The sequence below is a fragment of the Sulfitobacter sp. genome, assembly GCF_036961165.1.
GTDB lineage: Bacteria > Pseudomonadota > Alphaproteobacteria > Rhodobacterales > Rhodobacteraceae > Sulfitobacter.
This window is the reverse complement of record NZ_JBALVJ010000001.1, coordinates 1-230,686: the sequence shown is the minus strand read 5'-3', so window position 1 is coordinate 230,686 and position 230,686 is coordinate 1. Positions and strand designations below refer to the sequence as shown.

227 protein-coding genes, 2 tRNA genes and 1 pseudogene (1 of these 230 cut by a window edge) are annotated in these 230,686 nt (G+C 57.9%); 101 read left to right on the top strand and 129 right to left on the bottom strand.

The window, feature by feature from the left end:
• The 6 genes from V7730_RS01145 to trpE all read left to right on the top strand — a co-directional run.
• On the top strand, nt 1-95 hold the 3' portion of the coding sequence (locus V7730_RS01145) for a hypothetical protein (RefSeq protein WP_335745731.1). The gene continues 40 nt to the left of window position 1, outside the view; only the last 95 of its 135 coding nucleotides appear in the window; its start codon lies off the left edge, out of view; the stop codon is at nt 93-95.
• A gap of 5 nt (nt 96-100) precedes the next feature.
• Nucleotides 101-559 carry a LysE family translocator gene (locus tag V7730_RS01140; RefSeq protein ID WP_335745730.1) on the top strand — a complete coding sequence of 153 codons (459 nt, stop codon included), beginning with the start codon at nt 101-103 and terminating at the stop codon, nt 557-559.
• 4 nt (nt 560-563) lie between these two features.
• Nucleotides 564-1,085 carry a xanthine phosphoribosyltransferase gene (gene gpt / locus V7730_RS01135; RefSeq protein ID WP_260000655.1) on the top strand — a complete coding sequence of 174 codons (522 nt, stop codon included), beginning with the start codon at nt 564-566 and terminating at the stop codon, nt 1,083-1,085.
• A 55-nt stretch (nt 1,086-1,140) separates the two neighbouring features.
• Nucleotides 1,141-2,325, top strand: coding sequence for an aminotransferase (locus V7730_RS01130; RefSeq protein WP_335745729.1), 1,185 nt, complete (start codon nt 1,141-1,143; stop codon nt 2,323-2,325).
• 65 nt (nt 2,326-2,390) lie between these two features.
• Nucleotides 2,391-4,235, top strand: coding sequence for a peptidyl-prolyl cis-trans isomerase (locus V7730_RS01125; RefSeq protein WP_335745728.1), 1,845 nt, complete (start codon nt 2,391-2,393; stop codon nt 4,233-4,235).
• A gap of 1 nt (nt 4,236) precedes the next feature.
• The gene (gene trpE, locus V7730_RS01120; protein ID WP_335745727.1) at nt 4,237-5,748 is read left to right on the top strand and encodes an anthranilate synthase component I; all 1,512 of its coding nucleotides are present in this window, start codon (nt 4,237-4,239) and stop codon (nt 5,746-5,748) included.
• A gap of 73 nt (nt 5,749-5,821) precedes the next feature.
• On the opposite strand, the gene V7730_RS01115 is transcribed toward trpE, so the two are convergent.
• Together V7730_RS01115 and V7730_RS01110 are read right to left on the bottom strand one after the other, a co-directional pair.
• Nucleotides 5,822-6,727, bottom strand: a complete 906-nt coding sequence (locus V7730_RS01115; RefSeq protein ID WP_335745726.1) for a bestrophin family protein — start codon at nt 6,725-6,727, stop codon at nt 5,822-5,824.
• Between the two features lie 267 nt (nt 6,728-6,994).
• A complete protein-coding gene (locus V7730_RS01110) occupies nt 6,995-8,578 on the bottom strand; it encodes a divergent polysaccharide deacetylase family protein (protein WP_335745725.1) in 1,584 nt (527 codons plus the stop codon).
• A gap of 181 nt (nt 8,579-8,759) precedes the next feature.
• Here V7730_RS01110 and V7730_RS01105 point away from each other — a divergent pair, with 181 nt between their 5' ends.
• The 7 genes from V7730_RS01105 (at nt 8,760) to lexA (ending at nt 14,229) form a co-directional block, all read left to right on the top strand.
• Nucleotides 8,760-9,341: an anthranilate synthase component II gene (locus V7730_RS01105; RefSeq protein WP_335745724.1), complete on the top strand. Its 582-nt coding sequence runs from the start codon at nt 8,760-8,762 to the stop codon at nt 9,339-9,341.
• Nucleotides 9,338-10,357: an anthranilate phosphoribosyltransferase gene (trpD, locus tag V7730_RS01100; RefSeq protein WP_335745723.1), complete on the top strand. Its 1,020-nt coding sequence runs from the start codon at nt 9,338-9,340 to the stop codon at nt 10,355-10,357. Before V7730_RS01105 ends, trpD begins: the two co-directional genes overlap by 4 nt.
• Nucleotides 10,357-11,019 carry a uracil-DNA glycosylase gene (locus tag V7730_RS01095; RefSeq protein ID WP_335745722.1) on the top strand — a complete coding sequence of 221 codons (663 nt, stop codon included), beginning with the start codon at nt 10,357-10,359 and terminating at the stop codon, nt 11,017-11,019. The genes trpD and V7730_RS01095 overlap by 1 nt, the downstream gene beginning before the upstream one ends.
• Nucleotides 11,016-11,828, top strand: coding sequence for an indole-3-glycerol phosphate synthase TrpC (gene trpC / locus V7730_RS01090; protein WP_335745721.1), 813 nt, complete (start codon nt 11,016-11,018; stop codon nt 11,826-11,828). The genes V7730_RS01095 and trpC overlap by 4 nt, the downstream gene beginning before the upstream one ends.
• Nucleotides 11,828-12,301 (top strand): cyclic pyranopterin monophosphate synthase MoaC, encoded by a 474-nt coding sequence (moaC, locus tag V7730_RS01085; protein WP_335745720.1) that lies wholly within the window; start codon nt 11,828-11,830, stop codon nt 12,299-12,301. The genes trpC and moaC overlap by 1 nt, the downstream gene beginning before the upstream one ends.
• Complete coding sequence (locus tag V7730_RS01080; RefSeq protein ID WP_335745719.1) at nt 12,298-13,470, top strand: molybdopterin molybdotransferase MoeA; 1,173 nt, start codon at nt 12,298-12,300, stop codon at nt 13,468-13,470. Before moaC ends, V7730_RS01080 begins: the two co-directional genes overlap by 4 nt.
• Nucleotides 13,471-13,536: 66 nt before the next feature.
• On the top strand, nt 13,537-14,229 hold the full coding sequence (gene lexA / locus V7730_RS01075; protein ID WP_335745718.1) for a transcriptional repressor LexA: 693 nt from the start codon (nt 13,537-13,539) through the stop codon (nt 14,227-14,229).
• Between the two features lie 18 nt (nt 14,230-14,247).
• Here the strand turns inward: lexA and V7730_RS01070 are convergent, their stop codons facing one another.
• Together V7730_RS01070 and V7730_RS01065 are read right to left on the bottom strand one after the other, a co-directional pair.
• Nucleotides 14,248-15,519: a ComEC/Rec2 family competence protein gene (locus V7730_RS01070; protein WP_443070170.1), complete on the bottom strand. Its 1,272-nt coding sequence runs from the start codon at nt 15,517-15,519 to the stop codon at nt 14,248-14,250.
• Nucleotides 15,477-16,277, bottom strand: coding sequence for a DUF4131 domain-containing protein (locus V7730_RS01065; RefSeq protein ID WP_335745717.1), 801 nt, complete (start codon nt 16,275-16,277; stop codon nt 15,477-15,479). Before V7730_RS01065 ends, V7730_RS01070 begins: the two co-directional genes overlap by 43 nt.
• A 129-nt stretch (nt 16,278-16,406) precedes the next feature.
• On the opposite strand from V7730_RS01065, the gene gltX reads away from it, so the two are divergent.
• The 4 genes from gltX to V7730_RS01045 all read left to right on the top strand — a co-directional run bounded on the left by gltX (nt 16,407) and on the right by V7730_RS01045 (nt 20,961).
• Entirely contained in the window at nt 16,407-17,807 is a 1,401-nt protein-coding gene (gene gltX / locus V7730_RS01060; RefSeq protein ID WP_335745716.1) for a glutamate--tRNA ligase, read from the top strand.
• Between the two features lie 120 nt (nt 17,808-17,927).
• A complete protein-coding gene (gltA, locus tag V7730_RS01055; RefSeq protein WP_335745715.1) occupies nt 17,928-19,223 on the top strand; it encodes a citrate synthase in 1,296 nt (431 codons plus the stop codon).
• A 428-nt stretch (nt 19,224-19,651) separates the two neighbouring features.
• Nucleotides 19,652-20,572 carry a calcium-binding protein gene (locus tag V7730_RS01050; RefSeq protein WP_335745714.1) on the top strand — a complete coding sequence of 307 codons (921 nt, stop codon included), beginning with the start codon at nt 19,652-19,654 and terminating at the stop codon, nt 20,570-20,572.
• Between the two features lie 77 nt (nt 20,573-20,649).
• Nucleotides 20,650-20,961, top strand: a complete 312-nt coding sequence (locus V7730_RS01045) for a hypothetical protein (RefSeq protein ID WP_335745713.1) — start codon at nt 20,650-20,652, stop codon at nt 20,959-20,961.
• A gap of 87 nt (nt 20,962-21,048) precedes the next feature.
• Here the strand turns inward: V7730_RS01045 and V7730_RS01040 are convergent, their stop codons facing one another.
• The 10 genes from V7730_RS01040 to V7730_RS00995 all read right to left on the bottom strand — a co-directional run bounded on the left by V7730_RS01040 (nt 21,049) and on the right by V7730_RS00995 (nt 32,313).
• Nucleotides 21,049-21,825 carry an enoyl-CoA hydratase-related protein gene (locus V7730_RS01040; RefSeq protein ID WP_335745712.1) on the bottom strand — a complete coding sequence of 259 codons (777 nt, stop codon included), beginning with the start codon at nt 21,823-21,825 and terminating at the stop codon, nt 21,049-21,051.
• 72 nt (nt 21,826-21,897) lie between these two features.
• On the bottom strand, nt 21,898-22,350 hold the full coding sequence (locus V7730_RS01035) for a cytochrome c-type biogenesis protein (protein ID WP_335745711.1): 453 nt from the start codon (nt 22,348-22,350) through the stop codon (nt 21,898-21,900).
• Nucleotides 22,347-24,314 carry a heme lyase CcmF/NrfE family subunit gene (locus V7730_RS01030; RefSeq protein WP_335745710.1) on the bottom strand — a complete coding sequence of 656 codons (1,968 nt, stop codon included), beginning with the start codon at nt 24,312-24,314 and terminating at the stop codon, nt 22,347-22,349. The genes V7730_RS01035 and V7730_RS01030 overlap by 4 nt, the downstream gene beginning before the upstream one ends.
• A gap of 67 nt (nt 24,315-24,381) precedes the next feature.
• A complete protein-coding gene (locus V7730_RS01025) occupies nt 24,382-24,954 on the bottom strand; it encodes a holin family protein (protein WP_335745709.1) in 573 nt (190 codons plus the stop codon).
• The gene (locus tag V7730_RS01020; protein WP_335745708.1) at nt 24,945-25,556 is read right to left on the bottom strand and encodes a holin-associated N-acetylmuramidase; all 612 of its coding nucleotides are present in this window, start codon (nt 25,554-25,556) and stop codon (nt 24,945-24,947) included. The genes V7730_RS01025 and V7730_RS01020 overlap by 10 nt, the downstream gene beginning before the upstream one ends.
• 72 nt (nt 25,557-25,628) lie before the next feature.
• Nucleotides 25,629-26,072, bottom strand: a complete 444-nt coding sequence (gene ccmE, locus V7730_RS01015) for a cytochrome c maturation protein CcmE (RefSeq protein WP_335745707.1) — start codon at nt 26,070-26,072, stop codon at nt 25,629-25,631.
• 15 nt (nt 26,073-26,087) lie between these two features.
• On the bottom strand, nt 26,088-27,116 hold the full coding sequence (gene argC, locus V7730_RS01010) for an N-acetyl-gamma-glutamyl-phosphate reductase (RefSeq protein WP_335745706.1): 1,029 nt from the start codon (nt 27,114-27,116) through the stop codon (nt 26,088-26,090).
• A 43-nt stretch (nt 27,117-27,159) separates the two neighbouring features.
• Nucleotides 27,160-27,969 (bottom strand): glutamate racemase, encoded by an 810-nt coding sequence (locus V7730_RS01005; protein WP_335745705.1) that lies wholly within the window; start codon nt 27,967-27,969, stop codon nt 27,160-27,162.
• Nucleotides 27,970-27,974: 5 nt separating this feature from the next.
• Complete coding sequence (locus V7730_RS01000) at nt 27,975-28,862, bottom strand: lysophospholipid acyltransferase family protein (protein WP_335745704.1); 888 nt, start codon at nt 28,860-28,862, stop codon at nt 27,975-27,977.
• Nucleotides 28,863-28,914: 52 nt separating this feature from the next.
• Nucleotides 28,915-32,313, bottom strand: a complete 3,399-nt coding sequence (locus V7730_RS00995) for an indolepyruvate ferredoxin oxidoreductase family protein (protein ID WP_335745703.1) — start codon at nt 32,311-32,313, stop codon at nt 28,915-28,917.
• A 184-nt stretch (nt 32,314-32,497) separates the two neighbouring features.
• On the opposite strand from V7730_RS00995, the gene V7730_RS00990 reads away from it, so the two are divergent.
• Nucleotides 32,498-33,394, top strand: coding sequence for a LysR family transcriptional regulator (locus V7730_RS00990; protein ID WP_335745702.1), 897 nt, complete (start codon nt 32,498-32,500; stop codon nt 33,392-33,394).
• Nucleotides 33,395-33,718: 324 nt separating this feature from the next.
• Nucleotides 33,719-35,878: a phosphoribosylformylglycinamidine synthase subunit PurL gene (purL, locus tag V7730_RS00985; RefSeq protein ID WP_335745701.1), complete on the top strand. Its 2,160-nt coding sequence runs from the start codon at nt 33,719-33,721 to the stop codon at nt 35,876-35,878.
• Nucleotides 35,879-35,914: 36 nt separating this feature from the next.
• Here the strand turns inward: purL and V7730_RS00980 are convergent, their stop codons facing one another.
• The gene (locus V7730_RS00980; protein WP_335745700.1) at nt 35,915-37,180 is read right to left on the bottom strand and encodes a vWA domain-containing protein; all 1,266 of its coding nucleotides are present in this window, start codon (nt 37,178-37,180) and stop codon (nt 35,915-35,917) included.
• A 30-nt stretch (nt 37,181-37,210) separates the two neighbouring features.
• A complete protein-coding gene (locus V7730_RS00975; RefSeq protein WP_335745751.1) occupies nt 37,211-38,080 on the bottom strand; it encodes an AAA family ATPase in 870 nt (289 codons plus the stop codon).
• A 291-nt stretch (nt 38,081-38,371) separates the two neighbouring features.
• Between V7730_RS00975 and V7730_RS00970 the strand changes: the two genes are divergently transcribed.
• The 9 genes from V7730_RS00970 (at nt 38,372) to V7730_RS00930 (ending at nt 48,739) form a co-directional block, all read left to right on the top strand.
• Nucleotides 38,372-39,412: a glycosyltransferase family 2 protein gene (locus V7730_RS00970; protein ID WP_335745750.1), complete on the top strand. Its 1,041-nt coding sequence runs from the start codon at nt 38,372-38,374 to the stop codon at nt 39,410-39,412.
• A complete protein-coding gene (locus V7730_RS00965) occupies nt 39,409-40,038 on the top strand; it encodes a sulfotransferase (RefSeq protein ID WP_335745699.1) in 630 nt (209 codons plus the stop codon). Before V7730_RS00970 ends, V7730_RS00965 begins: the two co-directional genes overlap by 4 nt.
• Complete coding sequence (locus V7730_RS00960; RefSeq protein WP_335745698.1) at nt 40,038-42,437, top strand: glycosyltransferase family 2 protein; 2,400 nt, start codon at nt 40,038-40,040, stop codon at nt 42,435-42,437. Before V7730_RS00965 ends, V7730_RS00960 begins: the two co-directional genes overlap by 1 nt.
• A gap of 3 nt (nt 42,438-42,440) precedes the next feature.
• On the top strand, nt 42,441-43,136 hold the full coding sequence (locus tag V7730_RS00955) for an FkbM family methyltransferase (RefSeq protein WP_335745697.1): 696 nt from the start codon (nt 42,441-42,443) through the stop codon (nt 43,134-43,136).
• Nucleotide 43,137: 1 nt separating this feature from the next.
• Nucleotides 43,138-44,175, top strand: a complete 1,038-nt coding sequence (locus V7730_RS00950; protein WP_335745696.1) for a glycosyltransferase family 2 protein — start codon at nt 43,138-43,140, stop codon at nt 44,173-44,175.
• A gap of 119 nt (nt 44,176-44,294) precedes the next feature.
• A complete protein-coding gene (locus V7730_RS00945) occupies nt 44,295-45,263 on the top strand; it encodes a phosphoadenosine phosphosulfate reductase (protein ID WP_335745695.1) in 969 nt (322 codons plus the stop codon).
• A 73-nt stretch (nt 45,264-45,336) separates the two neighbouring features.
• Nucleotides 45,337-46,368, top strand: coding sequence for a dihydroorotase (gene pyrC / locus V7730_RS00940; protein ID WP_335745694.1), 1,032 nt, complete (start codon nt 45,337-45,339; stop codon nt 46,366-46,368).
• A gap of 54 nt (nt 46,369-46,422) precedes the next feature.
• Nucleotides 46,423-47,100 (top strand): orotate phosphoribosyltransferase, encoded by a 678-nt coding sequence (locus tag V7730_RS00935; protein ID WP_335745693.1) that lies wholly within the window; start codon nt 46,423-46,425, stop codon nt 47,098-47,100.
• A gap of 142 nt (nt 47,101-47,242) precedes the next feature.
• The gene (locus V7730_RS00930) at nt 47,243-48,739 is read left to right on the top strand and encodes a replicative DNA helicase (protein WP_335745692.1); all 1,497 of its coding nucleotides are present in this window, start codon (nt 47,243-47,245) and stop codon (nt 48,737-48,739) included.
• 255 nt (nt 48,740-48,994) lie between these two features.
• On the opposite strand, the gene V7730_RS00925 is transcribed toward V7730_RS00930, so the two are convergent.
• Nucleotides 48,995-50,293, bottom strand: coding sequence for an alpha/beta hydrolase family protein (locus V7730_RS00925; protein ID WP_443070169.1), 1,299 nt, complete (start codon nt 50,291-50,293; stop codon nt 48,995-48,997).
• A gap of 169 nt (nt 50,294-50,462) precedes the next feature.
• Between V7730_RS00925 and V7730_RS00920 the strand changes: the two genes are divergently transcribed.
• The 13 genes from V7730_RS00920 (at nt 50,463) to V7730_RS00860 (ending at nt 61,910) form a co-directional block, all read left to right on the top strand.
• Nucleotides 50,463-51,263 (top strand): DUF1194 domain-containing protein, encoded by an 801-nt coding sequence (locus V7730_RS00920; protein ID WP_335745690.1) that lies wholly within the window; start codon nt 50,463-50,465, stop codon nt 51,261-51,263.
• A gap of 54 nt (nt 51,264-51,317) precedes the next feature.
• Nucleotides 51,318-52,352 (top strand): alanine racemase, encoded by a 1,035-nt coding sequence (gene alr / locus V7730_RS00915; RefSeq protein WP_335745689.1) that lies wholly within the window; start codon nt 51,318-51,320, stop codon nt 52,350-52,352.
• Entirely contained in the window at nt 52,349-52,798 is a 450-nt protein-coding gene (locus V7730_RS00910; protein ID WP_335745688.1) for a paraquat-inducible protein A, read from the top strand. Before alr ends, V7730_RS00910 begins: the two co-directional genes overlap by 4 nt.
• 139 nt (nt 52,799-52,937) lie before the next feature.
• On the top strand, nt 52,938-53,744 hold the full coding sequence (locus V7730_RS00905) for a DNA repair protein (RefSeq protein WP_335745687.1): 807 nt from the start codon (nt 52,938-52,940) through the stop codon (nt 53,742-53,744).
• Nucleotides 53,745-53,860: 116 nt separating this feature from the next.
• A complete protein-coding gene (radA, locus tag V7730_RS00900; RefSeq protein ID WP_335745686.1) occupies nt 53,861-55,228 on the top strand; it encodes a DNA repair protein RadA in 1,368 nt (455 codons plus the stop codon).
• Between the two features lie 27 nt (nt 55,229-55,255).
• The gene (locus tag V7730_RS00895) at nt 55,256-55,813 is read left to right on the top strand and encodes a CvpA family protein (RefSeq protein WP_335745685.1); all 558 of its coding nucleotides are present in this window, start codon (nt 55,256-55,258) and stop codon (nt 55,811-55,813) included.
• Between the two features lie 209 nt (nt 55,814-56,022).
• Complete coding sequence (purF, locus tag V7730_RS00890; protein ID WP_335745749.1) at nt 56,023-57,507, top strand: amidophosphoribosyltransferase; 1,485 nt, start codon at nt 56,023-56,025, stop codon at nt 57,505-57,507.
• 103 nt (nt 57,508-57,610) lie between these two features.
• Nucleotides 57,611-58,003: a hypothetical protein gene (locus V7730_RS00885; protein WP_335745684.1), complete on the top strand. Its 393-nt coding sequence runs from the start codon at nt 57,611-57,613 to the stop codon at nt 58,001-58,003.
• A 111-nt stretch (nt 58,004-58,114) separates the two neighbouring features.
• Nucleotides 58,115-58,381 (top strand): type II secretion system protein N, encoded by a 267-nt coding sequence (locus V7730_RS00880; protein WP_335745683.1) that lies wholly within the window; start codon nt 58,115-58,117, stop codon nt 58,379-58,381.
• 56 nt (nt 58,382-58,437) lie between these two features.
• Entirely contained in the window at nt 58,438-59,082 is a 645-nt protein-coding gene (locus tag V7730_RS00875) for an SDR family NAD(P)-dependent oxidoreductase (RefSeq protein ID WP_335745682.1), read from the top strand.
• 60 nt (nt 59,083-59,142) lie between these two features.
• Nucleotides 59,143-59,928 (top strand): 5'/3'-nucleotidase SurE, encoded by a 786-nt coding sequence (gene surE / locus V7730_RS00870; RefSeq protein WP_335745681.1) that lies wholly within the window; start codon nt 59,143-59,145, stop codon nt 59,926-59,928.
• Nucleotides 59,925-60,590, top strand: a complete 666-nt coding sequence (locus V7730_RS00865; RefSeq protein WP_335745680.1) for a protein-L-isoaspartate(D-aspartate) O-methyltransferase — start codon at nt 59,925-59,927, stop codon at nt 60,588-60,590. Before surE ends, V7730_RS00865 begins: the two co-directional genes overlap by 4 nt.
• A 60-nt stretch (nt 60,591-60,650) precedes the next feature.
• Nucleotides 60,651-61,910, top strand: a complete 1,260-nt coding sequence (locus tag V7730_RS00860; RefSeq protein ID WP_335745679.1) for a peptidoglycan DD-metalloendopeptidase family protein — start codon at nt 60,651-60,653, stop codon at nt 61,908-61,910.
• Nucleotides 61,911-61,980: 70 nt separating this feature from the next.
• Here V7730_RS00860 and V7730_RS00855 read toward each other — a convergent pair whose 3' ends face one another.
• The 5 genes from V7730_RS00855 to tatA form a co-directional block, all read right to left on the bottom strand.
• On the bottom strand, nt 61,981-62,397 hold the full coding sequence (locus tag V7730_RS00855) for a VOC family protein (RefSeq protein ID WP_335745678.1): 417 nt from the start codon (nt 62,395-62,397) through the stop codon (nt 61,981-61,983).
• 69 nt (nt 62,398-62,466) lie between these two features.
• A complete protein-coding gene (locus V7730_RS00850) occupies nt 62,467-63,309 on the bottom strand; it encodes an ATP-binding protein (RefSeq protein WP_335745677.1) in 843 nt (280 codons plus the stop codon).
• Nucleotides 63,306-64,238, bottom strand: coding sequence for a twin-arginine translocase subunit TatC (gene tatC / locus V7730_RS00845; RefSeq protein WP_335745676.1), 933 nt, complete (start codon nt 64,236-64,238; stop codon nt 63,306-63,308). The genes V7730_RS00850 and tatC overlap by 4 nt, the downstream gene beginning before the upstream one ends.
• On the bottom strand, nt 64,235-64,702 hold the full coding sequence (tatB, locus tag V7730_RS00840) for a Sec-independent protein translocase protein TatB (RefSeq protein ID WP_335745675.1): 468 nt from the start codon (nt 64,700-64,702) through the stop codon (nt 64,235-64,237). The genes tatC and tatB overlap by 4 nt, the downstream gene beginning before the upstream one ends.
• A gap of 6 nt (nt 64,703-64,708) precedes the next feature.
• Entirely contained in the window at nt 64,709-64,930 is a 222-nt protein-coding gene (gene tatA / locus V7730_RS00835) for a twin-arginine translocase TatA/TatE family subunit (protein WP_335745674.1), read from the bottom strand.
• A 175-nt stretch (nt 64,931-65,105) separates the two neighbouring features.
• Here tatA and V7730_RS00830 point away from each other — a divergent pair, with 175 nt between their 5' ends.
• Nucleotides 65,106-65,771 (top strand): helix-turn-helix transcriptional regulator, encoded by a 666-nt coding sequence (locus V7730_RS00830; RefSeq protein WP_335745673.1) that lies wholly within the window; start codon nt 65,106-65,108, stop codon nt 65,769-65,771.
• Here the strand turns inward: V7730_RS00830 and V7730_RS00825 are convergent.
• The 6 genes from V7730_RS00825 to V7730_RS00800 all read right to left on the bottom strand — a co-directional run bounded on the left by V7730_RS00825 (nt 65,768) and on the right by V7730_RS00800 (nt 70,961).
• The gene (locus V7730_RS00825) at nt 65,768-66,124 is read right to left on the bottom strand and encodes a Lin0512 family protein (protein ID WP_335745672.1); all 357 of its coding nucleotides are present in this window, start codon (nt 66,122-66,124) and stop codon (nt 65,768-65,770) included. The two genes, V7730_RS00830 and V7730_RS00825, sit on opposite strands and share 4 nt — an antisense overlap.
• Nucleotides 66,121-66,468, bottom strand: a complete 348-nt coding sequence (locus V7730_RS00820) for a Lin0512 family protein (protein ID WP_335745671.1) — start codon at nt 66,466-66,468, stop codon at nt 66,121-66,123. Before V7730_RS00820 ends, V7730_RS00825 begins: the two co-directional genes overlap by 4 nt.
• A 13-nt stretch (nt 66,469-66,481) precedes the next feature.
• On the bottom strand, nt 66,482-67,567 hold the full coding sequence (locus tag V7730_RS00815; protein WP_335745670.1) for an ABC transporter ATP-binding protein: 1,086 nt from the start codon (nt 67,565-67,567) through the stop codon (nt 66,482-66,484).
• Nucleotides 67,568-67,605: 38 nt separating this feature from the next.
• On the bottom strand, nt 67,606-68,961 hold the full coding sequence (locus V7730_RS00810) for a sodium:proline symporter (RefSeq protein WP_335745669.1): 1,356 nt from the start codon (nt 68,959-68,961) through the stop codon (nt 67,606-67,608).
• A gap of 99 nt (nt 68,962-69,060) precedes the next feature.
• Entirely contained in the window at nt 69,061-70,182 is a 1,122-nt protein-coding gene (locus tag V7730_RS00805) for a hypothetical protein (protein WP_335745668.1), read from the bottom strand.
• A complete protein-coding gene (locus V7730_RS00800) occupies nt 70,182-70,961 on the bottom strand; it encodes an SDR family oxidoreductase (protein WP_335745667.1) in 780 nt (259 codons plus the stop codon). The genes V7730_RS00805 and V7730_RS00800 overlap by 1 nt, the downstream gene beginning before the upstream one ends.
• Nucleotides 70,962-71,099: 138 nt before the next feature.
• On the opposite strand from V7730_RS00800, the gene V7730_RS00795 reads away from it, so the two are divergent.
• The 4 genes from V7730_RS00795 (at nt 71,100) to V7730_RS00780 (ending at nt 76,458) form a co-directional block, all read left to right on the top strand.
• A complete protein-coding gene (locus V7730_RS00795; RefSeq protein ID WP_335745666.1) occupies nt 71,100-72,110 on the top strand; it encodes a Hint domain-containing protein in 1,011 nt (336 codons plus the stop codon).
• A gap of 101 nt (nt 72,111-72,211) precedes the next feature.
• Nucleotides 72,212-73,831 (top strand): peptide chain release factor 3, encoded by a 1,620-nt coding sequence (locus V7730_RS00790; RefSeq protein ID WP_335745665.1) that lies wholly within the window; start codon nt 72,212-72,214, stop codon nt 73,829-73,831.
• Between the two features lies 1 nt (nt 73,832).
• Entirely contained in the window at nt 73,833-74,783 is a 951-nt protein-coding gene (locus V7730_RS00785; RefSeq protein ID WP_335745664.1) for a glycosyltransferase family 2 protein, read from the top strand.
• Nucleotides 74,784-74,907: 124 nt separating this feature from the next.
• Nucleotides 74,908-76,458 carry a DEAD/DEAH box helicase gene (locus V7730_RS00780; protein WP_335745663.1) on the top strand — a complete coding sequence of 517 codons (1,551 nt, stop codon included), beginning with the start codon at nt 74,908-74,910 and terminating at the stop codon, nt 76,456-76,458.
• Nucleotides 76,459-76,531: 73 nt separating this feature from the next.
• Here the strand turns inward: V7730_RS00780 and V7730_RS00775 are convergent, their stop codons facing one another.
• From V7730_RS00775 to V7730_RS00620, 33 genes are all read right to left on the bottom strand, one after another.
• Nucleotides 76,532-78,199 carry a ribonuclease J gene (locus V7730_RS00775; protein ID WP_335745662.1) on the bottom strand — a complete coding sequence of 556 codons (1,668 nt, stop codon included), beginning with the start codon at nt 78,197-78,199 and terminating at the stop codon, nt 76,532-76,534.
• A complete protein-coding gene (locus V7730_RS00770) occupies nt 78,196-78,975 on the bottom strand; it encodes a type III pantothenate kinase (RefSeq protein WP_335745661.1) in 780 nt (259 codons plus the stop codon). The genes V7730_RS00775 and V7730_RS00770 overlap by 4 nt, the downstream gene beginning before the upstream one ends.
• Nucleotides 78,976-78,993: 18 nt before the next feature.
• Nucleotides 78,994-79,728: a biotin--[acetyl-CoA-carboxylase] ligase gene (locus V7730_RS00765; protein ID WP_335745660.1), complete on the bottom strand. Its 735-nt coding sequence runs from the start codon at nt 79,726-79,728 to the stop codon at nt 78,994-78,996.
• A 15-nt stretch (nt 79,729-79,743) separates the two neighbouring features.
• The gene (gene nuoN, locus V7730_RS00760) at nt 79,744-81,183 is read right to left on the bottom strand and encodes an NADH-quinone oxidoreductase subunit NuoN (protein WP_335745659.1); all 1,440 of its coding nucleotides are present in this window, start codon (nt 81,181-81,183) and stop codon (nt 79,744-79,746) included.
• Between the two features lie 10 nt (nt 81,184-81,193).
• Nucleotides 81,194-82,756 (bottom strand): NADH-quinone oxidoreductase subunit M, encoded by a 1,563-nt coding sequence (locus tag V7730_RS00755; RefSeq protein ID WP_335745658.1) that lies wholly within the window; start codon nt 82,754-82,756, stop codon nt 81,194-81,196.
• The gene (gene nuoL / locus V7730_RS00750) at nt 82,756-84,870 is read right to left on the bottom strand and encodes an NADH-quinone oxidoreductase subunit L (protein ID WP_335745657.1); all 2,115 of its coding nucleotides are present in this window, start codon (nt 84,868-84,870) and stop codon (nt 82,756-82,758) included. The genes V7730_RS00755 and nuoL overlap by 1 nt, the downstream gene beginning before the upstream one ends.
• Before the next feature lie 4 nt (nt 84,871-84,874).
• Nucleotides 84,875-85,180 (bottom strand): NADH-quinone oxidoreductase subunit NuoK, encoded by a 306-nt coding sequence (gene nuoK / locus V7730_RS00745; RefSeq protein WP_335745656.1) that lies wholly within the window; start codon nt 85,178-85,180, stop codon nt 84,875-84,877.
• Nucleotides 85,181-85,391: 211 nt separating this feature from the next.
• Entirely contained in the window at nt 85,392-85,994 is a 603-nt protein-coding gene (locus tag V7730_RS00740) for an NADH-quinone oxidoreductase subunit J (RefSeq protein ID WP_335745655.1), read from the bottom strand.
• On the bottom strand, nt 85,991-86,413 hold the full coding sequence (locus V7730_RS00735) for a carboxymuconolactone decarboxylase family protein (RefSeq protein WP_335745654.1): 423 nt from the start codon (nt 86,411-86,413) through the stop codon (nt 85,991-85,993). Before V7730_RS00735 ends, V7730_RS00740 begins: the two co-directional genes overlap by 4 nt.
• On the bottom strand, nt 86,410-86,898 hold the full coding sequence (gene nuoI / locus V7730_RS00730; RefSeq protein ID WP_335745653.1) for an NADH-quinone oxidoreductase subunit NuoI: 489 nt from the start codon (nt 86,896-86,898) through the stop codon (nt 86,410-86,412). Before nuoI ends, V7730_RS00735 begins: the two co-directional genes overlap by 4 nt.
• Nucleotide 86,899: 1 nt before the next feature.
• Nucleotides 86,900-87,940 carry an NADH-quinone oxidoreductase subunit NuoH gene (gene nuoH, locus V7730_RS00725; protein WP_335745652.1) on the bottom strand — a complete coding sequence of 347 codons (1,041 nt, stop codon included), beginning with the start codon at nt 87,938-87,940 and terminating at the stop codon, nt 86,900-86,902.
• Between the two features lie 6 nt (nt 87,941-87,946).
• Complete coding sequence (locus tag V7730_RS00720) at nt 87,947-88,330, bottom strand: hypothetical protein (RefSeq protein WP_443070167.1); 384 nt, start codon at nt 88,328-88,330, stop codon at nt 87,947-87,949.
• Nucleotides 88,327-90,342: an NADH-quinone oxidoreductase subunit NuoG gene (gene nuoG / locus V7730_RS00715; RefSeq protein ID WP_335745651.1), complete on the bottom strand. Its 2,016-nt coding sequence runs from the start codon at nt 90,340-90,342 to the stop codon at nt 88,327-88,329. Before nuoG ends, V7730_RS00720 begins: the two co-directional genes overlap by 4 nt.
• Before the next feature lie 4 nt (nt 90,343-90,346).
• Complete coding sequence (locus tag V7730_RS00710; RefSeq protein WP_335745650.1) at nt 90,347-90,748, bottom strand: DUF5333 domain-containing protein; 402 nt, start codon at nt 90,746-90,748, stop codon at nt 90,347-90,349.
• Nucleotides 90,749-90,861: 113 nt separating this feature from the next.
• Nucleotides 90,862-91,194 (bottom strand): hypothetical protein, encoded by a 333-nt coding sequence (locus tag V7730_RS00705; protein WP_335745649.1) that lies wholly within the window; start codon nt 91,192-91,194, stop codon nt 90,862-90,864.
• Between the two features lie 91 nt (nt 91,195-91,285).
• Nucleotides 91,286-91,525 (bottom strand): hypothetical protein, encoded by a 240-nt coding sequence (locus V7730_RS00700; protein WP_335745648.1) that lies wholly within the window; start codon nt 91,523-91,525, stop codon nt 91,286-91,288.
• Nucleotides 91,526-91,628: 103 nt separating this feature from the next.
• Nucleotides 91,629-91,838, bottom strand: coding sequence for a DUF3291 domain-containing protein (locus V7730_RS22585; RefSeq protein ID WP_443070166.1), 210 nt, complete (start codon nt 91,836-91,838; stop codon nt 91,629-91,631).
• Between the two features lie 125 nt (nt 91,839-91,963).
• Nucleotides 91,964-92,371: an MAPEG family protein gene (locus tag V7730_RS00695; RefSeq protein ID WP_335745647.1), complete on the bottom strand. Its 408-nt coding sequence runs from the start codon at nt 92,369-92,371 to the stop codon at nt 91,964-91,966.
• Nucleotides 92,372-92,375: 4 nt separating this feature from the next.
• Nucleotides 92,376-93,668 carry an NADH-quinone oxidoreductase subunit NuoF gene (nuoF, locus tag V7730_RS00690; protein ID WP_335745646.1) on the bottom strand — a complete coding sequence of 431 codons (1,293 nt, stop codon included), beginning with the start codon at nt 93,666-93,668 and terminating at the stop codon, nt 92,376-92,378.
• Between the two features lie 5 nt (nt 93,669-93,673).
• Nucleotides 93,674-93,898, bottom strand: a complete 225-nt coding sequence (locus V7730_RS00685; RefSeq protein ID WP_335745645.1) for a DUF5337 family protein — start codon at nt 93,896-93,898, stop codon at nt 93,674-93,676.
• 15 nt (nt 93,899-93,913) lie between these two features.
• The gene (locus V7730_RS00680; protein WP_335745644.1) at nt 93,914-94,957 is read right to left on the bottom strand and encodes a hypothetical protein; all 1,044 of its coding nucleotides are present in this window, start codon (nt 94,955-94,957) and stop codon (nt 93,914-93,916) included.
• A 36-nt stretch (nt 94,958-94,993) separates the two neighbouring features.
• Nucleotides 94,994-96,253 (bottom strand): NADH-quinone oxidoreductase subunit E, encoded by a 1,260-nt coding sequence (locus V7730_RS00675; protein ID WP_335745643.1) that lies wholly within the window; start codon nt 96,251-96,253, stop codon nt 94,994-94,996.
• Nucleotides 96,254-96,475: 222 nt separating this feature from the next.
• Complete coding sequence (locus V7730_RS00670; RefSeq protein ID WP_335745642.1) at nt 96,476-97,702, bottom strand: NADH-quinone oxidoreductase subunit D; 1,227 nt, start codon at nt 97,700-97,702, stop codon at nt 96,476-96,478.
• Entirely contained in the window at nt 97,699-98,304 is a 606-nt protein-coding gene (locus V7730_RS00665; RefSeq protein WP_335745641.1) for an NADH-quinone oxidoreductase subunit C, read from the bottom strand. The genes V7730_RS00670 and V7730_RS00665 overlap by 4 nt, the downstream gene beginning before the upstream one ends.
• Nucleotides 98,301-98,840 (bottom strand): NuoB/complex I 20 kDa subunit family protein, encoded by a 540-nt coding sequence (locus V7730_RS00660; protein WP_443070165.1) that lies wholly within the window; start codon nt 98,838-98,840, stop codon nt 98,301-98,303. Before V7730_RS00660 ends, V7730_RS00665 begins: the two co-directional genes overlap by 4 nt.
• Entirely contained in the window at nt 98,831-99,196 is a 366-nt protein-coding gene (locus V7730_RS00655; RefSeq protein WP_335745640.1) for an NADH-quinone oxidoreductase subunit A, read from the bottom strand. Before V7730_RS00655 ends, V7730_RS00660 begins: the two co-directional genes overlap by 10 nt.
• A gap of 156 nt (nt 99,197-99,352) precedes the next feature.
• Nucleotides 99,353-100,426, bottom strand: a complete 1,074-nt coding sequence (locus V7730_RS00650) for a glycosyltransferase family 2 protein (protein WP_335745639.1) — start codon at nt 100,424-100,426, stop codon at nt 99,353-99,355.
• Nucleotides 100,427-100,588: 162 nt separating this feature from the next.
• Nucleotides 100,589-101,371, bottom strand: a complete 783-nt coding sequence (locus V7730_RS00645; protein ID WP_335745638.1) for a crotonase/enoyl-CoA hydratase family protein — start codon at nt 101,369-101,371, stop codon at nt 100,589-100,591.
• Nucleotides 101,372-101,405: 34 nt separating this feature from the next.
• Entirely contained in the window at nt 101,406-102,260 is an 855-nt protein-coding gene (locus V7730_RS00640; protein ID WP_335745637.1) for a hydroxymethylglutaryl-CoA lyase, read from the bottom strand.
• 24 nt (nt 102,261-102,284) lie between these two features.
• Nucleotides 102,285-102,947 carry a glutathione S-transferase family protein gene (locus V7730_RS00635; RefSeq protein ID WP_335745636.1) on the bottom strand — a complete coding sequence of 221 codons (663 nt, stop codon included), beginning with the start codon at nt 102,945-102,947 and terminating at the stop codon, nt 102,285-102,287.
• Complete coding sequence (locus V7730_RS00630; RefSeq protein WP_335745635.1) at nt 102,944-104,887, bottom strand: acetyl/propionyl/methylcrotonyl-CoA carboxylase subunit alpha; 1,944 nt, start codon at nt 104,885-104,887, stop codon at nt 102,944-102,946. Before V7730_RS00630 ends, V7730_RS00635 begins: the two co-directional genes overlap by 4 nt.
• Nucleotides 104,887-105,303, bottom strand: a complete 417-nt coding sequence (locus tag V7730_RS00625; protein WP_335745634.1) for an ASCH domain-containing protein — start codon at nt 105,301-105,303, stop codon at nt 104,887-104,889. The genes V7730_RS00630 and V7730_RS00625 overlap by 1 nt, the downstream gene beginning before the upstream one ends.
• Before the next feature lie 10 nt (nt 105,304-105,313).
• Nucleotides 105,314-106,918, bottom strand: coding sequence for a carboxyl transferase domain-containing protein (locus V7730_RS00620; protein WP_335745633.1), 1,605 nt, complete (start codon nt 106,916-106,918; stop codon nt 105,314-105,316).
• Nucleotides 106,919-107,063: 145 nt separating this feature from the next.
• Between V7730_RS00620 and V7730_RS00615 the strand changes: the two genes are divergently transcribed.
• Nucleotides 107,064-107,660: an OmpW/AlkL family protein gene (locus V7730_RS00615; RefSeq protein ID WP_335745632.1), complete on the top strand. Its 597-nt coding sequence runs from the start codon at nt 107,064-107,066 to the stop codon at nt 107,658-107,660.
• A 29-nt stretch (nt 107,661-107,689) separates the two neighbouring features.
• Here V7730_RS00615 and V7730_RS00610 read toward each other — a convergent pair whose 3' ends face one another.
• Both V7730_RS00610 and V7730_RS00605 read right to left on the bottom strand, forming a co-directional pair.
• Nucleotides 107,690-109,210, bottom strand: coding sequence for an AMP-binding protein (locus V7730_RS00610; protein WP_335745631.1), 1,521 nt, complete (start codon nt 109,208-109,210; stop codon nt 107,690-107,692).
• Nucleotides 109,207-110,370, bottom strand: a complete 1,164-nt coding sequence (locus tag V7730_RS00605) for an acyl-CoA dehydrogenase family protein (protein WP_335745630.1) — start codon at nt 110,368-110,370, stop codon at nt 109,207-109,209. The genes V7730_RS00610 and V7730_RS00605 overlap by 4 nt, the downstream gene beginning before the upstream one ends.
• Before the next feature lie 143 nt (nt 110,371-110,513).
• On the opposite strand from V7730_RS00605, the gene V7730_RS00600 reads away from it, so the two are divergent.
• Nucleotides 110,514-110,981 (top strand): pyridoxamine 5'-phosphate oxidase family protein, encoded by a 468-nt coding sequence (locus tag V7730_RS00600; protein WP_335745629.1) that lies wholly within the window; start codon nt 110,514-110,516, stop codon nt 110,979-110,981.
• An 80-nt stretch (nt 110,982-111,061) separates the two neighbouring features.
• On the opposite strand, the gene V7730_RS00595 is transcribed toward V7730_RS00600, so the two are convergent.
• Both V7730_RS00595 and V7730_RS00590 read right to left on the bottom strand, forming a co-directional pair.
• Complete coding sequence (locus V7730_RS00595; protein WP_335745628.1) at nt 111,062-112,258, bottom strand: DegT/DnrJ/EryC1/StrS family aminotransferase; 1,197 nt, start codon at nt 112,256-112,258, stop codon at nt 111,062-111,064.
• A 3-nt stretch (nt 112,259-112,261) separates the two neighbouring features.
• A complete protein-coding gene (locus tag V7730_RS00590; protein ID WP_335745627.1) occupies nt 112,262-112,933 on the bottom strand; it encodes an HAD-IA family hydrolase in 672 nt (223 codons plus the stop codon).
• A gap of 144 nt (nt 112,934-113,077) precedes the next feature.
• Between V7730_RS00590 and glmU the strand changes: the two genes are divergently transcribed.
• Genes glmU through V7730_RS00570 form a run of 4 tightly spaced genes read left to right on the top strand, consistent with a single transcriptional unit; the run spans nt 113,078 to nt 117,479 of the window.
• Nucleotides 113,078-114,430 carry a bifunctional UDP-N-acetylglucosamine diphosphorylase/glucosamine-1-phosphate N-acetyltransferase GlmU gene (gene glmU / locus V7730_RS00585; protein ID WP_335745626.1) on the top strand — a complete coding sequence of 451 codons (1,353 nt, stop codon included), beginning with the start codon at nt 113,078-113,080 and terminating at the stop codon, nt 114,428-114,430.
• Nucleotide 114,431: 1 nt separating this feature from the next.
• Entirely contained in the window at nt 114,432-116,252 is a 1,821-nt protein-coding gene (glmS, locus tag V7730_RS00580) for a glutamine--fructose-6-phosphate transaminase (isomerizing) (protein ID WP_335745625.1), read from the top strand.
• The gene (locus tag V7730_RS00575) at nt 116,252-116,809 is read left to right on the top strand and encodes a pyridoxamine 5'-phosphate oxidase family protein (RefSeq protein ID WP_335745624.1); all 558 of its coding nucleotides are present in this window, start codon (nt 116,252-116,254) and stop codon (nt 116,807-116,809) included. The genes glmS and V7730_RS00575 overlap by 1 nt, the downstream gene beginning before the upstream one ends.
• The gene (locus V7730_RS00570; protein ID WP_335745623.1) at nt 116,802-117,479 is read left to right on the top strand and encodes a DNA alkylation repair protein; all 678 of its coding nucleotides are present in this window, start codon (nt 116,802-116,804) and stop codon (nt 117,477-117,479) included. Before V7730_RS00575 ends, V7730_RS00570 begins: the two co-directional genes overlap by 8 nt.
• An 80-nt stretch (nt 117,480-117,559) precedes the next feature.
• On the opposite strand, the gene V7730_RS00565 is transcribed toward V7730_RS00570, so the two are convergent.
• Nucleotides 117,560-118,123, bottom strand: coding sequence for a hypothetical protein (locus tag V7730_RS00565; protein WP_335745622.1), 564 nt, complete (start codon nt 118,121-118,123; stop codon nt 117,560-117,562).
• An 87-nt stretch (nt 118,124-118,210) separates the two neighbouring features.
• On the opposite strand from V7730_RS00565, the gene moaA reads away from it, so the two are divergent.
• The 3 genes from moaA to V7730_RS00550 are packed head-to-tail and all read left to right on the top strand — an operon-like array spanning nt 118,211 to nt 121,538.
• The gene (gene moaA / locus V7730_RS00560) at nt 118,211-119,218 is read left to right on the top strand and encodes a GTP 3',8-cyclase MoaA (protein WP_335745746.1); all 1,008 of its coding nucleotides are present in this window, start codon (nt 118,211-118,213) and stop codon (nt 119,216-119,218) included.
• 5 nt (nt 119,219-119,223) lie between these two features.
• Entirely contained in the window at nt 119,224-120,501 is a 1,278-nt protein-coding gene (locus tag V7730_RS00555) for a 3-deoxy-D-manno-octulosonic acid transferase (protein ID WP_335745621.1), read from the top strand.
• Nucleotides 120,498-121,538, top strand: coding sequence for a glycosyltransferase family 4 protein (locus tag V7730_RS00550; RefSeq protein WP_335745620.1), 1,041 nt, complete (start codon nt 120,498-120,500; stop codon nt 121,536-121,538). The genes V7730_RS00555 and V7730_RS00550 overlap by 4 nt, the downstream gene beginning before the upstream one ends.
• A gap of 60 nt (nt 121,539-121,598) precedes the next feature.
• Here the strand turns inward: V7730_RS00550 and V7730_RS00545 are convergent, their stop codons facing one another.
• The 6 genes from V7730_RS00545 to V7730_RS00520 form a co-directional block, all read right to left on the bottom strand.
• Nucleotides 121,599-122,762, bottom strand: a complete 1,164-nt coding sequence (locus tag V7730_RS00545; protein WP_335745619.1) for a M20 aminoacylase family protein — start codon at nt 122,760-122,762, stop codon at nt 121,599-121,601.
• A gap of 77 nt (nt 122,763-122,839) precedes the next feature.
• Nucleotides 122,840-124,006, bottom strand: a complete 1,167-nt coding sequence (locus tag V7730_RS00540; protein ID WP_335745618.1) for a M20 aminoacylase family protein — start codon at nt 124,004-124,006, stop codon at nt 122,840-122,842.
• Nucleotides 124,007-124,033: 27 nt separating this feature from the next.
• Nucleotides 124,034-125,386, bottom strand: a complete 1,353-nt coding sequence (locus tag V7730_RS00535; protein WP_335745617.1) for an NAD(P)/FAD-dependent oxidoreductase — start codon at nt 125,384-125,386, stop codon at nt 124,034-124,036.
• Nucleotides 125,377-126,540 (bottom strand): acetylornithine deacetylase, encoded by a 1,164-nt coding sequence (gene argE / locus V7730_RS00530; RefSeq protein ID WP_335745616.1) that lies wholly within the window; start codon nt 126,538-126,540, stop codon nt 125,377-125,379. Before argE ends, V7730_RS00535 begins: the two co-directional genes overlap by 10 nt.
• Nucleotides 126,537-127,247, bottom strand: coding sequence for an SDR family NAD(P)-dependent oxidoreductase (locus V7730_RS00525; protein WP_335745615.1), 711 nt, complete (start codon nt 127,245-127,247; stop codon nt 126,537-126,539). The genes argE and V7730_RS00525 overlap by 4 nt, the downstream gene beginning before the upstream one ends.
• A 2-nt stretch (nt 127,248-127,249) precedes the next feature.
• On the bottom strand, nt 127,250-129,082 hold the full coding sequence (locus V7730_RS00520; RefSeq protein ID WP_335745614.1) for an ABC transporter ATP-binding protein: 1,833 nt from the start codon (nt 129,080-129,082) through the stop codon (nt 127,250-127,252).
• A gap of 52 nt (nt 129,083-129,134) precedes the next feature.
• On the opposite strand from V7730_RS00520, the gene V7730_RS00515 reads away from it, so the two are divergent.
• The 4 genes from V7730_RS00515 (at nt 129,135) to V7730_RS00500 (ending at nt 133,318) form a co-directional block, all read left to right on the top strand.
• On the top strand, nt 129,135-129,350 hold the full coding sequence (locus tag V7730_RS00515) for a hypothetical protein (protein ID WP_335745613.1): 216 nt from the start codon (nt 129,135-129,137) through the stop codon (nt 129,348-129,350).
• An 82-nt stretch (nt 129,351-129,432) separates the two neighbouring features.
• Nucleotides 129,433-131,151, top strand: a complete 1,719-nt coding sequence (locus V7730_RS00510) for a peptide ABC transporter substrate-binding protein (protein ID WP_335745612.1) — start codon at nt 129,433-129,435, stop codon at nt 131,149-131,151.
• A gap of 105 nt (nt 131,152-131,256) precedes the next feature.
• Nucleotides 131,257-132,324 carry an ABC transporter permease gene (locus V7730_RS00505; protein ID WP_335745611.1) on the top strand — a complete coding sequence of 356 codons (1,068 nt, stop codon included), beginning with the start codon at nt 131,257-131,259 and terminating at the stop codon, nt 132,322-132,324.
• Nucleotides 132,317-133,318, top strand: a complete 1,002-nt coding sequence (locus V7730_RS00500) for an ABC transporter permease (protein WP_335745610.1) — start codon at nt 132,317-132,319, stop codon at nt 133,316-133,318. Before V7730_RS00505 ends, V7730_RS00500 begins: the two co-directional genes overlap by 8 nt.
• Before the next feature lie 84 nt (nt 133,319-133,402).
• Here V7730_RS00500 and V7730_RS00495 read toward each other — a convergent pair whose 3' ends face one another.
• The 3 genes from V7730_RS00495 to V7730_RS00485 form a co-directional block, all read right to left on the bottom strand.
• Nucleotides 133,403-134,692: a DUF3422 family protein gene (locus V7730_RS00495; RefSeq protein ID WP_335745609.1), complete on the bottom strand. Its 1,290-nt coding sequence runs from the start codon at nt 134,690-134,692 to the stop codon at nt 133,403-133,405.
• 245 nt (nt 134,693-134,937) lie between these two features.
• Nucleotides 134,938-136,377, bottom strand: a complete 1,440-nt coding sequence (locus tag V7730_RS00490; RefSeq protein WP_335745608.1) for an NAD(P)(+) transhydrogenase (Re/Si-specific) subunit beta — start codon at nt 136,375-136,377, stop codon at nt 134,938-134,940.
• Between the two features lie 13 nt (nt 136,378-136,390).
• Nucleotides 136,391-137,965 (bottom strand): Re/Si-specific NAD(P)(+) transhydrogenase subunit alpha, encoded by a 1,575-nt coding sequence (locus V7730_RS00485; protein ID WP_335745607.1) that lies wholly within the window; start codon nt 137,963-137,965, stop codon nt 136,391-136,393.
• Nucleotides 137,966-138,287: 322 nt separating this feature from the next.
• Between V7730_RS00485 and V7730_RS00480 the strand changes: the two genes are divergently transcribed.
• Entirely contained in the window at nt 138,288-139,040 is a 753-nt protein-coding gene (locus V7730_RS00480) for an SDR family NAD(P)-dependent oxidoreductase (protein ID WP_335745606.1), read from the top strand.
• A gap of 75 nt (nt 139,041-139,115) precedes the next feature.
• On the opposite strand, the gene V7730_RS00475 is transcribed toward V7730_RS00480, so the two are convergent.
• The 5 genes from V7730_RS00475 to V7730_RS00455 form a co-directional block, all read right to left on the bottom strand.
• Entirely contained in the window at nt 139,116-139,895 is a 780-nt protein-coding gene (locus V7730_RS00475) for a gamma-glutamyl-gamma-aminobutyrate hydrolase family protein (protein ID WP_335745605.1), read from the bottom strand.
• Nucleotides 139,896-140,018: 123 nt separating this feature from the next.
• Nucleotides 140,019-140,444: a GlcG/HbpS family heme-binding protein gene (locus tag V7730_RS00470; RefSeq protein WP_335745604.1), complete on the bottom strand. Its 426-nt coding sequence runs from the start codon at nt 140,442-140,444 to the stop codon at nt 140,019-140,021.
• Nucleotides 140,445-140,522: 78 nt separating this feature from the next.
• The gene (locus V7730_RS00465; protein ID WP_335745603.1) at nt 140,523-142,652 is read right to left on the bottom strand and encodes a malate synthase G; all 2,130 of its coding nucleotides are present in this window, start codon (nt 142,650-142,652) and stop codon (nt 140,523-140,525) included.
• Between the two features lie 120 nt (nt 142,653-142,772).
• On the bottom strand, nt 142,773-142,928 hold the full coding sequence (locus V7730_RS00460; RefSeq protein WP_335745602.1) for a DUF2256 domain-containing protein: 156 nt from the start codon (nt 142,926-142,928) through the stop codon (nt 142,773-142,775).
• Between the two features lie 82 nt (nt 142,929-143,010).
• Complete coding sequence (locus V7730_RS00455; RefSeq protein ID WP_335745601.1) at nt 143,011-143,250, bottom strand: hypothetical protein; 240 nt, start codon at nt 143,248-143,250, stop codon at nt 143,011-143,013.
• 122 nt (nt 143,251-143,372) lie between these two features.
• Here V7730_RS00455 and pepN point away from each other — a divergent pair, with 122 nt between their 5' ends.
• From pepN to V7730_RS00435, 4 genes are read left to right on the top strand one after another with little or no spacing between them, the layout of a single operon-like run.
• Nucleotides 143,373-145,925, top strand: coding sequence for an aminopeptidase N (gene pepN / locus V7730_RS00450; protein WP_335745600.1), 2,553 nt, complete (start codon nt 143,373-143,375; stop codon nt 145,923-145,925).
• On the top strand, nt 145,922-146,659 hold the full coding sequence (locus tag V7730_RS00445) for an SDR family oxidoreductase (protein ID WP_335745599.1): 738 nt from the start codon (nt 145,922-145,924) through the stop codon (nt 146,657-146,659). The genes pepN and V7730_RS00445 overlap by 4 nt, the downstream gene beginning before the upstream one ends.
• Nucleotides 146,660-146,676: 17 nt before the next feature.
• Nucleotides 146,677-147,207 (top strand): hypothetical protein, encoded by a 531-nt coding sequence (locus V7730_RS00440; protein WP_335745598.1) that lies wholly within the window; start codon nt 146,677-146,679, stop codon nt 147,205-147,207.
• A 53-nt stretch (nt 147,208-147,260) separates the two neighbouring features.
• Nucleotides 147,261-147,638, top strand: coding sequence for a hypothetical protein (locus V7730_RS00435; RefSeq protein ID WP_335745597.1), 378 nt, complete (start codon nt 147,261-147,263; stop codon nt 147,636-147,638).
• Between the two features lie 5 nt (nt 147,639-147,643).
• On the opposite strand, the gene V7730_RS00430 is transcribed toward V7730_RS00435, so the two are convergent.
• Nucleotides 147,644-148,387: a transglycosylase SLT domain-containing protein gene (locus tag V7730_RS00430; protein WP_335745596.1), complete on the bottom strand. Its 744-nt coding sequence runs from the start codon at nt 148,385-148,387 to the stop codon at nt 147,644-147,646.
• Nucleotides 148,388-148,670: 283 nt separating this feature from the next.
• Between V7730_RS00430 and V7730_RS00425 the strand changes: the two genes are divergently transcribed.
• Both V7730_RS00425 and V7730_RS00420 read left to right on the top strand, forming a co-directional pair.
• Complete coding sequence (locus tag V7730_RS00425; protein ID WP_335745595.1) at nt 148,671-150,080, top strand: hypothetical protein; 1,410 nt, start codon at nt 148,671-148,673, stop codon at nt 150,078-150,080.
• A gap of 66 nt (nt 150,081-150,146) precedes the next feature.
• A complete protein-coding gene (locus V7730_RS00420) occupies nt 150,147-151,697 on the top strand; it encodes an AMP-binding protein (protein WP_335745594.1) in 1,551 nt (516 codons plus the stop codon).
• Between the two features lie 107 nt (nt 151,698-151,804).
• Here V7730_RS00420 and V7730_RS00415 read toward each other — a convergent pair whose 3' ends face one another.
• A complete protein-coding gene (locus V7730_RS00415) occupies nt 151,805-152,407 on the bottom strand; it encodes a class I SAM-dependent methyltransferase (RefSeq protein ID WP_335745593.1) in 603 nt (200 codons plus the stop codon).
• A 215-nt stretch (nt 152,408-152,622) separates the two neighbouring features.
• Between V7730_RS00415 and gatB the strand changes: the two genes are divergently transcribed.
• The 4 genes from gatB to V7730_RS00395 all read left to right on the top strand — a co-directional run bounded on the left by gatB (nt 152,623) and on the right by V7730_RS00395 (nt 156,130).
• The gene (gene gatB / locus V7730_RS00410) at nt 152,623-154,134 is read left to right on the top strand and encodes an Asp-tRNA(Asn)/Glu-tRNA(Gln) amidotransferase subunit GatB (RefSeq protein ID WP_335745592.1); all 1,512 of its coding nucleotides are present in this window, start codon (nt 152,623-152,625) and stop codon (nt 154,132-154,134) included.
• Nucleotides 154,135-154,183: 49 nt separating this feature from the next.
• Entirely contained in the window at nt 154,184-154,987 is an 804-nt protein-coding gene (locus V7730_RS00405) for a hypothetical protein (RefSeq protein WP_335745591.1), read from the top strand.
• A gap of 53 nt (nt 154,988-155,040) precedes the next feature.
• Nucleotides 155,041-155,520, top strand: coding sequence for a thioesterase family protein (locus tag V7730_RS00400; RefSeq protein ID WP_335745590.1), 480 nt, complete (start codon nt 155,041-155,043; stop codon nt 155,518-155,520).
• Between the two features lie 118 nt (nt 155,521-155,638).
• Complete coding sequence (locus V7730_RS00395) at nt 155,639-156,130, top strand: hypothetical protein (protein ID WP_335745589.1); 492 nt, start codon at nt 155,639-155,641, stop codon at nt 156,128-156,130.
• Here the strand turns inward: V7730_RS00395 and V7730_RS00390 are convergent.
• Entirely contained in the window at nt 156,127-156,384 is a 258-nt protein-coding gene (locus V7730_RS00390) for a BolA family protein (protein WP_335745588.1), read from the bottom strand. The genes V7730_RS00395 and V7730_RS00390 overlap by 4 nt on opposite strands.
• Before the next feature lie 95 nt (nt 156,385-156,479).
• Here V7730_RS00390 and V7730_RS00385 point away from each other — a divergent pair, with 95 nt between their 5' ends.
• Both V7730_RS00385 and cobS read left to right on the top strand, forming a co-directional pair.
• Nucleotides 156,480-157,106, top strand: a complete 627-nt coding sequence (locus V7730_RS00385; RefSeq protein ID WP_335745587.1) for a J domain-containing protein — start codon at nt 156,480-156,482, stop codon at nt 157,104-157,106.
• A 307-nt stretch (nt 157,107-157,413) separates the two neighbouring features.
• Nucleotides 157,414-158,400, top strand: coding sequence for a cobaltochelatase subunit CobS (gene cobS / locus V7730_RS00380; protein WP_335745586.1), 987 nt, complete (start codon nt 157,414-157,416; stop codon nt 158,398-158,400).
• 75 nt (nt 158,401-158,475) lie between these two features.
• On the opposite strand, the gene V7730_RS00375 is transcribed toward cobS, so the two are convergent.
• On the bottom strand, nt 158,476-158,742 hold the full coding sequence (locus tag V7730_RS00375; RefSeq protein ID WP_335745585.1) for a hypothetical protein: 267 nt from the start codon (nt 158,740-158,742) through the stop codon (nt 158,476-158,478).
• Between the two features lie 308 nt (nt 158,743-159,050).
• Here V7730_RS00375 and cobT point away from each other — a divergent pair, with 308 nt between their 5' ends.
• From cobT to V7730_RS00360, 3 genes are read left to right on the top strand one after another with little or no spacing between them, the layout of a single operon-like run.
• The gene (cobT, locus tag V7730_RS00370; protein ID WP_335745584.1) at nt 159,051-160,925 is read left to right on the top strand and encodes a cobaltochelatase subunit CobT; all 1,875 of its coding nucleotides are present in this window, start codon (nt 159,051-159,053) and stop codon (nt 160,923-160,925) included.
• A gap of 43 nt (nt 160,926-160,968) precedes the next feature.
• Entirely contained in the window at nt 160,969-162,759 is a 1,791-nt protein-coding gene (locus V7730_RS00365) for an aminopeptidase P family protein (RefSeq protein ID WP_335745583.1), read from the top strand.
• A 31-nt stretch (nt 162,760-162,790) separates the two neighbouring features.
• Nucleotides 162,791-163,135, top strand: a complete 345-nt coding sequence (locus V7730_RS00360; protein WP_335745582.1) for a DUF427 domain-containing protein — start codon at nt 162,791-162,793, stop codon at nt 163,133-163,135.
• On the opposite strand, the gene V7730_RS00355 is transcribed toward V7730_RS00360, so the two are convergent.
• The 16 genes from V7730_RS00355 to V7730_RS00280 all read right to left on the bottom strand — a co-directional run bounded on the left by V7730_RS00355 (nt 163,132) and on the right by V7730_RS00280 (nt 180,229).
• The gene (locus tag V7730_RS00355) at nt 163,132-164,820 is read right to left on the bottom strand and encodes a chloride channel protein (RefSeq protein WP_335745581.1); all 1,689 of its coding nucleotides are present in this window, start codon (nt 164,818-164,820) and stop codon (nt 163,132-163,134) included. The genes V7730_RS00360 and V7730_RS00355 overlap by 4 nt on opposite strands.
• 75 nt (nt 164,821-164,895) lie before the next feature.
• Entirely contained in the window at nt 164,896-166,545 is a 1,650-nt protein-coding gene (gene recN / locus V7730_RS00350; protein WP_335745580.1) for a DNA repair protein RecN, read from the bottom strand.
• Between the two features lie 36 nt (nt 166,546-166,581).
• A complete protein-coding gene (locus V7730_RS00345; RefSeq protein ID WP_335745579.1) occupies nt 166,582-167,454 on the bottom strand; it encodes an outer membrane protein assembly factor BamD in 873 nt (290 codons plus the stop codon).
• 170 nt (nt 167,455-167,624) lie between these two features.
• A complete protein-coding gene (lpxC, locus tag V7730_RS00340; protein ID WP_335745578.1) occupies nt 167,625-168,548 on the bottom strand; it encodes a UDP-3-O-acyl-N-acetylglucosamine deacetylase in 924 nt (307 codons plus the stop codon).
• 205 nt (nt 168,549-168,753) lie between these two features.
• Nucleotides 168,754-170,430, bottom strand: coding sequence for a cell division protein FtsZ (ftsZ, locus tag V7730_RS00335; protein WP_335745577.1), 1,677 nt, complete (start codon nt 170,428-170,430; stop codon nt 168,754-168,756).
• A 545-nt stretch (nt 170,431-170,975) separates the two neighbouring features.
• Nucleotides 170,976-172,310, bottom strand: coding sequence for a cell division protein FtsA (gene ftsA, locus V7730_RS00330; RefSeq protein ID WP_335745576.1), 1,335 nt, complete (start codon nt 172,308-172,310; stop codon nt 170,976-170,978).
• Entirely contained in the window at nt 172,307-173,197 is an 891-nt protein-coding gene (locus V7730_RS00325) for a cell division protein FtsQ/DivIB (RefSeq protein ID WP_335745575.1), read from the bottom strand. Before V7730_RS00325 ends, ftsA begins: the two co-directional genes overlap by 4 nt.
• Entirely contained in the window at nt 173,185-174,066 is an 882-nt protein-coding gene (locus V7730_RS00320) for a D-alanine--D-alanine ligase (protein WP_335745745.1), read from the bottom strand. The genes V7730_RS00325 and V7730_RS00320 overlap by 13 nt, the downstream gene beginning before the upstream one ends.
• A gap of 124 nt (nt 174,067-174,190) precedes the next feature.
• Nucleotides 174,191-175,099: a UDP-N-acetylmuramate dehydrogenase gene (murB, locus tag V7730_RS00315; protein WP_335745574.1), complete on the bottom strand. Its 909-nt coding sequence runs from the start codon at nt 175,097-175,099 to the stop codon at nt 174,191-174,193.
• Nucleotides 175,100-175,104: 5 nt separating this feature from the next.
• The gene (locus V7730_RS00310) at nt 175,105-175,383 is read right to left on the bottom strand and encodes a hypothetical protein (protein ID WP_335745573.1); all 279 of its coding nucleotides are present in this window, start codon (nt 175,381-175,383) and stop codon (nt 175,105-175,107) included.
• A gap of 7 nt (nt 175,384-175,390) precedes the next feature.
• Nucleotides 175,391-175,651 (bottom strand): DUF2484 family protein, encoded by a 261-nt coding sequence (locus V7730_RS00305; RefSeq protein ID WP_335745744.1) that lies wholly within the window; start codon nt 175,649-175,651, stop codon nt 175,391-175,393.
• Entirely contained in the window at nt 175,651-175,899 is a 249-nt protein-coding gene (locus V7730_RS00300) for a DUF2484 family protein (protein ID WP_335745743.1), read from the bottom strand. The genes V7730_RS00305 and V7730_RS00300 overlap by 1 nt, the downstream gene beginning before the upstream one ends.
• Nucleotides 175,899-177,314: a UDP-N-acetylmuramate--L-alanine ligase gene (gene murC, locus V7730_RS00295; protein WP_335745572.1), complete on the bottom strand. Its 1,416-nt coding sequence runs from the start codon at nt 177,312-177,314 to the stop codon at nt 175,899-175,901. The genes V7730_RS00300 and murC overlap by 1 nt, the downstream gene beginning before the upstream one ends.
• Complete coding sequence (locus V7730_RS00290; RefSeq protein ID WP_443070168.1) at nt 177,311-178,366, bottom strand: UDP-N-acetylglucosamine--N-acetylmuramyl-(pentapeptide) pyrophosphoryl-undecaprenol N-acetylglucosamine transferase; 1,056 nt, start codon at nt 178,364-178,366, stop codon at nt 177,311-177,313. Before V7730_RS00290 ends, murC begins: the two co-directional genes overlap by 4 nt.
• Before the next feature lie 47 nt (nt 178,367-178,413).
• On the bottom strand, nt 178,414-179,580 hold the full coding sequence (ftsW, locus tag V7730_RS00285) for a putative lipid II flippase FtsW (RefSeq protein ID WP_335745570.1): 1,167 nt from the start codon (nt 179,578-179,580) through the stop codon (nt 178,414-178,416).
• Between the two features lie 124 nt (nt 179,581-179,704).
• Nucleotides 179,705-180,229 (bottom strand): peroxiredoxin-like family protein, encoded by a 525-nt coding sequence (locus tag V7730_RS00280; protein ID WP_335745569.1) that lies wholly within the window; start codon nt 180,227-180,229, stop codon nt 179,705-179,707.
• Nucleotides 180,230-180,338: 109 nt separating this feature from the next.
• Between V7730_RS00280 and V7730_RS00275 the strand changes: the two genes are divergently transcribed.
• Nucleotides 180,339-181,517, top strand: coding sequence for an NAD(P)/FAD-dependent oxidoreductase (locus V7730_RS00275; RefSeq protein WP_335745568.1), 1,179 nt, complete (start codon nt 180,339-180,341; stop codon nt 181,515-181,517).
• Nucleotides 181,518-181,520: 3 nt separating this feature from the next.
• Here the strand turns inward: V7730_RS00275 and murD are convergent, their stop codons facing one another.
• On the bottom strand, nt 181,521-182,918 hold the full coding sequence (murD, locus tag V7730_RS00270) for a UDP-N-acetylmuramoyl-L-alanine--D-glutamate ligase (protein ID WP_335745567.1): 1,398 nt from the start codon (nt 182,916-182,918) through the stop codon (nt 181,521-181,523).
• 56 nt (nt 182,919-182,974) lie between these two features.
• On the opposite strand from murD, the gene V7730_RS00265 reads away from it, so the two are divergent.
• Nucleotides 182,975-183,889 (top strand): glutaminase, encoded by a 915-nt coding sequence (locus V7730_RS00265; protein ID WP_335745566.1) that lies wholly within the window; start codon nt 182,975-182,977, stop codon nt 183,887-183,889.
• A 64-nt stretch (nt 183,890-183,953) separates the two neighbouring features.
• On the opposite strand, the gene mraY is transcribed toward V7730_RS00265, so the two are convergent.
• From mraY to mraZ, 7 genes are all read right to left on the bottom strand, one after another.
• Entirely contained in the window at nt 183,954-185,036 is a 1,083-nt protein-coding gene (mraY, locus tag V7730_RS00260) for a phospho-N-acetylmuramoyl-pentapeptide-transferase (RefSeq protein WP_335745565.1), read from the bottom strand.
• Nucleotides 185,037-185,112: 76 nt separating this feature from the next.
• Complete coding sequence (locus V7730_RS00255; protein WP_335745564.1) at nt 185,113-186,540, bottom strand: UDP-N-acetylmuramoyl-tripeptide--D-alanyl-D-alanine ligase; 1,428 nt, start codon at nt 186,538-186,540, stop codon at nt 185,113-185,115.
• Nucleotides 186,537-188,009, bottom strand: coding sequence for a UDP-N-acetylmuramoyl-L-alanyl-D-glutamate--2,6-diaminopimelate ligase (locus V7730_RS00250; protein ID WP_335745563.1), 1,473 nt, complete (start codon nt 188,007-188,009; stop codon nt 186,537-186,539). The genes V7730_RS00255 and V7730_RS00250 overlap by 4 nt, the downstream gene beginning before the upstream one ends.
• 28 nt (nt 188,010-188,037) lie before the next feature.
• Nucleotides 188,038-189,831, bottom strand: a complete 1,794-nt coding sequence (locus tag V7730_RS00245) for a peptidoglycan D,D-transpeptidase FtsI family protein (protein ID WP_335745562.1) — start codon at nt 189,829-189,831, stop codon at nt 188,038-188,040.
• A complete protein-coding gene (ftsL, locus tag V7730_RS00240; RefSeq protein WP_335745561.1) occupies nt 189,828-190,178 on the bottom strand; it encodes a cell division protein FtsL in 351 nt (116 codons plus the stop codon). Before ftsL ends, V7730_RS00245 begins: the two co-directional genes overlap by 4 nt.
• A complete protein-coding gene (gene rsmH, locus V7730_RS00235; RefSeq protein WP_335745560.1) occupies nt 190,175-191,158 on the bottom strand; it encodes a 16S rRNA (cytosine(1402)-N(4))-methyltransferase RsmH in 984 nt (327 codons plus the stop codon). The genes ftsL and rsmH overlap by 4 nt, the downstream gene beginning before the upstream one ends.
• Before the next feature lie 6 nt (nt 191,159-191,164).
• Complete coding sequence (mraZ, locus tag V7730_RS00230) at nt 191,165-191,668, bottom strand: division/cell wall cluster transcriptional repressor MraZ (protein WP_335745559.1); 504 nt, start codon at nt 191,666-191,668, stop codon at nt 191,165-191,167.
• 871 nt (nt 191,669-192,539) lie between these two features.
• On the opposite strand from mraZ, the gene V7730_RS00225 reads away from it, so the two are divergent.
• Nucleotides 192,540-193,289: a hypothetical protein gene (locus V7730_RS00225; protein ID WP_335745558.1), complete on the top strand. Its 750-nt coding sequence runs from the start codon at nt 192,540-192,542 to the stop codon at nt 193,287-193,289.
• 5 nt (nt 193,290-193,294) lie between these two features.
• On the opposite strand, the gene V7730_RS00220 is transcribed toward V7730_RS00225, so the two are convergent.
• The gene (locus V7730_RS00220; RefSeq protein ID WP_335745557.1) at nt 193,295-194,368 is read right to left on the bottom strand and encodes an Mrp/NBP35 family ATP-binding protein; all 1,074 of its coding nucleotides are present in this window, start codon (nt 194,366-194,368) and stop codon (nt 193,295-193,297) included.
• A 508-nt stretch (nt 194,369-194,876) separates the two neighbouring features.
• On the opposite strand from V7730_RS00220, the gene V7730_RS00215 reads away from it, so the two are divergent.
• Entirely contained in the window at nt 194,877-195,095 is a 219-nt protein-coding gene (locus V7730_RS00215) for a DUF1127 domain-containing protein (RefSeq protein ID WP_335745556.1), read from the top strand.
• A 132-nt stretch (nt 195,096-195,227) separates the two neighbouring features.
• Here V7730_RS00215 and V7730_RS00210 read toward each other — a convergent pair whose 3' ends face one another.
• Nucleotides 195,228-195,476 carry a helix-turn-helix domain-containing protein gene (locus V7730_RS00210; RefSeq protein WP_335745555.1) on the bottom strand — a complete coding sequence of 83 codons (249 nt, stop codon included), beginning with the start codon at nt 195,474-195,476 and terminating at the stop codon, nt 195,228-195,230.
• Nucleotides 195,476-195,865, bottom strand: a complete 390-nt coding sequence (locus tag V7730_RS00205; protein WP_335745554.1) for a hypothetical protein — start codon at nt 195,863-195,865, stop codon at nt 195,476-195,478. The genes V7730_RS00210 and V7730_RS00205 overlap by 1 nt, the downstream gene beginning before the upstream one ends.
• A 245-nt stretch (nt 195,866-196,110) precedes the next feature.
• Between V7730_RS00205 and V7730_RS00200 the strand changes: the two genes are divergently transcribed.
• Nucleotides 196,111-196,254: a hypothetical protein gene (locus V7730_RS00200; RefSeq protein WP_335745553.1), complete on the top strand. Its 144-nt coding sequence runs from the start codon at nt 196,111-196,113 to the stop codon at nt 196,252-196,254.
• 210 nt (nt 196,255-196,464) lie between these two features.
• Nucleotides 196,465-196,734, top strand: coding sequence for a hypothetical protein (locus V7730_RS00195; protein WP_335745552.1), 270 nt, complete (start codon nt 196,465-196,467; stop codon nt 196,732-196,734).
• A 4-nt stretch (nt 196,735-196,738) separates the two neighbouring features.
• Here V7730_RS00195 and V7730_RS00190 read toward each other — a convergent pair whose 3' ends face one another.
• Entirely contained in the window at nt 196,739-199,150 is a 2,412-nt protein-coding gene (locus tag V7730_RS00190) for an ATP-dependent helicase (protein ID WP_335745551.1), read from the bottom strand.
• Nucleotides 199,151-199,351: 201 nt separating this feature from the next.
• On the opposite strand from V7730_RS00190, the gene V7730_RS00185 reads away from it, so the two are divergent.
• The 5 genes from V7730_RS00185 (at nt 199,352) to V7730_RS00165 (ending at nt 205,516) form a co-directional block, all read left to right on the top strand.
• Nucleotides 199,352-200,137 (top strand): hypothetical protein, encoded by a 786-nt coding sequence (locus V7730_RS00185; protein WP_335745550.1) that lies wholly within the window; start codon nt 199,352-199,354, stop codon nt 200,135-200,137.
• 59 nt (nt 200,138-200,196) lie between these two features.
• Nucleotides 200,197-201,342 carry an alpha-hydroxy acid oxidase gene (locus tag V7730_RS00180; RefSeq protein WP_335745549.1) on the top strand — a complete coding sequence of 382 codons (1,146 nt, stop codon included), beginning with the start codon at nt 200,197-200,199 and terminating at the stop codon, nt 201,340-201,342.
• Between the two features lie 187 nt (nt 201,343-201,529).
• A complete protein-coding gene (pyc, locus tag V7730_RS00175) occupies nt 201,530-204,970 on the top strand; it encodes a pyruvate carboxylase (protein ID WP_335745548.1) in 3,441 nt (1,146 codons plus the stop codon).
• Between the two features lie 6 nt (nt 204,971-204,976).
• A complete protein-coding gene (locus tag V7730_RS00170; protein WP_335745547.1) occupies nt 204,977-205,363 on the top strand; it encodes an MAPEG family protein in 387 nt (128 codons plus the stop codon).
• A gap of 78 nt (nt 205,364-205,441) precedes the next feature.
• Nucleotides 205,442-205,516: transfer RNA gene (locus V7730_RS00165), tRNA-Gly, on the top strand.
• Nucleotides 205,517-205,741: 225 nt separating this feature from the next.
• Here V7730_RS00165 and comE read toward each other — a convergent pair.
• The 10 genes from comE to V7730_RS00115 all read right to left on the bottom strand — a co-directional run bounded on the left by comE (nt 205,742) and on the right by V7730_RS00115 (nt 213,622).
• Nucleotides 205,742-206,296 (bottom strand): sulfopyruvate decarboxylase subunit beta, encoded by a 555-nt coding sequence (gene comE / locus V7730_RS00160; protein ID WP_335745546.1) that lies wholly within the window; start codon nt 206,294-206,296, stop codon nt 205,742-205,744.
• Nucleotides 206,293-206,799 carry a sulfopyruvate decarboxylase subunit alpha gene (comD, locus tag V7730_RS00155; protein ID WP_335745545.1) on the bottom strand — a complete coding sequence of 169 codons (507 nt, stop codon included), beginning with the start codon at nt 206,797-206,799 and terminating at the stop codon, nt 206,293-206,295. Before comD ends, comE begins: the two co-directional genes overlap by 4 nt.
• A gap of 31 nt (nt 206,800-206,830) precedes the next feature.
• A complete protein-coding gene (locus V7730_RS00150; RefSeq protein ID WP_335745544.1) occupies nt 206,831-207,244 on the bottom strand; it encodes a universal stress protein in 414 nt (137 codons plus the stop codon).
• Nucleotides 207,245-207,262: 18 nt separating this feature from the next.
• On the bottom strand, nt 207,263-208,240 hold the full coding sequence (locus V7730_RS00145; protein WP_335745543.1) for an alcohol dehydrogenase catalytic domain-containing protein: 978 nt from the start codon (nt 208,238-208,240) through the stop codon (nt 207,263-207,265).
• Nucleotides 208,237-208,992, bottom strand: a complete 756-nt coding sequence (locus tag V7730_RS00140) for an SDR family NAD(P)-dependent oxidoreductase (RefSeq protein WP_335745542.1) — start codon at nt 208,990-208,992, stop codon at nt 208,237-208,239. Before V7730_RS00140 ends, V7730_RS00145 begins: the two co-directional genes overlap by 4 nt.
• Nucleotides 208,985-210,292, bottom strand: a complete 1,308-nt coding sequence (gene hisD, locus V7730_RS00135; protein ID WP_335745541.1) for a histidinol dehydrogenase — start codon at nt 210,290-210,292, stop codon at nt 208,985-208,987. Before hisD ends, V7730_RS00140 begins: the two co-directional genes overlap by 8 nt.
• Nucleotides 210,293-210,302: 10 nt before the next feature.
• Nucleotides 210,303-211,631 (bottom strand): TRAP transporter large permease, encoded by a 1,329-nt coding sequence (locus tag V7730_RS00130; protein ID WP_335745540.1) that lies wholly within the window; start codon nt 211,629-211,631, stop codon nt 210,303-210,305.
• 10 nt (nt 211,632-211,641) lie between these two features.
• Nucleotides 211,642-212,154 carry a TRAP transporter small permease gene (locus V7730_RS00125; protein WP_335745539.1) on the bottom strand — a complete coding sequence of 171 codons (513 nt, stop codon included), beginning with the start codon at nt 212,152-212,154 and terminating at the stop codon, nt 211,642-211,644.
• 111 nt (nt 212,155-212,265) lie between these two features.
• Nucleotides 212,266-213,414: a TRAP transporter substrate-binding protein gene (locus V7730_RS00120; protein ID WP_335745538.1), complete on the bottom strand. Its 1,149-nt coding sequence runs from the start codon at nt 213,412-213,414 to the stop codon at nt 212,266-212,268.
• A gap of 22 nt (nt 213,415-213,436) precedes the next feature.
• On the bottom strand, nt 213,437-213,622 hold the full coding sequence (locus tag V7730_RS00115) for a hypothetical protein (RefSeq protein WP_335745537.1): 186 nt from the start codon (nt 213,620-213,622) through the stop codon (nt 213,437-213,439).
• A gap of 151 nt (nt 213,623-213,773) precedes the next feature.
• On the opposite strand from V7730_RS00115, the gene V7730_RS00110 reads away from it, so the two are divergent.
• The 8 genes from V7730_RS00110 to V7730_RS00075 all read left to right on the top strand — a co-directional run bounded on the left by V7730_RS00110 (nt 213,774) and on the right by V7730_RS00075 (nt 221,879).
• Nucleotides 213,774-214,799 carry a LacI family DNA-binding transcriptional regulator gene (locus V7730_RS00110; protein ID WP_335745536.1) on the top strand — a complete coding sequence of 342 codons (1,026 nt, stop codon included), beginning with the start codon at nt 213,774-213,776 and terminating at the stop codon, nt 214,797-214,799.
• A 124-nt stretch (nt 214,800-214,923) separates the two neighbouring features.
• Nucleotides 214,924-215,883, top strand: a complete 960-nt coding sequence (locus V7730_RS00105; protein ID WP_335745535.1) for a DNA cytosine methyltransferase — start codon at nt 214,924-214,926, stop codon at nt 215,881-215,883.
• A gap of 9 nt (nt 215,884-215,892) precedes the next feature.
• Nucleotides 215,893-216,795, top strand: coding sequence for a NaeI family type II restriction endonuclease (locus tag V7730_RS00100; RefSeq protein ID WP_335745534.1), 903 nt, complete (start codon nt 215,893-215,895; stop codon nt 216,793-216,795).
• 74 nt (nt 216,796-216,869) lie between these two features.
• A complete protein-coding gene (locus V7730_RS00095) occupies nt 216,870-218,111 on the top strand; it encodes an NAD(P)/FAD-dependent oxidoreductase (protein ID WP_335745533.1) in 1,242 nt (413 codons plus the stop codon).
• A gap of 25 nt (nt 218,112-218,136) precedes the next feature.
• Entirely contained in the window at nt 218,137-219,126 is a 990-nt protein-coding gene (locus tag V7730_RS00090; protein WP_335745532.1) for a TRAP transporter substrate-binding protein, read from the top strand.
• Nucleotides 219,127-219,190: 64 nt separating this feature from the next.
• On the top strand, nt 219,191-219,904 hold the full coding sequence (locus tag V7730_RS00085) for a TRAP transporter small permease (RefSeq protein WP_335745531.1): 714 nt from the start codon (nt 219,191-219,193) through the stop codon (nt 219,902-219,904).
• Nucleotides 219,901-221,214, top strand: coding sequence for a TRAP transporter large permease (locus V7730_RS00080; protein ID WP_335745530.1), 1,314 nt, complete (start codon nt 219,901-219,903; stop codon nt 221,212-221,214). Before V7730_RS00085 ends, V7730_RS00080 begins: the two co-directional genes overlap by 4 nt.
• The gene (locus tag V7730_RS00075; RefSeq protein ID WP_335745529.1) at nt 221,211-221,879 is read left to right on the top strand and encodes a hypothetical protein; all 669 of its coding nucleotides are present in this window, start codon (nt 221,211-221,213) and stop codon (nt 221,877-221,879) included. Before V7730_RS00080 ends, V7730_RS00075 begins: the two co-directional genes overlap by 4 nt.
• On the opposite strand, the gene V7730_RS00070 is transcribed toward V7730_RS00075, so the two are convergent.
• On the bottom strand, nt 221,872-222,204 hold the full coding sequence (locus V7730_RS00070; protein WP_335745528.1) for a hypothetical protein: 333 nt from the start codon (nt 222,202-222,204) through the stop codon (nt 221,872-221,874). The two genes, V7730_RS00075 and V7730_RS00070, sit on opposite strands and share 8 nt — an antisense overlap.
• Nucleotides 222,204-222,443: an Lrp/AsnC ligand binding domain-containing protein gene (locus tag V7730_RS00065; protein ID WP_335745527.1), complete on the bottom strand. Its 240-nt coding sequence runs from the start codon at nt 222,441-222,443 to the stop codon at nt 222,204-222,206. The genes V7730_RS00070 and V7730_RS00065 overlap by 1 nt, the downstream gene beginning before the upstream one ends.
• Nucleotides 222,444-222,571: 128 nt before the next feature.
• Here V7730_RS00065 and hisB point away from each other — a divergent pair, with 128 nt between their 5' ends.
• Together hisB and hisH are read left to right on the top strand one after the other, a co-directional pair.
• Nucleotides 222,572-223,159: an imidazoleglycerol-phosphate dehydratase HisB gene (gene hisB, locus V7730_RS00060; protein ID WP_335745526.1), complete on the top strand. Its 588-nt coding sequence runs from the start codon at nt 222,572-222,574 to the stop codon at nt 223,157-223,159.
• Nucleotides 223,160-223,798 carry an imidazole glycerol phosphate synthase subunit HisH gene (hisH, locus tag V7730_RS00055; protein ID WP_335745525.1) on the top strand — a complete coding sequence of 213 codons (639 nt, stop codon included), beginning with the start codon at nt 223,160-223,162 and terminating at the stop codon, nt 223,796-223,798.
• Here hisH and V7730_RS00050 read toward each other — a convergent pair.
• Both V7730_RS00050 and V7730_RS00045 read right to left on the bottom strand, forming a co-directional pair.
• On the bottom strand, nt 223,795-224,184 hold the full coding sequence (locus tag V7730_RS00050) for a hypothetical protein (RefSeq protein ID WP_335745524.1): 390 nt from the start codon (nt 224,182-224,184) through the stop codon (nt 223,795-223,797). The two genes, hisH and V7730_RS00050, sit on opposite strands and share 4 nt — an antisense overlap.
• Nucleotides 224,185-224,322: 138 nt before the next feature.
• Nucleotides 224,323-224,706: pseudogene (locus tag V7730_RS00045) on the bottom strand (DUF2147 domain-containing protein).
• A 134-nt stretch (nt 224,707-224,840) separates the two neighbouring features.
• Here V7730_RS00045 and hisA point away from each other — a divergent pair.
• Genes hisA through V7730_RS00030 form a run of 3 tightly spaced genes read left to right on the top strand, consistent with a single transcriptional unit; the run spans nt 224,841 to nt 226,643 of the window.
• The gene (gene hisA, locus V7730_RS00040) at nt 224,841-225,560 is read left to right on the top strand and encodes a 1-(5-phosphoribosyl)-5-[(5-phosphoribosylamino)methylideneamino]imidazole-4-carboxamide isomerase (RefSeq protein WP_335745523.1); all 720 of its coding nucleotides are present in this window, start codon (nt 224,841-224,843) and stop codon (nt 225,558-225,560) included.
• 19 nt (nt 225,561-225,579) lie between these two features.
• Complete coding sequence (hisF, locus tag V7730_RS00035) at nt 225,580-226,341, top strand: imidazole glycerol phosphate synthase subunit HisF (protein ID WP_335745522.1); 762 nt, start codon at nt 225,580-225,582, stop codon at nt 226,339-226,341.
• Nucleotides 226,338-226,643 (top strand): phosphoribosyl-ATP diphosphatase, encoded by a 306-nt coding sequence (locus V7730_RS00030; protein WP_335745521.1) that lies wholly within the window; start codon nt 226,338-226,340, stop codon nt 226,641-226,643. The genes hisF and V7730_RS00030 overlap by 4 nt, the downstream gene beginning before the upstream one ends.
• 28 nt (nt 226,644-226,671) lie before the next feature.
• Here V7730_RS00030 and V7730_RS00025 read toward each other — a convergent pair whose 3' ends face one another.
• The 3 genes from V7730_RS00025 to rlmB form a co-directional block, all read right to left on the bottom strand.
• A complete protein-coding gene (locus V7730_RS00025) occupies nt 226,672-227,139 on the bottom strand; it encodes a CoA-binding protein (RefSeq protein ID WP_335745520.1) in 468 nt (155 codons plus the stop codon).
• A 209-nt stretch (nt 227,140-227,348) separates the two neighbouring features.
• Nucleotides 227,349-227,504, bottom strand: coding sequence for a hypothetical protein (locus V7730_RS00020; RefSeq protein ID WP_335745519.1), 156 nt, complete (start codon nt 227,502-227,504; stop codon nt 227,349-227,351).
• 143 nt (nt 227,505-227,647) lie between these two features.
• On the bottom strand, nt 227,648-228,424 hold the full coding sequence (rlmB, locus tag V7730_RS00015) for a 23S rRNA (guanosine(2251)-2'-O)-methyltransferase RlmB (RefSeq protein WP_335745518.1): 777 nt from the start codon (nt 228,422-228,424) through the stop codon (nt 227,648-227,650).
• A 187-nt stretch (nt 228,425-228,611) separates the two neighbouring features.
• Between rlmB and V7730_RS00010 the strand changes: the two genes are divergently transcribed.
• Both V7730_RS00010 and V7730_RS00005 read left to right on the top strand, forming a co-directional pair.
• Nucleotides 228,612-228,695, top strand: a tRNA-Tyr gene (locus tag V7730_RS00010).
• 271 nt (nt 228,696-228,966) lie between these two features.
• A complete protein-coding gene (locus V7730_RS00005; RefSeq protein ID WP_335745517.1) occupies nt 228,967-230,382 on the top strand; it encodes a site-specific integrase in 1,416 nt (471 codons plus the stop codon).
• The last annotated feature ends 304 nt before the right edge of the window (nt 230,383-230,686 follow it).

Genomic DNA, 230,686 nt, shown 5'->3' with positions numbered 1-230,686 from the left:
TTATATCGATCCTCAGCCCCGGCGCGGCGTTTCTGATGGCCGTGCGCAGTTCTGTCGCCAACGGGCGGCGGGCATTGCGACGGGTCTGGGGCTAGGCGTGATGGCCAGTCTCTGGACCCTAGCCGCCCTGCTGGGCATGGATGTGGTGTTTTCGCTGTTTCCATGGGCCTTTGCAGTGCTCAAGATTGGCGGCGCAATCTATCTAATCTATCTGGCGATCAAGACATGGCGCAGCGCGAACGTACCGCTTGGTGCTGCGCCCAAGGCACAAGGCTGCGCTTTCATTGATGGCTTTCTGGTAAATCTGGGCAACCCGAAGTCAGTCCTTTTTGCCGCTGCTGTGCTGGTTGTTATCTTTCCACCGAACCTTTCGAGTGGCGAGATTGCATTCATCACGCTCAATCACCTGACTTTGGGAATCCTGTTCTACACGGCCTGCGCTTTTATTCTTACAGCGCCTGTCGCCCGCGCCCGCTTTTTGCGCGCCAAATCCGTAATTGACCGCACTGCCGCCCTGCTTTTGGGTGGCTTGGGCCTGAAACTTCTGCTGCAAAGGTAACCCCATGTCAGATACCCGCCTCCCCCATGAAAAAGGCTTTCACATCAGCTGGGACCAGATCCACCGCGATAGCCGCGCGTTGGCTTGGCGGCTTGACGGCAAGGGCCCTGACGATGGGGCATGGCGTGCTGTGGTGGCCATCACCCGCGGCGGCATGGCGCCTGCGATGATCGTCGCACGCGAGCTCGACATTCGCACGGTTGATACGATCTCGGTGGTTTCATACCATTCCGGCGGCGGCAAAGCAGATGAGCGCCGCGAGGCCCGTGTCCTGAAATCCCCCGATACAGAGATGATGGGCGACGGCACCGGCATTCTGATCGTCGACGATCTGGTTGATAGCGGCAAGACGCTTGAACTAGTGCGCAGCCTTTACCCCAACGCCCATTTTGCCACGGTCTATGCCAAACCCGCAGGAGAACCGATGGTCGACACCTTCATCACAGGCGTTTCCCAAGACACGTGGATTTTCTTCCCGTGGGACATGGCGCTGCAATACGTAGAACCCTACCGCGGCAAAGACTGACAGCCTCTATACACCTTAAGCCCGATCTATCTTCCTCCAGCATTTGGACATCCCGATGACGCTCCCTCGCACAGCCACCACCTTTTCGCCCCCCGTGATGGAGGCCCGCCGCTGGCTGGAGGGCGTGAATTTTACGGACGCGCGTCCGCTGATCAACGTGAGCCAAGCCGCTCCGGTAGAGCCGCCGCACCCTGACATGCGCCGCGCGATGGCTGATGCAGTGCTGAATGACGATTCCGTGCATCTCTACGGACCGGTTCTGGGCCTGCCCGAACTGCGGGAGGAACTGGCAGCGCGCACAAGCCGGATTTACGATGGCAAGGTTGATGCGTCTCAGGTTGCCCTCACTTCCGGCTGTAACGAGGCCTTTGCTGCAGCGATCTCGGCACTGTGTGCCGAAGGCGACGAGGTGATCGTGCCCGTACCGTGGTACTTCAACCACAAGATGTGGCTGGATATGGCCGGTGCAAAGGCTGTGCCGCTGATCTGTGAAGACGACATGATGCCCGACCCGTGGGATGCAGCGAAACTCATCACACCGCGCACCCGTGCGATTGTGTTGGTGACGCCCAACAATCCGACAGGCGCTGAATACCCTGATGATCTGATCTCTGCCTTCTATGACATCGCCAAATCGCGCGGCATCGCACTGATTGTGGATGAGACCTACCGCGATTTCCACGCTGGTTCCGGCCTGCCCCACAGCCTGTTCAAACGCCCCGATTGGGAGCAGACGCTGATTCACCTGTACTCCTTTTCAAAGGCCTACCGTCTAACCGGACACCGCCTTGGTGCCATTATTGCGTCAGCCGAGCGGCTCGCCGAGGTGGAGAAGTTCCTTGATACCGTCACCATCTGCCCCAGTCAGGTCGGCCAGCATGCGGCACTGTGGGGGATGCAGAACCTTGACGCATGGCTCTCGGGCGAGCGGGATGAAATTCTGGCCCGCCGTGCTGCCATAACCAAGCATATGCCAACTCTCACGGCAAAAGGCTGGAAGCTGTTGGGGCTGGGCGGCTATTTTGCCTATGTGCAACATCCCTTTGCGGCCGGCAGCGGCGAGCTTGCGCCGATTTTGGTCCACGAAGCTGGCGTTTTGTGCCTGCCAGGGACGATGTTTTACCCCGAAGACACCCGTGCCGGCGACAAAGAGCTGCGCATCGCTTTTGCCAATCTAAACGCCGCAGGAATCGCGACACTGTTCGAACGGCTCGAGGCACTTGATCTACCGCTAAGATAGCAGCCTCTTGCCCCTCTGGGGCCAAGCCCTTAGACAGTCCCAAACAGCTTTTGGGGGCACCTGTCATGGCCAAGAAATCAAGCTTCGGCAAAACCGCAATGTGGATCCTTATGGCTCTGCTCTTTTTGGGTTTGGGCGGCTTCGGCGCGGTGAACCTCAGCGGCAACATTCGCACCATCGGATCCGTGGGCGACAAGCCCATCGCGGTAGACACCTACGCGCGCCAGATGCAGAAAGAGCTTAACGCGATCAGCCGCCAGACCGGCAGCAACATGAGCTTTGCACAAGCCCATCAGTTGGGTCTGGACCGCGCCGTTCTGCAACGCCTGCTGCGTGACCGCGCCTTGGACCACGAAGCCACACAGATAGGACTGTCGATCGGGGATGAGGTGTTGCGTGAGCGTATCCTCAATATTCCTTCATTTCAGGGTATCGACGGCAAGTTTGACCGCGACGGGTATGCGCAATCGCTGCGTTCTGCCGGCCTGAACGAAGCTGACTTCGAGACAAGCCTGCGCGAAGAAACTGCACGTCAACTTCTGCAAGGCGCGATCCTGAGCGGCATCGAAATGCCCGCCGCCTATGCCGAAACGCTTGTGGGATATATCAGCGAAACACGTGATTTCACGTGGGTCCTGCTCGACGAGACATCGCTTGAGAAACCGCTGGAAGAAGCAGATGAGGCGACGCTTAAGGCCTATTTCGAAGCCAATTCAGAAAACTTCGTCCTGCCAGCAACCAAAAAGATCACCTACGCATGGCTCAACCCGACAGACATTATCGACGAGGTGGAAATGCCGGAAGAAGATCTGCGCGCAGAATACGAATCCCGCGCCGATCAGTACATCCAGCCAGAGCGGCGTCTGGTCGAACGGTTGGTCTTTGCAGATCAGGAAGCGGCCGATCATGCCGCAGCAGCGCTTGAAGTTGGCGGCACCACCTTCGAGGCGCTAGTCGCGGAACGCGATCTGCAACTAACAGATGTGGACATGGGCGATGTGGATCAAGCTGAACTCGGCGCTGCCGGAGAAGCCGTGTTTGCCGCCGAGATTGGCAGCGTCGCTGGCCCCGCCCCCACAGGCCTTGGCCCTGCCCTGTTTCGGGTTAATGCCATCCTGCCCGCACAAAATGTGAGCTTTGAAGAGGCCGAGCCAGAATTGCGCGATGCGCTTGCCGCTGACCGTGCCGTCCGCATTGTCGAAGCTCAGGCCGAAGATTTCGACGACCGCCTTGCCGGCGGTGCGACACTCGAAGAACTGGCACAGCAGACAGACATGGTTCTGGGTCAGATCGAATGGACAGTAGACAGCAGCGACGACATCGCCGCCTACGAAGGCTTCCGCGAAGCCGCAGCCACCGTAGCCGAGGGTAACTTCCCCAAGGTTGAACAGCTAGGCGATGGCGGCATCTTTGCACTGCGTCTGGACGAAGCCCTGCCCGAGCGCCCTGCAACCTATGCAGACGTGACAGAAGAAGTGGCAGAGCGCTGGCGTGCAGACGCGATTGTGCAACAGCTACGCACCCTCGCCGATACGGCCAAGACAGAAGCCGAGGCAGGCGTCACATGGCCAGTGCAGGGTCTGACCCAGCGTGAGGAGATGACGCAGACGCGCAATGCCTTCCTGCCAGCCACACCCGTCGGCTTCACGGCCGAAGTGTTTGATATGGAAGTCGGAGATATCCGTATTCTGGAAGGCAACGACACCGTTGTGCTGGTCAAGCTGGATGCGATCACCCCAGCGGACAAAGACAACAGCGAGGCGCAAGCACTTATTGCCGGCCTGCGCGAGCAGCAAAACGAGGCGCTGGCGCGTGGTTTGTTCGATTTCTTCTCCGAAGATACCCTGCTGCGTGCGGGTCAGAACATTGATTCACGTGCTGTGAACGCCGTGAATGTGAGCTTCCAGTAAAATGAACCTGACACCCGATTTTGACAGCTTCGCGGCCCGCTATGCGGCGGGTTACCATCAGGTCGTTTACACCCGACTGGCCGCCGATCTGGATACCCCTGTTTCGCTTATGCTCAAGCTTGGAGGCGCTGCAGAAAACGCCTTTATGCTGGAATCTGTCACTGGTGGTGAGGTGCGCGGCCGCTATTCAATTATCGGGATGAAGCCAGACCTGATCTGGCGCTGTCGCGGGACCACTTCCGAGGTGAACCGCGCGGCACGCTATGATCCCGATGCCTATACACCGATTGATGGCAACCCGCTGGACGCCCTGCGCGGTCTCATCGCGGAAAGCAAAATAGACATCCCCGACGATCTTCCGCAAGCGGCAGCCGGCCTTTTTGGCTATCTGGGTTATGACATGATCCGTCTGGTTGAGCGTCTGCCCAACATCAATCCCGATACGCTTGGCTTGCCCGATGCGGTCATGCTGCGCCCTTCGGTGGTTGCCGTGCTGGACGGCGTGAAGGGTGAGGTAACCGTTGTCTCCCCCGCTTGGGTGACAGAAGGTCAAAGCGCCCGCGCAGCCTACGCACAAGCAGCCGAGCGCGTCATGGACGCCTTGCGCGACCTTGAACGCAGCCCCGCAGGCACCTCCCGCGATCTGGGCGATGCTACCCCTACCGCAGAGCCGGTGAGCAATTTCACCAAGGACGCCTACAAAGAGGCCGTGCTCAAGGCTCAGGAATATATCAAGGCCGGTGACATCTTTCAGGTTGTCCCTTCCCAACGCTGGGCACAGGAATTCCGCCAACCACCCTTTGCGCTCTACCGCTCGCTGCGTCGCACTAATCCGTCGCCGTTTATGTTCTATTTCAACTTCGGCGGCTTCCATGTGGTGGGTGCCAGCCCCGAAATCCTTGTCCGCGTGTTCGGTCAGGAAATCACCATCCGCCCCATCGCAGGCACCCGTCCGCGTGGCGCTACCCCAGAGGAAGACCGCGCTTTGGAAGCCGATCTGATGGCCGACAAAAAAGAGCTGGCTGAGCATCTGATGCTGTTCGATCTGGGCCGCAACGATGTGGGCCGCGTGGCGAAGATTGGCACAGTGCGCCCCACCGAAGAATTCATCGTCGAGCGGTACTCACACGTCATGCACATCGTCTCGAACGTGGTGGGTGAGCTGCGCGATGATTGTGATGCGCTCGATGCCTTCTTTGCCGGCATGCCTGCCGGCACAGTGTCAGGCGCGCCCAAAGTCCGCGCGATGGAAATAATCGACGAGCTGGAGCCTGAAAAACGCGGTGTCTATGGGGGCGGTGTCGGCTATTTCAGCGCGGGCGGCGACATGGACATGTGCATAGCCTTGCGCACAGCGGTCGTGAAAGATCAGATGCTGTACATTCAGGCTGGTGGCGGCGTTGTCTATGACAGCGATCCAGAGGCGGAATATATGGAAACCGTGCATAAATCCGGCGCGATCCGCCGCGCGGCCGAAGACGCCTCGCGGTTTAATGGCAGCGGCAACGGTTAATTCCTTTGGGCCCGAGAGGTAGCGAAACCTCGTTTCGGGCCTACTCTGCCAATCCTATGCAAAGCTGCGAGCCTCAGGTTAGGATATAGTTCACTGCTTCAAGAGGCTTTGGCGCAGGACGATCAAGTGCTTCGGATACGGAGATTTCGATCACCCGACACATTGAAACAAGCGGCAACCCGTTTTGGACATTGCGAAACGGCAGCTCAAGCTCATTGGTCACAGCCTGCAGTCCAAAAAACACGTAAGCGACCGCTGCCGCAAATATTGGAGCGAACCCGCCCGTGGATTCGATAAGCGCAAAAGGCAACAGCACACAATACAGATAGGTCGTCCGACGGATGAGCAATGAGTGTACGAAGGGTAGCGGCGTTGTAAGAATACGTTCACACCCAGCTTGTGCGAGAGCCAACGAAGACAATGTCTTTGATATAGCGATCTGACCAAAGCCACTGATCACCTCTTGCTCAGTCAATTGGCCAATTTGTTCCGCCATAGACCTGAGCGCTGCATCTGCAGGGTTTTGATGTGAGAGCATTGCAGCAGCATTCTCCGCTCCAATCCAATCAACAATATCATCCTCCACATCAACGTCTCGCAGAAATCCGGGGTGAAGATGGGCAAATGCAACGGCGCAAGACAGGATCTCGGCACGATCAGTTCCCTTGGCTACAAAGATCCACATATGTCGGCCCAAATTGCGCACATCTGCAATCATTGAACCCCAGAGCTTCCGCGCCTCCCACCAACGATCATAGGCCGCGTTATTTCGAAATCCGAGAAACAGAGAAAGCGCTACGCCAAATATCCCCATCGCAGCGATCGAAATATGGGGGAGCGCGATGAAGTAAGCATCAAGCAAAAGCACAATTGCAGTCAAAAGTGCTATTCCAAGAATTTTACCTATGATTTTTGGTACAATGGATCCCTGCGTGAGAACGAAAAGATGCAGTGGTGATGGGTGTTCCCGGACAATCATTTGCGTGTGCTTTCTAGGTGATTTGTCATTGGCACAAACTCAATTGCGACTTCCAAAAAAATGTTGGGAGGTTCCCGACGCTAAGCCCTGTATATGCTTCAAACACAAGTCGGCAACAGCAGGCTTCTTGGTCATTGAGAGACACTGTTCGTAAGCGTACATTCGTAGAACGCGAGATTGCGGCTGGCTGCACTCCTGTTCTCAACATCAGTCATCGGCGCGCCTCGGGCCAAACACCTGCTTTGCTATCTTAACAGTTCATCGCCATCACTGCGCGAGCAAGACCGCCGACACAGGTGCCAGCGCAACCGAACTTGCGCGCTCGGCCAAACCCCATACCAGCAGCGCCTCGATCGTTTCCGGACGTAGACGACCGAGCATGATGACACCGCCCTCCTGCCCCGCCTTGAACGCGGCCTGATCCAGAAAGCGGCGGATGACGCGGGGCTGCTGGCCCTCTGCGTCAAAATCACGGAAGACCGGCGCGGCTGGCACACCCTCTTTGACGGCCAGTTTCGGCATCGAGTTAAGGCCACGGTTCTGCGTAACCAGACCGTGCCCGCTGGCCAGCAAGATACGGGTGACCTGATCGGCCACTTCGCGGCTGCTTTGCAGCCCCTCGCCTGTGCCTTCCAGCACACCAACGATCTCAGGCATCCCGTTGAGCGCTACGCTTATGGAGACTTCAGCATCTGATGGCCGCGCACCTTGTGGCAGGTTAACCATCGCCAAGACGTCAAAACCTTCTGCACGGTAGCGCTCAACCCGTTTGGCGGCGTCCACAAGGGTCACGTCCACGGCAAAGCTGACCGGATATGGAAAACTCGACAAGGCGGGCAGTCCGATTTCGGCAGCGTCCAAATCAGCGCCAGTGTCCATCAAGACGATACCCATCAGCGGCTTGCCCTCGGGATTCTCGAAGGGCTGTGCGTAGCGACGGATCGGCGCCGCATCGACTGGATCATTCGAAGCCGTCTGGGTCAAGGTTTCAACACTGCCTCCCTGCTCATCGCGGGTAATAAGGCTATTCGCCGGCGTCCCGATGCGAGGCAGCACCGGCGTTCCAAGCGTCACTGCCTGATCACCCCGCGCGGGCAAGACACGTGGCTTTGGCGCGGTCGGTGTTTCGGCTTCGGAGGCCTGCTCGGCGGTTTGGGTTTCTGACGGCTCTTGCGTTTGCGGCGGAACAACAACCACAACCACCTCCTCGGCGGGATCGGCCTGAGGCTCTACAGCCTCATTGGCTTCGGCCTGTGTTGTGACATCCGCATCCACACTGTCATCGGGGATCATCGGCGCAAGGGCTTGCGGATTGGGTAGAACGGGGGATTCGGCATCGGGCTGCACGCTCACAATTGTCGGCAGCGGTCGTGGCTTTGTCAGGCTGGCAGCACCACCGGTTTGTGGCTGTGGAAGCGCTGCGGGAACTTGTGGAGTGGCGTCCGTCTGGCCGTTCTCAAGCGTTGGCAAGGGCCGCGGCTGAAGCGCTAGCGCTGCTGTCTCGGTCGTAGGGGCGGTCACTGGCGCGCCGTCAAGCGGTGCTTCGGTGATACCCTCCCCCAGATCGGTTGCCATCTGCGGTGGCAAGGCAGCGGCGACTGGTTCGTTCGGCAATTCTTCGCTGGCGGGCGCGCGAAGGCTCGCCTGTGGCTGTACCGGAGCGCTGCCGGTCTCGTACGTGATTGTTACACGCGGCTGTTCAACAGGTGCTTCCGGCACGGCAACTGTCTCTGCAGTCCCAAGCTCTGGTGCTGGACGTGGTTCAATAGGGACCAAAACAGACACCACGCCTGCCACACCCAAACTGAACACTGCGCCCAATCCAATACCGCTCAAAATGCCCTGTGCCATAGCTGTTGCACCCTTGTCCTGTTATTCCGCATCTCTGGCATTCCGGATATTATGCTCCGGTTATTGCAAAATGCGGCGGCCCTGCCCCTTGACGATTGCGCCCAAGACTGACCATCTACCAACGACACCTATACCCCGTCTCTATGCGCCTTCTCTAGTCCTAATACGAAGTTTCCCCAAGATGCTCCTGTTGATCGATAACTATGACAGCTTCACCTACAATCTCGTGCACTATCTGGGTGCGCTGGGTGCGCAGATGGAAATCAGGCGTAATGACACGCTGAGCGTTGAGGAAGCGATGGAGATGCGCCCTTCTGGCATCGTCCTCAGTCCCGGTCCATGCGACCCTGCGCAGGCTGGTATCTGCCTTGGCTTGACCAAGGCCGCCGCAAAGGCTGGGGTTCCACTGTTGGGGGTCTGCCTCGGCCATCAGACCATCGGCGAAGCTTTTGGCGGGCGTGTTGTGCGCGCAAACGAGATTGTGCACGGCAAGCTTGGCGTGATGCATCACACCAACAAAGGTCTGTTTGCGGGCCTGCCCAACCCTTTTTCCGCGACCCGTTATCACTCCTTGATCGTTGAGCGGGCAACCCTGCCCGACTGTCTGGAAATTACGGCAGAGCTGGAAGATGGCACCATCATGGGCCTGCAACACCGCGAACTGCCGATCCACAGCGTACAGTTCCATCCTGAATCTATCCACTCCGAACACGGCCACGCGCTGCTGGAGAACTTCCTCAAGGAGGTCAAAGAACCCGCATGAGCGAACGCCTCAAACCCCTCATTGATGCGGCTGCCAACGGCCCGTTGACCCGCAAACAGGCCGAAGAGGCCTTTGAAATCCTCTTTACCGGCGAAGCAACGCCCAGCCAGATCGGCGGTTTTCTCATGGCGCTGCGCACCCGCGGCGAGACTGTGGACGAATACACTGCCGCCGCCGCTGTAATGCGCGCCAAGTGCAACCCCGTGCATGCGCCCGAAGGCGCAATGGATATTGTAGGCACAGGCGGTGACGGCAAAGGCACGCTCAACATCTCCACCGCCACGGCCTTTGTCGTGGCAGGTGTCGGCGTGGTTGTGGCAAAACACGGCAACCGCAATCTCAGCTCCAAATCGGGCGCGGCGGATGCGCTGGGGCAGATGGGTCTGAAAACCATGGTTGGCCCGAAGATCGTAGAGCAAGCGCTGAATGAAGCCGGTATCGGTTTTATGATGGCGCCGATGCATCATCCGGCGATTGCACATGTTATGCCCACCCGTGCCGAGCTTGGCACGCGGACGATATTCAACATCCTTGGCCCCCTGACCAACCCTGCCGGCGTCAAACGACAACTGACCGGCACCTACACGCGTGAGCTGACGCGCCCGATGGCCGAAACGCTCAAACTGCTTGGGTCAGAGGCCGCATGGCTTGTCCACGGCTCGGACGGCACAGACGAGCTGACCATCACCGGCATCAGTTGGGTCAGCGCGCTGCGCAAAGATGGCGCCATCGACGAGATAGAGATTCATCCCGAAGACGCAGGCCTGCCAGTCCACCCGTTTGAGAGCATCGTCGGCGGCACACCAGAAGAGAACGCCGTGGCCTTCAACGCGTTGCTGGATGGGACCCCATCGGCCTACCGTGATGCGGTTTTGCTTAATTCGGCCGCTGCGCTGGTCATCGCGGATGCCGCGCCGGACCTGCGCGCAGGCGTCGAGATGGCCCGCACTAGCATCGATTCCGGTGCCGCGCGCGACAAGATCACCGCCGTGGCACGCATCACACAAGCGGGCTGATGTTTAGTCTGGCCCACCTCGGCGCTTGGGGTGAGTTGCCGTTCTTTACACAAGAATTGCCTGCAATTGAGGCCGCGCTGCGCGCAGAGACACGCCAGTTCTTGCCCCCCGCCCCCCTTGTTTTCGACGCACTTGAGCGGGTGCAGCCTGATGACGTGCGGGTCGTCATCCTTGGTCAGGACCCCTACCACACACCAGGCAAAGCCCACGGCCTTGCCTTTTCAATCACTGCCGACTTTGGCGGGCGGCTGGATAGCCTTGGTAATATCTTCAAGGAATTGCACAGCGATCTCGGCATCACCCGCACGCGAACCGAACTGGATGACTGGGCCGATCAGGGGGTATTGCTACTGAATACCATCCTGACGGTGCCGCAAGGGGTGGCAAAGGGCCACGCAAAGCTAGGCTGGCAAACCCTGACAGAGCAGGTATTCGCAAAGCTGGCTAGGCAACCCTGTGCCTATCTGTTGTGGGGTGCTCCTGCAAATAAGGCCGCGGCCCGCGTCGATCAAACTACGAATTTCAAGCTTGAAACCGCCCACCCTTCCCCGCTGTCAGCACATCGCGGGTTCTTGGGTTCTCAGCCTTTCAGCCGCTGTAATGCATGGTTGCGTAGCCAAGGGCGTGGGTCCATAAACTGGGGCGATCCGGAGGCCGTATGACACAAACAATCCTAGACAAAATCAAAGCCTACAAGCTTGAAGAAATCGCCGCTGACAAGGCCGCTCTGCCATTGAAAGAATTGGAGGCGAAAGCCGCCAACGCGCCGCCGGTACGCCCATTTGCCAAAGCGCTTTTTGACGCTTCGATCGAAAATTACGGCCTGATTGCTGAAATCAAGAAAGCCAGCCCGTCCAAGGGCCTTATCCGCGCCGATTTCGAGCCTGCCGCGCTGGCGAAGGCTTATGAGGACGGTGGCGCGACTTGCCTGTCGGTCCTGACCGACACTCCCAGTTTTCAGGGCGCGAAAGAATTTCTGGTAGAAGCCCGAGAAGCCTGCGATCTGCCCATCCTGCGCAAGGATTTCATGTATGACACCTATCAGGTCGCCGAAGCGCGCAGCCTTGGCGCCGACTGTATCTTGATCATCATGGCGTCGGTCTCGGATGCGCAAGCCGCCGAGTTGGAAGATGCTGCCACCCACTACGGTATGGACGCGCTGATCGAGACTCATAACGCCGAAGAGTTGGGGCGCGCGCTTACATTGAAATCCCGCATGATCGGGATCAACAACCGCAATCTCAACACGTTCGAGACCTCGCTGGACACGACGCGCACCCTCTCAAAGCTGATCCCCGGTGAGCGGTTGATTGTTTGTGAAAGCGGGCTGAACACGCCTGCGGATCTGGCTGATATGGCCCGCTACGGCGCGCGCACTTTCCTTATTGGCGAAAGCCTAATGCGGCAGGAAGACGTGGCCGCAGCCACGCGCCACCTGCTTGCCGATCCGCTGCGCGCGGGGGGTATGTAATGGCGCTCACCCATTTTGATGGAGACGGCCATGCGCATATGGTTGATGTGTCCGACAAAGCCGCAACCGCGCGCATAGCCACCGCAGAAAATCACATCAAGATGAAGCGTGAAACCTTTGATATAATTACCGAAGGGCGCGCTAAGAAGGGTGACGTTTTGGGCGTTGCGCGGCTTGCAGGCATTATGGCGGCCAAGAAGACTTCCGATCTCATTCCGCTGTGTCACCCGCTGCCGATCACTTCGGTTTCGGTTGATCTGGTGCCTGACGCGGACCTGCCCGGCATCCGGATAACTGCCACCGTCAAGACGACTGGCCAGACCGGTGTGGAGATGGAGGCGCTGACAGCGGCTTCGGTCGCGGCGCTGACCGTTTATGACATGAGCAAAGCCGTGGACAAGGGCATGGAAATCAGCGGCCTGCGCGTCACTTTGAAAGACGGCGGCAAATCGGGCCGTCACGAAGCGCTATGATCAGCGTCCCTGAGGCGCTGGATAACCTCTTTGCGCTGACTTCCGTGATGCCGGTCGAGCATGTCGCCCTGCGTCATGCGAACGGCCGCGTTCTGTCCCGTGAAGTCACAGCGCAACGCACCCAGCCCCCGTTTGCCGCCTCCTCAATGGACGGCTACGCCCTGCGCCGCGCAGAAGTTGAGCTGGATGCGATGTTCAAAGTCGTTGGCGAAGCAGCTGCCGGCCACCGGTATGAAGGGTCGCTGCGCGCCGGACAGGCCGTGCGTATCTTCACAGGTGCGCCGGTACCAGATGGCGCGGATTTCGTAGTTATCCAAGAGGACGTCACTCGCCGTGGTGATCTGATTACCTTGGGCTACAAAATCGGTAGCAAAGACAATATCCGCCCCGCTGGCGGTGACTTTGTCGAAGGGACACCGCTTAGCGCGCCGCGCCGCCTGCGCCCTGCGGACATCGCGTTGCTGGCCGCAATGAACATCGCCAGCGTTCCGGTCTATGTGAAACCGGTCGTTGCCATCATCGCAACCGGAGACGAGCTGGTCCAACCGGGTGAGTCTCCGGGACCGGACCAGATCATCGCCTCCAACACCTATGGCCTGGCAGCCACGCTGGAAGAGCTTGGTGCCACTGCGCGGCTGATGCCCATTGCCCGCGACAACGCAGCCTCGCTCAAGCGCAGCTTCGAGCTGGCGCAGGGGGCAGATCTGATCATCACGATTGGCGGCGCCTCTGTCGGAGATCACGATCTGGTTGCCCCTGTCGCAGCAGAACTTGGCATGCAACAGTCTTTCTACAAGGTTGCCATGCGACCCGGCAAACCGCTGATGGCGGGACGGCTTGAGAATACAGCAATGGTAGGCCTGCCCGGAAATCCGGTCTCTGCCATGGTATGTGGCTGCATTTTCGTGGCCCCCATGATCCGCGCGATGCTGGGGTTGGGCCAACAGCCAGCCCCCGAACGCCTGATGCCTCTGGCGGCAGACATTCCCGCCAATGGCCCCCGAGAGCATTATATGCGCGCTAATCTGGTCAACGGCATGGTCACAGCAGCCTCCCGTCAGGACAGTTCGTTGCTGAGCGTTTTGGCTACGGCATCGGCGCTGATGGTGCGCCCGCCCAATGATCCGGCACAGCCGACCGGTGCGATGGTTCGCATTATCGACCTTTGAAAGAGTTGACACAAAACAAGAACGTCCCTAGAACAAAATGAGATAAAAAGGGGCAAGGACCGCGTTATGCTGACCAAAAAACAACTCGATCTGCTGGCATTCATCCACAAACGGGTACAGCGTGATGGCGTTCCACCCAGTTTTGACGAAATGAAAGAGGCGCTTGATCTGCGGTCCAAATCGGGCATCCACCGCCTGATCACAGCGCTGGAGGAACGCGGGTTTATCCGCCGCCTCGCGCACCGCGCTCGCGCCCTCGAGATTGTGAAACTCCCCGACAGCATGACCGGTGCCGGCTTTACGCCACGCATAATTGACGGCGATCTCCCCGATGGGCCACCGCCCGCTAAGGCCTTGCCCGTGACAACCATTGAGGCGACAGAGCTTCCTGTGATGGGAAAAATCGCCGCTGGTGTCCCTATTGAAGCGATCAACCAACGCTCGCATGGGGTGACCGTACCTAATGCCATGCTTGCCGGTGCCGGTACACATTACGCGCTTGAAGTTAAAGGCGATTCGATGATCGAGGCGGGGATCAATGATGGCGATGTCGTCGTGATCCGCGAAACTTCTGTGGCCGATGACGGTGACATTGTTGTGGCTTTGGTTGATGACCATGAGGCCACGCTCAAGCGGTTCAAACGTAAGGGCAGCGCCATCGCTCTCGAAGCGGCGAACCCTATGTATGAGACACGCGTATTCCATGCCGATCAGGTAAAGGTTCAGGGTCGTCTGGTCGGGTTGATCCGCTCTTACTAGCGCTGGCTAGTTGGCTTTTCACCGCGCGTGGTATTCCCCGCGCGGTTTCTCCTCTGGCCACTGCGTCCAAAGCCGCTCACCTGCTGCGGCGCGCGCTGTTCTGATGGTCATCGCGCCCTGCTCCCCAAAAACATAGGCGACTGCCCCCGTATGGCGGAGGCTTTCTGGGTCATGCAGAGTACACGGCAGATCGCTTTGCTCCAAAGACACTGAACTGACGACAATCTGCCCTTTCCTGCATCCGCTAAAAGCCGCAGCCGCGCGCTTGCCAGAGATATGGATAAAGGTGTCGCCTTGCTGCCAACGGCGCGCGGCGGTGTACTGGTCCTCTCCATCACCATCATTTTCCAACCAGTTGCGCGCGACAAACCCTGCTCCTCGCTCTTTGCTCAGGGCGCGCCCCTGCGGTGTCATCACGCCCACCAGCGTGCAGCTATCCGACACCAGAACGTCCGGCCGCGGCGCACCGGACCAGATCACAAAAGAAGCCGCCATGGCGACGGCACCACCCCATCGCAATCGCCCGCGCCACAGCAGCAGTGTCAGGAATCCCATCGCCAGCAACGGCAGCACCCAGCTCCCCGGCCCGACCACATAGGTCCGCGCTTGCGGTAGATCGGCAATGAAGTGGGCTACATAGAGGATCCATCGAACCCCGATGCTCATCCCCCACAGCCCCACCGCGTCAAGCCCCAGCGGGGCAAGCACAACCGCCACCACGGCTGCCGGAATGACCAATACCCCCATCAGCGGTACCGAGACGAGGTTCGCCAGCAAGCCATACTGTGCAATTGCGTTGAAATGCGCCGCCGCAATGGGCGCCGTGGAAAAACCTGCCACTGCCGAAGACACTACGACCGCCAGAACAGGTTGCAGCCAACGCGGCCCTAGGGGGATCTGCCCATCCCGCATCCAGCCAAAAACCGCAACCAACGCGATGGTGGCTGCAAATGACATCTGAAAACCCGGCCCCATAAGCGCCTCCGGCCTGAGGATCAGCACAATCGTGGCAGCAATTGCCACCCCGCGCAGGCTGATCGCGCGCCGTCCGATCATCAGCGCAAAAAGCGCCACGGCCACCATGATAAAGGCCCGCTGGGTGGCTACATTGCCGCCCGACAACGCCAGATATCCAGCGGCCGCGATCAAGGCACCACCCGCTGCAATGCTGCGTGCCGACACCCGAAGCGCCACCGGTGGCACCAAGGCAAAAGTCAGTCGCAAGGCGGCAAACACCACCCCTGACATCAGGCCCATGTGCAACCCCGAGATCGCCAACAGATGCGCCAGATTGCTCGCGCGCAGAGCGTCGAGAGCAGCCTGACTGATGGCAGACCGATCTCCCGTTGTGATAGCCGCGGCGAACCCGCCAACGTCTCTGCCCAGCACCTACTGAATACGGGCAGAAGCCGCCATGCGCAGCTTGAATACACCAAGCCCCCCCCCTGCGGCTCAGCCACGCCCATGAGCGGCGTGTGAGCATAGCCGACGGCCCCGAGCCGCACAAACCATGCATGGCGCTGAAAATCAAAGCCTCCCGGCTCTACCGGTCCTGAAGGCGGCGACAGATGCCCTGTCAGCATAACCCGCAAACCGGGTTCGGCTGCGATATCGACCGAACGGTCACCATGCAAAGACAGGCGCACCCGTTGTGGCGTGCGCCCGGGTGGCACCCAGTCTAACACCACATCGTCCAGCGTCAGGCGCAGTGCATCGGACTGGCTGCGGTCGATCGCGATGATCCGCCCCTCAACCGCGCCGTAGTAGCGGAAATCCAGCACAGGCCCGGCAACCGAATGCGCCCTGCCCGCCGCAAGCAATACGCCGACACTGACAAGCATACCTGCCACCGCGAAAGGACGCACAGGCTCAGGCAGGAGCCGCGCCAGCAAGTGAAAAAAGCCCGACAGCAGCCAGATGGACCGCCGAAGGTTCGAATCCCAAGGAAAATAACCACCTATCCCGAAAGCCAGACATACAGGCACCCAGCCGAATAACGTCCCCCGCTCGGCGCGCATTTTTTCCGCGAAGGCAGATGCCGCGCCCATTACTTGCCCCCGTTCGCTGCACTGGATAGATAGACGGAAACTTTATGCGGCGGTTGGTTACCAAACGGTAAACATGACCAAAGTATGAACAGCATGACTGCCAGAAAATACCCCCCGAAAGGACCGCCCATGTGCTCTGAAATCGTCACCCGTTTCGCCCCTTCCCCTACGGGTTTTCTGCACATCGGCGGCGCACGCACAGCCCTGTTCAACTGGCTTTATGCCCGTGGTCGGGGCGGTAAGTTCCTGTTGCGGATCGAGGACACGGACCGCGCACGCTATACGCCCGAAGCGACCGAGGCGATCTTGCAAGGGCTCGCATGGCTGGGCCTGGATCATGACGGTGACGTCGTAAGCCAGCACGAGATGGCCGCGCGTCACGTCGAAGTGGCCCATGCCCTCCTTGAAAAAGGCGCCGCATTCAAATGCTTTGCCACACAAGAAGAAATAGAGGCCTTCCGTGAGGCCGCCCGCGCCGAAGGCCGCAGCACGCTGTATCGCTCACCTTGGCGCGATGCCGACCCGGCAACCTATCCAGATGCGCCTTTTGTAGTCCGCATCAAGGCGCCCGATGGCGGCCAGACCGTGATCCGCGATCAGGTGCAGGGCAACGTAACGATTGATAACGCCCAGCTTGATGACATGATCCTGCTGCGCTCTGACGGGTCGCCCGTTTATATGCTGGCCGTGGTGGTGGATGATCATGACATGGGCGTTACTCACGTGATCCGCGGCGATGACCACCTCAATAACGCAGCGCGCCAGATGATGATTTATCACGGCATGGGCTGGGATGTTCCCGTTTGGGCGCACATCCCACTAATCCACGGCAGCGACGGCAAAAAGCTCAGCAAACGCCATGGCGCGTTGGGCGCGCAGGAATATCAGGTAATGGGCTACCCCGCTGCGGGCATGCGCAACTATCTCGCGCGCCTTGGTTGGAGCCATGGCGACGACGAGTTTTTCAGCGATGCGCAGGCCAAAGAATGGTTCGACATTGACGGCATCCGCAAAAGCCCCGCACAGTTCGATCTGAAGAAGCTTGAAAACATCTGCGGCCAACATATTGCCATTGCAGATGATGCCGCACTGCGGCGCGAGATCGAAGATTATTTGAAAGCCGCCGGTCAAAGTCCCCTAACGTCAGAACAGGCCGACGGTTTGGAAAAAGCCATGTACTGCCTCAAAGAACGCGCCAAGACATTGCCGGAACTTCTTGAAAAAGGTCAATTTATTCTGGCCAGCCGTCCGATCCAGCAAGATGAGAAAGCGGCCAAGGCGCTGGATTCGGTATCCCGTGGTATACTGGGAGAATTGACGCCGCATCTGCAAGATGTTAGCTGGGAGCGACAAACGCTCGAAGACGTATTGAACGGTTTCGCGGCTGCCAAGGGTACGAAATTCGGCGCTCTCGCGGGGCCGCTACGTGCAGCCCTTGCTGGCCGCGCTGTGACTCCTTCGGTGTTTGATATGATGCTGGTGCTGGGCCACGACGAGACCTTGGCCCGCCTGACGGACGCTGCATCCTGAGACAGTATAAATCTGTCTTTAAGGGTGTCAGAGGTAAGAACAAAAAAGGATGCGTCGGCACGGGCTGGCGCATCTCCGGGTGCGCGCGTGTATCCGTAGCCAACCTAGAAGGGGAAACGCATGGCCGAAAGTACCAAATCCGCAACCTTGACCATTGGAGATAAGACCATCGAACTGCCGATGTTCTCTCCCACCTCCGGCCCTGATGTGATCGACATCCGCAAGCTTTACAGCCAAGCGGGCGTGTTCACTTATGATCCCGGCTTTACTTCTACAGCGTCTTGCGACAGCACGATCACCTTTATCGACGGCGACGAAGGTATCTTGACGCACCGCGGCTATCCCATCGGGGAACTGGCCGAAAAATCCCATTATCTCGAAGTCTGCTACCTTTTGCTTTACGGTGAGCTGCCCTCCCCCAAAGAGCTTGAAGATTTCGAGGACCGTGTGACCAATCACACGATGATCCACGAACAGATGATCAACTTCTTCCGTGGCTTCCGCCGCGATGCACACCCGATGGCCGTGATGGTTGGTGTTGTGGGCGCGATGTCCGCATTCTACCACGACTCAACAGACATCAACGACGAATGGCAGCGCGAAGTTGCGTCCATCCGTCTGATCGCAAAGATGCCGACAATCGCAGCGATGGCGTTCAAATATACAATCGGCCAACCGTTCGTATATCCGCGCAACGATCTGGACTATGCGTCCAACTTCCTGCGCATGTGCTTTGCCGTTCCCGCAGAAGACTACGTGGTTGATCCTATCCTGAGCCGCGCGATGGACCGTATCTTTACGCTGCACGCAGATCACGAACAGAACGCGTCGACCTCTACAGTGCGTCTTGCCTCGTCTTCGGGCGCGAACCCCTTTGCGTGTATCGCAGCCGGTATTGCCTGCCTTTGGGGCCCTGCCCACGGTGGTGCGAACCAAGCCTGCCTTGAGATGCTCAAAGAGATCGGCACACCGGACCGCATCCCAGAGTTCATCGCACGCGCAAAGGACAAGAATGACCCGTTCCGCCTGATGGGCTTTGGTCACCGCGTCTACAAAAACTTCGATCCCCGCGCGACTGTGATGAAGCAGTCTGCGGATGAAGTGCTTGAACTGATGGGTGTCGAAAACAACCCGATCCTTCAAGTCGCCAAGGAACTGGAAAAGCAGGCTCTAGAAGATCCGTATTTCGCAGACAAGAAGTTGTTCCCGAACGTCGACTTCTACTCTGGCATCATCCTTGAAGCGATGGGCTTCCCCACGTCGATGTTCACGCCGATCTTTGCGCTTGCGCGTACCGTTGGCTGGATTTCGCAGTGGAAGGAACAGCTCAACGATCCACAGCTGAAAATTGGCCGTCCACGCCAACTTTATCAAGGTGAAGATGTCCGCGCCTACGTGGATATCGAAAAGCGCTAAACCGCACCTGTAAGACAATCGCCCCCGGAAGCAGATAGCCTCCGGGGGCTTTTTTATGTGTGGCGTAATTTTGGCCGAAATATGGCACGCTGTCTTGAGGCAATATCTGGCCTCGACCACCGCCTTCTCTTTATTTCCTCCTGCCACTTCCTCGCTCGACCTACCCAAAACCCCAGTATTTTTGCTTAATCTCTGCTCCGAATCGGAGCCGGTTCGGGCTGCCCTTTGGTTTCCAAGCCATCAAAACTTCGATTAGCTTCGGCAGATTACAGCCGACCAAGACACCGGAACCGGAGCAAAAAATCGGAAAAGGCGGCGAAATTAAGGCATTGTTTCGGGGCTGTATACAATAGTTAACAGAACCTTGACCGGTGGCTGGAACACTGCGTAGTCATAGTCAAACAACCTCGCACAAGGGATTTATTGCTATGTTGATGTTACTAGGACTTGCGCTGCCGATGGCTATCTTGGGTTTTGCAGTTAATGACTCGGATAATGATGATGAGGATACTGTTGAGCTGACTGGCACCGAAGAAGCCGACCGTTTTGAAGGGGAAGAAGGAAACGATTTCCTTGACGGCATGGCCGGCGATGACGTGATGAACGGGCGTGCTGGTAACGACACTATCTTTGGCCGCGACGGTGACGACGTGCTTCAAGGCGAAGACGGCGACGACATGCTTTGCTCCGGCGATGGTGAGGACATTATCACTGGCAACCGCGGCCAGGACCTGATCGAGGGTCAAGGCGGTGATGACTGGGTATCAGGCGACTATGGCTGGGATACAGTGCGCGGTGACGAAGGCAACGACACAGTGCTTGGTGGTCGCGGTACAGATGACGTGCGTGGCGGCGAAGGTGACGACATAGTCTTCGGTGGTATCATTGACGGCATTCCGCTTGATCTCGAAGAGATGGTTGACCTGCGCGGTGGCGACTCGCTCAGCGATTTGAACGGTGGCATCGACCTGCGCGATGACAGCATGGGCAATGTGCTGGGCGGCGGCGAAGGTGACGACCAACTTATCGTAGGCTCTTTGGACATTGCCAACGGCAACGAAGGAAACGACACTTTCCACATCATGTCCGAGCAGTCTGACCCAGATGCGGGTGCGACCATCCGGGGCTTCAACAGCGCCGAAGATGCGATCACCATAATCGTTGATGACACATCAGCAGACTACGATGTGACGGTCACAGACGAAGGCGATGACGTCATCATCCGTATGGGCGACAATGTGCTTGCCACTATTCCGAACCGCGCCGGTGAAGTATCGATCGAAGACATCACCTTGATTGCGGAAAATACTGTGGAAGCGTTGTTCGATCCAAATGCTGCGGCAGCCTAATCCTTTAAGCTGCAGGGAGGCCGGATGCACCCGGCCTCCTGACTAAATAAAGCGCCAGCTTCATAGGAGCACCCCCCATGGCACATTCCCAACTGGATACAACCACCCACTACGAATGGGCCAAGGCTAAGAGCCTGCTGCCCAGCAAAGCACACTGCGAGAGAGGCCTCAAAGGCGCGCTGATACCCGACGCCCGAGGCGAGACAGATCACATCGCTGTGGTCTATGACGAGGGCGAAGCACCTCCTGAGATTACGATCAACAAAGTCTCTGTGTCGGTTCATACGGTCTTGGCAAACGGCGTGGCAGTGGCCGTCATCGCCAGCGCCAATGGCAAAGCGCCTAACGTCTCTGATGTCTTGCTCGTAGAGCGCTGGGTCCTTAGCTGACACCCCTTATTGCTAGCAAAAACAAAAGGCCGCTGCTCATTCCGAGCAGCGGCCTTTTGCGTTATGAACGCCTAACGTGCGAGGCGATCAGCGCCCTTCAAACGCTGCGGCGCGCTTTTCGGTGAAGGCAAGTACGCCTTCTTTGAAGTCCCGCGTCTTACCGCATTTACCCTGCTCTTTCGCTTCGAGCGTCAGCTGCTCTTCCAGCGTGTTGTTCCAGCTGTCGCGGATCACCTCTTTGACCGCTGCATAAGCTGCTGTCGGACCTGCCGCCAGCTGGGCGGCCTTGGCGCGCCAATGGGCCTGAAACAAGTGATCCTCCACCGCTTCCCAGATCATGCCCCATTCATCCGCCTGACGCGCCGAGATCTTGTCAGCAAAGAGTGCCGCGCCCATAGCCTTGGCCATCCCCATTTGACGGGGCAAAGTATAAGTGCCGCCAGCATCGGGTATCAGGCCAATGCGGGTGAAAGCCTGCAAAAAATAGGCGCTCTCGGTGGCAAAAACCACATCGGTCGCCAACGCCAGATTGGCCCCGGCCCCTGCAGCCGCACCGTTGACAGCTGCAATGGTTGGCACAGGGCAGTTAATGATCGCGCGCAGCATGGGTGCATATTCGTCGCGCAGCGTCCGCTCCAGATCGATCGACGCACCAGTGGCGCGATCGCCCAGATCCTGACCCGAGCAGAACGCCTTGCCAGCGCCGGTGATCACAATCACACGGGCATCCCTGCCGCCACGGGTAAATGCATGCTCGATCTCGGCGCGCATCTGCGTGGTCAGCGCATTGTACTTGTCCGCACGGTTCATCGTTATGACGGCCATGCCATCGTTCAGCTCATAAGTGATTGTCTGGTAGTCCATGGCACCCTCATATCTATCTATGTCACGCGTAGTGATAGCATAGGCTTCTAAGACTGCCATACCGACGGGACGTTACTTATTCAGGATATCACGGAGTCTTTGCGCCTCAACATCGCTGAGCTCTTCGTCTTGTGGCGCTTTTGCACGGCTGCGGCCGCGCACATAGAGCATGCCAACCCCACCTGCGAGCAGCAGCATCATCGGCCCTGCGCCCCACAAAATCCAGTTAGCACCACCCCGTGTCGGGTTCAGCAGAACATATTCACCGTAGCGCGCGACAATAAATTCCACGGCCTCTGTGTCACTGTCCCCCTGGACCAACCGCTCGCGCAGCAGCAAGCGCAGGTCTTTGGCAAGCGATGCGTTGCTTTCATCGATACTCTCGTTGCGGCAGACCAGACAGCGCAGACCCTTGGACAGCTCACGCGCGCGTTGCTCGAGCACCGGATCAGAGAGGACCTCATCAGGCTCAACCGCGGCCAACGGGCTGGCGAGCAACATCAGCATCAGGACAAGACGCTTCATTCCGCTGGTACCTGCGAATCCGCCCGATTACGCGCGCCAACGGCCACACGGAAGCGCCGGTCAAGCAAGCTAAAGATGCCACCAAGCGCCATCAGTCCGCAGCCGATCCAGATCCATGTGGTCATCGCTTTCACATAGGTACGCACCGCCCAGCCGCCGCCCACCTGCTCATCCCCGATAACAAGGTAGAGATCACGTTTGGCGTTCTGGTGGATCGCCGCTTCGGTCGTCGGCATCTGGGCCACTGGATAGAACCGCTTTTCCGGCGCCAGTGTCGCGATGAACTTGCCGTCCTGCACAACGTCAATCACCGCCGTTGTGGAGACATAGTTTGGCCCGTTGTCTTTGGTCACGCTGCGCAGGGTCATCTCATAGCCATAAACTTCGAACGGCACATCAATCTGCGCCACACGGATGTCCTCGACTGTCCAGGCATAGATGCCCGCAATCCCCATAATCGTGATGCCAAGCCCCGCATGCGCCGTCGCTTTGCCCCAATCTGCACCGGGCAGACGGAACAAGCGGCGCAGACGGTTCGGCCCGCGCCCTGTGCGCTGCAACAGATCAACTGCAACGCCCATCAGCACCCAAGCGCCAAGGAACATGCCCACAGGCCCAATCAAGCTCCGACCCGTTTGCATGGCCCAAGCCAGCCCACCAATCGCCAAAGCCACTACGAACACATAGCGCAAAGGATAAAGCGCACGTTTCAGGCTCGCGCGTTTCCATGCCATAGAAGAACCAACAGGCAACGCCAGCCCCAGCAACACCATAAACGGTGTGAACGCCGCATCGAAAAATGGCGGGCCAACGCTTAGCTTGCGGTCAAAGAACATCTCGGCCAGCAGCGGCCACATGGTGCCGACAAAAACGACAAAGCATGCGACAGCCAAAAGCAAGTTGTTCACTACTAATGCACTCTCCCGCGAAACAAGGCCAAAGACGCCTTTCGCTTCCATCGCACCTGCGCGCAGGGAATACAGAATCAATGCCCCGCCCATGAAGAATGCCATGATACCCAGAATAAATATCCCGCGATCCGGGTCGTTGGCGAACGCATGAACTGATGTCAGCAAGCCTGAGCGGACGATAAACGTCCCGATCAGCGAAAAGCCGAAGGCAAGTATCGCCAGAAGTATCGTCCAGCTTTTCAAAGCTTCACGCTTCTCCACCACAATGGCCGAGTGCAGCAGTGCTGCCGCCAACAACCACGGCATGAAGCTTGCGTTTTCCACCGGATCCCAGAACCAGAAACCGCCCCAACCAAGCTCATAATAGGCCCACCAAGAGCCCAGAGCGATGCCGATTGTCAGGAATATCCAAGCGGCAAGCGTCCACGGCCGGACCCAACGCCCCCATGCCGCATCTACACGCCCCTCAATCAGCGCGGCCACAGCAAAGCTGAACGCCATGCTCAGCCCCACATAGCCGAGGTAAAGAAACGGCGGGTGGAACGCCAAACCCGGATCCTGCAGCAGGGGATTGAGATCTTGGCCGTCAAACGGCGGCACTGCCAAGCGGTCAAACGGGTTTGATGTCAGCAGAATGAACGCTATGAACGCCACCCCGATTGAGGCCTGAACACTCAACACGCGGGCGCGCAAACTGGCCGGAAGCTGCCCGCCGAACCACGCAGCCATTGCACCGAACAGCGCCACAATCAGTACCCACAGCAGCATAGAGCCTTCGTGGTTGCCCCATGTCCCACTGAATTTATAAAGCATCGGCTTCATCGAATGGCTGTTGGCCACAACCACAGCAAGGCTGAAGTCAGACGTGATAAAGGCCCACATCAGCGCTCCGAATGACGCCGCGATCAAAAGGAACTGTATCCCAGCCGCGGGTTCAGCCACGGCCATCCAGCCGGGCCAGCCTTTGGCTGCCCCGATCATGGGCACTATCATTTGAACGAGTGCGACGCCAAAGGCGAGTAGCAGGGCGAAATGTCCGAGTTCTGTAATCATACGGGCAATATACGCCCTCCGCGCAGTCGTTCCAATCACAATCGGAGGGTCATAGAGCCGCAGGCGCTTACCGCGCAGACCACCATGCCTGCAACGCCGGATTCTCATCGCTGCGCAGCGCTTGCGCAGCAAGGCGCGCGTCGGATTCGACGCCTGCTACCCCGACAGCATCAGCGCGCAGTTTTCCGATCATCTCGATATTCTCGACCACCTGAGGGACATGCTTGATCGTATTGACGATGCTGGTCTGGAATTCCTGCGTTTTGACCTGATTACGTGCACCGAAATAGAAAGAGACGATGACCCCCAACAGCCACCATAGCGGCTCCGGCACCAGCGCGATGCCCTGCATACGCTGCGCAAACCAGAGGGGCGCCACCATGGCGGACACGAACAACCCCAAAGTCCCTAAAGCCAGCGCAGGACGTGGAAGCCGGTTTACCCCATCCATAAAGCGGTCAAACCCACCTTTCGCAGGCGCACGAAATTCCTGCCTGTATTGATCCATCGCTTGCCCCTGAACAACAGCAACGCGCGCCGCTGCGGTCTCAGCGTTTTCACGAAACACCTCGACAGTATCACGCAAAACATTGCGATTATTCCCGAAGACGACGCCGAAGAGACGCTCGATCATACCCATGGTGCTGTCCTCGCTTTGAATTGTGCCGTCGTCATGTGATAGCTTGGTGCAATGAACTCCTCTGCCCGCTTGATCCAGCCCCCTTTGCCGCCTGCCCGCGTGCGGGCATACTTACGGCTGGCTGTGCGTCTGTCTGCGATGCGGAAGTAATAGTTACGTGGCGCAATGCCGTAAGCATTCACCATCTCCTCGGGTCCGGCCTCAAATGCTGCACGCACCGCAGATAGGCTTTGCGGCCCCAATGCCCCGTCCACTGCGATTTCAAAGCTCATATCGACCAGAAGCTGCTGCAGAATTTTCACCGCATTGCTGCCCGCGTTCACATACATATCAAACACCGTGGCCTGTAGCGGTTGCGGCAACTCCGCGATCAGGGGGCGGTTGAAGTAATGCTCAAGGAATATCTGCACTGCTTGTGCGCGGGTAAGCGCGCGCACATCGGCGGAGGTGATGCTACCATCCCGATCCAGATCCAGCCCCAGACGTCGCATGGTGTGGATCGTCACACCAAAATTGGTTGCCCCTCCCGGATCATCGAGATCGTTCACATACCCGCCTTCGCGGTCGACAATTTCTTGGGCAATCTGCCTGACAGTGCTCATGTCTTTCCCCTCACAATCTAAGGGAAATCAAGCCTGAAACAGGTTAACGCCGGCTAACCTGTGCGTGCGGTCTTAGCTGTCAGGCTCTTTGTAAACGCCTTGCGCCTTGAGCGCATCCACGACCTCTCTTGGCATGTAGGTCTCATCATGTCGTGCAAGTATTTCAGTGGCTTGGAAGACCCCGTTGATGTAGCGCCCCGTTCCAACCATACCCTCGTTTTCACCAAACAGATCGGGCAACACCCCAGCGTAGACCACTGGAACGCTCGCTCCGCCATCGGTTACTGAAAATCTGATCTGCTCCCCCTCACCGCGTTTGAGCGTGCCTTCCTCAACCAGCCCGCCAATGCGGAAGACTTCAGTCGGTGAAGGCGGCTCTGCCATCACCTGACTGGGCGCGCGGAAGAAGTTGATCCCGTCCCGCATGCCGTAGCCGATCAAGGCGGTCGAGCCAATCAGCGCGACAACTGCCACGGCAATCAGCTGGATACGGCGCTGTTTTTTCAGACTTTTCATGCGGGCCTCACAAGATCAGGGGAACAGAGGCGCCATCATAAGCCCCTCGGTCTCATTAATATCTAACATCAGATTGGCGTTTTGCAACGCTTGGCCTGACGACCCTTTGGTCAAGTTATCAAGGGCCGCGACCACAATCGCGCGGCCCTCGATGCGGTCACCGGTCACCCCGATATGGCAAAAGTTAGAGCCACGGATGTGCCGTGTCGACGGCGCCTCACCGAAGGGCAGAACATCAATGAACGGCTCGTCCACATAGGCAGCTTTCAACGCGCTGTGAATGGCGTGCGGATCACCTTTGACGTAAATTGTCGCAAGAATTCCACGGTTTGCAGGCATCAGGTGCGGTGTAAATTGCACTTTGACGGGACGCCCTGCAAGCGCGGAAAACTCCTGATCGAACTCTCCCAGATGGCGGTGCGTGCCGCCCAAAGCGTAGGCGTGATAGCCCTCGGACAGCTCTGCATGCAGCAAATTTTCCTTAAGCGCGCGGCCAGCACCGGACACAGCGCACTTGAGATCAAGGATGATGTCATCCAGGTCAATCAGGCCGGCTGTGATCAATGGCCGCAGGGCAAACTGCCCCGTGGCGGCGTTGCAGCCTGTGCCAGCGACCAAACGCGCCGCTTTAATCTCTTCTCGGTAGAACTCGGTCAGGCCATAGACAGCCTCCTCCTGCTGCTCCAACGCAGCATGCGGATTGCCATACCAACGCTGGTATTCTTCGGGATCGCGCAGCCGGAAATCGGCTGAAAGGTCAACGATCTTGAGGTCCTTCGGCAGCTGCGCAATCACCTCTTGCGAGGTTTTATGCGGCAGCGCACAAAAGCACAGATCAATCTGGGAGAAGTCGATTTCTTCCATCGTCACCAGATCGGGCAGATCAAGGTGGCGCAGGTGCGGGAACACCGATGCCATGCTTTTCCCCGCTTTGGAATTCCCTCCCAAAGCCTTTATTTTCATGAAAGAGTGACCAGCGATCAGCCGGATCAACTCAGCTCCAGTATAGCCAGAAGCCCCAAGAATCGCGATGTTATATGTCATGTCTGTCGTCCGTAAATGAGAGGATATCGTGCAATTGGCAGCTTCAGGCTGCAGTAAACGAAATCGGTCGTCGGAGGAACTGGGTAGCACGGTCGCTGACTCGTTTAGGATCGCCGGTGGTCAGGAACCCCGCCTGCCCGCTACCAAGCTTATCAGGATGCCGACCAAGGTAGTGGGCGAGGCTCTCGGCGACCAGATCAGCCTGACTGAACACCGACACATCCGCGCCCAGCGCATCCTGAAACGTGTCCTTCATCAGCGGATAATGGGTACAGCCGAGGATGGCCGCGTCAGGCTTTGGCATCTTGCGTTTGAGCGCGTCAACATGGCTGCGCACCAATGCTTCGGCAAGGATCATATCCCCGTCCTCGATAGCATCGACAACACCGCCACAGGCCTGTGCCTCGACATCAACCCCGATGGCACGAAACGCCAGCTCACGTTGGAAGGCACGGGTGGCAACGGTGGCAGGTGTCGCAAAAAGCGCCACATGATGAACCGCAACTTCGCGCGGCGGAGAGTTGTCGCCCCATTCCCGCTCAGTCAGCGCCTCAATGAGCGGCACAAACACGCCCAACACCCGCTTGTCCGACGGCACCCAGCCCTCTTGCATACGCCGCAAGGCAGCAGCCGAGGCCGTGTTGCAGGCGAGCACAACAAGATCGCAGCCCGCATCAAACAGGCGTTGGGTCGCGGCCACGGTCAAATCATAGATATCGTCGGCATTGCGCACGCCATAGGGCGCATGGGCGCTATCAGCGAGATAGATAAACTCTTGATCCGGCAGGCGCGCCTGCACGGCTTCCCAGATCGTTAACCCACCCAAACCGCTGTCAAAAATACCTACCGCCATGCGCCTTACCGGCTGCGATGCCGGTCCTCAAAATCATATCCCGCCGCGAAACATTCGGGCGGTTCTGGAGCAAGTTCATACGTGGCTTTACGCAGGAAATCCATCATCGCTTTTGCATCACCGGCCATGGGCTCCAAAATATCGCGGCCCAGTGGTTTTCCGATAACAACCCGCACAGGTGTGTCCACGCGTTTGTTGAATTCCTTGATAAGCAGCCCCATGCGCAGAGTAACATGCAGATGGCTGGCAATCTGGAACATCCGGCTGGTTTGGCCGTCGAAGTAGATCGGCAATATCGTGGCATCGGATTTCGCGATCATACGCGCCGTGAAGCTACGCCAGTTGGGGTCCATCGGCCGCGAGAACGGCTTTGCCGCCGTACTGACCGTGCCCCCGGGGAAGATACCAATCGCCCCGCCCTGCCCCAAATAATCGAGCGCTGTGCGCCGTGTCTTCAGGTTCAGCGCAAGCGCCTCTTTAGTTTGCTCAAAGCTGATCGGCAGCAGGTTACGCTGCAAATCCGGCGCGCGGGCAAAAACCGAATTGGCCATGATCTTGAAATCAGGACGCGTGCTCGACAGCAAGTGCCCCATCATCAGCCCGTCCAAAATGCCGTAGGGATGGTTGGCGATCATGATTAGCGGACGATCTTGCGGTATATTGGCAAGTGCTCCGCCCACAACATCAAGCGTCAGACCGTAACGCGCCACCATCACGTCAAAGAAGTTGCCCCCCCGCGCCAGATCATCCTCATAGCCACGCGCACGCTTGATGAGAGAAATCCGGCCGGTGGAGTTTTCCATTAGCCGGATCATGGCCTTGCCACCACGGGTCTCGGCGGACCAGGCATAGCTAAGATCACGGATCGTAAGCGGGGACTGGATCACTCCCATATCAGGCTCCTTCTCCCCCGCTTTATCCGTGCCATGTTACAGCGTTATGACGCTATTCTGCCGCCTTTGCCAGCGGCGCTCCACCCGCGCGGATCACGCTCAACAGCTCTTCGCGACGCTTGGCTGCTTTCGCCTCATTGGCCTGTTTTACCGGACCAAACCCACGGATCTGAAGCGGCAAAACGGCCAGCGCCACGATGGCTTCACGCGTGTCGGCGTCCAGCTTGGGCAGGACAGCGCGCATATCACCTTCATATTGCTTGATCAAAGAGCGTTCCATCTTACGCTCGGCGGTGTAGCCGAAGATATCCAGCGGCGTACCGCGCAGACGTTTCATCTTTGCCATCATGCGCAAGGGCCGCTCAAGCCATGGACCAAACTCCCGCTTCAACGGGCGCCCGTTCGGACCCACCTTGGAGAGAAGCGGCGGAGCAAGGTTGAAGGACATCTTGAAATCGCCCTCAAACTCGGCCTGCGCCTTTTCACGGCTGCTTAGCAGCAGGCGCGCGACCTCGTATTCGTCCTTATAGGACAGCAGTTTGTGATACCCTTCAGCCACCGCCTCACGCACAGCGATGTCAGTTACACCGTCAAGCATTTTAGCATAGCGTTTGGCTAGCCCCGCCCCCTGATAAGCCGCCAAGTGATCACGGCGGAACTCAATCTTTTCATCCAGCGTCTTGGGCAACGAGATCACATTAGGCGCCAGCACCGCAGCCGCTTCGGCCGGAAACAGAACTGCCCAGCGCCCGATCTCGAACGCCCTCAGGTTTCGCTCCACTGCAGCGCCGTTAAGACGGATCGCATCAAGAACAGCATCCAATGACAGCGGGATCAATCCGCGCTGCCAAGCACCACCAAAGATCATCATGTTAGAATAGATGCTGTCGCCTAGTGTCGTCTTAGCAAGGTCCGACGCATCAAACATCGACAGCTTGTCTTTGATCCGCGCCTCAAGCGCCAGTTCCAGCCGGTCATAAGGCATCTGGAATTCGGTATCGCGGGTGAACTCGCCCGTGATGATCTGATGGCTGTTCACCACGGCACCCGTGCGCCCTGTTGAGGTCAGGCCCAGCGTCTTATTGCCCGCAGAGACAACCAGATCGCCACCAATTAACGCGTCACACTCGCCTGTGGCTACACGGATTGCGCTGATGTCTTCTGGCCGCTCGGCAAGGCGGCAGTGGATGCTCACTGCACCACCCTTTTGCGCAAGCCCCGCCATCTCCATCATGCCGGCACCTTTGCCGTCAATCTGCGCGGCCTGTGCAAGCACGGCACCAATGGTTACAACGCCAGTACCGCCAACGCCGGTGATCACCACGTTATAGGTGCCGTCGATTTCTGGCAGTTTTGGCACAGGCAGATCAGGGATTTTCACCTCAGTGGTTGCTTCCTTGCGCACTTTGGCGCCTTCCAGCGTGACGAAAGACGGGCAGAACCCGTTCACGCAGGAGAAATCCTTGTTGCAGGAGGATTGGTCGATCGCGCGTTTGCGCCCCAGTTCGGTTTCGGCGGGCACGATCGAGACGCAGTTGGATTGCACACCACAATCGCCGCAGCCTTCGCAAACGTCCGTATTGATGAACATCCGCTTGTCCGGATCAGGGAACAGCCCCCGCTTGCGGCGGCGGCGTTTTTCGGCAGCACAGGTCTGGATGTAGACGATGGCGCTGACGCCCTCGACCTTCGCCAGCCGCTCTTGCACCGATTGCAACTCGGCACGTTCATGGGTGGGCGTGCCCTTGAACGCCGCAAAATCCACATCCTCTTTCTCGTCATAGACGACTTCGAGGGTCTTGATCCCCATGGCCTTCAGCTCAGCCACAATACGCGGCGCATTCAGATCGCCCTCGTTATGTTGCCCGCCTGTCATGGCTACCGCATCGTTAAAGAGAATTTTGTAGGTGATATTCGTACTCGCCGCGATGGCAGCACGGATCGCCTGAACACCGGAGTGGTTATAGGTGCCATCGCCTAGGTTCTGGAACACATGCGGCGTGTTTGAGAACGGCGCCTCACCGATCCAATTGGCACCTTCTGCCCCCATGTGGGTAAAGCCGTATGTCTCACGGTCCATCCATTGCACCATGAAGTGGCAGCCAATGCCCGCATAAGCACGGCTGCCTTCAGGCACTTTGGTGGAGGAGTTGTGCGGACAGCCTGAGCAGAAATAGGGCAACCGGCCGGCAAGCTCTTCGGTGTTGTCTGCGCGTCTTGCCTCGGCCAGATCAGACAGGCCAGCGCGAATGCCATCCGTGCCGCGCCCCTCATCACACAGGACATTCCCCAGCTTTTCAGCAATATCCACAGGATCAAGCGCCCAAGCAGCCGAGAAGAACTCCTTCCCCGCCTTGGTCCCACCAAAGACGCGCACATGATCGCGGGTATCAAACAGCGCTTCTTTGATCTGTACTTCGATAAGCTTGCGCTTTTCCTCAATCACGATGATCAGGTCCAGCCCGTCGGCCCATTCCTTAAAACCGCGCATGTTGAGCGGCCAAGTCTGGCCGACCTTATATGTCGTGATGCCCAGCCGCTCGGCCTCTGCGGCGTCAATGTTGAGCAGTGACATGGCATGCACCAGATCAAGATAATTCTTGCCCGCGGCAACGAAACCAATCTTGGCGCCCAGCTTACCCCAGACGCGCTTGTCGATGCCGTTTGCATAGGCAAAAGCCTCTGCTGCATAGCGTTTGTGATCAATTAGACGCCTTTCTTGATCGATCCGGTCATCCACCAGACGAATGTTCAAACCGCCCTCGGGCATCGGGAAGTCTGGCGTGACGAACTTCAGGCGGTGAGGGTCTCCGTCTACGACCGAAGTCACCTCGACCGTGTCCTTCATCGTCTTGAGGCCAACCCAGACCCCTGCGAACCGCGACAACGCCCAGCCGTACAGGCTGTAATCCAGTATCTCCTGCACACCAGCCGGTGACAGCACCGGCATATATGCGTCCACCATCGCAAAGTCGGATTGGTGCAACACGGTGGAGGATTCGCCCGTGTGATCATCGCCCATGGCCATCACAACGCCGCCATGCTTGGAGCTGCCCGCCATATTGGCGTGACGCATCACATCGCCAGATCTGTCCACGCCCGGCCCCTTGCCGTACCAAAGGCCAAAGACACCGTCGTACTTGCCCTCACCACGGACTTCGGCCTGCTGCGCACCCCAAAGGGCGGTCGCTGCCAAATCCTCGTTCAAGCCCGGTTGGAAGGTGACGTTATACTCAGTCAGCTGCTTTTCAGCGCGCGCCATCTGCATGTCCACCGCCCCCAGCGGCGAACCACGGTAGCCCGTCACCAGACCAGCGGCATTCAATCCAGCCGCGCGATCCCTCGCCGCCTGCATCATCATCGCCCGCACCAGTGCCTGTGTGCCATTCAGCAAGACAGGGCTTTTGCTCAGGTCCAAGCGATCATTGAGTGAAATTTTTTGCGTTGTCATGGTAACCCTCCCAAGAAACCGGCAGACCGACAGCCTGCACTAACATGCATAATCACCACACACGATAGGTCATATTTACTGACCTGTATAGCATGTAATGCAATTTCTATTTTTTCCCCTAAGGTTTGGACTGTGTCCGGCGGCTATCTTCCGGTATGAGAGCCAACAACCGAGAGGAATGAAGATGGATTGGGACAAGCTGAGAATTTTTCACGCGGTGGCTGACGCGGGCTCGCTGACCCATGCTGGTGACAAATTAAACCTGTCGCAATCAGCCGTCAGCCGCCAAGTTCGCGGTCTAGAAGAACAGCTTAACACAAATCTGTTCCACCGGCATGCCCGCGGCCTGATTCTCACCGAACAGGGAGAGCTGCTGTTCGACGCTACGCGCGCCATGTCAAAGCGCCTTGATGCTGCATCAGCTCGTATCCGCGACAGCGAAGAAGAGGTGTTCGGCGAACTTCGCGTAACCACCACGACTGGCTTTGGCACTCTGTGGCTCGCACCGCGTCTATCCAAACTCTATGACAAATATCCCGACCTCAAAGTTGACCTCATGCTAGAAGAGCGTGTGCTGGATCTACCCATGCGCGAGGCAGATGTTGCCATCCGCCTCAAGGAACCCTCACAGGCGGATCTTGTACGCAAAAGACTGATGACCGTGCGCATGTGCCTGTACGCCAGCCCCGCCTACCTTAAGGCCAACGGCACACCCGAGCGGATCGAAGACATCGCCGATTATCGGTTGATCTGCCAAAGTATAGCTAGCGATCAGGTGGGGGCCGGCCTCAACCTCATTCAGCAACTCATGATGTATGATGTGAAGTCTTTGCTGACGGTAAATAACTATTTTGGCGTGCTTCAGGGGGTGCTGAACAATCTGGGTATTGGGGTTCTGCCTGACTACCTTACACAGGACTTCCCCGATCTGGTGCGCGTCCTTCCCGAGGTGGAGTCAGCCGAAGTTCCCGTCTTCCTCGCCTACCCCGAAGAGCTACGCCAATCAAAACGCGTCGCCGCCTTTAAGGATTTTGTTCAGGATGAGATTATCTCTTATCGCAGACAGCTAAGAGAGAGCTAATCACTAGCGGACCCAAGCTATGCATTCAGCGCATAACGGGCATGTCTTAACTGTTTAGAATTTGCCTTGAATGTGGGCAACCTGCATCTTAATTGACCCGTACAAGGATGGAGCCGCAACGCGCGACTCGCCTTATACCTCCCTGTTGGACTTGGCCGGGCCTCTGTGCCCGGTCTTTTTTTTGCCCGCTGCGTTGTCCAACTTGGACCCTACGGAAAGATTCCCCTACTTGTGAATGCCAACAGCGGCTGAATCGCCCTTCCCCCCTGCACGCTCCTGCCATAAGAGAGAGGCCAAGTTTTATCGCCTTCGGGGAGCGCCACCATGTCAGAGCCAGCCATCACCCAGGATATCATCTCGGCCCACGGGCTAAGCGAGAGCGAGTATCAGACAATTCTGGATCTGATCGGACGCACGCCCAGCTTTACAGAGCTTGGGATTTTCTCGGCCATGTGGAACGAGCATTGTTCTTATAAATCCTCCAAGAAATGGCTCCGCACCCTGCCGACGACCGGCCCGCAGGTTATCTGCGGCCCTGGCGAAAACGCAGGCGTGGTAGATATCGGTGACGGTCAGGCTGTCGTCTTCAAGATGGAAAGCCACAACCACCCTTCCTACATTGAGCCCTACCAAGGTGCCGCCACAGGCGTAGGTGGCATTCTGCGCGATGTCTTTACAATGGGCGCCCGCCCCATCGCCGCTATGAACAGCCTTAGCTTTGGTGAACCTGCCCATCACAAAACCACGCAACTGGTGCACGGCGTCGTCGCTGGTGTTGGCGGCTATGGCAACTGCTTTGGCGTGCCCTGCGTGGGCGGCGAAGTCCGCTTTGACAAAGCCTATAACGGCAACTGCCTTGTGAACGCATTTGCTGCAGGCCTAGCGGACACAGACAAGATTTTCTATTCAGCCGCCTCCGGTGTCGGCATGCCGGTTGTGTATCTGGGTGCCAAGACAGGCCGTGACGGCGTCGGCGGCGCGACAATGGCCTCTGCCGAATTCGACGACACAATTGAGGAAAAGCGCCCCACCGTGCAGGTTGGCGACCCTTTCACCGAAAAACGCCTGATGGAAGCCACGCTTGAGCTGATGGCAACCGGTGCCGTGATCTCAATTCAGGACATGGGCGCGGCAGGTCTGACCTGTTCCGCCGTGGAAATGGGCGACAAGGGCAACCTTGGCGTAATCCTTGATCTTGAAAAAGTGCCGACGCGCGAAGTGAACATGACAGCCTATGAGATGATGTTGTCAGAATCCCAAGAACGCATGCTGATGGTGCTGCGCCCCGAGCTGGAAGCCCAAGCCAAAGCTGTGTTCGACAAATGGGACCTTGATTTCGCCATCGTGGGTGAGACAATCGCCGAAGACCGGTTCCTAATCCGCCTTAACGGTGAGATCAAAGCCGATCTGCCGCTCAAGGCCCTTTCCGGCACCGCGCCCGAATATGACCGCCCATGGGTTGAGACGCCAAAGGCAGATGCGCTGACCAATGCTCCAACGGTTGATCCGATCGAAGGCCTGAAGGCCCTGATCGGCTCCCCCAACTATGCAAGCAAAGCATGGGTATATGAGCAATATGACACCATGGTCATGGCAGACAGCGCCCGCACGCCCGGTTGGGGTGCTGGCATCGTGCGCGTACATGGCACTGATAAATCGCTGGCTTTCACCTCTGACGTGACGCCGCGCTATGTTAAAGCCAACCCAGTTGAGGGCGGCAAACAGGCCGTGGCCGAAGCCTACCGGAACCTTACCGCTGTGGGCGCCACGCCACTTGCCACCACTGACAACCTCAACTTCGGCAACCCTGAAAAGCCGCAGATCATGGGCCAATTCGTGGGCGCCATCAAAGGCATCGGCGAAGCGGTCTCTGCCCTTGGCATGCCCATCGTTTCCGGCAATGTCTCTCTATACAACGAGACAGACGGCTCTGCGATCCTGCCAACGCCGACAATCGGGGCCGTTGGTCTGATCAAAGCATCCGCTGACACCATCGGTTTTGACGTCCAAACCGGCCACGTGGCGCTGCTACTGGGTGAGACGAAGGGTCATCTCGGCCAATCCGCCCTGCTCGCGGAAGCCTTTAATCGCAACGAAGGTGACGCACCGCCTGTCGATCTGGCGACCGAAGCCGCGCACGGCGATTTCATCCGCGCAAACCATGCCTCTATTGCGGCATGTACTGATCTGTCCGACGGGGGCCTTGCCCTTGCCGCGTTCGAGATGGCCAGCCACGCAGGCCTTGGCCTGACGATGGAGATCGCTGAAACAGGCGCGCTGTTTGGTGAGGATCAGGCGCGCTACCTTATCGCTGCCACGCCGGAAGCGGCCGACGCACTGATCGCCGCGGCTGAGAAGGCGGGCCTTCCACTGGCGCGCATCGGCGCATTTGGCGGCGACGCCCTCACATTCGGCGAAGCATCGGCCCCTCTGGCGGAACTAACCGAGATTTATGTAGGCGGCTTTGCAAAAGTCGTAGCCTAAGCAGCCCTAAAAGTATCAAGGGGGGCTGCGGCCCCCTTATTCGTTCCCGATCATCTGCATCAACCGCGTTTTCTCTCCCACGTCATCGGGCTTCGAGATTGCGGCAGCCAGTGCCTCAAGTGACGCAATTGAATGGCCAGCGCGAAAACTGTCCACATGCGGCAGCATCGCACGAATGCCCGCCGCCTTTGGCGCAAACCCGTCCCAACGCAATAACGGATTAAGCCAGATCACCCGACGCGCCGAAAGATGTAAACGCTGCATTTGCCGCGCCAGCGCAGCGGGGTCGTCACGGTCCAGCCCGTCGGTGATCAGCAGTACCACCGCGCCCTGCCCCAACACCCTCCGCGACCAATCGCGGTTGAACGCCTCAATGCTTTTACCGATCCGCGTCCCGCCTTCCCAATCCTGCGCCTGAGCGCCGGCCGCCTTCAGCGCCGCATCCACATCGCGGGTGCGCAGATGGCGGGTTATATTAGTCAGCTTCGTGCCAAAGGTAAAGGCGTGGACCTGCGCCCAGCCCGCGCCGCGTTCATTCGCCACCGCATGCAGAAAGTGCAGGATAATGCGGCTGTACTGACTCATTGAGCCTGAGATATCGCAGAGCACCACCAGATTAGGCCAGCGGACTTTGGGCTTTTTCAACGCAAGTCTGTCCATTTCTCCGCCGCGCCGCAATGCCGTGCGCAAAGAGCGCGCTGCGTCCACCCGCCCCTGACCAAAACTGGCAGCGCTTCTGCGCGAGGGCAGCGGCTTGATCGGCAGGCTCAGCCGCGCGAGCATCCGTTTCGCTTCGGCCACTTCTGCAAGGCTCATCAATTCGAAATCCAGCGTCTTGAGCCGTTCGGTGCCGGACATGGTCAGCGAGGCGTCCACTTCAATCAGCGCGTCCTCCTCGGGCGGCTTCTCTTGCTCGTCACGCGGTGGCGCCTCAGCCCCGTCCAGCAACGCTTCGGCAGCGCGCTTTTCCGCCGCTTGCGCGGGGCGCTCTTCCTGCACACCGCGAATGGCTGGCAACATGGCTGCCATCATATGCTCCAGATACCGCGGATCGCGCCAATAGAGACGAAAGAGCTGCGCATAGATACGCGCATGTTCAGGGCGGTTCACGAAACAGGCCTGAAGCGTATAGAAAAAGTCGCGCTTGTCTGTGAAGCCAGCCGCCTGCACAGCCTTAATGGCGTCAATAATGCGACCCGACCCGATGGGTAGCCCCGCCCGCCTTAACGCACGGGCGAAATGGGTGATGTTGCCCGCAAGCCTTGGATTGTCCGGCAGCTCAAGGGGGATGTGTTCAACCATCAGCGCGCCCTGTCATGATGAAGGACCGCATCATGCGTCAAGGCTGGCCTTTGCTTCATCCAGCAGCCGTTTCGCTTCAGAGCCTTGCAGCTTTGCGATGTCGTCTTGATACTTCAGCACTGCGCCCAGCGTATCCGCAATCACCTCAGGGCTGAGCGTCAGCACATCAAGGGCCAGCAGGCATTTCGCCCAATCAATGGTTTCCGCCACACCGGGCTTCTTGAACAGGTCTTCTGTTCGCAGGCGTTGAACGAAAGCCACCACTTCACGGCTTAGGGCGGTGGCCGCTTCAGGGGCACGGGCCTGCAATATCTCCATTTCCCGATCAAAATCGGGGTAGTCCACCCAGTGGTAAAGGCAGCGGCGCTTAAGCGCATCATGCACTTCGCGGGTCCGGTTCGAAGTCAGGATCACGATTGGCGGCTCGGGCGCTTTGATGGTGCCCATCTCGGGGATGGTGACCTGAAAATCGCTCAACGCTTCCAGTAGGAAGGCCTCAAACGGGGCGTCCGTGCGGTCAAGTTCGTCGATCAGCAATACCGGCGCGCCATTCTCATCCGGGCGCAGCGCCTGAAGCAAGGGCCGCTCGATTAGAAATTCTTCACTAAAAAGCTCGGCGTTGAGCGCTTTGCGGTCAGCGGTTCCAGAAGCTTCGGCGGTACGAATAGCCACCATTTGCGCGGCGAAGTTCCATTCATAAACCGCCGAAGACGCATCCAGCCCCTCATAGCATTGCAAACGGATCAAGCGCTTACCCATTGCCGCCGCAAGCGCCTTGGCGATCTCTGTCTTCCCAACGCCGGCTTCCCCCTCAAGGAACAAGGGACGGCCGAGTTTCAGACTGAGGAACACAACAGTCCCAAGCGCGCGGCTACAGACATAGCCTTGATCAGCCAGCATCGTTTGAACTGCATCTATGGATGAAATATCGGCCACCTGTCGCTCCCCGGCTGTGATCGCCTTACAAGGCCATTGCATTGCTCAAGGGTCAAGACACCTTTGGTAGATATGTCACGCCACACCCCTTGCCCCATAGCAAAGATTGACGTGATTCGCCCAAGATGGCATCCTGCGAGCGAGCAAAAATGAGGTTGCGGGCCATGTAGGCACCGCGATCCGGTAACGAGGCGTACATGTTGAACCCGAAATTAGGCGCGGCAGCACCGAAAGGAGCTGGCCATGGCGAATGACCTGAGCATCACAGCAGTGACCTGCGTCAAGAATGAAGGGCCTTTCCTGCTGGAATGGATTGCCTTTCATGAATGCATTGGCGTCACGGATTTCCTATTTTACTCCAATGATTGCGATGACGGCACAGATACCCTTCTGGATGCGCTGGCAGAGCTGGGACATGTCCAGCACCTGCCGAACCCCGCCGAGGGGCGCAATTACCAGATGGAAGCCCTTAAAGACGCCAAGAAGCAGGAGGTCGTGCAGGATGCCGATTGGGTCTGGGTCGCAGATGTAGACGAATTCCCCAACATCCATGTGGGTGATCACAGCTTTGCCGCGTTGATCGAAGCCTGCGGCGACCCGCAGAGCATCAGCCTCAACTTTCAATTCTTCGCTAACGACGATGTGGATGCTTTTGAGGACCGTCCGGTGATCGAACAATTCACCCGCAGCCACAATCCCGACATCTGGTGCGGCGAGGCCGCGATCGAGGTGAAGTCACTGGTCCGGCAGGATTTCCCGCTCCAGTACTTTGGCGCGCACCGCCCCTTCTTCCAGCCCAAGGTGAAGAAGAAAAAACGCCCCAGCTGGACGGACGGATCGGGCCGCACCGTGCCGCACCGTTTTTTGGTGGCAGCGAACCCGCGCCGCATCCGCCGCTTTCCAGCCGCAGGGGCGCGGACATTTGCCACGCTGAACCACTACGCCCTGCGCAGCCTCGACAGCTATCTGGTCAAGAACGACCGTGGCGATGTAAACCGCGAAAACCGTGCTTTCGATGACACCTACTGGCGGGAACGGAATGATCCAGCGTGGGAGGATACTTCGATCCACCGCTACCTGCCCGCCCTGCGCAAGCAGATCGACAAGCTTAAGGCGCAGGGCGATATCGCCCCGCTGCACGCGGCTTGCGTGACTGCCCACAAAGCGCGTCGCGATGCACTGCTGGAGCAGAAAGAATACCAAGACATGCAAAAACACCTACGTGCTGCGTCCAAACTGCCGCCGCAGGAAGAAGCCATGTTGCGTGACCTTGGCCTGCTAGAGGACACCCAGTGAGCAGTTTGAAAGTCGTCAATCTGGGCCTGCCAAAGACCGGCACAACCTCGTTGGCCCGGGCGCTGAAAATCGCAGGTTTCCGCGTGGCCGATCACCGCATCCGCCCCCGCCAGACCGAAACACCCGCGCTCAAGGACGCCTTCGTGGCCGATCTGCTGTACAAGGGATATTTCCAAAGCGGCAATCCGGCGGAGTTGTTCGAGGACTTCACGGCCCTAACCGAGCTGAGCTGCTTGCGAAAAGGTAAATCGCTTTGGCCGCAGATGGACTTTGCCCTGATTGATGCGATCCGCACGCATCATCCCGAAGTGCGCTTTCTTGCGTCGCGGCGTGACAGTTGGGACGTATCACAGTCTATGCTGGCGTGGTCAGATCTGGGCACAGACCGCCTACCCGCCTCCGACATTCCGGGCCTGCCCGAAGGTTACGGTGAAACAACCCGCGAGCGCATTCAGTGGATTGATGGTCACTACGCTCATTTATCCGCCATCTTCGCGGGTGATCCCGCCTATCTCGAATATAATGTGACTGATACAGGCGCGCATGAAGCCGTCGCCGACCACCTTAGCGTTGATCTGCCGTGGTGGGGACAAGCGAACGCCAATTCCGAACATAAGGCGAGCTGATGCGCATTTACCTCCATATCGGTCTCGAAGAAGCCAGTGCCGCGCGGGTCCAGTCCGTTCTGTCCGACAAGCGCGAGCATTTGCTGCGCAAGGGCGTTCTTTACGCCCGCAGCCCCGGCAATAAAAATCACGTCCGCCTATTCATGGCCGCCACCGATCCGGGCCATGTGGACCCGCTGCGGTTCAATCGTGGCTATATCACGCCCCAGAAACAGGCCACCCTACGCGAAGCGGTTGTGGATGATCTGGCCCGCGAGGTGGAACAGCACAAACCCGACGTTCTGATTGTCTCTTGCTCACAGCTTGGCAGAGGTCTGCGCTCGATCTCCGAGCTGGAACGCTTGCGGGCCATGTTGGCACCGCTCTCTGAGGATATTGAAGTGGTTGCGCACGTGGATTTGCCAACCCGTATGCTGGCGCGCACTTACGCGGCGCAGATCCTTGAAGGCCGCGGGCTAAGCTTGCAGGCGGAACTTGATCTGGCCGGTAGTGAAAACTGGTGGCAGGCGGCGCTAGACAGCGCCCCACAAATCGATCCAGCAGCCGGTGTCTTTGCTGAAACCCAAGCCCCCAACCATTGGCTTGACCTGCCTACGTTGGTCACCTTCTGGGAAGGTGCCTTCGGGACAGGCAAGGTGCATTTACACAGCTATGATGAGGACCGGTTCGCATCAGAGGATGTGATTGACGACATAACGCGCGCCTTCGGCATTGAAGGTAACATTGGCAAGACCGAATCTATTGCCTTGCCCGCGCCGACGCCTGAGGCAGCACTCAGCCGGGGTCACCAGCTCAATGCGCTTATCCTAAAAGTACTGGCAAGCCGCCAGCGGATTCTGCCGCGCCAGCTTTGGCGCAGTTTTGTTCAGGATGTTGCGGTGGATGGAGCGCCCCTTGATCTCGCCGCCCTACACCCGATCACCAGACACTTTGCGCCCGGCCTCAAGTCATTGCTCAAAGACCACGCTGGCCTGAGTGCCGACACCTTCAAGGCCCCGCGCGCCAAGGGCAGCTGGACCGAAGCTGATCCGCAATTCGGCTACCGCCCGTCACAATATCTGCTGGGTTTCATGTGGCGCATCGACAAGGCCACCCGCGAAGAACAGCAAAAGCGTGCCGCTGATCTGGCGCGATTGGCCAGCACTGTCGCGGGCACACCAGAGGCACCGCTTACCGATGCCGCCCCACGCAGCGAAGAAGACGCCCCCGACGCCCTAAGCGCAACAGCGCGCAAACTGATGCCCCCGCTGGCCGTCCAAAACTTTGAAGAGCTGCGCACGTCGCCATTCGCCCCGCATAACCGGATGGGATCAGTCAACGAGGAAGAGCTGGCCGCAGCCTACTCCCCCATCACGCCGCGCGTTCTACCCTATGGCAACTCCGGCAACGTCATCGTTGGTTGCATGAAGAACGAAGCCCCTTACATCGTGGAATGGGTCGCCTATCACCGCGCCATGGGCGTCGATAATTTCCTAATTTATACAAACGGTTGCGAGGACGGCACCTCTGAAATTCTTGACCGGCTGCAAGAGATGGGCGTACTCCAGCATCGCAACAACGATGGCTGGGAGGGCAACTCACCCCAACAATACGCGCTGAACTGCTCGCTCGAAGAACCTGTGATCAAGAATGCCGAATGGATCGTCCACATCGACGTGGACGAATTCATGAACGTGCGCTGCGGCAATGGCACCTTGCAGGACTTCATCGCCGCTGTGCCAGACGCTACCAATGTTGCCATGACCTGGCGCATGTTCGGTCACAACGGCATTACCAAGCTCAACGATGACTTTGTCATTGACCAATTCGACACCTGCGCACCAAAATACTGCCCCAAGCCGCACACTGTCTGGGGTTTCAAAACGATGTTCAAAAACATCGGCGCCTACGAGAAAATCTCGTGCCATCGTCCAAACAAACTGGATGAAGCCTTTGAGAACAAGGTGAAATGGGTCAACGGCTCGGGCAAGGATATGACGCGCGAAGTGGTCAAGAACGGCTGGCGATCCTCCAAAAAATCTATCGGGTATGACCTGCTGCAGCTTAACCACTACGCCCTGCGCTCAGCCGAAAGCTTCTTGATCAAGCGGCAGCGCGGTCGGGCCTTGCACGTGGACCGTTCTATCGGGATCAACTACTGGATCCGCATGGATTGGTCGGACTACCGCGACATCACGATCAAGCGTAACACCCCCCGCCTCAAGCAAGAGTATGACCGGCTGATGCAAGACGATATCCTGCGCGGTTGGCACGAAAAGGGTCTAGACTGGCACCGCGCCAAGGCCGTAGAGCTGCACCAGAACCCCGAATTTGCTGATCTCTACAAAGAAGCGCTTGCCGTAAAGTTAACCGAGACAGAGCGCGTGGCCTTCGCGCTTGCATTGGATATGGAGAGCTAGACGATGGAAGATCAAGCCACCCGTGATCCCTATGTCATGTCCAGAGGCATGAAATTCCCTAACGACGGGCATTTCATCGCGGAAAAGTTGGCCGCAGCTCTGCGTGAAAACCGCTATGAAGCACGAGAGGCGCAATGCGCTCTGCGCCTTGTGCGCGACGAAGACACGGTGGTTGAGTTAGGCGCAGGTATCGGCTTTATGTCCACGCTGGTGGCGACCCGATGCAACATCAAAAACGTCTTCGCCTTTGAGGCCAATCCGTCCCTGATCCCCTATATTGAATCCGTCCATGCTGCCAACGGGCTGCCCAACGCCCATGTCACCCACGGACAGCTAGGCAAGCGCAACAGCAGCACAAAATTCTATGTGCGGGATTATTTTCCTGCATCCTCAATGACCTCGCTAGAGAGCGACACTGAGGCGAACACGCAAACGGTGAAGGTCGACGTGCTTAATGCGTCCCACGTATTCAAGGAAATCCAACCCAACATCCTGATCGCCGATATTGAGGGCGCAGAAGCCACCCTGTTGCCGCATCTGGATCTCACTGGCCTGCGCGGCGCCATGATCAAGCTGCATCCCCAACACATCGGCCCCGAAGGCGTGAATGCCGTGTTCCGCACGATGTTGGACACCGGCCTTGCCTATTACCCGCGCGGCTCGACCCATAAGGTCGTCTGCTTCCGGCGTGCTTGGTAGGATGACGCATCTTGCCATCCTCTGCGTGCGAAACGAGGCCGCGTTTTTGCTCGAATGGCTCGCCCATCAGCGTGCCGTCGGGTTCGAACATTTTCTGGTGTTTTCAAACGACTGTCAGGACGGCACCGACGCCATGCTGGATCGCCTCGAAGAGCTGGGCCACCTCATTCACCTCCGAAATACCGGCCCCTACGACAAGGGGGGCATTCAATTCACCGCGCTGAAAAAGGCGGCCAAACACCCTGTGGTTCAGCAGGCAGACTGGATTTTGCCACTGGATGTAGATGAATTCGTCAACATCCACTGCGGCAATCACACGCTGGCCGCCTTGCATGACGCTATCCCCGATGCGACGGCGATCACTCTGACATGGCGCCTGTTCGGCGCGAATGCTCAAGTCCGCTATGCTGATGAACCGGTGCTGGATACCTTTACCCAAGCTGCCCCCGCTGTGATGTACTGGCCATGGCGCGCGGCCATGTTTAAAACCCTCTACCGCAATGACGGTACTTACAAAAAACCTGGCGTGCACCGCCCCCGCAATCCCGACGACACCAAGTTGGCGCAAGCGCGCTGGTTTGATGGTAACGGCGCCCCCCTACCAGATTCTTTTGTAAACAAACGTATTTTTTCCAACTTCGGACAAGACAATTATGGTCTGGTCCAGCTCAACCATTATCCACTTGGTGCCATGGAAAGCTTTGTTCTCAAGGCGGATCGTGGTCGCGCAGTTCACAGCGACAACCTGTTGGGGCTCGATTACTGGGTGGAGCGAAATTTCAACACGGATGAGGACACCACGATCCAGAGCCTTGCCGACCCACGCGCGGCCGAACTGGCAGCCCTCAAAGCAGATCCTGTGCTGTCCAAACTTCATACCGCTGCTGTCGAGTGGCGCAGTGCCCGTTTTGAAGCCTTGTTGCAGCAAGAGCCATTTCGCGCGCTATTTGGTCGCCTGATGATGGCCGCGCCCTCCCAGCCAGTACCGTTGAAGGCCGCGAAATTCATGGTCCACTACGCCAATCTTGCACGCAAGTAGGTCTTAAACCCGCCCCAATGTGACGCGCATTTTCCGCAATTTGGCCCTATTGCCTAGATATACTGCATCCTGAACCTGTGTGCACCACACGCCACACGGGACAGATTGAGGACGCGCACATGGCCGATGAGAGCCTGAACTTCCAGACGTCGCTTGCTGGAATGAAGAAATCCGACTGGCTGGCAGCAATTGAAGAGCTGTGTGACGAAGATGGCTATTTTGAGCAATTGGGCAAGCGCCACTATGCCGCCTTTATCGAAAGATCGCCAATCTTGCTGGTCACCTTCGAAACCCTTCAGGGCATTCCGGCGTTGTCATCACTGGCCCAACCGCTTGGCTGGGAAATGATGCAGCAAAATGGCTGGTCCAGCCTGTGCATCGCGTCGAATGGTGACACGTGGTTTCGTGACCGCACTGTTTACGGCTTCTTTGACCGGCTGATTGACGACGGTTTCTTTGATGAGTTCGAACAGGTGATTTTTTATGGCGCAGGCCCGTGCGGTTATGCGGCTGCTGCGTTTTCTGTTGCGGCCCCCGGCGCGCGCGTGCTGGCTGTCCAGCCACAGGCCACACTTGATCCGCGCATGACCGAATGGGATGACCGGTTCAAGCCGATGCGGCGCGAAGACTTCACTTCCCGCTACGGCTATGCGCCCGATATGCTTGACGGGGCGACGGCGGCTTATGTCGCCTATGATCCGCGCCAACAGCTCGACGCGATGCATGCCGCTTTGTTCACCCGCCCCAATACCCACAAGCTGCGATTGCCTCACATGGGTGATGCGATCCAGACCGACCTGCTGGAAATGGAACAATTGGGGCCCCTCTTGTTAGCCATCTCCGAGGAAACTCTGGACGATCTAGGCTTTGCCCGCATGATGCGCGCCCGCAGGACCCATCCGCCCTATCTGCGCAACCTGCTGGCCGCTCTGGACGCGGACGGACGCGAAACGTTCGCGCTGGCGCTCGCGCGGAATGTCACCTCGCGTATGAATGCCCCCCGCTTTGCCCGCCGTTTGACGGCTGCACAAACAGACGCGACGCAATCCGATTCCCACAGTGACGATGAACCTTCTTCTGACACCTGATTGCCCCGACCTCAGGCCAGTTTTTGCCGAAAGCCTATAGCGTGGGCTTCCGCCCCGTGCTAGCACGCGGGCCATGATACAAAAGCTCACGATCCGTCGTCCCGATGATTGGCACCTGCACCTGCGCGATGGCGATATGCTACGCGCCGTGCTGCCACATACGTCCCGCAACTTCGCCCGCGCGATCATCATGCCTAATCTGGTGCCACCGGTGGTGACTGCCGCCGATGCCCGCGCCTACCGCGATCGCATCGTCGCCGCGATACCTAAGGGCGACGATTTCACGCCCCTGATGACGCTGTATCTTACCGAAGACACCGATCCTGCCGACGTCGCTGCCGCTTACGCCGAAGGGCTGATCACTGCGGTCAAACTATATCCTGCCGGTGCCACAACGAATTCGGCCTCAGGTGTGAGCGACTTTGCCAAGGTCGCTTCAGTGCTAGAAAAAATGGCCGGGATTGGCCTGCCCCTTTGCACCCACGGCGAGGTTACTGACGCCTCTGTTGATATCTTTGACCGCGAAGCCGTGTTCATCGATCGTGTCCTCGACCCGATCCGCCGCGCCCATCCAGAACTGCGCGTGATCATGGAGCATATCACCACATCAAACGCAGTCGATTACGTGCGTGCCAACGACAAGAACCTCGGCGCGACAATTACCACGCACCATCTGGTGATCAACCGCAACCACATCCTCGCTGGCGGCATCAAACCCCATTACTACTGCCTGCCTGTGGCCAAACGCGAAGAGCACCGCCTAGCTCTGCGTGCAGCCGCAACATCCGGCGATGCAAGGTTTTTCATCGGGACTGATTCCGCACCCCACACCGATGAAAACAAACTGCTGCCTTGCGGCTGTGCGGGCTGCTTTACCGCCCCCAACACCATGTCGATCCTTGCCGAAGTGTTCGAGCAGGAAGGCGCGCTGGACAAGCTTGAAGCCTTCACTTCCCTGAACGGCCCAGCCTTCTATGGCCTGCCTGCGAACGAAGATACCGTGACGCTGGTGCGCGAAGAGGCACAATTTCCGCCGAACATCGACACGCCCGAAGGTCCCGTGACCGTCTTTGACCCGCAGATGACCCTTCACTGGACTGCCTGACCTTAAAGAACCGAATAATCCCACTCCGACGCCTGCTCCGAAGGACCCATATTCATGATCCCCACCACATATCCCGATCCTTCCGAGATCGCCCGCCTCACCGCACGTATGCTGCTAGAGATCGGGGCGGTGAACTTTAACACCGAAACGCCCTACACATTGGCGTCCGGCTTGCCCTCACCCAGCTACATCGATTGCCGCAAGCTGATCTCATATCCGCGCATCCGCACTACCTTGATGGATTTCCTGACCATCACCGTGATGCGCAACGTGGGCTTTGAAGCATTTGACAACATCGCCGGTGGCGAAACTGCAGGCATCCCCTTCGCTGCACTCGTGGCCGAACGGATGGCCCTGCCCATGACCTACGTGCGTAAAAAGCCTAAAGGTTATGGCCGCAACGCGCGCATCGAAGGCGACATGAGTGAAGGTCAACGCGTGCTGCTCATCGAAGATTTGACCACCGACGGCGGATCCAAGCTCAGCTTCGTGGATGCGATTCGTGAAACCGGCGCCACCTGCGGCCATACAGCCGTTATCTTCTATTACGACATCTTCCCGGAGACCAAAAAGACACTGGGAGATCACGGTGTTGAACTGCATCACCTGTGCACATGGTGGGACGTTCTGACCGAAGCCAAGGCACAGCAGGCCTTCCCTGACGCCACGCTCGCAGAGGTGGAAAAATTTCTAAAGTCTCCCCGTGAATGGCAGGAAGCCCGCAAAGGCTAAAACCACAGGTTGACGAGTGCGCACCATTCATCGCAAGATGTGGTGCGCGCATTTCCTCCACAAGTTATCCACAGAAAACATACAGTTTGCGCGCCCGCATCCCCTTCGTTATGGAAAGAAACGGGGTAAATCGGGGTAGAACATGAACGAGATTTCGTCACTGAACACGACCGGCGTCGCCGTGCAGGCGGCCGAGACCATGCCGCACTCCATCGAAGCCGAACAACAGCTTCTGGGTGCGATCCTGACAAACAATGACGTTTATGACCGCGTGGCGTCCGTTATCGGGCCGCGGCATTTCTATGACCCCGTGCACGCGCGCATCTTCGAGATTGCCGCCGCGCGTATCGCCAAAAACAACCTCGCCAGCCCTGTGACGCTCAAGGCGTTCATGGAAGACGACGAGGGTCTCAAGGAACTCGGCGGTCCGGCTTATCTGGCCCGTCTGGCCGGTGCAGCGATCTCCGCCTTTGCGGTGCGTGACTATGCGCAGATGATCTATGATCTGGCCGTGCGCCGCGATCTGATTGCCCTTGGCCGCGACATCGCCGCCAAAGCCGCAACCGTCAATGTCGCGAACGAACCGCGCGAGCAAATTGTCGAGGCTGAACAGCAGCTCTACAAACTGGCCGAACAAGGTCAGGTCGAAAGCGGATTTCAAAGTTTTCTCAAGGCGGTAACAGACGCGGTTAACGTGGCGAACGCCGCCTACCAACGCGACGGGGGGTTGTCCGGCGTCTCAACTGGCCTGATCGACATGGACAAGAAACTGGGCGGTTTGCATCGCTCTGACCTTCTGATCCTTGCTGGTCGTCCCTCGATGGGCAAAACCTCTCTGGCCACCAACATCGCGTTCAACGTCGCTAAAGCCTATAAGCGCGGCACGCTGCCCGATGGCAGCGAAGGTGCAATTGATGGCGGCGTTGTTGGCTTCTACAGCTTGGAGATGAGCGCCGAGCAGCTTGCCGCGCGTATCCTTTCCGAAGCCTCCGAGATCCCTTCCCAACAGATCCGCTCGGGCGACATGACAGAACCTGAATTCCGCCGTTTCGTGGATGCAGCCAAGTCGCTTGAGGCTTGCCCGCTTTATATCGACGACACGCCTGCCCTGCCTATCTCTCAGTTGGCAGCCCGTGCACGCCGCCTGAAACGGACGCATGGCCTTGACGTGCTCATCATCGACTACCTCCAGCTGGTGCGCGGCACCGGCAAGAGCGAGAACCGCGTAAACGAAATTTCCGAGATCACCATGGGCCTGAAGGCCATCGCCAAAGAACTCGATATTCCGGTGATCGCCCTGTCACAGCTTTCCCGTCAGGTGGAAAACCGCGAAGACAAACGCCCACAGCTCTCTGACCTTCGTGAATCCGGCTCGATCGAACAGGATGCGGACGTGGTTATGTTCGTGTTCCGCGAAGAATACTACAAAGAGCGTGAGAAGCCCGGCGATCACGAGCTGGACAAAATGGCGATCTGGCAAGAAGAGATGGAGCGCCTGCACGCACGTGCCGAAGTGGTTATCGGTAAGCAGCGTCACGGTCCCATCGGAACGGTCGAGCTAAGCTTTGAAGGTCGCTTCACGCGCTTTGGCAACCTCGTCAAACCGTGGCAACAAGAAGAAAAAGAGCCAGAATATTAAGGTCGGTGGACAACTCTGTGAACAAAATTTCCTGACTAGGTAATTCTGGTTGCAGTTCAAAATCTTGCGAAACAGCCCTCACGTGTACACAACTTTGCCGTGAAAGGGCTTTCAATGATTGTTATGCGCGTTGACATCGCCCGCACAAGTCACTTTCCACGCAGACAAGAGAGCCGCGACAATACGATCTGAGCAAGAAAAAAGGGGCCGCGCAATCTGCACGGCCCCCCTTCCATTCTAGTGCTCTTTTCAATCTTATTGAGGCGCTTTTGTCTCGTAGACCAAGCCTTTGGCAGTGCCTTTGGCGAAGCCGTTCCAATAATTGTGGTCAGCTTTTGGGGTGCCGTCCTCGTTCATGGACCAGACCCCATCGTTCGAGTTCTCGACCAACTCAAGGTAGTCACCAGCCGCCTCGTCGCCTTTCAGACGCTCGTCTAGCCACGCGGTCACGAAATGCTGCGCGATGTTGTTCATGCGCGCGGTGTTCCAGACCGGATCGGTATAGTGCTCGGAGATGTCAAAGCCCTTGTCTTCGTTGAAATAGAAGCTCTCGGTCGGCGCAGGCATCGGCGCGCCCGAGTTGTGGCCACCGTTGGTGTAGGTCAGCAGCGCGGTTTCCACACTGCTTACGTTCTCCCAAATCGCCCGCACACCTTTTTCGTAAAGCGATACATCATCCTGGGAGCCTGCTATGAACAGCATCGGGATATTCACACCTGCAAGGCCCGCTGCATCCCAAAAACCCGTATTCATGCCCCATGGGCCAAAGGCCACGGCGGTTTTGATGCGCGGATCGGGCAGCGCGTTGTGCGTGTCAGAACCGGCCTGATGAATGCCCAGCGTTCCGTGTGGACCGCCCCAGCTATAGCCGACCGACGCTTCGGTCACACCACCCCCAGCCGTGATGATCGCGCCATAACCGCCCATGGAATAACCGATTAGGCCAGTATTATCAGCGTCATAAAGACCGGCAAACTCGCCGCCTTCAGCGGCCTTGCCTACCATTTCTTCAAGTACAAATAGCTGGTCAAGCGACCGGTTCACCAGCGTTGAGCCAAACGCAGCCTGCGTCCGGTACGTGCTGTCCGTGTGGTCGATCGATGCCACAACATAGCCTTTCGAGGCCAAATTCTCGGCCAGATGAGACAGCAAGAAGCGGTTACCGGGATAGCCGTGGCTGATCAGGACCAGCGGATAGGGCGTATCGGCCGCTGCAGGAGCAGCATCGCGCATGGCACGCCCCGTGAGCTTCACCTCGGTTGTGCCGTCACGCAGATAGGCCTTCAACTCGGTGGAGCCAGTGGCCCCTTCTGCCGCCGGATACCACATCTCAACCGTCAATGGGCGGTCATAGCGCGGCATTTCTGCAGGCATATCAGCGGCGGGGTCAACAGCCAGAATGTCGATCTGGTTCGGGTTGACCATATCCAACTGGCGCACCCCGACAGGCAGCTCTCCATAGGCTGACAGCGCAGGCGCACTTGGCAGCTGTGTGTCAATCGGGTTCGCAATCGCGCCCCCCGCAGCAGCCATCAAAGCCGCCGGTAAGAGCATTTTCACTACAGCATTCATTTTAGTCTCCTCCTCGTTGCAATCACCTTAAAGAGGATGAATTACCTCGGAAGTTTTAGTTCATCTTACGTAACGTCCTTTTGCAGAGTGAAACACCTCACAGCCTACTTCGTGATTGGACAGACGCGCAGCCACTCATCAAACTAAGGCAATGCGAAGCCTGCTGATATTCTTGATCGTTGCCCTTCTACCGCCTCAGCTTTGGGCGCGCGAAGTGGATGTAGAACTGGTACTTGCTGTTGATGTCTCGCGCTCCATGTCACCCGCCGAGCTTGAGCTGCAAAGGCGCGGCTATGCCGAAGCGCTTGATTCTGCCGAAGTGATGGAAGCCATCAAGAACGGACTGCTGGGCCGGATCGCGCTTACTTATGTTGAGTGGGCAGGTGTCGACAGCCATCGTGTGATTGTCCCTTGGACAGAAATATCAACGCCCGAAGAGGCGCAACAGGTCGTCGCCCTGATTGATGCCTATTATGATGACAGCCTGCGGCACACCTCCATTTCCTCGGCGCTCTACTATGCCGCTGACAGCTTTGAGACGAACGGATTTGAGGGGTTGCGGCGCGTCATCGACATTTCTGGCGACGGCCCCAATAACATGGGTCCGCCTGTACAAGCGGCCCGCGATGAGGCCCTCTCACGGCGCATCACGATCAATGGCCTGCCGATCATGACCCGCGATACGATGAGCGCGCTTTGGGGCATCCCCGATCTGGATGTCTATTATTCCCGCTGTGTTATCGGCGGGGCCGGCTCTTTTGTGCTGCCCGTGTTTGGTTGGGATGACTTTCCCGCCGCCGTCAAACGCAAGATGGTTCTGGAAATCGCAGCCCTTCCCCCGACCGCCCCTCCAGCAGAAGAAGTGATTAAGGTGCAATACCAAGCACCCTATGACTGCCTCGTCGGTGAGAAGAAATGGGAAAGAAATCGCGGCTATTGGCAGATTCCGTAACGCAGCGCTGCGCATGGCCTTGACGCGGACGGCAAGACTGTCAAAACCTGCCGCATGAGCACTGCAACACTGACCATTAATCTTGATGCGATTGCATCTAACTGGCGCGCCCTCAGACAGATCGCGCAGACCGAAACCGGCGCCGTCGTCAAAGCAGACGCTTACGGGCTGGGCGCGGAACGCGTGGCGCGGCATTTGGCGGCGCAAGGCGAACGCCAGTTTTTTGTCGCCGTAGCCGAAGAAGGTGTCGCCTTGCGCCGCGCCCTTGGGTCCGGCCCTTCCATCTCTGTTTTTTCGGGGCATATGGAGGGCGACGCCGACGTGATTAGGGGCGCCAACCTCACCCCAATGATCAATTCACTGGACCAAATGCTGCGCCACGTCGAAGCGCTGCCCGGCCATCCGTTCGGGTTACAACTTGATAGCGGGATGAACCGGCTGGGCATGGAGCCGGCGGAGTGGTCTGCCCTGCGGGACATCGCACTGGCGCAAAATCCTACCCTAATCATGTCCCACCTTGCTTGCGCGGATGAACCTGACCACGCGATGAACGAAGCACAGCGCGCGGTGTTCGAAGACATGACCAACGGGATTGACGTGCCGCGCTCGCTTTCAGCGACGGGCGGCATCCTGTTGGGGCCGGATTACCACTACGATCTGGTGCGACCCGGTGTGGGTCTTTACGGCGGCTTGCCGTTTATTGACGCGGCTCCCGTAGTGACGTTGGATATTCCGGTTGTGCAAGTGCGCCATGTTGCGGTTGGAGAGACTGTCGGCTACGCAAACGGTTGGACGGCCAAGCGCCCATCACAGGTTGCCACGATCTCGGCCGGTTACGCGGACGGACTGATCCGCGCAATGGGAGCGCAGGCAAAAATGCATGCTGGCGATATTGCAGTGCCTGTCATCGGCCGTGTTTCGATGGACTTGATCACTGTCGATGTCACTGATCTGCCTAACGCCCCCAAAAGCCTTCAGTTGCTTGGATTGCACCAGTCAGTGGATACCGTGGCGGATTTTGCAGGCACCATCGGCTATGAAATCCTCACCAGCCTTGGTGGGCGGTACAATCGCGTCTGGCGCACATGAAGCTGCTGCGCATTGCCAATCTCGCGCTGCTGGTACTTTACCCAATCGCGTGGTTCGCCCCTCTGATGCGCGCAGGTCTGTTGCCGCTTTTTGGGCTCAGCGAGATTTCGGTGATGACCGGCATTCAATCGCTTTGGGCATCGGACATTTTTCTGGCCCTTATCGTGACCATCTTCGCGCTCTTTGCCCCCTACCTCAAAACAATCGGCCTTGCGCTGATCCACTTTGACTTGCTCAGCCCGCGCGTCGAAAAAGTGCTCGAAATTATGGGCAAGCTGGCGATGACAGATATTTTTTTGATTGCACTGTATATCACCTTGTCAAAAGGAATCGGTATCGGCCGGATCGAAGTGGCATGGGGCCTGTATCTTTTTACCTTCTGCATCATAGCTTCCCTGCTCATAAGCTTGAAAACACAACAATTATCATCTCCAAAGCCGGATTAAGTGTCTTTACGGGGACAATAGCGCGGGTTCTAACGCGTTCATGGTTAAATTTCCCTTTGCAAGGCTGCGTGGGGGGATTACCCATTATAGGCGCGCGTTTAAGCGATTTCTTGCTTATTCTCCGCCTTAAGGACCGGTCATGCAAAACCTGAAAGCCATCGGCTTTTTCATTCAGTACTTGATGCAGCGTTTGGCGCTGTTGTTTTTCGCTGCCTGCGCGGCAGCGTTGACCACTGCGACCATCATGGCGGCCTTGGGGTTCTGGGCATGGATCGACGTGCCATTGAGCTACGCCGGAGCGACAGTTGAAAACGCAGGCATGTATTTTCAGATCGCAGCAACGGTTCTGGCGGCTTGCATTTGCTTTTTCTTGCCAGCCAATGCGCGCATCATGCAACTTGAGAATTCGCACCGCAACTTCAGCGTGTCCATGGATGATGTTGCGCGCGCTTATGGCGCAGTGCACGCCGCTGACCGTGGCCGCACGTTCAAGCTCAGTTCAGAATTCGATGCGGTACGCGAGCGTCTGGCCTATCTGCGCGATCACCCTGATCTGAGCACGCTTGAGCCTGCCCTGCTGGAAGCCGCCGCTCAAATGAGCCACATCAGCCGCGAGCTGGCTGAGGTCTACTCGGACGAAAAGATCGGCCGCGCACGTGAGTTCCTCAAGCAGCGTCAGGAAGAGATCAGCCTGTTCAACAGCCGTCTGGATCAAGCGAAATCGATTTCGACTGAGATGAAGCACTGGCTGCATGAGGTCGAAATGGAGGAAAGCGTTGCCGCCGCACAGCTGGCACGTCTGTCCGAAGAAATGAACGAAATCCTGCCGCAACTGGGTCGTGAAACAACCCTGCAGATTGCGGCTGTGGAACCGGATGACGAGGCGCCGCTTGATAGCACCGCTTTGGACAATAGCGTTTACGAACTGCCTAAAGCGGCGGAATAAGCGCTGGCCTGACCTTTGTCACGACACGCAGACAGGCCGTGACAGACCCGTCGTATTCGCACTGCGCACACCCTTTTCCCATTGATCCCGACTGCCGCCCAAGGCACTAACACGCCATGGCAAAAGCAATCACGACCTTCTCCTGCACAAAGTGCGCCGCGACCTATCCTAAGTGGTCCGGCCGCTGCGATAACTGCGGCGAATGGAACTCTATCCAAGAAGACAAAGGTATCAGCGCAGGCCCCCCGTCCAAATCACTAGGCGCGCGGCGTGGCAGCTCGATGCAACTGATGGATCTGGCGACCGAAGAAGCCCCCCCTCCTCGGACGCTCAGCGGTCTGGGCGAACTGGACCGCGTGCTGGGCGGCGGGCTGGTGGCAGCTTCGGCCATTCTGGTTGGCGGTGATCCCGGTATCGGGAAATCCACTCTATTATTGCAAGCCGCTGCCGCCTTTGCCAATCAAGGGCTCAAGGTTGTCTATATCTCGGGGGAGGAAGCCTCGGCACAGGTGCGCATGCGCGCGCTGCGTCTAGGCCTGTCCGACGCCAGCGTGCGGCTTGGCGCTGAAACCAATCTACGCAACATCCTCACCACGCTGGACAAAGAGCGCCCAGAACTGGCGATCATCGATTCCATCCAGACAATGTGGGCCGATAACGTGGAAAGCGCGCCGGGGTCGGTCTCCCAAGTACGTGCTGCCAGCCACGAGTTGACGTCCTTTGCCAAACGCACCGGCACTTCAGTCGTGCTGGTCGGCCACGTGACCAAGGAAGGCCAGATCGCTGGCCCTCGCGTGGTTGAACACATGGTAGACACCGTCCTTTATTTCGAAGGTGAGCGCGGCCACCCCTTCCGCATCCTACGCTCGGTCAAGAACCGCTTTGGCCCCGCCGACGAAATCGGCGTGTTTGAGATGACAGGCCGCGGGTTGGCCGAGGTGACAAACCCCTCTGCCCTGTTCCTGTCCGAACGCGGAGCACCATCAGCCGGCTCGGTTGTTTTCGCCGGCATCGAGGGCACGCGCCCCGTGCTGGTCGAGATTCAGGCCCTTGTGGCTCCTTCCCCCCATTCGCAGGCACGCCGCACGGTTGTCGGCTGGGACGGTGGACGTCTGGCAATGATTTTGGCGGTGCTTGAAGCACGCTGCGGGATTCCTTTTGCAGGGCTTGATGTCTACCTAAACGTGGCTGGCGGGATGAAAATCACTGAACCAGCCGCCGATCTAGCTGTAGCTTGCGCGCTTTTGAGCGCACGCGAGGATGCGGCACTGCCTGCAGAAACTGTGGTTTTTGGGGAGCTTAGCCTCTCGGGCGCGCTGCGTCCTGCGACGCAGACCGAAAACAGGTTGAAAGAAGCGCAAAAACTTGGTTTTACCTCCGCAATCGCACCCAAAGGCGGCAAGGCTGTAGGCGTAGACGGTATTACGCTTCGGCCCATGGCGGATCTGACGGCGTTTGTGGGTGAAATATTCGGCGCTGGTTAAAGCGCCCTGAGGAAAGGCAAGACGAGCATGGAAGGTTTTACCATCATTGACGGCGTTGTGGCGCTGGTCATTGTGATGTCGGCGCTGCTCGCTTACGGCCGCGGCTTTGTGCGTGAGCTGATGGCGATTGTAGGCTGGATCGTAGCAGCAGTGCTTGCTTATCTGTTTGCACCGCAGGTCGAGCCATTGGTACGTGAAATTCCAGTGATCGGTGAGTTCCTTGCCGACAGCTGTGAGCTGTCGATCATCGGTGCGTTCACGCTGGTACTGGCCATCACCCTTGTGGTTGTGTCGCTCTTTACGCCGCTGTTTTCATCGCTTGTGCAGCGCTCAATCTTGGGCGGGTTTGACCAAGCCCTCGGGTTTATCTTTGGCGTGGCGCGCGGTGTTCTGCTGGTTGCGATCGGCTTCTTTGTCTATTCTACTGTTATCACGGGCCAGCAGTTCACAATTGTTGACGAGAGCCGCTCTTCGGTCGTGTTCGGACGCTTCACCGATGACATCCAGAATTCCGATCCGGATCAGGCACTGGGCTGGATCACGGGCAAATATGAACAACTGGTATCAAGCTGCTCGGCCGAGTGATCGGCGCTTGGGATATTCAAGGGAATTGCTCTCGCCAAGGCCTAAAAATAGGCCTTGGCGAGAGCCCCTGCGGAATCCAGCCGGATGGTTGGACGTGACGAAACAAACCTCTTAATCGCGGCGTGACTCTGCGCGCAGAGTTTCGTACTACCCCTCTATCCCTTGACGGCCTCAGGAGCGCTCCCTTGTCCCATACCCCGACCAAGAAAATGCCCCCCGCCCATCCCTTCGATACATCTTACCTGACCGACGCAGGTGATGATGATAAACTAAAGGAAGAATGCGGAATCTTCGGTGTTGTCGGCGTGACGGACGCAGCCAACTTTGTTGCCCTCGGCTTGCATGCTTTGCAACACCGCGGTCAGGAAGCAGGCGGCATCGTCACCCACGACGCAGAGGTCGGATTTCAATCGGCCCGCCGCTTTGGTTACGTCCGCGACAACTTTACCAGCCAAAAGGTCATGGAAACCCTGCCCGGCCCGATTGGTATCGGGCATGTGCGCTATTCCACTTCCGGCACCAAAGGCCAGACAGCCATCCGCGACGTGCAGCCATTCTTTGGCGAATTCGCCATGGGTGGCGCAGCGATTGCGCATAACGGCAACATCACCAACGCCAATGCGCTCCGCCGTGAGCTGATCGAGCGCGGCTCGATCTTCCAGTCGTCTAGCGACAGCGAATGTATCATTCACCTGATGGCCCGCTCCTTGCAGCGCAACATCCCCGAGCGGATGGAAGATGCGCTGCGCCGCGTTGAAGGTGCGTTCTCAATCGTGGCCATGACCCGCAGCAAATTGATCGGTGTGCGTGATCCGCTGGGCGTGCGTCCGCTCGTGCTTGGCAAACTCGGCGACGGCTACGCGCTCAGTTCCGAAACCTGCGCGCTAGACATCGTTGGTGCCGATTTTGTCCGCGAAATCGAACCAGGTGAGATGGTTGTCATCACCGAGGACGGCGTGCAAAGCCACTTCCCCTTCCGCCGCCAACCGTCCAAGTTTTGCATTTTCGAGCATGTCTATTTCTCGCGCCCAGACAGCATCCTTGGCGGTCGCTCTGTCTATGAGACCCGCGAGGCGATTGGCCGCGAATTAGCGAAAGAAGCCCCTGTGGATGCTGACATGGTTTGCCCTGTCCCCGACAGCGGTACTCCTGCTGCCATCGGCTACAGCCTGGAAAGCGGTATCCCCTACGCGATGGGCATCATCCGCAACCAATATATGGGCCGGACGTTCATTGAGCCGACAGAGAGCATCCGCAACATGGGTGTGCGCCTAAAGCTGAACGTGAATCGCGCGTTGGTTAAGGGAAAGCGGATCATTCTGGTCGACGATTCCGTAGTGCGCGGCACGACCAGTCGTAAGATCAAGGAAATGATTCTTGACGCCGGCGCTGCCGAGGTCCACTTCCGCATTGCATCCCCTCCGACCGCATGGCCGTGCTTTTACGGTGTGGATACGCCGGACCGCGACAAACTTCTGGCGGCCACGATGTCAGAAGAAGAAATGCGCGTGCATCTGGGCGTAGATAGCCTGAAATTCATCTCGCTGGACGGTCTTTACCGTGCGGTAGGCGAAGCGGAGGGGCGCAATAAGTCCTGCCCGCAGTACTGTGATGCCTGCTTCTCGGGTGAGTATCCCGTGATACCTTCCGACAAAGTAGAAAGCGGGTTTGTAATGAAGTCCGCTGCTGAATAATCTCCAGACGTTCCCACAAGGGGCTGACCGAATTTCTGATTGCATCAGATCTCGCCAAGCTTGCTGACATTAATTGTCAGCAAGCTTGTGCTAAACTCAAACCATGACCAATCCTTTTGACATCACCCTATCGCTTTGGCCTGCGCCTGCCCGCGTGGCGTTTGACGAAATCCGCGCAGTGATTCTCAATGCTGCCCACGGAGCGGATGCACGGCCACTGACCGAGAGCCTCAAGTGGGGACAACCCGCATGGCGGCCAGTTCGCCCGCGTAAGGGCAGCACACTTCGGCTCATGTGGCAGGACAATGCGCCGCAGACCCTTGCGCTTTTTGTGGACTGTAAAACGTCTCTCAGTGCGACCATGCAGGAAATATATCCCGCTGAATTTCAATACGAAAACAACCGCGCGCTCCGGCTTTCTCTTGAACGCCCCCTCCCCCTGCAAGCTATCGACCACCTTGCGCGCCTGACCTTTTCCTACCATCGCAAACGTTAACGGCCTCTATCCGCCGACGCTGTGGCAAAGCTCTGCCTAGAGCCTAGAACGCCCCTTCATTCCGGCAGCAAGACTGGATAGCTCCCCGCAAATCAGCAGCAAGGAGCAATCATGTCCACACAAGACGCCGGCACACCGACACCGCAAAAGGTTGAACAGCTCGCCACGCAAGCGGTGCAGCTGGACCGTATCGCACTGATCGGCATTTTCGGCACTCAAGGTGCGCCCCGCGCGCTGATCCGCATGCCCCAAGGCAACACACAAACGGTGACCGTTGGCGATACCATTCGGGGTGGGATCATTAAGGCTATTGGCGCAGATCAATTGGTTCTATCGCGTAACGGCGCCCAGCAAGTCATGCGGATGCCGCGCGGATAAAACCACTCAGCCTAGCCCCCTTGACGCCGCCCACTCTCCCGCGCATATCCCTTTCCATGACACAGAAAACTGCATTGATCACAGGCGCCTCGCGCGGACTTGGCGCCGCCATGGCCGAGGCGCTGGCCCCTACCCACCACATCATCGCTGTAGGCCGCACCGTTGGCGCGCTTGAAGAGCTTGATGACCGGATCAAAGCCAAAGGCGGCAGCGCCACGCTGGCTCCGATGGACATTACCACGCCTGAAGCCATGCAAACGCTCTGCCGTGGCATCCATGACCGTTGGGGCGCACTGGATCTATGGTTGCATACGGCAGTCCATGCCGCTCCGCTAACGCCCAGCGACCACATCGATGGAAAAGACCTCGAAAAGTCCATCACCGCGAACATCACCGCGACAGCCACACTGATCAACTATGTCGCCCCTCTTTTGGGTGAGGCAGGCCGCGCCGTATTCTTTGAAGACCCTGTTGTTGGCCAGAAGTTCTACGGCAGCTACGGCGCAACCAAAGGCGCGCAGATTGCGATTGCGCGCAGCTGGCAGGCCGAAACAGCACGCATCGGGCCACGCGTAGATATCCTCACGCCGGAACCGATGGCCACAGCCACGCGTGCGCGGTTCTTCCCGGGTGAAGATCGTGCGACATTGACTGACATCCATGCAGAAGCAGCACGTCTGCTCGCAATACTCCAGAAATAAGCATCCCCTCGCTTGCCCGCCTGACGCGCCTCGCCTATCAAGGCGCAAAGGGGCAATTTCATGCGCATTCTGGTTACCAACGACGACGGCATCAATGCACCGGGCCTTGCGGTTCTGGAAGGCATCGCCACCACGCTGGCGGGCCCGCAGGGCGAAGTCTGGATCGTGGCCCCCGCCTTTGAACAATCAGGTGTGGCGCATTGCATCAATTACACCAAACCAACCCTGATCACCCGCCTCGAAGATCGCCGCTATATGATCGAAGGCAGCCCCGCTGACTGCGTCCTTTGCGCGCTCTATGATCCGATGAAAGATGCCCGCCCCGATCTGATCCTTTCTGGCGTTAATCGCGGCAACAACGCTGCTGAAAACACGCTCTATTCCGGCACCATTGGCGCCGCCATCGAGGGTGCTTTGCAGGGCGTGCCCTCCATCGCGCTGTCGCAGTATTACGGCCCCGCGAACCGCGAACTTGATGATCCATTCGAGGCTGCCGTTGAACACGGTGCAGATGTCTGCCGCCGCATTCTGGCGCAGAACAAAGGCGATCATAATGGCTACAGTCTGTTTTGGAATGTGAACTTCCCGCCTGTTGCAGCTGCGGACGTCAAAGGCATTCGTCTGGCAGCGCAAGGGCGCAGACCGGGTGTGAATTTCTCTACCGTGCCTCATGATGCCCCCAACGGGCGGCGCTTTTTGTGGATCACCGGTGGCAACCAGCAGGTGCCGCCCGCAGACGGCACCGATGCAGACGTGAACCTTGACGGTTATATTTCCGTCACCCCCATGCGTGCAGACCTGACAGCCCATGACGTCATCGAAGGCTTCGCGGACATGAACACATGAGTGACGACCACGAAGACGACGACTCCATCGCACAGCGGAAAATGCAATTCCTCTACGCCCTGCGCTCAAAAGGCGTGACCGATAAGCTGGTGTTGGAGGCGATGGAGGCCGTGGACCGTGGCCCATTTATACGCGGCATCTTTGCCGAGCGCGCGTATGAGGATATGCCCCTGCCCATCGCCTGTGGCCAAACCATCAGCCAGCCTTCGGTAGTCGGCCTGATGACCCAAGCGCTCGAAGTATCGCCGCGCGACAAGGTGCTAGAGATCGGCACAGGCTCCGGCTACCAAGCCGCAATATTATCCAAGCTGGCGCGGCGCGTCTATACTATTGATCGCCACCGCCGCCTTGTCCATGAAGCACGAGGCATCTTTGACGCGCTCGACCTCAACAACATTACCGCCATCACTGCTGATGGCAGCTTTGGGCTGCCCGAACAGGCCCCGTTCGACCGCATCATTGTGACAGCGGCAGCCGAAGACCCCCCCGGCCCCCTTCTTGCCCAACTCAAAGTAGGTGGCATCATGGTGCTGCCTGTGGGCCAATCTGACACCGTTCAGCACCTGATCCGTGTGCGAAAAACCGCCGATGGACTGGAATATGACGAAATGCGCGCAGTTCGCTTCGTTCCGTTGCTCGAAGGGTTGGGCAAAGACACATAATCTGGTATAGACGCCGGAAATCTCGGGCACACGGGATAGGCAGTGACAAGGACCTCATTGATGACATTTCTGAAGATACGCGTATCCACGCGGCGTTCGCTTCTTGCGGGTGCTGCTTGCCTCACCCTTGCAGGATGTCAGGATCCGCTTGATTTCGATCTGCGTGGTCTGGGCGGTGGGTTCACCACGGCCAATGCGGCGCAAGCTCCGCTGGCCCCACGCCCAACTCCGGATGATCGCGGCGTCATCTCCTATCCCAACTATCAGGTCGCGGTGGCCCGCCGCGGCGATACGCTGGCTGATGTGGCAAAGCGCATCGGTCTGGACACCGCCACACTGGCCAGCTTCAATGGCATTGATCCAAAAGTCCCCCTGCGCAAGGATGAGATCATCGCCCTGCCAAGCCGAGTTGCGGAACCGTCCCCCGCCACCGGTGCTACAGCTACTGGCCCGATCAAACCTGTCGATATCTCCTCGGTGGCTGGCGGTGCGATCAACCGCGCGCCCGCAACACCCGGTGTACAGACGACCACGCTCGCCCCGATTAACGCGCCCCAAGCCCAGACCGGTAAAGAACCCGCACGTCACAAGGTTGAGCGCGGAGAGACCGCATTTACCGTGGCGCGTCTCTATTCCGTACCGGTCAAGGATCTGGCTGCATGGAACGGTCTCGGTGCTGATTTCGCAATCCGAGAAGGTCAGTTCCTGCTGATCCCCGTGCCATCTCAGAACCCGCCCAAAACAGCACCAGCGCAGTCGGCATCTGCCTCTACGACGTTGCCTGGTCAGGGTTCCACAACACCAACACCACCTTCAGCGACCAAGCCGCTGCCAGCAGAAAAAGTTGAACCTGCCGTGGCGCCAGCGGCCGCCGCAAAGACCGCGACAACAGCAGTTGCCGCAGCACCAAAGCCTGCTGCACCGGCAAAACCAGTGGCCGCTGTTGGCAAAACCACCAAGCCCGCCGCGACGGGTAAGCTGGTGCGTCCGGTCGACGGAACCATTATCCGCGAGTACTCTAAGGGCAAAAACGAAGGCATCAACATCAAGGCCGCACCGGGAACATCCGTGAAAGCAGCCGACGCTGGCACCGTAGCCGCCATCACCAAAAGCGCTGATGGTGTTCCGATTATCGTCGTACGACACCCCGATAATCTGCTTACCGTCTATGCAAATGTAACGGATGTGAGTGTGACCAAAGGCGATAATGTCTCACGCGGTCAAAGCATCGCAAAGCTGCGTGGCGGCAACGATTCATTCGTTCACTTTGAAGTGCGCAAAGGCTTCGACAGTGTCGATCCGAACCCGTTCTTGAATTAAGCCATAGGGCGTTCGCAGACCATTTAGTCCGCTTTGCGGGATATGACTGTGAGCGCCCTTACATTCTGCGTTATCCGTCTTTGCCTGGCTTGTTCGGATCGTTGGAAAACAGTGCGATCTTGTTGCCTTGAGGATCGCGAAGGTAGCACACATAGAAATTTGGGCCATATGAGGCGCGAAAGCCGGGTTGCCCCTCATCAAAGCCGCCTGCGGCGAGTGCTGCGGAATGCAGGTCACGAACCTGCTTTTGATTACGCGCCTCAAACGCGACCATGGCGCCGTTTCCGGCCGATGCGGGCTGTCCATTGAAGGTTGGTTTGACATAAAAATCCGGCTGAACGGGAGACTGCCCCGCTTGAACGGGCAACGCATAACTTAGCCCCTCTGGCCCCTCCTTAAGCCCGTAATCAAGAGCGGGCAGGAAAGCAGAGTAAAATCGTTTCGCGCGCGCGATGTCATCAGCACCGACGGTAACATAGGCAATCATGCTGCGCGTTTCCTTCTAGAAGTTCGGATATTGCAACTGATTAACATCGTTACGCTAAATCAACGCCCTTTAAGTAAACCTAACGCCCCTGCGTCCGGCCAAATCAGTAAAGAATTGCCATGCAACCCGCCCTGACCTGCTGCCACGTGTGGCCTGCCATTCAATCGCTTCCGCGCGTAGCTCTGTATCCCCGATTTGCACACCATGAGCATCGCAATAGCCACGGATCATTGCCAGATACTGGTCCTGATCACAGGCATGGAATCCCAGCCACAGACCAAACCGGTCCGACAGGGATACCTTCTCTTCCACAGCTTCAGCGGGATTGATCGCCGACCCACGCTCGTTTTCGATCATGCCGCGGGGCATGAGGTGACGGCGGTTCGAGGTCGCGTAAAGCACCACATTCTCAGGCCGTCCTTCGATGCCGCCATCCAAGACCGCTTTGAGCGATTTGTAATGGGCATCATCGTGGCCAAAACTCAGATCATCGCAGAACAGGATAAACCGCTCGGATGAGCCGCGCAGCAGGTTCAACAAGCGCCCCACCGACGGCAGGTCCTCGCGTTGCAATTCGACCATCTTAAGGGAAGGAAAATCTGCTCGAAGCGCGCCATGTATAGCTTTGACAAGGCTGGACTTTCCCATTCCCCGCGCGCCCCACAATAAGGCGTTGTTGGCAGGCAGTCCGGCAGCAAACTGGGACGTGTTCTGGATCAAGGTAGCGCGCGCGCGCTCCACCCCCAGCAGCAAGGCGATATCAACACGTGATACCTTCGCCACCGGTTCCAGCCTGTCCGGCCCTGTGTGCCAGACAAAGGCAGGCGCCTCAGAGAAATCAGGGGCAGCAAGCGGCGCCGGAGCCATTCGCTCCAGCGCCGCTGCGATCCGGTCCATAGGGTCGTCAATCATAGATCGCGGTCCTTAGGTTCTTCAACAATAGGGTCTTCGCGATCCATCTCGTCGGCCATAGCGTCAAAATCAGCCTCGGCTTCGTCATCGTCGTCATAGAAACCATCTTCGCGCAGCTGCTTTTCACGCTTGGCATCAACACGGCTCACCAGAAAGATCGAAATCTCGTAAAGCCCGTAGACCACCACAAACAGGATCAGCTGCGTCACAACGTCAGGTGGCGTCACCAATGCGGCCAGCAACAGAATGCCCACCACAGCGTATTTACGCACGTTACCCAAACCTTCGGCTGTCACCAGCCCTGCCTTACCCATCAGCGTCAGCAGTACTGGCAGCTGAAAGCACAACCCGAAGGCCACGATCATTTTCAGCGTAATATCAAGGCTTTCGTTCACCTTACCGTTGAACACGATATCAATGCCAGAGGTCTTGGCATCCCCCGTGGCAATCATCGCCGAGAGGTAGGAGGCAGCGTCCGAGAAGCCCAAAAAGAACTGCATCGCTAGCGGCACAACGACATAATGCGCAAAAGCCGCGCCCATCAGGAACAGCACAGGCGATGCGACCAAAAACGGCAAGAATGCGTTCTTTTCGTTTTTGTACAGGCCCGGCGCCACAAAGCGCCACAGCTGGTTGGCAATCACTGGAAAGCTGATAGCAAGGCCGCCCACCATTGAAATGCGAATGAGCGTAAAGAAATACTCCTGCGGCGCAGTATACTGCATCACAGGGTTCGGGTTGCCCAGATTGCGCATGGTTTTTTCAATCGGGACCAGCAGGAAATCAAGGATTATGCTGCCGAAGGAAAAGCAGATGATCATCCCGACCACAAACGCCAGAACCGAGCGGATGAGCCGCGTGCGCAGCTCTGCCAGATGCTCGATCAGCGGCGCTGCGCTGTCTTCGATGTCGTTGTCAGTGGCACTCATGTGTCCGCTTTCTTTTGCGCAAGCTTCTCTTGCAGCGATGCTTCAAGCTCGTCCGCCTTCTCCAAAGCTTCCTTGGCCTCGCGCGCTTTACGCTCTGCCGCCATGCGTACGCTGTTGGCTTGGATACGCGCGGCATTATCGGCCCGCTCGGCAGAAAGCTTGCCCGTCTCGCTTTTTGGATCAAAGTTGGTGAGCGAGCTTGCCGCGTCCTTCACCCCGTCCATCGCGGAGCCAATCGGATTGGTCGCCGCCTTGAGCGATTTATTCAGCCCACTGGTCACTTCGCGCACACCGGATTGATCAGCGGCATCGTTCATGGCGCTGGTAAACTCGCGCGCCATCCCTTTGGCCTTGCCGACAAACTGGCCCACGCGGCGAAACATCACCGGCAGATCCTTAGGGCCCACGACGATCAACGCCACAACCCCCACCACCAGCATTTCGGTCATGCCAATATCGAACATGGGCGTTTACACCTTTTCCTTGGGCTCGACTTCGGGCTGTGGAATTTCGGACACGTCATCTGCATGGGCGTCCAGCTGTTCTTTTTCGCCCTCATTGATGCCCTTTTTGAAGCTTGTGATGCCTTTGCCCACTTCGCCCATCAAGGACGAGATTTTGCCTCGACCAAAAAGCACCAATACGACAACTGCGATAAGCAGCAGGCCCGGCAAACCAATATTGTTCAGCATGTCTTTTCTCCTATGGATGAATCATGTCCTCCCGCAGACGGGAAACTGTCCCTGCTGGAATAGCAAACTTGCCGCAGCGCAAAAACGGGAAACAGGTCGGGAATGAACCCATCGGACCTGAACTAGTGCATTTTTGCGTCTTGTTCGCCCCTACTGACAGGTTTATGTCAGTTTCATGTCCCGTTCCGACCGCCTTTTCGAGATCCTCACATTGTTGCGTGATGGAGAACTGCATACCGCGCAGGCATTAGCCACGCGTTTGGGCGTGTCTCAACGAACCCTTTACCGCGATATGGAAAAGCTGGTGGCGTCCGGCGTGCCGCTTACTGGCACACGTGGCACAGGCTACCACCTGAGCCCCGCGATCACCCTGCCTCCGCTGACCCTGACACCGTCAGAGATGGAGGCACTGGATCTTGGCCTCGCGATTGCGGCGGAAGTAGCTGATCCGGAGATGCGCGTCGCCGCCAACAGCCTTGCGGATAAACTGGACGCAATACTGCCGCAAACCGCTGTGGCACAAGCAGATGCTTGGAAATTCGCCGCATCCCCCTTTGCCGATGCCGCCCGCGGGTTTGCCCAGATTCCGACCCTGCGCGCCGCAATCAAGGCGCGGCAAAAGTTGCGGATCACCTATACGTCGAAGGATGGCGATGTGACCTCGCGCACCATCCGCCCGCTGCATCTGGAATATTGGAACCGTATCTGGACGTTGACTGCATGGTGCGAGTGGCGCGGCGCGCACCGTGTCTTCAGGCTCGACCTCATCAACACCGCAGAGGCACTGCCGGAATTATTCACCGACGAATCCGGCACGATGCTGGCGGATTACAGGCCCTAGTCTTTAAGCACCCAATCGCTTTGCACAGGCAAGAAGGCTTCGACACTGGCCTGTGCAACGACGATCGTCTCACCGTTTGACGGCACATTCAGCCCCCCGTGTACCGCGCGCACCTCAGCACGCCCACGCGGCAGGGTTGCCCGCAGCGCCTCAAGATCAAGCGCATCTGGCTCCTGCACCGCCACCGTCACCTGCACCCGCATCGCGTCATGGGGCAGCTCAAGCACGCCGAAGATCGGCAAGGAGGAATGGCGGAACGCATCTTCGATCGCACGTTTTGCGGCTTTGGTGTAATCCATGCCGTGCAGGTCATTGCCCATGCCCATTTCAATGATCAGCCGTTGTTCGGTCATGAGCGTTTCTCCATGTCAAAGCCAACGGACAAGGCCACATTGGCCATGATGGTGGGGTTTCCAGTACCTTCGGGGCGCGGTACATCAAGGCCGCCTTTAGTCACGTTGACCGTAACATGTCCGTAAGGGAAAACCGCGCTCAGCGCCTCGGCGTCCACCTCTTCGGGCTTTTGCACGCCCACATCCAGCGTGATGCGCATGTCTTCTTTATCAAAGCCAAAAAGCTCTGCCAGATTGATCGAGTTATGCCACAAAGCGTCCTGCACTGCGCGCTTGGCTGCTTGCGTATAGTCACCCCGCCGCAGCGAGGTGCCCATACCGAATTCTACCAGAAGCTTTTGCATCACGCTGTTTCCTTTAATTCTCGGCCGGAAAGACAAAACACTTATCCCGCCGGATTGTCAGCCACATCACCGTGCCCGCACTGGGCATAAACACATTGGGCACGGTTGCTTTCAGAACCGTATCATCGTGGTCCATCCGAAATTCTACGAGGCTCTCGTTGCCCATAAAACGCGCCCGCTCCACCACGGCACGGGCGGGTGTGCCATCGGCGGCGGTAGGTAGCGGGCCTTTTCCGGCACGGTCAAAATCAATGCGCACATGCTGGGGCCGGAACACGATATCTACTTCGGTGCCATCGGGGAATCCGGGTGCCAGAAAGCGGCCAAACGCCGTATGGGCCAGCGCGCCCGTTACTTTGGCCTGCAACACATTCGCATCAGAGAAGAACGACACCGCCGCGCGGTCAACAGGGCGAGTGTAGACGTTATAGGGTGCGCCCTGCTGCACAATTTTGCCGTCACGCATTAACGCGATCTCATCTGCCATGCGCATCGCCTCATCCGGCTCATGCGTGACCAGCAATACGGCAGTGTCTTCTTCTATGAGGATGCTCAGCGTTTCATCGCGGATACCGTCGCGCAGACGGTTATCAAGACCAGAGAACGGCTCATCCATCAGCATGATGCGCGGACGCGGGGCCAGCGCACGCGCCAGCGCCACACGCTGTTGCTCGCCACCGGACAGCTGGTGCGGGTAACCGTCGATGAACCGTTTCAGGTCCACCCGCTCCATCAGCTCTTCGACCCGCGCGCGTTTCTCTGCCTTTGAGCCGCGCAAACCATAGGCCACGTTGCCAGCCACACTCAAATGCGGAAACAGGGCAAAATCCTGAAACATCAGGCCAATCTCGCGTCGCTCGGGCGGGACGCGAAAGACCGTGTCGCAGATCAGCTTGCCGTCCACGTGGATGGTGCCGCTGTCCTGCATCTCGACGCCTGCGATCATCCGCAAGGTTGTGGACTTGCCGCAGCCCGACGGCCCCAGCAGACAGGTCACCTGCCCCGGCATGATTTGCAGGCTCACGTCATCCACCACTGCGCGGCCGTCAAAGCTGCGGCGCAGATTGCGGATTTCCAAACGCGGGGTTTTGGGCTGCATGACTGGCTTATCCGATCATTTCTATCGGGTAGCTGCTATCAGCGCCGGAGCGCCCCTGCAAGCACCGCTGCAAAACCAGTAACAAGGACGACAATGCAGATTACCAACAGCTGCTCATACTTGTGTCCCTCATAAAGCCACGGCGTGACGATATTCCAATCGCGCGCGAAATAAATAAACGCCCCAGCCATCGCCGCACCAAAAGCCACCAGATAGGCCCAAAGCGCTACAGGCCGCCCCAACACCAGCCCCACAACCAACACCGGCGTCAAGAACATAGAGGCCGTGCCGCTAACCGCCACAGCGTCAAACAGGGTCGCATTGCCCCACAACGTCAGCAACGTGCCGACCAGCATAAACACCACCATTACCAGCCGCCCCGCCAGCAGCGTACGTGGCAATCCGCCTTCCTCTACCACCAGTCGCGCAGCAGAACTGAGCGCGGAATCAAGCGTGCTAAGCGCGGAAACCAGAAGCGAGATCATCAGCAGCATGAATACCCACGATGGAAACATCGTGTCCCAAGTGCCGATCAGCTCTCCCTCATATGTGGCACCTGCCAGTGCAGCTTGAATGCCGAAAAAGCCAAAGCCGATGATGCAGAGCGTGCTGATCCAGAAAGCATGCAAGAAAGACGCGCGCGTGGTGGCGCGATCCGCGATGAAACCGCGGTCCATCATCACAGGATCATGGGCCGGATAGCTGAATACCTGAAGCGCTGCCACGGCCAACAAAATCCACCCGTTATAGCTGCCAGCCGTGCCTTGGGCCGTAATCACCGCCACCAGATCAAAGGACGGCGCAGTTACCAACGCCACAAAGGCCACTCCAAAGACCATCAGAAAAACCAACATCTGCACCACATCCGTGCGCAGCGCCGCACTTAACCCGCCCCACGCGGAGTAGGCCAAGCCCAGCAGCGCCACGATCCAGATCGCGGTGGTCCCACTACCTTCTAGTACAGCGTTGAAGATCAGCCCGACGACGACCAAATTGGCAAAGACCTCTGACAGCAGCCGCAGTGCAATCACGAAGTTATAGCAGCCGTTGCCAACGCCGCCAAAGCGCGCGCCAAGCCAGTCTTGCACCGATACGGCCCCACTTTCGCGCAGGCGGTCCACAATAAAGCCTCCCGTCAGAAACGAGGCGTAATAGCACGCATAGGCCAGCGTTCCCGCGATGCCGTAGTAGTAGCCCAAGATCGCAGCATTCATCAGGCTGCGTGCGAAAATCCACGTTGTCACCTGACTAAGAACCAGCACCCAAAGCCCGGGCGCACGGCCCTGCGCTCCCTGCCCGCCAAAGAACCCTTCAACGCTCGCACGGCGCGGGGCGGCCAAAAGCGAAGCGGCGATGATGAAACCAAATACGACGATCAGGATAACAGGATGCATGGCACTACTCTCTGAATCACAACATGACGCATGGCTACGACACGCCCCGCAAACGGGCTATCCCAAAACGATCCAGTTGTCAGATATGTGAAGGGCGTTTCAATCCGTCAGATGGAATTCTGCAAAGGCAACATCGCGGCCATTGACCTGCACGGTGATGCTATGGGCGCCTGTATTCAGGGTGAATGTGGTGGCAGCCGCTTTGAACGGATGCCTTTTGACCAACCTAAGAGGCGTGCCCACGTCCACCTTGGCGGTTCTAAGCTTAAAGACCTTTTCTGTCGTTTTGCCAGAGGCGTGGGCAAAGCTGATCCTGTAGTCCACCAGCACGGGGATATCCGCCTCGCTCACCAGCTCGATCTCGAATTCAAGCGCGCTGCCGATGGGAACGCTGTCTTGGCTCAGCATGACCCGCGCGGTCACTGGCGCATCGGGATAATAGCCAAGGGCCGCCATCGCACCGTTATGGCCTTGCTTTATCAAGGTGCGCAAAGCGTGCCGCGTCATCCAGTCCAGCTCTTTCGCGGTTTGCCTACCCTCAGTACGCCAAGCCGCAAGGCGCTCGATTACCTGCTCCGGCACGATCTTGCTTAGGTCATTGAGGTGATTGGCGACCGAACGCGTCACAAAGCGCGCAGGGTCAGCATAGAGCATATCAAGCAGCGGCAAGGTTTGTTCCGGCACCAGGCAGATGCCCTGCGCCCATGGCAGACGTGGGCGTGTCCCCTCGCTGACCAATCGGCGCACGTGGTAATTGTCATCACGCGCCCAAAGCGCCAATTCCGCCAGCGTCTCTTCAGGCCAACGGTTCAGGAAGGCGCGGATGTAGAACTCCATGGAAAACCGCTGTGTCGCTTCATACAGCAGCGCCATTGCGCGCCCGCGGTGATCCTCCAGCCCGTGGCGTACAGCCAAGATACCGGGCAACGCATGGATGAAGTGCCCGAAGTCATCGTCAGTCTTTGAAGGGTCAAGCCGAGGCGGAAGTGCCTCATGCAATTGCGCCGCCATAGCGGGAAAATCAGCGGCGAGCTGATCTTCGAGGCAATCCGCCATCCACCCCATTCGCGCCATCAACTCGCGCTCGGGAAAGCCGTCCATCGCATCCGCGGCAAAGCTGTCCGCGTCGAAATCCGGCAGTGCGGCGGCAAACTCTGCGGCCAGCTGCCCAACGCTTGCGGCGTTGAACAGCTGGTCTTTCAACAGAAACTTCTCTGCCATTACATCGTCAGGTTGGTTGCACCACCGTCAAGCAGGATCGACTGCCCCACGATAAAACCTGCATGCTTCGAGCACAGGAAGGCACACGCCGCGCCAAACTCGTCCCGCGTGCCATAGCGGCCGGCGGGAATACCTGCGGAACGCTCGGCGCGTGCCACATCCAACGAAATGTTACGCGCAGCAACAACGGCACCGTCCAGGGCATCAGCGCGGTCGGTTGCATGGATGCCGGGCAGCAGGTTGTTAATAGTCACGCCCTTGCCAGCAACCTGACGGCTGGTGCCCGCCACATAGCCTGTCAGTCCCGTGCGCGCCGAGTTGCTGAGCCCCAGCACTCCGATCGGCGCACGCACCGATTGCGACGTGATGTTGACTACGCGGCCCCAGCCCTTTTCCATCATGGCAGGCACCAGCGCTTTGATCAGCGCAATGGGCGCCAGCATGTTGGCATCCAACGCCTTGATGAAATCTTCGCGGTCCCAGTCTGTCCACATGCCGGGAGGTGGGCCACCAGCGTTGTTGATCAGAACATCAATGCCTTGCGCGGCCTCAATCACTGCCGCTTGGCCTTCTTGCGTTGCCACATCGGCGACAACGGTCGTGATATTCACGCCATATGTGCTGCGCAGACGCTCTGCCGATGCTTCCAATGCATCAGCGCCACGGGCGTTCATAATCAGGTCAACACCAGCTGCCGCCAAATGCTCGGCACAGCCAAGGCCCAAGCCTTTGGATGACGCACAAACCAGTGCTTTTTTGCCTTTGATCCCAAGATCCATAATTTCTCTCCCTGAATGTTTCGCCCAGTGCTATCGCAGCCCGCACGGCTGTGCCAGCAAAACACCGCCAGATTGACCGCACACTGCCATAATTCTAATGTAGTAGAAAATAAAACCAGAGGTCAAAAAGGCTCTCACATGTCCACAGGCTCCCTTTCGTCCCAAAGCGCACCAGTATTTGTCGCGAATCAATTCCGCGCGACTGATGGCGCCAATATGGGTGATCCGCTTTCCTTCGCGAGCGAGCTCATTCTGGACGACGTCTATGAGCTGGAATTCGGGGCCGAGCCTGCCCGCCTGTCGCTGATTGCCCGCGACGATGCCAGTTTTGCCATTGGTATGGATACGAAGATTGGCACCCCCGGTGCTATTGTCCACCTTGATAGCGCGCTCATGTTTATGTCGCCGGATGGCAGCATCAACGATACCATTTTGCTGGTCGAGGTGGATGAGCAAGGCGACGTAGCCCAAATCTACCTGCTGCCTTTCACCGCTCTTGGACCCAGTGTCGAATACCGCCTTGTCGGGATCGACCGCGAGACGGCTCACACGAAATTCGCGCAGGTGGCTTGCGTCAGCTTTACCCGTGGCACCCACATTACGCTGGCTTCCGGCGAACAGTGCCCTGTCGAAAACCTGAAGATCGGCGACCGTATTCTGACCCGCGATCAGGGCGTCCAAACTCTGCGCTGGATCGGAACGTCGACAACCCGCGCGGTTGGAGATTTTGCTCCGATCCGCATTGCAGAAGGTACGCTCAACAACAGCGCCGATCTATTGGTTAGCCCCGACCACAGGCTGTTCATCTACCAGCGTACCGATGAACTGGGTGCCGGTCGCGCAGAGCTGTTGGTCAAGGCGCGGCATCTGGTCAATGGCAGCACTGTCAAAGTGGCTGAAGGCGGTTTTGTCGATTACTTCCAGCTTTTGTTCGACAGCCACCAGATCATCTATGCAGAAGGCATTGCTGCAGAATCCATGCTGATCGACAGCCGCACACGCCCAGTTTTGCCGCATGATCTTTCCCAAAGCCTTGGACTTCACGTGCCCGGTCACTCTGATCTGCCGCACGCAGGACTGGATGTCAGCGAAGGGTTGTTGAAACGCCCCGATGCGGCGGACCTGCTGAAAAAGGCTTCCGGGCGCTGAGGCTTGCCTTGACGCGTATGTAGGGTATGTGTAGCGCCCAAACGCCGAGAGTGGCTTTGTCATCAAGCCATCCCTAAAAAACATTAGGAACACGCCTTAACATGCTGGATAACCAAAATAATCGCCCTGCACTTCCTGCAGAAATTGCGCGGCGGCGTACATTTGCGATCATCAGCCACCCTGACGCCGGCAAGACAACGCTGACGGAAAAGTTCCTGTTGTTCGGTGGTGCGATCCAGATGGCGGGCCAGGTGCGCGCCAAAGGCGAAGCGCGGCGCACCCGCTCTGACTTTATGGCAATGGAGAAAGACCGGGGCATTTCCGTCTCGGCGTCCGCCATGTCGTTTGATTTTCAGGGTCGAGACAAAAACTACCGTTTCAATCTGGTCGACACCCCCGGTCACTCCGACTTCTCGGAAGATACCTACCGCACCCTGACAGCTGTGGATGCGGCCGTGATGGTGATCGACGGCGCGAAGGGCGTGGAAAGCCAGACACAAAAGCTGTTCGAGGTCTGCCGCATGCGCGACCTGCCGATCCTGACCTTCTGTAACAAGATGGACCGTGAAAGCCGCGATGTGTTCGAGATCATCGACGAAATCCAGCAAAACCTTGCGATTGATGTAACGCCTGCCAGCTGGCCTATCGGTGTAGGCCGCGATTTTGTCGGCTGCTATGACATCCTGCGCGACCGGCTGGAACTGATGGACCGCGCGGACCGCAACAAGGTTGCCGAAAGCATCAAGATCGAAGGTCTGGATGATCCAAAGCTGGCTGAGCATGTGCCCGCCAACCTTCTGGAAAAGCTCAAAGAAGACCTTGAGATGGTGCGCGAACTCATGCCGCCGCTGGATGCGGAGCTGATGGCCGAAGGCTCGCTCACCCCGATCTGGTTCGGCTCAGCGATCAATAGTTTTGGTGTCAAGGAATTGATGGACGGCATCGCCATGTTCGGTCCCGAACCGCAAATACAAAAGGCCGAGCCACGCCAGATCCTGCCCGAGGAAAAAAACGTGACCGGCTTTGTATTCAAGGTACAGGCCAATATGGACCCCAAGCACCGCGACCGCGTGGCGTTCGTCCGGCTTGCGTCAGGACATTTTGAACGGGGTATGAAACTGACCCACGTTCGTAGCAAGAAGGTGATGACCATCGCCAGCCCCGTGATGTTTCTGGCCGCCGACCGTGAACTGGCAGAGGAAGCATGGGCCGGTGACATCATCGGCATTCCAAACCACGGACAACTACGCATCGGCGATACGTTGACCGAAGGCGAATCGCTGCGCGTAACGGGCATCCCCTCATTCGCGCCTGAGCTACTGCAAGGTGTGCGCGCGGGCGATCCGCTGAAATCCAAACATTTGGAAAAAGCGCTGATGCAGTTTGCCGAAGAAGGTGCTGCCAAAGTGTTCAAACCGTCCATCGGTTCCGGCTTTGTTGTGGGCGTTGTGGGCCAGTTGCAGTTCGAAGTGCTCGCCAGCCGGATCGAGCTGGAATACGGCCTGCCCGTGCGCTTTGAGCAGTCCCAGTTCACCTCGGCGCGCTGGGTTAATGGTCCTAAGGCTGCGGTGGATAAATTCATGGAAGCCAACAAGCAGCACATCGCCCATGACCATGACGGCGATGTTGTCTATCTGACGCGGCTGCAGTGGGACATCGACCGCGTTGACCGCGACTATCCAGACGTCAAACTGACCGCCACCAAAGAGATGATGGTATAGCATGACCACTTGGGGCATTGTCGCAACGATCAAGGCCGATACGGCCCCGATCCTGCGCTTTGTTGCCTACCACCTCGAATTGGGTGCACAACGTATCTACATTTACCTAGATGCCCCCAATCCGGAGGCGCAAGAAGTCTTGCGCAACCACCCAAAATGCCGCGTGATCCGTTGCGATGACGGGTATTGGAAGCGTCACAACGGCTCCCGCCCCGACATGCACCAGCCGCGCCAGACCTTTAACGCCACCCGCGCCTACACCAAGGCGCATGAGGTTGATTGGTTGATGCATATGGATGTGGACGAATTTCTAGTGAGTGAGGGACAGGTGGCTTCCCATCTTGGCGCCCTGCCCGAAACAATTAAATGCGCGCGCGCGCGGCCGATGGAGCTGTTGGCAGGCGGTGATCCCCAGAAGGACGCCGCCTTCAAGACTTTCATTCCCGCGGGCCGCAGCCGCGAACAAATCGTCTCAGCCCTTTACCCGACCTTCGGTGAGCACCTCAAAGGCGGGTTCCTCAGCCACATCGCCGGCAAGGTTTTCGTCCGCACAGGCATTGAGGGGATCAAATTCCGGATCCACAACGCCTTCCTCAAGGGAGAGACGAATCCGGACCACCTAGAGATGCCCAAGGTTAAGCTCGCCCATTTTCACGCGACAGACTGGGACACGTGGCACAGTCACTTCGCCTACCGATTCCGCGAAGGATCATACCGGGCCGATCTGGGCCCTGCGCGCAGTCGTGAACGCGGTGGCATCACCACACACGAGCTGTTCACCCTGATCCAGCAGGAAGAAGATGAAGCCGGTCTGCGCCAGTTCTTTGAAGAAGTGTGCGCTGATACCCCGTCCCTGCGCGACCGGCTGGAAACCCGCGGCCTTCTGCACCAGATGACTTTCCAATTTGACACAGATCTCGCTAAACATTTCCCAAACTTCGCAAATATTTGACGCTCCGCTCACAAGTTGGTATGCGCACCTCAGATATGTCGCGGCTAATGCCGCCATTAGAGCCATGCTGGCTGACGTAGACGCTGCAGCGGGCCAAATGAGTGTCCGCAACTAACGGATACACATGACAAAATTTACTGATCTGAACCTGAACACCAAGGTGCTCAAAGCCATTGAAGAAGCGGGCTACGACAGCCCTACCCCGATTCAGGCAGGCGCCATACCGCCCGCTCTTTTGGGACGTGACGTTCTGGGCATTGCCCAAACGGGTACAGGCAAAACCGCCAGCTTCGTGCTGCCGATGATTACCTTGCTGGCCCGTGGCCGCGCCCGTGCGCGCATGCCACGCAGCCTCGTGCTTTGCCCGACGCGCGAACTGGCCGCACAGGTAGCCGAAAACTTTGACACCTATGCCAAGCACCTCAAGCTGACAAAGGCACTGCTGATTGGCGGCGTTTCCTTCAAGGAGCAGGACAAGCTGATCGACAAAGGCGTCGATGTTCTCATCGCCACTCCCGGTCGCCTGCTTGACCACCATGAGCGCGGCAAACTGATCCTGACAGACGTCAAAGTCATGGTCGTGGACGAGGCTGACCGGATGCTCGATATGGGCTTTATCCCCGATATCGAGCGCATCTTCGGCCTGACACCCTTCACCCGTCAGACGCTGTTCTTCTCCGCCACCATGGCACCAGAGATCGAGCGAATCACCAACACCTTCCTCAGCAACCCTGAGCGCGTGGAAGTCGCCCGTCAGGCGACAACGTCCGAGAACATCACGCAAGGCGTGGTGATGTTCAAAGCGTCCCGCAAAGAGCGCGAATCGACTGAAAAGCGGGCCCTGCTGCGCGCGCTGATCGACGCCGAGGGCGATAAATGCACAAATGCGATCATCTTCTGCAACCGGAAGATGGACGTGGATGCCGTTGCCAAGTCTTTGAAGAAACACAACTATGACGCGGCACCGATCCACGGCGATCTGGACCAGAGCCAGCGCACGCGCACGCTTGACGGGTTCCGCGCAGGCGATCTTCGCTTCCTCGTGGCCTCTGATGTGGCCGCACGCGGACTGGATGTGCCTGCGGTAAGCCACGTGTTTAACTTCGACGTGCCCAGCCATGCGGAAGACTATGTGCACCGTATCGGGCGCACGGGCCGTGCTGGCCGCGATGGCAAAGCCATCATGATCTGCGTTCCGCGCGACGAAAAGAACTTCGAGAACGTCGAACGCCTCGTTCAGAAAGAAATTCCGCGTTTGGACAACCCGCTTGGCGGCAACTCATCAAAAGAGGAGACGGGGAAGCCGAGCGAGGACACCGTTGAGACCGCCCCCGCAGAAAAGCCGAAGCGTAGCCGCTCACGCAGCCGCAAGACGAGCGACACGCCCAAGCCGGTAGAGGCAACGACGACGCCGGAAAAGGCGACGGAAAAAGTACCAAAGGCTGCCGTTGTCAAAACGGCAGAGACACAGGCCCCTGAAAAGAAGGCCGAAGCGCCAGCAGAAGAACAGAAGTCCGACAGCTCTGATCGCCACAATTCGCGGTCGCGGGGCGGCAGCCCACGCAACAACGATCGCCGCGACGACAACCGCAACAGCGGCAACAGAGTGGTTGGTCTGGGCGATCACACCCCCACCTTCATTGAGCTGAGCTTTGCGGATCGTCCCAAAGATTAAGCCGAAGCTGACGTGGAATAAAAAAAGCCCCGCAGATACTGCGGGGCTTTTTCGTATTCTGCTGTGTGCAGGGTCAGCTCAGACGGCTGACCACCACAGTTACTTCGGGCTTCTTGCCGATCTCGTTCTGTGCAGACTGGCGCGCAGCCTTGCGCAGGCCGTCATCCAGCGCTTTGTCATCGCGCAGGGTCTTGGCCCCTGCCCGTCCGAGCCACTGGCTCAGGTCCTGCTCGACCACATCAATTAATGGCGCGTTGCTGACACCTGTATCAGGCAGGCCCATCGTATCGACCCACGGATCACCCAAAGGCTCGTCCTGCTCATCCATGAGCACGGTAACGGTCATGTGCCCGTTGAGCGCCATGCGGATACGGTCCCGCACCACGCCATCCAGCGCGCCAATTTGGACAGAGCCATCGATATAGGTCCGGCCAGTCTCAACATACTCGGCCACTTTTGGCGTGTTGCCGGACAGATCGATCATCATGCCGTTCACGGCCAGCACACCCTTGATACCCTTGGCGTCAGCAATTTTGACATGCTCACGCAGGTGGCGGTGTTCTCCGTGCATCGGGATCACAACCTGCGGCTTCAGCACGTCATGCAGCGTCTCGATGTCGGGACGGTTGGCGTGACCGGACACGTGGTATTTGCCCGAGCTGTCGTCAACAACATCCACACCCATTTCAGAGAACTGGTTGATGATGCGGATCACGCCGCGTTCGTTTCCAGGGATGGTCTTGGACGAAAAGAGGAACATATCCCCTTCCTGCATCTGCAACCCCATGTATTTGCCGCGCGCCAACTGCGCTGATGCAGCACGGCGTTCGCCTTGGCTACCGGTTACCAGCAACAACAGGTTTTCGCGCGGCACGTCACGCGCCTGCTCTGGGCTGATGGTTGGCGGGAAGTCAGTCAAAACGCCAGTTTCAACCGATGCCTCGATCATCCGCTTCATCGCCCGGCCCAAAAGCACAACCGAACGGCCAGCTTTCTGCCCCGCCACAGCAAGCGTTTTCACACGCGCCACGTTGGAGGCAAATGTTGTTGCAACCACCATACCGGATGCGCCTTGCACCAGTTCGGTAATCACATCTGGCAAAGTCGCTTCGGAGCGGCCGGGGTTTGGGCTAAACACGTTTGTGCTATCACAGACCAACGCCTTGATGCCGCCTTTAGCAATCTCTTTGAAAGCTGCGGGATCAAACGGCTCGCCGACACCCGGTGTCAGGTCAACTTTGAAATCGCCAGAGTGCACAATACGGCCCGCAGGCGTATCAATCACCAAAGCAGAGCTTTCGGGGATCGAGTGGGAAATCGGCTGAAAGCCAACCTTGAACGGGCCCGCTTCGACCTGATGGGGGAAGGTCCCCACGATGCGCACGGCGTCATCAGGATGGTTGTATTCGGCCATCTTGCGTTTTGCGATATTGGCCGTGAATTTGCGCGCATAGATCGGCGCTTCCAAACGGTCATAGGTATGCGCAATGCCGCCGACGTGGTCTTCGTGCGCGTGGGTGACAAAAACTGCTTCGATGCGGTCTTTGCGCTGCACAAGCCAGTCGATGTCGGCAATAATCAGGTCTACACCCGGGCTTGAGTCCATGTCCGGAAAGGCCACGCCGATATCCACGACAATCAGTCGTTCTTTATCGGGCTTGCCGTAGCCGTAAACATAGGCATTCATGCCAATTTCACCCGCCCCGCCAAGGGGAAGGTAGATCAATCTTTCGCTGCTCATTGAGTCGCTAATTCCTTATTATATTTATGTATCACGGTCAGGCCGTGCATTGTCAGATCATCTTGATATTCGTCAAAGAGGGCTTCGGCCTGCTGAAACAGCGGCGCGAGCCCGCCGGTGGAGATGACGCGCATGTCGCGTCCGCGCTCCGCCTTTATTCGCGCACATATCTCACGTACGAGGCCGATATAACCCCAAAAAACCCCAGACTGCATACAAGCCACAGTATTGGTGCCTACCACACAGGTCGGCTGGCTGATGTCGATGTGTGGCAAAGCGGCTGCCGCATTGTGCAGCGCCTCAAGGCTCAGGTTCACACCGGGTGCGATCACCCCGCCTACATAAGCCCCGTCCGCAGCGACCACGTCAAAGGTCGTCGCCGTACCAAAATCCACAACGATCAAGTCTCCACCATATAGATCGTACCCCGCAACCGTATTTACAAGGCGGTCAGGCCCAACAGCTGTGCCTGCGTCTACCCGAACATCCACTGGCAGGATACATTCCGGCTTGCCCACCACCAGTGGACGGGTGCTGAAATAGCGATCCGCAAGCACCCGCAGGTTCCACACAACACGCGGCACTGTGGAGGAGATAATCATATCGGTTATTTGCGCATCTATATCCTGCAACTTCATCAGCGTGCTGAGCCAGACATAGTACTGGTCCGCCGTCCGCTTCCAATCAGTTGCGGTTCGCCACGTCGCAATGAACTCGGACCCGTCCCAAATGGAAAACACGGTGTTGGTATTGCCGCAATCAATCGCCAAGAGCATAGGATGCCCTCCTGAGAGTTAAAAATAGACATCCGCCGCTGTGATCGCCACGGCCCCTTTCGGGGTGCGCAAAATGAGGTTACCCGATGCATCCACATCTTCAAAGACACCAACGGTTTCGTCCCGCATGGTACGTGCCCTTACCACTTCGCCAATCCGCGCTGCACGAGAGAGCCACGCCGTGCGTATCGGTGAAAATCCATAGGTGGTGAATTGTGCTTCAATCCGCGCGTAAGCCGCCGCAAGAGCATCAAGGAAGACCTCCGGGGCAACGCTCACCCCTGTCTCTCCGAGCACGCTCACCGGCGTCACAGCGCCTTGTTCGACCTGTTCGGGTGTCGGTGCATGCGCGAGGTTAACACCAATCCCTATGACCAGATTGGATCCAAGCGATTCTAGCAGGATACCGGCAACCTTGCCGCCATTGAGAAGGACATCGTTGGGCCATTTTAGCGCGAAAGCATCCGCTTGCCCCGTGACTTCTATAAATGCCTCATAAAGGGCAAGGCTGGCTACAAAGCTGCGCAGGGCAGCATCTGCGGGGCTGCCCCTCATCCGCATAATCAGCGTGCCTGCGAAATTGCCCCGAGGGGTCGACCACGCCCGCCCGCGCCTACCGCGCGCTGCAGTCTGCTCTTGGGCAAGGATCCAAGCGGGCCCTTGAAGGCCGGGCGCCATGCGCGCGGCCTCCGACAAGGTGGAATCCAGCGTGTCGAAGACATGCCGTGTATATCCGTGAGGCCACTCGGCCATCAGCCAGCGTACCGGTTACTGAACAAGAGTCGCCGCCGCCAATGCTGCGGCACCTTCGACGCCGAACATGTTGATGATACCCACCACCATGATCACCGCAGAAGCGATCAGGAAACCGCCCAGCAGACCGCCACGGTTCTGGTCAAGCGCGTCTAATTTATTCTCACCAAAGTACATGAAGAACACGATCCGCAGGTAATAGAAGGCACCGATCACGGACGCGATCACACCGGCAATCGCCAGCCATGCCAGGCCGCCTTCGTAGGCCGCCCGCAGAACGTAGAGCTTACCGAAAAAGCCAAGGAACGGTGGAGCACCTGCAAGGCTGAACAACAGTACCAGCAGCGCAAAGGCGCGGCCCGGATGGCTTTTTGAATACATGTTCAGCGATGAAATATCGACAACAGGTGCGCCGTCTTTTTCCATCAGCAGGATGAATGCGAAGACACCGATGTTCATTGTGACATAGATCGCCATGTAAACCAGCATGGCCTGTACGCCAAAGGCGGTACCGGCGGCAACACCCATCAGGGCGTAGCCCATGTGCGCGATGGAAGAGTAGGCCATCAGACGCTTGATGTTGGTCTGCCCGATTGCCGCTACAGCGCCAAGGAACATCGACAGCACAGACAGCAGCGCAACAATCTGGCTCCAGTCGCTGACGGCGTTGCCAAATGCGTCATGCAGCACGCGGGCAAACAGAGCCATCGCAGCCACTTTGGGCGCAGTCGCAAAGAACGCTGTGACCGGTGTGGGCGAGCCTTCGTATACATCCGGTGTCCACATGTGGAACGGAACCGCAGAAACTTTGAAAGCCATGCCAGAGATCAGGAACACGATACCAAACAGCAGACCAACTGTGGTCTCCCCCGCCTGTGCTGTGGTGATGATGCCAGAGAACAGCGTGGTACCTGCGTAACCATATACCAGCGACGCGCCATAGAGCAGCAGACCGGACGACAAAGCACCCAGCACGAAATACTTAAGACCGGCTTCGGTCGATTTGATGCTGTCGCGACGCAGGGATGCAACAACATAAAGCGCCAGAGACTGAAGCTCCAACCCCATGTAAAGTACCATCAGATCACCGGCGGAGACCATCACCATCATGCCGACCGCACTCAGCGCGACCAGAATAGGATATTCAAACCGCAGCAGGCCGCGCGCTTTCATATAGCCTTCCGACATCACAAGCACACAGGCAGCCGAGATCAGGATCACGACCTTCGCGAAACGCGCAAAGCCGTCATTGATGAACATGCCATTGAACGATTCCACCGTGGTGGAAGAACTGGCCGAAACCATCAGGGCAAGAACCACCATCACTGCGGCGATGACCCAGAGCAACGGACGCGCAATGGCATCCTTGCCGCCATAGGCGCCTGCCAAGAGGCCCGCTATCGCTGTGCCGGCAAGGATGGTTTCGGGCAGGATCTGGAGGATATCATTCATCATGTCTATCGCCTCAATTGTGGGCTTGGGCTGCTTCAGTCACGGTTTCCACCGCGGCCACAGCCGTATCGTAATGTTCAACCAAAGCCGTAACCGATGGCCCGATCGTATCGAGGATCAGCGCAGGGTAGACGCCAAGCAACAATGTCATGACAACCAGCGGCGCGAAAATCCATTTCTCGCGGGCTGTCATGTCTGAGATGCCCTTGAGGCTTTCCTTGATCAGGTCACCCATCACCACGCGGCGGTACAGCCACAGGGCATAGGCTGCCGAGAAGATGACACCGGTCGTTGCAACAGCTGCAACCCAAGTGTTGACCTGGAAGACCGCAATCAGCGTCAGGAATTCGCCAACGAAACCGGATGTGCCCGGCAGGCCGACGTTTGCCATGGTGAACAGCATGAACAACAGCGCGTAAACAGGCATCCGGTTCACAAGGCCGCCGTAGGCGTCGATGTCACGGGTGTGCATACGGTCATAAATCACGCCAACAGCCAAGAACAACGCGCCGGAGATAAAGCCGTGGCTGATCATCTGGAAGATCGCGCCGTCCAAACCTTGCTGGTTCGTTGAGAAGATGCCCATTGTGACAAAACCCATATGGGCCACCGATGAATACGCGATCAGCTTTTTCATATCTTCTTGCACCAGCGCCACCAGCGAGGTGTAGACAATCGCAATTGCCGACATCCACAGGATCAGTGGGCCGACCACTTCGGAACCGATCGGAAACATCGGCAGTGAGAAGCGCAAAAAGCCGTAGCCGCCCATTTTCAACAGAATTGCCGCCAGAACCACAGAACCCGCAGTCGGCGCCTGAACGTGCGCGTCAGGCAACCATGTGTGGAAAGGCCACATCGGCATTTTCACCGCGAAGCTTGCGAAGAAAGCAAGGAACATCAGCGTCTGCATGCCGCCAACAATCTGGACGCCCATAATGCTGAACGTTTGGGATCCGAATTCATGGGTCAACAGGCTTACCGTACAACCGCCGATACATGTCGTGCCGGCATCCGCAAACATTGCCACCATCGCTACCAGCATCAGAACGGAGCCGAAGAAGGTATAAAGGAAGAACTTGAAGCTCGCGTATATACGGTTTGCTCCGCCCCAGATGCCAATGATCAGGAACATCGGGATCAGGCTCGCCTCAAAGAAGAGGTAGAACAATATCAGATCGAGCGAGACAAACACGCCGATCATCAATGTCTCAAGCACGAGGAACGCGATCATGTATTCCTTGACCCGCGTAGACACATCCCAAGATGCGGCAATCACCAGCGGCATCATGAAGGTGGTCAGCATCACAAACAGGATAGAGATGCCGTCAACGCCAAGGCGGTAGTTCAGGCCAAGCAGCCATTCCGCCTCATCAATCATCTGGAAGCCGGTGTTGGAGGGGTCGAATTCCAGATACACAAAGATCGATACAATAAAGGTCACGGTTGTTGTGATCAGGGCAAGCCATTTGGCGTTGCGCTGTGCCGCAGGGTCCTCACCGCGCAGGAATACCGCGAGGATCAAGGCCGCAAAGGCTGGCATAAACGTGACGATGGACAAAAGATTACTTTCCATCAGTTCGCTCCTCCGGTCATCGTCATCCAGGTGATAAGGACCGCGATCCCGATCACCATGGCGAAGGCATAGGTAAAGATATAGCCGGACTGCGCCTTACCGGCGAGGCGGGTGAAGAAGGGGATGATCCCCATGGCCAGCCCGTTCAGGCCGCCATCGATCACGTTTCCATCGCCACGCTTCCATAGGAAGCGGCCAATCGCTTTGGCAGGTTGGACAAAGATGAAATCGTAGAGTTCGTCGAAATACCATTTGTTCTTAAGAAACAGGTAGAGGTACTTTTGGTTCGCCGCCAGTCGACCCGGCAGTGATGGGCTCTTGATATAGAACAGGTAGGCAAAGGCGAACCCGATCAGCATCGCCACGAAGGGGGATGTCTTTACCCAGTAAGGCACCTTGTGCGCATCATCGAGCAGCGTGTTGTCAGGCGCGATATAAAGCGCACCCTCCCCCGGTTGACCTGCGAAAGCATAGTGATGCTCGGCCGTGGATTTTCCGCCGTCGGCCTCATCATGAGATATCTCGGCACCGTCAACCTTGGCTTCGCCGTGCGCGCCTTCTTCGGCGTAAGGGATGCCGTAGAATTTCGCGACCTGATCGGTGTGACCGAAGAAGGAGCTGTACCAGACCATACCGGCCAGCATCGCACCCAGAGCAAGAACACCCAGCGGCACCAACATTACCATCGGGCTTTCATGCGCATGCTCATGCGTGTGCTTGTCGCCACGGGGTTTGCCGTAGAACGTCAGGAACATCAGGCGCCAGCTGTAGAAACTGGTGAACAGGGCTGCAATCACGAGCATCCAGAAGCCGTACATGGAACCGGCAGCGTAGGCACTTTCCACAATCGCATCTTTGGACTGGAAGCCAGCAAAGCCGATCGGAATTTCACCCAAAGTGCCAATCCAGACAGGAATGCCCAAACCGGTAATCGCCAATGTGCCAATCATCATTGCCCAGAAGGTATAAGGGATTTTCTTACGCAGGCCGCCGTAATTCATCATGTCCTGTTCATGGTGCATCGCATGGATGACCGAACCCGCCCCGAGGAACAACATCGCTTTGAAGAAGGCGTGCGTGAACAGGTGGAACATCGCGGCTGAATACATGCCAACGCCTGCCGCAACGAACATATAGCCCAGCTGCGACATGGTCGAATAAGCGATCACGCGCTTGATGTCGGTTTGCACTAGACCAATGGTCGCTGCGACAAATGCGGTCGTGGCACCAATAAAGGTCACAAACATCATTGTCTCTGGCGCGAATTCCATCAGTGGAGACATGCGGCACACAAGGAAAACGCCAGCTGTAACCATTGTAGCTGCGTGGATCAGCGCGGACACGGGCGTAGGCCCTTCCATCGCGTCTGGCAACCACGTGTGCAGGAACAACTGCGCCGATTTCCCCATCGCACCGACGAATAGCAAGAATGCCAGCAGGTTCGCGGCGTTCCAGTCAGCCCAAAGGAAGTGAATTGACGTCTCAGCCAACTGTGGAGCGGCGGCAAAGATATCGTCTAACTTGATGCTGTCTGTCAGAAGGAACAATCCCATGATCCCTAGCGTAAATCCGAAGTCACCGACACGGTTCACCACAAACGCTTTGATCGCTGCCGCGTTAGCAGACGGCTTTTTGTAGTAGAAACCGATCAGAAGGTATGAGGCAACGCCCACACCTTCCCAGCCAAAGAACATCTGCACAAGGTTGTCAGAAGTCACCAGCATCAACATCGCGAATGTAAAGAACGACAGGTAGGCAAAGAAGCGCGGCTTATAGCTGACGCCTTCGCCAAAGTTCTCGTCGTGGGCCATATAGCCAAACGAATAAAGGTGCACGAGGCTGGAAACCGTGGTGATCACGATCAGCATGATCGCGGTCAAACGGTCCAGGCGAATGGCCCAATCGGTGCTCAGCGATCCACTTTCGATAAAGCGCAGGATCTGGATGGTCTCTGTCGTGCCATCAAATGTCAGGAAAACGATCCAGCTGAGCAGCGCGGACAGGAACAAGCCGCCCGTCGCAATCCAGCACGCGGCGTTCTCGCCAATGATTTTCCAGCCGAAACCGCAAAGCAAGGAGCCGATCAGCGGGGCAAAAAGGAGTGTAATTTCCATGTCCTCAGCCCTTCATCACATTGACGTCTTCCACGGCGATTGTGCCGCGGTTCCGGAAGAAACAAACGAGGATCGCAAGACCAATCGCGGCCTCTGCCGCAGCAACCGTTAGGACGAAGAGAGTGAACACCTGCCCCACCATATCCCCAAGAAAGCTGGAGAAAGATACCAGATTGATGTTCACCGCCAGCAGCATCAATTCGATGCTCATCAGCAAAATGATAATGTTTTTGCGGTTCAGAAAGATGCCAAAGATGCCAATGACAAACAGCGTCGCTGCCACTGTCAGGTAATGTTCCAGTCCGATCATGTCGTCCCTCAGTTTCTCCCCGTTTGGGGATAGTCAATCAGCGCCAGTAGCTTGCTGGCGCCGCATATTTCACAAGAAGCTATAGCCGCCAAGCACAATGATCAGGACCGCGATTACGACGACCAAAGTGTTGCGTGACACCAGCGCTCTTCCTTCTTTTCTTTTTACCCGTGCGGGTTCCTCTGAAAGAAACCGCGCGGAACTTAAGTACTTACAGGCCCTGCCCTGGCTTAACGTCGCGCAACTCCATCGCCTTGGCGGGGTCACGCATCATCTGCGCCACCACATCCTGACGTTTCACATCGCCACGGTGGCGCAGTGTCAGAACAATCGCACCAATCATCGCGACCAGCAGGATCAGCCCGGACAGCTGGAACAGCAGGAAGTATTCATCATACAGGATAAGGCCCAAAGCGGCGGTGTTCATCACGTTGACATCGGTGACCTGCATGCGCAGCCCATCTGCCGCAACGTTGGCATCCCATGCGCCGAAGACCATCACGAACTGCATCAGAATCACGAGGCCAATAAGCAGTGCAAGCGGCATGTATCTCGCCATTTCGGCCTTCAGTTCGGCAAAGTCGACGTCGAGCATCATGACAACAAACAAGAACAGGACCGCGACCGCGCCGACATATACGATGATCAGCAGCATCGCGACGAATTCAGCGCCCAGCAGGACGAACAGACCAGCCGCCGACAGGAACGACAGGATCAGCCAAAGCACAGAGTGAACGGGGTTGCGGCTGATGACCGTAAAAAGCCCGCCCGCAATCACACTGACCGCAAATAAATAGAATGCAAAAACGCTCATGCGTCACCTTCCTTGCTCTTGTCCGCCTGCCCTGCCATCTCGTCCAGCACAGGTTGGGCCAGATCCATGGCGCGCTGCATCGCGGGCAATCCCGCAAAGAGGGCCATCTGACCAATCGTCTCAATAATCTGTTGGCGGTGCGCGCCCGCCTCTGCCGCATGGCGCACGGTCTGGCGAATGGCCAAATCGTTTTGCGCGCCCTGCATGGTCAGCCCTGCCAATGTCAGCAAAAGCCGCGTCTTGGCATCCAACCCATCGGGGTTAAGCTTGTTGCCAAAAAACGTCTCCATCAGGTCCTTGGGCATCAGCCCCATCATGGCCTCGAAACCTTTGGGCGTGAATGCGTCCATTGCAGGAAAGGTCTTAGCCATATCCTGCATCTGCCGCATCATGTCTTCCCAAGGTTTCTTATCGGTCATCGGTAAGGTGCATCCATTTCAAGGTTGCGGGCGATCTCCGCTTCCCAGCGGTCACCGTTCTCCAGCAGCTTGGTCTTGTCGTAATACAGCTCTTCGCGTGTCTCGGTCGAGAACTCGAAGTTTGGACCTTCAACAATCGCATCCACAGGACAGGCTTCCTCACAGAAACCGCAGTAGATGCACTTTGTCATGTCGATGTCATAGCGCGTTGTGCGGCGGCTGCCGTCTTCGCGGGGCTCGGCGTCGATGGTAATCGCCTGTGCGGGGCAAACGGCCTCACACAGTTTGCAGGCGATGCAACGTTCTTCACCGTTGGCATAGCGACGCAGCGCGTGTTCACCACGAAAGCGCGGGGACAGAGGCCCCTTCTCGTGCGGATAGTTGATCGTCGCCTTCGGCTTAAACATATATTTGATGCCCAGCTTCATGCCCTGATAAAAATCCTGCAACAGGAAGTATTTGGCGTGACGTGTGTAGTCGGTCATATCAGCCCCCTACGGTCCAGCGGGCGTAAATGCCCCAGAACCATCCAAATTTCGCGGCGAATGCCACAAACACCACCCAGAACAGCGAGAACGGAAGGAATACTTTCCAGCCCAGACGCATCAACTGGTCATAGCGATAGCGCGGTGTGATCGCCTTGATCAACGAGAAGAAGAAGAACACGATGCCCATTTTGGCGATCATCCAGAAGATGCCGTCCGGCAGACCTGGAATTGGTGACAGCCAACCGCCAAAGAACATCAAAGAGATCAGCGCGCACATCAGAACCACAGCCACCAGTTCACCAATCATGAACAGCAGGAATGGGGTGGACGAGTATTCAACCTGATATCCCGCAACCAGTTCTGATTCCGCTTCAGGAAGGTCAAACGGTGGGCGGTTTGTCTCGGCCAATGCGGAGATGAAGAACAAAATCAACATCGGGAAGTGCGGCAACCAGTACCAGCTGAGCAAACCATAGTCGCTCTCTTGAGCTGCCACGATGCCGCTAAAATTCATCGAACCGGTGGAGATAATCACACCGATGATGATCAAACCGATCGAGACCTCATATGAGATCATCTGCGCCGCAGAGCGAAGCGAGCCTAGGAACGCGTATTTCGAGTTCGACGCCCAACCGCCCATGATCACACCGTAAACTTCCAAAGAAGAGACCGCGAACACAAACAGGATTGCGACGTTAATATCAGACAGGACCCAGCCGTCGTTGAACGGGATCACCGCCCACGCGACCAGCGCCATCACCAAGCTCACCATCGGAGCAAGGAAGAACACAGGCCTGTCCGCGCCCGCAGGGACGACGATTTCTTTGACGATGTATTTGCCAAAGTCTGCAAACGATTGCAGCAGGCCAAAGATCCCCACAACGTTCGGACCGCGACGCAGCTGGACAGAAGCCCAAATCTTGCGATCAAGATACATCAGGAAGGCCAGAGCCAGCAGCAATGGAATTACAACGAGGAAAATCTGGCCAACAATCAGCAGAATCATTCCAAGGGTGGTGTTAAAAAAGAAGTCAGCCATAGGTCCTCACACCGTCGGGATGCCTTTTTCACGGCAGTTTTGCGTCACCACCTCAGCATCAATAGTCCTCAAGCCTTTTGGCAGGCTCGGCGAGATTGTGTAAACAGCATCGGCACGCCAAATGCCACCCTCAATTGCCACATTTGTCCGTACATGACGTGCAAAACCATACCCGCGAATTAACGTATACTGCGCTGCAGCGCATTCTGCGTAAGCCGCGACATTTTGTGACGCCAAAGCCTTCGTCATAGCAACATTAAATTGCACCAGATCGCCATCCAACAACAACGTCTCTACCCCTTTGTATTCAGGGATAAAGTCTTCGGCTGTGGGAATCGCTGGCGTGCAGGCAGCAAGCGCCAGCAAAGCGATCAGGCCCACGTTTTTCACTCTGCTGCCATAGCCTTTGTGCGACGTGCTTTTGCGTTGGCAGAAAGCTCGGCCATCAGGCTGGATGCACGTGCAATTGGGTTAGAGAGATAGAAATCGGCAATCGCGTAGGAAAACGGTGCGGAATCAATCTTGCCCTTAGGCTCAATCGACCAGTCGTTTTCAGCCAGATGATCGACCTGCCCCAAATGTGGATGCGCTTTGACCAGCGCCTGACGCAGCGCGGCAATCGAATCAAACGGCAGAACCGCGTCCATATCGGCGCTGAGTGCGCGCAGGATGGCCCAGTTTTCTTTCGCCTGACCGGGTGCAAAGCTGGCGCGTTGGGCCAGTTGTGGACGACCTTCGGTGTTCACGAACAGAGCTGATTCTTCAGTATAAGCAGCGGAGGGCAGAATGATGTCGGCGCGATGTGCGCCTCGATCACCATGGCTGCCCTGATAGATCACAAATGGACCGGCAGGAATGTCGCCCTCGTCGGCACCAAGGTTATAGATCACCTCGGCAGCAAGCACATCGCTGATGCCGTTCGGCGCAACAGCGCCCACATCCATCGCACCCACTCGGGACGCCGCAGTGTGCAGCACCATGAATTTGGACTTTGTGCTTTCGGCAAGCGCCATCGCTGCAGCCAGAACGGCTGCGCCATCCTCACGCGCCAGCGCGCCCATGCCGACAATGATCATCGAGGACTTCTCTGCCACCTCGGAGTGATCAGCTTTCAGCAGATCGTCCATCACCTGCGGCGCATCGCCGATGTTGTTGTACTCATAGGTCAGGTCCACTTTCGGACCAACCAGACCAACATTGCAGCCTTTCGTCCAAGCCTTGCGGATGCGCGCGTTCAGGACAGGCGCTTCACCCGCAGGGTTGGTACCGATCAGCATGATCGCTTCGCAGGTGTCGATATCTTCAATGGCAGCAGTACCTACATAGCCAGAGCGGTTCCCAGCGGGCAGCTTTGCCCCGTCGGTGCGGGATTCGACGACGCCGCCCTGCCCTTCGATCAATTGCTTGAGCGCGAATGCAGCTTCAACCGGGGCCAGATCGCCCACAAGACCGCCAAGCTTTTTGCCCTTCATCGCAGCAGCAGCAGCGGCCAGCGCTTCGGGCCAGTCTGCTTTGCGCAGCTTGCCGTTTTCACGGATGTAGGGTGTGTCCAGACGCTGCTTGCGCAAGCCGTCCCAGACAAAACGTGTTTTGTCAGAAATCCATTCCTCGTTCACGCCGTCATTGTTACGTGGCAGGAACCGCATCACTTCACGGCCTTTGGTATCAACGCGGATGTTGGAGCCGAGGGCGTCCATCACGTCGATTGATTCTGTTTTGCTCAGCTCCCAAGGGCGCGCCGTGAACGCGTAAGGCTTGGACACAAGTGCACCAACGGGACACAAATCGATGATGTTACCCTGCAGGTTGCTGTCCAGCGTTTCACCCAAATAAGCGGTAATCTCTGCATCCTCGCCACGGCCGGTCTGGCCCATCTGCGTGATGCCTGCGACTTCGGTGGTGAAACGTACGCAGCGGGTGCAAGAAATGCAGCGCGTCATGTGCGTCTCAACGAGCGGGCCCAGATCCAGATCTTCGGTTGCGCGCTTGGGCTCGCGGTAGCGGGAGAAATCCACGCCATAAGCCATCGCCTGATCCTGAAGATCACACTCACCGCCCTGATCACAGATCGGGCAATCCAGCGGGTGGTTGATCAACAGGAATTCCATCACGCCCTCGCGGGCTTTTTTAACCATGGGAGAGTTGGTTTTCACAACCGGTGCCTGACCCTCCGGACCGGGGCGCAGATCGCGCACCTGCATCGCGCAGGATGCCGCAGGCTTTGGCGGGCCACCGACCACTTCGACAAGACACATCCGGCAGTTACCGGCAATCGACAGACGCTCGTGGTAGCAAAAGCGCGGAACTTCCACGCCCGCCTGCTCACACGCCTGAATGAGCGTCATAGCGCCCTCGGCTTCAATTTCCTTACCGTCGATGATGATCTTGCGAATATCGCTCATGATGTCACTTTTCTCTCAGCAACGAGCCAATGCGGCTCGATTTTTGAATCTCTTTGCGCCCTAGCGCGCAATAGCTTTGCGGGTCAGATGCTACAACCCCGTTGGCGCGCAAATATGCTTCGCCTTTGGCACGCATCCGCTCCTTTTCCGTGTCCGAGTCGCCATATTCTTTGATCTGCGCGTCAGAAAACCCCAAGGATCGGGCCTCTGCGCGCACCTGACGGTACAGCATCAACGCCTTCACCACACGTGCAGAAATCTCTGGACACTCTTTCCGGATCTTATCCGCAATTGCGACGTCAAATACCGCATTATCTATCGACTTTACGTCGCGCAGGTTTTGCTGGGCCACAGCCATTCCCGTCGACACTGCAAAAAGACTAATTGTTAAGATCAGATGACGCATTACTCGTTCCTCATATGCTTTCTTGGGCATTTGCCCTTGTTGGCATGTGTGGGTTAGTCCCTTTGTTATTCAATATCAGCACCGCTTTGGCGAGAAGCGACACTGGTGTCTGCCTATCTTGCGTCCGGGCACCGGCCCTGCAACGTCACAACGTTTTTTACGATGCTCAACTGCTCCTCGGGCGTCTCTGGCCCGACTGTCCAGATGATATCGGAAGTTCCGTAATAGTTTACACAGTGGATGATCGCCTCATATTCGCCGGCGGCCAAGGCCCCTTTCAGCGATTTTGATACAGGCTTTACCGTAACGGTGAAAACATCAAGCTGCCGCTCCACTTTACGCAACTTGGCATTAAAGTACTGTCCGTCAAACAGGATGCGGTCTTCGGGTGTTGTGCAGCCTGCTGTCAGTCCAGCACATACCACAAGCGCAGTCCAAATCTTCATCACTGTCTCCTCCACACACTTTGGTGCGGTTATTCTAAAATCTTGCGCCCGTTATCGCGCAAATTGCCGGACAGGGCCAGTGCTTCTTCGCCTATCCTCTTTTGCGCTCGCGCAACGGAGATATCCCGTCCAACGCCTTGCGCAAAAACGCGATAGCAAGGTTGAGCCCAACATAGAGCATCCCCACCAAAGGCAGATATATCCAAGGGGTCACCAACCCACCAGAAACGGCAAGATATGTGGCCCATGCTGGCCCTGCGAACAGGCCCAATGTCAGCAAAAATGCCCCAAAGCTAAGCAGACCGTCCCAGATATTACGGACGAACCCCATGTACGATCTCCTACTCGTTATTGCTGTGCGACTTAGCGTAGTCCCAGCCGAAAGCTACCTCACTGTCACCGCTCTGCTCAAGGTACCTGAAACGTACCATCGCCTAATGCATATCAGGGCGGTGCCCTGTAGGTACCCACCACATGGCAAACTGCAAGGTTTCGACGGCATCGAGCCATTCAGCGCGGCTGTCATAGAAACGTTTGTGGACCGTATTCCATACAAAATTCTCTAGGCTGGCGATATTTTCGCAAACCGATAGGGTTCTTGCCGTGCGCAGATTGCCCCCAACAAGAGCAAATCTTACATCCAAACGCCCCTCTTCCCCACTGCTGTCAAGGCCAAGATCGCATCACAGCACCTAAGCCGCGTGGCTGTGGCCAGGTAGTAGGCCACAGCAAACTGTATGAAGAAAATTAGGCCAAGCGCGCACGCTGCTTAAAACACCGCGCCCAGAACAATCACTGCAAGTGCAATGATGCAAACCAAGCCTACCACGAAACAGATCGAACGGGCTGGCTGGTTTTCGGTCTTGATGTGGACCACGGCCATCGCCAGTCGTGCCACAACATAAAGCGATGCAAAGAGGTTTACCCAGAACACCGAACCGCCAGCAAGCATGGCCGCCACTGTGACTGCGACGAATGGACCGCCGCCCTCAACCGCGTTCATGAACGCGCGTTCACGGCGGTAGACGGGATCGCTATAGTCCCGCTTGGGCTTTCCGCAATCGCAGCGGTTCTCGGCTGCGCGCCCTACCGTGGACAGCATCGAAAGCACGCAGACCAGCAGCGCCCAGAGAGCGAGCGCCGCGATTGCGTAGGCATATGGGGCAAAAATGTCCATCCTGCTATTCCGCCGCTACTGGAGAAACGGTGCCGCGCTTGTGCGCGATCCGGTCTTCAATTTCACCACGAAAGTGACGGATCAGGCCCTGAATAGGCCAAGCCGCCGCATCGCCAAGCGCACAAATGGTGTGGCCTTCGACCTGCTTAGTTACGTCAAGCAGCATATCGATCTCTTCGGGTTCGGCGTCGCCCTTCACCAGACGATCCATCACGCGCATCATCCAGCCTGTGCCCTCGCGGCACGGCGTACACTGGCCGCAGCTTTCGTGTTTGTAGAATTTCGCCAAACGCCAGATCGCTTTGATCACGTCGGTGGATTGGTCCATCACGATGACCGCCGCTGTCCCAAGGCCCGACCGCTGCTCACGCAAGTAGTCGAAATCCATGATCGCGTTGCGCATTTCCTTGCCAGGGATCATCGGTACAGACGATCCACCGGGGATCACAGCCTTAAGGTTGTCCCAACCACCGCGAATACCGCCGCAATGCTTTTCGATCAGTTCTTCGAACGAGATGCTCATCGCTTCTTCAACCACACATGGATTGTTCACATGGCCCGAGATAGCGAACAGTTTGGTGCCCGCATTGTTTGGACGGCCGAAACCAGCAAACCATCCGCCGCCACGGCGCAGGATGGTCGGAACCACCGCGATGCTTTCGACGTTGTTCACAGTTGTCGGGCAGCCGTACAGACCCGCGCCCGCAGGGAACGGCGGCTTCATGCGCGGCATGCCCTTTTTGCCTTCAAGGCTTTCAAGCAGCGCAGTCTCTTCACCGCAGATATAAGCACCTGCCCCGTGGTGCAGATAGATGTCAAAATCCCAACCCGATTTGGCAGCGTTCTGGCCCACCAAACCGGCTTCATAGGCCTCGTCGATAGCGTTCTGCAGGGCCTCTTTTTCGCGGATATATTCGCCACGTATGTAGATGTAGCAGGCGTTTGCGTTCATCGCGAAGCTTGCAATCAGGCAGCCCTCGATCAGCGTGTGCGGATCATGGCGCATGATCTCACGGTCTTTACATGTGCCGGGTTCGGATTCGTCGGCGTTGACCACCAGATAGCTGGGACGGCCGTCGCTTTCTTTCGGCATAAAGGACCATTTCAGCCCCGTTGGAAAACCCGCACCACCTCGACCGCGCAGACCGGATGCTTTCATCTCGTCGATGATCCAGTCGCGGCCCTTTTTGATGATCGCCGCCGTACCATCCCAGTGGCCACGCGCCTGCGCCCCCTTCAGAGTACGGTCATGCATGCCGTAGATGTTCGTGAAAATCCGGTCTTTGTCATGCAACATGGTGCTCATCCGTCTTTCTCAGATTGGCGCTGCCGCCACATTCTGAATGCTTGTATAAAGACCCACAAGAACATGGCGGAAATACCAAGTTCCAGAAAGCCCATTGTCTGATTGGACCACCCATAGGTGGCCCCAGCGAACTCAATCCCCATAAAGGCGAATGCGCCCACAACACTTACCAGCGCAAGGCGCCGCCCGTTACGTGACAGAATGTCGTCATTGTCAGCCACGGACGGCTCCTAAACTCAGGTTTTCTTCTTACGCTTCGAGAATGCAGTCTCGCCGCCTTTGGCCAGTATCTTGGCCTGTGACATCCAATCGTCGCGCGCGATCCGGCCCTTAAAGCGCAGATTGTCGTCGACCCAAGTGATGTCTTTCTTCTTCCACTTGGCGACCTGATCGAAATGGTAGACGCCCAAATCATTCAATGTCTGCTCCAGCTTTGGCCCAACACCGCTGATCAGCTTGAGATCGTCTTTGCCCTCAGGGCGCGGCGCGCTCAGCATCTCGGGTTTCTTTGCCGCAGGTGCCGCAGCTTTTGCTTTGAGGGCCATAGTTGCAGCGCTGGCTTTAGGCGCCGCTGTTGCTGCTTTAGCCTTCGGTGCTGTTGCTGCTTTGACTTTAGGCGTTGCAGCAGCTTTGGCCTTTGGCGCAGCGGATGCCGCTTTGGGCTTGGCCGTTGCAGATTTCGCTTTTGCCGCTGTCTTTGCCTTTGACGCGGCTTTTGCTTTGCTGCTTGAGGCTGGCGCAGAAGCTTTGGCAGCAGTTGTTGTGACCTCTGCCTTCGGCTCAGCAGCGTCAGATGTGTTTGCCACCGGCATGCTCAGCGCAGCAGAAGGCGTGGTATTCACCTGCGCCATCGCGCCCGCTGGCGCTGACGTGTCTGTCTCTGCTGAAGCCGTAACGTCGGAAACTTCGCCGCCTGCAGTGCTTTCATTTGAGGTAGAAGTACTGGCGGCAACACTTTCAGCCGCGCTAGCGGGCTTTGAGGTTGTATTCGAAGCCTGTGTGGCACCGCTTGCAACCGTCTTGCTGTCAGTTGATGTTGCGCCAGTGCCTGTTGCCGACTTGGCCGATGAGGACATGTCGCCTGCCGAAACTTGCGACTTGCACATGGTCAGCATCAGAATAACGCCCAGAATGAAGCCTAGAAGTGCGCCGGTGAAGATCGCCTTGAACGCGCCGAAATCGGCAACAGCATACAGCAACACCATTGCCAGCAAACCGGCCAGTGCGGCGATCAACCAACAGGTTTTCTGGCACTCCGTGTAGTTTTCTTTATAAGCCATGTCTTAATCTATCCCCCAGATGGACTGTGTTAGACGCTATTTGTAGCGCCCGTCTTTTCCAGCCTTCGCAGAGAATTCAGTTTGTTCCCCCCGCGCAAGCCGACCCGCCTGATCAACCCAATTGTCGCGCGACGCGCGGCCTTTAAACCCTTCGAGGTTCTGGTCTACCCATGCGAGCTCATCTTGCCCCCATTTTGCGATTTGGTCAAAATGGAAAAAACCCATAGTATTCAAAATGGTTTCAAGCTTTGGACCAACGCCCTTGATCATCTTGAGGTCATCCGCGCCAGATTTACGCGGCACGCTCATCGTGCGGGGCTTCTTGCCGGCGCCTGTTGTAGCTGTGCCTGACTGCGCCTTCAGGTCTGATTTTGGAGCTGGTGCAACAGTGCCGCGCGCTGGCTTGGCCTTGGCCATGGCTTCGGGCGCCTCGCCCGCTGCTTCGGCAACCTTGTCAGATGCAGCACCTACAGAGCGCTTGGCAGATTTTTCCGTTTTGGTACGACCACCTTGTGCGCCATCCAGACCGGACGGCGGCATCATGTCATCACGCTTTGCCTTAGCGGGCGACTTGCCGCTATTGGCGGCTTTGCCCTGCCACGGCGTCAGCAGTGGTACTTCGGTGCCGTCGATCCGCTTAACCGTATCGCCAATGTCAGTCGCCAGTTGCACAGAAGCGTTATACTGCGTCTTGCCGCTGTCATGATCAGTCAACGATGTCAGCCCACCCAGAGGCTCGGATGCATAGCGGCCGCTTTGCGGGCCGGGTTTCGGCACCTTGCCAGCAGCAAGCTCATCCAGCATCTGCGTAAAACGCTCACCAGTCAGGTCTTCGTAATAGTCTTTGCCGATCTGCGCCATTGGTGCGTTCGAACATGCGCCCAGACATTCGACTTCTTCCCACGAAAACTTGCCATCCGCAGACAACTGATGCGCCTTCGGTGCGATTTTTTCCTTACAGATACCGATCAGATCCTCTGCCCCGCAGATCATGCAGGACGTGGTGCCGCAAACTTGAATATGCGCAACAGAACCAACCGGTTGCAGCTGAAACATGAAATAGAACGTCGCCACTTCCAGCCCGCGAATGTAGGCGAGGCCCAGCATTTCCGAGATATGCTCGATCGCGGGACGGCTCAGCCAGCCCTCCTGCTCTTGGGCACGCCACAAAAGCGGAATGATCGCGCTGGCCTGTCGGCCTTCGGGATACTTGGTGATCTGCGCTTCTGCCCATGCCTGATTGGCTGGAGTGAAGGCGAAAGAAGCGGGTTGGTCGGGGTGCAGTCTACGCAGCATATCTTGTTCCTTGTCGCTTCAGATTTTGCACGCGGGGGGCAGCAGCAGCAGCGTTTCTTCATCCTTGGCGAAGGTCGCAATGCCCTCTGCCATCATTTCGCGCGACAACTTTATCGCTGTCAGTCAGTCAATTCCCAATTCAGGTATCTGTACGTCTGCTTGTGTCGTCGACATATGCCGCCGACACACCGAGAACCAGAACAACAGGTGCCAGAGTTGCCTTCAACGGTCCACCTCACCAAATACGATATCCATCGTCCCGATGATCGCTGCCACGTCAGCCAACTGGTGCCCCTTGGCGATGTAGTCCATCGCTTGCAGGTGCAGATAGCCGGGCGCGCGCAGCTTGGCGCGGTATGGTTTGTTGGAGCCATCGGCGACCAGATACACGCCGAATTCACCCTTGGGCGCCTCAACGGCCGCATAGACTTCACCAGCAGGTACGTGAAAGCCTTCAGTGTAGAGCTTGAAGTGGTGGATCAGGCTCTCCATCGAGGTTTTCATATCCGTACGCTTGGGCGGTGTGATCTTACCACGGGCAAGGATATCGCCCTTCCCTTCGGGTCCCCGCAGCTTTTCAATCGCCTGCAACATGATGCTGGCAGATTGACGCATTTCTTCCATCCGCACCAGATAGCGGTCATAGCAATCGCCATTCACGCCGACAGGGATCTGGAAATCAAACTCATCGTAGCATTCATAGGGCTGCGCACGGCGCAAATCCCACGCAAGGCCAGAACCGCGCACCATCACACCGGAGAAACCCCAGTCCGAGATGTCCTGCTCTGTGACAACACCGATATCGACGTTACGCTGTTTGAAGATGCGGTTTTCGGTCAGCAGCGTGTCGATGTCGACCATGAAGCCGCTCAGGAACTTATGCGTCCATGTCTCGATATCATCGAGCAGCGCCTCTGGCAGGTCTTGGTGTACACCACCGGGGCGAAAGTACGCCGCGTGCAGACGCGCGCCGCTGGCACGTTCATAAAAGATCATCAGATCTTCGCGCTCTTCAAAGCCCCACAGTGGTGGGGTGAGCGCGCCAACGTCCATCGCCTGTGTCGTGACGTTCAACAGGTGGGACAGGATGCGGCCGATTTCTGAGTAGAGCACACGGATCAGGCTCGCACGGCGCGGCACCTCGACGCCCGTCAGACGCTCGATGGCCAGACACCATGCGTGTTCCTGATTCATCGGCGCCACATAATCCAACCGGTCGAAATACGGCAGGTTTTGCAGATACGTGCGGCTTTCCATCAGCTTTTCGGTGCCACGGTGCAGCAGGCCGATGTGCGGATCGCAACGCTCAACAATCTCACCGTCGAGTTCAAGCACCAGACGCAAAACACCGTGGGCCGCAGGGTGCTGCGGGCCAAAGTTGATGTTGAAATTGCGGATTTTCTGTTCGCCTGTCAGGGCGTCGTCGAAACCTTTGGTGCCGTCCATCATTTGGAGGCCTCCTTCTCATCACCGGGCAGGATGTATTCGGCACCCTCCCATGGGGACATAAAATCAAACTGGCGGTATTCCTGAACCAACGAAACAGGTTCATACACAACCCGCTTTTCGGCCTCATCATAGCGTACTTCGGTATAGCCCGTGGTCGGGAAATCCTTGCGCAGCGGGTGACCACGGAAACCGTAGTCTGTCAGCAAACGGCGCAAATCAGGGTGACCCGAGAACAGGATGCCAAACATGTCGAACACTTCACGCTCGAACCAGTTGGCGGAGGGGTGAATATCAACAATCGAGGCAACCATGTCTTCTTCGCGTGTCGCCACGCGCAGACGGATGCGGTGGTTCTGGTACATCGACAGGAAGTGGTAGACGACATCAAACCGCTTGGCGCGGCCAGTGTAGTCAACGGCCGTTATGTCCACCAACGAGGTGAAGCGGCAGGTTGCGTCGCTTTTCAGGAACTCTACCAGACCGGTGATGTTGGCCAGCGTCACGTCAAGGTTCAACTCACCTTGGGATACATCCCAACCAAGCACGCAATCAGGGCGTTTGGCTTCGATATAGCCGCCAAGTTCGTTCAGTGCATCGCTCATCGTACAATTGTCCCCGTCCGGCGCATTTTGCGTTGCAGCTGCATGATACCATACAACAGCGCCTCCGCCGTGGGAGGGCAGCCAGGCACGTAGATGTCGACCGGAACGATCCGGTCACAGCCGCGCACAACGCTATAGCTATAGTGGTAATAGCCGCCGCCGTTCGCACAGGACCCCATGGAGATCACATAGCGTGGCTCTGGCATCTGGTCATAAACCTTGCGCAGAGCGGGAGCCATCTTGTTGGTCAGCGTCCCAGCCACGATCATCAGGTCGGACTGGCGCGGGCTAGCGCGCGGCGCTGTGCCGAAACGCTCAAGATCATAGCGCGGCATGGAGGTGTGCATCATCTCAACCGCACAGCATGCCAGACCAAAGGTCATCCAGTGCAGGGAGCCGGTGCGCGCCCAGTTGATCAGATCCTCTGTCGAGGTCAGCAAGAAGCCTTTGTCCTGCAGCGACGCGTTCAACTGCTGCGTCGCAACATCGCGGTCAATGCCTGCAGTCGCGGTCATGTTTGTCTGGATTACTGCCATTCGAGCGCCCCTTTCTTCCATTCATAAGCAAAGCCTGCGGTCAGAACCGCAAGGAAGACCATCATAGACCAGAAAGCCGCCATCGAAATGTCGCCAAACGCCACAGCCCAAGGGAAGAGGAAGGCAATCTCGAGGTCAAAAATGATGAACAGGATCGACACGAGGTAGAATCGCACATCAAACTTCATGCGCGCATCGTCGAAGGCGTTGAACCCGCACTCATAGGCCGACACCTTTTCAGGGTCCGGGTTGCGCACAGCAATCACTGCCGCAGCAAGTATAAGTGCAAGTCCCAAGCCAATGGCGACAAAAAGAAAAATCAGGATCGGCAGGTATTCCTTAAGCATATCGTCCAAGGGTGGCTCCTTTCTCGGATGGCAGCGGCAAACCTACCGCGCAACGCTTTACAGGGGGTTTAGCCCTGCATGCTCATGGGGTCAACGGCATGCGACGGGGAAAGGTGCTGTCCTTGGAAGGCAAAATGGAGGGGAATAAACCAACTGCTTGCAAGATCACCCCCCTGTGCCACCCATTGTCGCAACCAATCGCGCCCGCTCCTGCCTCACAAATTCGGTAAACACCGGCGACTGGACCAGAAACTTCTGTGGATAAAGTGCCTCTACCCCGCCCCATTGCAAGGCGTCTTCCGAATAAAACGAGATATCAGGCGTATTGGCGATCACATCCAGACGCAGCTTGTTTTCCCCATGAGTAAGGGTGCCATCGCGCAGCGTTTGGAGGTCACGGGCAAATGGATCATCCGTGAATTTGTAGTGCTTGATCACCGCACTAAAGTCCGCCACCCGAACATGTGCTGCCACATGCGGATGCGGATTGGGCCATGTCATGTCATCAACAAAGACAAGCGGATGCTTGGTCAGGCAACACATCTCATCAAATATCTTTTTGCGCACCCCGCCGAACATGAACTTCAGGTCGTTATTTGAGGTGGTATTAGTGCCCATGAAGTACGAGAATTCGATGGCGTCATCCGTGTAATCATAGCGCACGATCTGACTCAGATCATAATACTGGTAATCCGCAATCGCCTGCTCGAACGTTGCCTGCGCGTAAGACTGGATACTGGCGACCGGAAACACATCCAGCATCTGAGCCATCAGCGCCGTGTACCCCTGCCCCGTCAGATAACGCACCAAACCGCGCAGACCCAAGGCTTCGCTGCCTTCAAAATCAAACAGCTCGTCAACGTCCGCATAGAGAACCCAGTGATTATGCGCAAAACTCTGCGCGCCGTGGCGGCGAAATTCGTTCTCATAGGTTTTCATCGGCAGCGTCGAGCGCAAAATGACTGTACCGTCCTGCGCTTTGATCTGCGCATCGGTGCCGTCACTTGACCCGTTATCAATGAAAACAAAGTGCTTGGCGCCCAAGGTTCTGTAATTCTCAAAAAACGCATCAAGGTAGAACGCGCCGTTTTTGACCATGACAACCACGACCACATCGTCCGGTGCCAGATCAAATTGCTGCGGGCCATGTATCTGCTTGATCGATGCCTTCAGCCGTACAGATTTGACCAGCTTTTCGACCTTTTTGGTAAGCCGCGAAAATAGGGTTTGGTCGGCCATACGACTTTAATTCCTTGATCCTGCAGACATCGTGCCGCGCGCATTGGTACTTTTGACAGCAAGGCACTGTCTTCACCACTCTAAGGCACAGTGACCCATTTAGGAATATACAGACTACCTGTCACCCGCGCGTTTAGCGAAGCATTGCCTGTCAATGCGTTGTCAAACGACCCAAGCCGCTTTGCGCTTTTCGAAAAACGCGCCGATGCCTTCGGCGGCTTCTTCGGTTTCCCAGCGTGCAGCCAGCGCAGCAATCGACATGGCCACGGCTTCCTCGGTGGCGGCGCCGCCCAAATCCTGCGCCAGCTTCTTGGCCGCAGCAACGGCACCGGGTGCACAGGCGAGATAGGGCACCACTTCGCGGTCCACGGCTGCGTCCAGCTCTGCCTCTGGCACCGCGCGCGCAAGCAGACCCAACTCAACCGCCTCTGGCGCGCCAAATACACGGCCTGACATGAACACGCGTCGCGCGCGCCCCTCGCCCATGCGCGCAATCACATACGGCCCGATGGTCGCTGGAATGATGCCCAGCTTGGTCTCTGTCAGCGCCATTTTGAGCGTATCAACACCCACAGCCACATCACAGACTGCAGCCATACCGACGCCACCGCCAAAAGCGTTACCGTGCAACCGCCCGATCAGCGGTTTGGGCAAACGGTTGAGCGCACCTAGCATAGTCGCCAGCTTGCCCGCCTCGGCTGCACGCGTGGCCGCGTCCATCCCTATCTGATCTTGCATCCATGCAAGATCACCGCCCGCGCAAAACGTCTTGCCAGCGGCGGCAAGGACGACGACTCGCACCGCCTTGTCCGCCGCCAGATCTGCTGCTGCCTGGGTCAACTCCGCCAGCATCAGCGCGCTCAGCGCGTTATGCTTGTCCGCACGAGCAAGTGTCAGGGTAGCGACCCCGCGGTCATCAGTTTCAATCGTTATCGTCTCAAACATCAGCGTCTCTTCTCGAAGTTTTCTTGGATGCTGCTTAGCCGCGCATTGCACGGGCCATGTCAGCGGCTTGATTGATCACGTCCAGATCAAGTCCTGTTTCATAGCCGAGTGCCGCCAGATGAGCGGCCACCGCCTCGGTCGCGACATTGCCAGAGGCACCCGGTGCATAAGGACAACCGCCCAAGCCGCCCACAGCCGCATCAAACACCCGCAGGCCAAGAGACAGGCTCGCGTCGATGTTGTCCATCGCCCGACCACCTGTGTCATGGTAGTGCCCCGCAAGCCGCCCTGCCGGCACCACATCGCGGACAGCCAGCAGCATCCGCGCGATGCTGTCAGGGGTCCCTGCGCCAATCGTGTCACCCAGTGAAATCTCATAACAGCCCATCGCAAACAGTTTGTCCGCGATATCGGCCACTGCAGACGGTGCCACCGGCCCGTCATAGGGACAGGCCACAACGCAAGAGACATACCCGCGCACCGGCAGATCAATATGCCGCGCCTCTTCCAAAATCGGGGCAAAGCGTTCGATGCTTTCCGCAATCGAAGCGTTAATGTTTTTCTGCGAAAACCCTTCAGAAGCACTGGCGAAAATGGCGATCTCATCCGCGCCTGCCGCAATCGCATCGTTATAGCCATGCATGTTAGGGGTCAGCGCGGCGTAGCGCACACCGTCCTTGCGCGTGATCCCCGCGAGAACTTCACCCGAGCCAGCCATCTGTGGAACCCATTTGGGAGACACAAAACTAGCGCATTCAATACGCGCAAATCCGGCATCGCTCAGCTTGTTCACCAGCGCGATCTTCTCGGCCACGGGTATCTCGCGGGCCTCGTTTTGCAGCCCGTCACGCGGGCCGACTTCGAATATCTCACACCGTCCTAAAGTCATCGCATCCTCCCTATTTTTTCCAGCCTAGCACGCAGATAGCTCCCAGGGCGGAAAAAATGTCTCTGAAAAGAGCTTCTCGTTCTCCGCAGGCAAAGCGGCCTTGAAGCCTGCGCGTTCAGTGATCCGCGCGTACCACTTCGCAACAGCGTCAAACCCTTCGAGATGCGCAAAGAAGCGCGCCAGATAGACCGCCTGCCCGACCGAGACATCGGCGGCGGAAAAGCCACCGTCCAGCAAATACTCCCGCCCCGCCAAACGCGTCTCAAGTGCGGCATAGCATTTGGCCAGACGCGCCGCTTCCAGCTTCATCACGATGGGGCTGCGCATGTGGTCTTCGCGTAGCGCCACGTGCTGCTGTGTAAGGGCTGCAGCATGCTGGCTGATGGTTTCGGCAAAATGCACCCAGATCAGCCATTGCGCGCGCTCGGGGTGACCCGCAGGGCGACCAAGCACCTCTGGCGAGAACCGCTCGCAGAGCACCTCGGTGATCGCTCCCGTCTCGAATATCGCGTCCCCGTCGATCTCAAGCGCGGGCACACGCCCAGCCGGACTTTTGGCAAGGTAGGAAGGTGCACGCAGGCTTTTGTCGAAAGGATAGGTTTTCACCTCGAAATCCACGCCCAGCTCATGCAGCAGCCACAGGCTGCGCATGGAGCGGCTTTGCGGAACATGGTGCAGCGTGATCATGCGGCGTCTTTTTCTGGCTCAAGCCGGACCAGTGCCGCCCCAGCCTCAACCTGATCGCCTGCTTGTGCTAGCACCTCTGCCACCACACCGTCGCGTGCGGCTAGCAGGCTGTGCTCCATCTTCATCGCCTCAAGAATGGCCAGGCGGTCGCCTTGGTTGACCCGCTGCCCTACCTTGGCAAAGACATCGCGCACCAGACCGGGCATCGGCGCTTCGATCAGGTTGCCGTCCCCTTGCGCGCCTGCAGCCTGCAGCAGCGGATCGATCCGCTTAAACACCAGACCATAGCCGTCAAAAACGGTGATGGTATCACCCGAAACGGCGACCCGCGCGGCAGGCAGTCCTGCGATCTGCCAACGCCCGCCAATCCGCCGCGCCTCGACTATATCGTCGCCGATGTGCCAGCGCTGGCTATCGGCGCACAATATTTCGGCCTTGATCGTGTGCAACGTATCGGACCATTCCAGAACAATCTGCTGCATTAAGGGTTCCCACAGGCTAAAGCCCTGCTGTGGCGTGGCTTCGATAACGCCCATCGCCGCCATGCCGGCCAATGCCACATGACGCGGCGCGATTTCCGGTGGTGTGGTGAGCGCATCAATGTCGCGCGCAATCAGGCCGGTATCGACCTCACCCTGTCGGAAGCCTTGATGGCCCGCCAGAGCACCCAGGAACGCAAGGTTTGTGACGGTGCCTGCAACCTCGCACTGCGCCAGCGCCTGCCGCAACCGTGCCAGAGCCACATCACGGGTCGGACCGTGAACGATCACCTTGGCGATCATCGGATCGTAGAACGGGCTGATGGTGTCGCCCGCGCGCACGCCGCTATCGGCGCGGCAGGCAGGATCAAACGCCAGATGTGTCAGCGTACCCGTTGCAGGCAGGAAGCCCTTTGGCACGTCTTCGGCATATAGGCGCGCCTCGAAGGCGTGACCGATGATCTCAAGCTCTTCCTGAAACTTTGGCAGATCTTCGCCCGCGGCGACCCGCAGCTGCCATTCGACCAGATCGACGCCGGTGATCGCCTCGGTCACAGGATGCTCCACCTGCAAGCGCGTGTTCATCTCCATAAAGAAAAAGCCATCCGCCTTCAGCCCGTCAGAGCCATCCACGATGAATTCAACCGTGCCCGCACCCTTATAGCCGATCGCTTCGGCCGCGCGCACTGCTGCCTGCCCCATTGCTTCGCGCATCTGCGCCGTCATGCCGGGCGCTGGCGCTTCTTCGATCACCTTCTGGTGTCGGCGCTGGAGCGAGCAATCCCGCTCGAACAGGTGCACTGCTTGATTACCGTCGCCAAAAACCTGCACCTCGATATGACGCGGCTGGCTGACAAATTTTTCGACCAACACGTCCGCGTTGCCAAAGGCTGTCTTGGCCTCCGAACGCGCACTGGCCAGCGCCTCGGCAAAGCCGGAGGCTTGCTCAACCAAACGCATACCCTTGCCCCCGCCCCCAGCGACCGCCTTGATCAGCACCGGATAGCCGATCTTGTCGGCCTCGCGTGCTAGCAGATCATCGGATTGATCTTTGCCGTGATACCCCGGCACGACAGGCACGCCGGCCTCTACCATCAGCGCTTTTGCTGCATCCTTGAGGCCCATGGCGCGGATCGCATCAGCGGAGGGACCGATAAACACCAGACCTGCGGCTTCAACCGCATCCACAAACGTGGGGTTCTCGCTGAGAAATCCATAGCCCGGATGGATCGCCTGCGCACCGGTATAAAGGGCCGCCTGAATGATCACATCGCCGCGCAAATAGCTGTCTGCCGGAGCAGAGCCGCCAATGTGAACAGCCATATCCGCCATCGCCACATGTTTGGCCGCCGCATCAGCATCGGAATAGACGGCCACGCAGCGCACGCCTATGGCTTGCGCCGTTTCCATCACGCGGCAAGCAATCTCACCACGGTTCGCAATCAGGATCGTATCGAACATTACGCGTAATCCTCTATCAGGGTGAACCGTTCACACATCAGCTCCATATCCGGAGCAAACCCACCGTTGCGCCGAAAATAGGCCTCGTAGGCAGCGCGCCAGTGGTCCAGATCACGAAACTCGCCCTGTGCGGCGACAAATTCATCATCCATGTCTTCAAACCGCCGGGTTGTAACCTCGACCGTCTCAATCATTACGGCAGGAGTTCCGTCCCAGTTGAGCGCGATATCGCGGCGGCCGACTTCGGGCCATGCGTCGCCACCCGCCCCGTAGGCAGATGCCGCTTCGCATGTTGCGGTTTTGGTGCCACTACGCACCAGCGCGATAATCTCTGCGCACAGCTCGGGCGTGTCACCGAAGCGAAAGGTTTCGGCTTCGGGGTTGGCATCGATAATCTCTTGTAAGGTCTTGGTCATTTTATCCTCCTCACATCCGGAACACGCCGAACTTCGTCTGCTCGATGGGTGCATTTAGGCTGGCGGACAGGCTCAAAAATAACGTGTCGCGGGTTTTACGTGGGTCAATAATCCCGTCATCCCAAAGCCGTGCAGAGGCATAGAGCGGGTGAGACTGTTCTTCAAACATGTCCACGGTGGGTTGTTTGAAGGCCGCTTCTTCCTCGGCGGACCAGCTTCCGCCCTGCCGCTCGATGGCGTCGCGCTTGACCGTGGCCAAAACGCCTGCCGCCTGTGCGCCGCCCATGACAGAGATGCGTGAATTCGGCCAAGTCCACAGGAAACGCGGGCTATAGGCACGGCCCGCCATACCATAATTGCCAGCCCCGAAAGAGCCGCCCACCAGCATAGTGATCTTTGGCACATTGGTACAGGCCACGGCTGTCACCATCTTGGCGCCATGACGCGCGATGCCCTCGTTTTCATATTTGCGGCCGACCATGAAACCGGTGATGTTTTGCAAGAAGACCAGCGGGATACCGCGCTGCGAGCACAGCTCGACGAAATGCGCACCCTTTTGTGCGGCCTCGGAAAACAGGACGCCATTGTTGGCAACGATCCCGATGGGACAGCCTTTCAGATGGGCAAATCCTGTCACCAGTGTTTCGCCAAAGCGCGACTTGAATTCGTCAAAGCGGCTGCCGTCTACCGTGCGGGCAATCACCTCGCGGATGTCGTAGGGCGTACGCAGATCGCCGGGTACCACGCCAAGGATTTCGGCCGGGTCATAGGCCGGCTCTTCTACGCTTTCCCACTGTACAGTGCTTGGTTTGGCGCGGTTCAGATAGCCAACTGCACGCCGCGCAAGGCTCAGCGCATGGGCGTCATCCTCAGCCAGATAATCAGCCACACCGGACAGGCGCGTATGAACATCGCCGCCGCCCAGATCCTCAGAACTAACAACCTCCCCCGTTGCGGCCTTTACCAAGGGCGGACCGGCAAGGAAGATCGTGCCCTGCTCTTTCACGATGATCGTCACATCCGACATCGCGGGCACGTAGGCTCCGCCCGCCGTGCACGATCCCATGACCACAGCGATCTGCGGGATGCCCTTCGCGCTCATCCGCGCTTGGTTATAGAAAATCCGGCCAAAGTGGTCGCGGTCGGGGAAAACCTCATCCTGATTGGGCAGGTTCGCGCCACCGCTGTCCACTAGATAGACACAGGGCAGGTTGTTCTCTTCGGCAATTTCCTGTGCACGCAGGTGTTTCTTTACCGTCATCGGGTAGTAGGTGCCGCCCTTCACGGTGGCATCATTGCAAATCACCATCACCTCATGGCCATTCACCGTGCCAATCCCCGCGATCACGCCCGCGCAAGGCGCCGCGCCACCATACAGACCATGGGCCGCAACCGCTCCCACTTCCAGAAACGGGCTGCCGGGATCAAGCAGGTTCGCCACACGTTCGCGCGGCAGCATCTTGCCACGGCTCAGGTGCCGATCACGCGATTTCTCTCCGCCACCAAGGGCAGCCGCCTGCGCTGCTTCGCGCACCTGTGCCAGCGCCTCAAGATGGGCGGAAGTGTTGGATTTGAATGCGTCCGATGAGGGCAATGCCTGGGATATCAGTTTCATGGCCGTCCTTTCATGCTGCAATTGCAGAATAGTAAGTAAGTGTCTGTATTTTCACGCAAAAGCGCATGAAACTTTGATCTGAATCATAGTGGAGTTCTGCAACGCGGCGCAAAACAGGCGTATTAATAAGATTGGGAATAGAATCATGAAAAACACACTCATCGCACTCGTGATCGCCGCTGCCGCCGCGACCTCCGCCTCCGCACAATCGCGAGGGGATTTCAACCTTGGTCTGGGTATTGCCTCTGTCATGCCAAAGTCCGGCAACGGCATGCTGGCTGGCGGTGAAGCCAACATCGGCAACGACATTCGTCCGACCATCACAGCGGAATATTTCCTGCGCGACAATTTGGGTCTTGAGCTGCTTGCTGCCACCCCGTTCGAGCATGACATCCACATCAAGGGCATCGGGTTCGCCGGAACGACCAAGCACCTGCCGCCCACTGTCTCGCTCAACTATCACTTCCCGACCAACAGTGCGTTCAAGCCCTACGTCGGTGCCGGTTTCCAATACACCGCGTTCTTCCAAGAGGCATCTCCGCTTGGCACGCTTGAACTGGAGGACGGCTTCGGTCTGGCTGTTCAAGTGGGCATGGACTACCAGCTGGCGAATGGTTCGGCCCTGCGTGCCAACCTGCGCTGGATGGATATCGACGCCAAAGCCACCCTTGATGGCGCTGACATCGGCACCGCCGAGATTGATCCCTACACTCTGAACCTGGCCTACGTCATCAAGTTCTGAGGAGTGTTTTAACGCTGCAGGAGGTCGCATCACGGTGCGCCCTCCATCATTGCACGATGCTTGAGCTCGCGACGGATAACCTTGCCAGTCACCGTCATTGGCAGAGCGTCTAGAAATTCGATTTCTCTGGGATAAGAATAGCTTGCCAGCCGCTCCTTAACCCATGACTGAAGCTCAGCGGCGCTTGTTTCAGCGCCTTGCTTCACGACCACGTAAGCTTTCACCACTTCGGTGCGCAGCGCATCCGGCTTGCCGACCACACCGACAGTTGCGACCGCAGGGTGGGTCAGCAGACAATCCTCGATCTCTGAGGGACCAATGCGGTAACCGCTGGAGGTGATCACATCATCCTCCCGTCCGACAAACCGCAGAAAACCGATTTCCCAGATGCCACGATCCCCTGTGAGCATCCAATCACCGCGAAACTTCGCAGCCGTCTCTTCCGGTCTTTGCCAATAGCCAAGCATCATAGACGCAGCACCCTTGCGCACCGCGATGTCGCCCTCGCCGTCCGTCGGCGCATCACCGTCAAGCACAACGATTTCAAATCCTGTCACCGGCTGGCCAATGCAGCCGCCCCGCGCAGCAAACGCCGCGCCACAGCTGCTGGCGACCATGTTGCATTCGGTCTGGCCGTAAAACTCGTTGATCTGCACGCCCAGCGCTTCGCGACCCCACGCTAGCATCTGCGCGCCCAGCGGCTCTCCCCCGCTTGCCACCGAGCGTAATCCGTCAATCGTTGCGCCTTGCGCCTTGAGCATCCGCAACGCGGTGGGCGGGAAGAATACGTTGCGCACAGCCCCTTTGGCAATGATGCGCTGGCATTCTTCCACATCGAACTTTGCCATCCGCGCGGCGACCACAGGAACGCCCAGCGCCAGCGCAGGCATTGCCACATCGAACAATCCGCCAATCCACGCCCAATCTGCTGGCGTCCAAAGGCAGTCCCCCTCTTGGCCCAGAAAATCATGGCTCATCGCCACACCGGGCAGATGGCCGGTCAACACGCGGTGAGCATGCAATGCACCCTTGGGTGTCCCTGTAGTGCCCGATGTATAGATCAGCACTGCCGGATCTTCTGGACCCGTATTTGCGAAAGGCATTGGAGCGCCTGCCACGCCGATCTCTTCGGCTAGCCAAGGCTCTGCCAATTGCCCCAACAAATCGGCCCCTTCAGCATCCGTCAGCACAATCTCAGCGCCGCTGTCACCCACCCGTGAGGCCAGAGCATCATGCTTGAAGAGCTTGAACAAAGGCACTGAAATCGCACCTATTTTCCAGATCGCAAGGTGAGCCGCCACGCACCACGGGCTTTGGCTGAGCAAAACGCCAACGCTGTCGCCGGGCTGCACGCGCGCCAAAAGCGCACGGGCAATGCCGTCAACCATTTTGCTCAACGCTGCGACGCTTACATCGCGGCGCATGGGTCCCGTCAGATCAATCACCGCCAGCGCATCAGGATCGCCAGTCAGACATTGCCGCGCCATGTTGAGGCGCGCCGGAATGTCCCAGCGCCCCTCTCCATCCAGACCCGGCAGCGCCTGCATCATGACATTGCTGCCATCATCTCGCGACCCACCAGCATGCGCCGGATTTCCGACGTGCCAGCGCCAATCTCCATCAGCTTGGCATCGCGGAAGATGCGCGCCACTGGATTGTCGGAAAGATAGCCCGCCCCGCCCATCGCTTGAACCGCCTGATGCGCCTGCACCATCGCCTGCTCGGACGCATAGAGACAGCAAGCCGCGGCATCTGCGCGTGTCACTTCGCCACGATCGCAAGACTTGGCAACCTCATAGACATAAGCGCGGGCCGAGTTCATGGCAGTATACATATCCGCCATCTTGCCCTGCATCAGCTGGAAGCTACCGACCGGCTGGCCGAATTGCTTACGCTCGGCCATGTAGGGCATGATTTCATCCAAACAGGCGGCCATCAGGCCCAAACCAATACCCGCAAGAACCACACGTTCGTAATCAAGGCCGGACATCAGGACGCGGACGCCTCTGCCTTCCTCGCCTAGAACATTCTCGAACGGGACTTCGCAATCGTCAAAGATCAACTCGGCAGTGTTTGAGCCGCGCATGCCCAGCTTGTCGAAATGCTGGCTGGTGGTGAAACCTTTCATGCTCTTCTCAATCAAGAATGCCGTGATCCCTTTGGAGCCTGCGTCCTTGTCTGTTTTGGCATAGACCACCAGCGTTTCGGCGTCACAGCCGTTGGTGATCCAGTATTTGCTGCCACTCAGGCGGTAGTGATCGTTGCGCTTTTCCGCGCTCAGCTTCATCGAAACTACATCCGACCCAGCGCCTGTCTCTGACATCGCCAGCGCACCGACATGCTCGCCCGAGCACAACTTGGGCAGATATTTTGCCCGTTGTTCGTCCGTGCCGTTGAGGCTGATCTGGTTCACACAAAGGTTTGAGTGCGCGCCGTATGACAAAGAGACAGAGGCACTCGCGCGCGCTACTTCCTCTACCGCGACAGTATGCGCAAGGTAGCCCATACCGGTGCCGCCCCACTTCTCGTCTACAGTCATGCCCAAAAGGCCAAGACTACCCATCTCCTGCCACAGGTCGGCAGGGAACATATTGTCGGCGTCGATGCTTTTCGCCATCGGCCGTACCCGCTCCTGCGCCCAACGGTGCACCGTCTCGCGCAAGGCGTTGACGTCTTCGCCTAAATCAAACTGCATGGTGGCGTTGAACATGGAACTTCTCCCTCGATCCGGATTTATTGAACGCTTGTTCATTACTGACAGAACACAAACCATGCGTCAAGCTTTGGAACTTGCCTGCCTTCAGGCGGGTTGAGGCATCAATACGATCAAGTAGTTATGAAAAGGAGCCTCCCATGGCAGACCTAAACGAAACCTTCTGGAATCGCCTCAGCGATTCCCGCACCGGCATGCTGGGCACTGACACCGCGCCCGCCGCACCCATGACCCACTATGTTGACGCAGAACACCGCGCGCTGTGGTTCATCACCGCCAAAGGCACCAATCTGGGCATAGCCGCTGCAGGTGGCGCATCAGCGCAGTACATCGTCTGCGACTATGACGCCCAACTCTATACCCGCATCGACGGAACTCTGCGCAGTGTTATCGATCGAGCAAAACTTGACGACCTTTGGTCAGTCTTTGCCGCAGCATGGTTCGAGGATGGCAAGCAAGACTACGATGTCGAGCTTATCCGCTTGGACCTGACCGAAGCCGAAGTATGGAGCACAGGAGGTAAATTGTCGTTTTTCCACGAGATTGCAAAGGCAAACCTCGGCGGAAGCAAACCGGACGTGGGCGAACATGGCACCCTGCGGTTCTAAGATCGCTCAGTATGATTGCTGACCGCTACAGCCCTGCGCGCGCGACAAAACAAGATTGTGCGCGCAAGCGCTCCGGCAGGTCAAGCTGCGGATTGATAGATCCGCCCGACTTCTTCGCGAATTATGCGAGCAATCAGTGCGCAATCCTCAAGGCTAAAGGTCAGCGGCACGCGCATGTCGATAATGCCCGCCAGCACTTCATCACTTTCCGGCATTTCCGGGGCCTCTACATAGCGCCAGCTATCATACCGACTGGTAAAGCCCACCGGCTCCGCATTTCCGAACCACTTCAACTCCACACCCCGTGCCGCAGAGCGCGCTAAAAGGTCCTGAACGTCGGCAGCGTCCCAGCCCTCCAACAAAAACTGGATCGACGAGCCAACAAACGTCTCTTCCTCGGGGCGGTCAATTGTCGTCAGGCCAGCGGTACCAGTCAAACCTGTTTCGAGCGCCCGGTATCGTTTGTTCCAACGCGCACATTGAGTGGCCAGATCGGCCAACTGCGGACGCAAAATAGCTGCGCGTAAGTTGTCCATTCTGCCAGAGATATTGGGCGTTTCATAGCGGATCGTTTCGAACGTCTCTTTCGGCGGCCCCGCCAGATGGCGTTCATACAGCATATAGCTGCCAGAATACATAATCGCGCGGGCAGCCACTTCTGGATCGTCCGTAACGAACAATCCGCCCTCACCCGCATTCATATGCTTATAGGTCTGGCAGGAATAGCATCCGACCTTGCCCCATGTGCCCGAAGGCTTCCCGTTCCATGCCGCGCCCATAGTATGCGCGCAGTCTTCGATCACCGTAATGCCTGCGCTATCGCAGATTTCCATCAGGCGCTCCATTTCGCACAGATGGCCGCGCATATGGCTCAGCAGCAGCACGCTGCTCTGATCGGCTTTGGCCCCTAAATCCTCAAGGTCCAGCACCAGTGAGCGGGTCACGCCGACAAAAACCGGTACTGCCCCCACGGCAGCAATAGCCCCCGGCACGGGCGCAAGAGTGAACGCATTCGTCAGCACACGGTCCGTGGGTTTGACACCAACCGCACGCAAAGCTGTGGCCATGGCATACCCACCCGACGCCACCGCAAGGCAATATTTCGCGCCCACATAGACGGCGAACTCCTGCTCCAACAGCACGGTTTCGGCAATCTCTTCACCGGCAGTATTATAGCGATGCAAACGTCCGTGCCGCATCACGGTGACAGCTGCTTCAATGCCCGCTTCGGGAATTGGCTCTTGCTGGGTAAAGCTGCCTTTGAAAACCTCGTCCATCGCTCAGACCTTTCCCAACATCTGCTCCACAATGTATGGCAGATCGCTATAGCTGTGCAAAAGAGCCTCTGGCAACAGGGCCTCCATATCATCCCCTGAAGGCCCAAAGGTCACAAGGATTGATGGCACGCCTGCGTTTCGGGATGTGTTGCGGTCAGTGTCACTATCGCCCACCAGAACGCAGCGCGCGGGATCACCGCCTGCACGGCGCGCGGTCTCGAACAGATGCTCTGGGTCTGGCTTGCGCACAGGAAGGCTATCTGCACCCAGCAGCGCGGCAAAACTGTTCAGCACACCCAGCCGCGTCAGCAGTTCACGTGCAAGGCCTTCTGGCTTGTTGGTGCAGATCGCCACGATATAGCCGCGGGACTTAAGTTCTTCCACCGCGTCCATCGCTCCATCGTAAAGACGTGTATGCGTGTCGATGTCGCGTGCGTAATGCGTCAATAGCTCACCGTAGTATTGATCAATCAGCGGGTCATCTTTCGGACGCCCCATGCGGTCCATGCCCAGCTTGAGCATCGCGCGCCCGCCGCGCAGCGCAGTGCCTGCATCCTTTGAGGGATCCAGAAGGTCCCCTGCGCCCATATCCCGAAAACACGCGTTGGCCGCCGCGATAAGATCACCGCTGGTATCAGCCAGCGTTCCATCCAGATCAAATACCACTGTCTTCATTGCTACCCCCTGAACCCTGCAATAATCCGCCTACTTCGCACCCGATCTTGTTGCAAGCCGCAACGCGAAGTGATCCAGACCGACCTTGCGCGGAGCACCACGTAGGGTAAACAGGAAAAAACTAAAGAGCAGAACGGAAACCAGATGAATACCAGCCTGATCATACTTGCTGCCGGTAAGGGCACGCGGATGAATTCGGAATTGCCCAAAGTGCTACATCCTGTCGCCGGCGATCCGATGCTGGTGCATGCAATGGCTGCCGGTGCCACTTTAGAACCCCAGCACACAGTTGTGGTTGCAGGTCACGGTGCCGAAGCCGTCACGGCAGCGGCACACGCCTATGACGAGACAGCGATCGTGGTCGTCCAGTCAGAACAGCTTGGCACGGCGCATGCGGTTGATCAGGCAAAGAATGCTCTGACAGGCTTCGAAGGTATTGCGATTGTGCTTTATGGCGATACGCCTTTTGTCTCCCCCGAAACGCTGGAACGGATGGTTGAGGCGGCGCAAAATGTTGACGTAGTTGTTCTGGGCTTTGAGGCCGCTGATCCGGGCCGTTATGGCCGCCTGATCCTTGAGGGTAATTCCCTGGAGCGTATCATCGAATACAAAGACGCCAATGAGGCCGAGCGCGCCATCACGCTGTGCAACAGTGGTGTCATCGCCTGCAACAGCGCGCTTTTGTTTGATTTGATCGCTGCGGTCGATAACAACAATGCCTCGGGTGAATACTACCTCACCGACATCGTCGGTCTGGCCCGCGCACGAGGGCTGCGCGCCACCGCCGTCACCTGCGATGAAGCTGAAACACTTGGCGTCAACTCCCGCGCGCAACTGGCCGAGGCCGAAGCCGCGTTTCAGGCCCGCGCCCGCGCAACACTGTTGGAGGATGGCGTCACCCTGCAAGCGCCCGAGACTGTGTACCTTGCCCGTGACACCGTCATTGGCCGCGACACACTGGTTGAGCCGAATGTTGTCTTTGGTCCCGGCGTTACAATTGAAAGCGGTGTGGTCATTCGCGCATTCAGCCATCTGGAAGGCTGCCATGTCTCACAAGGCGCAGTGGTCGGCCCCTATGCGCGCCTACGCCCCGGTGCAGAGCTGGAAGAGAACACCCGCGTCGGCAACTTCGTCGAGATCAAAAACACCGTCGTCGCCGAAGGCGCCAAGATCAACCACCTCAGCTATATCGGCGATGCCTATGTTGGTGCGCGCGCCAACATAGGTGCAGGCACCATCACCTGCAACTATGACGGCGTGATGAAGCATCACACCCATATTGGCGCAAACGCCTTTATCGGATCCAACACCATGCTGGTGGCCCCTGTGCACATCGGCAATGGCGCAATGACGGGCTCTGGCTCTGTCATCACCTCAGATGTGGAAGCGGACGCGCTCGCGTTGTCGCGCGCACCGCAGGTAGAGAAACCGGGCATGGCGCGCAAACTCATGGACATCTTGAAGGCCAAAAAGGCCAGACAGCAGCGGAGCAGCTGATATGTGTGGAATTGTAGGGGTATTGGGCAAGCATGAAGCAGCCCCAATTCTGGTCGAAGCGCTCAAGCGTCTTGAATACCGCGGCTATGATAGCGCGGGTATTGCCACCGTAAATAATGGTATTCTCGACCGCCGCCGCGCTGTGGGCAAGCTGGTTAATCTGGGCGATCTGCTGGTGCATGAGCCGCTGGCAGGCAAATCAGGGATCGGCCACACCCGCTGGGCCACGCATGGGGAGCCTAATGTCGGCAACGCTCACCCCCACCGTGTAGGCCCTGTCGCTGTCGTTCATAACGGCATCATTGAGAACTTCCGCGAACTGCGCGTAGAGCTTGCAGCCTACGGCTGCACCCCTGTCACCGATACCGATACCGAAACCGTGGCCATGCTGGCACAGCATTTCATGTCCGAAGGGCTCAGCGCGCGCGAAGCTGCAGTCAAGACACTGGGCAAATTGAATGGCGCTTTTGCACTGGCGTTCCTTTTTGATGGTGAGGATGATCTGATCGTTGCCGCGCGCAAAGGCTCACCGCTGGCGATTGGCTATGGCGACGGTGAGATGTTTGTCGGCTCGGACGCGATTGCCTTGTCACCAATGACCGACCGCATCAGCTACCTTGATGAAGGCGATTACGCGTTTATCACCCGTGCGGGCTCGCAAGTCTTCACCGCCGCGGGCGCGCCAGTAAACCGCGAAGTACGCACGATCCAGATCAACGCCACCCGGATCGACAAAGCCGGCCACAAACATTTTATGGCCAAAGAAATTGCAGAACAGCCCACCGTTATTGCCGGGGCCCTTACCCACTACCTGAGCAAGTCAGGCGAGATCCGCATGCCCGACCCGCAGATTGATTTTGCAAACGTTGACCGCATTACAATGGTTGCCTGCGGCACGGCCTTTCTGGCCTGTCTGACTGCCAAATACTGGTTCGAACAGATTGCCCGCCTGCCGGTCGAGGTCGATGTGGCCTCTGAATTCCGCTACCGCGAGCCGCCGATCCCTGCCCGCTCTGTTGCGTTGTTTGTCAGCCAGTCAGGCGAGACCGCGGACACGCTGGCCGCCCTGCGCTATTGCGAAGGCAAGGCCGACAAAATCATGTCGGTGGTCAACGTATCGGAAAGCTCGATCGCACGCGAAAGCGATCTGGCGCTGCCAATCCACGCAGGTGTCGAAATCGGGGTTGCTTCGACCAAAGCGTTCACGTGCCAGCTTCTCGTTCTGTTCCTGCTCGCGATCAAAGCCGCCAAAGACCGCGGCGTGATCACCGAGGAAGAGCGTCAGGATCATCTGGCACAGCTTCGCCGTCTGCCTGCCCTGATGGCCGAAGCACTGGACCAAAGCGATGCCATCCGCGAAACAGCGCGCAAGCTGGCAAACGCCCGTGACGTGCTGTTCCTTGGCCGTGGACCGCTCTACCCGCTCGCCCATGAGGGTGCCCTGAAACTGAAAGAAATCAGCTATATACATGCCGAAGCTTATGCTTCAGGTGAGCTGAAACATGGGCCCATCGCTTTGATTGATGAACATGTCCCAGTAGTGGTTCTTGCCCCGCGTGACACGCTCTTCGACAAGACGGTCAGCAACATGCAGGAAGTTATGGCGCGCAAAGGTAAGGTGATCCTGATCTCTGACCGCGAAGGGTTGAACGAGGCCAGTGCAGGGGTCTGGGATACAATCGAGATGCCTGATGTCTCTGATGCGGTCGCTCCGATCCTTTATGCCATCCCCGCCCAGTTGCTTGCCTATCATACGGCTGTTGCCAAGGGCACGGATGTCGATCAGCCCCGCAACTTGGCTAAGTCGGTCACGGTCGAGTAATGGCCAAACAATTCGAGCGGATAGAGGGTGATCATCTTCAATTCATCGAAGCACAGCGCATGTTCTTTTGCGGCACTGCCGCCGCTGAAGGCCGTGTAAATATCTCGCCCAAGGGGATGGACAGCCTACGGGTGCTGGAACCGAACAGGATCATCTGGCGTAACTTAACCGGCTCCGGCAATGAGACGGCGGGGCATCTGGCACAGGTCAACCGCATGACACTCATGTGGTGCGGGTTTGAAAAACGGCCCATGATCATGCGCGTCTATGGCTCTGCGCGCACTCTGCACCCGCGCGATGCGGATTTTGCAACGCTAGACGCGCATTTTGAAGCCTCCCACGGCGCGCGGCAAATCTATGACATGACCGTCGAAATACTCCAAACCAGCTGCGGCTATGCGGTCCCCTTCTTTGACTATGCAGGAGAGCGCGACGTGCTGGCGAAATGGACAGAGGACAAGAGCGTGGATGAGATCGCGACCTACTGGGACACACGAAATCGCACGACAATCGACGGACTACCCACCCACATAATTTCCGAGGCTGACAATGCATGAACCCTATCTGGCCGAGTTGCGCGCGCTGACCGATCCGGAGCGCGCAATTGGCATGCATGCCTATCACAAAACCGACCGTGTCTATCTGGGCCTGACCAACCCGCAGCTGAATGATTTGACCAAAGAATGGCGCGGCGCACTGGACGTGCCAACCCGCGTGGCGCTGGCTGATGCGCTGTGGCGTACCGATATCTTTGAAGCCCGTCTAGCTGCGGCGAAGCTGCTGACACAGGCCCGCCTGCGGCCCGACGACGAGGCCGCTTGGCAACTCATCGTGTCATGGTGTCCCGATTTTGACAGCTGGGCCATTGCAGATCATGCCTGCATGGCAGGGCAAAAGCGTCTGCTGGCAGATCCGTCACGCCTCGACGAGGTTGAGAGTTGGACCCGCTCTGATCACATGTGGACGCGTCGGGCGGCACTGGTAATCACTCTGCCGTGGACCAAACAGAACACGCCAAAACCCGCTGAACTTGAGGCACGCGACCGCATCCTTGGCTGGGCGGCGCGCTATGTGACGGATCACCAGTGGTTTGTCCAAAAGGCCATTGCATGGTGGCTGCGCGACCTGAGCAAACATGATCCCGAGCGCACGCGTGCTTTCGTGGACCAACACGCCGCACAGATTAAACCCTTCGCCCGCAAAGAAGCGCTTCGGCTGCTGAAATGAACGCTGTCGGCCATCCGGTTCATCAAAAGACAAAAGAAGGGCGCGGATTGTTAATCCTGCGCCCTTCTTTTCATCTGTGTTCAACCACCAAGCGTGACTTCAAGCTCTGTCAACTCGGTCAACGAGGCGTCAATCAGGCGCATCGCGGGCAGTGACAAGCGGCTGCCGCCCGTGGCGGGGCCGTCGATGGGGATCAGAGTTACTGCAGAAGATTTGCCATTCGCTTTGTTCGTCACGCGTCCCTTGGTCTCAGTTTTGACCAGCGGCGTTTTGATCCAGAAGCCCGGTTCTGTCGGGCTGCCCAAGCTTGCCACTGTTGTGCCCAGAAATTTGGCGCCTGCATCAGGTGCCGCGGGGGCCGCTGCCTGCTTACGCTGTGCGGTGGTGGTTGTATCCAGCGTCGCTTGCGTATTGGCGGCGCGCGGCGGCGGCGGGGCCGAGGTCAGCACTGGATCCGCAGGCACGCCAGCGATTTCAGCAGACATACCCTCGGACATATCCGAAGCGACGACATCACCTGCGGGCGAAGGCGCGGTTGTGACAGGGGGAGCCGTATCTTCCGGCTGGCCCATCCCAAATTGGGTACAGGCTCCGAGAGCGAAAAGAGCGGCAAAGGCGACGGGGGGCATAGGAAATAATTTCATGGCCATACGTTAATCCAGCTTTGCAGTCGCTCCAAGCCCCTGAAATCAAGCTTGCCCCATCCTCTTTCGGCCTATACCACTTATCCTATGACAGCCCCACTTATAGATCCATTCGCCCGCGCCATCACGTATCTGCGCGTATCGGTCACTGATCGCTGCGATTTCCGCTGCGTTTATTGCATGTCTGAGAACATGACGTTCCTGCCCAAACGTGAATTGCTCACGCTGGAAGAACTGGACCGGATGTGTTCGGCCTTTATCGGTCTGGGCGTTGAAAAGCTGCGCATCACCGGCGGAGAGCCGCTGGTTCGCCGTGGCATCATGACCTTCTTTGACGGCATGAAACGGCATCTGGATGCGGGTACCCTGAAAGAACTGACGCTGACCACCAATGGCAGCCAGTTGGAAAAATACGCAAAAGACCTTTACGCCGCTGGCGTGCGCCGCGTGAACGTTTCGCTGGATACATTGGACGAAGGCAAGTTTGCCGAGGTGACCCGTTGGGGCCGCCTGCCCCAAGTGTTGCGCGGAATTGATGCTGCACAGGCTGCGGGCCTACGCGTAAAGATAAATGCGGTCGCTCTGAAAGGTTTCAACGAGCCCGAGCTGGCGCAGATCACCAAATGGTGCGCAGAGCGCGACATGGACCTTACATGGATCGAAGTCATGCCGATGGGCGACATCGGCAACGAAGACCGGCTTGACCAGTACTGGTCGCTCAAAGATGTGCGGGCGGCCTATACCGAACACTACACCGTGACTGATTTGGCCGAAAATTCTGGCGGGCCTGCACGCTATGTGCGCCTTGAAGAGACAGGTCAGAAGATCGGGTTCATCACGCCGTTGAGCCACAATTTCTGCGAGAGCTGCAACCGTGTGCGCCTGACATGCACCGGTGAGATTTACTTGTGTCTGGGTCAAGAAGACAGCGCCGACCTGCGCGCGCCCCTGCGGGCACACCTGAGTGATAATGGCCCGCTCGAAGATGCCATTCGCGCGGCGATCAATCTCAAACCCAAGGGCCATGATTTCGACTATTCCCGCCAGACCGCAGGCGGACAGATGCCCCGTCATATGAGCCACACAGGCGGCTGAGGCCCATGCGCACGCCACTGCTCTACAGGGTCTATGTCGTGCTGAGCATGGCTCTGGTGCCTTTTGCCGCGCATCTGGCAATCAAAAAACTGCGCAATGCCGATGTGACCGTTCACCGCGCACATGAGCGTTTGGGCCAAGCGACAGAGAACCGCGCAGATGGTACGCTGATCTGGTTTCACGCAGCCTCTGTCGGGGAAAGCCTTTCGGTGCTGGCCTTGATAACCCGCATGGGCGTCGCCTTGCCTCAGGCTCATTTCCTGATCACTTCCGGCACGCCAACTTCTGCCGCGCTGATTGCCCAACGCATGCCGCCACGCTGTGTGCACCAATTTGCACCGCTCGACGCGCCCGGCCCGCTCAAACGGTTCTTGCGTCATTGGCGCCCTGATGCCGCGATCTTTGTAGAAAGCGAGCTGTGGCCACAGATGCTGCGCCGCACCTACGCGAGCGGGACTGCAATGGCGCTGGTCAACGCGCGCCTGTCTGAAAAGTCACTGCGCGCTTGGGCCAAACGTCCGCGTCTCGCCACCTATCTGCTAGAGGTGTTTGACCTCATCCTCACCCAGAACGATGCGATGGCAGAGGCAATGGTGCGCATCCATGCCCCCGCCCCAAAGGTAGCTCGCGGCCAAAACCTCAAGTCCTTTGCAGGGCCGTTACCGCGCGATGAGGATCTGATTTTTGACGCACGCGCGGCTTTGGGTCACCGGCCCGTGTGGATTGCAGCCTCCACCCATACGGGCGAAGAGCAGATTGCCCTCACCGCTCATAAAAAGCTGCTTGAGACGCATCCCGATCTACTGCTCATCCTTGTCCCGCGACACCCAGAACGCGGAACAGAGGTGGCGCAGCTCATCGCTGATGCGGGGATCGAGTACACTTGCCGCAGTCGAGGCGATATGCCAGCAGGCGAGGTCTATCTGGCAGATACATTGGGAGAGCTGGGAAACTGGTTCGCGCTGAGCGAGATCGTCTTTCTGGGCGGCTCCCTTCTACCTATTGGCGGTCACAATCCGTTCGAGGTCGCGCAATCGGGGGCCACTGTGCTGTCGGGCAACCATGTCTTTAACTTTGCCGAAACCTATTCAGCGATGGAGGCCGTCGGTGCTGCGCGGCTGGTGGCTGATGCCGACGATCTAGCAGTAAAAGTCGACAACCTTCTGCGCGACAGCCATAGCCGCGACAAGGCCGTGACCGCCGCCAAGGAATTCGCGCAAGAAGAGACTGGCAAGCTTGATACAATCGCCGCCCGCCTGATCAAAGCACTGAGGCTTGTATGACCAAACGCACCCCGATTGACGTGATTGCTCCCAATTTCAAACGCCGCCTTTCAGGGGTGACGGCCACGGTGGTGCGTCTGGTACCTGTGCAGGCACGCTACATCGCCATTGTGGCCGTCGGCCCTGTGCTGCCCGCCCATGTGCCGCAAATCCCGCTGTCGTCGCTGCTTACCCTGCCCCGCAAGCACCTGCGTGTCTGGCACGCGCGCCGCAACGTGGAGATGATTGGCGGGCTTGCGTTGAAGTACCTGTTGGGCAAACGGTTCAAGTTGATGTTCACTTCTGCATCCCAGCGCAAACAATCAGGGCTAACGCGGTGGCTGATCCGGTGCATGGATGCCGTGGTCGCAACTTCTGACAAAACTGCCGCCTATCTTGAGGTGCCCGCCACAGTCATCATGCACGGCATCGACACAAAGACTTTCGCCCCCTCGCAAGACCGCATAGCGCTGCGCGCGCGCATGGGGTTACCCACCACAGGGCCGCTGATCGGGTGCTATGGCCGTATCCGCGCACAAAAAGGCACCGATGCTTTTGTGCATGCGATGATTGACGTGTTGGGAAAACATCCTGATGCAACCGCCATCGTCATGGGCCGCGCCGTGGGTGAAGACGAAGCCTACCTGAAAAACCTTAAACAGGACGTCAAAAATGCGGGCCTCGCAGAGCGCTTCCTGTTCAAGCCAGAGGTCCCCACCGATGCGATGGCCGACTGGTACGCTGCGCTGGACCTTTATGTCGCGCCGCAGCGCTGGGAAGGGTTTGGACTTACCCCGATTGAAGCGATGGCCACAGGCTGTCCCGTCGTTGCCACCCGCGTCGGCGCGTTTGAACAATTGGTGCAGGAAGGTGTCACAGGCACATTGGTAGACGCAGATGACATCCCGGCCCTCGCAAATGCTACGGGCGCCGCCCTATCGGACAAAGCGCGTTTGAGCGCATGGCGCGCAGCCTCGCGCGCGCATGTGCTAGAGAGCTTTTCAATCGAGTCTGAAGCACAGAGCCTGATCGCGATCTACAGACGCCTTCTGGCGTAACGCTCCAACCCAGACCGGAGAGTATCAGGGGAGCTTCACGGCCCCCCCTGCTATCCCTCTTCAGTTCACAGGCATCCGCTGCTCAACGATCCCTGCCCACCAGCTACAGCCAGCCGGAATCACGTCATCGTTAAAGTTATATAGCGGATGGTGGACCATTGCGGTGTCGCCATTGCCCACAAGAATATACGCACCAGGCCGCTCTTCGAGCATGAATGCGAAGTCTTCGCCGCCCATCACCAAGGGTGCTTCGTCGCACTCGCCTGCCACGCTGCGCGCGACGTCTGCGGCAAAAAGTGTCTGTTCTTCGTGGTTGACCATCACCGGATAGTTACGCTCATACGTCACCCGTGCCACGCCGCCCATGGCGGTCGCAATGCCGGAACAAATCTCGTTCACGCGCTTGTCGGCCAGATCACGCAGTTCCAGTGACATGGTGCGTACGGTACCTTTCAGGGTCACCTTCTGCGGGATCACGTTGTAGGCGTTCGATGACGTCTCGAACGAAGTGATCGAAACAACAATGTTACCTACCGGATCAGCATTGCGGCTAACGATGCTTTGCAAGGCGGTCACGATCTGAGAGGCGATGACGATGGGGTCAATAGTCTCGTTCGGTTTGGCTGCGTGGCCGCCCAAGCCCTCGATCTCGACGTCCAGCAAATCGGTTGCGGCAAAGAAGGGACCGGGGCGGATGGCAAAGCTGCCGGGCGCCATGCCGGGCCAGTTGTGCATACCGTAGACTTCCTGAATCCCCCAGCGATCCATCATTCCGTCTTTACACATCTCACGGCCCCCGCCGCCACCTTCTTCGGCGGGCTGAAAAATAACCACTGCCGTGCCGTCGAAGTTACGAGTCTCGGCCAGATATTGCGCTGCCCCAAGCAGCATCGCCGTGTGCCCGTCGTGGCCACAGGCGTGCATTGCGCCATCTGTTTTTGAGCTATACTCAAGCCCTGTTTCCTCATGGATCGGCAGCGCGTCCATATCCGCGCGCAAGCCAACTACTTTGCCCGAAGCAGTCTCCCGCCCTTTGATCACGCCGACAACACCAGTGCGCCCGATGCCCTCGACGACCTCGTCACAGCCAAACGCGCGCAGCTTTTCAGCGACGGTTGAAGCAGTCCGATGCGTCTCGAACAGGATTTCGGGGTGTTCGTGCAGATCACGTCGCCACGCGGTGATGTCTGTGTGCAATTCGGCGAAACGATTCTTGACGGGCATGTGGGGATTCCTTTGTGTGATGAGGGGTTTGGGCGGAGCCTAGCCAAGTGTAGGCCCCGCCGCCAGAGGGTGCGGCATCACGTCAGCGGCATGCGCCGTTCTACCACCTCGGCAAACCACGAACAGCCTGCAGGGATCGCCTCGTCGTTGAAGTTGTATTCGGGGTGGTGCACCGTGGCCCCCCCGCCGTTGCCAAGCATGATATACGCGCCGGGGCGTTCTTCGAGCATGTACGAGAAATCCTCGCCCGCCATGATAGGGGGCGTGTCACAGTCCACGCCGGGGGTCACGACTTCGGCGGCATCGGCAGCGAAATCGGTATGATCGGTGTGGTTGACCGTGGCGGGATAGCCCCGCTCGTAATTGATCTCAGCCACACATCCGTGTGCCCGCGCGGTGAGGCCCACAATTTCTTCTAGCCGTTTTTGCGCCAGATCGCGCACGCCGCCATCAAGTGATCGAACTGTGCCGCCCAAGCGCACGCGGTGCGGGATGATGTTGAACGCTTCACTGTCAGAGCGCATCATACAAACCGAAACCACAACCTGTTTGAGAGGGTCCACATTCCGGCTAGCGATGGATTGCAGCGCCAGCACGATATGGGCCGTCGCTACATTGGGATCAATCGCCTCATGCGGGGCCGCTGCGTGGCCGCCCTGCCCTGTGATGGTGATTTCAAAGTCGTCTGTGGCTGCCAGCAGCGCGCCTGACCGAATATGAAAGCTGCCCACATCTGCGCCTGGCATATTGTGCAGCCCATAGACCTCGTCAATGCCCCAACGCTCCATCAGACCGTCTTTGCACATCTCGCGGCCGCCGCCGCCGCCCTCTTCGGCAGGCTGGAAGATCAGCACAACCTTACCGTCAAAATTGCGAGTCTCGGCCAGATATTGCGCAGCACCCAGCAGGATCGCGGTGTGGCCATCATGTCCGCAAGCGTGCATTTTGCCCGGGATCTTTGACGCGTATTCCAGCCCTGTGGCTTCTTCGATCGGCAGCGCGTCCATGTCCGCGCGCAAGCCAATGGCGCGTCCGGATCCGGTGTTGCGCCCTTCGATCACAGCGACAACACCGGTCCGACCGATGCCAGTTGTGATGTCGGTGATGCCAAAACTGCGCAGCTTTTCCTCAACAAATTTGGCGGTCTCGTGTACGTCGAATTGCAATTCAGGGTATTGGTGCAGATGCCTGCGCCATCCTGTGATCTCTGCATGCATGTCAGCGAAGCGATTCTTGATCGGCATGGTTATAGTTCCTTGTTGAAAAACATCTTAAACGTCAGGCCCCGGCACCATTGGGGTACCATCGCTGAAGCGGGCGAAACGAAAGCGGGTCATGTTGTGGCCTGCTGGGCGATCCATCGCCAGATCGGCAAGGATACGGCCCATTGCAGGCCCGATACCAAAGCCATGACCACTCATCCCTGTGCCAACGATCAGGCCGTCGATGGGCGTGTAATCCACCACCGGCACAATGTCCGGCATGGTGTCGATCATCCCTGCCCACGCCGTCTTTATCCTGACGGTGCCCAGCAGCGGGAACATATCCCCAAAATCGCGCGCAAGCTTGGCGATGATGCGTGGTACAGGTTTGGGGTCAAGGATGCGCATCCGCTCGAACGGGGTCTCGTCCTCGCCGCTCCAACGTCGCTTTGTGTTCCATGCATCGGGAAATCCGTGCGGGGCTGCGGGTTTGAGCCGACAGCCAAACGGGTCGCTGCGCAGTTGTGCTAAGAATTTAGGCAGCGCGCGGAAGGCGTCTGGCCCGACAAACAGCTCTGACGTCATGTTGGGCGCCAGCGAATAGCCCCCGTCGGCGCGACGGCGGAACGCCAGCCGCTGGGACGAGCAGGCAGACTGCCCCACATCCGGCAATGGCTCTGTTGAGGCGACTTGCGAGCGGACAGAAAGTTGAGGCAAAGCAACCCCGTGGTTGCGCAAGAACAAGGACGACCACGCGCCCCCCGCCAATACCACCCGCGGCGCCGCCACGCGGCCCTTTTCCGTCACGACCCCTGCAACTTTGCCACCCGTGATGTCCAGACAGCGCACGGCACAGTGTTCGATAATCTGCACACCCTCGCGCACAGCAATGTCGGCCACGACAGACACGGCGACCCACGGCTCTGCACGGTAGTCGGATGCTGTATGCAGAGCGCCCAAGGGTTGGTCCGTCAAACCGGGGTAAAGCTGCGCAACCTCCGCCTTGCTCAGTATGCGGCTGTTGACCCCGTTGGCGGTTGCATGAGGCAGCCATTTTTCATAGCGCGCCATCGCAGCAGCATTATAACCCAGATAGGTCACACCGGCCTGTGTCAGCCCGATCTGCTGGTTGGTCTCACTAGAGAGGTCTTCCCACAATCTTTGCGCTTCAGCCATGATGGGCATCTCTGCCGGATCGCGGCCCTGCTGGCGAATCCACCCCCAATTGCGGCTCGATTGCTCTGCCGCGACCAGACCTTTTTCCAGTACGACAACCTTGGCACTTGCACGCGCCGCATAAAGCGCCGTACAGATACCAATGATACCGCCACCAATAACCACCAGATCAACGGCCTCAGGCAAAGCGCCGATATGGCGTGGTGCCTGCGACAATGTGATTGGAAAGCCGTGCTTTACTGACAAAGCCGTTCGACCAGTTTGCGCATGAAATCATGGCCCGCGTCGAATTGGGCGATCTCGATAAACTCGTTCGGCTGGTGTGCTTGGGCGATGTCACCTGGCCCGCAGATCACCGCGCTATAGCCTGCTTCCTGAAACTGGCCCGCCTCCGTGCCATAGCTGACCTTGTGGCTGGCGTTATCACCGGTGATCTGGCGCACCAGAGTCTCGGCCTCGCCGTCCTCTTCGGGTTCCAGGCCTGGCACATCAAAGCGCGGCGTGATCTCGATCCGCGTCTCTGGTACGACAGCCTGCATCGCTTCCTCGACCTCGCGCACTTTCTTGAGATAGTCGATCTCCCACTTTTCCTTGTCCTCACCGGGAACAACGCGGAAATCCATGGCGAAATGACAGTCTTTGGCAGTAATGTTATGCGCTGTCCCGCCCGAGATCATGCCAACGTGCACGGTGGTGAACGGCGGGTCGAACATCGCGGCCAGCTCGGACGGCTTGGCCTCCATGTTGGCTGTGTTCTGCTCATTCGCCCATTCAATCAATTTGGCCCCTGCCATGATCGCATTCACGCCAGTGTGCAGCAAAGACGAATGTACCTCGAAGCCCACCACATGGGTGTTGAAGCCAGAGCCACCTTTGTGTCCGGTGACGGCCTGCATGCTGGAAGGTTCACCCACGATGACGGCGCTGCCCTTGGGCACCACGCCTTGCATCGCCTGAATCATCGGCGGCGCGCCGGTGCAGCCGATCTCTTCGTCAAAGCTGAGTGCGATTTGCAACGGGCGTTTGACTCCTGCGTAATGCGCCTCGACCAGCGCCCAAATGGCCAACCCGTCAAAGCCCTTCATGTCACAGGTGCCGCGACCGTAATATTTGCCGTCTTTTTCTACGACACTAAACGGGTCGGTATCCCACGGTTGACCGTCAATCGGCACCACATCGGTGTGACCCGATAGCACGATTGCGCCCTCGACCTCGGGGCCGACATGGGCAAATAGTGCATGTTTAGGCTGGTCGGGATCGATGTAGCGGTGCGACGTGATGCCATGCCCCGACAGGTATTCTTCTACCCAATCAATCAGGGGAATATTCGTGTCACGCGACACGGTTGGAAAACTGATGAGCTTCGTCATCAGCTCAAGCGGGGTCATTCGGTTGGTCACAATCGGTATCCTCCTGAAACGGTTAGCACTTCACCCGTGATAGCGCGTGCTCTGTCACTTGCCAGAAAACAAACGGCGTCTGCAATGTCTGATGGCTCTGCCAAACGCCCAAGGGCCGTCATCTCGACGAATGCTTGGGTCAGCGCCGCATCACGAGGCGCTTGCGGGATGTTCACGGCCCCCGGAGCCACGGCGTTGACACGGATGCCGCGCGGCCCCAGTTCCTTTGCCATTGCGCGCGTCCACAGATCAAGCGCCGCTTTGCTGGCACCATATAGGGCAGCCCCTTTAGGCGGCAGCACCGCATTGACCGACGAAATCCCGATCACCGATGCCCCACGCTCCAGATGCGGCAAGGCCGCAGCGAGCAGTCCAGCCGGAGCCAACACATTCTCGTCAAAAATATCGCGCAAAGCGTCCTGATCAAAACTGTCTACAGGGGAACCTGCGATGTTCCCCGCGTTGTTTACAATCACATCAAGGCGGCCAAACTCTGCGAGGACGGCATCAACCACGCGGCTGTAACTCTGCGGATCGGTCAAATCGGCCTCTACCACCAAAGCACCATCGGGCAAACTGTTGGGCGCTGTCGTCAAATGCGTGATTGCTACCGCATGATCCTCACTCAGCGATGTCGCAATCGCCTGCCCGATCCCACGCGCCGCGCCCGTCACAAGAGCGACCTTCGGGGCGACGCGTGCTGTCATTTTCAATAGCCGCTGTCAGTTATCAGGACCTTATGTCCCTTACCCACATCGCGGTAAATGCTCGGCTCTGCCGTGTAGCTAGCGGGGTGGATCGGGGATGGAATCGGTTTGAAGTTCAGGTCTTTTTCGGCTTTGCGCTTGCGCGGATCGGCAATCGGCACCGCCTTCATCAACGCTTGAGTATAAGGGTGCTGCGGGTTCTCGAAAACCTCGCGGCGCGGACCCAGCTCAACGATGCGGCCCAGATACATGACGCCTACATAATGGCTTACCCGTTCAACCACAGCCATGTCGTGGGAGATAAAGAGATAGGAAAGCTCCATCTCTTCCTGCAATTCCATCATCAGGTTCAGCACCTGCGCCTGTACAGATACGTCCAGCGCCGACACCGCCTCATCCGAGATGATGAGCTTGGGTTTCAGTGCTAGGGCGCGCGCGATCGCGACACGCTGGCGCTGTCCGCCCGAAAGCTCATGCGGAAAGCGGCGCATGAAACTGCGCGGCAGTTCTACGCGGTCGAACAGGGTCTCGACCCACTTCGTGACATCAGCACCCTTCATCAAGCCATAGTTATGGATCGGCTCTGCCACCTGATCCGCCAACCCCATTTGGGGATTGAGCGAGGCAAACGGGTCCTGAAAAATCATCTGCATATCAAGACGTGCAGTCCGCAAATCCTTGGAATTGAGCGCCATGATATCCTTGCCGCCCAGATTGACCTCACCCGACATCGGCTCAACCAGCCGCAGGATCGAGCGACCTGCCGTGGACTTACCGCAGCCGCTTTCACCGACAAGGCTAAGCGTCTGGCCTTTATTGATCGTGAACGACAGGTCCTCGACCGCGTGCACATTCGCCACGGTGCGGCGCAGCAGGCCGCCCGTCACCGGAAAGCGCGTGGTCAGGTTCTTGACCGTTAGCAGGACCTCATCGGTGCCTTTGATCGGGACAATCGGCTTGTCCTCATTGCCCAACAGCTTCATCGGCTCAGGATAATCCTTGCCGGTCATCTCACCCAGCTTCGGCACAGCCGCGAGCAGAGCCTTGGTGTAAGGGTGCTGGGGATTTTCGAATATTTCCTCGACGGTGCCCTCTTCAACCTTGTTGCCACGGAACATGACGACCACGCGGTCAGCCATCTGCGCCACCACAGCCATGTCGTGCGTGATGAACATAACGGCCGTGCCGGTCTCACGCTTAAGCCGGTCCATCAGCGCCAGAATTTCCGCCTGAATGGTCACGTCGAGAGCAGTTGTCGGCTCATCCGCGATCAGCAGGCGCGGCTCGCACGCCAGCGCCATCGCGATCACAACGCGCTGGCGCATACCGCCCGACAACTCATGAGGATATTGGTCGAGACGTTTTTCAGCTTCGGGGATACGCACCTGCTTCATCAGCTCCAGTGCGCGCGCCTCAGCCTCAGCCTTGGTCATGCCCTTGTGCAGACGCAGCCCCTCGGTCAGCTGCTTTCCGACAGTAAAGACGGGATTCAACGCGGTCATCGGCTCCTGAAATATCATTCCTATCTCATTGCCGCGTATCCTGCGCATGTTCTCTTGTTTGGTAGTGACCAGATCGATCTCGCCCGCATCACCGCGGTCAAACATCAGCTTACCGGCCGCGATTTCTCCTCCGCCGAATTCCACCAAGCGCATCAGCGACAAAGAGGAAACCGATTTACCAGACCCTGATTCCCCAACAACGCAGACAGTCTCACCCGGATGGATGTCAAAAGAGACGTCTTCCACGCCTACAACCGGACCATCCTTGGTCTGGAACTCCACACGAAGGCCTTCAATCCGCGCAATTGGCGCCTTGTGAGAATGGTCTAGCATGTCGTTCCTTTCAATTCTCCCCCGCGCAGCACCGGGCGTTAGCGCACACGCTATGCGTAAGCTCAAGGCAGGTCAAACGCTCTGGGTGCATTCTGAAGTGGCAGTTGGGAAAAAAATTAAAGCCTCCTACATTTTCATCAACGGACCGCAGGCAGAACGCTTGCAATTTCTTCACTTTCTGTTTCAATCCGGCTACGCGCTCTGGGGGTTGCTGCAAACGAAAGGTGAAATTGTGTTGTCCTTACACAAGCTTACCATGCGTAATTAAGCCCCTCCGAGAACAATAAGGTACGTCCCCGATAGCGGGGCGATATAGGCACAGTTTATCTGTGTGCAACATGGAGTACGATATGAATATGAAAACCCTTTTGATGGGTGCGATTGCGACGAGCGCATTTGCCCCCGTCGCATTCGCGGATGGCCATCAAGGTGAACGCGGTCGCGACGGTGATGTGAAAATCATTTATTGGCAGGCGCCCTCAATCCTGAACCCATACCTCTCAGGCGGCACCAAAGATCTCGAATCTTCCTCGCTGGTGATTGAACCGCTTGGCCGTTACGACGAAAACGGCGCGCTGGTACCTTACCTTGCAGCTGAAATTCCGACTGTCGAAAATGGCGGCGTAAGCGCAGACCTCAAATCCATCACTTGGAAGCTGAAAGAGGGCCTTCTGTGGTCCGACGGCTCACCATTGACCACAGCCGACGTCAAATTCACAGCCGAGTATTGCATGCACCCTGAAGGCGGTTGCGCGCAGGCGTCGAAGTTTGACGGCGTGGACTCTATGGAAGTGATCGACGATCTGACGATCACGGTGAACTTCACCGAGCCAAAGCCAAACCCATACGGTCCGTTCATGGGCGCACAGTCGCCTATCATTCAGGCCGCACAATTCGCAGAGTGCCTTGGTGCCAAAGCGCCCGAGTGCACCGAAGCGAACTTCAACCCGATCGGCACTGGCCCGTTTGTTGTCACGGATTTCCGTCCAAATGACGTAATCCAGATGGTCGCAAACGAGAACTACCGTGAAGAAGGCAAGCCTGCCTTCGCAACGCTGACCTTCAAAGGCGGCGGCGACGCGGCTGCTGCCGGTCGTGCGGTTATGGAAACAGGCGAGTACGACTACGCTTGGAACATGCAGCTGGCTCCCGACGTACTGGCCAAAATGGCCGAGGGCGGCAAAGGTCTGCCAATCTCTGCTTTTGGTACACTTGTTGAGCGTCTTGAGCTGAACTTGACAAACCCGTCACCAGATCTGCCACCAGAGACACGCGCAACCGTCGCAGAACCACACCCGTTCCTGTCTGACATCAAAGTGCGTACAGCCCTGTCTATGGCAATCGACCGCACACTGCTGACCGAAGTAGGCTACGGCCAGGCTGGTCGTCCGACCTGTAACATCGTTCCTGCACCTGCGCTCTATGCGTCCGAAAACACAGAGTGTCTGACACAGGACATCGAAGGCGCAAAAGCACTACTGGACGAAGCAGGCTGGACCGACAGCGACGGCGACGGCATCCGCGACAAAGATGGCGTGAAACTGGCTATCCTCTACCAGACATCCACCAACGCCGTACGTCAGGATTTCCAAGCCCTGATCAAAGACTGGTGGGAGCAAATCGGTGTTGAAACCGAACTGCGTAACCTCGACGGTTCCGTATTCTTCGGTGGTGACCCAGGTTCGCCTGACACGTTCCAGAAGTTCTATGCGGACGTGGAAATGTATGCCAACAACTTCGATGGCACAGATCCTGAAGCCTACCTTGCCCAGCGTCGCTGTGGCGGTGAGCCAAAGCCATCCTCACAGTGGCAGGGTGAAAACATCAACCGCTTCTGCGATCCAGCCTATGACGCCCTTCTCGACGAGATGGCGCAGACAGGTGAGCTTGAGAAGCGCGGTGAAATCGCCAAAAAGCTGAACGACATGCTGACAAAAGAAAGCATGTCCATGCTCCCACTGGTTGACCGTGGCCGCGTATCTGCCGCTTCGACCACTCTTGGTGGCGTTGTGCTTAATGTTTGGGACTCCGAACTGTGGAATGTCGCAGATTGGTATCGCAAAAAGTAATAACAGTTGTGGCGGGGTCTTCCCCGCCCTACCGTTAAGCTTTACGGGGCGGGGGAGACCTCGCCCTACTTCCACCAACAGACTGATAAATAAAGGCGCCGCTTGATGCTGAATTTCACCATCCGACGACTGCTTCTCTCTATTCCGACGCTTTTATTCATCAGCCTCGTGATATTCATGCTTCTCCAGCTGGCCCCCGGAGACCCTATGGCGCAGGTCCCGCTTACCGTGCCGCCGGAAGTGAAGCAGAAAATGCGCGAAGCACTGGGCCTTGGTGCGCCAGTGCATGTGCAATACATCAAATGGCTCTACCAGTTCTTTGTGGTCGAACCATCTGTCTTCATCGATTTCCTTACCCGCGATAGTTTCTTGTTCGGCTGGCTGCCCGATTCGCAGCTGAGCATGACAATGGACGCCGCCACCGGTACCATGGTCGAGACACAGCGCGTCATCAGCTGGCAGACCCGCAGCCCGGTCATGGACATCGTGATCCAGCGCATGCCGCAGACCCTGTGGGTTGTTGGCCTGAGCTATGTCGTCGGCATCCTGATTGCGATCCCGATCGGCATCTACTCCGCCTACCGCCACTATTCACTTTTCGATCAGGCCGGTACATTCATCACCATGGTCGGTTTTTCGATCCCGCCCTTCTTTACCGGCCCCCTGCTGATTGTGATTTTCTCTGTCACACTGGGCTGGCTGCCGTCTATCTATGACACCACATTGGTGGTCGACAGCTGGGCAACCTTCAAAATGCAGTTCTTGCAGATGATAATGCCAGTGATGGTGCTTGCCCTGCAAACCACCGCACAGATCAGCCGCTACATGCGCTCTGCCATGCTCGACAATCTCAATCAGGACTATGTGCGCACTGCCCGCGCCAAAGGGCTGAGCGAGAGCGTGGTGGTCATGGTGCACGTGCTGCGCAACTCGATGATCCCCGTTGTGACCATCATCGCCTTGGGCATGCCCGCGATCTTTGGCGGTGCGATCATCACTGAAAACGTCTTCAAGGTGAACGGCATCGGTCAGCTTTTGCTCACTGCACTTTTTGCAAACGACCTGCCTATGGTGATGACACTCACGTTCATCTTCGCCATCCTCATCGTTCTGTTCAACCTCATCGCCGACATCCTCTACGGCGTGCTTGACCCAAGGATCCGCTATGACTGAGCAAGCAATCCCCGCCAGCCCCGTCGAAGCCGATCTGGAAATCTACGGTGCGCTCGTCGACAAAGAGCCGTCACAGCCGCCGCGCAGCCAATGGCGCGATGTGTGGGACCAGTTCCGAAAGCACAAAGGCGCGCTCTTCGGTGGTGGCTTTTTGCTGTTCATCACACTTGGCGTGTTGCTTGGCCCCTACCTGTGGGACCTCGCCCCGACCAAGCTTGATATCCGCAACAAGGACTGGCGTCCGATCTACACGCTGTTCTGGGATGGTGACGCAAAAGCAGGCTGGGCACATCCTTTCGGCACCGACCAGCTGGGCCGCGATATCCTTGCGCAGATGATTTACGGCGGACGTGTATCTATGGCTGTGGGTTGGTCGGCGATGATCCTGTCGCTCCTGATCGGCACGGCTGTGGGCGTAGCTTCAGGTTATTTCAAACGTCTCGACTTTTTGCTGATGCGCTTTACCGATCTGGTTCTGTCGCTCCCGATCCTACCGCTGGTACTGCTGGCCGTGACACTGTTCCGTCAGCCCCTTACCAGCTTATTTGGCAGCCCCGAGGCCGGCATGTTCGTGCTAATCGTGTCAGTGATCGCGCTAACCTCTTGGATGCAGACCGCGCGTATCGTGCGCGGTGACATTCTGGCACTGAAGGAACGTGAGTTCATCCTCGCCGCCCGCTCTATAGGCTCGACCAGCAGTAAGATCATTCTGCGTCACCTGCTGCCCAACGTGATCTCACCCATCATGGTGTCGGCGACACTCGGCCTCGCGACTGCCATCATCACCGAGTCAGCGCTTAGCTTCCTTGGCGTGGGCTTCCCGTCAGACTTCCCGACTTGGGGTAAGCTTCTGTCGGATGCGGTTAACCGCATGCAAGAATACCCAGAGCGCGTGATGCTTCCGGGCATCCTGATTTCCCTGACCGTGCTTAGCGTGAACTATCTTGGTGATGGCCTGCGCGACGCGCTTGATCCACGCATCCGCGGCCGCTAATCTTCAGGGCGCGCATGGCATTTCCTGCGCGCCCGTTACCGTCCTCCCTCCCCTCACCCGACACCGACCGCAGGAAGAGACGCCTTAGCCTATACGTTTGCGTAGCCGCCGCACTGCCATCCAAACCAGCGCCACAACTGGTAAGGTCACTACCGCAGTCAGAAGCCCCTTGGACAGCTCCGTCACTTCCGTCAGCGGATACAGCAGATAGCTCACCAGAGAGACCGCGTAATAGCTGATCGCGACCACCGACAGACCCTCTACCGTGTGCTGCAATCGAAGCTGTAAATCCGCCCGCTTGTCCATGCTCTCCATGATCGCCTGATTTTGTGCAGAGCGTTCTACGTCCACCCGTGTCCGCAACAGGTCAGAGGCCCGCAGCGCCCGCGCCGACATTCGCTCCAAACGCCGCTCCATCGAGATGACGGTCCGCATCGCAGGCTCGTACCGGCGCATCATGAACTCGCCAAACCCCTGCCGTCCAGCGAAACGGCTCTCGCGCAATGCCGTGATCCGCTCATCAACAATCGCCTTATACGCCGCCGTACCCGCAAACCGGAATGCGCTTTGCGCGACCACGTTCTCCAACTCAACCGATACATCCAACAGGGCATCCAGCGTTGCCTCTGGCTTTAGCTCTTGTGCGCTCATCTGGGCCATGAGGTCGCTAAGCTGCCTATCCAACTGCCCCACCTTGCCGCCAATCTCGCGCGTGAGCGCAAAGCCAAGCATCGACATGGTCTTATAGGTCTCGACCTCTAGCAGGCGCTGGATGATTCGCCCTACACGCCGTGTGCCTGTCTGTTCAGGCACGAAAACGGCAAACCGCGTGTGCCCTGCCGGATCAATGCGAAAGTCGCTGGCGACCACTGCTGCCCCCTCCAACACCTGCGCGGCGGCAAGGCTTTCTGGCACAAACCATTCGCGCAACTGGTCCAGCATATATTCTTGCTCGGCGGGCTCCGGCATCAACCGTAAAAGACATGACGTCAGCCGTTGGCCGGGCGCTGCATCGAGCCAATGAGCCGGAAAGACGTCAAACTCTGCCGGATCGAAGGGACGCGCGCTAAGTTCATCCCCTAAGACAGTATAGGTCACGAACTCGGTGTGCTGCTCCCACTTTAGATGGAACTTACCCATCGCCCCGTAATAGTGCGTGGCATCAGGGTCCGGCAGCGGCGCACCGTAGTGCTTCAACAAGGCGACCAGATGCTCCATATCCGCGCCACGGTCCCGACTACGGGCCGCTGCATCGCCTGCCTGCTTGATCGCCAGAAACGCCACAACCTGAGGCGCACCGACGTTGGGAAAAGGCCGCGCGTGCAGCTCTCTGGTCAAGGCATAGCGCAGCGGATGGTCTGAAATGGGGGGCATGGTGCAAGTTCTCCAGCAGGTTTCCACCTTCATGGCCCAAAGCCAGTCAACGGCTCAACGATGAAGAGGCTGATTTAAAGATAGTTTGGGCGCACCGTTGCATACTTTTCCACCTATCGGAAATTGCACCGTCCTGATCCTATGTGTAGACCCTGCATTCTATGAGCGCAAAAGCAAAACGCCCCGCTGTTTGCAGCAGGGCGTTTCAGATTATGTGTTCACCGATTTACGATAAATCGTCGGCCTTAGTCGATCATCGGCAGAAGTTTGTCCAAAGAGGCCTTTGCATCGCCATAGAACATGCGCGTGTTCTCTTTGTAGAACAGCGGGTTCTCGATGCCGGAGTATCCGGTGCCCTGACCGCGCTTGGAGACAAACACCTGCTTGGCCTTCCAACATTCCAGAACCGGCATACCGGCGATGGGGCTGTTGGGATCATCCTGTGCAGCGGGGTTCACGATGTCGTTGGAGCCAATAACAATCGCCACGTCGGTGGTGGGGAAATCTTCGTTGATCTCGTCCATCTCCATCACGATGTCATAAGGCACTTTGGCCTCCGCCAGCAGCACGTTCATGTGGCCCGGCAGACGCCCCGCAACGGGGTGAATGGCGAAACGCACTTTCTTACCCTTTGCACGCAGCTTGCGCACCAGTTCGGCAACACCGCTTTGTGCCTGAGCAACCGCCATACCGTAACCGGGGATGATGATGACGCTGTCAGCTTCGTTAAGGGCCGCTGCAACACCTTCTGCCTCAATCGCGATCTGCTCACCTTCAACGGCCATCTGGTCGCCCGCAGGACCGCCAAAGCCACCAAGGATAACGGAAACGAATGAACGGTTCATCGCCTTACACATGATGTAGGATAGGATCGCACCAGATGAACCTACCAACGCGCCCACAACGATCAGCAGATCGTTGCCAAGTGAGAAGCCAATCGCCGCCGCAGCCCAACCCGAATACGAGTTCAGCATCGAGACAACCACCGGCATATCCGCGCCGCCGATCCCCATGATCAGGTGGTAGCCGATGAACAGCGCCGCCAGTGTCATGATGAACAGCGGGAAGAAACCACCCGTGTTAAAGTACCAAACCAGCGAGATCAGAGAGATACCAGCAGCCGTCGCATTCAGCAGGTGACCGCCCGGCAGCTTTTCCGCCGTAGAAGTTACACGGCCCGCCAGCTTGCCATAGGCAATCACAGAACCCGTGAAGGTCACCGCACCGATGAAGACACCAAGGAACAGCTCTACCCGCAGGATGTTAAGCTCTACCGCCGATTTCTTGGCAATAAGTGCTGCGAACGTGCCCAGCTCTTTGATGTCGCTGCCGCTTGCGACGAAATCCGCCACGCGGCCCATCTCGAAGTGTGCGATCAGACCAACGAAAACCGCTGCCAGACCGACAAGGCTGTGCATCGCTGCAACCAGCTCTGGCATCTGAGTCATCTGAACCCGTGTCGCCAGTTGGTACCCGATTGCACCGCCGCCCGCGATCAGGATGATCGACAGCAGCCAGAAGCCCGAACCGGGGCCAATCAGCGTTGCCGCCACGGCCAAAGCCATACCGACAATGCCGTACCAAACCGCGCGCTTGGCGCTTTCTTGCCCGCTCAGTCCACCCAACGAGAGGATGAAGAGGATAGCTGAGACCACATAGGCCGCTGTTGTGAAACCAAAATCCATGATCCGCGCTCCCTTAAGATTTCTGGAACATGGCGAGCATGCGCCGTGTCACGAGGAAGCCACCGAAAATGTTGATCCCGCACATAAACAGGGACAAGGCAGCAAGTAAGATCACAAGGAAGGAGGCAGAACCGATCTGCATCAGCGCGCCCAGAATGATGATCGAGGAGATCGCATTGGTCACAGCCATCAGCGGTGTGTGCAGGCTGTGCGCCACGCCCCAAATAACCTGGAAACCGATAAACACAGACAGAACAAACACGATAAAGTGCTGCATAAAGCTTGCCGGGGCGACGAGACCCACGGCCAGCAACAACGCACCACCGACACCCAGCAGGATCGCCTGATTTTTGGTCTGCGCCTTGAACGCTGCCGTCTCGACTGCGCGTTTTTCTTCCGCTGTCAGCTCTTTCACTGCCGGCTTTTTGGGCGCTGCTGCAATCGCGGCCACTTTTGGAGGTGGCGGCGGGAACGTGACGGCGTTTGCATGGGCAATGGTTGCCCCGCGGATCACGTCATCTTCCATGTTGTGATTGATAACGCCGTCTTTTTCCGGCGTCAGATCCGTCATCAGATGGCGGATATTTGTCGAATACAGCGTCGATGCTTGCGCGCTCATCCGGCTTGGGAAGTCAGTATAGCCGACGATGGTCACGCCATTTTCGGTCACGATCTTCTCGTCCATGACGGTGAGCTTGCAGTTGCCGCCCTTTTCAGCCGCCAGATCGACGATAACAGAGCCGGGCTTCATCGCCGCAACCATGTCTTCGGTCCACAGCTCTGGCGCTTCGCGGTTGGGGATCAGCGCGGTTGTGATCACGATGTCCACTTCGGGCGCAAGCTCACGGAACTTGGCCAGCTGCGCTTCGCGGAACTCGGGGCTTGAAACAGAGGCGTAACCGCCTGTTGCGGCGCCGTCTGTCTGCTCTTCTTCGAAATCGAGGTAGACGAATTCAGCGCCCATTGACTCAACTTGTTCAGCCACTTCGGGCCGCACGTCGAATGCCAACGTGATCGCACCAAGGCTGGTGGCTGTCCCGATCGCGGCCAGACCGGCAACGCCCGCCCCCACAACCAGCACCTTCGCCGGAGGCACCTTGCCCGCAGCCGTAATCTGACCGGTAAAGAAGCGGCCAAAGTTGTTGCCCGCCTCGATCACCGCGCGGTAACCCGCGATATTGGCCATAGAGGACAGCGCATCCATCTTCTGGGCACGGCTGATGCGCGGGATCATCTCCATCGCGACAACCGTGGCGCCCTTTTTGGCCGCCGCCTTCATCTTAGCTTTATCAGCCACAGGGCTGAAGAACGAGACCAGCGTCTGTCCTTCGCGCAGTTTTTTCATTTCTGTGGTGTTGGGCACGCGCACTTTTGCGACGACATCCGCCTCTTTCCACAGGGCTGCAGCGGTCTTGACCACAGTCACTCCCGCATCCGTGTAGGACGCATCGTCGAACCCTGATGCCGCTCCCGCACCGGTTTCAATGAGGCACTCGTGCCCAAGTTTTTGCAATTGCAGAGCACTGTCTGGCGTCATCGCCACGCGGCGCTCGCCTTCGAATACCTCTTTAGGTGTCCCGATCTTCACTCAAAATCTCCCAAATTTGCGTTTGGTGCCGAAACTGGCGTGTCGCAGATTATCATTTGACCTACCCCGCAGATTACTGACAAACAAGCGCCCGCCCTACATAAGACGCAGGGTTTTGCGCCTTTTTTCGGTTGTCGGGAAGATTTTCGGCAGGAAATTTCAGGATTCTGACCTTGAAACAAAATTTCGCGTACCAACAAACCCACGCAACAATGCTGCGGTGGCTCAAATTAGAATCACTCGTATGCCGTTACGTAAAACGCGCGCCCCCTATCGGCGCTGCCGACCCCGCCCTAAGCTCCGGAAAAACAGGAGGATATCAATGACACTTAACGGAAAACACGCGCTTATTACCGGTGGCGGTACGGGCATCGGGCTGGCCATCGCAAAGATGCTGGTGGCGCAGGGTGCACATGTGACCATCACCGGTCGCCGGCAGGAGGTGCTGGAAGAAGTCGCCACTGAAGGCATGACCGCTATGGCGATGGATGTGCGCAACGAAGATGATGTTGTATCCAAGATTGCCGCAGCCGTCGCTGCGCGCGGCCCGATCCAGATCTGTGTCCCGAATGCGGGCCTTGCGACAGGCAAAGCTGCTCATAAAACAGACATGACATTCTGGCGTGACATGATGGCCACCAACCTTGATGGCGCATTCCTGACCATCCGCGAGTGTCTGCCCGGCATGCTCAGCACAGACTGGGGCCGCGTCGTTGCCGTTTCATCTATGGCTGGTCTGAAAGGCCTGCCCGGGGCTGCGTGCTATTCCGCGTCCAAGCACGGCATGATCGGCCTGATCCGGTCGCTGAGCGAAGAATATATGGGCAAGCCCTATACCTTCAATTCACTCTGCCCGGGCTATGTGGATACCGAAATCATCAGCCGCAACACCAAGTCCATCTCGGAGCGGGCGGGCATCTCAACAGATGCTGCGCGCGACATGATGGTAAAAGCAAACCGCCACAAGCGCCTGATAACGGTAGAAGAAGTTTCCGCAGCGGCCGCTTGGTTGGTGGGGCCGGATTCAGGCAGCATCAACGGTCAAAGCATCGAAATCGCTGGCGGCATGATGTAGCCCCCAAGCCTGCTCAAAAAAATCACCGGCATCATCTTGCTTTGATGCCGGTGATCACGCTTCGTCCTTCTGAATTCATACAGCGCGTGCCAGCGTTGCAGGACGCGCGCCTGCAGCCCAGTCATGTGCTGCTTTTCCAAACGCTTCAAACAAGGGACGTGAGACCGGATCTTTTGCCGCCTCATATTCCGGGTGCCACTGCACCGCGAGGGTAAAGCCAGGCGCGCCGTCGACGTAGATCGCTTCGGGTGTGCCGTCCTCGGCATAGCCATCCACCACAATACGCGGCCCCGCAACCTTTATCCCCTGCCCGTGCAATGTGTTGGTGCGCACAACTTCCGCACCCATTACCTTGTGGAAAACGCCACCTGATGTGAAACGCACATCATGGCGCAGCTCGAACTTTTCTTCGAGCGTTCCTTCTGGCGGCATACGGTGGTTCATGCGGCCCGGCAGCTCACGGATTTCAGGATAAAGCGATCCCCCCATGGCCACATTCACTTCTTGAAAGCCACGACAAATTCCGAAAATAGGCTGCCCCGCGTCGACACAAGCACGCGTCAACGCCAAAACCAGAGCGTCACGCGCACGGTCGAATGCACCATGCGCTTCGGTCTCTTCCTCACCGTATTCTTCGGGGTGGACGTTAGGCCGCCCGCCGGTCAACAAGAACCCGTCACAGCAGTCCATCAGCTCACCGACGGATACCAGCGCCGGATCGGATGGAACCAGAAGAGGCATACATCCCGCCACTTGTGCCACGGCCTGACTGTTCATCATCCCGCCTGCATGGACAAGATATTGCTCGTTCAAGACATGACTATTGCCGATAATTCCAATAACAGGCCGACCCATATTGTAGAGCTCCGTGATCAAAGTGATTGATCGGAGACTAACGAGGTTCGGATGATGCCTCAACACCACATTCGCGCGAATGCCTGCATTACAAGCATTCGCGCTACTTTAATAAGCAGTCGCTCAGATTTCGCCAATCAGCTTGGCAGCGTCAATTCCCGCCATCGCTGCAATCGCGTCATTATCCGAGGTATCCCCCGTCACACCGACAGCCCCGATCACATCACCCTTGGACGAGCGCAACAGCACCCCGCCCGGTACCGGAATGACCTGACCACCAAAAACGCCATTCACTGCCGCCATGAAGTAGGCTTGCTGCTCGGCACGCGCCATCTGCGCCGTGCCTGCCATTCCCAACATGACAGCGCCGTAAGCTTTGCCGTGCGCGATCGCAAACCGCCCCGGTGCTGCGCCATCTTGCCGCTCGAAGGCCTGCACATGGCCTCCCGCATCCAGCACAACGGCTGACAAAGGTTTCAGGCCTAGCTCCGCCCCTTTTTCAAACGTCTTGCGGATGATTGTCCGCGCCTTGCTCAATGATACTGTCATGTCTTCGTCCTTATAATTCTCTTAGTCATAGGCGTCCAGCGAAGCCTGAAGGCTCCGCCCTTTAGTCCCGTCATTTCTTCAGCCAGCGGCCTTCAGTTCCAGACGCCGCGCATGCAGCACCGGTTCCGTATACCCCGAAGGCTGGCTTGCTCCTTCAAGGACCAGATCACAGGCAGCCTTGAACGCGATCCCGTCAAATTCTGGGGCCATTGGCCGATACAACGGGTCGCCCGCGTTCTGCCGGTCTACGACCGCCGCCATCTTCTTCAATCCCGCCATCAACTGCGTTTCGGTGATTACACCGTGATGCAGCCAGTTCGCGAGCGCCTGCGCAGAGATGCGGCACGTTGCGCGGTCCTCCATCAGACCTACGTCATTGATATCAGGCACTTTTGAGCAGCCAACACCCTGATCGACCCAGCGCACAACGTAACCTAGAATGCCTTGCGCGTTGTTCTCGATCTCACGGGCGATCTCTTCCGTGCTGAGGTTGCGGCCGGCCAGAATCGGTATTGTCAGCAAGTCTTCCAGCGTGCCGCGCGGACCGCCTGACGCAATCTCGTCCTGACGCGCCATGACATCAACCGTGTGATAGTGCATCGCGTGCAATGTCGCTGCTGTGGGCGATGGCACCCATGCACAGGTGGCGCCCGCTTGTGGATGACCGATCTTTGTTTCGATCATCTCTGCCATACGGTCCGGCATGGCCCACATGCCCTTGCCGATCTGTGCACGACCTTTAAGCCCGCAAGCCAGCCCGATATCCACGTTGCGATCCTCATAGGCGCTGATCCACGCCGAGGATTTCATATCGCCTTTAGGCACCATCGGTCCCGCCTCCATCGAGGTGTGGATTTCGTCGCCGGTGCGATCAAGGAAGCCGGTGTTGATAAACGCCACCCGCGATTTCGCCGCGCGGATACATTCACCCAGATTGGCCGACGTGCGCCGTTCCTCGTCCATGATGCCAAGCTTGACGGTGTTTGCAGGCAAGCCCAGCGCCTTTTCGACATGGGTGAAGATCTCGTCTGCAAAAGCCACCTCTTCGGGGCCATGCATCTTAGGCTTCACCACATAGACCGATCCGGTCAGCGAATTGCCCCCCACGCGCGCAAAATCATGCATCGCGATCAGCGTTGTGATCATGGCATCCATAAGACCCTCGCCCACTTCCAGCCCGTCACGGTCCAGCACAGCAGGGTTGGTCATCAGGTGGCCGACGTTACGGATCAACATCAGCGAGCGGCCCTTGAGCGTCAGGGTGCTTCCATCCGGTGCCGTATAGGTGCGGTCGGGGTTCATCACGCGGTTTACGGTTTTACCGCCCTTCTCAAAGCTCTCTGCCAGATCGCCGCGCATAAGGCCCAGCCAGTTATCATAGGCGACGACTTTGTCCTCGGCATCCACCGCCGCAACGCTGTCTTCGCAATCCATGATCGTGCTAAGCGCGGACTCCATAACAACATCAGACACATGCGCAGGATCGGTTTTGCCAATCGGGTGCGTAGCATCGACTTTGATTTCGATGTGCAGGCTGTTGTTTTTCAACAAGATAGCCGAGGGTGCCGCAGCATCACCTGTGTAGCCCGCAAACTGCGCCGGATCACGCAACGCTGGGACCAGCGCGCCATTCTCAACACTGTATCCTGTCACATCAGTATGGCAGCCGCTGGCCAGTGGTGCCGCATCGTCCAGGAATGCCTTAGCCCGCGCCACAACCCGCGCACCCCGCGCCTCGTCATAGCCGCCGCCGGCAGGCAGATCGCCCAACGCATCGGTGCCGTAAAAAGCATCATACAAAGAGCCCCAGCGCGCGTTGGCTGCATTCAGGGCAAAGCGCGCATTGGTGATCGGCACCACCAGTTGTGGACCCGGCGTAGAGGCGATCTCAGCGTCGACGTTGCGCGTCTCTATCTCAAAGGGCGCGCCTTCAGGGACCAAATAACCGATGTCACGCAGGAAAGAGGTATAAGCTTCTGCATCATGCTCCTTGCCCTGCCGGTCACGGTGCCAGCCGTCAATCTGGCGCTGGATCTCTTCGCGTTTTTCCAGAAGTGCCCGATTCTTCGGGCCCATACCATGCACCAGCTCGGAAAAACCGCTCCAGAAACTGTCTGCTGTGACATCCAGACCGTTCAGCGCCTTGTTTTCAATAAAATCAGCCAGCTGCGCATCAACCTGCAGCCCATTGCGATCAACTCTTTGCATGATATCCCATCCTCTATGCTTTTGCGAAGTTTCCGATAGGAAAGTCCGTTTCACGAGGGATAATAGCAAGCCTAGCTGCTCGCAAGAGGTTTTGGTAATATTACTTTACCAATCTCCAACTTATTGCGCCGTAGTATCCCGATGGCGCCTGCACCGCTCCGAGCAATAGCGCACCTCTTCCCAGACGTCTGCCCATTTTTTGCGCCAGCTGAAAGGCTTTGCACAGGTCACACAGATTTTCTGCGGCAGATCGGATTTCTTTACATGCTTGGCCATCGGCTCTCCCTACTATGCGACAATCCATAAAAAAGGACGCCCCGCTAGGACGCCCCTTAACTGGCAGCTTCGATAAACCAGCTTATTCCGTTGCGGCCGGAGTTTCCGAAGAATTAGTGCCCGGCGCATAGATGTCAGTCGGTGCGGTGGATACGGTAGGACCATCGGATTCCCCATCGTTCCCAGAGCTTCCGACGACAAAGGTATAGCCGACGACGCCAATCATGATCAAAACACCGAAAGCCATCGCGCCCCTTGCCCCCCAGAGGGAAGTACGGTGGTGTTTCTCTTGCTTGTCGATGTTTGTGTCAGGTGCTGACATGATCTAATATCCTATTCGCTTGGCCCCCACTATGGAGGCAGGGTGTTGCAGACCTAACGTATGTTGCGACATAAGGTTCCGAAACACACAGGACCGTGCAGGTCCACCTCAGGAGGTCCCCCATGCGCGACGCTGCCCCGCAGACGATTTATCTTAAGGACTACACGGCTTTCGGCTGGCAGGTAGAAAGCGTGGCGTTGCACTTCACCCTTGACCCGCATCACACCCGCGTGCGCAGCCGGATTACCTTCTCCCCCGATCCCAAAGCCCCCGCGCAACCCTTCTTTCTACACGGTGAAGCGCTCAAGCTGATCAGTGCGAAGATCGACGACCAGAACGTGGACGTGACGCTCACCCCTGACGGGCTGACCTGTCCGGTGCCAGATGTCCCGTTTGTCTGGGAGACCGAGGTCGAGATTGATCCCGCAGGCAACACCGCGCTTGAAGGGCTCTATATGTCCAACGGCATGTATTGCACCCAGTGCGAGGCCGAGGGCTTTCGCAAAATCACCTACTATCCCGATCGCCCCGATGTGATGAGCGTCTTTACTGTCGCCATCGACGGCCCTCACCCCATTCTTTTGTCCAACGGCAATCCCGTAAGCACCACCGAGCATCACGCAGAGTGGCACGATCCGTGGCCCAAGCCTGCCTATCTCTTTGCGCTGGTGGCAGGCGATCTGATTGCCCATGAAGGTCAGTTCACGACCCGCTCGGGCCGCGATGTTGCGCTCAACCTTCATGTGCGGCCCGGCGATGAGGGCAAATGTGCCTTCGGGATGCAGGCGCTCAAGGACAGCATGAAATGGGACGAAGACGTCTACGGCCGCGAATACGATCTAGACCTGTTCAACATCGTTGCGGTGGATGATTTCAACATGGGCGCGATGGAGAACAAAGGGCTGAACATCTTCAACTCCTCCGCCGTGCTTGCCTCGCAAGCGACCTCTACCGACACCAACTTCGAGCGGATCGAGGCGATCATCGCGCATGAGTATTTCCACAACTGGACCGGTAACCGGATCACTTGCCGTGACTGGTTCCAGCTGTGCCTCAAGGAAGGGTTGACCGTATTCCGTGACAGCCAGTTCACTGCTGATATGCGATCAGAGCCGGTCAAGCGGATCGAAGACGTAATCGACCTGCGCGGCCGCCAGTTCGCAGAAGATCAAGGCCCCCTTGCCCACCCAGTGCGCCCCGAGAGTTTTCAGGAGATCAATAACTTCTACACGGCCACTGTTTATGAAAAGGGCGCGGAAGTCATCCGCATGCTAAAAACCCTTGTCGGCGATCAAGCGTATAGCAATGCAGTCACGCTCTATTTTGACCGCCATGACGGTCAGGCCTGCACGATTGAGGACTGGCTGCGCGTGTTCGAGGACACCACAGGCCGTGATCTGACCCAGTTCAAGCGCTGGTATTCTCAAGCAGGCACGCCGCGCGTGAGCGTATTTGAGGCTTGGAACGGCAGCACCTATACGCTGACCTTCCGCCAGAACCTCACCTCCAGCACAACCACACCAAAACCGCTGCCGCAGGTCATACCGATTGCAACCGGCCTGATTGGTCCCCATGGCAGAGAGGTCGCGCCAACCCGCATTCTGGAGATGACCGAGACCACCCAGAGCTTCACCTTTGAAGGTCTCGACGCACGGCCCACTCCCTCCATCCTGCGTGGCTTCTCTGCCCCCGTCGTGCTGGAACACGATATGTCGGAAGATGCCCGCGCCCATCTGCTGGCCCACGACACCGACAGCTTCAACCGTTGGGAGGCCGGGCGGACATTGGCGCGCAACACGTTGATGGACATGATGCTCAAAGGCACGCGGCCCAATCCCGCTTACCTCAGCGGTATCCGCGCGGTCGTCACTGATGACACGCTTGATCCTGCGTATCGCAGGCTGATGATGGCGCTGCCCGGACAGGCTGACCTGGCCACAGCACTGGCTGATAAGGGGCACACGCCCGAACCTGACATCATCCACGCGGCACTTGAGATGATGCGCGATGCCATGGCGAAAAAGCTGTCCGATTTCTTGCCCGCCCTTTACGCGGCCAATCAGGTCACGGCGCCCTACCAACCCGATGCGCAGCAGTCGGGCCAACGCGCGCTTGGCAATGCCGCCCTGTCGCTGCTAACCCGCAGCGACGATGGCGCACAGGCAAAAGCCCAATACGACAGCGCTGATAACATGACCCAGCAGCTGGCCGCGCTTGCCAACCTGATCCGCACCGGACGTGGTGACGCAGCCGTACAGGCGTTTGAGGCACAGTGGAAAGACGACCGTCTGGTGATGGATAAGTGGTTCGGCTTGCAAGTGATCGAAGCTGATCCCGAAGATGCTCATGAGATCGCCGCCGCCCTGACCGGGCATCCAGATTTCAACTGGAAAAACCCGAACCGCTTCCGCGCGGTGTTTGGTAGCCTTGCTGTGAACCACGCAGGGTTTCATCACGCCTCTGGCGCAGGCTACCGTTTGCTAGCGGATTGGCTGATCAAACTTGATCCGGTGAACCCGCAAACGACGGCGCGCATGTGCTCGGCGTTCCAGACATGGAAACGCTATGACGCAGAGCGTCAGGCGCTGATCAAGGCAGAGGTAGCGCGCATTCTGGACACACCGGACCTTAGCCGCGACACCACGGAAATGCTCACGCGGATTGCCGCCGCATGAGCCGTCCTTTGTGCCTGATCACTGGCGCATCAGCAGGCATTGGTGCTGCCTGCGCCCGCCTGGCAGCAGCGCGCGGATATGATCTGGTGCTCACCTACAACAGCGACCGGATCGGCGCACAAAGCGTGGCGGATGCCTGCGCGACGCTTGGCGCGAAAGCGCAGATCATTCAGGCCGATGTTGCCGACCCACAGGCGATTGAGCGTATCTTTGCAACGGTAGATGCCACCGGCCCGCTGGCCGCGCTGGTCAACAATGCCGGTATTGTGGGCCAAGCCACCCGCGCAAGCGAGTTGACCCATGACCGTTTGCGCCAGATGTTTGATGTCAACGTGATCGGCGCCATGCTCGTCACTGCAGAGGCTGTCAAACGGATGGAGCCACTGGGCAGCGGTGTGATCATCAACATCACCTCTGCCGCAGCGCGTCTGGGTTCGGCCAACCAATACGTGGACTACGCCGCAACCAAGGCCGCGATGGACATCTTTACCAAGGGCCTCTCGGACGAGGTCGCCCCTGCGGGACTGCGCGTCATGGGCGTGGCCCCCGGCCTGATCGACACTGACATACACGCCAAGGGAGGCGATCCGGACCGCGCCAGCCGTCTTGCAGGCAACGTTCCCATGCAACGCACGGGCAGCGCCGATGAAGTGGCGCGATCTGTGCTCTGGCTCATGTCGGAGGAAGCTAGCTATGTCACCGGCTCTACCCTCAACGTCACCGGCGGCAGATAATCAAAGGCACGACATCTATGCTTTGTATCCTTATCCTCGGCGGCCTTATTGCTGTAGGTTTCCTTACCTACCGCCGGTTTCAACGCGGTGCCTATTTGGCAGGCGACATGAGTGTTGCCCCTGCCCCCGTACGGGCTGCGGCTAAACGGCTCGGGTTTCATGCGCAGCCTAACGTGCACTCCATCGTCAGCGTCCCCACGGCTGAGCTTTGCGTCGCTGCCATGGCGGTCGCCTTTGCCCAGATGGACGACAAAGTGACACCCGATGAGGACGTCATAATTACCTCTTTAAAAAAGCACCTCCAGCTTGAGCAGCAAGAAGCGCAGGATATGGCCCTGATGGGTCCATGGCTGGTGGAGCAAGGCGGCGGCCCGACACCTGCGTTCGAGCGGCTGACAAAACGGCTCAAACAGCTGGATCATGGGCCCGTTTTCAGCAAGATGATGAATGTGATCGGTGATGTAAAAGCGGCAGGCACCAAGGGTATGGCCAGCGCACGGCAAGCTGACGCAATGGGTACGCTCGCCCGCATTTTCCGCACCGCATGAGCCTGCCTTACAGTTATAAAAACCAAGGGCGCCGGCCCGTCACTGCGCTGATCGTGGGACTGGTCTGGGCGGCGCTGCTGGCTGCGCGCATATGGCTCGATGCCGCGCTGGCTGTGACGCTGACCCTTGCCGCTTTTACACTCCCCGCGCTTTATGATGTGCTGGTCAATCCACGCAGCTACCTAACTTTAGACGCAAACGCGCTACGCTGGCAAAGCGGGCGGCAGCAGGCCAAGATCGCCTTGTCAGAAATCGACCACCTACGCTTTGACACCCGTCTAGATATGTCAGTGCGTCTGAGTGTCGTGCGCCCGTCCGGCGTGAAGATCCGCGTGCCCTATCCCGCCACGCCGCCCCATGCTGCATTTGAGTTGCTGGCAAAAGAGGCCGGTCTGGAAACTCGCAGGCACCATTTCTCTTTGCTGGGATAAACCGTTTAGGGGCGTGCGCGGGGCCGTGTTGCATTGCGCGGCTTGCAGTAGCTCTGCCGGTTCAACCAAGAGGCCATATCGCGGCGCTTGGCCGGATTACGCATCGGCCCCCAATCGGCAGAGACCCCGCGCCATTTGCCGTCGTAACCGTGGATCACCCCGTCGCGCTTGACGGTGTGGGCCATGATCCTTGTCGCACAGCTGAGGTTCGCCGCACCGTTCTTGAGCGCCTCGCCAGTGCCGACATTGCATTTATACCCGCGCGCAGTGGCAGGCAGGATCTGTAGCAACCCATACCATTTGCCACCGCCCCCTACCGCCCACGGCTTGTAGGTGCTCTCATACTTGGCCAGCGTTGACATGTAGCCCACCCAGAACGCGCGCCGCTGTGCGTCATCATTGGTCCCGTAAGCCGGACACCACTCCTTGATGTCGCGTGGAACCATGTCGACCAGAGGGCGTCCATGATCCTTGAGCGCCGAGATCGCTGCCCGCGTCCAAAGCACATGCCCCGGCATATGCTGCCAGCGCGTGCGCGGCACGTGACCCGAACGCACAGGCGCCATCGGTGCTGGAACAGTCGGGGCAACAACCACTGCCAAAGCTCTAGGCGCAGCAGCAGCAGGAAGTAACCGCACCGGAGGGCGGATTACCTCGCGCACCTGCGCTGTAGCCGCCCCAGCGCCCAATCCGAATGCAACACTGCCCGCCATCGCAAGCCGTCCGAAGAACCGGACCTGACGCCGCACTATAATATCTACACATTTCATGAGCCGCAGTATGATCTGTCGCCGTCGCAGCTGACAAGCAGTTAAGCGCGCCCTGACCTCGCTATTGTCACCAGCCACGCAACACTGCGTCGATCCGACCCTAATCCGCCACCACAGCGCAACAAACTGCCCAATTCTGCGTGCAACATAGCGGCAAATGCCCGCCGATGATCGCGACAAGACCGCTCCTGCGCCACTTTAACGCCCCATTGGACAGGCAAACTCATCTAAACACGGCAACACCAACTATGATGGAACTCATATGATGCATCTGGGCACACTGCTTAGCAAACTATCCGGCCTCAGCCTAAAAATGCGGGGCCCCAAGCCCGACGTGTTCGCGCGCGCCGGTTTTATGAGCCAGCCCACCCCATCTGCGAAAACCTCTCCCTTCCGCAACCGCCCTAAAAAAAGGGCGGCTATACAGAACACTTCTTTACCGTCGGCTGAGCCTTCTGCGACCACCCAACAACGGGCCAAACCGCGCGAAATGGCACAGGCCGAGTGGACCGCCTCCGCGCTAGACAAACTCTCTATCCCCTGCCCAGATCCCACGCTTGAGGACCGCATTCGCGATTCTCATCAGAACGAGGCACTGCGGCTGGTGCGGCAGGAAGACTGGGACAAACTTATATCCCGGATCGAAGCCGCTGACCGCGACAATGAAATGACGCATGGCGGCATGACCGTGGCAGAGCTGATGGCCTTTGGCGCGCGCGCCGATGTCGTTCTTGCTGTGGAACACGCCCTGCTTGACCGTGTACCGGCAGAAGATGCCCCAATGCTAAGCGGTATTGAGGCCTTGGAACACATTCTGGCTGAAAACGCGGATAGCTATGTCATTGCATGCATTGTCGCGCAAGCGCACATGGATATGGCCTGGTCATGGCGCGGCATCGGCTGGGACGTCGAGGTTGCACCACGCAACCGCGAAGCCTTCGACGCGCATTTCGCCCGCGCCCACGAAATCATTGAGCCGCTTAATGGCGAGCCGGTCCAATCTGCTTTGTTGGCCAACACCTCCTGCGCGCTGCTGCACGGTGGAAAATGCACAAGCCGTTCGGTGGCCGATCGCTATCAGGCGCTGATTGACCTGAACCCCCATAACACCGGCCCTCTGCGGGCGCTTGGCACGCATATGTTGCCACGCTCTTACGGCTCTTACGCGGGACTGGAACTGGAAGCGCGCCGGACAGCTGCGCGCACCCAGTCAGTCTGGGGAGCCGGCGGATATACGTGGGTGATGTTTGACGCCATCAGCGTTGATGACGAAGCCTGCGCACGGCTCGACCTTCCCTTTTTCATGGAGGGCCTGCGCGACATCGTCGAACGGCGCCCCGAACCGCACACAATCAACCTGCTTGCCGCCTATTGCTCCAACACAATGGGTCAGGCCTTTTCTGGCAATGATGCCGCCGACCATATGCGCGCCCAGATTGCGGGCTGTGCAAACTGGATCGTGCGCGAGCATCTGACCGAACTTCACCCAATGATCTGGGCCCATGCTTCGCAAGGGTTTGTCAACAATCTGCGTGTGGCTTCGGCCCACCGTTTTGCAGCCTCCGGGCAGGACGATGCGCTACGCATCATCGCAAGCCTGTTCAAGCCTGAGATCTCCGAGGGCAAGCGCATTACCTTTACCGATGATGGGCCGGTCGCAACGGCCGGGTAACACGCAAGCCCCCTCTGGACAGCCCTGCAGGCTCTGCTTAAACTGCGTTTTCAGGGAGATTCCAACATGACATATCAGACAGCTGCGGCAGATATTGCTCTGCGCGATCAATCAATTACACAACGGGTGTTCGAAAACCTCGAGACGCGGCCAGACGCCGTTGTCCTGACCGACGGGATGAGCGGTGCCGCGATGACCGCCGCCGACTTCATGGCGCAGGTTAAGCAACTTGCCGGAGGGCTAACTGCCCGTGGCATGGGCGCGGGCAAGACAGTCGCTCTGATGTCGCCCAATATTCCGCATTACTGCGTCGTGTTCCACGCGGTTGCATGGGCTGGTGGCACCATCACCACCATCAACCCGACATACACCGCCTCCGAAGTTGCACACCAGCTGCGCGACAGCGCCGCCGACATTCTAATCACCACTCCCATGTTCCTTGAGACCGCACAGCAAGCCGCAAAAGACGCCGCTGGCCAACAGGTTGTCGTGATTGGCGGAGCTGACGGGGTTGAGCCGCTGTCCGCCTTCTATGGCGCCCCAATGGAAGCGCAGACACACGTCGATCTGGACGAGCATCCCGTTGTACTGCCCTATTCATCCGGTACCACGGGCCTGCCAAAAGGCGTGCGCCTCAGCCACCGCAATCTGGTGGTGAACGTGGATCAGGTTATTCAGGGCGGTGATATCCGTCCCGGAGAGGTCGCCGCCGCCTTCCTGCCGTTCTTCCATATCTACGGTATGAACGTTTTGATGAACGTGCACCTTGCCGGCGGCGGTGCGCTGGTCACGATGCCCCGCTTTGATCTTGAGTTGTTCTTGCAGATCTCGCAGGACCACAAGGCCCGCCGCATGTGGATTGTGCCTCCGGTGGCGCTGGCGTTGGCCAAACATCCCATCGTGGATAAATATGATCTCTCCTCAGTCGAGCAGATCTTTTCTGGCGCCGCCCCGCTTGGCGCAGAAGTCTCTGATGCAGTGGCAAAGCGGCTCAACTGTGTCTCCCTTCAGGGTTTCGGCATGACCGAGCTGTCGCCGGTGTCCCACACCACCCCGCTGTCCAAGCCCAAGTCAGGCTCCTCCGGCACCGCGCTGCCCAACACCCAGTGCCGTATCGTTGATCCCGAAAGCGGTGAGGACCTGCCCGCAGGCAAAGAAGGAGAACTTTGGGTCAAAGGTCCGCAGGTCATGAAGGGCTACCTCAACAACGAGCAAGCCACCCGTGATACGCTAACCGAAGACGGCTGGCTCAAGACTGGCGACATCGCCTATATCGACGATGAAGGCTATATGTTCATTGTGGACCGCCTCAAAGAGCTGATCAAATACAAGGGCTTCCAAGTTGCCCCGGCCGAGCTTGAGGCAACATTGGTCAGCATGGACGGCATCAGCGACGCTGCCGTGATCGGTCTGCCCGATGAAGAAGCGGGCGAATTGCCCGTGGCCTTTGTTGTCACCAGCGATCCCGCCCCGTCAGAGGCCGATATCAAGGCGCATCTGGCCAAGACGCTGTCGACCTACAAGCAGGTCCACCGCGTAACCTTCGTGGACGAGATCCCGAAATCTGCCTCCGGCAAAATCTTGCGCCGCGTGCTCAAAGCGCAAGCTTTGGCGTAAAGCAAAACCGGAGCGCTCAGGTCAGAGCGCTCCGGCAATATACAGCTTGAGACTAACAGCTAAGGACCGTCATTGATGGTCCTTAGCTGACTTTTCTGGCGTGCGCTTCAGCCCACCATCCAAACATCATAGCGAGTTGTCTTCCCCAATATTTGGTGGGAAAATGCGCATATGCCTTCGATTGAGTCAGCCTTTACGGGCCATTTCAACGCTACTCTGTAGCGCGCATTCTTGAGTGCTACGCGCACCAAATCAGCAGCGTCCTCATCTGCTCCAACAATTTCGCGAACTTGACGCAACTCGGCCTTTACCAACGCCGAGCTTTTGCGTGGGGGATGCATCGGGTCAATTAAGATGGCTTCGCCGGATAACTGCGGCAGCAAGTCCTTTGCATCTCCCTTTAAGAGAGTCATGCGTCCAATTATTTCCCGTAATTCACCACCCTCTTTAGCGGCTCTATCCATGCCGTCTGCCAATAGGGCGTGCATTTTTTCCGACCGCTCGATCAATGTTACTTGCGCCCCGAGCGATGCCAACAAAAATGAATCGCGGCCCAAGCCAGCCGTCGCATCAATGATCATTGGTGTTTTACCCCCGCGCAGCCCCATCGCCTTTGCCAGCGACTGCCCACGCCCCCCGCCAAAACGGAGCCGATGCGCGACCGCACCACCGACAAAATCGACACGTAGCTCCCCAGCAGCCTGCTTCATATTCCGTTTCTCACCATTTCATACATGAGCTTCAAAATCCATGGGGCATTTTGCTGAGATATAAGAAACTTACAACTTTGAATCCTTAAAGATTCAAAGTGGAACAGAAGTAAATCCGGTAAATGGGGCTCAAACCGGACATTCCGCCTCCCCCTCTTGCCCCCCCTCACGCCTCCCGCTAAACCCTGAACATCAGACAGCGAAAGGCGCTTCCCATGCTCGACCTCACCTATGACACACCCAAAGTCCGCACAATTGCGGGGGCCAAGCAAGACTGGGAGCTGGTGATCGGCATGGAGGTCCATGCGCAGGTCGCCTCAAACGCCAAGCTTTTCTCAGGGTCGTCCACCAAATTCGGTGCCGAACCAAATAGCAACGTGGCCTTTGTGGACGCGGCGATGCCCGGCATGCTGCCCACCATCAACGAATTCTGCGTTGAGCAGGCTGTGCGCACCGGCCTTGGCCTTAAGGCGCAGATCAATCTGTGGTCCGCGTTTGACCGTAAGAATTATTTCTACCCCGACCTGCCCCAAGGCTACCAGATTTCCCAGCTTTACCACCCCATTGTGGGCGAAGGTGAAGTGCTGGTGGAAATGGGCGATGGCACGGCACGCATGGTCGGTGTCGAGCGTATCCACCTTGAGCAGGACGCGGGTAAATCCATTCACGACATGGACCCAAACATGTCCTTTGTTGACCTGAACCGAACAGGCGTGGCGCTGATGGAGATCGTCTCCCGCCCCGATATCCGTGGGCCTGAAGAAGCCGCCGCTTACCTTGCCAAACTGCGCCAAATCCTGCGCTATCTTGGTACGTGTAACGGCGACATGCAGTCCGGTGCCATGCGCGCCGACGTCAACGTCTCTATATGTGCCCCCGGCCAGTACGAGAAATACGCAGCCACCGGTGACTTCTCCCACCTCGGCACGCGGTGCGAGATCAAGAACATGAACTCGATGCGCTTCATCCAGCAAGCGATTGAAGTTGAAGCAAAGCGCCAGATCGCAATTGTTGAAGGCGGCGGTGAAGTCACCCAAGAGACGCGCCTGTTCGATCCGGACAAGCAGGAAACACGCAGCATGCGCTCAAAAGAAGAAGCGCATGATTACCGCTATTTCCCCGACCCCGACCTGCTGCCGTTGGAGATTGAACAAGCATGGGTTGACCAGATCAAGGCGACCCTGCCCGAGCTTCCAGATGCCAAGAAGTCACGATTTATCAATGACTTTGGCTTGTCTGACTATGACGCGTCCGTTCTGACCGCTGACCTGGACTCGTCTAGCTACTTCGAAGAGACTGCCCGAGGCCGTGATGGCAAGATGACTGCCAACTGGGTGATAAACGAGCTGTTTGGCCGTCTCAAAAAAGACGAAAAAGACATCTCCGACAGCCCCGTCACCCCCGCCCTGCTTGGCAGGATCGTGGACCTCATCGCGTCCGAAGTTATAAGTGGCAAAATCGCAAAAGACGTGTTCGAGATCACCTACACCACGGGCCGCGACCCCGCCGAGATCGTCGAAACCGAAGGCCTCAAGCAGGTCACCGACACCGGCGCGATTGAGGCCGCCGTGGACGAGATCATCGCCGCCAACCCTGACCAAGTCGCCAAGGCCCGCGAGAACCCCAAACTCGCAGGCTGGTTCGTGGGCCAGGTGATGAAAGCGACAGGCGGCAAGGCCAGCCCCAAGGCCGTGAACGATCTGGTGGCCGCCAAGCTGAACAGCTGATGCGGGTCACCTCTAATGCAGCAGCACAGCATTTTAGCGCGAGATGGACATGAGCACCTGCCATGTCCATCTCGGCCTGCCCAAGACCGGCTCGACCACATTTCAAAAAGCGCTGCAACTGAACGCGGATGCCGTGGCACCCCACGTAACGGTGATCAACCGCATGTGCTTTGGCCCACAACGTCAGGGGCTTCTGCGAGCCCATGCGCACATTCGCAACACCTTTGCGTCCGGCATCGACCTGCCTGTGCTGCAAACCCATCTTGAGACCGCAGAGGGCGGGCCCCTGTCCGAATACGCCAAAGACGGTCCCGTCCTGCTTACCGATGAAGGCCTGTGTGGCCCACATCTAGGCCAGTTTGCACATCATAAGGGCGGGCTTCCCGCGCTGAACGCCGCACTCGATGCGCTCGCAGCGGTCCTGCCTGCTGGCCAAACCGTGTTTCATATCGTTGTGCGAGATCACAAACAATGGGTCAAAAGCCTGTACAATCAGGCGGTAAAACAGACCGGCTATACTGGCAGCTTTGAGGATTTCACCGCCGAACTACCGCGGGATTTTGATATCACACACCACATCAACGCCCTGCAAGCGGCACACCAAGACAAAGATATCCATATCCACACGATGGAAAGCGCGAGCCTGTTTCCCGGCCAGCAGATCTTGCTCGATTGCGGGTTTTCCCCCGCCGAGCTCTCCGCGCTGACCCTGCCGGAAAAGGAAAACCAGAGCTGGTCAAAATCCATGCTGCTGGCCATGCGCGTCATCAATAGCGCTGACATCGACAACAAGGCGCGTGGCGCCCTGCACAGAGAATTTGCCAAACAACGCGACCTATTCACGGATTGGTAGACGGGCGCAAATACTGCCTCGCACCCCCCATTCCCCTATGCTAACGTCACCATATGACAAACACATTCCGTTCCACCCCCATGCCCGTCCTACCCGAATGGATCGACTATAACGGCCACCTCAACATGGCCTATTATAGTGTCCTGATGGATCAATGCGCCGACCAAGCCTACCCTTTGCTGGGCTTCGGCCCCGGCTACCGCGACCACACAGGCTGCACCACATATGTCGCCGAATTCCACATCTGCTATGTCCGCGAACTGCACGAAGGCGATCTGGTCACATCAACCTTCCGCCTCATCGACTTTGACGCCAAACGCTTCCACGTCTTCCAAGAGTTGTGGCAAGAGGACGGCTGGCTCGCCGCGACTGGCGAAGCGCTTACCCTGCACGTAGACCAATCGGGCGACAAGCCCCGCGTGGCCCCGATGCCGGATGAGATCATGGCCAAACTGGCAGCGATGAAAGAAGCGCAGAAAGATCTTCCTATGCCTGAACGCGTAGGTTGCAAGATCGGGATTGTGCGCAAATAAAGGGCCCCGTCTTTAGCTGTTAGACTCAGCTCTGGCCGAGGCCCCGACACGACCACCATACCTGTTCCATTTCGGCGCACCGCGCGTTAAAACGGCGCAACTCAGATCGGAATTGTCTATGCCCCATTATGAATATAAGGTCGTTCCCTCACCCTCCAAGGGGATCAAGGGCAAAGGCGTGCGCGGGGCAGAGGCGCGTTTTTCCTTCGCTATCCAAGAGCTTATGAACGGTATGGCGGGCTACGGCTGGGAATACCAGCGCGCGGAGACCCTGCCATCGGTTGAGCGTTCCGGCCTTACTGGCACCACCACCGAATGGCGTAATGTTCTGATTTTTCGGCGCTTGCGCACCGGCGACGCGGCAGAGTTTCAGCCAGAGCTGCTCCCCGCCCCCGCGGACGACATGGATGACGACGATGATCGGGCCATTGAAATGGCGACTGACACCTCGAATGAGGGGGCGGAGCCGCTGACCGACAACGGCGTCGAGGACACTGAGGCCAACAGCACGATCGGCACCTCGCTGAGCATTCTCGCCCGTGCGCGCGGCAACGTCCCTTCCCCCGCCACGGATGACGACGCGGAACAAGGCGACAACGCAAAACCCTAGGGGGTGATGTCCAGCGATAGCGCGTGAATACGGCCAATCAGTTCCGCGCCCAACGCGCTGTGCATAGCGCGGTGTTTTGCCACACGGCTCATCCCGGCAAAGTCCTGTGCTGTAATCGCCACATCGAAATGTGTCTCACCGCCCTCGCGAAAACCCGTATGGCCCCTATGTGCTTCGCTCACGTCCTCCACCTTCAGCTGTTCCACTGCAAATGCAGAACGCAGTGCGGCCTCAATCTCTTCTTTGATAGGCATAAACCCTCCCACGGGGGCGACTTTTTTCGCTCAGCCCCCTTCCTTCTGACAGCCACACGTCTAGAGTGATTACCTTGAGTCGGAAAGGTGTACCCATGCAAAAGAACGATCCCTTCGGTTTTGATATGTCTGTCTCTTCCGCCAAGAAGAAGAATCCGCGCGGCCGTCGCGGAATGTCCGGCGCGTCCGAGACATCGACGCGGGTTTGTGATCACGATGGCTGTGAAGAGGCAGGTAAATACCGCGCACCTAAAGCGCCTGACGTGCTGGATGATTATTTCTGGTTTTGCCAACAGCATGTGCGCGAATACAATACTAAGTGGAACTTCTTCCACGGCACAACCGAAGCCGAAATGAATGCCCAGCTGTCCGACGACAAGGCATGGGACCGCCCGACAAAACCCATGAGCGATCCAGAGGCGCGCGCATGGGCGCGGTTGGGTATCGAAGACCCGCATCAGGTGCTTGGCGCAAACGCGACCCAAAACCCGGGCAAAGGCCCGCAATCAGGTCGTCGCCTGCCGCCGACCGAAAAGCGCGCGTTGGAAGTTCTGGATGCCAAAGACAACCTGACTAAGCCAGAAATCCGCAAGATTTACAAAGGTCTAATCAAGGTTCTTCACCCTGACATGAACGGCGGAGACCGCTCTCAGGAAGATCAGTTGCAGCTGGTTGTCTGGGCTTGGGATCAGCTCAAGTCCAGCCGTAACTTTAAAGACTAAAGGGGCTTTTCCCTCTGCCGGGCCGAACGATTAGCCCGGCTGCACGCATCCCCATGCCCTCAAATCAGGGGGGGGGTGTGACGTTGCGGCGCAGGTCAGGTCATGATCTGTGCGGACGAAGTTTCCCCCTGCCCATTTCAGCGCGATGAACGCTTTTTAAACAATAGCTTACTTCTGTCTGGGTTTGCGTGCGAAGCTGGCGATATCAACAGTGCAAATTTAAGTCTTTCCCTTGATCCTGCGCGCGATATGTTGCAACCCACACAGGACGGCCCCGCGCGGGGCAATAGTATTAGGAATATTGAGCATGGCTGACGGCGGACTGGACCTTAACGCAACCCCCACCAAGGATATCTCGGTGCGTGAGGTTTTCGGCATCGACACAGACATGGTGGTGAAGGGCTTTGCGGATCGCACAGACCGCGTGCCAGAGCTCGACAGTACGTACAAGTTTGACGCAGACACCACGCTGGCCATCTTGGCCGGCTTTTCGCACAACCGCCGCGTCATGATACAGGGCTATCACGGCACGGGTAAATCCACCCACATCGAACAGGTGGCAAGCCGCCTGAACTGGCCAACTGTGCGCGTCAACCTCGACAGCCACATCAGCCGGATCGACTTGATCGGTAAAGACGCGATCAAACTGATCGACGGCAAGCAGGTCACTGATTTTCAGGAAGGCATTCTGCCTTGGGCACTGCGCACGCCAACAGCGATTGTATTCGATGAATATGATGCCGGCCGTGCAGACGTTATGTTTGTAATCCAGCGCGTTCTGGAAGTTGACGGCAAGCTCACGCTGCTTGACCAGAACAAAGTCATCACCCCCCACCCTTACTTCCGGATTTTCGCGACTGCGAACACTGTTGGTCTGGGCGACACGACGGGTCTCTATCACGGCACACAGCAGATCAACCAAGGCCAGATGGACCGGTGGTCGCTGGTTGCCACGCTCAACTACCTGAGCATTGATGCGGAAACTGCGATTGTGCTGGCAAAAAACCCGCATTTCAATTCCGCCGAAGGGCGCAAGACGATCAAGCAAATGGTTACAGTCGCTGATCTGACGCGCACGGCCTTCATGAACGGCGACCTCTCTACCGTTATGTCCCCGCGCACCGTGATCGCATGGGCCCAGAACGCCGAGATTTTCCGTAACGTCGGCTATGCCTTCCGCCTAAGCTTCCTCAACAAATGTGACGAGCTTGAGCGCCAGACAGTTGCGGAATTCTATCAGCGCCTGTTCAACGAGGAACTTCCCGAGAGCGCAGCAAGCGTTAGCCTCGGTTGAAAAATACATTCATGTGAAAACGTAAAGACCCCGGTGCACTGCACCGGGGTCTTTCTTTGTTAGATTGTGGCCGGGTTAGCCGTCACGTTTGACGTCGCCCTTGTAGATGGAGCCATGGACCTCATCGGTGATCTCGGCTGGCGTGTAAGAGTATGGGCCCGCTTTGGACGTATCTTCAATGGAGTCGCCATATGCAGGTGCGCGGCCTGTGTTCTCATCTGGGTCTTCGGCAACGGACTGCTGTGGAGAGCCGCTGTGTGGGGCAGCGAATGCGGCCATAGGTGCGGTTGCCATCAGTGCGATCAGGGCGGCTCGGGCGGTATTTTCCTTCAGGTTGGTCATTGTACTCTCCTTAAAATTTAGGACCTTAGCGGCATTTCTTGCTGCGTCAGTACCTGTTGGAAATACAACGGTTGCACCTCTGGTCCGTTCCATAGACAATTGAGTTTTTCTGAGATGCGCGGTCAACCTCCTGTTCCGAAACAAGAAGATTTTGATAAAAATGCGCCATCATTCTCCCTCTTGCGCCGCCCTTGATTGCGGTATCTGATTTTTGCGGGTGAATTACTTGGTCAAATCCGCGCACCTCCTTTGACCCTGCCTGAAAAACCTGCGAAATGTCATTCAACCACTTTCCCGACGAGGGCCTCATGAGCACATCAGACAATCCAGCAGACGCGTTTAAGAAGGCCCTTGCCGAGGCCTCTAAGGTGATGGCGAATGATCCTGATCTGAACGTCAGCTATTCGGTCGATCCATCCGGTTTGAACGGTGACGTGATGCGTCTGCCGCAGGTGACCCGCCGGATGACACGCGACGAGGTCATGCTTGCACGTGGCACCGCAGATGCACTGGCCCTGAACCGGCGCTATCACAACGGCCAGACCCATGCGCGCTATCAGCCGCAAGGCGAAATGGCGCGGGACCTGTATGAGGCGATGGAAACTGCGCGCTGCGAAGCTGTCGGCGCACGGGACATGCCCGGCACGGCAGGCAACATCGACGCAAAGATTAAGCATGAAGCGCTGCGCAAGGGCTATGATCAGGCGAAGTCCCCTTCTGACGTGCCACTGGCCGTCGCCGCTGGCTATCTGGTCCGCCATCTGGCCACTGGACGCCCCATGCCTGCGGGCGCGGAAAACGTGATGGAGCTGTGGCGCGGCTATATCGAGGATCAATGCGGCGGTACGCTCGACGACCTTGAGAACAATCTGGATGACCAGACGGCCTTTGCCAAATTCTCGCGCCAGATCATCACCGATCTGGGCTATGCCGATCAATTGGGCGATGACCCTGACGGATTGGACGAAGATCAGGAAGACGAAGCCGAAGAAGGCTCCGAAGAGCAGGATGATCCGGACAGCACTGGCAGCGACGATCAGGACGACGAGGATGCAGACGCTTCCCCAGAGCAGTCTCAGGAAGAACAGCAGGACGCCAGTCAGGCACAGGTATCCATGGACGACATGGCCGATCAGGAGCTTGGCGAAGAATCCGAGATGCCCGAGGGCGAAGCGCCGATGGAGCCACCTGCCCCGCAGCCGGTCTCTGATGCCGATCCCAATTATACCGTCTACCTCAGCGACCACGACGAAACCGTCGGCGCGGAAGAGCTGGCAGACCCCGTCGAACTTGAGCGTCTGCGCGCCTATCTGGACCAACAGCTTGAGCCGCTGAAAGGCGCAGTGAGCCGTCTAGCGAACAAACTGCAACGCCGCCTACAGGCCCAGCAGAACCGCAGTTGGGAGTTCGATTTGGAGGAAGGCACCCTAGATGCCGGCCGTCTTGCGCGGATTGTGGCGAACCCGACCACCCCGCTCAGCTTCAAGGTCGAAAAAGACACCGAGTTCCGCGATACCGTTGTCACACTGCTGCTGGACAACTCCGGCTCCATGCGTGGGCGCCCGATCTCTATCGCCGCGATCTGTGCTGACGTTTTGGCCCGCACACTTGAGCGGTGCAACGTGAAGGTTGAAATCCTTGGCTTTACCACCCGCGCTTGGAAGGGTGGACAGGCGCGTGAGGCTTGGCTGAACGACGGTCGCCCCACAGGCCCCGGCCGTCTGAACGATCTGCGCCACATCATCTATAAATCCGCTGATGCGCCATGGCGCAGAACGCGGCCCAATCTGGGGCTGATGATGAAGGAAGGGTTGCTGAAGGAGAATATCGACGGAGAGGCGCTGGAATGGGCGCACCGCCGGATGATGGCACGTTCTGAATCGCGCAAGATCCTGATGGTGATCTCGGACGGTGCGCCAGTGGATGACAGCACCTTGTCCGTGAACCCCGCAAACTTCCTTGAAAAGCACCTGCGTGATGTGATCGCAATGGTGGAGCGGAGGAAGGCTGTAGAGCTGCTGGCCATCGGCATCGGCCATGATGTGACGCGCTACTATGAACGCGCCGTTACCATCACGGATGTGGAGCAGCTTGCCGGTGCGATGACCGAGCAGCTTGCATCGCTCTTTGATACCGATCCGCGCAAACGCGCGCGGGTGCTGGGCATGAAGCGCGTAAGCTAAAGGTACCAAGACGACTAGTAAGGCACATTGAAGGAGGGACGTGATGTTTCAATCATTTGAGGTCACGGCCCGACCGGAACAAGGGCCACCACGGCTGAAAGCGCTGCGCGCTCAAATAGCGGCAGCAGGGCTGGACGGCTTCGTGGTGCCACGCGCCGATGCTCATCAGGGTGAGTATGTCGCAGCCCGCGATGCGCGGCTGGCTTGGCTCACCGGTTTCACCGGATCAGCGGGATTTTGCGTCGCCCTGCGCGACGTGGCTGGGGTCTTCATCGACGGACGTTACCGCACACAGGTCAAGGCGCAGGTGGCCGCAGAGTTCACACCGGTGCACTGGCCAGAAGTCTCGATGGCGCAATGGCTGCGCAGCCAGTTGCCTCAAGACGGGCGCATCGGCTTCGATCCGTGGCTGCATACCGTGGACCAGATCACCCAGACAGAAAAAGCGCTGGAAGGCAGCGGCATCGTTTTAGTGCAATGCAACAATCTGGTGGATGCTATCTGGGATGACCAGCCTGCCCCGCCGATGGAACTGGCCAAGGTGCACCCGCTGGAATTCGCGGGCGAAAGCCATTATGCCAAGCGCGCGCGTCTGGCCAAGACCCTGAGCGATGCGCAAGAGCGCGCCGCGGTGATCACCCTGCCCGACAGTATTTGCTGGCTCCTGAACATTCGCGGCGCGGATATCGAACGTAATCCGGTGGTCCACGCCTTTGCCATATTGCACGCGCACGGCACGGTTGATCTTTTCTCGGAGCCGGCGAAATACGCAGGCCTTTCGGATCATCTGGGTGATGATGTGCGCCTGAACGACCCTGATCGCTTTCTGGCAGCGCTCAAGGCGCTAGAGGGACCTGTGCGGATTGATACATCAACCGTACCGCAGATTGTCGCCGATACGCTGGGCGATGCCGCCACCGCCGGCGCAGAGCCCTGCGCCCTTCCCAAGGCCTGCAAAAACACGGCAGAGATCGAAGGCTCCGCTGCCGCGCACCTGCGCGACGGTGCCGCAATGGTCGAGCTGTTGAGCTGGCTGGATGCACAGCCCATAGGCAGCCTCACAGAGATCCAGGTAGTCACCCAATTGGAAGCTATGCGCCGCCGTGACAACGGCTTGCAGGAAATCAGCTTTGAGACCATCGCGGGCACTGGTCCGAACGGCGCCATCATGCACTACCGCGTGACCGAAGAGACCGACACACGGCTTGAAGACGGCCATTTGATCGTCCTCGACAGTGGCGGCCAGTACCTTGATGGCACCACCGATATCACCCGTACAATCGCCATCGGCACGCCGCCAAAGGAGGCCTGTAAAGCCTTCACCCGCGTGCTTGCTGGTATGATCGCCATGAGCCGCCTGCGTTGGCCACGCGGCCTTGCCGGCGCGCATATCGAAGCGATTGGCCGCATGCCTTTGTGGTTGGCCGGTCAGGACTTTGATCATGGGCTGGGCCACGGTGTTGGCGCATATCTCAGTGTGCATGAAGGGCCACAGCGCCTTAGCCGAATTAGTCAGGTGCCCCTTGAACCAGGAATGATCCTCAGCAACGAGCCGGGTTACTACCGCGAAGGCGCCTTTGGCATCCGGATCGAAAACCTGTTGGTGGTGCAAGAAGCGCCTGCCTTGCCCGGCGGTGACGCCCACCGCGAAATGCTGGGCTGGCGCACGCTGGCCTTTGCACCGATCGACCACCGCCTGATCGTGCCGGACCTTCTGGAGCCAGCCGCTCGGGAATGGCTCAACAGCTATCATGCCGAAGTTAAAACAAAAATTGGCCCGCGGGTTTCAGCCGCCGCAAAACAATGGTTAAATGCGGCAACCGCGCCGATCTGAGGCGCGCACATCACGTTGGGGGGAGATATACATGGTTGATTACATCACAATCCGTAAGGCACCGGGCACTTGGGCGATCCGCGCTGGCGGCGCAGTTCTGGGCGAAAGCAGCAACGCGCTGGAGCTTGTCGAGGGGGATTATCCACCAGTGATCTATTTCCCGCGTGAAGACATTGCGATGGCCTTTCTTGATCCAAGCGACAAGACCTCCCATTGCCCCCACAAAGGCGATGCGCGCTACTTCTCAGTTGTGACCAAAAGCCGGACATTGGAGAATGTTGTCTGGTCTTATGAAGAGCCAAAAGAAGTTGTGGGGCAGGTCAAAAACCACCTCGCCTTCCACAACATCGAAGAAATCGCAGTCGAGCAGATCTAGGAGTGTTCCTCGGCCGCGGTGGCCGCCAGCGCGCAATTGTACGCGCGTAGGGCATCTACATGGAACAATGCGCCTAACAGCTCTGGCGGGGCGGCATCTGCTGACAAATTGACCACCGGCAAGAACAGCGCGCCAGAGTTCTCGAATATCGGGATCGCGGTCTCAAGAGTAGCGGCCCCGTCGATATACAGCCCCTCGCCGATCATCTCCCAGCATTTATCCTCATCAGCCGCGCGCGCATGGTCAGGCGCGCGCATGGTCTTGGCCGCCGTGAACATCGCCAGCAGATAGGCTTGCGGACCGGCAGCAAGGTGAATGCCGCGCCGCTCGATTTGGGAAAGGAAGAAGCTGCGGTCGACCAGATTGGATGCCAACGCCGTGGACATACTGACCGCAACCATCACCGCTAAACCTGTCTGCCAGTCGCCCGTCAGCTCAAACACAATAAGCGTGGTGGAAATGGGCGCGCCCAGAACGGCAGCGGCCACAGCACCCATCCCCGCAAGCGCATAAAGCGAGGTCGAGCCGGACACATTGGGAAAAAATCCCGTCGCGATCAGGCCAAAGGCCAGGCCGACAAGCGCCCCTACCATAAGCGAGGGCGAGAACACGCCGCCACCCATACGGCCCCCCAGCGTGATGGCCACTGCCAGCACCTTAAGCACCGCGAAGACCATTACCTCATGGAACGCCAACTGCCCCGTAAGCGCGCGCGAAGTGGTCTCATACCCCACACCGATAATATGCGGAAACCAAAGCGCAATCACGCCGAGCATCGCCCCAGCTAACATCGGCCGGAAGTACCGCGGCAGTTTGGTGCGCGATTGAATGTGGTTGCCAATATCGTCGGCCCAGAACACGGCGCGCATTAGGATCACAGCCACCAGACCGCAGGTCAGCCCCAGCAGCAAAAAGGCTGGCAGTTCGACATAGAATTGCAGGTCCCCCATCACCGGCAGTTTGAACTCGGTCACGCCACCGAACTCCAACCGGTTGATCACCGTGCCTGCAACGCTAGCAATCACGATAGGCGCAAAAGCATGGACCGCGAAATGGCGCAGTACCACCTCCAGCGCAAAGAGCGCGCCGGCGATTGGGGCGTTAAAGCTCGCTGAAACCGCCGCTGCAACTGCGCAGCCCAAAAGGTCACGTCCTGTAATGCCGTCGGCGTTGATCCGGCGGTTGATCCAGGTAGAGATCACCGCCGCTAAATGGACGACTGGCCCCTCGCGCCCCGACGATCCGCCCGTGCCCAGCGTCACCATCGACGCCAACGCCGAAGCCAGCCCTGCGCGCGTCTCTACCCTGCCCTCGTGCAAAGCAGCGCCCTCAATCACATCCGCGACTGAGCGCGCCCGTGCATCACGGGTGAAGTGATGCAGGATTAGACCGGAAACCAGCCCCCCAACTGTCGGAATGAGGACGACCCAGTACCAGTCCAACCCGATGATAAAGCTATGCAAGTGCTGGACGTCATCGGTGCCGTAGAGCGTGGTTTGAAGCCAATAGATGCCCTTACGGAAAAACAATGCGGCAAAGCCAGCGGCGACACCAACCAACAAAGCGATAAACCAAAAGGTGATCTTTCCCGGCCCTTTTTGGCGCAGGACGCGCCAACCCTCGCGGGCGCTGCCAACGGCAAGGGTCATCTGCTGTGACAGGAGTGAGCGGGAAGGCTCTGTCATCGGGGGCTTTCATTTGCACGGCTCGCGGATATGTTACCCTTGCGGAGACCATATTGCGCGCGCAGTTTCAAGCCGTCAGGCGCTCAGCAAGGCGCGTGCGGCCTCTCGGGCAGCGTCGGTGATGGTATCACCTGCCACCATACGCGCGACCTCGTCCACCCGCTCGTCACTGCTTAGCGGCACGACATTTGTGATTGTCATGCCCTTGGTCACAGATTTCTCGACCCGCCAATGATGCGCACCCAGCGCCGCAACCTGCGGAGAGTGGGTCACGACGAGCACCTGACCGCCTTCGGCAATAGCAGCCAAGCGGCGGCCAACGGCATCGGCAGTTGCTCCGCCCACACCACGGTCTATCTCGTCAAAGATCAAAGTGAGGCCGGATTGGCCTTGGGTCAGACAAACCTTGAGGGCCAAAAGAAAGCGGCTAAGTTCGCCACCAGAGGCAATTTTGTTGATCGGACCGGCAGGCGCGCCGGGGTTTGTGGCCACCGTGAAAGATACCGCATCGCGGCCCTCTGGGGCCGCGCCCTCTGGCGTGATCTGGGTCGCGAAAACTGCACGCTCCATCTTCAACGGAGCAAGCTCTCCATTGACGGCCTTGTCCAATTTAGACGCAGCCTTTGCGCGCCCATCACTCAGCGCTTGCGCTGCTGCGTCATATGCCGCCTCTGCTGCGCGCACTTCTGCATCCAGCTTGGCCTGCTCGGCCTCGCCCGCATCCAGTGCATTCAGCTTGGCGCGCAGCGTATCGCCAAAACCAGCCAGTTCATCCGGCTGCACGTCATGTTTCCGTGCCAACCCGCGAATGGCAAACAGCCGCTCTTCGATGTTTTCCAGTTCATGCGGATCAAATGACATCGTCTCGATCGCCTGAACGACACCTTCCATTGCGGAATCCAGCTCAATCATCGCGCGGTTGAGCGCGGCCATAGGTTCTTCCAGAGTGCCGTCAGCCCGCCCGGCTGCGCCGTCAAGCCAGCGGAAAGCATCGGCCAGTTGCGCCTCTGCGCCGCTTTGACCCATCGCCTCATAAGCGTTGACCACATCGGCGCGGATCTTCTCGGCGGCCTGCATCATCCGGCGTTTGGTATCAAGTGCGGCTTCCTCGCCCTGTTCCGGGTCCAGCTTGTCCAGCTCCGACACGGCGTAGCGCAGGAATTCTTCTTCGGCGCGGATTTCTTCCTGCGCTTTGGCGGCGGCGGCTTGCGCCTTTCGGATGCGCGCCATCTCGCTCCAAGCGCTGCGCACCTTAGCACGGGCCCCGTCCAGTCCACCAAATGCATCCAGAATGCTTCGGTGACCACGCGGGTTGAGCAATCCACGATCATCATGCTGGCCATGTAGCTCAACCAATGTCTCGCTCAGCGCGCGCAGGACCTCGCCCGAGCAACGCCGGTCATTGATCCATGCGGTTTTGCGCCCATCAGCGGTGTTGATCCGGCGCAAGATCAGTTCATCGGTGACAGGCAGCCCCGCCTCTTCCAGAACAGCCCGTGCGGGATGATTTTCATCCAGATCGAACCACGCGGTTACCTCGCCTTGCGCGGCTCCCTGACGCACCAAATCGGCGCGCCCGCGCCAACCCAGCACAAAGCCAAGACTGTCGAGCAGGATTGATTTCCCCGCCCCTGTCTCACCTGTCAACACATTGAGGCCGGGCTGGAAATTCAGCTCCAGCCGGTCAATGATCAACATGTTGGATATATCTAGACCGCGTAGCATCAAACAGGTTCCGTCACAGGCGTGCGGGTACGCACGTTAGATCCAATCGCCTTTCAGCGTTTGACGGTAAATAGCCGACAACCAGTTGTTGCCAAGAGATTTAAGCTCCAGACCGCGTCCCGTGAGCAGCTTATAGCTGTCCTCATACCATTCGGTTGATTGGTAGTTGTGGCCCAGAATCGCCCCAGCTGTCTGCGCTTCATCCGTGAGCCCAAGGCTCAGGTACGCCTCCACCAAACGGTGCAGTGCTTCGGCCGTGTGGGTGGTGGTCTGGAAATCCTCAACAACCACGCGGAAACGATTGATGGCGGCGGCATAGTGATCGCGACGCAGGTAATAGCGACCGATCTCCATTTCTTTACCGGCAAGGTGGTCAAACGCCAGATCGAATTTCAGGATCGAGCCCCGCGCGTATTCGCTGTCGGGATAGCGTTCAATCACGGTACGCAGGCTTTGCAGTGCCTGGAACGTCAAACCCTGATCACGGCCCACATCGTCAATCTGGTCATAATAGCTGAGCGCCAACAGATACGCTGCATAGGCGGCATCGTCATCATCGGGATAGAAATCAATGAAACGCTGCGCAGCAGAGCGGCTGTTGGGATAATCGGCATCCTGATGATAGGCAAATGCCTGCATGATCAGCGCGCGCTTGGCCCATTCGGAATAGGGGTACAGACGCTCAATCTCAGCGAAATAGAAGGCTCCTTCGGCGGGGCGCTTGCGGTTCAGCTCAAATTCGCCACGCTCAAATATCTGCTCGGGCGTGTAAGTTTCAAGCGGAATTTCCTGTGGATTGAAGAAATTCTTTGTAAAGCGGCCCGTATCTCTTGTGCCGCCACACGCAGACAATGCCGCAACAGCCACCAAAGTGACGGAAAGACGTCTTGCAGACCTTCCAAAACCCATCCTTGGCTATCCTTATTCTTTTACCGCTTCAGTCTGTTTCAGAGGTTTACCCCTGTTTGACCTTGGTGTTAGCACAATAATTAGCGGTGCAAAACGCTCATTTCCTACTTTGTAAAAAAGCCCGCAGCAACTGCTCCGAGCCTTCCAAAGTTTACTAGGGTAATTCCGTGTCAGGCAACAGCCGGAATTTCATTCCAGACAAGGCCATGACCAGGCAAACGCGCGGCCATCGGGCCATCACACTGCACCAAACGCACAGCATCAGGTGTCTCGAACAAGGCGCGCAGCAGCGTATTGGTCAACGAGTGGCCCGCGCGCAGACCGGTGTAGTGGCCCAGCAAAGGTGCCCCCGCCAGCGCCAAATCGCCTAAAGCGTCTAGCATCTTGTGGCGCACAGGTTCGTCCGCGTGGCGCAAACCACCAGGGCTCAGCACTGCATCGCCATCAAACACAACAGCATTTTCACCCGGCATACCACCAAGCGCCAGACCGTTGGCCTGCATCTCCTCCACATCCGCCTGACGGCAGAATGTGCGGCTGTCGCAGAGCTCACGTGCAAAGGAGCCGTTGTTCATCACAAGCGACTTCTGCTGATGACCAATGGCCGCGTCAGCAAAATCAATCTCGAAATCGATGCGCAGCGTGTCGGAAGGCGCGATGGTCGCAACCGCGTCGCCGTCCCGTACGGTAACTTCTTTTAATACTTCAAACGCCATGACAGGGGCAGATTGCATCTGCACGCCGTGGGCCATGACGCCCCGCACGAAGAGTGCGGAAGAGCCGTCAAGGATCGGCACTTCGGGGCCGTCAATCTCGATCAACGCGTTGTGAATGCCGCAGCCGGCAAGCGCTGCCATTAGGTGCTCAACGGTAGAGACCTGCAAACCGCTTTTGTTTTCCAGCTTGGTACAAAGTGGCGAACGGTTCACCGCATCCCAACGTGCTGGGATCATCCGGTCACCAACGTCAACGTCTGTCCGCTTGAACCAGATACCAAAGTTCGGAGCGGCAGGCACAACAGTAGCGGTCGCAGGCTTACCTGAATGCAGGCCCTTACCTGTAAAGCTGATCGCTGTTTTTACGGTGTTTTGCACGCTGCCGTCCTCGGTTTCTTTCAAGTATGTACTTAATTACCCCTAATTACGCTGCTGGTTGCAATCGTTCAAATCAAGGATTGCAACGGACTGAAACATGACTGTTACAAACGGGCGCAAAGCCGCCGCTGGCAGCGCAACCTCATGTTATAAAAAGAAAAAGGGCCGCCCTAAAGCGACCCTCCACATCACGAAATCACGTAATTTAGTTTGCCTGACGACGCAGGAACGCTGGAATCTCGATGCGTTCCTGATCCGGTGCAGCTTCCTGACGGGGCTGCGGCGCAGCTGCTGCCTGCTGGCGCTGTACCGGTGGCTGCTGACGTGGTGGCTGTTGGGTCGGAGCTGCCGCACGTGGCTGGCCTTCGCCTTCTTGCGTCCCTGTCATCCGGTTGATGAGCGAATTAATCCCGAAGCGGGGACGCTCACCTGCAGCGGCAGTCGGCGCGGGCGCCGCCTTTGGCTCTGGCGCGGCAGCACGTTGTTGTTGTGCCGCAGGAGACGCACGCTGGGCTGCTGCACGCAAACGCGCCATCGCTTCAGGAGAAGGCGTACCGGGCGTCGGCGCACGTGGTGCGATGAACGCTTCAGGCTCTGCTTCCAAATGATCGTGGTGCGGCTCGTAAGAAGTGGGCTCTGGCGTGTAGGCAGGGGGCGGCATATCGTCTGCGCGCTCTTCTGCATACTCGCTGCGGCGACCTTCAAACAGATCACGGCTGTCAGTGCGGGCCACTTCACGCGGAGCATCGTCAAAGAAGCTTGGTGTCTGGGGCTCTTCCTGGCGTTCTTCCGCAACTGCGGCAACGCTTGCTGCTACCGCTGGCGCCGGTGTGGGCTCAACTGCTTCTTCAATCACTTGCTGCTTGAGAGGCTTGGACATGGAGCGGCGTGGCACAGGCATATCCGTGTTCACGTCCAGCGCATCGATACCTGTTGCAACAACGCTCACGCGCATCATGCCACCCATGTTTTCGTCCAGCGTGGAGCCGACGATGATGTTCGCCTCTGGGTCTACTTCTTCGCGGATGCGGTTTGCGGCTTCGTCCAGTTCGAACAGGGTCAGATCATGGCCGCCTGTGATGTTGATAAGAACACCCTTGGCACCGCGCAGAGAGATTTCGTCCAACAGCGGGTTAGCGATGGCTTTTTCGGCTGCCTGAATAGCGCGGTCTTCGCCCTCGGCTTCACCCGTGCCCATCATGGCTTTGCCCATCTCGTCCATCACAGCGCGCACGTCTGCAAAGTCGAGGTTGATCAGGCCGGGACGCACCATCAAATCGGTAACGCCTTTAACGCCTTGATACAGAACATCATCCGCCAAGGAGAATGCTTCGGTAAAGGTGGTTTTTTCATTGGCCAGACGGAACAGGTTCTGGTTTGGAATGATGATCAGCGTATCAACGACTTTTTGCAACGCCTCAACACCGTCTTCAGCCTGACGCATGCGCTTTGCACCTTCAAACTGGAATGGCTTGGTCACAACACCAACAGTCAGAACACCCAACTCACGTGCAGCTTGCGCGATGATCGGGGCAGCACCCGTACCCGTGCCCCCGCCCATACCGGCAGTGATAAAGCACATATGTGCGCCGGCAAGGTGATCAACAATCTGCTCAATGCTTTCTTCGGCAGCCGCGGCACCAACAGATGCCCGTGCGCCCGCGCCCAAACCTTCGGTAACCTTGACACCCAACTGAACCCGGCTGACTGACTTGGCCTGTTGAAGAGCCTGCGCGTCAGTGTTGGCAACTACGAAATCCACACCATCGAGTTCTTTCTCGATCATGTTATTTACGGCATTGCCCCCTGCTCCGCCTACACCAAAAACGGTAATGCGTGGCTTGAGGTCGTCCTGTCCCGGCATCGATAGGTTCAAAGTCATCTTGGTCCCGCCTGTTCTGCTTGCCCGCACCGCGCGAGCGATTTTTTCCCAAATTTATTTAATACTAGACGCGTGTTTGCCTCGCGTCACGTAGAAAACACCGTGTTTACACCAAATATAGACAAATTTCCGCCACTATCCGCGAGATTTCGCCCATTGGTACAGATATTGCGTAAGTCGCCCGACACACCACCATGCACCGGAAAAGAGCCCGCCCACACGGGCGCGCAACGGCAACTCATTCAATCTATTTGGGGTCCTGCTCGACCCGCCAGTGCGCTTATTGGTGTCGGACCTCTTCTGGGACCTGATGCGCTTATAATGAATAATATACGAAGAATTTGAGCTTGTCACCCATCCCCACAGGGTTTTTGCCCGCAAAAACCACCGCGAACGGCAAAAGCGTCAGAGCCGTAGTTTGATTGAACAGACAGGTGCACGCGCCCCAGATCCGAAAAGCAAATGATCCTCCAGGATCATTTTTCAATCTACCGGAAGGCCATTATTAAATCATCACCATTTCGTGACGGGTCGGCGCAGCAGCATTACCAGTTATCTTTGAACCACTTCACCGCGCGCTTCAGTGATCTTGCGGGATAGCGGTCTGCGGGGATGTCAAAATCCCACCATTCGTCTTGCGGATGTGCTGCAAATAGCGCCAGCCCGACGGCAGAGGAGAAGCCCGGACCGGTTGCTGCCTGTGGCAAACCGTGAACACGCAAGGGGCGGCCAAGACGAACCTGCTGGCCCAAAACCTTGCTCGCCAACCCGTCAAGACCGGGGATCTGGCTACCGCCACCCGTCAGCACGATCTGCTGGCTTGGAAGATAGTCAAACCCTGCGGCATCCAGACGTGCGCGAACTTCTTCGAGGATTTCTTCAACGCGCGGACGCATAATGCCGATCAATTCGGCACGGCTGGCAGTCCGGCGGTCGTGCTCATAATCGCCCGTCTCGCCGCCAATCTCGATCATTTCGCGATCATCCATGCCGGTGGCCTGCACCCCGCCGTAGAATGTCTTGATCCGTTCGGCGTTGGCAGTTGGCACCTGCAGCCCCATTGAGATATCGGAGGTAACATGATCCCCGCCCATGCGGATGCTGTCAGAATAGATCATGTGTTTTTTGATGAAGATCGACACACCGGTCGCACCACCGCCCAGATCGATACAAGCCGCGCCCAACTCCTGCTCGTCCTCTACCAATGCGGCGATACCCGAGACATAGGCAGAAGACGCGATACCAGCGAGCTCCAGATCACAGCGTTTGATACAATAGGCCAGATGCTGCACGGCGGCGGCATCAACAGTCAGCATGTGCAAATCAACGCTCAGTTCGTTGCCGAGCTGGCCGCGCGGATCAATCAACCCGCTGCGGTGATCAAGGGCAAAGTTTACGGGCTGGGCGTGCAGCACTTCACGGCCTTCGCCATATTCAGGCACATCGCAGCTACTCAGCACACGGGCCACGTCGTCCTCTGTCACCACTTGATCTTCAAGCGTCACCATTGCGTCAAGACCATAGCTGCGCGGCTCACCGCCAGCGAAACAGGCAATCACATGATCGACGCGGATTCCGGCCATCTTTTGCGCTGCTTGCAAGGCGGTGCGAATGGCCCGCTCAGTTTCACCCATCGCCGTGATCTCGCCAAAGCGTACACCGCGTGAGCGGGTCGTGGCCGCTCCGATAACGCGAAAACCGGACTGCCCTGCCAGCGATCCCATCTCACCCTCGTCATCCAGTCGCGCAGAGCCATCAAAGCGCAACACAAGTGCTGCAATCTTGGAGCTGCCTACGTCCAGAATAGCAACCACACCGCGCTGCATCGCGATCTTGCGCATCTGCCGCATGGTGCGCTGGCTGTTATATAGATCATTCATTTTTTGCTTGCCCTAAACGCTGCCTGTTGGGCCGACCTCTCTTCGGCGGCCTCATTTGTCATTAGCACTGTTGGTCGGCGTGCCAGCCGCATGTCTACCCGCGCAACATCGCGGGTCAGAATATCTTGAGCGCTCTCCAAAGCGAGCACACGCTCGAGCGCGCGCTGCGGTTCTTCGGAAGGCAGTAGTATGCGCTGGTCACGGTCCAGAACGACGTCCCAACGCCGCTCTCCCATCCGTACCAAACCGCGCAGCCGCTCACCCAGCGGGGCCGCAGCCTGTATCAGCTCCAGTGCCTCGGCCACATTTTTATCAGCCCCCTCACCCGCGATCAGCGGTAGGTCTGGACGGGCATAGCGGTTGGTTGCCGCTGCGACATAAATGCCGTTTTCATCCACCAGCACGAGGCCATCTTCGTTGCGCCATAAGGCGACAGCCATGCGCGGCTCAATATCGATCTGCAGAACGCCACCTGGGCGGATGCGCACTGAGGCTGATTTGACTGCAGAAATCTCGGTCACTTTGGCGCGCATTGCGTCAAGGTTCAGATCAAAGCTGGAAACCGGAAAATTAAGAGGCAGCGTTTTGCGGATGTAGCTGGCAAGCTCATCCTCAGCCCCGTCGACGGCCATGAGATTGACCATGAACTCAGGGCGCGTTTCGATGCTGGCGCGGGCTTCGGCTACGGCTTCTTCAATGGCACCACGGCGCGCTTCGTCAGAGAGGTACCACGTGCCAGCCAACAGTGTGATGCAAAACGGAACACCCGCGCGTAACGCCAGCCGTATGCCCGGCGTCAGCATCAGCCGCTGCATCCGCCACGCCCAACGCGACGGCGCAGGGTCGGCCCTGCCAGCAGGCGCCTTTTTGCGGATCAACGACCGCATGAGGCATCCTCCACGATCCACGCGCAAAGCTCCGGAAAGCTCATGCCAGTGGCCTGGGCCTGCTCTGGGGTGAGTGACGTGCCGGTCATGCCCGGTTGCGTGTTGGTCTCAAGCAGGATCAGCCCTGCCGCACCGCGCGCCTCGTCCCAACGAAAATCGGTACGGCTGACACCGCGACAGCCCAATGCGTTGTGCGCACGCAAAGCGTAATCGAGGCAAAGGTCAAAGATCTCTTGCGGGATATCCGCAGGCACCACATGGCGCGATCCGCCGTCTTTGTACTTGGCGTCATAATCATACCAGCCGGTGGTGATAATGTCAGTCACCGTCAGCGCGTGGTCACCCACAACGGTGGTCGTCAGCTCGCGCCCCGGCGCGAACGCCTCAACCATCACCATCTCTGGCATTTCCGGCCCCAACTGCGGCGGGCCGTCGTTTTCACCCGATACCAAGTAGACCCCGACGGATGAGCCTTCGTTGTTCGGCTTGACCACATAGGGTGCAGTCATCACGTGGCTTTCACGGACCCGCTGAGCCGGCACGATCAGGCTGGGTACAACTGGCAAACCTGCGGCACGAAAAATATCCTTGCTGCATTGCTTGTCCATCGCAACGGCAGAGGCCAGCACGCCGGAATGAGTATAGGGAATTTGCAGCCACTCAAGGATACCCTGAACGCAGCCGTCCTCGCCCCAACGGCCATGCAGGCAGTTGAATACCGCATCAGGTTTAAGCTCTGTCAAAACGGCACAAAGATCAGGGCCCGCATCGACCTCGATCACTTTTTCATATCCGTATTCCCGCAGTGCGGCCGCGCATGCGCGCCCTGTGATGAGCGAAACCTCGCGTTCAACCGAAGGTCCACCCATGATTACCGCCACCGTGGGGTTTGTCCTGCTCGACATACCCTTGCGCCTCAATGTCCCAGGCCTTTTGCGGCCCTTATTTCTTATTGGTTGCCGTTTTACGGCATTAGCCCATGCGACCTGACGTTTATTTTTCGCCTATTCGCATAATTTCCCACTTTAACGTGATACCGCTGCAATCGTAAACCTTTTTTCGCACTTCTTCGCCTAAACCTTCCAGATCAGCGGCGGTGGCATCACCGGTATTGATCAGAAAATTGGCATGCTTGGGGGACATTTGCGCACCGCCGCGGGTCGCGCCCTTCATGCCCGCGTCCTGAATGACCTTCCATGCTTTCAGGTCATGCACGTCATCCGCCTGTCCGGTCGAGCTGAAGCCAGCCGGATTGCGAAAAGTCGATCCGGCACTGCGGTCTTTGGTCGGTTGAGAGGCATCGCGTTTTGCTAGCTGATCCACCATCCGCGCATGAAGTTCTTCAGGGTCACCGGAGGGCGGCGCGAAAGTAGCACTGACAAGCACGGCACCCTGCGCCAAATCACTTTGGCGATATTCGAAATTCAGATCCTCAGCAGTAAACGTCACCAACTCCCCTGCCCGCGTCACCGCTTGCGCATGCACAAAATGGTCTGCTGTGTAACTGCCATAGCAGCCGGCGTTCATCCGAACGGCGCCGCCAATACTACCGGGAATGGTGCGCAGAAATGTCAGATCCAGCCCCGCATCCGCTGCATTGCGCGCCACATAGGCGTCCAGCGCCGCCGCACCTGCAGTGACCCGACCACCCTCGATCTCGATCCCGTTGAAACCGCGCCCCAGCCGGATCACCACAGCCCGCAACCCGCCATCGCGCACGATGAGGTTCGAGCCGACACCCATGGGAAAGACTTCAATTTCTGGCGAAAGATCACGCAGGAAGCACTGCAGGTCCTCCAGATCAGCGGGTTGGAGTAGATAGTCTGCGGGTCCACCAACACGCAACCATGTCAGCTCGGACAGGGGGCGCTTCGGGGTCAGCTTTCCACGCGGAGTTGGCATCCCGCTCACGTCTCGTCGACCCTGCTGCTGCGAAAACTGCGCACCAAGCGCCCGATTAGCCAACCAACGCCCAATGCGCTAAAGGCATAAAGCAACGCACCTGCATGGGCCATAAGCGCTGGGGATGACAGTGGCATGGCATCCAGCCCAAACCACATCCAAAGCGTATTGAGCCCCATGCCAAACAGCGTGACGATAACAAAAAGACCAAAGCGTTTCTTATAGCCCGCATAGCCGCAGCCAAACATCCAGACTGCGAGACCAGCCAGCAAAACCATCACCATTACAACATCACTCCGCAGGGGTGGTACGGCCGCCGCGCCGCAACCAGCGGCCCAGATAGATCACCGGCCAGCGCAGGACTGAGCAACCGCCCGCAAGCACCAGCAAACCGATCCACGGCCCATGCTGCATAACAACGAAACCGACAATCGGTATCCCGATCGCTATCAGAATATAGGCATTGCGCCAATGGTAGTCCTTGCTGGGTGTCATGGCCAACACATTGGCCACTACAGCCCAGATGCACGCAAGTATAAGAGAGAAGCTAATCATTCTGGAATCTCCGGATGCTCGCCGCGCAGCCGCGCCGCGATATAGCGTAGCGGATTGCGGAACATGGATACAAAGGCAACAAAACCTAGCAAGGCATAGACCCAGCCAAACTGCTTACCCGCGATAAAGATCAGAATAGGCGCCGCGATGAGCAGCACCAGAGCTGGGAAATACTGACGGCGCACCGGCAGCATTGCCACTGCCGCCGAAGCGAACACCCAAGCAATTGAGAGCCAGACCAGCATCACGCCGCAGCACCTTTGAGCGCACGCAGCGCGTCAGGAAGGCCGTTCGCCCAACCGCTGATTGTACCCGCCCCAAGGCAGACGACCATATCACCGGGGCGCGCCTGCTCGGCGACCAATTTGGCCAGATCTTCGGGACCGTCCACGCGGCGGGCATGACGGTGACCGTGTTGGATAAGCCCTGCTACAAGACTGTCGCGGTCCGCGCCCTCGATAGGCTCTTCGCCGGCAGCATAAACATCAGCGATACCAACAACGTCACAGTCGTTGAAGCAGGCGCAGAATTCATCGAAATGGTGGCTCAGACGGGAATAGCGGTGCGGCTGGTGCACGGCAATCACGCGCCCTTCGGTCGACTGACGCGCAGCTTTGAGCACGGCGGCAATCTCGACCGGATGGTGGCCGTAATCGTCAATGATCGTCACGCCGTCGACTTCGCCCACTTTGGTAAACCGGCGGTTCACGCCACCAAAGCTGGCCAGTGCCGCGCGGATTTCTTCACCCTTCATGCCCAGATGACGCGCCACGGCGACAGCGGACAGCGCGTTTGAGACATTGTGATCTCCCGGCATCGGCAGCGCGCAATCCTTGATGATGATGTCTTCGTTTTGCAGATGGATATCGAAATGCGCCACGCCAGCTTTATAGTGTAGACCAACCGCGCGGACATCAGCCTGCGCGTTGAAGCCATAAGTGATGACACGGCGGTCGGTGATCTTGCCCACAAGCGCTTGGACTTCGGCATTATCGATGCAGCACACGGCCACGCCGTAGAATGGAATGTTCGAAGTGAACTCCAGAAAACCCTGTCGCAGGTTCTCGATGGTGCCCCAGTGATCCATATGTTCGGGGTCGATATTGGTCACAATCGCGATGGTGGCGGGAAGGCGGTTGAAGGTGCCGTCGCTCTCGTCGGCCTCGACGACCATCCACTCGCCCTCACCCTTGCGCGCGTTCGAGCCGTAGGCGTGAATGATGCCACCGTTGATCACGGTGGGATCAAAGCCGCCGCCGTCCAACAGCGCCGCAACCATGGTTGTGGTGGTTGTCTTGCCATGGGTACCTGCGATTGCAATGTTAGACTTGAGGCGCATCAGCTCCGCCAGCATTTCAGCGCGGCGCACGATTGGCAGCCCATTGAGACGTGCGGCGTCCAGTTCCGGGTTGCCCGGTTTGATCGCGGAAGAAATCACAACCACCTGCGCGATTTCAATATTCTCGGCGCTCTGGCCCTCGAAGATCGTCGCGCCCAGTTCTGCCAGACGGTCTGTGATAGGAGTAGTTTTAAGGTCCGATCCCTGAACAGTGTAGCCGTGGTTCAAAAGAACTTCTGCGATGCCAGACATGCCGATGCCGCCGATACCAACGAAATGAATGGCGCCCACATCTCCGGGCAGTTTGGTTACGGCGTTCATGAATCAGGTTCCTTGGGGGCGGAAAGATCTTCGACCATGTCGGCCAGCGTTTGTGCGGCCTCCGGTTTGCCAAGCGACAGCGCCCTGTTTGCCATCGTCAAGGCGGCAGGTCCGTTGGACAAGATCGTATGGATGAATTCGCTGAGTGTGTCGGGGTATGCCGCGTCTTCGCGGATCATGACGGCCGCTTCGGCTTCGACCAGACCACGCGCGTTCGCGACCTGATGGTCACCTGCCGCAGCGGCAAAGGGGATGAGGATCGATGGCCGCCCGATCACAGAAATATCCGCAAGCGACGATGCGCCAGAGCGGCTGATAACCAGCTGTGCTTCGGACATGCGGCGCGGCACGTCATGGAAGAAGGGCTGCACATCGGCGTCGATGCCATTTTCAGCATAGTATTCCGAAACGCGCGCTGCGTCCTCATCACGGGCCTGATGGCTAACGCGGATGTTGCGCAGCATCTCCATCGGCAAGGCAGCAATAGCCGGAGGCACAACATCACTCAGGATGCGCGCGCCTTGGCTGCCGCCCATCACCAAAAGCTCCATCGGGTAGTCGCCGGGCGCAATATAGCCCGCGCCTGCCCGCTCAAGCACGGATGCGCGGACAGGGTTCCCGACATGGTAACCCTCAACGCCTTCGGGCAGCGTTGTGGGCCAAGTGCCACAGGCCACACGGTCCACCCGCTTTGCAAACACCTCGTTCACGCGACCAAGCACGCCGTTCTGTTCATGGATCATACGCGGCAGGCGCAACATCCATGCCGCTCCCAGCGCGGGAATAGAAGGATAACCGCCAAAGCCGACAACCACCGTCGGCCGGTCACGCAACATACGGAACGCAGCACTTACCGTGCCGCTTACAATTCTGAATGGCACTAATGTCTTGGCCAACAAGCCGCCGCGCGCGAAAGTTGCGCTTGCGATCTGTTCAACCTCGACTTGCTCGGGGAACCCGCTTGTGTAGCGTGCGCCGCGTGCATCGGTGCTCAGCTTGACGCGCCAACCACGCGCCAACATCACCTCAGCCAGCGCTTGCGCGGGGAACATGTGCCCCCCCGTACCACCGGCAGCGATCACCAGAAGTGGCGCGCCACTCACGTTCGGCCTCGTGACAGCAATGCGCTGATCTCACCCTGCGGACGGGTACGGGTAAAGGCAAGCAACATGCCCAAAGCGATGCCAGACGCAATGACAGAACTGCCGCCGTAGCTGACGAAGGGCAATGTCATGCCCTTGGCGGGCAACAGGCGCACGGCAACGCCCATGTTGATAATGGCCTGGACCCCGAACATGCAAGCAAGGCCCGTACCGGCAAGCCGGACAAACGGATCACGCTCACGCATCAGGCGCAGCAGGGAACGGACAACAACAGAGGCATAAAGCGCGATAATGCACAGCACCAGCACCAGCCCGTATTCCTCGGCGGCGACCGCGATGATAAAATCCGTGTGCGCATCGGGAAGCGACCATTTCACTTCGCCTTCGCCCACACCAACACCGAACAACCCGCCCTCGCGGATGGCGTTGGTGGCATAGCCAAGCTGCGTTGTCGGATCGACATCCACGCTCAGAAAGCCATCAATACGGCGCGCAAAGTGTTCAGAGCTGGAATAGGCCAAGGTGCCAGCCAGAACGACCAAGCCCGCCATACCAAACAGCAACACCATCGGCGCACCGGCCACAAAATACACCACGCCCCAACCGAACAGCACCAGACACGCCTGACCAAAGTCGGGCTGCAGCGCCAGCATCAAAACGATCGAGATACACAAACCAAAAGACCACGCTTTGCCCGGAGGGCCGTTGATCTCAAGGCTGGCCGCCATCATCCACGCAGAGACAACCACGAATCCCGGCTTAAGAAATTCGGATGGCTGGACGGAGGCAAATCCAAGGCTATACCAACGCACCGCGCCCTTGCCGAAGTCCGTCCCGAAGAATGGCAACATCATCAGGGCAAAAAAGGACAGAGCAAAGCCGATCACGGCAAGCCTGCGCACAACTGTGGGGGTCATCATCGAGGTCAGCATCATCGCGATCATCGCCAAACCACCGAAAAAGGCTTGTCTCTGAACGTAATGGAACGGCTCGAAACCGTTCTTTTCAGCCAACGGCGGAGAGGCCGCAAGCCCCAGCAACATGCCGACGCCGAACAGCATCAGAATACAGGACAACGCCCATTTATCGAGCGTTCGCCACCACTTGGGTAGGATTGGTTCGCCGTCCCGCACTGGGAGAGCGCCATAGACCATTTCTGTCATGGGTACGTGCCTTACACTGCCTGTCTCGCCTCCTTTGCGGAGGTCTGACATAAGTATAACGCTAATTCACCTGCGCGGCTAGGGTCTTTGCACCCTTTTGCGCCGCGCAGGTGACGGGACTGGATCAGCCCGAATGGGTGCCGCGAATGGGGTAGTCATTGGCGCGCACAAACTTGATCCCGTTGGCAATGCCTTGCAGGTCGGGACGCGCAAACGGCGCGTTGGACACGTCGAGGATCTGAATCGTACCTTCGGCGTTGATTACAAACAGGCCGGGCTCGGCAAAGGGGCGGTCAGTTTCCTGCGGGCTGCGCGGGTCCGAGACATAAAGCCCCAGCGTGTCCATCTGCGCCGCGCTAAGTCCGTAGCCGATGGCCAGTGTCAGCTCCTTCTCATCCGCAAAGGCCTGTGCCTTTTCCTCCGGATCAGCAGAGATGGCCACCACGTCCACACCCAACTCACCGAACGTCGCCTCAAATTCTTGCAGGCGGGAAAGGTAGGTTTTGCAGATCGGGCAATGCAAGCCTCGGTAGACTACAACAAGTTGCCAGTCATGATCGCCGCGCGGCGCGCCAAGGGTAAGCGTACCGCCGCCAAGGGCTGCAACATCGGTCTTCGGGAAAATGCTTCCTGCAGGGAGTGCTGTCATGGGTCATATCCTTTTATGTTTCTACTCGAACACCTAGCCGCTTCTGCCGCGCCAACAAGCCGCTTCACAAAGGCTTGACCAGCCCGGCCCCTTCAGGCACGCCCTCGCTATGGATTTCGAGACAGTTATCATTGGCGCAGGCGCCGCCGGCATGATGTGTGCGGCCCATCTGGAGGGGCGCACCCTGCTGGTGGATCACGCCAAAGCACCGGGTGAAAAGATCCGCATCTCGGGTGGTGGGCGGTGTAATTTCACCAATCTTCATACTGACCCGCAGGCTTTCATCTGCGCCAATCCACACTTCGCAAAATCGGCCCTTGCCCGCTACACCCAGTGGGACTTTATCGCATTGGTCGAAGCGCACGGCATCGCGTGGCATGAAAAGACACTGGGCCAGCTATTTTGCGATAACAGCGCAAAGGATATTATCGCCATGTTGCGCAAGCTGATGGAGGCCCGCAGGGTCGAACTGCGCTTGCAAAGCTCGGTCAGTGATGTGGAGAAGACCGACAGCGGTTATGTCTTCACGCTGCACTCTGACGGAAAGACACAGCGCATGACAGCGCGCAGCCTTGTTATCGCGACAGGTGGCAAATCCATCCCAAAGATGGGCGCAACCGGCTTTGCCTATGACATCGCGCATCAGTTTGGCCTGCCTGTCACCGAAACGCGGCCCGGCCTCGTACCCTTCACCTTTCCCGATGGCCGCTTTTCCGAAATTTCGGGCGTAGCTACCCCTGCAAAGGTGCACGCAGACGGGCCTGTCTTCGAAGAAGCACTGCTTTTTACACACCGAGGTCTGTCGGGACCTGCGGTTTTGCAAGCCTCCTCCTATTGGACCGACGGCCGCCCCGTGACCTTCGACATCGCCCCCGATGGCATGCTGGAGGCCCTGCGCACCCAGCGCAGCGTGGCGGGTCGGCGCAATTTCACAACAGAACTTGCCCGCCTCTTGCCCGCACGACTGGTGGAGCATCTGGCCGGCCTGTTCGATCTGAGCGGCAATCTGGCGGATTGGTCCGACAAACGTCTGGGCGCGCTGGTGGACGGGTTGCGCCGGTGGGAGCTGGTCCCCGGCGGCACCGAAGGCTACCGCACAGCCGAAGTCACGTTGGGCGGCGTGGACACCGATGCTCTCAGCTCACGCACGATGGCGGCCAAAGCGCATCCCGATCTCTACTTCATCGGCGAAGCGGTCAATGTGACCGGCTGGCTGGGCGGATACAACTTCCAATGGGCATGGTCCTCGGCCATGGCCGCCTCCGTGGACCTGAACGCCGCGCCCTAGACCTTAGTCCAGATACGCGCGCACACGCTGCACGAAATCATCGCCGCGCTTCTCGAAGCTGTCATACTGGTCAAAGCTCGCTGCGGCGGGCGCCAATAGCACCACATCACCGGATTCAGCATCAGCAATCGCGCGGGCCACAGCAACTTCCATGGTTGTGCAGACCTCTGCGTCCACTTTGAGCTGCATGGCAAAGCCTGCTGCTTCGCGCCCGATTACATAGGCCTTGCGAACAGATCCCGAGGCAGCAGCAAGCCCGTCCAGCCCGCCCTCTTTCTCAAGACCACCACAAATCCAACGGATGTTCTCGAAAGCTTGCAAAGCTTTGGCTGCTGAATCCACGTTAGTGGCCTTACTGTCGTTCACAAAGCGAACGCCGTTCTTCTCACCGATGGTCTGGCTGCGATGCGGCAACCCGCCAAAGCTGTGGAAAGCAGCCTCGATTACCTTGGGGGCAAGGCCCAATGCGCGACACGCAGCATAGGCACAGCAGGCATTCTGATGGTTATGCGATCCCGGCAATCCGGCGATGCCGCGCAGATCAATCGAAGCTGCCTGCTTGCCGTTGCGGTATTCGCTGAGGAAGCCCTTGCGGGCATAGACCTGCCAGCCGGGGCCGGTCAGCTTGCGGTCCACGCTCACGCGGATCACACGGTCATCTACAACACCCTCGCTGAGCTGCCCCGCCAGAAACGCGCCTTCCTGCTCGTCCACACCAATCACAGCGCGGTCGGGTCCGCCTTCGGCGAACAACCGACGCTTGGCCGCGAAATAGCCGCCCATACCCGCATGGCGGTCCAGATGGTCAGGGCTGAGATTCGTAAATACGGCCACGTCCGGCGTCAGGCTGCGCGCCAGATCGGTCTGATAGCTAGACAGTTCAAGAACAACCACACCGCCGTTAGATGCAGGTTCGATATCCAGCACACCGCGCCCGATGTTGCCGGCAAGCTGGCTGTTGCGTCCGGCATGCTCAAGAATGTGATGAATCAGCGCCGAGGTGGTCGATTTGCCGTTGGACCCCGTAACCGCGATCACCCGCGGAGCCACGTCAAAGCCGTCCCATTCGGAAGTGGCAAAGCTTTGAAAAAACAGGCCGATGTCATTGTCTACTGGCACGCCTGCTTCCAGCGCCGCCGCGACGACAGGATTGGGTGCGGGATAAAGATGCGGGATGCCGGGGCTTACAATCAACCGCGCGACGCCGTCAAACGCGCCAGCGCGGGTCAGCTCCAGACACTCGAACCCTTCGGCCTCGGCTGCATCGCGTGCGCGCGGGTTGTCGTCCCAGCACACAGGCTCCGCCCCGCCCGCCTGCAAGGCGCGTGCCGCCGACAGGCCCGACCGCCCCAAGCCCAACACAGCCACCCGCTGTCCCTGCATGCCCTGTACTGGTATCATCTTGTGTCTCCTGTTAACGCTGCCTTGCCCGAATACCCCCGATCCCGGAGGCCTCTATGCCATCTCCCTTGCCAGAGATTTTGTCACAACTCAACGCGGACATGCGTAGAGACGATGACTGGGGTAAGGTTGCGATCTATATTCCGGAGCTTGCCGACGCCGCGCCGGATCAGTTCGGCATTTCCGTAGCCACAGCCGATGGCGCGCTCTACAGCGCCGGAGATGCCGCAACGCCGTTTTCCGTCCAACCCGTGACCAAGGTATTCACCCTCGCGATTGCGCTGGGGCGATCTGGGGATCAGCTGTGGAAACGTGTAGGCCCCGAGCCTTCGGGACGCGCCTTCAACTCCATCGTGCAGCTAGAGGCAGAGGAAGGTCGTCCGCGCAATCCGTTCATCAATGCAGGCGCGATTGTCGTCACTGACGAGTTACTTGCAGGAAGTGCCCCACGCGAGACGTTGGGCGAAATCGTACAATTCGTCCGCACTGCCGCCGAAGATGATGATATTCATATCAACCAACGTGTCGCTGCCTCGGAAAACGCGCACGGGCACCGCAATTATGCGTTGGCGCACTTCCTTGCCTCGACCGGCAATCTGAAGAATTCACCCGAAAAAACTCTTGGCACCTATTTTCATCATTGCGCGATTGAGATGAACACACACCAGCTTGCCATGGCGGGCCGCTTCCTGATCGACAGCCCGCACCTGCCCCGCATGATCATGCCCCCACGCATCCGGCGCCTGAATGCGCTGATGCTGACGTGCGGGCATTGCGATGGTTCGGGGGATTTCGCCTATCGCGTTGGCCTGCCCGCGAAATCAGGCGTGGGCGGCGGCATCCTTGCCATCGTTCCCGGCGTGGCCAGCGTTGCGGTCTGGTCACCTGGCCTCAACCGCTATGGCCACTCCTTCAAAGGGACCGAAGCTATGGCCCTTCTGGCGCGCCAGATGAGCTGGTCAATCTTCTGACCCTGTATCTTAGTGCCGAAAAGACTTGGGGGACCGACCATTTGGCCGATCCCCTTAAAATCTCTTAGCGCACCTTGAGAGTAGCAAGCCCGATCAGCGCGAGGATCAGGGAGATGATCCAGAAACGGATCACGATCTGCGGCTCGGCCCAGCCCTTTTTCTCATAGTGGTGGTGGATTGGCGCCATCAGGAACACGCGCTTTCCGGTGCGTTTAAAATAGAGCACCTGAATGATCACACTCATCGCCTCGACCACGAACAGGCCGCCGACGATAGCCAACACCAGCTCATGCTTAGTGGCAACGGCAATGGCCCCCAACGCACCACCCAAGGCAAGGCTGCCGGTGTCACCCATGAAAACGGCCGCTGGCGGAGCATTATACCACAAAAAGCCAAGCCCGCCGCCGAATAGGCCCGCTGTAAAGATCAGGATTTCACCGGTGCCGGGGACATAATGCACATCCAGATATTCGGTAAAGTCCACGCGGCCGACCGCGTAGGCAATCACGCCCAGCGTGCCAGCGGCGATCATCACCGGCATGATCGCCAACCCATCAAGGCCGTCTGTCAAGTTGACCGCATTCGCCGCGCCGACGATCACGATCATCGCAAACGGCACAAACAGAAATCCGAGGTTCAGAAGCGTGTCTTTAAACACGGGCAATGCCAACTGGTATTGAAGGGATTCAGGGTGATACTGCGTGGCCCAATAGCCTGCAATGCCCGCAATCAAAAAGCCCAGCAACAGCCGCACCTTAGAAGACACGCCCGCCACGGTCTGCTTGCTCACCTTCGCATAGTCATCCGCAAAGCCGATGGCGGCAAAGCTCATGGTGACAAACAGCACCATCCAGATGAACGGATTGTCCAACCGCGCCCAAAGCAGTGTCGAGGTCAAAAGCGCGCCCACAATCAGCAAACCGCCCATAGTCGGGGTGCCTGCTTTGGCAAAATGCCCCTCGGGGCCATCAACGCGGATCGGCTGACCTTTGCCTTGCGTGCGGCGCAGCATGTTAATCAGCGGGCGGCCAAAGAGGAAACCGAAGACCAATGCCGTCAGGAACGCGCCGCCTGCGCGGAAGGTGATATAGCGGAAAAGGTTAAAGAAATCGCCACCGTCCGAGAGAAGGGTCAACCAATACAGCATACATCGTCCTTAATTGATCAGCGGTTACGGCCCCACATGTGGTGGCTCTTGATGCAGCGCGCCCTGAATACAGGTGTTATTCGTCCGACACCGGATGGCCCATTTTGCGGATGGCGTCAACGATTAGGCCCAATTTCATGCTCAAAGAACCTTTGGCCAACACCACGTCACCCGCATCTATGCGGTGGCGCAGCCCTTCGCACATCTGCTCCGACGTCTCGAACCATGCTCCGCGCTGATGCTCGGGCAGCAGGTCATATAACGCACGCATCATCGGACCAACACAATGGACCACATCCAGCGTCTTGGTCGCATCCAGATGCGCCAGCCCCGCATGAAGCGCGACTGAATCCGGTCCCAGCTCTTTCATATCGCCCAAAAAGGCTATGCGGCGTCCCTTGCCGTGACGACCGACACCATCGGTGGTCTTGGCCCCTGCCAACACCTCCAGTGATGCTGCCATCGAGGTGGGATTCGCATTATAGCTGTCATCAATGAGCGATAGCGCCTCGCGCGGCTCTGTCGGGTCCAGCTGGATCACCTCACGCTGGCCGCGGCCCTTATAGGGTGTCCAGCGGCCAAGCTCTGATACTGCTTGCCCCAGATCAGCACCGATGGACTGCACAATTGCAAGCGCCCCCAATGCGTTCATGGCAAAGTGACGCCCCGGTGTGGCGAGCTTGAACAGCAGCGGTACATCGTCCACCTGAGCCTGAACAATTGTCGTATCGCCCTGAATGCTCAGTTCTTTAAGCGTCCACTCATAGCCATGCTCGCCGAAAGCGATACCATTCAGCCGGCGGTCGATTGTTTTGGCAGCAAGGATCGCGGAGGTTTCGACATCCGCATTATAGACAGCAGGCGCGCCAATGGGCAGGCTGTCAAAAATGCTGGCCTTTTCCAAGGCGATGCCGGTGATATCATCGAAAGCCTCAAGGTGAGCGGCGGCCACCGTAGTCACCAGCGCCGCATGAGGCCGTGCCAACATGGTCAGCGGCAGGATCTCACCGGGGTGGTTCATGCCCATCTCGATGATCGCGTATTCCGTGTCCGCAGGCATGCGCGCCAGCGTAAGCGGCACGCCCCAGTGGTTATTGTAGCTGGCTACAGACGCATGGGTGCGCCCTTGCGGTGCCAGCATCGCCAGCAGCATTTCTTTGGTCGATGTTTTCCCCACCGAACCGGTGATCCCGATAACCTTGGCCTGCGTGCGTGTACGCGCCGCAGCTCCCAGCGCCTCCAGCCCCTTGAGCACGTCTTCAACAATCAGTAGCGGGGCACCATCGGCAACACCGTCGGGAATACGAGAGACCAGCGCTGCCCCTGCCCCCTTTGCCAGCGCTTGCGCAACGAAGTCATGGCCGTCCCGCACATCTTTGAGCGCGACAAACAGATCGCCCACCTCAATCGTGCGCGTATCAATTGAAACCCCGTTGACCGCCCAATCGCCCTGTGCGCGACCACCTGTTGCGGCCTGTGCTTCTGCTGCTGTCCACAAGCTCATGTCAGTCTCCCGTCCAGTGCGGCCACGGCCACGCTGGCTTGTTCCACGTCATCAAAGGGCAACACATCGTCGCCGATGGTCTGGCCTGTCTCATGCCCCTTGCCGGCAATCAGCAGGGCGTCACCGGGTTCCAGCACATCGATCCCGCGCAAGATCGCCTCGGCACGGTCACCCACTTCGGTCGCGTCCGGACAGCCTGCCATAACGGCGGCGCGGATGCTTGCTGGGTCTTCGGAGCGAGGGTTGTCGTCAGTGACAAAGACCAAATCGGCGTGCATGGCCGCCGCTTTCCCCATCAAAGGACGTTTGGCGCGGTCACGGTCTCCGCCTGCCCCGACAATCGCCACGAGACGGCCCATCACATGCGGGCGCATGGCGGCAAGCGCTGTGGCGACAGCATCAGGCGTGTGTGCGTAATCAACAAAAACAGCCGCACTATTGTCGCGTGTCGCGGCCAACTGCATGCGGCCACGCACCGTGCTCAGATGCGGGATGGTGTCGAACACCTCGGTCGGCTCGGCACCGCAGGAAATCACCAACGCCGCTGCCAGCATCACATTGTCTGCCTGAAAGCCGCCGATCAGCTCTAGGCGCTTTTGATAGGCCTTGCCACGCCAGCTAAAGCGCAGGTCTTGCCCCGTCGCATCAAAGCGTTGCGCAATAAGGTGCAGGTCCCCGCCATCACGGCCAACGGTCATCACCTTGCAGCCGCGCGCGGCGGCCATGGCTGCCATATCTACGCCTTTACGATCGTCAATATTGATCACCGCAGTGCCGTCTTGCGGCAGAACACGCGCAAAAAGGCCGGCTTTTGCGTCAAAATAGGCCTCAAAGGTTTCGTGGTAATCGAGATGATCTTGGGTGAAATTCGTAAAGCCGGCTGCGGTCAGCGTAACCCCGTCAAGGCGGCGCTGGTCGAGCCCATGACTTGAGGCCTCCATCGCAGCGTGGGTGATGCCGTTTTGCGCGGCTTCGGCAAGGGTGCGGTGCAGGGTAATCGGCTCTGGCGTGGTGTGGGCCAATGGGGCGGTCCACGCCCCCTCGACGCCAGTGGTGCCAAGGTTGATAGCCGCAAGCCCCATTTCGATCCAGATCTGACGGACAAAGGTGCTGACAGAAGTTTTTCCATTGGTGCCAGTCACCGCGATCATCTTAGCAGGCTGGGCACCGAACCAAAGTGCGGCGGTACGCGCCAGCGCCTCACGCGGATCATCCGCAATCACCAGCGCCGCCCCTGCTGCGCGCACGGCATCGCCCGCAAGCAGCGCACCTTGTGCATCGGTCAGGACGGCAATCGCGCCACGCTCCAACGCGGCATCAACAAAGCTGGCGCCGTGTACGACCGAACCGGGCATCGCTGCGAACAGGGTGCCGGATGTCACCTTGCGGCTATCTACGCATAGGTTTGTGAGGGCGGGATTCTCTTTCCCTGCGGCCACAAGGCCCAGGGAATTCAAGGTGGTGCTCATGGGGTGTGCCATAGGGGCCAGTTCCGGCTTAGTTGCTGCTGGTGAGCGTTATACCAGCGAGTTCTGCGGGTTCAATGGCAGGTCGCATCCCCAAAAGCGGCGCAACGCGGCGGACCATCTCTGCTGCGATCGGGACGGCTGTCCAGCCCGCGGTGCGGCGCGGTTTTCCGCTTGAGGTTTCTACCGGTTCATCCAGCGTCACTATCAGCACGTAGCGCGGATCATGCGCAGGGAACATCGAGGCGAAGGTGGTGATCGTCTTGTCTTCATAATAGCCGCCAGTCGGTTTTGGCTTGTCAGCCGTACCCGTCTTACCGCCAACGAAATAACCCGGCACCTCACCAAAAGAGGCGGTACCGTCGTCACCCGCTACCACACTGCGCAACATCTCGCGTGCGGCGGCGGCAACGTCTGCACGCATTACCCGCTCCCCTATGACAGGGCGGTTTTGCTTAAGCAGCGTCGGCTTGACCGCCCGCCCGCCGTTCGCAATTGCTGCGTAACCTGCGGCCAGATGCATCGCTGTGGTCGAAATGCCGTGACCGTAGGAAATGGTCACAGCGGACAAATCTGTATAGCGCGACGGCAACAACGGGGTGCTGCCAGATGCTTCGATGATCTCGAACGGAGATTTCTCAAACAGGCCAAGACTGCGCAGGAAATCCTGCTGACGTTTTTTGCCGATCATCAGCGCAAGACGGCCCGTTCCCCGGTTCGAGGACTTCTGGATGATCTGGCCTACGCTGATCGTTCCATAGTTCTTATTGTGGAATTCACCGATGCTGTGGCCACCTACTCTCATAGGGCCTGCGGTGTCGATCATCGTGTTTGCATCGACCAAACCCAGTTCCATCGCTTGGGCTGCCGCAAAAATCTTGAAGGTTGATCCTAGTTCATAGACCCCCTGAACCGAGCGGTTGAACAGCGGACTGTCAGAGGCGTCCCCTTCAATCGCAGGGCGCGGACGGTTGTTGGGATCAAAGCTTGGCAAGGATACGACGCTGATGACCTCACCTGTGTGGACATCCATCAAAATAGACGTCGCACCTTTGGCGTTCATCAGCTTCATGCCACCGCCCAGCACCCGCTCGGACGCGGCCTGAACGCTCAGATCAAGGCTCAGCTCAAGCGGTTTCCCTGCGTTGGATGGGTCGCGCAGATAATCGTCAAAATATTTCTCTGCACCGGCAACGCCGATAACTTCGGCTGCGCGCACACCTTCACGGCCAAAGCTTGCGCCGCCCATGATGTGAGCGGCCAGTTTGCCGTTAGGATATAGACGCATGTCGCGGGGCGCAAACAGCAGACCCGGATCGCCAATATCATGCACGGCTTGCATCTGCTCTGGGCTGATTTTCTTCTTCACCCACAAGAACTTGCGCTTACCGGTAAAGTCTTTGATCAGACGCTCTTCTTTCAAGTCGGGGAATATCTTGGCCAGTTTTCGCGCGGCCCCTTCCCGGTCCACCATGTGGGGTGGTTGGGCGTAAAGCGCATGGGTATCCAGATTTGTCGCAAGGATATTGCCGTTGCGGTCCACAATATCCGCACGCGTGTTCGCAATGATAGAGCCTGGTGCATGGGCGCGCGGCTCAACCGGGTCAGAGACCGCAAGCAGCCCCATCCGTGCGCCAACAACAGCAAACGCGCAGAAAAAGAAAACGCCCAGCACCAGTAGGCGGCCCTCGGCACGGTTGCGATCACTGTCGCGCATCTGTTCGTGCCGGATGCGCCGGTTCTGGTGTTCAATTGCGTCGGGATTTTCGCCGTTCGCGCGGGCCTCAAGGATACGGGCCAAAGGCCGCAGAGGAGTGCGGATCATAGCGGATCCTCCGCGTTCATCGTAGAGACATCAACCGAGTTGGTGATCGGCAGCAAGTCAGGCGCTGGATACTGCACTTCATCCACCTGACCGAATTGGTCAGGGTGCAACGGCAACAGCTGCAAACGCTCAAAGTTCAGCTCCGCCAGATCGCGTAGCCGGTCAGGGCGATTCTGGAATGCCCACTCCGCGCGCAACACTGCCAGACGGGCATGCGCCTCGCGGATTTCAGCATGAAGACGGTCCGTGTTATTCAGCACAGCCTGAGTGGCGTAGTTTTCGCGATAGGCCCAAAAGGCCAGCCCGATCACACCCAGAGCAGTCAGTACATAAATCACCGATCTCATTTCTTTTTTTCCTTCATCATCGGCATGCCGAGGGCCTTTGCCTCGATACTGCCCGCCGGTGCATCGGTTCGCGTCGCAACCCGCAGCTTGGCACTGCGGCTGCGGGGGTTCTCTTCTAATTCTTGTGCGTCTGGCCCAATGGCTTTGCGCGACTTGATCGTGAACTGCGGCGCATCCTGTATCGTCTCGGGCACGAAGCGGTTGGCATTTCCACCCGCCCCTGCCCGCGCGGTCAGGAAGCGTTTGACCATCCGGTCCTCGACCGAGTGGAACGTGACCACAGCCAGTTGTCCGCCTGGTTTGAGCGCGCGTTCTGCCGCCATCAACCCACCCCACAGCTCACCGTATTCATCGTTCACCGCGATGCGCAGCGCCTGAAAGGTCCGCGTTGCGGGGTGGCTTTGGTTCGGCTTGGGGCGTGGCAGACAGCTTTCGACCAGCCGCGACAGCTCCAGCGTGCGGGTGATCGGCGCGTCGGCACGGGCCAGCACGATTTTCTTTGCAATCCGGCGGCTTGCGCGCTCTTCACCATAAAGGAAGATGATATTGGCCAAGTCTTCTTCTGTGGCCTCGTTGACCAGATCAGCAGCCGAGGGGCCATCTTGGGACATCCGCATGTCCAGCGGCCCGTCGCGCATGAACGAAAAGCCCCGCTCGGACAGATCTAGCTGCATGGAAGAGACACCAAGGTCCAGCACAACACCGTCAAGGTTCTGGGCATATTCATCCATTTTGGAGAATACACCCTGCTGCATCACCAGCCGGTCGCCATACTCCGCTGCCCAAGGCTGCGCCATCTCGAACGCCAGCGGATCACGGTCCACCGCGATCACACGCTCTGCACCGGCATTAAGCAGCCCACGGGTATAGCCGCCCGCACCAAAGGTGCCGTCCAGCCATATGCCATGCACAGGTGCGACAGCCGTCAGAAGAGAACGGAGCAGGACGGGGATGTGGGCGGAGGTCTGGGAGGCAGCCATAAACCGCTAAACTCCGGCCGGGCCGTCCAGGAACTGCATCGGATCGAAGTCCTCTGGCAGTTCGTCGAGCCATGCTTCCTGCTTGGCGCGCTCTTCGGTGTCATATGTTTCGGGCTGCCAGATCTGGAAGGTGTCCCCCATCCCGATGAAGAAGGCCTCTTTATCCAGATCGATTTTACCGCGCAATTTCGCAGGCAGAACCAGACGTCCGGTGTCATCGACAGTCGTAGGGAACGACTGCCCGTGAAACAGGGCTTGGAGCATTTTACGCTGCATAGAGCCGCGCGGCAGCGCGTCGATCTTTGCGTCCACCTCTTCAATGGCTTCCATTGTGTAGCATTCAAGATAGCTGCGGCGGTGGTCGCCATAGACGATGACCAACTCGGGGTTTTCGCCATTTTTCCAGTTCGGATCAGAAGCTTCCAGCACACGCCGAAAAGAGGCCGGTATGGAAACCCGCCCCTTCGTATCGACCTTGTGCTGGCTTTCGCCTCTGAACCGTCGGCTCACTGGATTTCCTTTATGCCCTGCCCCTGTCGGCTTGGCTTTGTCCTTGCTTGCGCATTATTCGCTTTTTTGTCGCCTGCCTGCGCGCCCGTCGGTGCATTTTGTGGCGTGGTAGATAGTAGGGTCGGCGCTCACTTGCTGGGCGTCTTGCCGAAAGTAAAAAGGGCGGGTTGATCTGCTGCCACTGATCAACCCGCCGCTTTATCCCGCTGTGCGGGGAAGTCCGACTGCGCGCGCCACCTGGGGGGATGTCTGCTCGCCCGCGCGCCGGATCTCTTGGTCTGATGAAATCGAGGTGCCTGTATGAAACCTGCTAGAGTTTATTGTTGTATGGGGTCGTTTGGTGCCCCGTGTTCTCGTTCTCATCCGATGCACTAGGGATGCCATGGGAAATCATGGGCGTCTACAATTAATTTCAAAATTCCATACCGCATATTGTTTCCCACAGGCCCAAGGAACAACATTTAGCGTTCAGATCATCTAATTGTTAGGCACAATTAGCGTCAAACTTGAAAATAACAACTAGATATAGATAAATTGCTGATGGCCCGAATTTTCCCACAAATTCCCAAAAAAAACCACCCACACAGTTATCCACAGGATATATTCTTCCTTTGTTCCCATGTAAACGTCATTTTCTGATCCGAATCGCTGCGACCCGCCCCCAGCGCCCACAACTTCCCATGACAGTTCGGCGCATTTTTGAAAAATCCCATCTTTTCCCATGCCGATCCCGTGCGTTCTATACAAACAGCCGGTTCCATCTCATTGTGGCCCATTTTCAGCACATTCGATGGCCATCTTGCGTGATCACCTTGCTTAACGCCGACCAAAGCGTCAAAAAGAACAGCACACAAATTAGGAAACGCTTCCGGTGATCACGACGCTCAACCTGCTGCAGAAAGCCATCGGCCTGTTAACGCAACATCCGGTCAAGACGGTGACCGTAATTGCGCCGGCTCTGATCTTAATGGCTGTTGTAGGCTTTACCGCCGCAATCGTGGCGCCTGGCTTTTTGACGTCCGGCCCCCAAGATACGGGCCTGGCAGGTCCGTCCCTTGTGGTTCTTGCAGCCTTTGTCCTCAGCTATGCCATGATGGCTATCCTTTGGCACCGCTACACCCTGCACGATATGGGAGAGCAGCAGCCAATGACATTCAAGCTCGTGATTGGGTATATGTGGCGCGTGCTTGCTTTGACCGCGATCCAGATATCGGTCAACTTTGCACTAATTATACCGCTTATTCTTTATATCCGGTCTAGCGACACCAATGATGCCGCCCCAGCGCTAGCATCGATCCTACTGTCTACGTTTGTAACACAGCTGGTTTTATTGTGGTTGTCGCTGCGGCTGAGCCTCATCTTGCCCGCTGCGGCCCTGGGCAAGCCTATCTCAATGGTTGAGAGCTGGCGCTATACCGATAACGTCTCTCGCACGTTATGGGGCGTGGCTGCGGCAATTGCACTGGCCAACACACTGGTGACCAGCTTTATCGCCCTGATTGACCTCGACAGCGCCAGCTATCGGTTGGTGATAGAGATGACGGCCTATATCATCCAAGGGCTCTTGATCTTCAGCGTATTGACCACCCTCTACTCTCTACAAACCCGCAAGGCCGCTTGACCGCTTCAGGCCATGCCATCCTTGATCAACCCCTCGGAAATGCGCGCATAGGCTTGCGCCATCGGGCTATCACCAAGCGCAACAGGTGTGCCGCCATCGCCCGCCAACCGCGTCTCAAGGTCGATCGGCAGCGTACCCAGCAGCGGCACATCCATGCCCGCAGCTTCAGCGGCCACACCGCCCTGTCCGAAGATCGCATGCTCTGCACCGCAATCGGGGCAAACAAACATCGACATGTTCTCAATCAGCCCCAACACAGGTGTTTTAAGCGTCGCGAACATATCCAGCGCCTTGCGTGCGTCGATCAACGCTACGTCCTGTGGCGTGCTCACCACAATCGCGCCTGTCAGCTTGGATTTAGTGCACAAGGTCAACTGCACATCGCCAGTACCTGGCGGTAGATCAACCAAGAGCACGTCAAGCTCGCCCCACTCGACCTGCCCCAGCATCTGTTGCAAAGCGCCCATCAACATCGGACCACGCCAGATCGTGGCCTTGCCCTCTTCCATCATGAAACCGATAGACATCAGCGTCACACCATGGGCTTTCAGCGGAATGATTGTTTTGCCGTCCGGGCTCGCGGGGCGTTTATTCACACCCATCATGCGCGGAATACTAGGGCCGTAGATATCGGCATCCAGCAGCCCAACCTTGCGGCCCTGCTTTGCCAGCGCCACGGCAAGATTGGTGCTAACGGTAGATTTGCCCACGCCCCCTTTGCCGGAGCCAATAGCAATTATGCGCTGGACGCCGCTTGGCTTGGTCGGGCCGTCCTGCGGCTTGGGGTGACCACCGATCTTAAGGCTGGGCGCTGGGGCAGCCTTGGCCGCCGGACCGTGTGCAGTGAGAGCGACAGTTGCCTTCGTCACACCGGCGATTTCGGACACCAGTTTTTCCGCAGCATCCCGCAACGGCGCCATTGCCCGTGCAACGTCAGCATTCGGGGCCTCGATCACAAAACGCACGACACCATCGTCGACCGAAAGGGCGCGCACCATATCATGCGCAATCAGGCTACGGCCGTCTGGCAAGTTGATCCTGCTTAGGGCTGCTTCTACATCTGCTTTGGTGACGGACATCGCACTACTCCTTGTGACAGCGCATGACATCGCAGATCAGGCAGAAATCGCAAGCTCCGCTCTGCGGCGTGTCATCACATCACCCCAAGACCAAACGCGCAAATATTAGGCACCGCCCCACATATGCACATGCCGCATGACAGCATTGCGCAGAAATTCATTGTGCATGCGCAGCAAAAATTGTTAAAGCTAGTCTATGAAAGCAATCCTCCCGATGGTTTTCTTGAATACCAAAGAGGTCTCCATCCTCCTCCCGGGGATCTCTTTTCTTTAAGGCGGCGACATCTTCCTCCTCCCTGATGTCGTCGCCATTTTTTTATCCAGTACATCTCATCAGATCACAGAGCCGTGATGATTTGTGATTTATTTAGACTTAGAAACAGTAACCTATAATATTTCTGCATATGCAAAAAATGCATAGCTGCATTGCAGCATTACTCCTTGAACCAAATGGTCAAAACCCTAAATACTGATCACAGCAAGACGTAATCGAGATGAAAGAGAAACAATGGCATACTTCACAGACACAACCGCCGCCGTATCCGCGCAGCCACGCCGCATCGCAGCAATTTTCGATGCCATCGGCCTGAAGCTTCGTCAGCGCAGAGTTTACCGTCAGACGTATAACGAGCTGTGCACGCTCACTGCACGCGACCTGGCTGATCTAGGCTTTTCGCGCGGCGACTTCCGTCGCCTGTCGCTCGAAGCGTCAAAGATGGTGAAATAAATTCCTATTCCTTGCGGGTCTTTCCTCCCATCGATCCGCAGGGGAATGACGGCGCGGCAGAGTCTCACCTCCCTGATGACCCCGTGCTGTGAAAGCTGCATCTTTCCCTCCTCCCATTCGGAAGGGTGCACCTTATAGAGCGGCGGACCCAACCTCCCTTGGGTCCGCCGTTTCATTTTTTCGAGACTGCTTCCAGCAAGTCCCCGGCTGACAGTCCAACACCTCGCAGATACGCGCCAGCGTTTCGAACCGTACACCTTTTAACTTACCGGACTTAAAAAGGCTGAGGTTTTGCTCCGTGATTCCGATGGCTAGGGCCAAGTCCTTCCCTTTCATCTTGCGCTGAGCGAGCATGACATCCAGCCTGACGATAATTTCCATCAGACGAATTCCTCATTTTCGCGGGCGATGCGGATCGCCTCACGCATGACCAGCCCCAGAAAGAAGAAGGCCAGCCCACAAAATACGGGGCCCAAATTGCCGCTGCTGTACCAAAAGCGCAGTGGCAGCGGTCCGCCAGCATTGTGCCAAGAGCGGATCATCGGACTGACCGCACCGGCCAGCAAGGATGTCGTGGCAGAGGTGAAGATCAACAAACCCATCGCCTTAAGCCGACCAGCGATTCGAACATCAAAGACCACACCGTTTCGCAGAAGAACAAGCATCGAAAACCCGACCAGATAGCCCAAAGTGCCAAGCACTGCGGGAACCAACCAAACTATGAAGAAGACGAGCCGCGTACCAAAGGCTATCTGTGCGTCACGGTCCACCCAAGCGTCATTTCGTGTCCACTTACCCAGATCGAGAAACGACAGTTCAAGATTCCACGATAACGCTTCATAGGGTTAATATAGCATCATCTACAGCATCAAAATCATTGCAACCGTAGACCAGCTTCGTATGCGATCCATGAGGTTCTCCATTAATAAATTGTTTCCTTACAATACTTTTTTATTCTTTTTAGATTAATTATATTTTTTTATGATTGAAATTTCTCAACCCAAGGATATTCATCTTGAAGCATTTTCTCCTAGCCGCTGCACTCATTATCGCCACTCTGACCGCCGCAGCCGCGCAAACCAAAGATTTCGGTAGCGCAGTGCGTATGGCCAAAGTCCCGGGTATCGAACTGTCGCGCATTCAATGCGAAAGCTTCTGAGCGTAACGCAGCAACAAAAGTCATTTTGGCGCGTTTTAAGTAGTTCCCGGTACCGATCACGGCTTTTGGACACGAGAATTTCACGATTTTGACATCGCGAAGGCCGCTGCCAAAAAGGGCTGTGAGATTGTATCCGACGGCGCCGACTGTCAGCTCTACGCCCTGCTCTACCCCGCAGGAATTGATCCGAGCGCCAGCAGTGTTAGGGGATTGGGGCTTCAAGCCTCAAAAGACCTCAAGACCCGATATAAGCGTGAACAGCAAAAAGGGAAATTCGGTGCATTCGCGCTGAACCTTGCGTTCGGTTACGACGTCTCGTTCGGTTGGGGTACACCCGCCGAAGCCCGCGAAGCTGCTATGGCTTATTGTAAATCAAGCTCGGCCCAAGCTCTTGGACCTTTGGGCATTGAGGCGCGCAAATGGGCAAAGCAACGCGGGCTTGAGAAATGCACTGTCATCGACACCCACGCGCCAGACTAAAGCCTTAGAACGGCACATCATCCGCTGCAGTCAGAAAACGCGCGACAACTTTCTTGTCGCCCGCTTTTTCAAAGGCGACCTCCAGTTTATCGCCCTCAATCCCGATGATAGCACCATAACCGAACTTCTGGTGGAACACCCGCTCTCCCATGACAAAGCTGCTGGTGGCGGTCATGTCGATTGTCATATTTTTGGATTCGGACGGTTGGCTCATCCCGCGCGTACCAGCACGCGATTGCAAACGGCGCCATCCCGGAGAGTTGTAGACATTCGCCTCGGCCGCAGCTTCGTGCAGCGTGCTTTGCGGCATGGCAGCACCAAATCCGCCGCCATAAAGTCCCGGCGGGGTTAACACGTCCACATGCTCTTCGGGGAGTTCATCGATAAAGCGCGATGGCATCGCGTTTTGCCATTGGCCGAACACCTGACGGTTGGCGGCGAAAGAAATCGTGCAAATCTCTTCGGCACGGGTGATGCCCACGTAGGCCAGCCGCCGTTCTTCTTCCAAGCCCTCCAAGCCGCTTTCATCCATCGACCGTTGGGAAGGGAACAGCCCGTCTTCCCAACCGGGCAGGAACACGACCGGAAACTCCAACCCCTTGGCCGCGTGCAGCGTCATGATCGAAACCTTGGCCCCTTCGCTTTCCTGCTCATTGTCCATGATCAGGCTGACGTGTTCGAGGAAACCTTGAAGGTTTTCAAACTGATCCAACGCCTTAACCAGCTCTTTGATGTTCTCAAGCCGCCCTGCCGCTTCGGGCGTTTTATCGTTCTGCCAGTGGCCAGTATAGCCGCTCTCGTCCAGAATCATCTCTGCCAGCTCAACGTGGCTGATCTCTGGTGGCGCAAAGTCCATGCGGACCGGTCCGCCGTCATCCAGCACGCTGTCATCGTTCACTTCGATCCGTGGGCCGCGCAGCTTGGACGACCAACGATCAATACCTTCAATCAGCAGACGCAGTTGCGTGCCACCCTTCCCGCCGATGCCGTTCTGGGACAGTAAAATCCGCGCGCCTTCCACCAGATTGGTACCGTTTTCCCGCGCCGTGCGCTGTATCTTCTTCTGCGCCACATCGCCAAGTCCACGCTTGGGCGTGTTCACAATCCGCTCAAACGCGAGATCGTTGTCAGGCGAGATCACGACGCGGAAGTACGCCATCGCATCCCTGATCTCGAGCCGTTCATAGAATCGCGGACCGCCAATCACGCGGTACGGCAGACCGATGGTCAAAAACCGGTCCTCGAACGCGCGCATCTGGTGGGAGGCACGCACAAGAATCGCCATATGATCAAGGCTGAAGGGGCGCAGTCCGCGTGTACCGCGCTGCATGGATTCGATCTCGTCCCCGATCCAGCGCGCTTCTTCGGCGCCGTCCCAATGGCCTATCAAACGAACCTTTTCACCGTCGGTCGCTTCGGTCCAAAGCTTCTTACCCAAACGCCCTTCGTTGCCGGCAATCACGCCGGATGCGGCGGCAAGGATATGTGGGGTCGAGCGGTAATTTTGCTCAAGGCGCACGACATGGGAGCCGGGAAAATCCTTTTCAAACCGCAGAATATTGCCCACTTCTGCACCACGCCAGCCATAGATTGACTGGTCGTCATCACCCACGCAGCAGATATTCTTGTAACCCGCAGCCAGCAGGCGCAGCCACAGGTACTGGGCCACGTTAGTATCCTGATATTCGTCCACAAGGATGTATTTGAACCAACGCTGATACTGGCTCAGCACATCCTCATGGGTTTGAAGGATAGTGACCATGTGCAGCAGCAGGTCGCCAAAATCGGTGGCGTTCAGCTCCAACAGGCGCCTTTGATAGGCGGCGTAAATTTCTGGGCCGCGGTGGTTATAGGCACCCGCATCAGCCACCGGCACCTTGTCAGGCGTCAGCGCGCGGTTCTTCCAGTCATCAATGATGCCTGCCAGCATCCTTGCGGGCCAACGTTTGTCATCAATACCTTCGGCGGACACCAGTTGCTTGAGCAGGCGCAACTGATCATCCGTATCCAGAATGGTGAAGTTGGATTTCAGGCCCACCAGTTCGGCGTGGCGGCGCAGCAATTTCACACAAATCGCGTGAAAGGTGCCAAGCCACGGCATCCCCTCAACCGGTTGGCCAAGCATGGCCCCTACGCGGTTCTTCATCTCGCGCGCGGCCTTATTGGTAAAGGTCACAGCCAGAATTTCGTTCGGGCGCGCACGTCCCGTATTGAGCAGATGCACGATCCGTGCCGTCAGTGCCCGCGTCTTGCCCGTCCCTGCCCCTGCCAGCATCAGGACTGGACCGTCCATCTTCTCCACGGCTTCGCGTTGTGCGGGGTTCAGACCGTCCAGATATGGCTGTGGGCGCGCGGCCATCGCACGCGCGGACAATGAGGCGCCTTCAAAGGCGGCATTTTCATCAAAACTGCTCATGCTGGGGAAACTAGTCCGAAAGCTGTGGGAATTAAAGAGACGTTCGCATTATGTTCCGCATCATTTTTTCGCGCATGCACTCTTGCTTGATAAAAGACGTTACCTTCAGGCGTATGAAACTCCGTACAATCCGGCCTTATTCACACTTTGCTAACCAATTTGCATTATATTAACGAGAAGTGACGCTATGAGAATAATGCCATGTTTAAGTCCAACAGCACATCGAAAATGCGCGAGCAACTGGACCGGCTTGCCATCCCGATGTTCATAGCCGAGCTGCGCGCAGACGACAGCCAGTTCGAAATCCTCGCACTCAACGCTACACACGAGACCCATTCCGGAATGGTGATGGCTGATGTGATCCACCGCCCACTCAGCGATATTCTTCCCGCCGAAGAGGCGCGTGAGGTGAACACGCGATATTCAAGATGCATCCAGCACGACGGACCTGTCCGCTACCGTGAACAGCTTCGCATGCCGCATGGCGCAATGATCTGGGATACTTCGCTAAGCCACCTGTCCCTGCCTGACGGCCGCGAGCGGGTGATTGGCACTGCCGTGATTGTGAAGCGGATAAAGCGGCATGACCTTGATACTTTGGCGTTTCACGACGTGGAGTATTTTGCGGCCAGCTCCTCAATGCGGCTCAACCAGATATCCGACGTACTCGAAGCGGTCGAAAGCGGACACATTTCGCCGGAGCAGTTGGCAGGATCGGCAGGCATGCTGGCTGCGCTTTGCCGGAGCATCGATGAAACCATGAGGGAGTTGCGCAGGATCGCGACAGACCGTCTGGCACAGGAAGACCAAATGCTGCCACTAATTGCTTCAAAAGACAGCGCTTTTTCGGATGCGGGATGCGAAGTCGACAGCGCCATCAATGCACTTATCGCTGCTGCGAATAACCTGAATACTGGCGTTGGATATGTACAACCGACGCCTACGGAACCACTCTCCAACGATACAGTCCCGCAGCACAGACAATAGGCCCGCGTTTTGCTCAACTGGCGCTGGACAAATCCCTACACTAACCGCCAAATACCGGAATGGATCTGCATTCAAAATACCCCGCCCTCAGTGATTTGCGCACACGCGCGCAAAAGCGAATCCCAAAATTCGTTTGGGAATATCTAGACAGCGGCACAGGTGACGAAGCCACGAAGGCGCGCAATCGCGCGGGGCTTGATCAGCTGGGGATGATTCCGTCGATTCTGCATGGCGAATTCGCGCCCGATCTCACGACAAACTTTCTGGGCCACAAGATGCCCCTGCCCTTTGGTATTGCCCCGATCGGAATGTCAGGGTTGATGTGGCCCGATGCCGAGGGCCATCTGGCACGCGCAGCGGCGCGGGCGGGCATCCCCTACAGCATCTCGACCGTCGCGACCCAAAGCCCCGAAGACATCGCGCCCCATTTGGGGGAACATGCCTGGTTCCAGATGTACCCGCCGCGCGATGCCGACATCCGCCGTGACATGCTCGCACGGGCCAAGGCGGCGGGGTTCTCAACATTGATCCTCACCGTTGACGTCCCCGTGGCCAGCCGCCGCGAACGGCAGGTGCGATCTGGCCTCACGAACCCGCCGCGCCTGACCCCGCGCCTGCTGGCGCAAGTGGCGATGCGCCCCGCGTGGGCGATGGGTATGGCCCAGCGCGGTATGCCGCATATGCGCGGCTTGGACAAATATGCCAACGCAGCCACCGATGGGCTCTCTCCAACCGCGCATGTCGGTTACCTGCTGCGCACTGCACCGGACTGGGAGTACGTCAACTGGCTGCGCACCGAATGGGATGGTAAGTTTCTTGTAAAAGGCGTGTTGCGCCCCGAAGACGCAATCCGGTTGGAAGGCTTGGGTGTCGATGGCATTTGGGTTTCAAACCACGCTGGTCGCCAGTTTGACGGCGCTCCCGCCGCGATCGAGGCGCTGCCCGGCATCCGTGCTGCCACCAAACTGCCCCTGATCTTTGACAGCGGGATTGAAGGAGGCTTGGATATCCTGCGCGCTTTGGCATTGGGGGCTGACTTTGTTATGCTAGGGCGTGCGTTTCACTTTGCGCTCGGGGCTCTGGGGCCGAAAGGCATTGACCATCTGATTGACATACTGGCCAAAGATATGGCCTCCAACATGGGCCAGATCGGCGCCCGAAACCTGCAAAGCCTGCCCGAGCTAGTATCCCTTCCGCCCCGCTAGGCCTTTCATTGCATTGAACAGCTCACACATGGCCGCCAACGGGTGAAATCTGCCCACTGGCAACCAATTTTGGTAATTCCAATGAGAACGGGCGCTAAATCGCGCTTCTACCCAATGACACGCATTGCGGCATTGCAGGCGTTGCGCCTACAAATTGCCCCATAGGCGCAACTGCAAAGGCTTCTCCATGACTGAATTCAGCAAAATCCTCATCGCTAACCGTGGCGAAATCGCCATTCGCATCATGCGTGCGGCCAGCGAGATGGGCAAAACGACCGTCGCCGTCTTTGCCGAAGAGGACAAGCTGGGTTTGCATCGGTTCAAGGCGGATGAGGCTTACCGCATTGGTGCGGGCCTTGGTCCCGTGGCAGCCTACCTTAGCATCGACGAGATGATACGCGTGGCAAAGAATTGCGGCGCTGATGCTATCCATCCCGGCTATGGCCTGCTGTCAGAGAACCCTGATTTCGTCGATGCCTGCGTGCAAAACGGGATTACTTTCATCGGTCCCAAGGCTGACACGATGCGCGCGTTGGGGGACAAAGCCTCTGCCCGCCGCGTGGCGGTAGAAGCAGGCGTACCGGTCATCCCTGCGACCGAAGTGCTCGGCGACGATATGGCCGCGATCAAAATAGAAGCGGCCGAAGTCGGTTATCCCCTGATGCTCAAAGCGTCATGGGGCGGCGGTGGACGCGGCATGCGCCCGATCTATAATGAAGAAGAGCTGGAAGAGAAGGTCCGCGAAGGCCGCCGCGAGGCCGAGGCCGCCTTTGGAAACGGTGAGGGCTATCTGGAAAAGATGATCCTCAAGGCACGGCACGTCGAGGTTCAAATCCTTGGCGACCGCCACGGCGACATCTATCACCTGTATGAGCGAGACTGTTCGGTCCAACGGCGCAACCAGAAGGTGGTCGAGCGTGCCCCTGCCCCCTACCTCACCGAAGAGCAGCGCGCCCACGTTTGTGAGCTGGGCCGCAAGATCTGCGCCCATGTGGACTATGAATGCGCAGGCACCGTTGAGTTCCTGATGGATATGGAGACCGAGCAGTTCTTCTTTATCGAGGTGAACCCGCGCGTGCAGGTCGAACACACCGTGACTGAGGAAGTGACCGGCATCGACATCGTTCAGGCGCAAATCCTGATCGCCGAAGGCAAGACCATTGCCGAAGCCACCGGCAAAGCGTCCCAAACCGATATCCAGTTGCAAGGCCACGCCCTGCAAGCCCGCATCACGACCGAAGACCCGCTCAACAACTTCATCCCCGACTATGGCCGCATCACCGCCTTCCGCGAAGCCACAGGCATGGGCATCCGGCTGGACGGTGGCACAGCCTATTCCGGTGGCGTAATCACGCGCTACTACGACAGTCTGTTGGTCAAAGTGACGGCCAAGGCCCAAACGCCTGAGCAGGCGATTGCCCGCATGGACCGCGCCCTGCGCGAGTTCCGTATCAGGGGCGTGAGCACCAACATTGCGTTTGTGGAGAATCTACTCAAGCATCCCACCTTCCTTAACAACACCTACCACACCAAATTCATCGACGAGACGCCGGAGCTGTTCCAGTTTGCCGCGCGCAAGGACCGTGGCACCAAGGTGCTGACCTACATCGCCGATATTACTGTTAACGGACATCCCGAGACCAAAGACAAGCCACTGCCCGCCCACGCAACCCGTGCGCCCCTGCCACCAGTCAGCCGCGCAGAGCCGATGATGGGCACGCGCAATCTGCTGGAGCAAAAAGGCCCACAAGCCGTGGCCGACTGGATGAGCCAGCAGCGCCAGCTCTTGATCACGGACACTACTATGCGTGACGGGCACCAAAGCCTGCTTGCCACCCGCATGCGCAGCCATGACATGATAAAAGTTGCTCCTGCCTATTCGGCTAATCTGCCCACGCTCTTCTCGGTTGAGTGTTGGGGTGGTGCGACGTTCGACGTGGCCTACCGTTTTTTGCAGGAATGCCCGTGGCAGCGTTTGCGCGATATTCGCGAGCGGATGCCGAATATCATGACCCAGATGCTGCTGCGCGCGTCCAACGGTGTGGGCTACACCAACTACCCCGACAACGTGGTCCAGCATTTTGTGAAAACGGCCGCCAATTCCGGCGTTGATGTGTTCCGCGTGTTCGACAGCCTTAACTGGGTCGAAAACATGCGCGTGGCCATGGATGCGGTGATTGAAGCAGGCAAAGTCTGCGAAGGCACGATCTGTTATACTGGGGATATCTTCGACCCCGACCGCGCCAAATATAATCTGAAATACTATGTCGCCATGGGCAAAGAACTGAAAGCCGCAGGCGCGCATGTGCTGGGCCTTAAGGATATGGCCGGACTTTTGAAACCGGCGCAGGCGCGTCAGTTGGTTTCCGCGCTAAAGTCTGAAGTCGGATTGCCGCTGCACTTCCACACCCATGACACTGCAGGCATCGCCTGCGCGACGATCCTTGCGGCAAGCGAGGCGGGCGTGGACGCGGTGGACTGTGCAATGGATGCGTTCTCGGGCAACACGTCGCAGGCCACGCTCGGCTCTGTGGTTGAGGCGCTGCGCCACACCGACCGCGACACCGGCCTTGATATGACGGCTGTGCGCGAGATTTCCGACTACTGGGAAGAAGTACGTCACCAGTACGCCGCGTTTGAAACCGGCATGCAGGCCCCCTCTTCCGAGGTTTACCTACACGAAATGCCCGGCGGGCAGTTCACCAACCTCAAGGCGCAAGCCGCAAGCCTTGGCCTTGATGACCGTTGGCCCGAGGTTGCGCGCACCTACCGCGATGTGAACCAAATGTTCGGCGATATCGTGAAGGTTACCCCAAGCTCCAAGGTTGTCGGCGATATGGCCCTGATGATGGTGTCCCAAGGGCTGACGCGCGCGCAGGTCGAAGACCCAGACACCGACGTCTCCTTCCCCGAGTCTGTCGTCGACATGATGCGCGGTAATCTAGGCCAGCCTCCGGGCGGTTTTCCCGAGACGATCGTGAAAAAGGTGCTCAAAGACGAAAAACCCAACCTGGAGCGTCCCGGCGCGCATCTGGCCCCTGTTGACCTCGAATCTGTGCGCAAGGAACTGTCCGCCCAGTTTGACGGTGCGGCGATCGACGATGAGGACCTTGCCGGCTACCTCATGTACCCCAAGGTCTACACCGACTACATGAGCCGCCATGCCACCTATGGCCCCGTGCGCACACTGCCCACGCCCACGTTCTTTTACGGGATGGAGGCAAGCGAAGAAATCTCTGCCGAAATCGACCCCGGAAAGACACTGGAGATTCGCCTGCAAGCCATCGGCGACACCAACGAAGATGGCGAAGTGAAAGTGTTTTTCGAGCTCAACGGCCAGCCGCGGGTGATCCGCGTACCGAACCGTCTGGTCAAAGCCACCACCGCCCAGCGCCCCAAAGCCGAAGTCGGCAATCCCAACCACATCGGCGCGCCGATGCCGGGTGTTGTGGCCTCTGTTGGTGCCGTTGTTGGCGCTGCGGTCAAAGCGGGTGATTTGCTGCTAACCATTGAGGCGATGAAGATGGAAACCGGCCTGCACGCCGAACGCGATGCGGTAGTCAAAGCGGTCCACGTAGTGCCCGGTGGCCAGATCGACGCAAAAGACCTTTTGATAGAGCTGGAATAGCCCGACATGCAGATGATCACACCAATTTACGCGGGCCTTCTCACGCTGGTTTTTCTGGCACTCAGCATCATGGTCATCCGCCAGCGCTTTGCTGTTCGCACCTCTGTAGGGGATGCGGGCGACAAGGGAATGATCAAGCGGATGCGCACACAGGCGAATTTTGCCGAATATGTGCCGCTGGGTCTTATCCTGATGCTGAGCGCGGAATTGCAATCCGCCCCTGCCATGGCCGTACATGCAATGGGAGCGAGCCTGCTTGTCGGGCGGATTTGCCACGCCATCGGTATGTCGCGCACTCCGCAGGTGTTCCTTCTGCGCCAGATCGGAATATTGCTGACCTTCGCCATGCTGGCCCTCACAGCACTGGGCCTGATCGGTCATGCATTGCTATGAACCAAAGTTTTTAAAAAAAGGTGCAATTACCTCTTGCAGCACGCGGCGCGGAGAGCTAAATCACCCTCACTAACTGATGCGGGCGTAGCTCAGGGGTAGAGCATAACCTTGCCAAGGTTAGGGTCGGGCGTTCGAATCGCCTCGCCCGCTCCAGTTAGGCTGATCCACCCCGATCAGTAAACGGTAAGGTCGCCTTTGGGCGGCCTTACGTCGTTTTGGGTCCCTTTGTCTAAGGCCTGATAAAAGCAGCACAATTACCGGTTACTGCCGAATTTAATACTGCACAGAGCTGGTCGTAGCTAAAAAGTCGCCGCACACTCCTAATCTAAAGAAATGCGCGACGATTTCATGCTTGTGCGATGCCCTGACAGGCATCGTTTAAGAAGCGACTGCTTTCATAAAACGGTCACGGATCACCACAGGATCCATCGTGATCACCGGAAGTTTGATGTTGCCGCTGTCGCATTTGCACACGATCACGGTCATTTGTTTGCTGTCGATGGCCTCTTGAAGCGCCCTGCCCGTATCGACATCGCGGCACACAACCACGTTTTCGCAGCCGCACGCCTCAGCGACCTTTTCAAGCTTGGTCTTTTTGCCCGCATAGGTCGGCTGATCACCGGTCGAACCGTAGGAGCCATTGTCGATAATAAGCAGGATATAGTTGTCCGCCACGTTGTTGGCGATGGTCGGCAGCGTGCCAAGGTTCGTGAGAACCGAGCCGTCTCCGTCGATCGCAATCACCGTCTTGGGCTGCGTCAGCGCAAGACCAAGCCCGATAGAGGAAGCCAGCCCCATAGTGCCGAGCATGTAAAAGTTCGTAGGCTGGTCGTCGATCATATGCAGTTCTTGGCTGGGCAGACCGATGTTGCACACCACAAGGTGGTCGCGGATGATGGGCGCGATATCGCGCAGGATTTCAGAGCGGATCATTGGTCTCCGTAGCCTCCCCAGAAATTGGCATCGGTCAGGATAGCGACCGGCTTGTTGCACATGAAGGTGTATTTCAGAATCGCGTCCAGCTCTTCCACGTCGGATCGATGGTGGAAGTGGTAGGTGGGTATCTTCATTTCAGCCAACAGCGCCTTGGTGTGCACGGCCATCTCGACCTGACAGGCCACAGGCTCGCGCAGCTCTCCGCGGTAAGAGATCAGCATAGGCAGCGGCATCCGGTAGTACTGGATCAGCGTGGCCAGCGTGTTGATGGTCACACCAATCGCGGTGTTCTGCATGATGATCGCGGGGCGTTTGCCGCCCATATAGGCGCCGGCGCACAGGCCCATCCCCTCGTCTTCCTTGTTGGAAGGGATGTGGAAAATCTCGTCGCGCGCGTCGATCTCCTCGATCACACCGGCCAGCTGCTTGCAGGGGACGGTCGTGACAAACGAGATGCCGTTGGCGACAAGATCATCCGTGATCTTCTTGTCGATGTTCATCTTGGTAAGGCCTTTCCAGAGTTGAATGAGGTTAGTCGGGCTGGCGGCACACATGCACTGCACAATTGGCATGGCGGACAACCCGCGCCGCGGTAGAGCCGAGCAAGAAGCGCCCCAACCCGGGTTTGTGAGACCCAATAACAATGAGATCAACCTCATGTTCATTGGCAAAATCAATGATGGCTCGGGCCGTATGGCCCTTGATCAGATTGGCCGTGACGTTGGGCATATCCATCGTCTTCGCCTCCAGCTGCGCGCGCGCGTCGTCAAAGCCTGCCTTGACCACGTCGGCGTCCAGATAGGCGCTGACCGATCCTTGCGGAAGCTCGTAGACATGTAACGCAATGATTGAGTCACCCTCGGCACGAAGCGCTTCGGCAATGGCCAGCGTGTCAACGGACAGGCCATGGTTCAGCGCCATGGGAACCAGAATTTTGCGGTACATCTCTTTCGCTCCTTTGTCTCAGGCCCAAGGGTCCAGAATGATCTTTGGCTCTGCAATCTCACCCCGTCGCAAGGCAGCGAAGGCAGCCGCCCCGTCTGACAGCGGCATATGCCGACACCAGTCCAACGCGCCCAGACGGCCATCAAATATGGCCGCTGCCGTGTCGCGAAAATCCTGCGCCGTATACGTATAGGTGCCGATAAAGGTGACCTCTTGCAAAGTCATACGCCGCACATCGAGCCCGCCTTCGTCCTCCCCCAGTCCCACATGGGCGATCACTCCGCCGGGATTTACCAGCGCAGAAACAATGGCGCGTGTTGCTGCATAGCCCACCGCGTCGATCATCACCGGATATTGCCCCTCTGCTTGGCTCACAGTCCGCTCGCCCAGCGATGCCAAAAAGGCGCGTCGCGCTGCGTTTGGCTCAGTTATCGTGACATCGGCCACCCCCAAGGCCCGCAAGGCAAGCGCAGCGGCAAGCCCGATAGCCCCGCCGCCGATCACCAGCGCGCTGCGTTCCTCGCTTGGGTGGAGCGCGGCCAGCGCAAGCCGGACCGCGTGCCACCCCACTGCCAAAGGTTCGGCCAAAGCGGCGCGTGCAAGTGGCACGTGGTCGGGTACTGCCACAAGATTTCTATCAGGCATCGCAATATACTGGGCAAAGGCCCCTTCGCGCGGTGGCATCGAAATGATCTGCCGACTGGGGCAAAGATTTTCACGCGCAGAGGTACATGCAGGGCACGCACCACACGTCACCAGCGGGTTGACCGTAACGCGCTTACCGTCCATCGCACCACCGACAACCACGCCAGCAGCCTCATGCCCAAGGATAAGCGGCGCAGGCCGGCGCGCATCGTGGCCTAAATAGGCGTGCATGTCTGAGCCGCAGATGCCCACTGCCTCAACTTGGATCAGGTGCTCTCCCTGCCCCGCCACCACATCAGGTACATCGCGGTAGCGCAGCAGTTCCTCCCCCTCGTACACCAGCGCTTTCATTTTGCGGTAAACCCTCCGTCCACCATCAGGACCTGCCCCGTGACGTATGCAGACGCGTCCGAGCACAAGAACAGCAGCGGACCGTCCAAGTCCTCAAGCCTGCCGTTGCGCCCCATGCACGTCTGCGCCGCGTTGCGCGCTGCACGGTTGGGATCGTTGAACACAGCTTCAGTCAGTTCGGTCGGGAAAAAGCCCGGGCCGATGGCGTTGGCGGTGATGCCGTGGGGCGACCACGCTTCAGCCATCGCGCGCGTTAGTTGGGCGATGGCTGCCTTGCTTGCGCCATATGCAATCCCCGCAGGAAAGGCGCGCGTGGTCTGGAGTGAGGCAAAATTCACAATCCGACCCCAGCCTTTTGCGCGCATGGCAGGCACCAGCGCTTGCGATAAAAAGAACGGCGCAGAGAGGTTCAGCGCCAGCGTTGCGTCCCACCCTTCGGGAGTGACATCGTCGGCGGCTTGCCGCGTGTTCACGCCGGCTGCATGCACCACGACGTCAGGCGCGCCAAAGGGGGATGATACCGCCGCCGCAAGAGCGGCTATCCCTGCGCGATCCGCCACATCTGCCATCACGCTTGCGCTGCCGGTCTCTGCCTCAAGCGCTGCGAGCGCATCACTACGCCGCGCCACACCCACCACCTGCGCCCCTGCGGCGGCCAAGGCCAGCGCCGCACGCCGCCCGAGGCCGGAACTCGCGCCGGTCACGCAGGCCACACGCCCCGTGAGATCAAAAAGTGCGGCTGGATCAACCATCTGCTGTCAGATCAAAAGTCTCGTCGGGGAAGTATTTGGCCAACCGCACATCGGCTGCGCGGGCGTGCCCTTCCATCCCTTCCAAACGGCTAATGCGCGCTGTCGATTGCGCCACGCCTTTGGAGCCTTCTCGCGTGGCCCGCTGCCATGTGACGATCTTCATGTATTTATGCACGGATAGACCGCCAGTATAGGCCGCTGCGCCAGACGTCGGCAGGACGTGGTTTGTCCCTGATGCTTTGTCGCCGTAGGAGACTGTGGTTTCCTCTCCAAGAAAGAGCGAGCCGTAGCAAGTCAACCGCCCCAACCACCAGTCAAGATCATCAGCCTGCACGGTCAGGTGCTCTGGCGCGTAATCATCCGAGCAGGTGGCCATTTCCTCACGGTCTGAACAGACGATGACTTCGGCATAGTCGCGCCAAGCGGCAAAGGCGTTTTCGCGGTTCAGATCAGGCAGATCGGCAATCAGGTCAGGGACCATCTCCATCACTGTTTCAGCCAGCGCGCGGTCATCTGTGACCAGCCAGACAGGGGAGTTATAGCCATGCTCGGCCTGTGACACCAAATCGGTCGCAACGATATGCGGGTCGGCGCCCTTATCGGCAAGGATGAGACTGTCGGTCGGGCCTGCGATCATGTCGATCCCCACACGGCCGAACAGGATGCGCTTGGCCTCCGCTACAAACTGGTTGCCCGGTCCCACAAGGATGTTGGCCTTGGGCAGACCGAACAGGCCAAAGGTCATCGCCGCAACTCCCTGAACGCCGCCCATCGCCATTATCTTGTTCGCGCCGCAAATATGGGCGGCATAGACGATTGCAGGGTTGATACCTTGATCCGGGCGCGGCGGCGAACAGGCCGTAATGTGGCCGCAGCCTGCAACTTTGGCAGTGGTCACAGTCATGATGGCAGAGGCGATGTGGCTATAACGCCCGCCCGGCACGTAGCAGCCTGCCGCATCTACGGGGATCGCCTTCTGACCCGCTATCAGCCCCGGCACGATCTCAAGCTCGACATCCGACACGGTCGCCTTTTGCGCCTGGGCAAAGCGCTTTACGTTGTCATGGGCAAAACGGATATCCCCCTTGAGCTTTTCGGGCACCTGCGCGCAGGCGGCTTCGATCTCTTCCGCGGTCAGCAACACGCTGCCCTCATAGCGGTCAAATTTCTTGGCATACTCCAGCGCGGTCGCATCCCCACCCGCTTCGATGTCGCCAAGGATTTTCTTCACAATCTCATGTGTCTCTGACGCGTCCGATGTGGCGGTAAGCGTAGCTTTCTTTAGGTATTCACGGGTCATGGAGTTGGTCCTACTTATAAATCTCGGGCAGCAGGGTTGTTGAGAGCGCTGGCACATAGGCAATCAGCAGAACCACAACAAACATGCACAATACAAAAGGAATAGCGCGCGCTGCAATCTTGAGGATCGATTCGCCTGTTATGCCGGAGACGACGAACAGGTTAAGCCCCAGCGGCGGTGTGATGAAACCCACGCCCAGCGCTGTGATCATCATAATGCAGAACTGAATCTCGTTCATGCCTATATTATCCGCAAGCGGTTTGAGGATCGGCGCAAGGATCACGATGTTGGGTGTCGTCTCCATCACGCAGCCCGCAGCGATGAGAATGCCAATCATCAACAGGATCAGCAGCCACGGCTCGTCCGTGAGTTGGGTCACAGAGGTCACAAATCCCTGCGGCACGCCCATGATCGCCAGCGCTTCGGCAAGCGGAGCGGAGAAAGCGATGATCGGCAGGATCACCCCGTTGACTTTGGCAGAGCTGACCAGCATCGCCGGAAAATCGGCCAGCTTCAGCGTACCAAGGACGAACCCCATAATGATGGTGACGACAACAGCCGTCGCCCCAGCCTCTGTCGGGGTCAGGCGGCCCGAAAAGATGCCATAAAAGATGATGCCGGGCACAATAAACGCATACCAGCCGGATTTGAGTGCGCGGCCCAGATTACCAGCCCACTCCGCCGCCGAGATATTGCCGCCCCCCTCATAGCCGTGAATGCGGTTGACGATCAGATTGGTGACCAGAATGGAGATCAGGATCGCAAGGCCGGGGACCAGCGCCGCCAGAAACAGGGTCGAGGCGGAGATGCCCAGCACCAGACCGATGATGATATAGGCGATGGAGGGCGGGATCAGGATGCCAGTACAGGCCCCAGCCGCCACCAGCGCACAGGCATAGGGGCGTGGATAGCCGCTCTCGACAAGCCGCGCGATGGTCATGCGGCCTACCGCCGCTGCCCCCGCCGCATCAGAGCCAGAGATCGCGGCGAACATGCCACAGACCAGAACGGTGGCAGAGCCGAAACCACCCTTGGCAAAGTTCGTCAATGCTTCGGCCACGTCCAGAAATTTGCGCGATAGGCCTGTGCGCACCAGCACATCGCCGGTCAGGATAAACAGCGGCACCGCTGTCAGGGCGAATGCGTCAATACCCGCGAACAGGCTTTCCCCTACAAGGCTTAGCGGCAGATCGCCCGACATCCACAGCATGATGATGGCAGAGGCGCCAATGGCGGCCCACACTGGCACCGCCAACGCGATGAGCGCTACGAACAGCAAGACAGGCAGGTAGAAATCCCACCCCAGTTCGACCGTTTGTGCAACCTGTGTCCAAAGCATGCCCTACCCCTCAATCAAACAAGGTGTCGCCCTGAAAGACGGGTGTGCCGTCCCTCAGGCTGCGCAGGTCACGCACGAACGATTGCAGCAGCCGCCAGATGATTAGGGCAAACCCCAAAGGCACCGCCATCAAGAACCAGACCTTCGAGACGCGCAAACCATCCGTGACCGATCCAAACTTGGCCGAGACATGTACCGTCTCGAACGACCAATAAAGCGCTATGACCGCGACTGCGAACATCACCAAATCCCCGAAGATATACAGCAGCGCCTTGGGCCGTGGCGGCAGGTAATGCATGATGACGTCAATGCGGATGTGCGCGCGTTCTTTCACCGCTGCCGCAGCACCGATCCACGCCAGATAGATAAAGGAGTAGCGGACAATCTCCTCTCCCCAGATCGAGGAATAGGAGAACAGCTCGCGGCGGATCACCTCGACGGCCATCGTCGCAACCAACATCACATAAAACGTCAGCAGCAGCCAGCGTTCAGCATCACGGTCTATTCTACGTAAAAGGTCCATAAGGCATCCAGTCAACAGGCGGGCAGAAGCGAGAAATATCCGTGCGCATCTGCCAACCACGGCAGTCGCGCAAAAGAATGGGCGGGTGCGCCTTCAAGCCCGCCCATGGGCTCAGGCGTCGTGGACGTAGTATTTGCCCTGCGTACCTGCCGCCTCTTCCATCTTGGCAAAGTTATCCATGGAACCGGCCAGCTCTGTCTTGAAGCTGTCCCACTCGGCCAGCTGATAACCGCCCGCGGCTTTCCATCCGGCAAGCTGGTCATCGGACAAGCTGTGGAACTCAACCCCTGCTTTGGCCAGCTCCGCCATGGCATAAGCGCGCGCGGAGGGCACTTTGGAAAGGTTTTGATGAGCCGTCATTTCAGACCCCCACATGATCCCCTCCTGCACATCTGCAGGCATTGAATTGAACCATTCAAGGTTGCACGAATAGACTTGGCTGTCCGGCACCGCTTGCGTGAAGGTCACGTGTGACAGGATATCCTTGAAGCCGAAAACATAAAGCGCGCCCACTGAAGGATCGAGCGCATCCGCCACGCCCTGCTTGATCGCGGAGGGAGTCTCGCCCCATGCTACTGGTGTCGGGTTCGCGCCCACCATGCGGTAGTACTGTTGCAGCATCTTTGAGCCCGGCACGCGGAACTTAACGCCAGACAGATCGGAAGGTGACAGGACCGCCCCCGCTCCGCCCTTGCGCACAGCAACCACACGCGGGTCGATATTCACATAGAACAGGGATTTGAACCCTGCTGCTTCGACCTTCGGGTGCACTTCGGTGTTCCAGAAATCGGAATTCACAAGGTTGGTGAAGCGCTGATTGGAGCCGCACAGATACGGCATATTGATCAGATCGACTGTTGAGGCAAAGGGCGCAAAGTTCGACAGCGAATGCTGCGCCGCCTGAATGGTACCGCCTTGCACTTTCTGCACCAGATTACCGCCCGAACCGAGCTGCCCACCGGGGGCAAGCTTTACATAGACTTTGCCGTTGGTGGCGTTCTGGATGTTCTCTTTGAGGTCCAACTGCATGATAGGATAGCTGCGTGATGCCCCCAGCACATAGGCTGTGGCGATGGTCATGATATGCTCTGCAGCCTTCTCGCGGTCACGTTCCTCATTTGCGGTTTGTGCCGCTGCTTCCGAAGACCACAACATGCCCCCAGCTCCTGCGACCATGGCGGCTGTGAACCCGCCTGTGGCAGTAATTTTCAGGAAATTGCGGCGCTCGGCTGATGCCAGTTTCTCTTGGTTATCTGTCATTGTGTCTCCTCCCGGTTGACGGTCAGCTGCCGTTCTTATCCTTGCGGTCAGCTTCTTTTTGCAAAATGGCGACCACGAACAAAACCGTCGCCCCGAACAACACCAACATCTCGCCCACATCGCCCAAAAACGCGGCCCCTGCAAAAGCGCCCAACGCAACATTGCCAAAATAGATGGCGAAAACGATGACGGACGCTGCAAGAAACATGAGGACACTCCCAAGTGGCTATGCTCACCTTCAAGCCTAAGCGACGATCAACTTCAAATGCAAGCGCTTACATTTTTAATTTATAGCGCTCGGATTCTAAATCGTTTTCTATTAGTGTGGCCCTTATTGGCATGAACCATGAGAGAGCTTGATGCGCCCCAGCCGATCCATTCCCACCCTGGACGATGTCGCCAAAAAGGCCGGCGTTTCGACCGCGACCGTGTCGCGCTGCCTCAATTCTCCCGAGCGGGTGGTACAAACGACCCGTAAGCGGGTGATGAAAGCTGTTGACGCGTTGGGGTACACGCCCAACTTCGGGGCGCGGGTTATGGCGGCCAAGCGGACCTTCACGATAGGCGCGATCATCCCGACGATGGAAAACTCGATCTTCGCCCGTGGCTTGCAGGCCTTTCAAGAGGCGCTGCACACCCGAGGATATACCTTACTGGTCTCTAGCACTGCTTACCGACCAGAGGTCGAAGAAGAACAAATCCGCGCGTTGGTGGCACGCGGGGCTGATGGATTGCTGCTGATTGGGCACGAACGAGATCCCGCGCTTTACCGCTATCTTGAGCGTCAGGCCGTGCCAGCGCTGATCGCTTGGGCCTATGCGCCAGATATGCAGCATCCGGCCATCGGATTCGACAACCGTGCCGCCATGCGTCTACTTGCCGAGGAGGTCATTGCGCGCGGCCACAGACGCATCGGCGTGATCTCTGCCACCGTCAAGGGCAATGATCGCGCGTCAGAGCGCCTTGAGGGCATTAAGGATGCTGCAAGCGCCCATGGCATTCCGCCCGAACATCTTTGCGTGATTGAAACGCCTTACGGCATTGAGACGGGTGCCGATGCGATGACACAACTGATGCAAGAACTACAGCCACCCACCGCGGTCATGTGCGGCAATGACGTACTGGCTGCGGGAGCGCTGCGCGCCGCCAGGGCGATGGGGCTGGCGGTGCCGGAAGATGTTTCGGTCACCGGATTTGACGATATCGAACTGGCGCGGATTGTCACGCCGACCCTAACAACTGTGCATGTCCCCCACCGTGAAATGGGCACCAAAGCCGCGATTGCCCTCATCGGATTGGTCGAAGGCGGTCCGGTTGGCCCGCCGGTTGAGCTGCAGATTTCCGTGGAACTACGCGAATCCCTTGGGCCGGCTAAATCCGCCTAACCGCTGCATTGCGTTCAGTGCTGCCGACGATTAAGAACAAATCCAGAACTGACGGGCCACACGTAAAAGCGCTGTTGAACTCGCGCGCTGCTACAGGCCTAATGCGCAAAACGGGGGCAGGCAAATGCTGACATCTATCGAGGTATGCGCTGGTGCCGGCGGTCAGGCGCTGGGGCTGGAAAAGGCAGGCTTTGCCCATACCGCCCTTGTGGAAATTGACAAACATTGCTGCGCCACCCTGCGCCACAACCGCCCCGCGTGGAACGTGCTTGAAGAAGACATGCGCGTGTTCAAAGAGCGCAGCGCCGATTACCGTGGTATTGATTTGTTCGCAGGCGGCCTGCCCTGCCCACCGTTTTCCGTCGCAGGTAAACAGCTGGGCGAAAAAGACGAACGCAATCTGTTCAACGACGCCATCGATATTATCGCTGAGGCACAGCCACGCGCTGTAATGATCGAAAACGTCCGCGGTTTTCTGGGTGCGGTCTTTCACGACTACCGCGAACGGCTGAAAACCCAGTTGGATAAACTGGGCTACCGCACCGACTGGCGCCTGCTCAATGCATCCGACTTCGGCGTGCCGCAGCTGCGTCCACGTGTGGTAATCGTTGCCGTACAGAAAAACCGTGCAGATTTGTTTGACTGGCCAGAACCCAATCCCCACAACCCGCCCACCGTTGGCGAGACATTGCGCGACATGATGGCAGAACGTGGCTGGCGCGGCGCTGACGATTGGGCCGACAAGGCAGACGAGATTGCCCCAACCGTCGTAGGTGGATCCAAAAAACATGGCGGGCCGGACCTTGGCCCCACCCGCGCGCGCGCGGCATGGTCGACGCTGGGCGTAGAGGGGCGCACGATAGCCCCCGAAGCACCCGATCCGTTTCACAACGGGATGCCGCGCCTTACCGTGCCGATGGTCGCACGAATACAGGGCTTTCCCGATGACTGGCATTTCACCGGTGCCAAAACCAACGCCTACCGCCAGGTCGGCAACGCATTTCCACCGCCCGTGGCGCAGGCGGTTTCCGCCCAGATCGCCCGCGCGCTGCGCAAACGTATGCTGCACAGCGTCAGCGGCTAACGCACTCCCGTGAAACAACATGTCCCTGATAGCTGCGTCTCTGAGAACCACCCGGATCACGCACTGCTGAGCGCGCTTGCGTCCGAGATCACAGCGCGAGCGGGCGGCGCACAGGCACTGGCGGACAGCTTTGCCGCAATGCTGCGCGCTTGCGTTGATGACGTCATCATGACGCCCAAGACCGGCCGCCGCGCCTATGAAGAGCTTGAAAAGACAGAAAAAACCTATATCGGCACGCGGGTCGAGATTGAGCTGCGCGCGCTGCTGAATTTGCCAAAGGGTCGTCTAGACTGTGTGATCCGCGGCCATGACGTGGACATCAAAAACACCATGGGCACAAACTGGATGATCCCGACCGAGGCGATCGACGCGCCATGCATCCTTGTCGCCGCCGATGAGACCCGCGCGTTTTGCTATCTGGGCCTGATCGTGGCGCGCCCTGACTATCTCACCGCTGGCCAGAACAAGGATGCAAAACGCTCGATCAGCGCGCAGGGGTTCTCGCACATCCTGTGGCTGCTACGCGAGCATCCCTACCCACCCAATTTCTGGCGCACAGTGCCATCTGACGTTGTCGCCCGCATCTTTCGCGGGCGCGCGGGTAATCACCGCATGGCCGCTCTCTTCCGCGAGGTTCAGGGCCGCCCAATTGCACGTGATGTGGTCGAGGCAGTGGCGCAGCAACATGATTTCATGCGCCGCATCCGCGCTGACGGCGGCAAAGGGACGCGTGATCATCTTGCGCATGAAGGGCTGCTGCTCCTCTCGGGTCACTACGATGCTGATCTGATCGCGGCGCTCGGCCTGCCGCACTGTAGCCATAGCGAATTCATCTCATACCTCCCCACAGCACAGTCCGAGATAGATCTGGCTTCCGCTCATGGTATCACCCTTGGCGGTCTGCTGCTGTAAATTTCAGCGCGTGACAATCCTTGCGGCGCTGTGCAGGTTATGGCTGAACAGACAACGCAAGGATGGGGAACAACATGCAGGTATTGGTCGCAGGCGCAGGGATCGTCGGCATCTCAAGCGCGATCTGGCTGCAACGTGCCGGCCATCAGGTCACCGTGGTGGACCGCGCAGGTCCGGCGAGCGGCACAAGCCATGGTAACGCCGGTGTTCTGGCAGCTGGTGCGGTGGTCCCCGTCACCACGCCCGGCCTGATGGGCAAGGCACCTGCCATGCTGTTGGACCGCGATGCGCCATTATTTTTGCGCTGGTCCTACCTGCCACGGCTGATACCGTTTCTGCGCAAATACATGTCATACGCCACTGATTCCCATGTGAACCACTACGGCACAGCCATGTCTGCGCTGCTTCACGACACGGTCGAGCAGCATCAGGCGCTTGCTGCTGATACACCTGCCGCAAAATTCATCACCACCGAAGATTATTGTTTCGGCTACACCACCCGCGCCGATTTCGACGCCGACAGCTATGGCTGGGGCAAACGCGACGCGCAGGACGTGCGCTATGAGGTGGTTAGTGGTGAAGACTATGCTGCATACGACCCGATCTTCGGCACTGCGTTCGAGACCGTCGTCCGCTGCAAAAACCATGGCAGGATCAGTGATCCCGGCGCTTACGTGAAAGCCCTTGCCGATCACTTTGTGGCTCAAGGCGGCACGCTCCAGATCACGGCTATTCAGGACATCGAGATGTCCGAAGAGGGCGTGAGCGCGCTCATCACAGCAGATGGCCGCCTGAGTGCCGACAAGATCGTGTTTGCCATGGGCCCGTGGTCGCGCGACATCGCCCATAAACTAGGGGTGAAAGTCCCGTTTGAGAGCGAACGCGGCTATCATATTGAGCTTACCAACCCCTCTGCGATGCCGCGCGCGCCGATGATGGTAGCCTCTGGGAAATTTGTTCTAACCCCGATGCAAGGCCGCATCCGCGCTGCCGGCGTGATTGAGCTTGGCGGGCTAAAGGCAGGCCCCTCACGTGCGCCACTGGAGATGCTGCGCCGCCAAGTGAAAAAGCTGCTGCCCGATGTGACCTACGACGACGTAGTGGAATGGATGGGCCACAGGCCTGCTCCTGCAGACAGCCTGCCGTTAATTGGTGCAAATGAGCCTCGCGGTCTCAGCTATAGCGCGTTCGGTCATCAGCACGTTGGATTGACAGGCGGGCCAAAAACGGGTCGTGTGATCGCGGAGTTGATTTCCGGTAGCGCTCCCAACATGGACATGCGCGCCTTCGACCCCGCCAAATATATCGGCCGTTAGAGCCGTCATCAACTGGGAGAACACAATGAATACCTTTACAAAACTGAGCCTGACAGCCGCGGCAACGGCGCTGATCGCAGGTAGCGCAATGGCCGATGGCCACGCCCAGAAATGGGATATGCCGATGGCCTATGCCGCCACGAACTACCATTCCGAACAAGGCGTGGTGTTTGCCGACAAGGTGCGTGAATACACCGGTGGTGCGATCGACATTACCGTGCATCCGGGCGGATCGCTGTTTGGTGGGGGTGACATCAAGCGGGCCGTGCAAACCGGTCAGGTCAACATCGGCGAGCGGTTTATGTCCGCCCACGCAAATGAAGCGCCGCTGCTGGGCTGGGACAACCTGCCCTTCATCGCGACCTCCTATGCGGACAATGCAAAACTTTGGGCCGTGGCAAAAGACACCGTGAACGCACAACTGTCCGATCTGAACATGGTCGCGCTCTACACCTGCCCATGGCCGGGTCAGGGTTTCTATTTCGCTAAAGAAGTGAACTCCTCCGCCGACACCCAAGGCGTGAAGTTCCGCTCCTACAACTCTGCCACAGCGACCTTCGCGGAAGAGCTGGGCATGATTCCTGTCCAGATCGAAGCAGCGGAGCTGGCGCAGGCGCTGGCAACCGGTGTAGCCTCCTCATTCATCTCTTCCGGCTCGACTGGTTACGACCAGAAAGTATGGGAGCATCTGAGCCATTACTACAAGGTCAACGCATGGCTGCCCCGCAACTACGTGGTTGCCAACAAACAGGCCTGGGATGCGCTGGATGCAGAGGTGCAGGCCGGCATCATGAAAGCTGCCGACGAGACTGCCGCCTCTTGTGCCGCGAAATCCGAAGAGCTGTCTGACTTCTATTTCACAGAGCTTGAAAAGAACGGCATGACCGTCACCGATGCCTCGCCAGAGTTTCTGGCAGAGCTTGAAGCGATTGGTGCCAAGATGACCGCCGAGTGGCTGGAGACAGCTGGCGCCGACGGCCAAGCCATCATCGACGCTTACAAAGCGGCCAACTAAGCCCCTATTGCGCGCTCTCCTATATCGGGGGGGGGGCGCGCGCCCGAATTAAAGGAATTCCGACATGCGCGACTGGTCGCCGGTGCTGGGCCTGCCCTTGTGGGTGTGGCTTTTTGTGGTCCCATGCCTGTTCGGCGTGCTGTGCTTTTTCGCCAAAGCACCGCTAGAAAAGCGCCTGCGACCCGTCTGGCGGTTTCTGGATGGCGTCTATTTCGCCAGTGGCGCGGTTGCAGCTTTCTTTATGGTGACCATCCTGCTGCTGATCGTGGCGCAGATGGTCGCCCGCTGGACAGGCGTTGCCCTGCCCGGCACCACTGAATTTGCAGGCTACGCGATGGCTGCCACATCATTTTTCGCCCTATGCCATGCGCTGACACGCGGCGCGCACATACGTGTGTCCATCGTGCTCAACTGGAATCGCTTCACGTCACGCTGGCTTGATATATTTGCGGTTACCGCTGCGGCGATCATCGCCACGTACTTCGCGCGCTTCGCGGTTAAGACCAACATCTTCTCTGAAATGCTTAACGACCGCACGCAGGGGCAGGATCAAATCCCCGAGTGGGTAGTCACATGGCTATCGCTGCCTGCAACACCGCTGGGCGATTGGCGCGAAGCTATCTCCAATGCCTCTTCGGAACTGGTATTCACCCCCGTCTGGATACCGCAGCTTGCCATGTCAGCTGGTGCGATCTTGCTGGCAATCGCCCTTTGGGACACGCTTTACCGCACCATCATCACAGGCCAGAACCCCATCGTATCGGAGGCAGTAGAATGATCGAAGCCTATGCAACCGTTGTCTTTCTATGCGTCCTCTTTGGCCTGCTTGCCTCATCCATCTGGATCGGCCTTGCGCTGATGGGCGTAGCGTGGGTGGGACTTGAGCTGTTCACCACCCGCCCTGCCGGTGACGCGATGATCACCACCATCTGGACGTCGAGCAGCAGTTGGACGCTGACCGCGCTGCCGCTGTTCATCTGGATGGGAGAGATCCTATACCGCACGCGTTTGTCGCAGGATATGTTTCGCGGGCTGGCCCCATGGATGCGCTGGTTGCCTGGCGGATTGCTGCACACCAACATTGCAGGCTGCACAATTTTCGCAGCTGTTTCAGGATCTTCCGCGGCGACGTTAACCACAGTTGGCAAGATGAGCATCCCCGAGCTGCGCAAGCGCGGCTATCCTGAATACATGATTATCGGCACACTCGCGGGGGCTGCAACGCTGGGCCTGATGATCCCGCCATCGCTCACGCTTATCGTTTACGGCGTCTCTATCAACGAAAGCATCATCAAGCTTTTCATGGCTGGCATCGTCCCCGGTCTGGTCCTTGCTGCCTTGTTCATGAGCTATATCGTCGTGTGGCATTTCCTGCGCCCCGGTGAACGCCCGCCACCAGAACCGCATATGTCTTTCGGCACCATGCTGGCTGAGAGCCGCTTTCTCATTCCCGTCCTGCTTTTGGTTTTTGCGGTCATCGGCTCGATGTATTTTGGCTGGGCTACGGCAACAGAGGCGGCAGCGGTGGGTGTGCTTGGCTCTCTCACGCTGGCCCTTTTCCAAGGTTCGCTGAGCTTCAACACCTTCCTCGAAAGCCTGATGGGGGCCACGCGCACCTCAGCGATGATCGCGCTAATCCTGATGGGGGCGGCATTCCTGTCGCTGTCCATGGGCTTCACCGGTCTGCCACGCGCGCTGGCTGCATGGATCGACGAATTACAGCTCTCCCCCATCGTGCTGATCGCCGCGCTGACTGTGTTCTATATCATTCTTGGCATGTTCCTTGACGGCATTTCCTCTGTGGTGCTGACAATGGCAATCGTCGAGCCGATGATCCGTCAGGCAGGCATTGACGTGATCTGGTTTGGTATCTTCATCGTGGTTGTCGTGGAAATGGCACAGGTCACGCCGCCCATCGGATTTAACCTGTTTGTCCTGCAAGGCATGACTAAACACGAGATTTCCTACATCTCGAAGGTCGCCCTCCCGATGGTAGGTCTGATGCTGCTGATGGTGATCATCCTTGTGATTTTCCCCGAGATCGCCACATGGCTGCCCGACAAAATCAGCGCCAATCAGGCTAGATGATCCCGCGCGTCACAGTTCTGCAACTCGACACCAGCTTCCCCCGCATCGCGGGGGATGTGGGCAGCCCTGACAGCTATGCGCGACCACCACAGATCATAAAGATTGCGGGCGCATCGGTCGGCCAGATCGTGACTGACAAACCGCAAGACATAGATATCACTCCCTTTGCCGAAGCACTTCACCACGCTGAAGGTGACATCATCGTCACCTCCTGCGGCTTTCTCTCCTACTGGCAGGTACAGCTGGCAAAGCTATGCGACAGACCCTTCATCAGCTCGTCCCTTGTGGCGTTGGAGCAGCTTGCGCCGGACATCGCGCCAGAGGCGCTGCGGATACTGACCTTTGATGCCCAACGCCTGAATGCAGCGCACCTTGGTGTCCATAGCGCCTATGCCCAAAGCATCCTCGGCCTGCCGCCAACGCATCACCTGCGTCAGGTTATCAGCCGAGATCTGGATGTTTTGGATGAAGATGCTGCGCGTGCAGAGATCACTGACCTTTTGGTGCAAAGCCAGACCGAAACGCACTGCCATATCCTTTTGGAATGTACCAACCTGCCACCCTACCGCGCGGCCATCACAGCCGCGACCGGATTGCCGGTCACAGATATCCTGACGATGATCGAAGCCGCCTGCCCCGGCGCGGTTGCCCCACGCTTTAGTTAATCGGAAACCGGTTGAGGCAAAGCGGCGCGTGGCGCTGGTAGTCTTCCAGCGTGGCCTCCATATCGCGGCGGTCACGCATGGCTTCCATGGCGCGCTTTTTCTCGGTCCAGTTGCCGCTCACGTGACGCTCAAGGATCAGCACGGAAATGCCGATCAGGATATCCTTCTCCGGCTCCCCCATCAGCCCGGCCTGATATAGCGTGACACCTGTCATCGCCATCATATTAGCACAGCGGATCGCAGCGGCTTCGTCGCCTTCATAGACACGCTGGGCCGCATGTGCAGGGTGCGCTGCCAACAGCAACGCGAAAGCGAACGCACGCATCAAAATACTTTGAACGTCATGGTAGTTAGCGACCGCTCAATCCCGTCAATGTCCAGAAGGTTGTCGTTGATATAGACGCCCACATCCTCGCCTGCGGGGATATAAACTTTCATCAGCAGATCAAAATCTCCGGAGGTGGAATACAGCTCCGAATGGATTTCGCGCAGGGCAATCGCCTCGGCCACGCGGTAGGTGCTGCCGGGACGGCAACGGATCTGAATGAAAACACATGTGCTCACGGGAAGCTCCTGAAAATCGGGTTGGCCACAGGCTGGCACGAAGCTGTCAGCGCCGCAATCCCTGATCGGGCCTTGGCGCGCGGCGCGGCGGTGGTATAAGGACGCAGACCAGCCAACGGAGGCCCCTCATGCGCACGGCCAAGATCACCCGCACCACCGCCGAAACCGATATCAGTGTCGAGATTAACCTCGACGGAACAGGGATTTACGACAGCAAGACAGGCGTGGGCTTTTTTGACCACATGCTGGACCAGTTGTCGCGTCACGCGCTCATTGATATGACTGTGCGCTGCTCGGGCGATCTGCACATCGACGATCACCACACAGTTGAGGATGTGGGCATAGCGCTTGGTCAGGCCCTGACCAAGGCTGTCGGAGACAAACGCGGCATCGTGCGCTATGGCTCATGCCTGCTGCCGATGGACGACGCGCTTGTGCGCGCCGCCCTTGACCTGTCCGCACGTCCTTTCCTTGTTTGGAATGTTGATCTGCCAACGTCGAAAATCGGCACATTCGATACCGAGCTTGTGCGCGAATTTTTCCAAGCCTTTGCCACGCACGGTGGCATCACCCTGCACGTCGACCAACTGCACGGGATCAACAGCCACCACATCGCTGAGGCCGCGTTCAAGGCTGTCGCCCGCGCGCTGCGTGATGCGCTGGAAAGTGATCCGCGCAAGGCCGATGCCATTCCCTCGACCAAAGGCATGCTCTGAATGCTGACCGCAATTATCGATTACGAAAGCGGCAATCTGCACTCGGCCCACAAAGCGTTCGAGCGGATGGCGCGCGAAGCGGACGCAGGCGAAGTTGTCGTCACCGCCGATGCAGATGTCATCGCCGGCGCGGACCGTATCGTGCTACCCGGTGACGGGGCGTTTCCCGCCTGTATGGCTGCGCTTAAGGGCAAAAGCGGCATCTATGCCGCCATGATCGAGGCGGTCGAGCTGAAAGGCCGCCCTTTTCTAGGCATCTGTGTCGGAATGCAGTTGATGGCCACCTGGGGGCGCGAATATGAAGATACTCGCGGCCTTGACTGGATAGCGGGCGAAGTCACGCGGATCACCCCTTCCGATCCGAAGCTGAAAGTCCCGCATATGGGCTGGAACGATCTGGTAATCGACGCGCCCCACCCTGTTTTCGAGGGGATCAAAACAGGCGATCACACCTATTTCGTGCACAGCTATCACATGGCCGTCAAGAACCCCGCCCAGCGTCTGGCCCATGTGGACTACGCAAGCGAAGTCACGGCCGTGATTGGCCGCGACAACATGATCGGGATGCAGTTTCACCCCGAGAAAAGCCAGACAACCGGCCTTGCGATGATAACAAACTTCCTGCGGTGGGCGCCTTAACGCACCCGCCGCCAGACCTCGTTGCGGCAATCGCTTTCGTGGAAGTTCTGAAAGCGCATCAGATTGCCCTCAACCTGCATCCGCACACTCATCATCCGGTTGACCAAGGGCTCCCAAACCTGTCCGGCGAATCCGCCATCCACCTCGGGCACCAGATTGACCAGCACGGGACGACCAACATCGCGCGACGGCGCGTCATAGCCCTGACGGTTATTCACCCGCTCAACCTGACCGCAAATTGCCTGCCCACACGGGCGCGTACGTACTTGCAGCACAATTCCTCTGGCATCGGGCGGACTTTGCCACAGTCCGATAGACACATCAGCCTGAGCGCTCCCTACGCCGCAGGCCATTGCCGAAACGGCATCGTACATCAATCTCTTCATCTCAAAATTCCTGGCAGCACCTGATGCCTTGCCGCAGCAGCAAAAACAAAGGCGTAGGTGCATCATACACCCACGCCTTAATATTCTGTAATGCTCGTTTTGCAGGGCTGGGCCCCACTACAGCAAAAATGACTTAGCTCAGTTCACGCGGCTCCACGTCTGCTTTTTGCAGATCGGGCCAACGCATCCGGATACTTTAAGCGTATTGCCCGACAGAGCCATTTTGGATTTGTAGGTTTTGCCCGTCGAAGGTTGCTAAATTTGGCCGTTCTTGTAGGATCTACTGCCCGCTGGCTGCATGTCCCAAACCAGTTTCTTACCAAGGTTCTTGGACTTGTATTCGCCTTTGTCATTAAAGGTCCGCGCAATCGTGCCGCACAGGGCTGCGCCGCATTTTCCGACGTCCACATAGGCATAGGCGCCGTCATCCACCTGCGTCTTCCAAGTGCCCACAGCCGGATCGGCAAAGGCCGCTCCCGCAAAACCTACTACTGCAATAGCAGCTGCTACCATAATCCGCATGAACGCTCCTCCCTAGAACTGCCGAACAGTCTTGCCCACAGGCTGCTATTCGGCAAGCCTGACGTGAGGTCGCGTTGCATAGCGGGCCGTTCCGTGCAAAACCGCGATAGAACAGATGAAAGGTGACATAGCCCATGATCCTCTACCCCGCGATTGATCTTAAAGACGGTCAGGCCGTGCGCCTTGTCCATGGTGATATGGACCGCTCGACCGTGTTCAACGATGACCCTGCCGCGCAGGCGCAGGCGTTTGTGGACGCAGGCTGCACATGGTTACATCTGGTTGATCTCAATGGCGCTTTTGCAGGCACGCCTGTTAACGCGGCCCCCGTAGAGGCGATCCTCAAGCAGTGCAAAGTACCCGCACAACTTGGCGGCGGCATCCGCGACATGGCCACGATCGAGGCTTGGCTAGACAAGGGCCTTGCCCGCGTGATCCTTGGCACCGTGGCCGTGGAAAACCCCGATTTGGTCCGTGAAGCCGCCCGCGCCTTTCCCGGAAAAGTTGCCGTCGGCATCGACGCACGCAATGGCCGCGTGGCGACCAAGGGCTGGGCCGAAGAGACAGACGTGATGGTCACCGACCTTGCGAAATCGTTCGAAGACGCAGGCGTGGCCGCGATTATCTACACCGACATCATGCGCGATGGCGCCATGGGCGGCCCCAACATCGACGCTACAGCGGCCCTTGCCCGCGCTGTAAATATCCCAGTTATCGCTTCCGGCGGCGTGTCGTCACTGGCTGATCTTCAAGCGCTCAAAGCGACAAACGTTATCAGCGGCGCCATCTCCGGCCGCGCGCTTTATGACGGAGCCATTGATCTGGCCGCTGCCTTGACCGCTTTGCGCAACTAACAAACAGTAGGCTCTGACCATGCTTAAAACCCGCATCATTCCCTGTCTCGATGTCGCCGATGGCCGTGTGGTCAAGGGCGTCAACTTCGTTGGCCTGCGCGATGCAGGTGATCCAGTTGATGCCGCTATTGCCTATGATGCGGCTGGCGCGGATGAGCTGTGCTTCCTTGATATCCATGCAACCCACGAAAATCGCGGCACCATGTTCGATCTGGTGCGCCGCACAGCCGAGCATTGCTATATCCCCCTGACTGTCGGCGGCGGTGTCCGCACACCCGCTGATGTGCGTGCCTTGCTGCTTGCTGGCGCCGATAAGGTGAGCTTCAACTCTGCCGCCGTGGCCGATCCTGACGTGGTTGCGCGTGCCGCTGACCAGTTCGGCAGCCAGTGCATCGTTGCCGCCATTGATGCCAAGACAGTCTCGCCCGGTAAGTGGGAGATTTTCACCCATGGCGGCCGCAAATCCACAGGCATAGATGCGGTCGAGTTTGCCATTACCATGATGGAAAAAGGTGCGGGTGAAATTTTGCTTACCTCCATGGACCGCGATGGCACGAAACAAGGGTTCAATCTGCCGCTCACGCGCGCCATCTCTGACGCGGTGAGCATGCCGGTTATCGCCTCCGGCGGAGTTGGTAACCTTGATCACCTCGTGGACGGGGTTATCGAAGGCGGCGCATCGGCGGTGCTGGCTGCTTCGATCTTCCATTTTGGCGAATACACCATCCAGCAGGCCAAACAGCACATGGCCGCTGCAGGCATCCCAATGAGGCTCTCATGACACTTGACGATCTCTACGCAACAATTCTTGACCGCAAGGCCTCTGATCCAAACTCAAGCTGGACAGCCCAACTACTTGCCAACGGCCCAGAGAAATGTGCGGAAAAATTCGGGGAAGAGGCCATTGAGGCCATCATAGAGGCCGTGAAAGACGACAAGAAAGCGCTTACCAGTGAAGCTGCTGACGTCCTCTTTCACCTGCTGGTCATGCTTGCCGCCCGCGATGTGCCTCTGGACGACGTTATGGCCGAACTTGCCCGCCGCCAGTCCCGCTCCGGCATTGCAGAAAAAGCATCGCGCTGACGCCCTTCCGCCTGCTTTGGCCGGGCATCTATAGCTTGCTTGAAATAACGCCTGTCGCAAAGCCGCCCATGCGCAGCTCACCAAAAAGACGCTGATACTCAATCTTGGGGCAACGGTTCTGGACCACGTCGATCCCGCGCGCCTCTGCACGTGCCGTAGCCTCTGGGTGCTCTACACCGATCTGCATCCAGATCGTGCGCAGGTCGGGCAAAAGCTCAAGCGCCTCATCCACGATTTCCGGTACAGCCTCGGAGCGGCGGAAGATGTCCACCATATCAACCGGACCCTCGATCTCGGCCAGTGACGGCACAACAGGAACGCCAAAAAGCGATTTCCCCGCCAGCATCGGGTTCACCGGCACGATCTTATACCCTTTAAGCGACAGGTAGCGCGCCACGAAATAACTTGCGCGCACAGGGTTGTCGGAGACACCCACAATCGCGACCCGCTTGGTGCGGGTCAGGATGTCTTTCAAAAATGCATCTGTATAGCTCATGCTGTGATCCTAGCTGCCATGCGCGCATAAAAAAACCTCCCAGAATATACTGGGAGGTTAAAAGTCGGAACAGGGACAAAAAACGAGCCGGATGTTCCAAGCCGGTCGGTGTCTTATATGTAAGCTCGTCAGCCGACGATAAAAGGGGATCATGCCGATAGATGTTGCACAGCACCATTTTGCGCAAGAAACCGCCGATTAATGCCAGTTTAATCAAAGATATCCTCAACCAGATCAAAGGCTTCCTCGGCGAACTTGCGAAACAGGCTCTTGCGCTTTTTGACAGGCTTGGCCTTTGGCAGTTTGCGCAGCTTGGGCGTGACCCGTTGGTGGCTGATGGCAGGCTGAGCAGGCGCAGGTACCACCGGCAGCGCCTTGAGGCGTTGCAATGGTGCACCACAGGCCCCGCATGTCAATGTGTGGTGGCCCACATCAAGGCGCAGCAGCGCCCGCGTACCGCAATGGCAGCAGGTCGCTATTTTCGTCGGATGGGCGATGGCGGCGCTCCCTACTTATGCTCACGTGTAGCATATAGTCCGATTGCCGCTGCATTTGAGACGTTGAGCGAGCCGAAATCACCGCCTGCGTCAATACGCACCAAGGCATCCACCGTCTCACGTGTTTTTTCACGCAGACCCGGTCCTTCGGCGCCCAGCACCAACGCCACGGGGCGGTCGCGCTTTCCCTCTACGGCAGTCTCGATAGTGATATCAGCCTCACCATCCAATCCCAGAACAAGATAGCCCATATTCTGCAGGTCTCGGATGCCATCGGCCAAATTACGGATACGCAGATACGGCTGCCGCTCAAGCGCGCCAGAGGCGGTTTTGGCCAGCGCGCCGGTTTCAGGTGCGGAATGGTGCCGCGTGCCAATTACTGCTGACGCGCCCAACACCTCTGCCGAGCGCAGGATCGCGCCCACGTTATGCGGATCAGTCACCCGATCAAGCAGGATCACCCGAGGTGCGGCGTCGCCGATACACACATCGGCCATATGGCCCCAATCCAGAGGTTTAACCTCAAGCACAGCACCCTGATGCACCGATCCCGCATCAATCGGAGGGCGGAATTTCCGCGGATCGATGACCTCCGGTGTGATTCCGCTGGCGGCGACAGCCTCTTCCAGCTTAGCCAGCGCGTTCGGCGTAACCATCAACGTCAATTTCTCACGCTTTGGATTCATCAGCGCATCACGCACCGCATGCAGACCAAAAAGCCAAAGCGTCTCACGCCCTTCCTGCTTTTTACCCTGCTCTTTTTCTACGACCCATTTGGGTTTCTTCATTGCCGCCCCCTAAGATTGCGCGCGTTTCTGTCGGTCTACCTCTTTGCGCCGCGCGCGCCAAGCCTTGCACGACAAGGCAGGACAATCGCGCAAACAAGCGTTAGATCAAAGCCTCTGTGAAATCCTGAACAATCTGCAGATTTAAAGGTTGACGCCCCCCAGAGCCGCAGGTAATCACCGCGCCAGTGGGCGACAGGCCGCAAGGTGTGGCAGGGGACTGTAACTCCCTCGCGGAGACGCACGCCTGGTTCGATTCCAGGGTCGCCCACCATTTTGCTTTATATCAACTGCTTAGACAGCGTGACGCTTTGGTGTGCCATAATGGTGGGCCATCAACCATGCGAAACGCCTCTTACCTAAGCCAAAGCAGACACGGCATTTTCTACTTCCGCTGGCCCCTACCAAGGTGCACTGAGACCAGTCGCAAGGCCATTCACGTCCGCCTGTCGCTCAAAACGCGCCTGCCCCGCACCGCACAGCGCTTGTCACGCATGCTAATCGTCTCTGGACAAGCTCTGCTGGCACAGCCAACGGTGCAGGCTATGAGATATGATGAAATGCGCCAGCACGTCGAAACCCACTTTCGTACGGTGCTCCAGAAATACAAAGATCGCATTTCACTGGAGGGCGATGTATCAGACGCCGCCAAGGAAGCCCTCAGAGGCTCCATAGGCTTCGTGGACGATGATATATGGCACGAGCTAGCTCTCCAGCCCGATCAAGACGGTAGCGATCTCCTGAGCCGCTTTAAGACGCTTAGAGGCGTCCGCGACTTGTCCACCAAGGAGGACGCGTTATTGTTGGCTGAGTACCGAAAAGGCTATCGCAGCTTGCTAGAAGCCGCTTTGAACTACCAGACCTCCTTAGACGATTACGAAATTGAAAATCAACCGCAGACGACGCGTGCAGCCGTCATCCCCACTGACACACTACCAGAAGCAGTCGACTACCGGATGACCGTGAAAGACTACATGTCAGAGGGACAGCGAGGAGAATTATGGGCCGCAAAGACCATAAGTGAGAAGCATGATGCGTTGGACCTTCTCGGAGTGATAACTGGCAACAAGCCAACATCACAGTTGACCAAAGCTGATGCACGCATGGTCAAGGCAACGGTAGCGAGATTGCCCAAAAACAGAAGCAAAGACCCTCGCACACGAGACTTATCTCTTGCTGATATGATGTTAGTGGCCGATGTGCCTAAATTGGCGACTAGGACAGTGAACGCTTATCTTAGCGCCTTCCAGTCTTTTGCCGCATGGGCAGTAAACAATGGCCACATGGATGAGAACATATTCACAGGCACGCGACTACCGCAGAAAACGAGAGACAGCACTAAGCAACGTGCAGCCTTTGATGCCGCACAGCTTGGCCTCATGTTCGGGCATCTGACGGCGAACCAAGCGAACCTTGTCAGAAAAGACGATCACAAGTGGCCCACACTTATTGCAATGTTCACCGGAGCAAGGCTCAACGAAGTGGCACAGCTTCATACTTGCGACGTACGTCAGGTTAACGGCACTTGGTGCATAGACATCAACGATGATGATGAGAAAACGCTCAAAACGGCAGCAAGCCGACGGTTGGTTCCTGTCCATCAACGTTTGCTGGATACTGGATTTCTCGCTTTTGTCGATGGCCGTAGAAGTGGGGCTGCCCGATTGTTTCCATCGCTTTCGTACAGTGCTCAAAATGGGTATGGTCGTAACGTAGGCCGTTGGTTCAATGAAAAGTTCTTACCTGCCCTAGCACTGAAGCAGGATACACTAGTCTTTCATAGTCTACGCCACTCTATGGTGACATTGCTTAGCCAAGCCGATGTGCCGGATAGTATGGTTAAGGCTCTCGTCGGCCATGGACAGGTAGGTGTTACGCATACCAGCTACTTTAAGACTGGATTCACAGTGGAGCAACTTAAGCGGGAGATTGACAAGTTTACGTTTCAAATTACCGAGTAAGCTAAAGTCATGGATCAACCTAAAAACAAACCCATTCGTTCTTCAGCTGTCGGCGCATCCAAACTTAGTAGGTCCACAGTCACCATTCTGTCAGTGTGATACTTGATGCTTTGCTATGATACGCCCTTTACTTGGTAGCACCAAGACTGCGTTCAACCTGTGCCTGTGTTGTCCTTCGTATTGCATGCTTAGCTTAAACAGGCTCATCAACCTTAACTACTATGTATGGCCCTGTTCTCAAAAATCTTTTGTGAAGTGGTCCTGCTTTTTAGGACAGTTTTGCGGCTTGGCTAAGATGCATCTG

Coding starts and splice junctions, on each gene's coding strand:
- V7730_RS00445 (WP_335745599.1), top strand. CDS start 145,922: ATGAGCCGTCCTTTGTGCCTGATCACTGGCGCATCAGCAGGCATTGGT.
- purL (WP_335745701.1), top strand. CDS start 33,719: ATGTCAGAGCCAGCCATCACCCAGGATATCATCTCGGCCCACGGGCTA.
- tatC (WP_335745676.1), bottom strand. CDS start 64,238: ATGAGTGCCACTGACAACGACATCGAAGACAGCGCAGCGCCGCTGATC.
- nuoL (WP_335745657.1), bottom strand. CDS start 84,870: ATGGAAATTACACTCCTTTTTGCCCCGCTGATCGGCTCCTTGCTTTGC.
- V7730_RS01110 (WP_335745725.1), bottom strand. CDS start 8,578: ATGGCACAGGGCATTTTGAGCGGTATTGGATTGGGCGCAGTGTTCAGT.
- V7730_RS00185 (WP_335745550.1), top strand. CDS start 199,352: ATGTTTAAGTCCAACAGCACATCGAAAATGCGCGAGCAACTGGACCGG.
- V7730_RS00910 (WP_335745688.1), top strand. CDS start 52,349: ATGAAGCTGCTGCGCATTGCCAATCTCGCGCTGCTGGTACTTTACCCA.
- alr (WP_335745689.1), top strand. CDS start 51,318: ATGAGCACTGCAACACTGACCATTAATCTTGATGCGATTGCATCTAAC.
- V7730_RS00865 (WP_335745680.1), top strand. CDS start 59,925: ATGAGTGACGACCACGAAGACGACGACTCCATCGCACAGCGGAAAATG.
- V7730_RS00460 (WP_335745602.1), bottom strand. CDS start 142,928: ATGGCCAAGCATGTAAAGAAATCCGATCTGCCGCAGAAAATCTGTGTG.
- trpD (WP_335745723.1), top strand. CDS start 9,338: ATGAGCGAACGCCTCAAACCCCTCATTGATGCGGCTGCCAACGGCCCG.
- moaC (WP_335745720.1), top strand. CDS start 11,828: ATGGCGCTCACCCATTTTGATGGAGACGGCCATGCGCATATGGTTGAT.
- V7730_RS00830 (WP_335745673.1), top strand. CDS start 65,106: ATGTCCCGTTCCGACCGCCTTTTCGAGATCCTCACATTGTTGCGTGAT.
- V7730_RS00470 (WP_335745604.1), bottom strand. CDS start 140,444: ATGACAGTATCATTGAGCAAGGCGCGGACAATCATCCGCAAGACGTTT.
- murC (WP_335745572.1), bottom strand. CDS start 177,314: ATGAACGCCGTAACCAAACTGCCCGGAGATGTGGGCGCCATTCATTTC.
- V7730_RS01130 (WP_335745729.1), top strand. CDS start 1,141: ATGACGCTCCCTCGCACAGCCACCACCTTTTCGCCCCCCGTGATGGAG.
- V7730_RS00665 (WP_335745641.1), bottom strand. CDS start 98,304: ATGAGCGATGCACTGAACGAACTTGGCGGCTATATCGAAGCCAAACGC.
- V7730_RS01065 (WP_335745717.1), bottom strand. CDS start 16,277: ATGGGCGCGGCATCTGCCTTCGCGGAAAAAATGCGCGCCGAGCGGGGG.
- V7730_RS00300 (WP_335745743.1), bottom strand. CDS start 175,899: ATGCTGGTCTGGCTCTCAATTGCTTGGGTGTTCGCTTCGGCGGCAGTG.
- V7730_RS00925 (WP_443070169.1), bottom strand. CDS start 50,293: ATGCTCTTACCGGCGGCTTTGATGGCTGCTGCGGGGGGCGCGATTGCG.
- V7730_RS00480 (WP_335745606.1), top strand. CDS start 138,288: ATGACACTTAACGGAAAACACGCGCTTATTACCGGTGGCGGTACGGGC.
- V7730_RS00630 (WP_335745635.1), bottom strand. CDS start 104,887: ATGTTCGATACGATCCTGATTGCGAACCGTGGTGAGATTGCTTGCCGC.
- pepN (WP_335745600.1), top strand. CDS start 143,373: ATGCGCGACGCTGCCCCGCAGACGATTTATCTTAAGGACTACACGGCT.
- V7730_RS00215 (WP_335745556.1), top strand. CDS start 194,877: ATGGCATACTTCACAGACACAACCGCCGCCGTATCCGCGCAGCCACGC.
- V7730_RS00180 (WP_335745549.1), top strand. CDS start 200,197: ATGGATCTGCATTCAAAATACCCCGCCCTCAGTGATTTGCGCACACGC.
- V7730_RS00920 (WP_335745690.1), top strand. CDS start 50,463: ATGCGAAGCCTGCTGATATTCTTGATCGTTGCCCTTCTACCGCCTCAG.
- V7730_RS00620 (WP_335745633.1), bottom strand. CDS start 106,918: ATGAAACTGATATCCCAGGCATTGCCCTCATCGGACGCATTCAAATCC.
- V7730_RS00520 (WP_335745614.1), bottom strand. CDS start 129,082: ATGCTAGACCATTCTCACAAGGCGCCAATTGCGCGGATTGAAGGCCTT.
- V7730_RS00875 (WP_335745682.1), top strand. CDS start 58,438: ATGACACAGAAAACTGCATTGATCACAGGCGCCTCGCGCGGACTTGGC.
- V7730_RS00515 (WP_335745613.1), top strand. CDS start 129,135: ATGCGTAAGCTCAAGGCAGGTCAAACGCTCTGGGTGCATTCTGAAGTG.
- V7730_RS01040 (WP_335745712.1), bottom strand. CDS start 21,825: ATGGACTACCAGACAATCACTTATGAGCTGAACGATGGCATGGCCGTC.
- V7730_RS00680 (WP_335745644.1), bottom strand. CDS start 94,957: ATGGCTTATAAAGAAAACTACACGGAGTGCCAGAAAACCTGTTGGTTG.
- V7730_RS00290 (WP_443070168.1), bottom strand. CDS start 178,366: ATGTTCCCCGCGCAAGCGCTGGCTGAGGTGATGTTGGCGCGTGGTTGG.
- V7730_RS00775 (WP_335745662.1), bottom strand. CDS start 78,199: ATGAGCAGCGAAAGATTGATCTACCTTCCCCTTGGCGGGGCGGGTGAA.
- tatB (WP_335745675.1), bottom strand. CDS start 64,702: ATGTTCGATATTGGCATGACCGAAATGCTGGTGGTGGGGGTTGTGGCG.
- V7730_RS00590 (WP_335745627.1), bottom strand. CDS start 112,933: ATGAAGACAGTGGTATTTGATCTGGATGGAACGCTGGCTGATACCAGC.
- V7730_RS00565 (WP_335745622.1), bottom strand. CDS start 118,123: ATGAAATTATTTCCTATGCCCCCCGTCGCCTTTGCCGCTCTTTTCGCT.
- V7730_RS00400 (WP_335745590.1), top strand. CDS start 155,041: ATGACAAACACATTCCGTTCCACCCCCATGCCCGTCCTACCCGAATGG.
- V7730_RS00765 (WP_335745660.1), bottom strand. CDS start 79,728: ATGGCCGAGTGGCCTCACGGATATACACGGCATGTCTTCGACACGCTG.
- V7730_RS00860 (WP_335745679.1), top strand. CDS start 60,651: ATGACATTTCTGAAGATACGCGTATCCACGCGGCGTTCGCTTCTTGCG.
- V7730_RS00820 (WP_335745671.1), bottom strand. CDS start 66,468: ATGCAAAAGCTTCTGGTAGAATTCGGTATGGGCACCTCGCTGCGGCGG.
- V7730_RS00995 (WP_335745703.1), bottom strand. CDS start 32,313: ATGACAACGCAAAAAATTTCACTCAATGATCGCTTGGACCTGAGCAAA.
- V7730_RS00405 (WP_335745591.1), top strand. CDS start 154,184: ATGAGCACCTGCCATGTCCATCTCGGCCTGCCCAAGACCGGCTCGACC.
- cobS (WP_335745586.1), top strand. CDS start 157,414: ATGGCTGACGGCGGACTGGACCTTAACGCAACCCCCACCAAGGATATC.
- V7730_RS00825 (WP_335745672.1), bottom strand. CDS start 66,124: ATGACCGAACAACGGCTGATCATTGAAATGGGCATGGGCAATGACCTG.
- V7730_RS00695 (WP_335745647.1), bottom strand. CDS start 92,371: ATGGACATTTTTGCCCCATATGCCTACGCAATCGCGGCGCTCGCTCTC.
- nuoI (WP_335745653.1), bottom strand. CDS start 86,898: ATGACCGACTACACACGTCACGCCAAATACTTCCTGTTGCAGGATTTT.
- V7730_RS00050 (WP_335745524.1), bottom strand. CDS start 224,184: ATGAAGAGATTGATGTACGATGCCGTTTCGGCAATGGCCTGCGGCGTA.
- ftsA (WP_335745576.1), bottom strand. CDS start 172,310: ATGAATGATCTATATAACAGCCAGCGCACCATGCGGCAGATGCGCAAG.
- V7730_RS00325 (WP_335745575.1), bottom strand. CDS start 173,197: ATGCGGTCGTTGATCCGCAAAAAGGCGCCTGCTGGCAGGGCCGACCCT.
- V7730_RS00130 (WP_335745540.1), bottom strand. CDS start 211,631: ATGCTTTGGACACAGGTTGCACAAACGGTCGAACTGGGGTGGGATTTC.
- V7730_RS00880 (WP_335745683.1), top strand. CDS start 58,115: ATGTCCACACAAGACGCCGGCACACCGACACCGCAAAAGGTTGAACAG.
- surE (WP_335745681.1), top strand. CDS start 59,143: ATGCGCATTCTGGTTACCAACGACGACGGCATCAATGCACCGGGCCTT.
- V7730_RS00395 (WP_335745589.1), top strand. CDS start 155,639: ATGCCCCATTATGAATATAAGGTCGTTCCCTCACCCTCCAAGGGGATC.
- V7730_RS00465 (WP_335745603.1), bottom strand. CDS start 142,652: ATGCAAAGAGTTGATCGCAATGGGCTGCAGGTTGATGCGCAGCTGGCT.
- V7730_RS00095 (WP_335745533.1), top strand. CDS start 216,870: ATGCAGGTATTGGTCGCAGGCGCAGGGATCGTCGGCATCTCAAGCGCG.
- V7730_RS00570 (WP_335745623.1), top strand. CDS start 116,802: ATGCATGAACCCTATCTGGCCGAGTTGCGCGCGCTGACCGATCCGGAG.
- V7730_RS00810 (WP_335745669.1), bottom strand. CDS start 68,961: ATGCATCCTGTTATCCTGATCGTCGTATTTGGTTTCATCATCGCCGCT.
- V7730_RS00310 (WP_335745573.1), bottom strand. CDS start 175,383: ATGGTGATGGTTTTGCTGGCTGGTCTCGCAGTCTGGATGTTTGGCTGC.
- V7730_RS01080 (WP_335745719.1), top strand. CDS start 12,298: ATGATCAGCGTCCCTGAGGCGCTGGATAACCTCTTTGCGCTGACTTCC.
- V7730_RS00170 (WP_335745547.1), top strand. CDS start 204,977: ATGCAGATGATCACACCAATTTACGCGGGCCTTCTCACGCTGGTTTTT.
- V7730_RS00420 (WP_335745594.1), top strand. CDS start 150,147: ATGACATATCAGACAGCTGCGGCAGATATTGCTCTGCGCGATCAATCA.
- V7730_RS00755 (WP_335745658.1), bottom strand. CDS start 82,756: ATGGAAAGTAATCTTTTGTCCATCGTCACGTTTATGCCAGCCTTTGCG.
- V7730_RS01125 (WP_335745728.1), top strand. CDS start 2,391: ATGGCCAAGAAATCAAGCTTCGGCAAAACCGCAATGTGGATCCTTATG.
- V7730_RS00505 (WP_335745611.1), top strand. CDS start 131,257: ATGCTGAATTTCACCATCCGACGACTGCTTCTCTCTATTCCGACGCTT.
- V7730_RS00905 (WP_335745687.1), top strand. CDS start 52,938: ATGCAAAACCTGAAAGCCATCGGCTTTTTCATTCAGTACTTGATGCAG.
- pyrC (WP_335745694.1), top strand. CDS start 45,337: ATGATACAAAAGCTCACGATCCGTCGTCCCGATGATTGGCACCTGCAC.
- V7730_RS00425 (WP_335745595.1), top strand. CDS start 148,671: ATGATGCATCTGGGCACACTGCTTAGCAAACTATCCGGCCTCAGCCTA.
- V7730_RS00085 (WP_335745531.1), top strand. CDS start 219,191: ATGCGCGACTGGTCGCCGGTGCTGGGCCTGCCCTTGTGGGTGTGGCTT.
- V7730_RS00210 (WP_335745555.1), bottom strand. CDS start 195,476: ATGGAAATTATCGTCAGGCTGGATGTCATGCTCGCTCAGCGCAAGATG.
- V7730_RS00640 (WP_335745637.1), bottom strand. CDS start 102,260: ATGACTTTAGGACGGTGTGAGATATTCGAAGTCGGCCCGCGTGACGGG.
- V7730_RS00415 (WP_335745593.1), bottom strand. CDS start 152,407: ATGAAGCAGGCTGCTGGGGAGCTACGTGTCGATTTTGTCGGTGGTGCG.
- V7730_RS00390 (WP_335745588.1), bottom strand. CDS start 156,384: ATGCCTATCAAAGAAGAGATTGAGGCCGCACTGCGTTCTGCATTTGCA.
- V7730_RS00525 (WP_335745615.1), bottom strand. CDS start 127,247: ATGACAGCACGCGTCGCCCCGAAGGTCGCTCTTGTGACGGGCGCGGCG.
- V7730_RS00320 (WP_335745745.1), bottom strand. CDS start 174,066: ATGGGTGGACCTTCGGTTGAACGCGAGGTTTCGCTCATCACAGGGCGC.
- trpE (WP_335745727.1), top strand. CDS start 4,237: ATGAACCTGACACCCGATTTTGACAGCTTCGCGGCCCGCTATGCGGCG.
- V7730_RS00705 (WP_335745649.1), bottom strand. CDS start 91,194: ATGAAGATTTGGACTGCGCTTGTGGTATGTGCTGGACTGACAGCAGGC.
- V7730_RS00005 (WP_335745517.1), top strand. CDS start 228,967: ATGAGATATGATGAAATGCGCCAGCACGTCGAAACCCACTTTCGTACG.
- V7730_RS00770 (WP_335745661.1), bottom strand. CDS start 78,975: ATGCTCTTGGCGATTGATTGCGGCAATACCAACACCGTGTTTTCCATT.
- V7730_RS00955 (WP_335745697.1), top strand. CDS start 42,441: ATGGAAGATCAAGCCACCCGTGATCCCTATGTCATGTCCAGAGGCATG.
- comE (WP_335745546.1), bottom strand. CDS start 206,296: ATGATCCGCTCTGAAATCCTGCGCGATATCGCGCCCATCATCCGCGAC.
- radA (WP_335745686.1), top strand. CDS start 53,861: ATGGCAAAAGCAATCACGACCTTCTCCTGCACAAAGTGCGCCGCGACC.
- V7730_RS00275 (WP_335745568.1), top strand. CDS start 180,339: ATGGATTTCGAGACAGTTATCATTGGCGCAGGCGCCGCCGGCATGATG.
- V7730_RS01035 (WP_335745711.1), bottom strand. CDS start 22,350: ATGAAGCGTCTTGTCCTGATGCTGATGTTGCTCGCCAGCCCGTTGGCC.
- V7730_RS00885 (WP_335745684.1), top strand. CDS start 57,611: ATGACCAATCCTTTTGACATCACCCTATCGCTTTGGCCTGCGCCTGCC.
- nuoH (WP_335745652.1), bottom strand. CDS start 87,940: ATGGCTGACTTCTTTTTTAACACCACCCTTGGAATGATTCTGCTGATT.
- argC (WP_335745706.1), bottom strand. CDS start 27,116: ATGACATATAACATCGCGATTCTTGGGGCTTCTGGCTATACTGGAGCT.
- comD (WP_335745545.1), bottom strand. CDS start 206,799: ATGAACATCGACAAGAAGATCACGGATGATCTTGTCGCCAACGGCATC.
- V7730_RS01050 (WP_335745714.1), top strand. CDS start 19,652: ATGTTGATGTTACTAGGACTTGCGCTGCCGATGGCTATCTTGGGTTTT.
- gltX (WP_335745716.1), top strand. CDS start 16,407: ATGTGCTCTGAAATCGTCACCCGTTTCGCCCCTTCCCCTACGGGTTTT.
- mraY (WP_335745565.1), bottom strand. CDS start 185,036: ATGCTGTATTGGTTGACCCTTCTCTCGGACGGTGGCGATTTCTTTAAC.
- V7730_RS00650 (WP_335745639.1), bottom strand. CDS start 100,426: ATGGCCGACCAAACCCTATTTTCGCGGCTTACCAAAAAGGTCGAAAAG.
- V7730_RS00850 (WP_335745677.1), bottom strand. CDS start 63,309: ATGATTGACGACCCTATGGACCGGATCGCAGCGGCGCTGGAGCGAATG.
- V7730_RS00895 (WP_335745685.1), top strand. CDS start 55,256: ATGGAAGGTTTTACCATCATTGACGGCGTTGTGGCGCTGGTCATTGTG.
- V7730_RS00595 (WP_335745628.1), bottom strand. CDS start 112,258: ATGGACGAGGTTTTCAAAGGCAGCTTTACCCAGCAAGAGCCAATTCCC.
- tatA (WP_335745674.1), bottom strand. CDS start 64,930: ATGCTGAACAATATTGGTTTGCCGGGCCTGCTGCTTATCGCAGTTGTC.
- nuoF (WP_335745646.1), bottom strand. CDS start 93,668: ATGTTGCATGACAAAGACCGGATTTTCACGAACATCTACGGCATGCAT.
- recN (WP_335745580.1), bottom strand. CDS start 166,545: ATGCTACGCGGTCTAGATATATCCAACATGTTGATCATTGACCGGCTG.
- moaA (WP_335745746.1), top strand. CDS start 118,211: ATGACAGCCCCACTTATAGATCCATTCGCCCGCGCCATCACGTATCTG.
- V7730_RS00150 (WP_335745544.1), bottom strand. CDS start 207,244: ATGTACCGCAAAATTCTGGTTCCCATGGCGCTGAACCATGGCCTGTCC.
- V7730_RS00070 (WP_335745528.1), bottom strand. CDS start 222,204: ATGCGTGCGTTCGCTTTCGCGTTGCTGTTGGCAGCGCACCCTGCACAT.
- V7730_RS00645 (WP_335745638.1), bottom strand. CDS start 101,371: ATGTTTGAGACGATAACGATTGAAACTGATGACCGCGGGGTCGCTACC.
- V7730_RS01000 (WP_335745704.1), bottom strand. CDS start 28,862: ATGGGAGTGATCCAGTCCCCGCTTACGATCCGTGATCTTAGCTATGCC.
- V7730_RS00855 (WP_335745678.1), bottom strand. CDS start 62,397: ATGATTGCCTATGTTACCGTCGGTGCTGATGACATCGCGCGCGCGAAA.
- V7730_RS00025 (WP_335745520.1), bottom strand. CDS start 227,139: ATGAGCTATACAGATGCATTTTTGAAAGACATCCTGACCCGCACCAAG.
- V7730_RS00110 (WP_335745536.1), top strand. CDS start 213,774: ATGCGCCCCAGCCGATCCATTCCCACCCTGGACGATGTCGCCAAAAAG.
- V7730_RS00635 (WP_335745636.1), bottom strand. CDS start 102,947: ATGATCACGCTGCACCATGTTCCGCAAAGCCGCTCCATGCGCAGCCTG.
- V7730_RS00605 (WP_335745630.1), bottom strand. CDS start 110,370: ATGTTCAACGCCACCATGCAGTTTGATTTAGGCGAAGACGTCAACGCC.
- V7730_RS00490 (WP_335745608.1), bottom strand. CDS start 136,377: ATGGATTTTGGTTTCACAACAGCGGCCTATGTGGTCTCAGCTATCCTC.
- V7730_RS01020 (WP_335745708.1), bottom strand. CDS start 25,556: ATGAGCACTGTCAGGCAGATTGCCCAAGAAATTGTCGACCGCGAAGGC.
- V7730_RS00805 (WP_335745668.1), bottom strand. CDS start 70,182: ATGGCAGAGAAGTTTCTGTTGAAAGACCAGCTGTTCAACGCCGCAAGC.
- V7730_RS00575 (WP_335745624.1), top strand. CDS start 116,252: ATGGCCAAACAATTCGAGCGGATAGAGGGTGATCATCTTCAATTCATC.
- ccmE (WP_335745707.1), bottom strand. CDS start 26,072: ATGAAAAGTCTGAAAAAACAGCGCCGTATCCAGCTGATTGCCGTGGCA.
- purF (WP_335745749.1), top strand. CDS start 56,023: ATGCCCCCCGCCCATCCCTTCGATACATCTTACCTGACCGACGCAGGT.
- V7730_RS00710 (WP_335745650.1), bottom strand. CDS start 90,748: ATGCGTCATCTGATCTTAACAATTAGTCTTTTTGCAGTGTCGACGGGA.
- V7730_RS00540 (WP_335745618.1), bottom strand. CDS start 124,006: ATGCCGATCAAGAATCGCTTCGCTGACATGCATGCAGAGATCACAGGA.
- pyc (WP_335745548.1), top strand. CDS start 201,530: ATGACTGAATTCAGCAAAATCCTCATCGCTAACCGTGGCGAAATCGCC.
- hisF (WP_335745522.1), top strand. CDS start 225,580: ATGCTTAAAACCCGCATCATTCCCTGTCTCGATGTCGCCGATGGCCGT.
- V7730_RS00815 (WP_335745670.1), bottom strand. CDS start 67,567: ATGCAGCCCAAAACCCCGCGTTTGGAAATCCGCAATCTGCGCCGCAGC.
- V7730_RS00365 (WP_335745583.1), top strand. CDS start 160,969: ATGTTTCAATCATTTGAGGTCACGGCCCGACCGGAACAAGGGCCACCA.
- trpC (WP_335745721.1), top strand. CDS start 11,016: ATGACACAAACAATCCTAGACAAAATCAAAGCCTACAAGCTTGAAGAA.
- murD (WP_335745567.1), bottom strand. CDS start 182,918: ATGATACCAGTACAGGGCATGCAGGGACAGCGGGTGGCTGTGTTGGGC.
- cobT (WP_335745584.1), top strand. CDS start 159,051: ATGAGCACATCAGACAATCCAGCAGACGCGTTTAAGAAGGCCCTTGCC.
- V7730_RS00440 (WP_335745598.1), top strand. CDS start 146,677: ATGCTTTGTATCCTTATCCTCGGCGGCCTTATTGCTGTAGGTTTCCTT.
- V7730_RS00510 (WP_335745612.1), top strand. CDS start 129,433: ATGAATATGAAAACCCTTTTGATGGGTGCGATTGCGACGAGCGCATTT.
- hisA (WP_335745523.1), top strand. CDS start 224,841: ATGATCCTCTACCCCGCGATTGATCTTAAAGACGGTCAGGCCGTGCGC.
- V7730_RS00960 (WP_335745698.1), top strand. CDS start 40,038: ATGCGCATTTACCTCCATATCGGTCTCGAAGAAGCCAGTGCCGCGCGG.
- V7730_RS00250 (WP_335745563.1), bottom strand. CDS start 188,009: ATGAGCACCACCTTGAATTCCCTGGGCCTTGTGGCCGCAGGGAAAGAG.
- ftsW (WP_335745570.1), bottom strand. CDS start 179,580: ATGACAGAAATGGTCTATGGCGCTCTCCCAGTGCGGGACGGCGAACCA.
- V7730_RS00740 (WP_335745655.1), bottom strand. CDS start 85,994: ATGAGCGTTTTTGCATTCTATTTATTTGCGGTCAGTGTGATTGCGGGC.
- rlmB (WP_335745518.1), bottom strand. CDS start 228,424: ATGAAGAAACCCAAATGGGTCGTAGAAAAAGAGCAGGGTAAAAAGCAG.
- V7730_RS00950 (WP_335745696.1), top strand. CDS start 43,138: ATGACGCATCTTGCCATCCTCTGCGTGCGAAACGAGGCCGCGTTTTTG.
- V7730_RS00800 (WP_335745667.1), bottom strand. CDS start 70,961: ATGGATCTTGGGATCAAAGGCAAAAAAGCACTGGTTTGTGCGTCATCC.
- V7730_RS00785 (WP_335745664.1), top strand. CDS start 73,833: ATGACCACTTGGGGCATTGTCGCAACGATCAAGGCCGATACGGCCCCG.
- V7730_RS00735 (WP_335745654.1), bottom strand. CDS start 86,413: ATGACCGATAAGAAACCTTGGGAAGACATGATGCGGCAGATGCAGGAT.
- rsmH (WP_335745560.1), bottom strand. CDS start 191,158: ATGGCTGCCTCCCAGACCTCCGCCCACATCCCCGTCCTGCTCCGTTCT.
- V7730_RS00795 (WP_335745666.1), top strand. CDS start 71,100: ATGTCCACAGGCTCCCTTTCGTCCCAAAGCGCACCAGTATTTGTCGCG.
- V7730_RS00615 (WP_335745632.1), top strand. CDS start 107,064: ATGAAAAACACACTCATCGCACTCGTGATCGCCGCTGCCGCCGCGACC.
- V7730_RS01025 (WP_335745709.1), bottom strand. CDS start 24,954: ATGGGTATGATCGAGCGTCTCTTCGGCGTCGTCTTCGGGAATAATCGC.
- hisH (WP_335745525.1), top strand. CDS start 223,160: ATGCTGACCGCAATTATCGATTACGAAAGCGGCAATCTGCACTCGGCC.
- V7730_RS00375 (WP_335745585.1), bottom strand. CDS start 158,742: ATGACCAACCTGAAGGAAAATACCGCCCGAGCCGCCCTGATCGCACTG.
- lexA (WP_335745718.1), top strand. CDS start 13,537: ATGCTGACCAAAAAACAACTCGATCTGCTGGCATTCATCCACAAACGG.
- V7730_RS00360 (WP_335745582.1), top strand. CDS start 162,791: ATGGTTGATTACATCACAATCCGTAAGGCACCGGGCACTTGGGCGATC.
- V7730_RS00990 (WP_335745702.1), top strand. CDS start 32,498: ATGGATTGGGACAAGCTGAGAATTTTTCACGCGGTGGCTGACGCGGGC.
- V7730_RS00220 (WP_335745557.1), bottom strand. CDS start 194,368: ATGTCCGTCACCAAAGCAGATGTAGAAGCAGCCCTAAGCAGGATCAAC.
- V7730_RS00790 (WP_335745665.1), top strand. CDS start 72,212: ATGCTGGATAACCAAAATAATCGCCCTGCACTTCCTGCAGAAATTGCG.
- murB (WP_335745574.1), bottom strand. CDS start 175,099: ATGCCAACTCCGCGTGGAAAGCTGACCCCGAAGCGCCCCCTGTCCGAG.
- glmU (WP_335745626.1), top strand. CDS start 113,078: ATGAATACCAGCCTGATCATACTTGCTGCCGGTAAGGGCACGCGGATG.
- V7730_RS00245 (WP_335745562.1), bottom strand. CDS start 189,831: ATGATCCGCACTCCTCTGCGGCCTTTGGCCCGTATCCTTGAGGCCCGC.
- V7730_RS00980 (WP_335745700.1), bottom strand. CDS start 37,180: ATGGTTGAACACATCCCCCTTGAGCTGCCGGACAATCCAAGGCTTGCG.
- ftsL (WP_335745561.1), bottom strand. CDS start 190,178: ATGAGATCGGTGATTTATGTACTGACTGCTCTGGGTGTGATCGGGCTG.
- hisD (WP_335745541.1), bottom strand. CDS start 210,292: ATGACCCGTGAATACCTAAAGAAAGCTACGCTTACCGCCACATCGGAC.
- V7730_RS00080 (WP_335745530.1), top strand. CDS start 219,901: ATGATCGAAGCCTATGCAACCGTTGTCTTTCTATGCGTCCTCTTTGGC.
- gpt (WP_260000655.1), top strand. CDS start 564: ATGTCAGATACCCGCCTCCCCCATGAAAAAGGCTTTCACATCAGCTGG.
- V7730_RS00495 (WP_335745609.1), bottom strand. CDS start 134,692: ATGCCCCCCATTTCAGACCATCCGCTGCGCTATGCCTTGACCAGAGAG.
- V7730_RS00455 (WP_335745601.1), bottom strand. CDS start 143,250: ATGTCAGCACCTGACACAAACATCGACAAGCAAGAGAAACACCACCGT.
- nuoN (WP_335745659.1), bottom strand. CDS start 81,183: ATGATGAATGATATCCTCCAGATCCTGCCCGAAACCATCCTTGCCGGC.
- V7730_RS00145 (WP_335745543.1), bottom strand. CDS start 208,240: ATGAAAGCGCTGGTGTACGAGGGGGAGGAACTGCTGCGCTACCGCGAT.
- glmS (WP_335745625.1), top strand. CDS start 114,432: ATGTGTGGAATTGTAGGGGTATTGGGCAAGCATGAAGCAGCCCCAATT.
- V7730_RS01105 (WP_335745724.1), top strand. CDS start 8,760: ATGCTCCTGTTGATCGATAACTATGACAGCTTCACCTACAATCTCGTG.
- V7730_RS00610 (WP_335745631.1), bottom strand. CDS start 109,210: ATGATGCAGGCGCTGCCGGGTCTGGATGGAGAGGGGCGCTGGGACATT.
- hisB (WP_335745526.1), top strand. CDS start 222,572: ATGCGCACGGCCAAGATCACCCGCACCACCGCCGAAACCGATATCAGT.
- V7730_RS00660 (WP_443070165.1), bottom strand. CDS start 98,840: ATGGCAGTAATCCAGACAAACATGACCGCGACTGCAGGCATTGACCGC.
- V7730_RS00075 (WP_335745529.1), top strand. CDS start 221,211: ATGATCCCGCGCGTCACAGTTCTGCAACTCGACACCAGCTTCCCCCGC.
- V7730_RS01095 (WP_335745722.1), top strand. CDS start 10,357: ATGTTTAGTCTGGCCCACCTCGGCGCTTGGGGTGAGTTGCCGTTCTTT.
- ftsZ (WP_335745577.1), bottom strand. CDS start 170,430: ATGACTTTGAACCTATCGATGCCGGGACAGGACGACCTCAAGCCACGC.
- V7730_RS00140 (WP_335745542.1), bottom strand. CDS start 208,992: ATGGTTGATCCAGCCGCACTTTTTGATCTCACGGGGCGTGTGGCCTGC.
- V7730_RS01045 (WP_335745713.1), top strand. CDS start 20,650: ATGGCACATTCCCAACTGGATACAACCACCCACTACGAATGGGCCAAG.
- V7730_RS00385 (WP_335745587.1), top strand. CDS start 156,480: ATGCAAAAGAACGATCCCTTCGGTTTTGATATGTCTGTCTCTTCCGCC.
- V7730_RS00120 (WP_335745538.1), bottom strand. CDS start 213,414: ATGACAGATAACCAAGAGAAACTGGCATCAGCCGAGCGCCGCAATTTC.
- V7730_RS00545 (WP_335745619.1), bottom strand. CDS start 122,762: ATGCCCGTCAAGAATCGTTTCGCCGAATTGCACACAGACATCACCGCG.
- V7730_RS01030 (WP_335745710.1), bottom strand. CDS start 24,314: ATGATTACAGAACTCGGACATTTCGCCCTGCTACTCGCCTTTGGCGTC.
- V7730_RS00090 (WP_335745532.1), top strand. CDS start 218,137: ATGAATACCTTTACAAAACTGAGCCTGACAGCCGCGGCAACGGCGCTG.
- V7730_RS00670 (WP_335745642.1), bottom strand. CDS start 97,702: ATGATGGACGGCACCAAAGGTTTCGACGACGCCCTGACAGGCGAACAG.
- nuoG (WP_335745651.1), bottom strand. CDS start 90,342: ATGAGCGATATTCGCAAGATCATCATCGACGGTAAGGAAATTGAAGCC.
- V7730_RS00105 (WP_335745535.1), top strand. CDS start 214,924: ATGCTGACATCTATCGAGGTATGCGCTGGTGCCGGCGGTCAGGCGCTG.
- V7730_RS00935 (WP_335745693.1), top strand. CDS start 46,423: ATGATCCCCACCACATATCCCGATCCTTCCGAGATCGCCCGCCTCACC.
- V7730_RS00555 (WP_335745621.1), top strand. CDS start 119,224: ATGCGCACGCCACTGCTCTACAGGGTCTATGTCGTGCTGAGCATGGCT.
- V7730_RS00475 (WP_335745605.1), bottom strand. CDS start 139,895: ATGGGTCGGCCTGTTATTGGAATTATCGGCAATAGTCATGTCTTGAAC.
- V7730_RS01005 (WP_335745705.1), bottom strand. CDS start 27,969: ATGGCGGTAGGTATTTTTGACAGCGGTTTGGGTGGGTTAACGATCTGG.
- V7730_RS00255 (WP_335745564.1), bottom strand. CDS start 186,540: ATGAGCTTGTGGACAGCAGCAGAAGCACAGGCCGCAACAGGTGGTCGC.
- V7730_RS01140 (WP_335745730.1), top strand. CDS start 101: ATGGCCAGTCTCTGGACCCTAGCCGCCCTGCTGGGCATGGATGTGGTG.
- V7730_RS01115 (WP_335745726.1), bottom strand. CDS start 6,727: ATGATTGTCCGGGAACACCCATCACCACTGCATCTTTTCGTTCTCACG.
- V7730_RS00125 (WP_335745539.1), bottom strand. CDS start 212,154: ATGGACCTTTTACGTAGAATAGACCGTGATGCTGAACGCTGGCTGCTG.
- V7730_RS00675 (WP_335745643.1), bottom strand. CDS start 96,253: ATGCTGCGTAGACTGCACCCCGACCAACCCGCTTCTTTCGCCTTCACT.
- V7730_RS00030 (WP_335745521.1), top strand. CDS start 226,338: ATGACACTTGACGATCTCTACGCAACAATTCTTGACCGCAAGGCCTCT.
- gatB (WP_335745592.1), top strand. CDS start 152,623: ATGCTCGACCTCACCTATGACACACCCAAAGTCCGCACAATTGCGGGG.
- nuoK (WP_335745656.1), bottom strand. CDS start 85,180: ATGATCGGACTGGAACATTACCTGACAGTGGCAGCGACGCTGTTTGTC.
- V7730_RS00780 (WP_335745663.1), top strand. CDS start 74,908: ATGACAAAATTTACTGATCTGAACCTGAACACCAAGGTGCTCAAAGCC.
- V7730_RS00345 (WP_335745579.1), bottom strand. CDS start 167,454: ATGGGTTTTGGAAGGTCTGCAAGACGTCTTTCCGTCACTTTGGTGGCT.
- V7730_RS00975 (WP_335745751.1), bottom strand. CDS start 38,080: ATGCTGGCTGATCAAGGCTATGTCTGTAGCCGCGCGCTTGGGACTGTT.
- V7730_RS00625 (WP_335745634.1), bottom strand. CDS start 105,303: ATGACCAAGACCTTACAAGAGATTATCGATGCCAACCCCGAAGCCGAA.
- V7730_RS00265 (WP_335745566.1), top strand. CDS start 182,975: ATGCCATCTCCCTTGCCAGAGATTTTGTCACAACTCAACGCGGACATG.
- V7730_RS00355 (WP_335745581.1), bottom strand. CDS start 164,820: ATGACAGAGCCTTCCCGCTCACTCCTGTCACAGCAGATGACCCTTGCC.
- gltA (WP_335745715.1), top strand. CDS start 17,928: ATGGCCGAAAGTACCAAATCCGCAACCTTGACCATTGGAGATAAGACC.
- V7730_RS00115 (WP_335745537.1), bottom strand. CDS start 213,622: ATGTTTCTTGCAGCGTCCGTCATCGTTTTCGCCATCTATTTTGGCAAT.
- V7730_RS00500 (WP_335745610.1), top strand. CDS start 132,317: ATGACTGAGCAAGCAATCCCCGCCAGCCCCGTCGAAGCCGATCTGGAA.
- V7730_RS00930 (WP_335745692.1), top strand. CDS start 47,243: ATGAACGAGATTTCGTCACTGAACACGACCGGCGTCGCCGTGCAGGCG.
- V7730_RS00550 (WP_335745620.1), top strand. CDS start 120,498: ATGACCAAACGCACCCCGATTGACGTGATTGCTCCCAATTTCAAACGC.
- V7730_RS00700 (WP_335745648.1), bottom strand. CDS start 91,525: ATGGGGTTCGTCCGTAATATCTGGGACGGTCTGCTTAGCTTTGGGGCA.
- V7730_RS00280 (WP_335745569.1), bottom strand. CDS start 180,229: ATGACAGCACTCCCTGCAGGAAGCATTTTCCCGAAGACCGATGTTGCA.
- V7730_RS00600 (WP_335745629.1), top strand. CDS start 110,514: ATGGCAGACCTAAACGAAACCTTCTGGAATCGCCTCAGCGATTCCCGC.
- V7730_RS00190 (WP_335745551.1), bottom strand. CDS start 199,150: ATGAGCAGTTTTGATGAAAATGCCGCCTTTGAAGGCGCCTCATTGTCC.
- V7730_RS00945 (WP_335745695.1), top strand. CDS start 44,295: ATGGCCGATGAGAGCCTGAACTTCCAGACGTCGCTTGCTGGAATGAAG.